215 protein-coding genes, 2 tRNA genes and 1 other RNA gene (1 of these 218 cut by a window edge) are annotated in these 222,848 nt (G+C 35.9%); 115 read left to right on the top strand and 103 right to left on the bottom strand.

What is annotated here, in order from left to right; all coding sequences use genetic code 11:
• Positions 1-367: serine hydrolase domain-containing protein (locus tag LUD75_RS13775; RefSeq protein ID WP_232706324.1), on the bottom strand; the 367-nt coding region annotated here is incomplete at its 3' end.
• A 341-nt stretch (positions 368-708) separates the two neighbouring features.
• On the opposite strand from LUD75_RS13775, the gene LUD75_RS13770 reads away from it, so the two are divergent.
• The 4 genes from LUD75_RS13770 (at position 709) to LUD75_RS13755 (ending at position 4,984) form a co-directional block, all read left to right on the top strand.
• Entirely contained in the window at positions 709-990 is a 282-nt protein-coding gene (locus LUD75_RS13770; protein WP_232706323.1) for a helix-turn-helix domain-containing protein, read from the top strand.
• A 99-nt stretch (positions 991-1,089) separates the two neighbouring features.
• Positions 1,090-2,538 carry a DUF3945 domain-containing protein gene (locus LUD75_RS13765; RefSeq protein WP_232706322.1) on the top strand — a complete coding sequence of 483 codons (1,449 nt, stop codon included), beginning with the start codon at positions 1,090-1,092 and terminating at the stop codon, positions 2,536-2,538.
• 69 nt (positions 2,539-2,607) lie between these two features.
• On the top strand, positions 2,608-4,728 hold the full coding sequence (locus tag LUD75_RS13760; RefSeq protein ID WP_232706321.1) for a type IA DNA topoisomerase: 2,121 nt from the start codon (positions 2,608-2,610) through the stop codon (positions 4,726-4,728).
• 70 nt (positions 4,729-4,798) lie between these two features.
• Positions 4,799-4,984 (top strand): hypothetical protein, encoded by a 186-nt coding sequence (locus tag LUD75_RS13755; protein ID WP_232706320.1) that lies wholly within the window; start codon positions 4,799-4,801, stop codon positions 4,982-4,984.
• 278 nt (positions 4,985-5,262) lie between these two features.
• Here the strand turns inward: LUD75_RS13755 and LUD75_RS13750 are convergent, their stop codons facing one another.
• Positions 5,263-5,874, bottom strand: a complete 612-nt coding sequence (locus LUD75_RS13750; RefSeq protein ID WP_232706319.1) for a hypothetical protein — start codon at positions 5,872-5,874, stop codon at positions 5,263-5,265.
• Positions 5,875-6,039: 165 nt separating this feature from the next.
• Here LUD75_RS13750 and LUD75_RS13745 point away from each other — a divergent pair, with 165 nt between their 5' ends.
• Both LUD75_RS13745 and LUD75_RS13740 read left to right on the top strand, forming a co-directional pair.
• Positions 6,040-6,177, top strand: coding sequence for a hypothetical protein (locus LUD75_RS13745; RefSeq protein WP_232706317.1), 138 nt, complete (start codon positions 6,040-6,042; stop codon positions 6,175-6,177).
• The gene (locus LUD75_RS13740; protein WP_232706315.1) at positions 6,131-7,060 is read left to right on the top strand and encodes a hypothetical protein; all 930 of its coding nucleotides are present in this window, start codon (positions 6,131-6,133) and stop codon (positions 7,058-7,060) included. Before LUD75_RS13745 ends, LUD75_RS13740 begins: the two co-directional genes overlap by 47 nt.
• 242 nt (positions 7,061-7,302) lie before the next feature.
• Here LUD75_RS13740 and LUD75_RS13735 read toward each other — a convergent pair whose 3' ends face one another.
• A complete protein-coding gene (locus LUD75_RS13735) occupies positions 7,303-7,734 on the bottom strand; it encodes a RidA family protein (RefSeq protein ID WP_232706314.1) in 432 nt (143 codons plus the stop codon).
• A 1,146-nt stretch (positions 7,735-8,880) separates the two neighbouring features.
• Here LUD75_RS13735 and yhhA point away from each other — a divergent pair.
• The 4 genes from yhhA to LUD75_RS13715 are packed head-to-tail and all read left to right on the top strand — an operon-like array spanning position 8,881 to position 11,637.
• Positions 8,881-9,078, top strand: coding sequence for a YhhA family cyclophane-containing RiPP (gene yhhA, locus LUD75_RS13730; RefSeq protein WP_232706313.1), 198 nt, complete (start codon positions 8,881-8,883; stop codon positions 9,076-9,078).
• Positions 9,029-10,216: a cyclophane-forming radical SAM/SPASM peptide maturase YhhB gene (gene yhhB / locus LUD75_RS13725; RefSeq protein WP_262908209.1), complete on the top strand. Its 1,188-nt coding sequence runs from the start codon at positions 9,029-9,031 to the stop codon at positions 10,214-10,216. Before yhhA ends, yhhB begins: the two co-directional genes overlap by 50 nt.
• Positions 10,209-10,784 carry a cyclophane-containing peptide 2OG-Fe(II) oxygenase YhhC gene (gene yhhC, locus LUD75_RS13720; RefSeq protein ID WP_232706311.1) on the top strand — a complete coding sequence of 192 codons (576 nt, stop codon included), beginning with the start codon at positions 10,209-10,211 and terminating at the stop codon, positions 10,782-10,784. Before yhhB ends, yhhC begins: the two co-directional genes overlap by 8 nt.
• Positions 10,785-10,788: 4 nt before the next feature.
• Positions 10,789-11,637 (top strand): HEXXH motif-containing putative peptide modification protein, encoded by an 849-nt coding sequence (locus tag LUD75_RS13715; RefSeq protein ID WP_232706310.1) that lies wholly within the window; start codon positions 10,789-10,791, stop codon positions 11,635-11,637.
• Here LUD75_RS13715 and LUD75_RS13710 read toward each other — a convergent pair.
• From LUD75_RS13710 to LUD75_RS13700, 3 genes are all read right to left on the bottom strand, one after another.
• A complete protein-coding gene (locus LUD75_RS13710) occupies positions 11,618-12,388 on the bottom strand; it encodes a hypothetical protein (RefSeq protein WP_232706309.1) in 771 nt (256 codons plus the stop codon). The genes LUD75_RS13715 and LUD75_RS13710 overlap by 20 nt on opposite strands.
• Positions 12,385-13,782: an AAA family ATPase gene (locus tag LUD75_RS13705; protein ID WP_232706308.1), complete on the bottom strand. Its 1,398-nt coding sequence runs from the start codon at positions 13,780-13,782 to the stop codon at positions 12,385-12,387. The genes LUD75_RS13710 and LUD75_RS13705 overlap by 4 nt, the downstream gene beginning before the upstream one ends.
• 254 nt (positions 13,783-14,036) lie before the next feature.
• Positions 14,037-14,333 (bottom strand): helix-turn-helix domain-containing protein, encoded by a 297-nt coding sequence (locus LUD75_RS13700; RefSeq protein WP_232706307.1) that lies wholly within the window; start codon positions 14,331-14,333, stop codon positions 14,037-14,039.
• Positions 14,334-14,980: 647 nt separating this feature from the next.
• On the opposite strand from LUD75_RS13700, the gene LUD75_RS13695 reads away from it, so the two are divergent.
• From LUD75_RS13695 to LUD75_RS13685, 3 genes are read left to right on the top strand one after another with little or no spacing between them, the layout of a single operon-like run.
• On the top strand, positions 14,981-17,986 hold the full coding sequence (locus tag LUD75_RS13695) for a SusC/RagA family TonB-linked outer membrane protein (protein ID WP_232706306.1): 3,006 nt from the start codon (positions 14,981-14,983) through the stop codon (positions 17,984-17,986).
• Between the two features lie 11 nt (positions 17,987-17,997).
• On the top strand, positions 17,998-19,395 hold the full coding sequence (locus LUD75_RS13690; RefSeq protein ID WP_232706305.1) for a RagB/SusD family nutrient uptake outer membrane protein: 1,398 nt from the start codon (positions 17,998-18,000) through the stop codon (positions 19,393-19,395).
• On the top strand, positions 19,382-21,886 hold the full coding sequence (locus tag LUD75_RS13685) for a prolyl oligopeptidase family serine peptidase (protein WP_232706303.1): 2,505 nt from the start codon (positions 19,382-19,384) through the stop codon (positions 21,884-21,886). The genes LUD75_RS13690 and LUD75_RS13685 overlap by 14 nt, the downstream gene beginning before the upstream one ends.
• Positions 21,887-22,053: 167 nt before the next feature.
• Here LUD75_RS13685 and LUD75_RS13680 read toward each other — a convergent pair whose 3' ends face one another.
• From LUD75_RS13680 to LUD75_RS13665, 4 genes are all read right to left on the bottom strand, one after another.
• The gene (locus LUD75_RS13680; protein ID WP_232706301.1) at positions 22,054-22,335 is read right to left on the bottom strand and encodes a DUF6520 family protein; all 282 of its coding nucleotides are present in this window, start codon (positions 22,333-22,335) and stop codon (positions 22,054-22,056) included.
• 75 nt (positions 22,336-22,410) lie between these two features.
• Positions 22,411-23,853 carry a MauE/DoxX family redox-associated membrane protein gene (locus LUD75_RS13675; RefSeq protein ID WP_347343912.1) on the bottom strand — a complete coding sequence of 481 codons (1,443 nt, stop codon included), beginning with the start codon at positions 23,851-23,853 and terminating at the stop codon, positions 22,411-22,413.
• 19 nt (positions 23,854-23,872) lie between these two features.
• Entirely contained in the window at positions 23,873-24,040 is a 168-nt protein-coding gene (locus tag LUD75_RS13670; RefSeq protein WP_232706299.1) for a hypothetical protein, read from the bottom strand.
• Positions 24,041-24,056: 16 nt separating this feature from the next.
• Positions 24,057-24,275: a hypothetical protein gene (locus tag LUD75_RS13665; RefSeq protein WP_232706298.1), complete on the bottom strand. Its 219-nt coding sequence runs from the start codon at positions 24,273-24,275 to the stop codon at positions 24,057-24,059.
• A gap of 277 nt (positions 24,276-24,552) precedes the next feature.
• Here LUD75_RS13665 and LUD75_RS13660 point away from each other — a divergent pair, with 277 nt between their 5' ends.
• Together LUD75_RS13660 and LUD75_RS13655 are read left to right on the top strand one after the other, a co-directional pair.
• Positions 24,553-26,256 carry a tetratricopeptide repeat protein gene (locus LUD75_RS13660; RefSeq protein ID WP_232706297.1) on the top strand — a complete coding sequence of 568 codons (1,704 nt, stop codon included), beginning with the start codon at positions 24,553-24,555 and terminating at the stop codon, positions 26,254-26,256.
• 45 nt (positions 26,257-26,301) lie between these two features.
• Entirely contained in the window at positions 26,302-27,147 is an 846-nt protein-coding gene (locus LUD75_RS13655; RefSeq protein WP_232706296.1) for an RteC domain-containing protein, read from the top strand.
• Positions 27,148-27,193: 46 nt separating this feature from the next.
• On the opposite strand, the gene mobC (LUD75_RS13650) is transcribed toward LUD75_RS13655, so the two are convergent.
• From mobC (LUD75_RS13650) to mobA (LUD75_RS13640), 3 genes are all read right to left on the bottom strand, one after another.
• On the bottom strand, positions 27,194-29,194 hold the full coding sequence (gene mobC / locus LUD75_RS13650) for a conjugal transfer protein MobC (RefSeq protein WP_232706295.1): 2,001 nt from the start codon (positions 29,192-29,194) through the stop codon (positions 27,194-27,196).
• Between the two features lie 103 nt (positions 29,195-29,297).
• The gene (gene mobB, locus LUD75_RS13645) at positions 29,298-30,572 is read right to left on the bottom strand and encodes a conjugal transfer protein MobB (RefSeq protein WP_232706294.1); all 1,275 of its coding nucleotides are present in this window, start codon (positions 30,570-30,572) and stop codon (positions 29,298-29,300) included.
• A gap of 1 nt (position 30,573) precedes the next feature.
• Positions 30,574-31,011 carry a conjugal transfer protein MobA gene (gene mobA, locus LUD75_RS13640; RefSeq protein ID WP_232706330.1) on the bottom strand — a complete coding sequence of 146 codons (438 nt, stop codon included), beginning with the start codon at positions 31,009-31,011 and terminating at the stop codon, positions 30,574-30,576.
• Positions 31,012-31,669: 658 nt separating this feature from the next.
• Between mobA (LUD75_RS13640) and LUD75_RS13635 the strand changes: the two genes are divergently transcribed.
• The 3 genes from LUD75_RS13635 to LUD75_RS13625 are packed head-to-tail and all read left to right on the top strand — an operon-like array spanning position 31,670 to position 33,472.
• Entirely contained in the window at positions 31,670-32,452 is a 783-nt protein-coding gene (locus tag LUD75_RS13635; protein WP_232706329.1) for a ParA family protein, read from the top strand.
• On the top strand, positions 32,442-32,837 hold the full coding sequence (locus tag LUD75_RS13630; protein ID WP_232706293.1) for a DUF3408 domain-containing protein: 396 nt from the start codon (positions 32,442-32,444) through the stop codon (positions 32,835-32,837). Before LUD75_RS13635 ends, LUD75_RS13630 begins: the two co-directional genes overlap by 11 nt.
• 11 nt (positions 32,838-32,848) lie before the next feature.
• Positions 32,849-33,472, top strand: coding sequence for a hypothetical protein (locus tag LUD75_RS13625; protein ID WP_232706292.1), 624 nt, complete (start codon positions 32,849-32,851; stop codon positions 33,470-33,472).
• Between the two features lie 25 nt (positions 33,473-33,497).
• On the opposite strand, the gene LUD75_RS13620 is transcribed toward LUD75_RS13625, so the two are convergent.
• Complete coding sequence (locus tag LUD75_RS13620; protein WP_232706291.1) at positions 33,498-34,943, bottom strand: DUF4932 domain-containing protein; 1,446 nt, start codon at positions 34,941-34,943, stop codon at positions 33,498-33,500.
• A 450-nt stretch (positions 34,944-35,393) separates the two neighbouring features.
• Here LUD75_RS13620 and LUD75_RS13615 point away from each other — a divergent pair, with 450 nt between their 5' ends.
• From LUD75_RS13615 to LUD75_RS13565, 11 genes are read left to right on the top strand one after another with little or no spacing between them, the layout of a single operon-like run.
• Complete coding sequence (locus tag LUD75_RS13615) at positions 35,394-35,699, top strand: DUF4134 domain-containing protein (RefSeq protein ID WP_232706290.1); 306 nt, start codon at positions 35,394-35,396, stop codon at positions 35,697-35,699.
• A gap of 11 nt (positions 35,700-35,710) precedes the next feature.
• Complete coding sequence (locus tag LUD75_RS13610; RefSeq protein WP_232706289.1) at positions 35,711-36,043, top strand: DUF4133 domain-containing protein; 333 nt, start codon at positions 35,711-35,713, stop codon at positions 36,041-36,043.
• Positions 36,040-38,547 carry a TraG family conjugative transposon ATPase gene (locus tag LUD75_RS13605; RefSeq protein ID WP_232706288.1) on the top strand — a complete coding sequence of 836 codons (2,508 nt, stop codon included), beginning with the start codon at positions 36,040-36,042 and terminating at the stop codon, positions 38,545-38,547. Before LUD75_RS13610 ends, LUD75_RS13605 begins: the two co-directional genes overlap by 4 nt.
• A 24-nt stretch (positions 38,548-38,571) precedes the next feature.
• The gene (locus tag LUD75_RS13600; protein WP_232706287.1) at positions 38,572-39,204 is read left to right on the top strand and encodes a DUF4141 domain-containing protein; all 633 of its coding nucleotides are present in this window, start codon (positions 38,572-38,574) and stop codon (positions 39,202-39,204) included.
• Between the two features lies 1 nt (position 39,205).
• Positions 39,206-40,198: a conjugative transposon protein TraJ gene (gene traJ / locus LUD75_RS13595; RefSeq protein ID WP_232706286.1), complete on the top strand. Its 993-nt coding sequence runs from the start codon at positions 39,206-39,208 to the stop codon at positions 40,196-40,198.
• Between the two features lie 11 nt (positions 40,199-40,209).
• Positions 40,210-40,833, top strand: coding sequence for a conjugative transposon protein TraK (gene traK / locus LUD75_RS13590; RefSeq protein ID WP_232706285.1), 624 nt, complete (start codon positions 40,210-40,212; stop codon positions 40,831-40,833).
• Between the two features lie 11 nt (positions 40,834-40,844).
• Complete coding sequence (locus LUD75_RS13585; RefSeq protein WP_232706283.1) at positions 40,845-41,084, top strand: hypothetical protein; 240 nt, start codon at positions 40,845-40,847, stop codon at positions 41,082-41,084.
• 34 nt (positions 41,085-41,118) lie between these two features.
• Positions 41,119-42,417: a conjugative transposon protein TraM gene (gene traM / locus LUD75_RS13580; RefSeq protein ID WP_232706282.1), complete on the top strand. Its 1,299-nt coding sequence runs from the start codon at positions 41,119-41,121 to the stop codon at positions 42,415-42,417.
• A 17-nt stretch (positions 42,418-42,434) separates the two neighbouring features.
• Entirely contained in the window at positions 42,435-43,337 is a 903-nt protein-coding gene (gene traN, locus LUD75_RS13575; RefSeq protein ID WP_232706281.1) for a conjugative transposon protein TraN, read from the top strand.
• A 1-nt stretch (position 43,338) separates the two neighbouring features.
• Positions 43,339-43,899 carry a conjugal transfer protein TraO gene (locus LUD75_RS13570; RefSeq protein WP_232706279.1) on the top strand — a complete coding sequence of 187 codons (561 nt, stop codon included), beginning with the start codon at positions 43,339-43,341 and terminating at the stop codon, positions 43,897-43,899.
• A gap of 11 nt (positions 43,900-43,910) precedes the next feature.
• Complete coding sequence (locus tag LUD75_RS13565) at positions 43,911-44,351, top strand: TraQ conjugal transfer family protein (protein ID WP_232706278.1); 441 nt, start codon at positions 43,911-43,913, stop codon at positions 44,349-44,351.
• Between the two features lie 303 nt (positions 44,352-44,654).
• Here LUD75_RS13565 and LUD75_RS13560 read toward each other — a convergent pair whose 3' ends face one another.
• From LUD75_RS13560 to LUD75_RS13550, 3 genes are all read right to left on the bottom strand, one after another.
• Positions 44,655-45,035: a JAB domain-containing protein gene (locus tag LUD75_RS13560; protein ID WP_232706277.1), complete on the bottom strand. Its 381-nt coding sequence runs from the start codon at positions 45,033-45,035 to the stop codon at positions 44,655-44,657.
• Positions 45,036-45,157: 122 nt separating this feature from the next.
• Positions 45,158-46,231 (bottom strand): DUF932 domain-containing protein, encoded by a 1,074-nt coding sequence (locus LUD75_RS13555; protein ID WP_232706275.1) that lies wholly within the window; start codon positions 46,229-46,231, stop codon positions 45,158-45,160.
• Between the two features lie 42 nt (positions 46,232-46,273).
• Positions 46,274-46,684 (bottom strand): single-stranded DNA-binding protein, encoded by a 411-nt coding sequence (locus tag LUD75_RS13550; RefSeq protein WP_232706274.1) that lies wholly within the window; start codon positions 46,682-46,684, stop codon positions 46,274-46,276.
• Positions 46,685-47,120: 436 nt separating this feature from the next.
• On the opposite strand from LUD75_RS13550, the gene LUD75_RS13545 reads away from it, so the two are divergent.
• The 3 genes from LUD75_RS13545 to LUD75_RS13535 all read left to right on the top strand — a co-directional run bounded on the left by LUD75_RS13545 (position 47,121) and on the right by LUD75_RS13535 (position 51,717).
• A complete protein-coding gene (locus tag LUD75_RS13545) occupies positions 47,121-47,759 on the top strand; it encodes a DNA-protecting protein DprA (RefSeq protein WP_262908213.1) in 639 nt (212 codons plus the stop codon).
• A 305-nt stretch (positions 47,760-48,064) separates the two neighbouring features.
• Entirely contained in the window at positions 48,065-49,018 is a 954-nt protein-coding gene (locus LUD75_RS13540) for an ATP-binding protein (RefSeq protein WP_232706271.1), read from the top strand.
• 8 nt (positions 49,019-49,026) lie between these two features.
• Positions 49,027-51,717 carry a S8 family peptidase gene (locus LUD75_RS13535; RefSeq protein WP_232706268.1) on the top strand — a complete coding sequence of 897 codons (2,691 nt, stop codon included), beginning with the start codon at positions 49,027-49,029 and terminating at the stop codon, positions 51,715-51,717.
• Between the two features lie 103 nt (positions 51,718-51,820).
• Here LUD75_RS13535 and LUD75_RS13530 read toward each other — a convergent pair whose 3' ends face one another.
• From LUD75_RS13530 to LUD75_RS13510, 5 genes are all read right to left on the bottom strand, one after another.
• Positions 51,821-54,499: a hypothetical protein gene (locus LUD75_RS13530; protein ID WP_232706267.1), complete on the bottom strand. Its 2,679-nt coding sequence runs from the start codon at positions 54,497-54,499 to the stop codon at positions 51,821-51,823.
• A gap of 355 nt (positions 54,500-54,854) precedes the next feature.
• On the bottom strand, positions 54,855-55,136 hold the full coding sequence (locus LUD75_RS13525; protein ID WP_232706266.1) for a helix-turn-helix domain-containing protein: 282 nt from the start codon (positions 55,134-55,136) through the stop codon (positions 54,855-54,857).
• A gap of 173 nt (positions 55,137-55,309) precedes the next feature.
• A complete protein-coding gene (locus LUD75_RS13520; protein ID WP_232706265.1) occupies positions 55,310-56,551 on the bottom strand; it encodes a phage integrase SAM-like domain-containing protein in 1,242 nt (413 codons plus the stop codon).
• Positions 56,552-57,001: 450 nt separating this feature from the next.
• Positions 57,002-58,132, bottom strand: a complete 1,131-nt coding sequence (locus LUD75_RS13515; protein ID WP_232706263.1) for a DUF6575 domain-containing protein — start codon at positions 58,130-58,132, stop codon at positions 57,002-57,004.
• Positions 58,125-58,481, bottom strand: a complete 357-nt coding sequence (locus LUD75_RS13510; protein ID WP_232706262.1) for a hypothetical protein — start codon at positions 58,479-58,481, stop codon at positions 58,125-58,127. Before LUD75_RS13510 ends, LUD75_RS13515 begins: the two co-directional genes overlap by 8 nt.
• A gap of 292 nt (positions 58,482-58,773) precedes the next feature.
• Between LUD75_RS13510 and LUD75_RS13505 the strand changes: the two genes are divergently transcribed.
• From LUD75_RS13505 to LUD75_RS13445, 13 genes are all read left to right on the top strand, one after another.
• Positions 58,774-59,931, top strand: coding sequence for a site-specific integrase (locus LUD75_RS13505; RefSeq protein ID WP_232706261.1), 1,158 nt, complete (start codon positions 58,774-58,776; stop codon positions 59,929-59,931).
• A gap of 311 nt (positions 59,932-60,242) precedes the next feature.
• On the top strand, positions 60,243-61,160 hold the full coding sequence (locus LUD75_RS13500) for a hypothetical protein (protein ID WP_232706260.1): 918 nt from the start codon (positions 60,243-60,245) through the stop codon (positions 61,158-61,160).
• 2 nt (positions 61,161-61,162) lie between these two features.
• Complete coding sequence (locus LUD75_RS13495) at positions 61,163-61,795, top strand: hypothetical protein (protein ID WP_232706259.1); 633 nt, start codon at positions 61,163-61,165, stop codon at positions 61,793-61,795.
• A gap of 206 nt (positions 61,796-62,001) precedes the next feature.
• Positions 62,002-62,280: a helix-turn-helix domain-containing protein gene (locus LUD75_RS13490; protein ID WP_232706258.1), complete on the top strand. Its 279-nt coding sequence runs from the start codon at positions 62,002-62,004 to the stop codon at positions 62,278-62,280.
• On the top strand, positions 62,273-63,373 hold the full coding sequence (locus tag LUD75_RS13485; protein ID WP_232706257.1) for a hypothetical protein: 1,101 nt from the start codon (positions 62,273-62,275) through the stop codon (positions 63,371-63,373). Before LUD75_RS13490 ends, LUD75_RS13485 begins: the two co-directional genes overlap by 8 nt.
• A gap of 365 nt (positions 63,374-63,738) precedes the next feature.
• Entirely contained in the window at positions 63,739-64,767 is a 1,029-nt protein-coding gene (locus LUD75_RS13480; protein WP_232706256.1) for a hypothetical protein, read from the top strand.
• A 25-nt stretch (positions 64,768-64,792) separates the two neighbouring features.
• On the top strand, positions 64,793-65,455 hold the full coding sequence (locus LUD75_RS13475) for a hypothetical protein (protein WP_232706255.1): 663 nt from the start codon (positions 64,793-64,795) through the stop codon (positions 65,453-65,455).
• Between the two features lie 130 nt (positions 65,456-65,585).
• On the top strand, positions 65,586-67,454 hold the full coding sequence (locus LUD75_RS13470) for an AAA family ATPase (protein WP_232706253.1): 1,869 nt from the start codon (positions 65,586-65,588) through the stop codon (positions 67,452-67,454).
• Between the two features lie 40 nt (positions 67,455-67,494).
• Positions 67,495-67,848 (top strand): hypothetical protein, encoded by a 354-nt coding sequence (locus LUD75_RS13465; RefSeq protein WP_232706252.1) that lies wholly within the window; start codon positions 67,495-67,497, stop codon positions 67,846-67,848.
• Positions 67,849-67,856: 8 nt separating this feature from the next.
• Entirely contained in the window at positions 67,857-69,164 is a 1,308-nt protein-coding gene (locus tag LUD75_RS13460) for a DUF4062 domain-containing protein (RefSeq protein ID WP_232706251.1), read from the top strand.
• Positions 69,165-69,488: 324 nt separating this feature from the next.
• Entirely contained in the window at positions 69,489-72,476 is a 2,988-nt protein-coding gene (locus tag LUD75_RS13455) for a TrlF family AAA-like ATPase (RefSeq protein ID WP_232706250.1), read from the top strand.
• Positions 72,477-72,539: 63 nt separating this feature from the next.
• Positions 72,540-72,857, top strand: coding sequence for a hypothetical protein (locus tag LUD75_RS13450; protein WP_232706249.1), 318 nt, complete (start codon positions 72,540-72,542; stop codon positions 72,855-72,857).
• Positions 72,847-73,551 (top strand): hypothetical protein, encoded by a 705-nt coding sequence (locus LUD75_RS13445; protein ID WP_232706248.1) that lies wholly within the window; start codon positions 72,847-72,849, stop codon positions 73,549-73,551. Before LUD75_RS13450 ends, LUD75_RS13445 begins: the two co-directional genes overlap by 11 nt.
• Before the next feature lie 225 nt (positions 73,552-73,776).
• Here the strand turns inward: LUD75_RS13445 and LUD75_RS13440 are convergent, their stop codons facing one another.
• Both LUD75_RS13440 and LUD75_RS13435 read right to left on the bottom strand, forming a co-directional pair.
• Positions 73,777-75,327: a helix-turn-helix transcriptional regulator gene (locus LUD75_RS13440; protein ID WP_232706247.1), complete on the bottom strand. Its 1,551-nt coding sequence runs from the start codon at positions 75,325-75,327 to the stop codon at positions 73,777-73,779.
• The gene (locus LUD75_RS13435; protein WP_232706246.1) at positions 75,327-76,976 is read right to left on the bottom strand and encodes a helix-turn-helix domain-containing protein; all 1,650 of its coding nucleotides are present in this window, start codon (positions 76,974-76,976) and stop codon (positions 75,327-75,329) included. The genes LUD75_RS13440 and LUD75_RS13435 overlap by 1 nt, the downstream gene beginning before the upstream one ends.
• Positions 76,977-77,461: 485 nt before the next feature.
• On the opposite strand from LUD75_RS13435, the gene LUD75_RS13430 reads away from it, so the two are divergent.
• The 4 genes from LUD75_RS13430 (at position 77,462) to LUD75_RS13415 (ending at position 84,257) form a co-directional block, all read left to right on the top strand.
• A complete protein-coding gene (locus tag LUD75_RS13430) occupies positions 77,462-77,893 on the top strand; it encodes a transposase (RefSeq protein WP_232706245.1) in 432 nt (143 codons plus the stop codon).
• A 10-nt stretch (positions 77,894-77,903) separates the two neighbouring features.
• A complete protein-coding gene (locus tag LUD75_RS13425) occupies positions 77,904-78,221 on the top strand; it encodes a hypothetical protein (RefSeq protein ID WP_232706243.1) in 318 nt (105 codons plus the stop codon).
• Positions 78,222-78,254: 33 nt separating this feature from the next.
• Positions 78,255-78,890, top strand: coding sequence for a hypothetical protein (locus LUD75_RS13420; protein WP_232706242.1), 636 nt, complete (start codon positions 78,255-78,257; stop codon positions 78,888-78,890).
• A 135-nt stretch (positions 78,891-79,025) separates the two neighbouring features.
• The gene (locus tag LUD75_RS13415; RefSeq protein WP_232706241.1) at positions 79,026-84,257 is read left to right on the top strand and encodes a hypothetical protein; all 5,232 of its coding nucleotides are present in this window, start codon (positions 79,026-79,028) and stop codon (positions 84,255-84,257) included.
• A gap of 204 nt (positions 84,258-84,461) precedes the next feature.
• Here LUD75_RS13415 and LUD75_RS13410 read toward each other — a convergent pair whose 3' ends face one another.
• Genes LUD75_RS13410 through LUD75_RS13385 form a run of 6 tightly spaced genes read right to left on the bottom strand, consistent with a single transcriptional unit; the run spans position 84,462 to position 89,130 of the window.
• Positions 84,462-85,166 (bottom strand): lycopene cyclase domain-containing protein, encoded by a 705-nt coding sequence (locus tag LUD75_RS13410; protein WP_232706240.1) that lies wholly within the window; start codon positions 85,164-85,166, stop codon positions 84,462-84,464.
• Positions 85,166-85,624 (bottom strand): sterol desaturase family protein, encoded by a 459-nt coding sequence (locus tag LUD75_RS13405; RefSeq protein WP_232706239.1) that lies wholly within the window; start codon positions 85,622-85,624, stop codon positions 85,166-85,168. Before LUD75_RS13405 ends, LUD75_RS13410 begins: the two co-directional genes overlap by 1 nt.
• Entirely contained in the window at positions 85,621-86,094 is a 474-nt protein-coding gene (locus LUD75_RS13400) for an SRPBCC family protein (protein ID WP_232706238.1), read from the bottom strand. The genes LUD75_RS13405 and LUD75_RS13400 overlap by 4 nt, the downstream gene beginning before the upstream one ends.
• A 56-nt stretch (positions 86,095-86,150) precedes the next feature.
• Positions 86,151-86,987, bottom strand: a complete 837-nt coding sequence (locus LUD75_RS13395) for a phytoene/squalene synthase family protein (RefSeq protein ID WP_232706237.1) — start codon at positions 86,985-86,987, stop codon at positions 86,151-86,153.
• Between the two features lie 7 nt (positions 86,988-86,994).
• Entirely contained in the window at positions 86,995-88,464 is a 1,470-nt protein-coding gene (gene crtI, locus LUD75_RS13390) for a phytoene desaturase family protein (protein WP_232706236.1), read from the bottom strand.
• A gap of 3 nt (positions 88,465-88,467) precedes the next feature.
• Complete coding sequence (locus tag LUD75_RS13385; protein ID WP_232706234.1) at positions 88,468-89,130, bottom strand: MarR family winged helix-turn-helix transcriptional regulator; 663 nt, start codon at positions 89,128-89,130, stop codon at positions 88,468-88,470.
• 212 nt (positions 89,131-89,342) lie between these two features.
• Between LUD75_RS13385 and LUD75_RS13380 the strand changes: the two genes are divergently transcribed.
• A complete protein-coding gene (locus LUD75_RS13380) occupies positions 89,343-89,885 on the top strand; it encodes a tetratricopeptide repeat protein (RefSeq protein WP_232706233.1) in 543 nt (180 codons plus the stop codon).
• Between the two features lie 56 nt (positions 89,886-89,941).
• Here the strand turns inward: LUD75_RS13380 and LUD75_RS13375 are convergent, their stop codons facing one another.
• Positions 89,942-90,880 carry a DUF4349 domain-containing protein gene (locus LUD75_RS13375; RefSeq protein ID WP_232706232.1) on the bottom strand — a complete coding sequence of 313 codons (939 nt, stop codon included), beginning with the start codon at positions 90,878-90,880 and terminating at the stop codon, positions 89,942-89,944.
• Between the two features lie 213 nt (positions 90,881-91,093).
• Between LUD75_RS13375 and LUD75_RS13370 the strand changes: the two genes are divergently transcribed.
• Complete coding sequence (locus LUD75_RS13370) at positions 91,094-92,980, top strand: PEP/pyruvate-binding domain-containing protein (protein WP_232706231.1); 1,887 nt, start codon at positions 91,094-91,096, stop codon at positions 92,978-92,980.
• On the opposite strand, the gene LUD75_RS13365 is transcribed toward LUD75_RS13370, so the two are convergent.
• Complete coding sequence (locus LUD75_RS13365; RefSeq protein WP_232706230.1) at positions 92,977-93,570, bottom strand: DUF4956 domain-containing protein; 594 nt, start codon at positions 93,568-93,570, stop codon at positions 92,977-92,979. The genes LUD75_RS13370 and LUD75_RS13365 overlap by 4 nt on opposite strands.
• A 24-nt stretch (positions 93,571-93,594) precedes the next feature.
• Here LUD75_RS13365 and LUD75_RS13360 point away from each other — a divergent pair, with 24 nt between their 5' ends.
• Positions 93,595-94,587 (top strand): hypothetical protein, encoded by a 993-nt coding sequence (locus LUD75_RS13360; protein WP_232706229.1) that lies wholly within the window; start codon positions 93,595-93,597, stop codon positions 94,585-94,587.
• A 9-nt stretch (positions 94,588-94,596) separates the two neighbouring features.
• The gene (locus LUD75_RS13355; protein ID WP_232706228.1) at positions 94,597-95,400 is read left to right on the top strand and encodes a hypothetical protein; all 804 of its coding nucleotides are present in this window, start codon (positions 94,597-94,599) and stop codon (positions 95,398-95,400) included.
• A gap of 67 nt (positions 95,401-95,467) precedes the next feature.
• On the opposite strand, the gene LUD75_RS13350 is transcribed toward LUD75_RS13355, so the two are convergent.
• Both LUD75_RS13350 and LUD75_RS13345 read right to left on the bottom strand, forming a co-directional pair.
• Positions 95,468-97,066, bottom strand: coding sequence for a peptide chain release factor 3 (locus LUD75_RS13350; protein ID WP_232706227.1), 1,599 nt, complete (start codon positions 97,064-97,066; stop codon positions 95,468-95,470).
• Between the two features lie 541 nt (positions 97,067-97,607).
• Positions 97,608-98,873: an MFS transporter gene (locus LUD75_RS13345; protein ID WP_232706226.1), complete on the bottom strand. Its 1,266-nt coding sequence runs from the start codon at positions 98,871-98,873 to the stop codon at positions 97,608-97,610.
• A gap of 99 nt (positions 98,874-98,972) precedes the next feature.
• Between LUD75_RS13345 and LUD75_RS13340 the strand changes: the two genes are divergently transcribed.
• The 5 genes from LUD75_RS13340 (at position 98,973) to LUD75_RS13320 (ending at position 102,351) form a co-directional block, all read left to right on the top strand.
• Positions 98,973-99,773 carry a class I SAM-dependent methyltransferase gene (locus tag LUD75_RS13340; RefSeq protein WP_232706225.1) on the top strand — a complete coding sequence of 267 codons (801 nt, stop codon included), beginning with the start codon at positions 98,973-98,975 and terminating at the stop codon, positions 99,771-99,773.
• A 74-nt stretch (positions 99,774-99,847) separates the two neighbouring features.
• On the top strand, positions 99,848-100,759 hold the full coding sequence (locus LUD75_RS13335; RefSeq protein WP_232706224.1) for a glycosyltransferase family 2 protein: 912 nt from the start codon (positions 99,848-99,850) through the stop codon (positions 100,757-100,759).
• Entirely contained in the window at positions 100,756-101,799 is a 1,044-nt protein-coding gene (locus LUD75_RS13330; RefSeq protein ID WP_232706223.1) for a hypothetical protein, read from the top strand. Before LUD75_RS13335 ends, LUD75_RS13330 begins: the two co-directional genes overlap by 4 nt.
• Positions 101,800-101,813: 14 nt before the next feature.
• Positions 101,814-101,996, top strand: a complete 183-nt coding sequence (locus LUD75_RS13325) for a hypothetical protein (protein WP_034968228.1) — start codon at positions 101,814-101,816, stop codon at positions 101,994-101,996.
• Position 101,997: 1 nt separating this feature from the next.
• Positions 101,998-102,351, top strand: a complete 354-nt coding sequence (locus LUD75_RS13320) for a hypothetical protein (RefSeq protein ID WP_232706221.1) — start codon at positions 101,998-102,000, stop codon at positions 102,349-102,351.
• 3 nt (positions 102,352-102,354) lie between these two features.
• On the opposite strand, the gene LUD75_RS13315 is transcribed toward LUD75_RS13320, so the two are convergent.
• Positions 102,355-103,440: an FUSC family protein gene (locus LUD75_RS13315; RefSeq protein ID WP_232706220.1), complete on the bottom strand. Its 1,086-nt coding sequence runs from the start codon at positions 103,438-103,440 to the stop codon at positions 102,355-102,357.
• A gap of 148 nt (positions 103,441-103,588) precedes the next feature.
• Here LUD75_RS13315 and LUD75_RS13310 point away from each other — a divergent pair, with 148 nt between their 5' ends.
• The 8 genes from LUD75_RS13310 (at position 103,589) to LUD75_RS13275 (ending at position 110,801) form a co-directional block, all read left to right on the top strand.
• Positions 103,589-105,916 carry a UvrD-helicase domain-containing protein gene (locus LUD75_RS13310; protein WP_232706219.1) on the top strand — a complete coding sequence of 776 codons (2,328 nt, stop codon included), beginning with the start codon at positions 103,589-103,591 and terminating at the stop codon, positions 105,914-105,916.
• Between the two features lie 236 nt (positions 105,917-106,152).
• Positions 106,153-106,821, top strand: a complete 669-nt coding sequence (locus LUD75_RS13305; RefSeq protein WP_034979113.1) for an ABC transporter ATP-binding protein — start codon at positions 106,153-106,155, stop codon at positions 106,819-106,821.
• 18 nt (positions 106,822-106,839) lie between these two features.
• Positions 106,840-107,400, top strand: a complete 561-nt coding sequence (locus LUD75_RS13300) for a hypothetical protein (protein WP_232706217.1) — start codon at positions 106,840-106,842, stop codon at positions 107,398-107,400.
• Positions 107,401-107,451: 51 nt separating this feature from the next.
• Complete coding sequence (locus LUD75_RS13295) at positions 107,452-108,051, top strand: murein L,D-transpeptidase catalytic domain-containing protein (protein WP_232706216.1); 600 nt, start codon at positions 107,452-107,454, stop codon at positions 108,049-108,051.
• Between the two features lie 24 nt (positions 108,052-108,075).
• A complete protein-coding gene (gene radC / locus LUD75_RS13290) occupies positions 108,076-108,753 on the top strand; it encodes a DNA repair protein RadC (protein WP_232706214.1) in 678 nt (225 codons plus the stop codon).
• Positions 108,753-109,634 (top strand): hypothetical protein, encoded by an 882-nt coding sequence (locus LUD75_RS13285; RefSeq protein ID WP_232706213.1) that lies wholly within the window; start codon positions 108,753-108,755, stop codon positions 109,632-109,634. The genes radC and LUD75_RS13285 overlap by 1 nt, the downstream gene beginning before the upstream one ends.
• Before the next feature lie 21 nt (positions 109,635-109,655).
• Complete coding sequence (locus tag LUD75_RS13280) at positions 109,656-110,165, top strand: hypothetical protein (protein WP_232706212.1); 510 nt, start codon at positions 109,656-109,658, stop codon at positions 110,163-110,165.
• A 15-nt stretch (positions 110,166-110,180) separates the two neighbouring features.
• A complete protein-coding gene (locus tag LUD75_RS13275) occupies positions 110,181-110,801 on the top strand; it encodes an inorganic pyrophosphatase (RefSeq protein WP_232706211.1) in 621 nt (206 codons plus the stop codon).
• A 225-nt stretch (positions 110,802-111,026) separates the two neighbouring features.
• Here the strand turns inward: LUD75_RS13275 and mgtE are convergent, their stop codons facing one another.
• Positions 111,027-112,346 carry a magnesium transporter gene (mgtE, locus tag LUD75_RS13270; protein ID WP_232706328.1) on the bottom strand — a complete coding sequence of 440 codons (1,320 nt, stop codon included), beginning with the start codon at positions 112,344-112,346 and terminating at the stop codon, positions 111,027-111,029.
• Positions 112,347-112,447: 101 nt separating this feature from the next.
• Positions 112,448-113,002 carry a pyruvate decarboxylase gene (locus tag LUD75_RS13265; RefSeq protein WP_232706209.1) on the bottom strand — a complete coding sequence of 185 codons (555 nt, stop codon included), beginning with the start codon at positions 113,000-113,002 and terminating at the stop codon, positions 112,448-112,450.
• A gap of 132 nt (positions 113,003-113,134) precedes the next feature.
• Here LUD75_RS13265 and polA point away from each other — a divergent pair, with 132 nt between their 5' ends.
• From polA to LUD75_RS13235, 6 genes are all read left to right on the top strand, one after another.
• On the top strand, positions 113,135-115,969 hold the full coding sequence (gene polA / locus LUD75_RS13260; protein ID WP_232706207.1) for a DNA polymerase I: 2,835 nt from the start codon (positions 113,135-113,137) through the stop codon (positions 115,967-115,969).
• A gap of 71 nt (positions 115,970-116,040) precedes the next feature.
• Complete coding sequence (locus LUD75_RS13255) at positions 116,041-117,336, top strand: T9SS type B sorting domain-containing protein (RefSeq protein WP_232706206.1); 1,296 nt, start codon at positions 116,041-116,043, stop codon at positions 117,334-117,336.
• A gap of 107 nt (positions 117,337-117,443) precedes the next feature.
• Positions 117,444-117,713 (top strand): YciI family protein, encoded by a 270-nt coding sequence (locus LUD75_RS13250; RefSeq protein ID WP_232706204.1) that lies wholly within the window; start codon positions 117,444-117,446, stop codon positions 117,711-117,713.
• 13 nt (positions 117,714-117,726) lie between these two features.
• Positions 117,727-118,077, top strand: coding sequence for a VOC family protein (locus LUD75_RS13245; RefSeq protein ID WP_232706201.1), 351 nt, complete (start codon positions 117,727-117,729; stop codon positions 118,075-118,077).
• A 16-nt stretch (positions 118,078-118,093) separates the two neighbouring features.
• The gene (locus tag LUD75_RS13240; RefSeq protein ID WP_317207322.1) at positions 118,094-118,441 is read left to right on the top strand and encodes an SdpI family protein; all 348 of its coding nucleotides are present in this window, start codon (positions 118,094-118,096) and stop codon (positions 118,439-118,441) included.
• Positions 118,442-118,481: 40 nt separating this feature from the next.
• Positions 118,482-119,507 (top strand): M28 family metallopeptidase, encoded by a 1,026-nt coding sequence (locus LUD75_RS13235; RefSeq protein WP_232706199.1) that lies wholly within the window; start codon positions 118,482-118,484, stop codon positions 119,505-119,507.
• A 110-nt stretch (positions 119,508-119,617) separates the two neighbouring features.
• Here LUD75_RS13235 and LUD75_RS13230 read toward each other — a convergent pair whose 3' ends face one another.
• Positions 119,618-120,385 carry an NUDIX domain-containing protein gene (locus tag LUD75_RS13230; protein WP_232706198.1) on the bottom strand — a complete coding sequence of 256 codons (768 nt, stop codon included), beginning with the start codon at positions 120,383-120,385 and terminating at the stop codon, positions 119,618-119,620.
• Positions 120,363-121,562: an MFS transporter gene (locus LUD75_RS13225; RefSeq protein WP_232706196.1), complete on the bottom strand. Its 1,200-nt coding sequence runs from the start codon at positions 121,560-121,562 to the stop codon at positions 120,363-120,365. The genes LUD75_RS13230 and LUD75_RS13225 overlap by 23 nt, the downstream gene beginning before the upstream one ends.
• Before the next feature lie 205 nt (positions 121,563-121,767).
• Here LUD75_RS13225 and LUD75_RS13220 point away from each other — a divergent pair, with 205 nt between their 5' ends.
• The 6 genes from LUD75_RS13220 to LUD75_RS13195 all read left to right on the top strand — a co-directional run bounded on the left by LUD75_RS13220 (position 121,768) and on the right by LUD75_RS13195 (position 131,093).
• Positions 121,768-124,668, top strand: coding sequence for a TonB-dependent receptor (locus tag LUD75_RS13220; RefSeq protein WP_232706194.1), 2,901 nt, complete (start codon positions 121,768-121,770; stop codon positions 124,666-124,668).
• An 11-nt stretch (positions 124,669-124,679) separates the two neighbouring features.
• A complete protein-coding gene (locus tag LUD75_RS13215; protein WP_232706192.1) occupies positions 124,680-126,233 on the top strand; it encodes a RagB/SusD family nutrient uptake outer membrane protein in 1,554 nt (517 codons plus the stop codon).
• A gap of 19 nt (positions 126,234-126,252) precedes the next feature.
• Complete coding sequence (locus LUD75_RS13210) at positions 126,253-127,134, top strand: hypothetical protein (RefSeq protein ID WP_232706191.1); 882 nt, start codon at positions 126,253-126,255, stop codon at positions 127,132-127,134.
• 173 nt (positions 127,135-127,307) lie between these two features.
• The gene (locus tag LUD75_RS13205; protein ID WP_232706189.1) at positions 127,308-128,774 is read left to right on the top strand and encodes a glycoside hydrolase family 30 beta sandwich domain-containing protein; all 1,467 of its coding nucleotides are present in this window, start codon (positions 127,308-127,310) and stop codon (positions 128,772-128,774) included.
• A 32-nt stretch (positions 128,775-128,806) separates the two neighbouring features.
• On the top strand, positions 128,807-129,619 hold the full coding sequence (locus LUD75_RS13200) for a glycoside hydrolase family 16 protein (RefSeq protein ID WP_232706187.1): 813 nt from the start codon (positions 128,807-128,809) through the stop codon (positions 129,617-129,619).
• Between the two features lie 34 nt (positions 129,620-129,653).
• A complete protein-coding gene (locus LUD75_RS13195; protein WP_232706185.1) occupies positions 129,654-131,093 on the top strand; it encodes a glycoside hydrolase family 30 protein in 1,440 nt (479 codons plus the stop codon).
• Positions 131,094-131,171: 78 nt separating this feature from the next.
• Here the strand turns inward: LUD75_RS13195 and LUD75_RS13190 are convergent, their stop codons facing one another.
• Together LUD75_RS13190 and LUD75_RS13185 are read right to left on the bottom strand one after the other, a co-directional pair.
• Positions 131,172-131,690, bottom strand: coding sequence for a hypothetical protein (locus tag LUD75_RS13190; protein ID WP_232706183.1), 519 nt, complete (start codon positions 131,688-131,690; stop codon positions 131,172-131,174).
• A gap of 202 nt (positions 131,691-131,892) precedes the next feature.
• Positions 131,893-132,996, bottom strand: coding sequence for a M14 family zinc carboxypeptidase (locus LUD75_RS13185; protein WP_232706182.1), 1,104 nt, complete (start codon positions 132,994-132,996; stop codon positions 131,893-131,895).
• Between the two features lie 338 nt (positions 132,997-133,334).
• Here LUD75_RS13185 and LUD75_RS13180 point away from each other — a divergent pair, with 338 nt between their 5' ends.
• The 5 genes from LUD75_RS13180 (at position 133,335) to LUD75_RS13160 (ending at position 138,086) form a co-directional block, all read left to right on the top strand.
• Positions 133,335-134,393, top strand: coding sequence for a TerC/Alx family metal homeostasis membrane protein (locus LUD75_RS13180; protein ID WP_232706181.1), 1,059 nt, complete (start codon positions 133,335-133,337; stop codon positions 134,391-134,393).
• Positions 134,394-134,410: 17 nt separating this feature from the next.
• A complete protein-coding gene (locus tag LUD75_RS13175) occupies positions 134,411-135,070 on the top strand; it encodes a hypothetical protein (protein WP_232706180.1) in 660 nt (219 codons plus the stop codon).
• 170 nt (positions 135,071-135,240) lie between these two features.
• The gene (locus LUD75_RS13170; RefSeq protein WP_232706179.1) at positions 135,241-135,759 is read left to right on the top strand and encodes a helix-turn-helix domain-containing protein; all 519 of its coding nucleotides are present in this window, start codon (positions 135,241-135,243) and stop codon (positions 135,757-135,759) included.
• A 21-nt stretch (positions 135,760-135,780) separates the two neighbouring features.
• Positions 135,781-135,852: transfer RNA gene (locus LUD75_RS13165), tRNA-Arg, on the top strand.
• Positions 135,853-135,896: 44 nt separating this feature from the next.
• Positions 135,897-138,086, top strand: coding sequence for a radical SAM protein (locus tag LUD75_RS13160; RefSeq protein WP_232706178.1), 2,190 nt, complete (start codon positions 135,897-135,899; stop codon positions 138,084-138,086).
• A 420-nt stretch (positions 138,087-138,506) separates the two neighbouring features.
• Here the strand turns inward: LUD75_RS13160 and LUD75_RS13155 are convergent, their stop codons facing one another.
• Both LUD75_RS13155 and atpD read right to left on the bottom strand, forming a co-directional pair.
• Complete coding sequence (locus LUD75_RS13155; RefSeq protein ID WP_034968462.1) at positions 138,507-138,788, bottom strand: F0F1 ATP synthase subunit epsilon; 282 nt, start codon at positions 138,786-138,788, stop codon at positions 138,507-138,509.
• Between the two features lie 89 nt (positions 138,789-138,877).
• Complete coding sequence (gene atpD, locus LUD75_RS13150) at positions 138,878-140,386, bottom strand: F0F1 ATP synthase subunit beta (RefSeq protein ID WP_034979200.1); 1,509 nt, start codon at positions 140,384-140,386, stop codon at positions 138,878-138,880.
• 161 nt (positions 140,387-140,547) lie between these two features.
• Between atpD and LUD75_RS13145 the strand changes: the two genes are divergently transcribed.
• On the top strand, positions 140,548-141,474 hold the full coding sequence (locus LUD75_RS13145; RefSeq protein ID WP_232706177.1) for a bifunctional riboflavin kinase/FAD synthetase: 927 nt from the start codon (positions 140,548-140,550) through the stop codon (positions 141,472-141,474).
• On the opposite strand, the gene LUD75_RS13140 is transcribed toward LUD75_RS13145, so the two are convergent.
• The 12 genes from LUD75_RS13140 to LUD75_RS13085 form a co-directional block, all read right to left on the bottom strand.
• A complete protein-coding gene (locus LUD75_RS13140; protein ID WP_232706176.1) occupies positions 141,471-141,824 on the bottom strand; it encodes an MmcQ/YjbR family DNA-binding protein in 354 nt (117 codons plus the stop codon). The two genes, LUD75_RS13145 and LUD75_RS13140, sit on opposite strands and share 4 nt — an antisense overlap.
• Before the next feature lie 6 nt (positions 141,825-141,830).
• Positions 141,831-142,493 carry a histidine kinase gene (locus tag LUD75_RS13135; RefSeq protein ID WP_232706175.1) on the bottom strand — a complete coding sequence of 221 codons (663 nt, stop codon included), beginning with the start codon at positions 142,491-142,493 and terminating at the stop codon, positions 141,831-141,833.
• A gap of 90 nt (positions 142,494-142,583) precedes the next feature.
• A complete protein-coding gene (gene kdsB / locus LUD75_RS13130; RefSeq protein WP_232706174.1) occupies positions 142,584-143,306 on the bottom strand; it encodes a 3-deoxy-manno-octulosonate cytidylyltransferase in 723 nt (240 codons plus the stop codon).
• On the bottom strand, positions 143,306-143,773 hold the full coding sequence (locus tag LUD75_RS13125) for an RES family NAD+ phosphorylase (protein ID WP_232706173.1): 468 nt from the start codon (positions 143,771-143,773) through the stop codon (positions 143,306-143,308). The genes kdsB and LUD75_RS13125 overlap by 1 nt, the downstream gene beginning before the upstream one ends.
• Positions 143,773-144,246: an antitoxin Xre-like helix-turn-helix domain-containing protein gene (locus LUD75_RS13120; RefSeq protein ID WP_232706172.1), complete on the bottom strand. Its 474-nt coding sequence runs from the start codon at positions 144,244-144,246 to the stop codon at positions 143,773-143,775. Before LUD75_RS13120 ends, LUD75_RS13125 begins: the two co-directional genes overlap by 1 nt.
• A 59-nt stretch (positions 144,247-144,305) precedes the next feature.
• Positions 144,306-145,559 (bottom strand): aminotransferase class I/II-fold pyridoxal phosphate-dependent enzyme, encoded by a 1,254-nt coding sequence (locus LUD75_RS13115; protein WP_232706171.1) that lies wholly within the window; start codon positions 145,557-145,559, stop codon positions 144,306-144,308.
• A gap of 196 nt (positions 145,560-145,755) precedes the next feature.
• Positions 145,756-147,480 (bottom strand): phospho-sugar mutase, encoded by a 1,725-nt coding sequence (locus LUD75_RS13110; RefSeq protein WP_232706169.1) that lies wholly within the window; start codon positions 147,478-147,480, stop codon positions 145,756-145,758.
• Between the two features lie 20 nt (positions 147,481-147,500).
• Positions 147,501-148,202: a DUF2807 domain-containing protein gene (locus tag LUD75_RS13105; protein ID WP_232706168.1), complete on the bottom strand. Its 702-nt coding sequence runs from the start codon at positions 148,200-148,202 to the stop codon at positions 147,501-147,503.
• Between the two features lie 38 nt (positions 148,203-148,240).
• A complete protein-coding gene (locus LUD75_RS13100) occupies positions 148,241-149,194 on the bottom strand; it encodes a glycosyltransferase family 2 protein (RefSeq protein ID WP_232706167.1) in 954 nt (317 codons plus the stop codon).
• 26 nt (positions 149,195-149,220) lie between these two features.
• The gene (locus tag LUD75_RS13095; RefSeq protein ID WP_232706166.1) at positions 149,221-149,646 is read right to left on the bottom strand and encodes a PIN domain-containing protein; all 426 of its coding nucleotides are present in this window, start codon (positions 149,644-149,646) and stop codon (positions 149,221-149,223) included.
• Positions 149,647-149,648: 2 nt separating this feature from the next.
• Positions 149,649-149,903, bottom strand: coding sequence for a DUF6364 family protein (locus tag LUD75_RS13090; protein ID WP_232706165.1), 255 nt, complete (start codon positions 149,901-149,903; stop codon positions 149,649-149,651).
• A gap of 85 nt (positions 149,904-149,988) precedes the next feature.
• Positions 149,989-150,576, bottom strand: a complete 588-nt coding sequence (locus LUD75_RS13085) for a DUF4199 domain-containing protein (RefSeq protein WP_232706164.1) — start codon at positions 150,574-150,576, stop codon at positions 149,989-149,991.
• Positions 150,577-150,698: 122 nt separating this feature from the next.
• Between LUD75_RS13085 and ffs the strand changes: the two genes are divergently transcribed.
• An RNA gene (ffs, locus tag LUD75_RS13080) (signal recognition particle sRNA small type) lies at positions 150,699-150,796 on the top strand.
• A gap of 68 nt (positions 150,797-150,864) precedes the next feature.
• Here ffs and LUD75_RS13075 read toward each other — a convergent pair.
• The 4 genes from LUD75_RS13075 to LUD75_RS13060 form a co-directional block, all read right to left on the bottom strand.
• A complete protein-coding gene (locus LUD75_RS13075) occupies positions 150,865-151,548 on the bottom strand; it encodes a metal-dependent hydrolase (RefSeq protein WP_232706163.1) in 684 nt (227 codons plus the stop codon).
• Between the two features lie 14 nt (positions 151,549-151,562).
• Positions 151,563-152,492: a 1,4-dihydroxy-2-naphthoate octaprenyltransferase gene (gene menA, locus LUD75_RS13070; RefSeq protein WP_232706162.1), complete on the bottom strand. Its 930-nt coding sequence runs from the start codon at positions 152,490-152,492 to the stop codon at positions 151,563-151,565.
• 72 nt (positions 152,493-152,564) lie between these two features.
• Positions 152,565-153,401 (bottom strand): 1,4-dihydroxy-2-naphthoyl-CoA synthase, encoded by an 837-nt coding sequence (locus tag LUD75_RS13065; RefSeq protein ID WP_232706161.1) that lies wholly within the window; start codon positions 153,399-153,401, stop codon positions 152,565-152,567.
• A gap of 362 nt (positions 153,402-153,763) precedes the next feature.
• Complete coding sequence (locus tag LUD75_RS13060; protein ID WP_034979242.1) at positions 153,764-154,255, bottom strand: DUF4920 domain-containing protein; 492 nt, start codon at positions 154,253-154,255, stop codon at positions 153,764-153,766.
• A 137-nt stretch (positions 154,256-154,392) separates the two neighbouring features.
• Between LUD75_RS13060 and LUD75_RS13055 the strand changes: the two genes are divergently transcribed.
• Positions 154,393-155,217, top strand: a complete 825-nt coding sequence (locus LUD75_RS13055; RefSeq protein ID WP_232706159.1) for a DUF2807 domain-containing protein — start codon at positions 154,393-154,395, stop codon at positions 155,215-155,217.
• Between the two features lie 73 nt (positions 155,218-155,290).
• Here LUD75_RS13055 and LUD75_RS13050 read toward each other — a convergent pair whose 3' ends face one another.
• The 4 genes from LUD75_RS13050 to LUD75_RS13035 are packed head-to-tail and all read right to left on the bottom strand — an operon-like array spanning position 155,291 to position 158,105.
• Complete coding sequence (locus LUD75_RS13050; RefSeq protein WP_034979245.1) at positions 155,291-156,076, bottom strand: zinc ribbon domain protein; 786 nt, start codon at positions 156,074-156,076, stop codon at positions 155,291-155,293.
• Between the two features lie 2 nt (positions 156,077-156,078).
• Positions 156,079-157,176 (bottom strand): Nif3-like dinuclear metal center hexameric protein, encoded by a 1,098-nt coding sequence (locus tag LUD75_RS13045; protein WP_232706157.1) that lies wholly within the window; start codon positions 157,174-157,176, stop codon positions 156,079-156,081.
• A gap of 11 nt (positions 157,177-157,187) precedes the next feature.
• Positions 157,188-157,640, bottom strand: a complete 453-nt coding sequence (locus LUD75_RS13040; RefSeq protein WP_232706155.1) for an RES family NAD+ phosphorylase — start codon at positions 157,638-157,640, stop codon at positions 157,188-157,190.
• A gap of 6 nt (positions 157,641-157,646) precedes the next feature.
• Entirely contained in the window at positions 157,647-158,105 is a 459-nt protein-coding gene (locus LUD75_RS13035) for an antitoxin Xre-like helix-turn-helix domain-containing protein (protein ID WP_232706153.1), read from the bottom strand.
• 118 nt (positions 158,106-158,223) lie between these two features.
• Here LUD75_RS13035 and LUD75_RS13030 point away from each other — a divergent pair, with 118 nt between their 5' ends.
• Positions 158,224-159,051, top strand: a complete 828-nt coding sequence (locus LUD75_RS13030; protein ID WP_232706152.1) for an ion transporter — start codon at positions 158,224-158,226, stop codon at positions 159,049-159,051.
• Between the two features lie 137 nt (positions 159,052-159,188).
• A complete protein-coding gene (locus LUD75_RS13025) occupies positions 159,189-159,986 on the top strand; it encodes an alpha/beta fold hydrolase (protein WP_232706151.1) in 798 nt (265 codons plus the stop codon).
• Here LUD75_RS13025 and LUD75_RS13020 read toward each other — a convergent pair.
• The 10 genes from LUD75_RS13020 to LUD75_RS12975 all read right to left on the bottom strand — a co-directional run bounded on the left by LUD75_RS13020 (position 159,958) and on the right by LUD75_RS12975 (position 169,086).
• Entirely contained in the window at positions 159,958-160,761 is an 804-nt protein-coding gene (locus tag LUD75_RS13020; protein WP_232706150.1) for a patatin-like phospholipase family protein, read from the bottom strand. The two genes, LUD75_RS13025 and LUD75_RS13020, sit on opposite strands and share 29 nt — an antisense overlap.
• A gap of 66 nt (positions 160,762-160,827) precedes the next feature.
• A complete protein-coding gene (gene lpdA, locus LUD75_RS13015; RefSeq protein WP_232706149.1) occupies positions 160,828-162,219 on the bottom strand; it encodes a dihydrolipoyl dehydrogenase in 1,392 nt (463 codons plus the stop codon).
• Between the two features lie 103 nt (positions 162,220-162,322).
• Positions 162,323-164,764 carry a VWA domain-containing protein gene (locus LUD75_RS13010; RefSeq protein WP_232706148.1) on the bottom strand — a complete coding sequence of 814 codons (2,442 nt, stop codon included), beginning with the start codon at positions 164,762-164,764 and terminating at the stop codon, positions 162,323-162,325.
• Positions 164,765-164,775: 11 nt separating this feature from the next.
• The gene (locus LUD75_RS13005; RefSeq protein ID WP_232706147.1) at positions 164,776-165,300 is read right to left on the bottom strand and encodes a sigma-70 family RNA polymerase sigma factor; all 525 of its coding nucleotides are present in this window, start codon (positions 165,298-165,300) and stop codon (positions 164,776-164,778) included.
• Between the two features lie 192 nt (positions 165,301-165,492).
• Positions 165,493-166,383 (bottom strand): TIGR01777 family oxidoreductase, encoded by an 891-nt coding sequence (locus LUD75_RS13000; RefSeq protein WP_232706146.1) that lies wholly within the window; start codon positions 166,381-166,383, stop codon positions 165,493-165,495.
• Positions 166,384-166,398: 15 nt separating this feature from the next.
• Positions 166,399-167,112 carry a DUF2071 domain-containing protein gene (locus LUD75_RS12995; RefSeq protein WP_232706145.1) on the bottom strand — a complete coding sequence of 238 codons (714 nt, stop codon included), beginning with the start codon at positions 167,110-167,112 and terminating at the stop codon, positions 166,399-166,401.
• A 72-nt stretch (positions 167,113-167,184) separates the two neighbouring features.
• Positions 167,185-167,646 (bottom strand): hypothetical protein, encoded by a 462-nt coding sequence (locus LUD75_RS12990; protein WP_232706144.1) that lies wholly within the window; start codon positions 167,644-167,646, stop codon positions 167,185-167,187.
• Positions 167,643-168,005 carry a DCC1-like thiol-disulfide oxidoreductase family protein gene (locus LUD75_RS12985; RefSeq protein ID WP_232706143.1) on the bottom strand — a complete coding sequence of 121 codons (363 nt, stop codon included), beginning with the start codon at positions 168,003-168,005 and terminating at the stop codon, positions 167,643-167,645. Before LUD75_RS12985 ends, LUD75_RS12990 begins: the two co-directional genes overlap by 4 nt.
• 101 nt (positions 168,006-168,106) lie before the next feature.
• The gene (locus LUD75_RS12980; RefSeq protein WP_232706142.1) at positions 168,107-168,511 is read right to left on the bottom strand and encodes a hypothetical protein; all 405 of its coding nucleotides are present in this window, start codon (positions 168,509-168,511) and stop codon (positions 168,107-168,109) included.
• Positions 168,512-168,585: 74 nt separating this feature from the next.
• Positions 168,586-169,086 carry a transcriptional regulator gene (locus tag LUD75_RS12975; RefSeq protein WP_232706141.1) on the bottom strand — a complete coding sequence of 167 codons (501 nt, stop codon included), beginning with the start codon at positions 169,084-169,086 and terminating at the stop codon, positions 168,586-168,588.
• A gap of 350 nt (positions 169,087-169,436) precedes the next feature.
• On the opposite strand from LUD75_RS12975, the gene LUD75_RS12970 reads away from it, so the two are divergent.
• The gene (locus tag LUD75_RS12970) at positions 169,437-169,691 is read left to right on the top strand and encodes a hypothetical protein (protein WP_232706140.1); all 255 of its coding nucleotides are present in this window, start codon (positions 169,437-169,439) and stop codon (positions 169,689-169,691) included.
• Between the two features lie 10 nt (positions 169,692-169,701).
• On the opposite strand, the gene LUD75_RS12965 is transcribed toward LUD75_RS12970, so the two are convergent.
• Positions 169,702-172,134, bottom strand: coding sequence for an alpha-ketoacid dehydrogenase subunit alpha/beta (locus tag LUD75_RS12965; RefSeq protein ID WP_232706139.1), 2,433 nt, complete (start codon positions 172,132-172,134; stop codon positions 169,702-169,704).
• A gap of 154 nt (positions 172,135-172,288) precedes the next feature.
• Between LUD75_RS12965 and LUD75_RS12960 the strand changes: the two genes are divergently transcribed.
• Positions 172,289-172,582 carry a hypothetical protein gene (locus tag LUD75_RS12960; protein ID WP_232706138.1) on the top strand — a complete coding sequence of 98 codons (294 nt, stop codon included), beginning with the start codon at positions 172,289-172,291 and terminating at the stop codon, positions 172,580-172,582.
• Positions 172,583-172,996: 414 nt separating this feature from the next.
• On the opposite strand, the gene LUD75_RS12955 is transcribed toward LUD75_RS12960, so the two are convergent.
• Positions 172,997-173,914 carry a ribonuclease Z gene (locus LUD75_RS12955; RefSeq protein WP_232706137.1) on the bottom strand — a complete coding sequence of 306 codons (918 nt, stop codon included), beginning with the start codon at positions 173,912-173,914 and terminating at the stop codon, positions 172,997-172,999.
• A 55-nt stretch (positions 173,915-173,969) separates the two neighbouring features.
• The gene (rdgB, locus tag LUD75_RS12950; protein ID WP_034968579.1) at positions 173,970-174,554 is read right to left on the bottom strand and encodes an RdgB/HAM1 family non-canonical purine NTP pyrophosphatase; all 585 of its coding nucleotides are present in this window, start codon (positions 174,552-174,554) and stop codon (positions 173,970-173,972) included.
• A gap of 60 nt (positions 174,555-174,614) precedes the next feature.
• On the opposite strand from rdgB, the gene LUD75_RS19135 reads away from it, so the two are divergent.
• Positions 174,615-174,746 (top strand): hypothetical protein, encoded by a 132-nt coding sequence (locus LUD75_RS19135; RefSeq protein WP_262908208.1) that lies wholly within the window; start codon positions 174,615-174,617, stop codon positions 174,744-174,746.
• 2 nt (positions 174,747-174,748) lie between these two features.
• Here the strand turns inward: LUD75_RS19135 and LUD75_RS12945 are convergent, their stop codons facing one another.
• The gene (locus LUD75_RS12945) at positions 174,749-175,564 is read right to left on the bottom strand and encodes a type II CAAX endopeptidase family protein (protein WP_232706136.1); all 816 of its coding nucleotides are present in this window, start codon (positions 175,562-175,564) and stop codon (positions 174,749-174,751) included.
• Positions 175,565-176,515, bottom strand: a complete 951-nt coding sequence (locus tag LUD75_RS12940; RefSeq protein WP_232706134.1) for an ABC transporter substrate-binding protein — start codon at positions 176,513-176,515, stop codon at positions 175,565-175,567.
• A gap of 149 nt (positions 176,516-176,664) precedes the next feature.
• Here LUD75_RS12940 and LUD75_RS12935 point away from each other — a divergent pair.
• Positions 176,665-176,738, top strand: a tRNA-Arg gene (locus LUD75_RS12935).
• Here LUD75_RS12935 and LUD75_RS12930 read toward each other — a convergent pair.
• The 4 genes from LUD75_RS12930 to LUD75_RS12915 all read right to left on the bottom strand — a co-directional run bounded on the left by LUD75_RS12930 (position 176,704) and on the right by LUD75_RS12915 (position 180,126).
• A complete protein-coding gene (locus tag LUD75_RS12930) occupies positions 176,704-178,266 on the bottom strand; it encodes a recombinase family protein (RefSeq protein ID WP_232706133.1) in 1,563 nt (520 codons plus the stop codon). The two genes, LUD75_RS12935 and LUD75_RS12930, sit on opposite strands and share 35 nt — an antisense overlap.
• Positions 178,267-178,364: 98 nt before the next feature.
• On the bottom strand, positions 178,365-178,577 hold the full coding sequence (locus tag LUD75_RS12925) for a hypothetical protein (RefSeq protein ID WP_232706132.1): 213 nt from the start codon (positions 178,575-178,577) through the stop codon (positions 178,365-178,367).
• 276 nt (positions 178,578-178,853) lie between these two features.
• Entirely contained in the window at positions 178,854-179,462 is a 609-nt protein-coding gene (locus LUD75_RS12920; RefSeq protein ID WP_232706131.1) for a phosphoribosyltransferase, read from the bottom strand.
• Positions 179,452-180,126 carry a DNA-processing protein DprA gene (locus LUD75_RS12915; protein WP_232706129.1) on the bottom strand — a complete coding sequence of 225 codons (675 nt, stop codon included), beginning with the start codon at positions 180,124-180,126 and terminating at the stop codon, positions 179,452-179,454. Before LUD75_RS12915 ends, LUD75_RS12920 begins: the two co-directional genes overlap by 11 nt.
• A 385-nt stretch (positions 180,127-180,511) precedes the next feature.
• On the opposite strand from LUD75_RS12915, the gene LUD75_RS12910 reads away from it, so the two are divergent.
• From LUD75_RS12910 to LUD75_RS12870, 9 genes are read left to right on the top strand one after another with little or no spacing between them, the layout of a single operon-like run.
• Entirely contained in the window at positions 180,512-180,913 is a 402-nt protein-coding gene (locus tag LUD75_RS12910) for a single-stranded DNA-binding protein (protein WP_232706128.1), read from the top strand.
• 36 nt (positions 180,914-180,949) lie between these two features.
• Positions 180,950-182,023, top strand: a complete 1,074-nt coding sequence (locus tag LUD75_RS12905; RefSeq protein ID WP_232706127.1) for a DUF932 domain-containing protein — start codon at positions 180,950-180,952, stop codon at positions 182,021-182,023.
• 49 nt (positions 182,024-182,072) lie between these two features.
• Positions 182,073-182,282: a hypothetical protein gene (locus LUD75_RS12900; protein ID WP_232706126.1), complete on the top strand. Its 210-nt coding sequence runs from the start codon at positions 182,073-182,075 to the stop codon at positions 182,280-182,282.
• Positions 182,257-182,484 carry a hypothetical protein gene (locus LUD75_RS12895; RefSeq protein WP_232706125.1) on the top strand — a complete coding sequence of 76 codons (228 nt, stop codon included), beginning with the start codon at positions 182,257-182,259 and terminating at the stop codon, positions 182,482-182,484. Before LUD75_RS12900 ends, LUD75_RS12895 begins: the two co-directional genes overlap by 26 nt.
• Positions 182,474-182,992 carry a prtrc system protein e gene (locus LUD75_RS12890; RefSeq protein WP_232706124.1) on the top strand — a complete coding sequence of 173 codons (519 nt, stop codon included), beginning with the start codon at positions 182,474-182,476 and terminating at the stop codon, positions 182,990-182,992. The genes LUD75_RS12895 and LUD75_RS12890 overlap by 11 nt, the downstream gene beginning before the upstream one ends.
• 17 nt (positions 182,993-183,009) lie before the next feature.
• Positions 183,010-183,228, top strand: coding sequence for a PRTRC system protein C (locus LUD75_RS12885; RefSeq protein ID WP_232706123.1), 219 nt, complete (start codon positions 183,010-183,012; stop codon positions 183,226-183,228).
• Between the two features lie 16 nt (positions 183,229-183,244).
• Complete coding sequence (locus LUD75_RS12880) at positions 183,245-184,411, top strand: hypothetical protein (protein ID WP_232706122.1); 1,167 nt, start codon at positions 183,245-183,247, stop codon at positions 184,409-184,411.
• 10 nt (positions 184,412-184,421) lie between these two features.
• Positions 184,422-185,138: a PRTRC system protein B gene (locus tag LUD75_RS12875; protein WP_232706121.1), complete on the top strand. Its 717-nt coding sequence runs from the start codon at positions 184,422-184,424 to the stop codon at positions 185,136-185,138.
• Complete coding sequence (locus tag LUD75_RS12870; RefSeq protein WP_232706120.1) at positions 185,135-185,932, top strand: PRTRC system ThiF family protein; 798 nt, start codon at positions 185,135-185,137, stop codon at positions 185,930-185,932. The genes LUD75_RS12875 and LUD75_RS12870 overlap by 4 nt, the downstream gene beginning before the upstream one ends.
• Before the next feature lie 264 nt (positions 185,933-186,196).
• Here the strand turns inward: LUD75_RS12870 and LUD75_RS12865 are convergent, their stop codons facing one another.
• The 12 genes from LUD75_RS12865 to LUD75_RS12810 all read right to left on the bottom strand — a co-directional run bounded on the left by LUD75_RS12865 (position 186,197) and on the right by LUD75_RS12810 (position 196,282).
• Positions 186,197-187,186 (bottom strand): DNA adenine methylase, encoded by a 990-nt coding sequence (locus tag LUD75_RS12865; protein WP_232706119.1) that lies wholly within the window; start codon positions 187,184-187,186, stop codon positions 186,197-186,199.
• Positions 187,187-187,322: 136 nt separating this feature from the next.
• Positions 187,323-187,763, bottom strand: coding sequence for a DUF3872 domain-containing protein (locus tag LUD75_RS12860; RefSeq protein ID WP_232706118.1), 441 nt, complete (start codon positions 187,761-187,763; stop codon positions 187,323-187,325).
• Positions 187,764-187,773: 10 nt separating this feature from the next.
• Positions 187,774-188,334, bottom strand: coding sequence for a conjugal transfer protein TraO (locus LUD75_RS12855; protein ID WP_232706117.1), 561 nt, complete (start codon positions 188,332-188,334; stop codon positions 187,774-187,776).
• 1 nt (position 188,335) lies between these two features.
• Complete coding sequence (gene traN / locus LUD75_RS12850; RefSeq protein ID WP_232706116.1) at positions 188,336-189,244, bottom strand: conjugative transposon protein TraN; 909 nt, start codon at positions 189,242-189,244, stop codon at positions 188,336-188,338.
• Between the two features lie 15 nt (positions 189,245-189,259).
• A complete protein-coding gene (gene traM, locus LUD75_RS12845; RefSeq protein WP_232706115.1) occupies positions 189,260-190,558 on the bottom strand; it encodes a conjugative transposon protein TraM in 1,299 nt (432 codons plus the stop codon).
• A gap of 3 nt (positions 190,559-190,561) precedes the next feature.
• Positions 190,562-190,831 (bottom strand): hypothetical protein, encoded by a 270-nt coding sequence (locus tag LUD75_RS12840; RefSeq protein WP_232706114.1) that lies wholly within the window; start codon positions 190,829-190,831, stop codon positions 190,562-190,564.
• Between the two features lie 10 nt (positions 190,832-190,841).
• Positions 190,842-191,465, bottom strand: a complete 624-nt coding sequence (traK, locus tag LUD75_RS12835) for a conjugative transposon protein TraK (RefSeq protein ID WP_232706113.1) — start codon at positions 191,463-191,465, stop codon at positions 190,842-190,844.
• A 13-nt stretch (positions 191,466-191,478) separates the two neighbouring features.
• Positions 191,479-192,471, bottom strand: a complete 993-nt coding sequence (gene traJ / locus LUD75_RS12830) for a conjugative transposon protein TraJ (protein ID WP_232706112.1) — start codon at positions 192,469-192,471, stop codon at positions 191,479-191,481.
• Position 192,472: 1 nt separating this feature from the next.
• Positions 192,473-193,081, bottom strand: a complete 609-nt coding sequence (locus LUD75_RS12825) for a DUF4141 domain-containing protein (protein WP_232706327.1) — start codon at positions 193,079-193,081, stop codon at positions 192,473-192,475.
• A gap of 45 nt (positions 193,082-193,126) precedes the next feature.
• Positions 193,127-195,637: a TraG family conjugative transposon ATPase gene (locus tag LUD75_RS12820; protein WP_232706111.1), complete on the bottom strand. Its 2,511-nt coding sequence runs from the start codon at positions 195,635-195,637 to the stop codon at positions 193,127-193,129.
• Positions 195,634-195,966, bottom strand: a complete 333-nt coding sequence (locus LUD75_RS12815) for a DUF4133 domain-containing protein (protein ID WP_232706109.1) — start codon at positions 195,964-195,966, stop codon at positions 195,634-195,636. Before LUD75_RS12815 ends, LUD75_RS12820 begins: the two co-directional genes overlap by 4 nt.
• Before the next feature lie 10 nt (positions 195,967-195,976).
• Positions 195,977-196,282: a DUF4134 domain-containing protein gene (locus tag LUD75_RS12810; protein WP_232706107.1), complete on the bottom strand. Its 306-nt coding sequence runs from the start codon at positions 196,280-196,282 to the stop codon at positions 195,977-195,979.
• A 255-nt stretch (positions 196,283-196,537) separates the two neighbouring features.
• On the opposite strand from LUD75_RS12810, the gene LUD75_RS12805 reads away from it, so the two are divergent.
• Positions 196,538-197,383 (top strand): helix-turn-helix transcriptional regulator, encoded by an 846-nt coding sequence (locus LUD75_RS12805; protein WP_232706106.1) that lies wholly within the window; start codon positions 196,538-196,540, stop codon positions 197,381-197,383.
• Positions 197,384-197,461: 78 nt separating this feature from the next.
• Positions 197,462-198,565, top strand: coding sequence for an FAD-dependent monooxygenase (locus tag LUD75_RS12800; RefSeq protein WP_232706103.1), 1,104 nt, complete (start codon positions 197,462-197,464; stop codon positions 198,563-198,565).
• Positions 198,566-198,647: 82 nt separating this feature from the next.
• On the opposite strand, the gene LUD75_RS12795 is transcribed toward LUD75_RS12800, so the two are convergent.
• The 3 genes from LUD75_RS12795 to LUD75_RS12785 are packed head-to-tail and all read right to left on the bottom strand — an operon-like array spanning position 198,648 to position 200,450.
• Entirely contained in the window at positions 198,648-199,271 is a 624-nt protein-coding gene (locus LUD75_RS12795) for a hypothetical protein (RefSeq protein ID WP_232706102.1), read from the bottom strand.
• 11 nt (positions 199,272-199,282) lie between these two features.
• Positions 199,283-199,678 carry a DUF3408 domain-containing protein gene (locus LUD75_RS12790; protein ID WP_232706101.1) on the bottom strand — a complete coding sequence of 132 codons (396 nt, stop codon included), beginning with the start codon at positions 199,676-199,678 and terminating at the stop codon, positions 199,283-199,285.
• A gap of 4 nt (positions 199,679-199,682) precedes the next feature.
• Complete coding sequence (locus LUD75_RS12785; RefSeq protein WP_232706100.1) at positions 199,683-200,450, bottom strand: ParA family protein; 768 nt, start codon at positions 200,448-200,450, stop codon at positions 199,683-199,685.
• Positions 200,451-201,107: 657 nt separating this feature from the next.
• Here LUD75_RS12785 and mobA (LUD75_RS12780) point away from each other — a divergent pair.
• From mobA (LUD75_RS12780) to LUD75_RS12760, 5 genes are all read left to right on the top strand, one after another.
• Positions 201,108-201,542 carry a conjugal transfer protein MobA gene (gene mobA, locus LUD75_RS12780; protein ID WP_232706098.1) on the top strand — a complete coding sequence of 145 codons (435 nt, stop codon included), beginning with the start codon at positions 201,108-201,110 and terminating at the stop codon, positions 201,540-201,542.
• A gap of 1 nt (position 201,543) precedes the next feature.
• Positions 201,544-202,803, top strand: a complete 1,260-nt coding sequence (gene mobB, locus LUD75_RS12775) for a conjugal transfer protein MobB (protein WP_232706096.1) — start codon at positions 201,544-201,546, stop codon at positions 202,801-202,803.
• A 237-nt stretch (positions 202,804-203,040) separates the two neighbouring features.
• Positions 203,041-205,035, top strand: a complete 1,995-nt coding sequence (gene mobC, locus LUD75_RS12770; protein ID WP_232706094.1) for a conjugal transfer protein MobC — start codon at positions 203,041-203,043, stop codon at positions 205,033-205,035.
• A gap of 843 nt (positions 205,036-205,878) precedes the next feature.
• Positions 205,879-206,643, top strand: a complete 765-nt coding sequence (locus tag LUD75_RS12765; RefSeq protein WP_232706093.1) for an AraC family transcriptional regulator — start codon at positions 205,879-205,881, stop codon at positions 206,641-206,643.
• Between the two features lie 29 nt (positions 206,644-206,672).
• Complete coding sequence (locus LUD75_RS12760) at positions 206,673-207,059, top strand: VOC family protein (RefSeq protein WP_232706092.1); 387 nt, start codon at positions 206,673-206,675, stop codon at positions 207,057-207,059.
• 89 nt (positions 207,060-207,148) lie between these two features.
• Here the strand turns inward: LUD75_RS12760 and LUD75_RS12755 are convergent, their stop codons facing one another.
• Positions 207,149-207,928, bottom strand: a complete 780-nt coding sequence (locus LUD75_RS12755; protein ID WP_232706090.1) for an AraC family transcriptional regulator — start codon at positions 207,926-207,928, stop codon at positions 207,149-207,151.
• A gap of 92 nt (positions 207,929-208,020) precedes the next feature.
• Between LUD75_RS12755 and LUD75_RS12750 the strand changes: the two genes are divergently transcribed.
• The 4 genes from LUD75_RS12750 to LUD75_RS12735 are packed head-to-tail and all read left to right on the top strand — an operon-like array spanning position 208,021 to position 212,251.
• The gene (locus LUD75_RS12750; protein WP_232706089.1) at positions 208,021-208,281 is read left to right on the top strand and encodes a hypothetical protein; all 261 of its coding nucleotides are present in this window, start codon (positions 208,021-208,023) and stop codon (positions 208,279-208,281) included.
• A complete protein-coding gene (locus LUD75_RS12745) occupies positions 208,268-209,602 on the top strand; it encodes a TolC family protein (protein WP_232706087.1) in 1,335 nt (444 codons plus the stop codon). The genes LUD75_RS12750 and LUD75_RS12745 overlap by 14 nt, the downstream gene beginning before the upstream one ends.
• Positions 209,603-209,612: 10 nt before the next feature.
• Positions 209,613-210,659 carry an HlyD family secretion protein gene (locus tag LUD75_RS12740; RefSeq protein ID WP_232706086.1) on the top strand — a complete coding sequence of 349 codons (1,047 nt, stop codon included), beginning with the start codon at positions 209,613-209,615 and terminating at the stop codon, positions 210,657-210,659.
• Positions 210,660-210,661: 2 nt separating this feature from the next.
• On the top strand, positions 210,662-212,251 hold the full coding sequence (locus LUD75_RS12735; RefSeq protein ID WP_232706085.1) for an MFS transporter: 1,590 nt from the start codon (positions 210,662-210,664) through the stop codon (positions 212,249-212,251).
• A gap of 153 nt (positions 212,252-212,404) precedes the next feature.
• On the opposite strand, the gene LUD75_RS12730 is transcribed toward LUD75_RS12735, so the two are convergent.
• Together LUD75_RS12730 and LUD75_RS12725 are read right to left on the bottom strand one after the other, a co-directional pair.
• The gene (locus LUD75_RS12730) at positions 212,405-213,247 is read right to left on the bottom strand and encodes an RteC domain-containing protein (RefSeq protein ID WP_232706084.1); all 843 of its coding nucleotides are present in this window, start codon (positions 213,245-213,247) and stop codon (positions 212,405-212,407) included.
• Between the two features lie 46 nt (positions 213,248-213,293).
• The gene (locus LUD75_RS12725; RefSeq protein ID WP_232706082.1) at positions 213,294-215,000 is read right to left on the bottom strand and encodes a helix-turn-helix domain-containing protein; all 1,707 of its coding nucleotides are present in this window, start codon (positions 214,998-215,000) and stop codon (positions 213,294-213,296) included.
• Between the two features lie 279 nt (positions 215,001-215,279).
• Between LUD75_RS12725 and LUD75_RS12720 the strand changes: the two genes are divergently transcribed.
• The 3 genes from LUD75_RS12720 (at position 215,280) to LUD75_RS12710 (ending at position 217,501) form a co-directional block, all read left to right on the top strand.
• A complete protein-coding gene (locus LUD75_RS12720) occupies positions 215,280-215,498 on the top strand; it encodes a hypothetical protein (protein WP_232706081.1) in 219 nt (72 codons plus the stop codon).
• A gap of 202 nt (positions 215,499-215,700) precedes the next feature.
• A complete protein-coding gene (locus LUD75_RS12715; protein ID WP_232706079.1) occupies positions 215,701-217,143 on the top strand; it encodes a MauE/DoxX family redox-associated membrane protein in 1,443 nt (480 codons plus the stop codon).
• 76 nt (positions 217,144-217,219) lie between these two features.
• Positions 217,220-217,501: a DUF6520 family protein gene (locus LUD75_RS12710; RefSeq protein WP_232706077.1), complete on the top strand. Its 282-nt coding sequence runs from the start codon at positions 217,220-217,222 to the stop codon at positions 217,499-217,501.
• Positions 217,502-217,527: 26 nt separating this feature from the next.
• Here the strand turns inward: LUD75_RS12710 and LUD75_RS12705 are convergent, their stop codons facing one another.
• The 3 genes in view from LUD75_RS12705 to LUD75_RS12695 are tightly spaced (at most 11 nt apart) and all read right to left on the bottom strand, a layout consistent with a single transcriptional unit that may run on beyond the window.
• Positions 217,528-220,035: a prolyl oligopeptidase family serine peptidase gene (locus tag LUD75_RS12705; RefSeq protein ID WP_232706075.1), complete on the bottom strand. Its 2,508-nt coding sequence runs from the start codon at positions 220,033-220,035 to the stop codon at positions 217,528-217,530.
• A complete protein-coding gene (locus LUD75_RS12700) occupies positions 220,022-221,416 on the bottom strand; it encodes a RagB/SusD family nutrient uptake outer membrane protein (protein WP_232706074.1) in 1,395 nt (464 codons plus the stop codon). Before LUD75_RS12700 ends, LUD75_RS12705 begins: the two co-directional genes overlap by 14 nt.
• Before the next feature lie 11 nt (positions 221,417-221,427).
• Positions 221,428-222,848, bottom strand: the end of a protein-coding gene (locus LUD75_RS12695) for a SusC/RagA family TonB-linked outer membrane protein (protein WP_232706073.1). It continues 1,540 nt past the right edge of the window; only the last 1,421 of its 2,961 coding nucleotides appear in the window; the start codon falls outside the window, past its right edge; the stop codon is at positions 221,428-221,430.

Here is a 222,848-nt window from a genome sequence, read left to right as displayed (position 1 = left end):
CTTTCCATTCGTTTGGGATATGAGAGATATATAAAGAAATTGGATTATCGATTTTTAATTTTCCTTGCTCCTGTAACTGCATGATTGCTACTCCAACAAAAGCTTTTGTCATAGAGTTAATCGAGAACGTTGTTTTTGAATTGGTAGCAACCCGATGTTCAAGATTCGCAAAACCATAACTATGTAGTTTTTCTAATTTTCCATCTTTAATTATTGCCAACTGGAGTCCGGGGATCTTCATTTGGCTCATTTTCTCTTTGATAAAAACATCGATGCTGTCAGAAGTGCCTTGAGCAAACAGCAGTTGTGAAAATGTTGAAATGATTAATAACACAAAGGTCTTATTGGTTGCAAATAATTTTTTCATAATATCTATAAATGTAAATTATAATAAAGACAATTATAGCGACCAACTTATTACATTGGGATTTGTTATTGATTATGTCAAATCTTGCCTAGTACTAACTAAAGTTAATTGAGTATGCCATTCTGCTTCGCTGAAGGTGATAATTGTATTTAAATTTGATCTCCTTAAATTTTAAAAAGCTTCTAAATTCCAGACTTTCTCCAACAATAAAAAAAAATCCCTTATAAATCTTTTCGGTACTACGAAAAGGTAGTGATTTTTTGTGATGTTCATTCTTCAACTTTACCATATTAAAAGTTGATCAACTGTTCAAATCATTATTAACATCAAAAATCACCGTTATGAATACCGAAAGAACAGAATTTATAGCATGGATGGAAAGAATCATGGACCGATTTGACATCCTTAAAGAACAAGTATCATCCAGCCAATCCAAATACATTGAGATCGACGGCGAAGTATTGCTTGACAATCAGGACGTATTGCAACTGCTAAAGATCAGTTCAAGATCATTGCAGCGCTACCGCACCGACAAAAAACTGCCGTACTATACCATCAGTGGCAAGCTTTACTACAAGCTGTCCGATGTCCATCAGCTTATCAGAGAATGTTTAAGCTCTTAACAGGCCAGAGACATTCAAAGCCAAGGCAGCCTATCCAAAACCACATTACAAAGATCGACAATATCTGCTTTTATTTTCGCTTCATCAAAATTAGTTGTGATGGAAGAAAAAGCACAAAATGAAAACAGTGAGGTCAAGCCGGTATCGGACACACTCTTGGTTCTTAACAAAGACACCAACAAGATTGAAATGGTCAAAGGCTTGGACAAAGATGGAAATCTGCAAAAGCTCCCACCGGAAAAAATAAAGGATAACGAACAATGGATCCGGGTTGACAAGCACGGTGACTTGTTCTCCAACTTCTTCTCCAATTTCTACCGGCAGCTAAAGAACCCATCTCAATTCAATTTCTTCAAGGTCTCGGAATACGATGCGGTCAGCACTGCAAAAGAACTTCAGCAATATGTTGATAACGCATCTCCCGAAGATAAGGAGGTACTGAAAGCATACGAGATGCTGCCAAAAAATACAAACCAATTAAAAGATCATAATACAATGGAAAACAACACAGACACTCAGGAGTACCGCTTTCAGCCAGAACAGATCGACTGGAAGACAATGGAAAAATTCGGGCTGAATCAGGAAAAGCTTGAAAAGATGAATGCTATGGATCCTCTACTCAGAGGATTCAAGACTAATAATTTGATTCCTATCACTATCGATCTGGGAACAGCGGTCAGTAAAATGGATGTGAGGTTATCACTACAGACAGCAGACAATGGCGAGATCGCCGTTAACCTGCACGGCATCCGGAAGGAACCTAACTACAACCTTAAGTTCCTCGGTCACGAGTTTACCGAGGAAGACAAAAAGAACCTTAAGGAAAGCGGAAATATGGGAAGGGTCGTCGACCTTGTCAATCCCAAGACCGACGAGATCATCCCATCCGTGATCAGCCGTGACCGCCTCACCAATGAACTTGTGGCCTACAGGGCAGAATACATCAAGGTTCCCGATGAAATCAAAGGCATCAAGCTGGATGACCACCAAAAACAAACCTTGTTCGAAGGCAAACCGCTTTATCTTGAAGGAATGACCTCCAAAAAAGGCGAACCTTTCGATGCCACGGTACAGTTCAATGCCGACAAGCGTTATGTCGAATTCATCTTCAACAACAACCAGAACCAGCAACAATCCCAACAACAGGATCAATCCAATCAGCCAGCTCAAAAGAACGATGGGGAAGCCCCGAAAGTATTCCGAGGAAAAGAGCTGGATGAAGTTCAGTATGACAAGTTCAAAGCAGGGCAGACGGTTTATGTGGATGGTCTTGTAGATGGCAAAGGAAAAGTCTATCAAGGTTACATTACCTTCAATAAGGAAACCGCAAAGACAGAATTCTCCTTTACCAACCCCAACAAATTAAAGGAAAAGGCCCAACCATCCGAAGACCATAAGACCCAAAAAGCGGTCAATTCCGATGGCAAGACCAATGAAGCCACTAAGAACATCAAAGAACCATTGGAGCCTAAACAACAGCAGCCTGCAAATAAGCAACAGGAGGCCCAGCAGAAGAAACTGGTCAGATCGAAAGGGCGTAAGATGTAATTACTTAATTACAATTAAACAACTATCCTAATCAACAAATACAGTTACTACCACAATAAATCCAATCCTATGAAAGCCATTATCGCAGAAAAGCCCAGTGTTGCAAGAGAAATTGCACAATTGTTAAATGCCAACGAAAGAAAAGACGGTTACCTCGAAGGCAATGGTTACTGCGTAACCTGGGCATTAGGTCATTTGGCGTCTCTGGGAATGCCGGAAGATTATGGTATAAGAGGCTTTGACAAAGCCTCTTTGCCTATCTTTCCAGATCCATTCCTATTGATTCCCAGAACCATCAAAAAGCAAAACAACAAAGGTTACCAGCCTGATCCTTCCGCAGTCAAACAACTAAGGATCATTAAAAATGTGATCGATCAATGCGACAGCATTATTGTAGCTACCGATGCCGGAAGGGAAGGAGAGCTCATCTTCCGCTACATCTACCACTATCTCCAATGTAAAAAACCTTTCGAAAGACTCTGGATCAGTTCCCTTACTGAAAAAGCCATACAGGAAGGCTTCAAAAAACTTCAACCAGGCTCAGCATTCGACGGTTTGTACGAGGCAGCAAAAACCAGGAGCGAAGCCGACTGGCTGGTCGGAATCAATGCTACCCAGGCATTGAGCATTGCCGCCAATGAAGATGTCTATTCTTTAGGCAGGGTACAGACCCCGACACTCGCTTTGATCTGCAAAAGATTCGAAGACCATCAAAATTTCACAAAGAAGAAATACTTCAAGATCCAATTAAAGCACCGAAAAGAATATCTGGATTTCACCAGTCAATCCAATGAACAATGGGATGACAAAAAGCAAACGGAACAGATTCTTAAATCCATAGAGCGGGAGGGCAAAGCCACGGTGGAAGATGTATCCGTTAAAACAATTCAGGAGCAGTCACCCTTACTATTTGATCTGACAGAACTTCAAAAGGAGGCAAACAGAAAGTTAGGTCTGTCGGCTGATGAGGTTTTGCAGACCGCACAGTCACTTTACGAAAAGAGATTCATTACCTATCCCAGAACCGGCAGTAAATATATTCCCGCAGACCTTTGGGCAGAAATCCCGGAACTGGTCAGAATTCTCAATACCGTCGATCAGTTCAAACCTGCCATTTCAACAATCAAATTCGGGAACTTTAACAAAAAGATGGTCAATGACCTCAAGGTGACCGATCACCACGGATTACTGGTCACCACAAAAATACCATCAGCACTCACCGCAAAAGAAAAAGCCATTTACGATATGATCGCCTACCGTTTATTGGAATCGCTTTCAGAAAATTGCTCCAAACAGGTCAGCCATATTACGTTCAAAGTATACCACTATGAATTCAGCATCAAAGGATCAAAAATACTCCACAAAGGCTGGCGGGCCATCAAGGGAATTCTGTCAGAACATAACGCTAATAACAAAAATAACGACAGCACTTATAATAACCATAATGTCGAAGAAACACTGATTGAACTTCCTGAAATCAAGATCGGGGATGAACTGAAGATCTCCCGAGCAGATCTACAGGAAAAGACCACCCAACCGCCCAAACTGTACAGTGAGGCAGATCTGTTATCAGCCATGGAAAATGCAGGAAGATCGATCGAAGATAAAGAAGCGCAGAAAGCCATTTTAAATATAGGTATTGGCACCCCAGCTACCAGAGCCTCCATCATTGAAACCCTGCTCAGCAGAAATTACATCATCCGAAAAAGCAAAGCCCTGGTACCAACAGAAAAAGGTTTAAAAGTTTTCGACCTTGTCAAAGACCAAAAGATCGCCAATATACAAATGACCGCAGAGTGGGAGATGGCATTGGATAAGATCGAAAAAGGCGAACTGAATTCAAAACAATTCATCACCCACATCAAAGATTATACAAAAGAGATCACCAAAGAACTATTATCACTCTCAATTCATAAAGAAAACATTCCCGAACTCAAATGCCCAAAATGCCAACAGCAACACCTCATCATCAAAGACAAGATCATCAAATGTCCTGATGAACAATGCAACTGGATGCAGTTCAGAAATGTCTGCGGTGTACAGCTAAGCACACAAGAAATAACTTCACTCATCAACAACAGAAAAACAACGCTCATCAAAAATATGAAAGCCAAAAACGGCAAAAAGTTCAGTGCCTATATTGTTTTGAAAGAGGACCACCAAGCCATATTTGAATTCCCGGATCACTGAATTTATCTTTAAAATAAGTATCTTAGAAATAAAAAATATGAAAGTGTTTTTATGTTATAAACATTCATCAGTGGAAATCAAATGGAACCTGCCATTCTTTCCCCGTACCGGAGAATATATTTCAACCACCGAACTTTTATCCGAAAAACAAAATAGACAGCTTGGAGCCAAAAATGATTATCTCAAAATCATCAACATCTCATGGTTTCTGTATAGAGATGGTAGACAGTCTGCTGTGGAAATTCTATTAGAGTAACAAGCTACCGAATACTTTAATTTTGGTTGTAGAAATATATTTATCCGGATATTGTAAAATTATTACATCATATGATTTGCAATATTATCATTAAAGATACTTCCTTAGAATATTAAATCGCTTAGCAACTTTAAATAATGATCTTGATTGGGCTCAGCAACAAAGAATACAATAAATTCATGGAGAGCCATTTGAAAATTTTCTTTATTGGCATCGAATAAATCCTTTACGGCGGTATCTGAATCAGTGATATACATGATCCCGTCAAAATCAGCAATTTAATAGTCCATCATATTGGTAACAGGATTAACTTTAAAGAAAAATGCATCAACAAAGAGCGCTAAGTTAGCCTTAGCCGCACTCATTAGATTATTCAGCATTTCTTTGACGAAATCTTCAAAATTCTCTATTTTCTCAATCTCATGATCATAGACAAATTGTTCCGCTATGCTGTCGATCAATTTAATTTTGTACATTTTCTCTCGGTCAATCTTTGACGGATCCTCAATGAGGCTAGCCAAATCAAAATCCTTGCATAATTCCAACACCCTATAAGTGACATTTTCTTTATTGATCATCCTCATCGATATAGAACCGCAATGCGGAGCCGAGCGCACTGTATTCGGACTAACAAAATAGCCTTCATCAGGATTGGCATTTAAATCCTCAGTTTCAAGGGTACTTTTATCATATAAATCAAGGAACGCTAAAGTCTCCATTGCTGACTGAGACAATGATTTATAAATTTCAATAATCTTTGGGGCTGCGGAAGGATCTGCCGATCTTTTATGTATCACTTCTCGGACTTCCTCATTTTCGGAGACGAGGACTTTGAACACATGCCAATGGTTACCGTTACCAATCCTTTCTTCTTTAATTATCTTTCTCATTTATTTTGATCTTATTGTTTTTCTTATTTCAATAGAGACAAAAGTACAGAAGTTCGGAATACCGATACTCAGTATTCTCACTATACTTAGCTATCGGGGAAAATTTTCCTGAATTTTTTATTAGGTGTATATCTTTGTCCTATTAACAATTAAAAATTAAGTTTTATGTCAAAGAAACCAATGACCAAAGAGGATGCTGCTAGAATTCAGTCAGCAGAAGCCAGGAAATCCGGAGGCGCAGTCAAAAAGGATAGTTTTGCAGCAAGAGCGACCAAGTCGGCAAGTAAAAATTCTAAAAAATAATTGGAAAAAGGGTTTATCTTTAGGTAAACCTTTTTTTATGTATCAGCTACTTCTGGAAAAATTGGATGCCAAAAGTTGTTCAATGGATGATCCGAAATTTAACCATTACAGCTCGGAGCTGTACAATATATTTTTAGAAGGGGAATGGAAGACCTTCCGCCCCATTTTTCCTGAAAGTTTCAGGCAACTGCAACACGATCTGAATGCTGCCTTTAATCAAATGGAAAATTCCTTACCTGATAACTCGATTGATATCAACTTAGAAATGAAACATCTTTCTGCAATCATAGAGCAGTATGATACTTTAAAAACAATTCTATCAAACTATCATCAATATGCCAGTCTTTTTATACAGATGATCCTCTTTCAGAAAATATGCCTATTAAGCATCATATCCATACAGAATAAAAAATTGTCGTATCAATCACAAGATGTTCTCAATTTCCTGGATAAGAAGATCCGATTCAGTCAGAGCTTTATTGCGAAAGAGTGGGAGGTTGACAATGATACGCTGTCCAAATGGTTTGAAATTCAGTACGGCACCAATATTTTTGCCAGCAGAAAAAAAATTAAACTTTCCGAATATATTGCGATCTTTAAAGATCTTTTTATCCTTGAAGAGCATAGGAATGATAAGGCATTAGGCCATGCGATCGAAGCTGATCTTATGGATTTTTACAATTCACTGGCATTAAAAGGCAAGACTTATAGTAAGAAAGATATTATCGAAGAATGCTTTAATCCTGACGAAAAACTATCGACACATCAGTATGAGCAGGCCAGAATTGCGCTTGAAAAGAGATTCTCCTTTTATTCGCACGTTAACAAATATCCTGTATCTATAGCTTTTCAAATGATATCAGAACTAAAAAAGATTTGCTAATTATCATTTTCTACTTGCAGAATTAAGGTTTTCCGGATCTTTTTTTGATTTCCAACATATGAGTTCCCCAGTCCGTATATTTCAGTTCTGGTCTCAATCTCTCAATATAATCAACTCCGTCCTGCGTCAATCTTCCTACAAAATCCAGCTGTAAATTTCACCTCTTTTCATATGCATTAGTTTTAGTGTCCTTGTGAGTTTATTTTAGCTTTTGCATAAAATGATTTAACTGCCTAAGTAAACTACTTTGGTAAGTGTGCAACCAATTCCACTTCTAATTTAGAATCCGGCATATATAATCTTTGCACCTGTACCCAAGTTGCCGCTGGAAAATCATTATTGTAGAATTTCTTGCGAACATTATTGTATTTTTTCATTGCCTCGATGTCTGTAGTGTATAAGTTTTCTTTTACAACGTTGTCAAATGTAGCTCCATAATTTGCCAGAACCGCTTTTAAATTATTGTAAACGGAAGTGATTCCTTCAGGTGTAATATTATTCGTCACTACTCCCGATATATAAACTACATTGTCAAACTTCACAGCCTGAGCATAGCCAGTTGTACTATCCTGTGATTTGTTATTCCAATGCCATTTCTCTTTGTGGATTTTGCTCTCTTGTGAAAACACGTTGCAGAAAGCCAAAAAAAAGCTGATCATTAAGATATTTCGCATAATTTATATTTCCGTTGAAGTTAAGTATATATATTTGGAATGTTACAAAAAAGCAGCCCTAAAGCTGCTAATTCCATTCATCCTTTGTTAATCTCCCTTCTCATGTTCATGAGGTTTTAGTTTTGGATGTTTAGGTTGATTTGGAGGTGTGACTCTCCTTCTTTTGTCGGGCTCGCCATCTGGTTTTTTCGGTTTATGTCCCGGCTTGATTGCTTCGATCGTGCTCATAGCAAAAAGAATTGGTTAATACTTATTGATGATATCAAAACAGATTAATATCAGCCTCAAAAGTAAGCCTCCATTTTATAAATTCTTTACGGAAAACCGTATTGAAATTTCTTATACGTAAAATAAGAAATGTTCTACAATCAACAACTGTTGGAGAAGTATACGATGATGTCTTGGTAGAGTTGCTGTATGTTGAATGCTGAGGATTTTTAGCCCATCCACATTAATTTTCCCATTTGATCTTTCTATAATTTTTCCTTTTGGGTCTTGATGATAAATAAACTTCTATGCCTTTAGGAATAAATGTGGTAGAAGTTTCGCTGTTAATGCTGGGATAGAGTGGTGTATCTTCCTCTAGTAGGACAGTATAATAATTAGTACATGAAATTACTGAGAGGAGTAATACGAGATAAAGTAATGTTTTTTCATTGTTGTTAATTTTATTTATTTACAAATCCAAATATGCTTTAGCACTTTTTGTTATTTACTACTACATACTTATTGCCTTCAAAAGAATAAGATTCTATCTCATCAGTTCTATCTATATAATCGATGAGGATCGCTTCTTTTCTCATAATATTTTGATTAAAAATTTTGCATCAGTTAACTATCTGCAAATATACTGATGTACTTCTTCTATTAATAAGAACCATTTTTAGATATGTTTAAAATGAAGGGGATCAACAATGTTTTAAACAAAATTTTTTCTTTTTAAAACATTTCTAATTTTCATAATAAAACTTTTGAGGTTTTATAGTAAAAAACTTATTTACAGTAACTTATGTATGCATTTAAACTATTCTATTTGTTTGAAATTTTTATTAGATTTTATTTTATATATCTGAATATAAGGTTGTTATGATATTGGCTAAAAAAAATCTATTTTTTTTTATACCTTTACGGAAAATAAATCTATCTATGAAACTAAATAATTCTTCCACAGGAACAATTTCGTCAAATGTAATTGCACAAAAAACTGACAAACAAATTTCCCCTGTGGAAACAAAAGTGTCCAGTTCTGTTTTGCAAAGATTGATGCAGGAGGTAAAGAATGATGCCGTGAATAATGTTTCTGCTTATAACCGAACACACAACCGTCATAACCGTGGCAGATAAAATATTTCATAATCCTCAACTTGATACCATATTAATAAAACTAGCGAGCAGGTGTAATATCAATTGTTCCTATTGCTACGTATATAACATGGGGGATTCTAATTGGTCATCTATGGAAAAGCAGATGACTGAATCCACAATGGTAGCGATTGCAAAATCGTTAGCAGAATTGGCTGATTTCCAGAATCAGAAATTTAGTATTGTTTTACACGGGGGAGAGCCTTTATTGATCGGCGCAAAGAAGTTGGATTTTTTGCTTTCACTTCTAAGAGATTCTCTTAATGAAGAATATCCAATTAGCATACAGACAAATGGAATTTTGATTACTTCTGAAATTCTGGATATTTGTTCAAAAAATAGAACAAGTGTCGCGGTAAGTATCGATGGATATAAGGAAATCAATGATAGATTTAGAATTGGTCACAATAATAAGGGCACATTTGATCAAGTAGTTAAGGGAATCGATATTCTCAAATCTCATTCTGACCATGAATTTCTAAATGCTGGTCTTTTAGCTGTCATAGATCCATCTTCTGACGCTGAAAAAATATATTCATTTTTTAAAGAATTGGAGGCTCCAAGCGTTGATTTTTTGTACAAGGATGGAAACCATACCATTCTTCCATTAGGGAAAGCTACTGTTAATTCTACTGAATATGGGGAGTGGATGACTAAACTTCTGAATGTATATCTTAACGATAAGAATCCACTTCCCATAAGAATCCTCGACGATATGCTAAAGGTTTTATTAGGTGGAACTGTTTCTAAAGAAGGAATGGGAATCACCGATTACGGAATAGCAATTATTGATACTAACGGCGTTATAATGAAGAATGATACTTTGAAGAGTTCTTTTGATGGAGCAGATAAATTTAAAAAGCCAATAAATATTAAAGACGGAAAATTATTAGATTTTATTGCCAGCAAAGAGTTTAATGAGTATCGTCAAATGCAGAGGCCCAGTAGTGAGAAATGTCTCGATTGTCCAATACTCGATATTTGCGGAGGCGGCATGATTTTACATCGGTGGAAAGATGGAGCTCAGTTTAATAATCCTTCTGTATATTGCTCTGATCAACAACTTTTAGTAGAAAATATGAGTCAATTAATTTCAAAATTTTATCAAGTCAATGCATAATCATGATATATTAGATTTCGATGATGTAATTATTGAAAATGAGCCATTTAACCACTTTTTTGTAAACTTGGTACTAAAAGACGGATTAGAAATAAAATTACTTGAGTGGTTAGAATCTACGGATAATTGGGATTTCACTGAAACAGATTTTTATACTCAATATGAGTTTAGCTTGCTAAATGTTGATATTCCGGAAGAGCTCTTTTCTTTGTTAGACCCTCAAACAATTAATTGTATTAAAAAACAATTTAATACAAATTCTTTAGAGCTAGTTGGTCTTACTGTACATAAATTGATTGACGGATACAAGATGGGCGTTCATAACGATTTTATTGGAAAGGATGAATCACATCGTTTTCTTATTCAGATTAATTCGGGTTGGACGGAAGATAATGGAGGATACCTAATGCTTTTTAATTCGATGAATTCAGAAGATGTTTCAAAAATTATAATGCCGTTAAACAATACTGGATTTGGATTCGAGATTTCTCCAAAATCTTATCATGCAGTTTCTACCGTTTATAATTTTTCCAGATACACGTTAGTTTATACTTTTAAAGATATCTAATGAGATGATGGAAGATAAAATAATACAATTTCTTAATAATCCTTTTCCTATTTGGGAAACTGATTTAACAACAGATTTGGTAAACGAAGAATTATTGCAGTTGGCAAAGTCAGGATTGAATTCTGATAATTATAGTACTTCGGGTGGATATTTTAAGAATGTTTTCGAATTAAAGAAAATCCCAATTATAGTATCTAGACAATCTGCAACAGAATCAACATATTTAGAGTATCCTGATTTTTCAGCATTTAATTTTTTCTATGAAGAACATGGATTGGAGCCTGAGGAATACACCGTAATTACTAGTGATCCCATAGATAGATTAAAAACAGCTTTAGATATTTTCAATTTGATACCTGATGTAAGCCGTTGTATTTCTTTATTGGTAAGAAGAATACAGGTTTTAAAATCAGTTGATGAAGAAATAGATATTAGTTATAGCCACCCTGAAATACCGTTTTCAATTTTTGTTTCCTTATGTTCTTGCTCATCAATAATTTCTAATTTACGCGTAGCAGAATCGATATTACATGAAGCAATGCATCTTAAGCTTACGTTAATTGAAAAACATATCAATCTTATAAAGCCAGAAACAACGGAAACATTCTATTCACCTTGGCGAGATGAACAAAGACCAGTAAGAGGGGTATTGCATGGGCTTTTTGTTTTTAGCGCAATAAAACTTTTCTATGAAAACCTATTACAAATGCCCTTTGATCCAAAAACTATTAATTTTCTAAAATATAAAATTGAAGATATTAATACTGAATTCGAGACCATTGTTCAATTTACAAAAAATAAAGGACTTACAGAAGCTGGTAAAATATTTTCAACTAATTTGTTACAAAATTAAAAGTCTTTAGATAAGCTCTTGCGGCAGAAGAAAACTCTGCTTCATCATTCTGGCAATCTCGTATATATTTTTTGGCTTTAGATATCTCCTTTGCGCTATGTACAGAGTGAAAACCAATTATGGCTATTCTCGCATCTATATCTTCTAATAATTTTTTTCGTTTATTATTCAATGCATCTCTGTCCAAACCACAAATTTCAATAGTTGCTTTTCCAAATTTAGTTAATTCTTTTGGCAAAGGACCCTCGAACGTAATATGTCTTTCCGGATTTTTATCATGATCTCCTGATGGATGTAAAAGTAAAGATTCTTCAGATTTATAATCAGCATGATGATTTTTTGCTCGCAATTTCTCATCTACTATCGGGAATCTGTTGCCCTTGTATTTTGTAGAATTGCAGCCGGAGCAGACAAAAAATAGATTGTCCCAATCAAATGCAAGCCAATAATATCCGGGACGAATTAATTTATCTTTTTTGTTTATTTTATAACCCTTTTTTGGACGAAAATGCTCTACAGCGCCAAATTCGTCAACTTGATCTTTTTCACAAAAACAACATTTATTGTGTTGAGAGTTTTTTAAAATTTTTTTTACTGAACTATGACCATATATTTTGTTGCCGATATCAAATCCCGTGGAATCTAAAGTAGAGCCAGGTTTATCATAATCAACACAATTTTTATTATTTTCAGCCACTCCCTCATTTAGTAATTTTGCAGGTATGTCACTTGGTTTTTTAATTCTGATCATAAACTGATAGGAATTTTGTTATCGCGAATTTTTTTTGCTAAAGCTGAAATAATTTCTCTGTTTTCTAATTCTTCCGGATTATCACCAGTAGGATATTGCGCAAGTTTTTCTGTCAAATCTTTTAATTTTTCTTTTTCACTTTTGGACAATTTATTTTTATTTTTCAACTTTTCACGTTCTTTGAAGATTTGATCATATTGAGGTCCTCTAGAACTTTTTAAATTAAAAAACTCACTCGTTAAGATCTGATCTACACGCCAGCCATCTATTCCTTTTGGTTCATTTATTATTTTTACACCTTCATTTGAATCAAATTGTAGTACGGCATAGTTCCCATTAATTGCAGCTTGAACCATAAGTGGACTATGGGCAGTTGCTATAAATTGAATATTAGGAAAAGCATTTGTTAAATTAGAAATAATTTCGTTTTGCCACAGAGGATGTAAATGCTGATCAATTTCATCTATTAAGACAATTGCAGGCTCGGAGAGTGGAGCATCACTTTCTGGATACTGATTAAATAACCGCCAAGCTAAATCTACAGTCCAAGAAATGACATTTTTATATCCTAAGCTAAAACTTGAAAATGGTATACTTTCACCATACTTAGTAGAAATCACCACCTGACCCTGTCGTAAAATGCCATTTACCAATTTTGGGGTTGAAATATTGATACTTTCAACATTTTCAAAATCAGGTAAAATTGATACTAACATATCTATTACATTGCTTTTGAAACGTTCGTATTTAATTTTATCTTTTTTATCTGCTCCCAAAGATGCATAATTAATTGTGTGCAAAATTTCTTCAGCGTCGTATAGCTCGGTTTGTTCTTTTAGAAAATTAGGAATAGAATCCTCAAGATCAACAGAGGTAATATTTTGATTTCCCAATTTTCTTGATGCACTATATGCAAAAATTATTATATTATTGTTTAAAAAAAATTTTTCTGAATTGGTAGTCACAGGGGTGTCAAATTCTTCCAAATTTCGATCAGCCGTAAGACCAATTTTAATTTTTGTTTCACAAGATTTAATTTTTTTCTTGCCTGCCAAACTATTAATAGCACGATCTGCTAAGAAAACTGCGTTAATTTTAGCAGTATTCATATTGTTTCGGACAATTTTTACTAAAGTTGAATTTTCTTCATCGCTAATAATTGGCTCAATCCTCTCTATATTTAATATCTCACCAACGTCTGAATTGTTAGGTAATTGAGGTTTAGCCCACGCGATTGATTGTAAAATTGTAGATTTTCCTATCCCATTATCGCCTAATATAAGAGTCCACTGAGATAACTCTCCATTTTCATTTTCTAACTTTAGTTCTACATCTCCAAAAGTTCTGATATTGGATAGATTTAATTCTTTTATGTAAATCGGAATATTATTCATTGACTATTATTTTTGATGAAACAATCATTTCTTTCATTTCTTATAAAATTAAGTAAAATTTTGTATTTACTTTATATTGGAAATTTTAAAAATTGGTGTATTGTAGGATTAGACTCAAATGTTAAATACTATTTTTGATAAACAAGATGATAAATCGCCATTGCGACTTAGGCTTGGATTATTTTCTTGAAAATTGATTGACATTCTTTATTTAATTTAAATTATATTGAAATAAATCAGGTCTTACTAAAGTTTTAATCTGGAATATTGATGCCTTTTTCATTTTCGAATTCTGTAAAGAATTTCTCCAAGGAATATTGTTCATGTCTTAGTATGTTATAAATAGTCGACATGGGAATATTATAACCTTCGGGTAATTTCAATTTTGAAATAGTTGAAGAGGTTATTCCACATAGTTTAGCATATTCATTTTGCGAAATTATTTCCCCTTTCTGGTTGCGATAGTCACGTAAGAATTTACCTTCAATAAAATTGCATAAATGCTTATTTACGAGTGTGTTTTTCTTATTAAGAATATCTTTATCTGGCATTTTATAAAATCTTTATCAAAAGAAGAGATTAAAATGAAAAATACTGTTCGCTTTAGCGAACGATTTGAGATTTTTTTATTATATTTGTAGAATAAGTTATAGAAATGTAACTTTGCGATACTTCAAAGAATAATAGAAGCTATTGCTTAGAATCTCGACTTGAAAACTGGTACTTTAAAAGCAGCGAGAGGATAAGTAAGCGGCTCACGACCTAGGCGTGGGTCTCTTCCTCTTATCTGTTGCACGGTATACCAGTACCCCAAGTCGGATAATGTAGAGTTCCATGCCGTCTTTTTCCAATGCAGTTCGCTATATTTTTACATAACAATCTAAGCCCGCTTCCTAAAAATAGTATCAGACACGATACAATAGGAGGGTACAACCTATTGCGGCTTTAAATAGCTTACACGGGACACAGATTTCATTCATATCAAATTCTTTCCGGTGCCTTGCGGTCACTGCTTTAGATCCTCACCAGTCCTTTTTCATACCTAAAGGCATCAGGAAAGTTTTTATCCATCAATGAATTCACTACTATAATTACAAAAACTAAAAACAAAAAAGCCCTTTCCAATCAGTTCGCACACCTATAGGGAAAGAGCAAAGCTTAGTAATTACTGAACAATTAAAAAACCTTTTACAAATCTATGAAAAATTCCTATTACAAGATAGGAGGTATTTTCTTTGGCCTTATGTTGACCGCTGTCAGCAGTAACACAAAAGCCCAAACACGCACCATTTCCGGTACCGTAACCTCATCCAATAAACCTCTTGTAGGAGTAACCATCTCCCAACAGGGCAGTGATCAGGTAACCACTACCAGCGAAAACGGAACCTATACATTAAAGGTTTCAGCAGAAAATCCCATCCTAGTATTCAGACACGCTGATTATTCAGAAGAGCGAATCAGAGCCAACAATCAGAAAGTCATCAATATCAGTTTAAAGGAAAATGTAAAGGGAATAGAAGAAGTTATTCTCAATGCAGGCTACTACAAGGTCAAAGACAAAGAAAGCACCGGTAGTATCGCCAGAGTTTCAGCAAAAGACATAGAAAACCAGCCCGTCAACAATGTGCTCTCTGCCATACAGGGCAGAATGCCGGGTGTCAGCATCACTCAGAATTCCGGCACTGCCGGAAGTGGTTTCGACGTCAAGATCAGAGGTAGAAACAGCTTAAGGAGCTATGCCACGACAGGCTATGACGGCAACAAACCGTTATATATTGTTGATGGGGTACCCTTACCCCAGGTTAATGATTTTAACAGCGGTATGAGTGCCAGTGTCCTTCCTTACAATGACACAAATCCTTTAAATGCCATCAACCCCGATGACATCGAGTCGCTTGAAGTTCTGAAAGATGCCGATGCCACGGCCATTTATGGAAGCAAAGGCGCCAATGGTGTTATTTTAATTACCACAAAAAAAGGAAAAAAGGAAAAACCAGAGGTCAATCTTAGAACCAGCTATGGTCTGGGAGATATGACGAATCAGCCAAAAATGATGAGTCTGGAGGAATATACAAATATGCGGAAGCTGGCCTTTGCGAATGACAGGGTAGCAGTTCCTTCCAATGCCTACGACATCAATGGCGTATGGAATCCGACGAAAACGACGGACTGGCAGAAGTACTTTGTGGGAAACCATTCCGAGATATCGGATGTCCAACTCGGCGTATCGGGTGGCAGTGGCAATACACAATTCTCAATCTCGGGTGGCCACAATGAAGAGACCACTGTTTTTCCCGGCAGCTACCGCTACAAACGAAATAACCTTGGGGTCAATATCAGCCATACCAGTGCTGACAAAAGATTTCAGATCGGTTTCAACGGTACAGCGTCTTTACAGGATAATGTTCTTCCACCTACAGACTTCAATCTGATCTATACGGTTCTTGCGCCTAATGCCCCTGATCTGTATATGCCTAACGGTATGATCAACTGGGAGAACAGCACGTTTACCAATCCCATGGGCCCGGCCACGCAAACCTATTCCATCAAAACAAAGAGCATCAATGCGAACCTAAATTCAAGTTATAAACTCGGGAGTGGGCTGAGCATCAATGTGAACAGTGGTTACAGTGCCTATAACAGCTTCGAGCAGAAGATCTTTCCTAAGACGACGTACAATCCGTCCAGCAATATCGGAAGCAGCAGCTCATCTTTAAGAAAAGCTCAGAAATTAAACGAGAGCTGGATTCTCGAACCGCAACTGAACTACGAAAAAAGATCAGACAAACATCAGTTTGCAGCATTATTAGGGGCATCGCTGCAGGAGCAAAAATCGGATAATATTGTTATTTTGGGAAGGAATTTCCCTTCGGACGATCTTCTGACCAATATGGCTGCGGCAGCGACCATTACAATTCCAAGCGCCTATGAATCTTTATACCGCTATCAGGCAGTATATGCAAGATTCAACTATGGTTATAATAAAAGATACTTTATAAATCTAACAGGCAGAAGGGACGGGTCCAGCAGATTCGGTTCGGAAAGGAGATATGCGAATTTTGGGGCTGTTGGTGCCGCTTGGTTATTTTCGGAGGAAAATCTCTTCGAGGGCCAGTCCTGGTTAAGCTTTGGAAAGCTGAGAACCAGCTATGGCGTTGCAGGCAATGATCAGATCGGCGACTATCAGTATTTTGACACCTATCAATCCACAGGCGGATCGTATGGCGGAAATTCCGGCCTTGTTCCGCAGCGGCTTTATAACAAAAATTTCGGATGGGAACTGACCCGGAAGTTTGAGGCGGCTTTAGAATTAGGGATGTTCAGTCAAAGGCTGAACCTGAACATAGGCTACTATCAAAATACCAGTTCCAATCAGCTGGTCGGAATTCCGATGCCTGCCACTGTAGGATTCAGCAGTATTCAGGCGAATCTGGATGCTACGGTAAGAAACAGGGGACTGGAAGTTTCTCTGGAGTCTGTCCAGATCAAGACAGACCACTGGAGATGGACAACAAGCCTCAATTTTACCTTGCCGGAGAATAAACTGATATCGTTTCCGGATCTTGAAAAATCGACCTATGCCAACAAATTCGAGATAGGCAAATCCATTTCTCTTGTCAAGCTTTACCAGTACAAAGGTATCGACCCGTCCACTGGTCTGTATACTTTCTTCGACACGAATCAGGACGGGATCATCAATGCAGCAGACCGTACAGTCAGCAAAGAAATCAAGGAGTACTGGTACGGGGGATTGCAGAACAGTATTCAATACAAGAACTGGAATTTCGACCTGCTGTTGCAATTCGTCAGCCAGAGCCAGTACAATCTCAAATCCATGTACGGCAATATAGGCTATATGTCGAATATGCCGGCTGTATTCAACGATTACTGGACACCTGATAATCCCAATGCTGAATTCCAAAGACCAAGTGCGGGTTACAGCGCACCGGCGGCTACAGCAAGTTCACTTTTTATGCTTAGTGATGCAACAGTTTCAGATTCATTCACTGTAAGGGTCAAAAACGCGACGTTAACCTACAACATTCCATCTGCTGACAAAGGCAAGCTGAAAGCCAGGGTATTTATGAGTGGTCAGAATCTTTTTGTTTTTACCAACTACAAAGGAGGAAACCCTGAATTTATGCTGGCAGGATACAGCAGTCCGCTGCGAGTGGTCAGCTTTGGAGTATCATTAACCTATTAAACCGCACCATTATGAAAAATACATTAATAAAACATATCATTCTCTTATGCCTTTTGATCGTTTCGCTTCTGCTATGCAAAAGCTGTGACAGCTTTACTGACGTAGGACTGCCCAAAAATCAGATCACCAGAGAAGTCGTCTTCAAAGATGACCAGTTGGCGAAATCAGCAATGGCAGGCATTTACCGTTCATTGGAAGATCAGGGTTTCCTATCAGGCTCTTCATCTGGTGCGCAGCCTATTCTGGGAGCTTACGTTGATGAACTTCAATCTTACGGCGCTGCAACAAGCGATGCCGCCATTTTTTATCAGCTTGCCCAAATGGCCAATACTGCGAAAATTAAAAATCTTTGGGCCATCACTTATACTCAAATTTACAATATCAATGCGGTCATTGAAGGTGTTGAAAGTTCTGATGGTCTTAGTTCAGAAATTAAGAACCGTCTCAAGGGAGAAGGACTTTTTCTCAGAGCAATCCTGCATCTATACCTGGCTCAGACATTCGGATCTGTACCATATGTTAACTCTACAGATTACCACGTGAATCAAAGCATCGGTAAGATCAGTGCCGGGCAAGTTTTCGAACGCTGTCGAGCGGACCTTGATGCAGCAAAATCCCTGTTGCCGGCAACCTTACCGGTCGGTAACAGGGTCTATCCGACAAAAATGGCTGCATACGCTGTTCTGGCAAGGATCGCCTACTACGAAAAGAACTGGGACTCAGCGCTCCAATATTCCAGCCAGGTAATTGCAGATGTCCAATATAAGATGGAATCTGATCTAAATAAGGTATTTCTGAAAGACAGCTCCGGCAGTATATGGCATTTATTACCTTTCGCCGCAACATATAATGCCATGCAGGGGAATGTATTTATCCTGAATAGTGCACCGCCGACAAATGTTGCGCTACGTCAGGATTTCATTGATGGATTTGAAAGTGGCGATGGAAGGAAGTCGGCCTGGATCGGACAAAAGACCGACGCTCAAAATAAAACCTATTATTATCCATTTAAATACAAACAGTATTACACCAGTCCAACTTCATTGGAATATTCGGTTGTCCTCAGGGTTGAGGAACTCTATTTGATCAGAGCCGAAGCCTATCTTAACAAAGGACAGTATGACTTGGCTGTTGCAGATCTCAACAAAATAAGAAACCGTGCAGGATTGACATCCTTAGCAAATGTCAGCGATCAGAATACTTTGATGAATGCCCTGATTAAAGAAAGAAGATCGGAGCTATTTACAGAGTTTGGGCACCGCTTCTATGATCTGAAGCACTACAACATTGCAGATGTTACGATGCTTTCCAAGAAAGCAGGCTGGAAACCGCATTTTAAGCTTCTGCCTTTGCCCGAAAGCGAGCTGTTGTTAAATCCTAATCTCAATCCGCAGAATGATGGCTACTAGACTATTTTTTCTGTTATTTTTTCTCATTCAGGGAATTTGCCATTCTCAGAATCTGGACAGCCTAAATTCTGTTTACCGTCGGTATTATGAAACGGCAATGCTGGCCGGCAGTCCGGGAGGGGAATATGTGGTGTTGAATCACACCAATACCTATGGCAGGAATGACTACGAGTTGTTTGATGTGAAAAACAACATAACTACAATGCTGGGAAATTATGACAGATTTCAATTTTTAAGTAATGATCTGTTGCTGATGAGAAACAATGAAAACTGCCGGTTTTTAAATTTAAAAACCGGTCAATATCAGGAAGTTTCGGGTAACTATGTAGTTGAAACCACAAAGCAATCAGATCAAGTAGTCCTTTACAATACAAGTTTAAAGGAGCTGCTATCTGTTTCCGTAAATGGAAAAATATTATGGAGACAGCAGGATGTTGGACTCTATCAATTGGATGATAATAATAATCAACTTTTCTATTCTACAGGAAACAACTTATGTGTAAGGAATCTGAAAAGCCATGTATCTAAGACCTTTAAACTCAATGATAATATCCAATGGCTGTCCTCCAAAAAAGGCATCATTTATGGCGCAACTATCGAACCCCTAAAAATCGAGCTGTACACTATTGATATGCGATCAGAGCAAATTACGAAACAGCTGATAGCGATGCCCGAAAGTTTTGAGTCTGCGGTTAGGCTGACTACTTTGCTGGAAGTACGGGAAGGCGACCATTTCATATTTCCGATGCATTTGAAAAGCAAAGTAAGAAACAAAGAAAATCCTGATTTGAGGATTACTTATTCCAACAAGAACAGCAATAACAAAGTTCTTTATCATCATCTAGGAATTTACAATATTAAAGATGAGAAATGGGACTATCTGCCTGATATGCAGGATGAACTTCCTGTTTATAAATTTCTAAATGACAAAGGTGACTTTGCAGTCTATGATCAAGGCGATGACACTGTGGAAGAACAGCAAAATTCTATATATGATATAAACCTGATCTTAGACTATGGTAAATATTCCTATACACTGCCTAACAAAAGGATTGAGGATGGCAACTATTTATGGGATCGAGAAACAGAACAGTTTATTTACTTCGATGATAAGACGTGGATGGCTCATAATATTAAAACAGGAAAAAATATTGAACTGTTGCCTTCTCATGTGAAAGGCTTGGAAAGCTTGCATAACAGTGGTCTCGTAAAATCCCCAGTGAGCAATCCTATTAAAATTAAAGGGAGATCAGCCATTATGATTTCAAACCAGTATGATTATTTTTTGCTCGACCTAAAAACCCTCCAATTTATGAGAGTCACCAACGGCGAGGAGGAAAAGATTAAATACCAACTCCAATTGTCAAAGGACAAATATCCAAAATCATCTTTGAACATCAGATTGGCTGAGATCAATCTGGAAAACGATTTGCTGTTCAAGATGTTCAATAAGGTCTCCTATGATTCCGGTTTTGCCAGCTATTCACACAAGAACAATAAGATCACTTTCTATCGAAAGGGTCATTATAGGGAATTGCTAACTTATAAGAACGGAATCTACCTGATCTCCAATTTTGCTTTGGAACCTTTCAGACTCACAAAATTTGAGAAAGGAAAATACAGTATAGTCTATGAATCTCTCAAGAATGAAAAGAAAGATTTTGAGGGTAGTAAATATCAGATTTTTCAATACAGTACTGACTTAGGGATTTCCAATGCGGCGCTTTTATTTCCGGTCAATTACAATCCAAAGAAGAAATATCCTTTGATTGTCAATATTTATGAAGAGATATCCCACGACATACTGTATTTTTTACAGCCCTATTTGACGATAATGGTTGGATTTAACTATATGCATTACCTGATGAATGGTTATATGATTTTACTGCCAGATCTGCAGTATAACATTGGCAATGTAAAAAACAGTGTTGTGACTTCTTTGGTGAAAAGTATTGATACAGCGAAGTTATTTGCCTCTATAGATGAAAAAAATATTGGAATCATAGGATTATCATATGGCGGCTATGAGACTGGTCTTGCATTGACCAATTCTAACTATTTCAAGACAGGTGTGGCGGGCGTTATGATTTCGGATCTTGTTTCCCACGCACTCAGCCAATCTGAAAATATGGCAAAGCCAAATTATATGCGAACTGAAAACCAACAGATGAGGATGAAAAGCAATGTTTTAGACGACTGGAAATTATATTTGGAAAACTCTCCGCTTTATCATCTTAAAAATATTGAAGTGCCAATATTGCTTTGGAGTGGATTAAAAGATAAGAATGTCTCGCCTGCACAGACCAAGGCATTTTTTCTTGGAATGAAGAGACAGGGTAAAAAAGCTGTTCTACTCGAATATAACAATGAGGGTCACAACGTCATTCTTCCATTTGGCAGATTGGATCTCAATGTCAAAATCTGGCAATGGTTTGACTACTATCTGAAAAACAGGACGCCAGCAGATTGGATTGTTCCTGCAATACCATAAAAAACTTCCGAAAGAAAGTTTTTACTCTAGCTTGTCCAATTCGACATACGGAGAACAATTTAAATTAAAGGAGTAGGGCATATCAGCAATGTCCGATTAAAGATGAGTAGTCATTCACTTCGTTAGATTTATCAGCTAAAAAATAAGCTCCCTTTCGGGAGCTGTTTTTAATTAATTTTGTATAATTCGACATTGGCAGTTTCCGGATGGTCGGGATTAGGCTCTATCGTTCCAAACACCTGCTGTCCTGATGGCAGTCCGTTGACTGTACAAATAGCGTCAACCTCTTCCTGGCACATAATACTTTTGTCCCACTGATTGGTTGAGCTATTAAAGATATAGCCTTGTCTAACGGCTAGACTCTCATTGCTGTTTTTTGCTTTTTGAGTCGCAAAAGCAGTTCCTGTTCCTATCAGAACTAAAACTGCGGGTACTAAGAAATTTTTCATTTTATTAAAATTTGATGTTATGCCTACTCTAATTGACAGGTTTTCGGCGTTCCCTGCTCTGTTGGCCAACAGATCCTATTTATATGCATATCTGATAATTTTGTTACCTGACAATACATACAAATAATGTTTTGTAGATAAGATGTTCTTAATCTTAGTTCTATTATTGTTTATAATGTAAAAGCTATGAAGATATTTTTTTGAATCTGTGTCGTATACATCAATAGTGATTTTGTTTCTGAAATCTAGAAATGATTCATTTCTACCTCTCCTTCTTGATACATTATAAAATCTGTTACCTGATACAGTTTGGACTCTGTTAATAACACTTGGAGATTTGACCAATTTAGTCTGACCATTACTGAGTGTCTTTGTTTCGATTGACGAATTGGAAAGGGAGTCTACCGTTTGATGTCTCTGGATATCCTTAAGTTCAAAATCAGTCGTAATGATCTCATTGCGATAAAAATGAGTGTATATGATCTTTTTGTTTTTACGGTCGATGACCATATCTCCATCCGTATCAAAAATACCGTCGACCTTTGATTGCAAAACATCAGGAAAAATTGAATATTTCTTGGTGGCCGTATTCAAAATGCCCAACTCATTCTCTTTGGTTTTTATCAGCATTGTCTTAAATACATAACGATTAGGTTCCAACATGTAAAATCTCGAAAAATACAGACGATTGATTCCACAGTCATAAGCTTTCAGAGATGGTAGCCTACCTTCGAACACTGCCGGGACTTTCCCATCTGAAATGCTGAAGTGGGGATATTTAATATTGATGGTGACGCTTACAAATTTATGTTTGTAATTGTCCAGTTTGATCTTATCAATCTTAACCATCTGAAAATGGGGTGTTATAGTTGAAAGAAGTAAGGGCGTTTTTCGATTCGCCAGGAATAATGTATCACCATGATTACCAGCAAAATAATAACTTTCATTAGTCAGACTAATTGTTTTATACTCTGTTTGAAGTGGTGACATTATCTTTCTGGTGAAATTTCCTTGTTTATCTATTGTTTGTAGGAAAAAAAATAAGGTCAGAAGTAACCCTGGTGTCAAAATAATCATTGCTGACAGTCCCAGTATTTTTTGTTTATTTCCTTTTGGTTTAGTTGCAATTGCAGCAGTCGCCATTATGACACAAAATAAATTAAATAAAAGATGTGTATTCCAATCCATTCTTTCCAAAATACCGCCGCAGGAACACGGTATGGACTCGCTGTAATTTACTATTAAGTAGATGTATACCGAAAAAACAGACATTATCCCGAGAGCTCCGTACAGTCCTAACAATCGAGAACCACGAAATATCAGCAAAATAGCAGTAACAAGTTCAACAAAAATTACGAGAAATCCGATTATTGCAGGATACCCTCCCAATATTGGCGATTGTGCCAACTGCATAAGAAACATTTCATAGTCGGTCAACTTGCTTACGCTTGCATACACAAACAGGAAAATGAAAAAATATGAAACAGCGTTTATAAATATATTTTGCAAATTCTTCATTGCTGTAATAATATGTAGTTTAACAGATTTGAATCAATCTCCATTTGATTTTCCCGCCACAATATAGGGGCATTATCTCACCTTTATATAAAATAACAGTCGTTCTGAAATTCCCCATACTTTCCCAAATGCCGCTTTCCGGACATGGTAAGCCTGTGACAACTGATATGGATGTATGGGGAATCATAAGAAATACAATTTGATTATTGATTTGGAACAATCCGCCAGTTGTCACCATCTCGTACAGGCGGGTCAGGATCTACAATTTCCTCTGATGTTTTTACAGAATCTCCTTTCATGATCGTTTTTTCTATATGGTCTGATTGATGAGCACGTCCTTGTGACTCGTCTTCTCGGTGGGTACAGCTTTGGATAAAAACTGAAGCTACCGTTATACTAAAAATTGGGATAAACTTTTTCATTTTAATTTATTTAAGTTGGTTATCCCGGCCGGATTAAATTAGAATTCTGAAGTCAAAGTTATAGGGCATAACAGCCAAAAAAAATTGTTCTATGATGCTATTTTAAAATAAACACGTTACAATTTTAAAATTGACACATGAATAAATGGCCCATTATGATGCTACAGATCAGTATTACGGAATGTATTTGCTATAATACTGTCATCACAATGAAAACTGCAATATTTTAGGCGTAAAATGTTTAATTTTGATATGGTGAGGTTCTAATAATCAGTATATGAAAAAGTTAAATTACTTTCTCGTCCTATTTTCTGTATTTTCACACCTGCTCTTTTCTCAGCAAAAAAAAGAAAACACTTTCAATAAGATCAGAAAACACTACGAAAACATGACGATCGATGATGAGGATGCGATGCCCTATGTCAAATTGTACATCAAGGAAGCAAAAAGTGCAAGTAATCATCAGAAATTAATCCAGGGATATAGGGACGGACGGCAGTTTGACTATCATCATAAAATAATGTATGCTGACAGTGCAATAGCGGTCAGCAAAAAGTACGGAACAATGGATGACGTCAGCAAAGATTACTTAAGCAAAGGAATTATCTATTATTTCTATAACAAAAAATATAAGCTCGCTTTGGATCAGTACCTGAAAGCTTATCAATATTCAAAAGCATCAGAGGATAAGTATCACCATCATAAAGTGATCTATCACTTGGGGATGGTCAAACAACATTTGGGATATTATGATGAAGCATTAGAACATTTTCAGGATTGTCTCGCATTTTATTCCTTGAAAACTAATCACAACGTCCACGTTAATGAGCAGTTCAACTATAAAAAAGCTTATCTGAACAGTCTTCATCAAATCATCGTCATCAACAGATATCTTAAAAACTTCAAAAAGAGCGACAGTTTAAGTCTGTTGGGATATCAATTGACTTTAAATGATAAAGAGTTTGCACTTGAAAACAGCTACTTTCTTAAATGCATCGGCATTTCAAAATATCATCAAAAAAAGTATGCTGAGGCAGAGAAGGACCTGAAAAGGGCACTGCCTGTAATTTTGAAACGAAATGACTTCGCATGGGCTTCAGTAATACATTACTATTTGGGCAAGATTGCCGAAGCTCAGAATGATTCAAGTGAGGCTATCCGCTACTATTGTGAAATAGATACAATCTTTGAAAAGCAACAATTCATATTGTCGGAGGTCTATCGAAGTTATAACTTTCTGATCGAATATTATAAAAATAGAGATGTGCACAAGCAGCTTTATTACACCAATCAACTTCTTAAAGCAGAAAGTATGATCTCTAAAGACTATTCATATCTGTCTTCAAAACTTCATAAAGATTACGACCGCAAGGCATTAATAGAACAAAAAGATGATTTGGAAAAAGCAGGTAAAAGAGAGATACTTGTAGCCAAGATCCTTATATTCTCAGGAACTATTGTCCTAAGTTTTTTTGTTTTACGCTTTATCAAAGACCGGAAAATAAAAAAACAGTATGACCTGCTGCAGAAGAGAATATCTGATGGTAATTACATTATTAAAGATATTGAGGAAGATATGATTACTGAAGATATACAAAGAAAAACTTTTTTAACACAGGAAATGAATCTTGAAATCAAGAAGAAGCTTAAAAAATTTGAATTGGATAAGCAGTTTCTGAAGAAGGGGCTGACCGAAAAGGAAGTTGCGGTAAAACTTTCGACCAATTCACATTATCTTTCGGTCTATATTAATGAACATAAGGGTATGAACTTCAATAAGTATATAGCGGAGTTGAGGATCAATTATATTACCAATGTTCTAAATACCAATAATATGTATTTACACTATACTATTGAAGCACTAGCGAAAGAGTGCGGTATTGCATCCCGCCAGAATTTCTCTAATCTGTTCTATGAGATCAATGGGATTCGGCCAACCGATTATATCAGGAACAGAAAAAAGGAATTGGGACTGAGCTGACCAGGCTTCAATAAAGGATTTTTTGTAAATTCCTAAAAAAAGGACATGGTAACAAAAGCTATTTTTAGAAAAATCAAAAAATTAAATGAGGAACTGGATTTGATGATCAACGAAGTATACGATGATGATGACAATATGGTAAAGATCGCAGAGAAATCTCTTGTAATCATCGATGAATCCATTAGAAAGTTAAAAGAAATGATTTCGCCGCTAAATTTTGAGACTATCGCTGAAGAAGTTTATTTCTTTAAAACATTGAAGCCGCAGTTTATTTCAAAATTTATCTATTATTCAACAATTCTGGACATTGAATCCCATAGACCTAATGCAGGAAACAAGGCTCTTAAAAAGTACTTTGAGTCGGAGCAGGAGAAGCTGAGAACCTTTTATGAGGAGCAGGCGGAGTTTTACAGTTATTACAGAAGGGAAGCTACCTATCTGGACCATAAGATATTTGTCAGAAACTCTTACGATCTGAAAATGAAATTATCCTTTGGCTTCTATAATTTCGATACGAGTTTTACCACCTCTCACGATCATATGATCGCGAGATTCCTAGCCAGCCAGAAATTGGATCAGTATTTAAAAAAACAGCTCGAAACTATTGGTAACAATCCAACGGTCAAGACCTTGTCACCATTGGTGTGGTCTGCATCAAAGGTTGGTCTGATAGAACTTGTATACGCGCTTTATCAGATGCGGTGTTTCAATGGTGGGAATATAGAGCTCAGTGAGGTCATCAAGTTTGTTGAAAGATCTTTGGATACAGACCTGGGCAATTTCCACAAGACCATCTTTGAGATCCGGACAAGGAAGCAGGGACCAACGAAGTTTCTACATTTGGTAAGTGACCATCTCAATCAGCATTTTATGAATACCGAAGGCGAGTGATCTTATTTTGAAAGCCTCAAATACAACTGAGCATTTGAGGCTTTTTTTAATTTTTATTGACCAGATACTGCAAGTCCGGATCATTGGAGATCCTGTCCATTTCTTCTTCTATGATCCTGCGAACGTCTCCTTTGACCGCTGTGTAATTCTCATCGATCTCTTCTTTCATGCGGTCGGTTTGCTGATCATCAGTAAAGGATCGGATTTGTGGAATTTTTTGATAATTCTTTTCTTCCGCAGAAAGTTTATCGGTATCGACGACAATCTCTGAATGGAATATTTTCTGCTCGATCCTCTCATCAAAATTGTCGGACACGGCACCGACAAAAAATCCCTGTGTCAATGTTGATATCTTGGAAGCAGGTATCAGGCTATCCAATTGGGTGGAAATGGAAGTGGAGGTGTCATTTCTGTTGATGGATATGCTTTGTCTTTTCTGCAAAACTTTACCGAACCTTTCGGACAGCGTCTTTGCGGTCTCGCCAACCACCTGTCCACTGAAAATATTTCCGACAGTATTCTGTATCACTTTGCTTTCCTTATCACCGTAATCCCTTGTCAACTGTGAAAAATCCTGAAACCCTAGACATACGGAGACCTTGTTGCTTCTTGCCGTCGCGATCAGATTGTCCAGTCCCCTGAAATAAATGGTAGGAAGCTCATCGATGATGACCGAACTTTTCAACTGTCCTTTTTTGTTGATCAGTTTGACTATGCGCGAATTGTAAAGTCCCAACGCTGCAGAATAGATGTTCTGACGGTCGGGATTATTTCCTACACATAAGATCTTCGGTTCCCCCGGATTATTAATGTCCAGAGAAAAATCATCCCCGGTCATAACCCAGTATAATTGTGGAGAGATCATCCGCGACAATGGGATCTTTGCAGAAGCGATCTGACCCTGCAGCTGATCCTGTGCGCCTCCCTGCCAGGCATCCATAAAGGGGGAGAGGTAGTTCTCCAGTTCGGAATAGGAGGTCAGGATGGTAAATACATCCTCATATTTCTTATTCAGCAACTCAATCGCGTGTGGAAAAGTACAGTAGGTGCCTCCCTTATATATCTTCAAAAACCAGATGATCGCTGCCAACAGAATGATGGGACTTTCTACAAAAAAGTCTCCCTGCTTTTGGATCCAGCTCCGGTTCAGATTTAGCATAATGGTGTACGCTGCTTCATAGGCATCGGAGATATCCGTCATAAAGTTTGGATTTAATGGATTGCACCGGTGACTTTTTCTGGGATCATCAAAGTTGATGATGTAAAATTTAGGTTTTATTTGATAGCCTTCACAGTGATTTAACAGATGGTTATAAGCAATGGTAGAAAGATCGTCAAATTTAAAATCGTAGATGTACATCGAGAATCCCTTTTCAATATGCTGTCGGATATAATTATTGACTACAGCATAGGATTTTCCTGAGCCGGGCGTACCCAGCACAATGGTAGCTCTGAACGGATTTACAACGTTGATCCAACCTTGTTTCCATTGACCGCGGTAATAGAACTTTGTCGGCAGATTGACGGAATACTCATTGTGTAGAAGCTTTGTCTCTTGCATAAAACTTTCATTTTCATTGTTGAATACATCATCCATTAAATGATTTTTCAGAAGACGGCTCATCCATACACCTGCAACCATCAAGAAAATATAACCTACACCAGTTGAAAAAATATATAGAGCAGTTGCAGAATACCATGGTACCTCTAATAATATGATGCTAAAAAAGAATAAGGAGGCGCCTAAACCTAGAGCAACATATATCTTGTTCCACGTGATCTTTTCATTCTTTACCCCTTTGTTTCCAAGGCAACTCAGGCTCAACAATACAACTGTGAAAAGTTTTGAATACAATGGTTTGCTAAATAATCCTGTTGCCCGATCAAAGTTTTGAAGGATCTTATTGACCAGCTCTAAAGTCCATCCACGATCATCAAAAAAGCTGTAGCAATACCAATAGAAATGCATCAAAACCAAAATAATACTGACCGCTCTCATAAATGCCATTATTTTGGCAAGTCCTCTTAAATCATCTTCTCCTTGCATTTTTAATTTATTTAAAAATGCAATCTATTGAGCTACTAATTTTAAAACGGTTTAATGATCAGATAGGTAGTTGTTGGCTGTAGCTGACTTTCTATTTATATCCTTATTTTTTTCTCCGTCTTTTCTTTCTTTTTCTGATTTGATCGGCAAATTCAGATTCTTCATAGTCCTCGTTTTGCGTAGAAGGAAGAATACCAGCCAAGAAATCCAGTGAATTGCCTTCTTCAAATCTTTTAAATTCAAATAGGGGATATGTCGATTGGTAAATACTATTGTCAGTTGATACGTTAGTATCAGACTTTGTTGGATGATCGTCATTTATTTTTTGTCCATTCTTACTGATCCATTTTTCGTGAAACATATTTGCGGAAAATTCTTTCCCTAATCTTGACCCATTCCATACTGTTCGGGACCGGTGATCAATAAAAGTTATCCCATAGATTCTGTCATTATCATTTTTACGAACAACGGTATCGATTCCTTTTTTGGTCAATTTCTTTTTAAATTCCTCCTCATCTTTTGAAGAATGATGAGCTTCAGTAATCGACCTTTTCAAATTTTGTTTGACAGATTGATTGTTACTTTTGTTTTTACAAGCAGTGAAGTGCTTTTGGAGAGCGTCAATCCCTGCTTTTTTCCCGAACAAAGATGCCTTGAAGGGATTTCCTGCTTTTTTTCCTTGATTATCTAAAGGAAAGTAAAGCAATCCTCTTTTTATTTGATCTTGTAATTCGCCCTCAACTTTCTCTACAGTAATATTAAATGCCGAAAGCAAAGCATTATATTCACCCAAGGATTGAAATTGATATTGAGAACTGATATTTCCTACTACTGAGGCGATCTGAATTTTAATATCGTTTCTTTTATGATCGACCGGTTTGAAACTGTGATGTTTCGACTTAATCTCTTTCTCTACTGCCGAAATCAGATTGAATTTCTTCTCCAGTTCCCGGCAGACTCTCATCGAGCGAATCTTCTCAAACCTATCAGAAATCTTCCTTCCATCTTCATCTACACAGACGGAAACAATATGGATATGACTCCGGTCGATATCAGTATGTTTAAATACTACAAATGGCTGATCACCGTAACCCATCTGACCCATATAAAGCTGCGCCATTTCTTGATACTGCTCATCAGAAACCTTGTCTTTAGGATCAGGATTCAGAGAAATATGCAGTGTATGCTTTTCTGTATTTCGGTTCGCCAAAAGGTAGGGCTCAAATGATTTCGCCAATTGAGCAACCGAATATTTCCCGTCAACTGTCTCAATCATTTTGTTAGTCATCAGTATCTCTCCCTTTGCTTTTTCAATTTTTGAATTATTATAAGATAGTGTACCAAATAAGTTACTGCTTCTTCCAATTTTTGCGATCATTTCATTCTGAATCTTTCAAATGTTTCTGATTAAATTCTTCCGTAAGCTGCATCACCTTTTTAAAGATCGCTGCCATTTCTATGGTCTGTTTCTCCAATTTATAAAGGATAGCCGCAGCTTTTTTCTCTGAAAAATTAGTATATAATAGTTTGACCATCTGATTATAATTGACCCCTACCGCGCGAAACTGGCTGTGAAATGAAGTCAATCGCATATAAAAATCCATCGTCCCCTTATCCACTTTAATGGTCTTAATCGTCCTTTCAAAAATGCATGAGGTTATAAAATGAGCCTTTACGTTCATTCCCGACTGGTCAAAAAGATCCAGAAATCGGGAATGTTCCACCTCATTAAATGAGATCGTGTAACGGATCTTGGCAGGATCTGCCTTTGGACGGCGTCCTGTCTTTTTTTGTGCTTTACCATTATGTTCACTCATCATTTATTCAATTAATTAACAAAACATCGACTTCGGAGATCGCTTCTGCCCCCTGCAAGGGCAAGTTGTTTTGAGCATCCGAAAACGTTTCGAGATGCTCAAAACACAACTTGCCCCTTTCGGGTGAAAGGATAATCCCACAATACAATAGATTCAATTCAGTATTGCAGGTTCTTGCTCAGTTTAAAGATCGAAAGCTTTAAAGCAGTCAACTAAGCTTTGACAAAGTAAACTACAATGCTTCACAGACTCTCTAAAGCTTATAAGGCCAAACAAATCCATTGCAAGTCAAAGACAACCACTTATAAGCTGAGTGCAGCCGGATGCCATTTATTTGTACCAGAATGTCGGCAGGACTGGTGGATGGCAAAATTGTTTGAGACCTTGAAGGCAGGCAATCCAGTATTCAGGAATTCAAGCTTTCCGGACGTCCAGAATTTCTACCGGATAAAGGTCAATCAGGAATGGCAAGCGGATGCAAGTATAGGATGCCATCAAGAAAGACAAATTGACTGCTTGAATGATTCTCCTCATTCCTGAAGTCAGATCTGCTTTCAGTGGTTCAAGATTTCAAGAACGCAGGAAGTAGCGCAATCATTCTCAACATCAGCCATTCTACAAGTACCATTAACTAATGTTCAACTATAAAATAAAAAAAATGGAAACAAAAAAACAACCAGTAATCATTGCCTTTTCAACTCAAAAAGGTGGAGTAGGCAAAAGCACATTCACAACATTAATCGCCAGTATCCTGCATTATCGGATGAGTTACAATGTCGCAGTATTTGATTGTGATTTTCCACAGTACAGTTTGATACAGATGAGAGAACGGGATCTTAAAACAGTGATGCAAAATGAGGTGTTAAAAAAAATGGCCCATAAGCAGTTCACCAGCATCAATAAAAAAGCTTATCCCGTTTTCCAGAGCAAGACCGATACGGTTTTAGATGAACTTGAAACTTATGTAGCTAATTCCGAAGTTGTTCCCGATGTCGTTTTTCTCGATCTCCCTGGCACGGTTAATACTGCGGGTATCTTGAGCACACTGGCCAATGTTCACTATATCTTTTCACCCATAACTGCGGATAGGGTTGTTCTTGAAAGCACCTTGAGTTTTACGGATGTCCTTACCAACATCTTGATGAAGAAAAAGCACACCGAAATCAAAAGCATCCATCTTTTCTGGAATCAGGTCGATGGCAGGGAGAGAACACTTTTGTATGAAAACTATGAGAAGGTCATCAAAAATCTCGGACTTCAATTGATGAAAACATCCATCACAGACAGCAAGAGATTTCGCAAAGAAGGGGAGACGGTTGCCAAAACCGTTTTCCGTTCGACACTATTACCGGCAGATCCTAAGTTGATGACATTATGCCGACTAGACCAGTTTATGGAAGAATTTTTAAGAATTGTAAAATTGGAAAGAGATGGACAATGATAAAATAAACAGCGAAGACAAAAATATCGATGAACAATATCTGATGTCTATCATGGCTGGCACCCCAAAGAAGGAACCGCACAGCCAAGAACTGGATTCCTCAAAGGAAAAGCCGGCGACGAAGCAAAAAATAAAAAGCAAAAAAAGCGTTGAAATTACCTACGCTGAGCAGTTTCTTACGCATCATACAATGACCAAACGTGGTGATAAAAGTATCTATATTCGACCTGAATATCATGAAAGACTTTCACGGATCATCCAGATCATTGCCGAAGATCAGATCCCTTTATATGCTTATCTCGATAATATTTTGGCGTACCATTTTGAAACGTTTGAAAAAGAGATCACCGACGATTTCAACAGCAAATACCGTCCAATCTTTTAATATATCATCTTATGGAACAATTAATCATTTTAGGACTACTACTCATTATCATCCTGCTGCTTTGGGATAAGAAGTATATCAATCAGCATCAGCAGGAAAAAAATGCCGAATCTCACCCAATTGTGCCCTCTATAATGGGTCAAACAAATAAAGAAGAAAGAAAGTTAAAGCAACCCGATGCTGATCATAGCCAGAACAAATCTATCATACTAAAAGCGAATAATTTTGATTCAGAAACCAAGGAGGAGGCATTTGAAAATACGGCTTCAAAAAAAGAACTTGACGAAATACTGGTCAAAAATAATGATTGGGAAGACGAGGAAGAAGACTGGCAGTACCAGGATGATTCTAAAATAGAAAGTGGGTTTGCAACAGGGGTTACATTTCAGGAATTGAGTACTGCGGGACAGCTGCTTCAGCAGAATGTGCTGGAGCCAGACTTAGAACGGCAAGCGGTCAACATCCTTCAAAAAATTCAGGGAACCGAGCTTTTTGATCTTTTAGAAATTTCATTAGGTGATGCATCAAATCGAATTGCCGCTTTGTTGATCCAAAGTATTTCGAATGAAAAAGGGGAAATTTCTTTTAAGCGTAAAGATAATGCTGAGGGTTTCGACATTGGGGAGTTTGTTTAGGCAAACTCCCTTTTGTAGTTTTAATTCATTGCTTCCATTTTGTAATGGTATAATTAATCGTTGTATTTTTGTCCAAGGATAAATGAACATCTTTGCCTTCTTCGATTCCATCAATCGTTCCTTCCGTCTGCCAACTTCCCCTGGTAAATTTGAATCTTAGATCAGGATAGGTTTTAAACGTAATTTTTCTTGTTGTTTCATTGGTTTTATCGAGTTTTATTTTCTGCGGATTCCAACTGCCAATTGACGTTTGATTGCCTGTGATATAAACGTCACCGCTGTTTTTAGGCACAGTAATCATTAAAGTCATTTCGTATTTTTCATTAGGTAAATTCAGTTTTTCTCTTACTTTTTCGACACTAGTTTCGTCTAAAACAGTAAGTAATTCAGGAACGAAATCCTTAAATGATTTATATTTTACTCGATCGTTTTCATATTCTTCCATTTTCTTTTCAAAGTCTGGAATGAGTACAAAAGAATTTTCTATGACATGCTGACTTCTTAATTTTTCTGCCAATTGAGAATTTCCATTGGCCAAAGCAATCCGGATTTCCCCTGTTCTTACAATATGCTCGCCCACACAAGATGGCCAGTAAGAATAACCTTGTCCGTCCATTTTATTAATAAAAGCCTCAGACATCAGATTATCGCTCTGATTGATTCTGGCTTCGTATTGACCCAAATGCTGATTGACAAATGAATGTCCGAACTCGTGCGTGATTAAAAAGTTGGTCGTTTCCGGATGATTGAATCCAAATTCCTTATAATCTTTGATATTATTTTTCTTTTTCAGCGGAACGTAAGCGCTGCTAATCATATTCGCCACCTGTCCTTTTCCAGACCTGAACAAAGGTCCGTTGCCGTGCCAGAAAACATCGCTGTAAGGCAACACATCAAAGGGATTAATGTAAAATTTGTACGCAAGAAACTTTTGCCCATAATATTTTTCCATTTTTGACATATAGGAAGGCGGAATATTTTTTCTGACCTCGTTCTTTGCACCTTCGAGAAATTTGTTTTGGTCTTTGAAGAATTGCCCAAGGTTTCTTTCGATATAAAACGCTCTCAATTGTTCTACAAATTTTTCTACAGCTTCTTTTTTCTCATTATCATTTTCTTCAATTGGATAATCATATCCTTTTGCCGGAAAAATATGATGCTTTAATAAAACCTGATAAGACAAATCCTGTTGTTGGCCAGCAATTTTAAGATAATCCTGCATAGCTTTTATGATTTTGGTATTATCATATTTGTTTATTTCCTTGTTCGCCAAATCTGCTAGCGGAAGATAGCTGATGTCCGTTCTTCCATCGATGTAGAAAAGCCGTCCCTGCTCTTTTGCCACCAGATATTCGACAATGGAGTAAGTTGCAATATTAGGATTGAACTCCACATCTACTTTTGATTGCGATTTCAGATTCATCGTCAATAAAAGCATCATCATAGAAAGTATATATTTATAAGTCTTCATTCTGCTTATCATTTTTAAATTGATTGTAATAATCTTTAATTTATGTGTTAATTTCCTTTTGCACCATAAAGGTTTTCAGTGTAGATTACAAGAGGAATACCATAGATTTATTGCATACTATCCCTTTGAAAATGTGCTTCATGGATTGAAAAATTGTTTTAGAAGTGTTCATTAATGGACAATATCTGTACGAAAATGAACATTCGTTTTATTACAGTGAAATAAAATTTCACTTTTATGTTGTACGGAGATTAAAAAATCTTTGAAAAATTTTCGAAGAGAGGGTCGCAGAATTTTATAATTAATTAGTAACACACTACCCAAATGTAATATTACAGCCAAATTATTCCCGATACGGCCATTCTCCTGAAATAAATCCAAGACCCTGACATCTTTGTCCCATAGTTCCGCAAAGTGCGGCACACCATAACAAATTGATGTGTTTCAATTATGAAAAAACAAAGAAAAAAACTACTGCTATCAGGTCTGACCATTTTAGCAGTAACGGGTGTCTTTGCCCAAGGCAACGGAACCGCAGGGATCAACGAGGCAACACAAATGGTGACCTCTTATTTTGAACCGGCTACCCAATTAATCTACGCAATCGGGGCTGTCGTGGGACTCATCGGAGGCGTCAAGGTTTACAACAAGTTCAGCAGTGGTGACCCTGATACCAGTAAGACCGCTGCCAGCTGGTTCGGTGCGTGTATCTTTCTGATCGTGGCTGCTACGATCCTCCGTTCATTCTTCCTTTAAATTTTGTTACTATGAGTACTTATCATATCAACAAAGGCATCGGAAGAACGGTAGAGTTCAAAGGATTAAAAGCACAATACCTGTTCATTTTTGCAGGGGGATTATTGGGAATACTCGTACTTGTGATGGTCATGTACATGGCTGGTGTCAACACCTATCTCTGCCTTATGATCGGCGGAGCAAGTAGTGCCATACTGATCTGGCAGACATTCTCACTGAATGGAAGATATGGCGAACACGGACTGATGAAATTAGGCGCTCAAAAAAAGCATCCAAAATATATCATCAGCCGAAAGTGCATCTATCGCTACCTGAAAAGCAACCGTCAAAAAGCATCAGTATGAGAAATACCTCCAAAGCCGCAACCCTGGAGAGTAAATTTCCGCTGCTTGCGATTGAAAACAATTGTATTATTTCAAAAGATGCGGACGTCACGGTTTGCTTTAAGGTCAGACTTCCTGAACTGTTTACAGTGGCCTCGGCTGAATATGAAGCGATGCATTCGGCATGGTTTAAGGCCATCAAGACTCTGCCAGATTTTACTATTGTGCATAAGCAAGATTGGTTTATCAAGGAAAACTACAACCCTGACCTTTTCAGAGAAGACCAAAGTTTTCTGTCAAAATCTTTTGAAAGACATTTCAATGAGAGACCATTTTTAAACCACTATTGCTATCTGTTCATTACGAAAACCAGTAAGGAGAGGATGCGTATGCAGAGCAACTTTTCATCCCTCTGCAAGGGTAAGCTGATCCCAAAGGAGATCAAAGACAAAGAGGTGATCAGCCGTTTTTTGGAAGCCATCGATCAGTTTGAAAGAATTATGAATGACAGCGGCTACATCAAACTAGAAAGAATGACTGAAGATGAAATTTCAGGAACTGCCGAACAATCCGGAATACTAGAACAGTACCTGACCTTATCAAGAGAACCTAATCCCTCTTTGCAGGATATCAAGCTAGGATCGGAAGAAATGCGTATTGGAAACAACCGAATCAGTATGCACACCTTATCCGATACAGATGATCTGCCGGGTTCTGTTTCATCACACAGCCGCTATGAAAAGCTGAGTACTGACCGCAGTGATTGCTTGCTTTCTTTCGCATCTCCGGTTGGTCTTCTTTTAAGTTGCAATCACATTTACAATCAGTATCTGTTCATTGATAACAGCGATGAGAATCTATCCAAATTTGAGAAGTCAGCAAGGAATATGCATTCGTTGGCGAGATACAGCAGAGCGAACCAGATCAACAAGGAATGGATCGAGAAATACCTCAATGAAGCACACTCTTATGGTCTTCAATCCATCCGGGCGCATTTCAATGTGATGTCGTGGTCGGATAATCCTTCAGAACTGAAACAGCTGAAAAATGATACCGGCAGTGCCTTGGCGTTGATGGAATGCAAGCCACGCCATAATACAACGGATACAGCAACGCTTTACTGGGCGGGTATCCCAGGCAACGCCGGTGATTTCCCAAGTGAAGAAAGCTTTTACACGTTCATTGAGCCGGCTTTGTGTTTTTTTACAGAGGAAACCAATTATCAGGATTCACCCTCAACGTTCGGGATCAAGATGGCCGACCGCCTGACCGGAAAACCGATTCATCTGGATATCTCCGATCTTCCGATGAAACAGGGGATCATCACGAATCGGAACAAGTTTATTTTGGGGTCTTCAGGAAGCGGAAAATCTTTCTTTACCAACCATATGGTGAGGCAGTATTATGAACAGGGTGCTCACGTACTGTTGGTCGATACCGGAAATTCTTACCAGGGCTTGTGCGAACTCATCAAGGGAAAGACAAAAGGGGAGGACGGTGTGTATTTTACCTATACCGAGGACAATCCCATTGCCTTCAATCCATTTTACACCGATGACGGTGTCTTCGATATCGAAAAAAGAGAAAGCATCAAGACCCTGATCCTCACTTTATGGAAGAGGGATGATGAACCGCCGACCCGTTCAGAAGAGGTAGCACTTTCCAATGCGGTGAGCGGATACATTGAGCAGATCAAAAAAAATAATGACCATCCGTCATTCAACGGATTTTACGACTATGTCAAGGATGATTATCAGAAAGTTCTGGAACAAAAGAAAGTCCGGGAAAAGGACTTTGACATTGCCAACTTTCTTAATGTATTGGAGCCATATTACAAAGGCGGAGAATACGATTACCTGCTGAATTCAGAAAAGCAATTAGACCTCTTGTCGAAACGTTTCATCGTGTTTGAGATCGATGCGATCAAAGACCACAAGATCCTGTTCCCGATCGTGACCATCATCATTATGGAGGTTTTCATCAATAAGATGCGGAGGCTCAAGGGCATCAGAAAACTCATTCTCATTGAAGAAGCCTGGAAAGCGATCGCCAAAGAAGGAATGGCAGAGTATATCAAATACCTGTTCAAAACGGTCAGAAAGTTCTTCGGGGAAGCCATCGTGGTAACCCAGGAAGTGGATGACATCATCCAGTCACCGATCGTCAAGGAAAGCATTATTAACAATTCAGATTGTAAGATCCTTTTGGACCAGAGAAAGTATATGAACAAATTCGATGACATCCAGGCGATGCTTGGCTTAACTGATAAGGAAAAAGCTCAGGTACTTTCGATCAATATGAACAACGATCCGAGAAGACTCTACAAAGAAGTCTGGATCGGACTGGGCGGAACACACTCCGCGGTCTATGCGACGGAAGTTTCCACCGAAGAATATCTTGCTTATACCACCGAAGAAACTGAAAAAATGGAGGTGATGAATCTGGCCTCTGAACTTGACGGCAATGTGGAACATGCTATCAAAAGGATCTCTCTCAAGAGAATCAAACCGACCAAAGACAAATAATTCAATCATTTAAAATTTACGACAATGAAAAATTTAATCATTAAAACAGCAATGGTAGCCATTTTCGCTACCGCCAACTATGCAAAGGCACAATTTGTAGTGACCGATCCGGCCAACCTGGCATCCGGAATCCTCAATTCTGCCAATGAGATCGTGCAGACCTCATCAACGGTTTCCAATGTTGTCAAGAACTTCAACGAAGTGAAGAAAGTATATGAACAGGGCAAGGAATATTATGACAAGCTGAAGTCTATCAACAATCTGGTCAAAGATGCCAGGAAGGTGCAGCAGACCGTCTTGATGGTCGGCGATGTCTCAGAGATCTACGTTACCAATTTCAGTAAGATGCTTAACGATCCCAACTTCAATGCTCAGGAGCTTACGGCTATTGCAAACGGCTATTCCGCGCTTCTAACAGAAAGCACCGAACTTCTTAAAGAATTACAGCAGATCATTACAGCCAATGGACTTTCGCTCAATGATAAAGAAAGAATGGACGTGGTCGACCGGGTTTACAAAGAAGTGAAGGAATATCATAATCTGGTGCGCTACTACACGAACAAGAATATCTCTGTAAGCTACTTGAGAGCAAAAAAACAGAACAATACCCAAAGGGTCTTGGATCTTTACGGAACTTCAAATCAAAAATACTGGTAAGATGGAACCTACCAATCTACACGAAGTCCTTCGTTCAGTTTATGATGAGATGATGCCATTGTGTGCCGACATGGCTGCCGTGGCAAAGGGTGTCGCAGGGCTGGGAGCACTGTTCTATGTGGCCATCAAGGTATGGCAGTCGCTCAGTCGTGCGGAACCGATCGATCTGTTTCCAATGCTCAGACCTTTTGCCGTCGGTATCTGCATTATGTTCTTCTCAACTTTGGTATTGGGTAGTATCAATGGGGTTTTGAGCCCAATCGTTCAGGGAAGTCATTCGATGCTGGAAGATCAGGTTTTAGATCTCAACGATTTGCAACAGAAGAAAGATCTTTTGGAGCGGGAGGCTATGCTGAGGAATCCCGAAATGGCCTATCTGATATCAGATGAGGAATTTGATAAAAAACTTGATGAACTGGGATGGTCGCCGTCAGACCTGGTGACGATGTCCGGAATGTACATCGAAAGAGAAATTTTTGACATCAAGAAAGATATTAGGGATGGTTTTCGTGAGTTTCTGGAGATCCTGTTCCAGTCCGCAGCTCTGGTCATTGATACGATCCGAACCTTCTTTCTCATTGTTCTTTCCATTTTGGGACCGATTGCCTTTGCCATTTCAGTATGGGATGGATTTCAGACCACGTTGACCCAATGGCTTACCAGGTACATCAGTGTATATCTGTGGTTACCGGTGGCTGATATTTTCAGTTCAATTCTGGCCAAAATTCAATCGCTCATTTTGGAGCGGGATATTGAGATGCTGGCAGACCCGAATTTCATTCCTGATACCTCCAATACGGTTTACATCATCTATATGATCATCGGAGTCATAGGATACTTTACGGTTCCAACGGTTACGGGATGGGTCATTCAGGCAGGAGGTGCCGGTAATTTTATGAGGAACGTCAACCAGACCGCTACAAAATCAGGCAATATTGCAGGGGCAGCAGCAGGTAGTGCCACAGGTAATATCTCAGGAAGATTATTAAAATAAATACTTAAGCAATGGAATTCAAAACTTTAAGAAATATAGAAAGCAGCTTCAAACAGATCCGCTTATTTACGTTTGTTTTTGCAGTGTTATGCTTTGCTGTGGTTGGTGTGGTCGTTTTCAAGTCCTATCAGTTTGCAGAAGATCAGCGACAGAAGATATACGTCTTGGATAACGGCAAATCACTGATGGTAGCGCTGTCTCAGGATATGTCGATCAACAGGCCTGTAGAAGCGAGGGAGCATGTAAGGCGTTTTCACGAGCTGTTCTTTACCGTGGCACCCGATAAAAATGCTATTGAAAGCAATGTCAAAAGAGCCTTTAATCTGGCAGACCAGTCAGCATTCGATTACTACAAGGACCTGCAGGAGAAAGGCTATTACAACCGGATCATCTCAGGGAATATTCAGCAGAGGATAGAGGTTGACAGTGTTGTGGCTGATTTTAACAATTACCCATATTCAGTCAAGACCTTTGCAAGACAGTTCATTATCCGATCCAGCAATCTGACGATACGAAGTCTGATCACCAACTGTTCCTTAGTAAATTCAGTGAGATCAGACAGCAATCCACAAGGATTTACGATCGAGAAGTTTAATGTCATTGAAAACAAAGATGTTGAAACCGTTGAACGTTAAAATCCAGAGCAATGAAAAAATTAAGGGATAAAATAGAGCACTTTACTTTGAGTGCAGACAAAAAATGGAAGTCGATCCCGGCGGAACGACAGAGGTTTTTGACCAAGCTGTTTTTTGCAGGCTATGCTGTTATCACGCTGCTAATGCTTATCAGCATTTTTCACACAACCGGAAATAATTCCAATACCATTTCGATCAGTCATATTATGACCATTTCAGATCATATAACTGTGAAAAAACCAGCACAATAAAACAAAGAACGTTCAACCATTAAAAAGCCGACCGATGAGAGATTCAAATAAAATCAAGATCACTGAAGGTGATTCACCACAATTAGAACAGGGATTACAAGGCCTCCAAAATGTAAAGTGGGAGCATATTAAGAAACCCCTGATCTATTTACTGATGGCCGCAATTTGTGCCGGTTGCTTTTACCTCATTTTCAGACCAAAGGACAATAAAATTACAGATAATCCAGGCTTTAATGCAGGGATACCACAGGCAAAGGACGATCAACTGCAATCTGACAAACAAAAGGCTTACGAACAGCAGTTGTTGGAACAGAAAAATGAAGAAAAGAGAAATGCGATGACGACATTATCAGATTATTGGAGTGACACCAACAATATAGGTCGGAATTCTGATCAGACGCCATTGCCAGGTCATCCAAACGGTTTACCCCAAGCGGATCAGAATGCAGTCAACAGCTATCACAATGCGCAACAGACCTTAAGTTCCTTCTACAATAGAGATGATCAGGAAGTGAATAATCTTAGAAAAGAAATTTCCAGGTTGAAGAATGAAGCTTTGCAGAACAATACTTCGCCTTCAAGTCTTGGTGTCAGTGATCAATTAGAGCTGATGGAAAAATCCTATCAAATGGCTGCGAAATACCTACCTCAAAGTAATAAACAGGAAGATCCTGTACCAGAGGAAGACGACGTGAAGCAGCCTTCCGGAAATAAAGTACAGCTCACAGCAGTAAAATCAGCTCACATAAATATTGTCTCTTCTTTATACAGGGAGCCATCGGACAGCGCGTTGCTTGCTGGACTTGATGATCGTAGAATAATGTTCGGAATTCAAGATGACACCGATGCTACAGGACAAGCAAAGAATGCTATTCGAGGGATGGTTCAGCAATCAATGACAATAACCAATGAAAGTCTATTACCCATCAGGCTTTCTGAAAATATGATTGTAGGTCGTACAGAAATTCCCAGTGGAACATTGCTGAAAGCTAGTGGCAAATTCCAGGGAGGGAGACTGCAGTTGAAAATTTCATCAATCGAGTATCACGGGAGCATTTATCCTGTAGAGATTAATGTTTATGATAATGATGGTCAGATCGGCCTGTATGTTCCGTACTCACCGGAACAAAATGCTGTGACTGATATAGTGGGTAGCATGGGACAAACTTCAGGTACCAATATTATGATGACGCAGTCGGCAGGTCAGCAGATCGCAGCGGATTTGAGCAGGGGTGTGCTGCAGGGGTTGTCAGGCTATTTCCAGAAACAGGTCAGACAACAAAAAATAAAGGTTAAAGCGGGACATCAGGTTTTTCTTGTACCAAAATTATAATCAATTAAAACAATAAAATGAATAAAATAAAAAGCAATTATCTATTGATAATCGTATTTCTGCTCTTTTCAGGCAGATCGCAGGCTCAGGATCCAACTGCTTCCTATCTGCCACTGGATGAGGCCAAAATAGAACCTTACAAAATACAGGTCACCTATGATAAGACCTCACATCTGTTATTTCCATCCCGTATTCGATATGTTGACTTAGGGAGTAATCTGCTGATCGCCAACAAGGCAGAACCTGTCGGAAATGTTCTTAGGATCAAGTCGGCAGTCAGGGATTTCGAAGAAGAGACCAATTTTTCGGTCATTACTGAAGACGGAAAGTTTTACAATTTTGATGTGTATTACAGTTCTTATCCGGATGCACTCAGTTATGATCTGTTAAAGCAGGAACGGAGCATTGAAAAGCAATATGCTGCGGATGTCTTGTTTGAAGATCTTAATGGAAGTTCATCTTCTTTGTCGGAGCTAATAATGCAAACTCTGTATAAGAAAACCAACAGAACCATAAAGCATATCGCTTCTAAAAGCTATGGAATCCAGTTTTCAGTTCGGGCATTACACGTGAATGACAGCAAATTCTATTTCACCTTGGAGCTTAAAAACAGAAGTAACGTGTCTTACGATATTGACCTGATTAATTTCAAAATTGTCGATAAGAAGAATTTAAAAAGAACGGTGCTTCAGGACAAACTGTTAGAGCCTGTCAGAGTATATTTTCCAACAATGACAGTTTCTCATCATTCTGACCTAGCAGCAGTTTATTTATTAGATCAGTTTACCCTGCTGAAGGATCAGGTTTTGGAGATCGAGATCCTAGAAAAAAATGGCGGAAGGCATCAGAAGATCCAGCTTGAAAATAAAGAGCTTGTCAATGCGAGACTGATCAGTGGACTGAATATAAAAACGAATTGATATGAAGCATTTAATTTTAGCGACAGCAATGCTGGTCCTCATTAGTATTGATTCTTTTGCACAGCAAATGATCCCCAAGCAAAAAGGATTCGAAATTTCATATTCGGTATTTCCGAAGTCTCCTGAAAAGCGAAATTACGGTTTAGGTGCAGGTCTTATTTCTTACACTAAAAATGGAAATTATCTTTTCGGACTGGCCGAATACAGCAGAAAGTATTACGAGTATGCCCGTTACGATATCCCGATCGATACTTTCTCTTTCAACGGAGGCTACAGCTTCTATATGTGGGGAGATCTGATGCGAAATCTCAATGTCAATCTTGGCATTGGTGGGCTAGTAGGATATGAGCAGATTAATAGAGGGACTGAAATTCTATACGACGGCTCAATGCTTAATTCCACCAGTAATTTCATTTACGGTGTAAGTGGAAAACTATCCTTGGAAAGTTATCTTACACATCATTTGGTCTTTCTGGTCAATGGGCAGCTGCGTTATTTGCAGAAAAGTCAGCTTGGTCAGTTTCAAGCTCTATTTGGATTTGGATTGCGATTTAACTTTTAAAAAACTTATAAATGAAAAATGTCATAAACAATAATGTCTTGAAATTATTCAAGTTTCCGATGGTGGTTTTACTGATCGGTCTGGTATTCACTTCTTGTGAGGACAAGGGTCTGGAGATTCAGCAGGACTTTCCCTTTGAGGTTCAAGTAATGCCTGTTCCTGGGAAAATAGCCGAAAATGAAACGGTGGAGATCCGGATCTCACTCTTGACTTCTTCCGATTTCAGTGGGACAACTTACAGCCTCCGTTATTTTCAATACGAAGGATCTGGTCAACTCCAACATTACAATGACCCACCATATCTCCAGAATGATGAGTATCCATTGAAGCAAAAGGAATTCAGGCTTTACTATACATCTAAAGCTCAAGAATCCCATCAGGTCAGTATTTGGATCAAGGATAGTTTTGGAAATGAAAGAAGAGTAGATTTTGAATTTGACAATGCATCTTAAAATTTTTAATTGACTTCTAGCGGCTTGGTTTTAAACCAAGCCGCTTTTTACATTTACAATAAAAACAAGGAAAATAATTAGGAAATATTTTAGCAACTCCGATCTATCGATAGGACATCGATTTTTAGGATCCACAACTTTTATGAAGCGTTGGGTCTTTAGCGAGGTGATCATAGGAGTTGTATCTATTCAAACTGCGAAAAGACGTTTCCGACCACCGGAAGGAATTGTCTTTTCGCCCGATCTTAAAATACACGACAATAAAAATTATTGCCGTGTATTTTGCAATTAATATAAATTCATTTATAGATGACCTTCGTCGGCAAATGATAAATGACCGGTTGACGTCAGAATGCAATGATCCAGTAATTTAATGTTTAGGAATTCGGATGCACTTTTAATGCTCTGCGTGATTTTAAGATCCTCAGCGGAAGGTTTCAAATTCCCTGAAGGATGATTGTGTGCCAAAATAACAGCCGAAGCATTACAAAGGAGTGCCGCCTGCATGATGATTCGAACATCGACAACCGTCGAAGAAATTCCCGATTCGGAAATTTTCCTTATCCCTAAAACTTTATGAGCCTGATTTAAGTATAGGGCAAAAAATGATTCTCGGTAATCCATTTCATCAGGATCGAAATGCTGACGGAAGACCTCAACGGCATCTCGCGAACTACCGACCATTTTTTCAGAATTACCTTTTCTTGAATAACTTAATTTTATCTCGTTGACAATATTGAATTTCATAGGTGTTGCTCCTGTACGGCAGAGACTTAAATTTCCCGTACTTAATTTTTAAAACATTGTTAATTCATGATTATAGTTTCTGCGCCAAATCGGGCGAAATTTTGACATAGGTCAAAAGCCTTTTTAGACTTTAATTGTGCCGTCCCTCCTAAGACAATGGATTGAAGTTTGGCTTCGTTGTCCTTGTAATTTCTGACATTCTGAAAATATCCTGTAACAGCATTGTAAGCGCCAAACAAAGTACCTTTGGTTGTATCCATTTGCTGGCTTTCGCTGATCATGGCGTAGGCAAATGCATCATCAACGGTATTTTTAAAAACAGTTGACAATTCCTCAGAATTTCCTTTCTGCAAATGTTGCAAGGTTTCCTTGTTGGGGCAGAGTGCCAATTGGATCAGCTTCTTCATTTCATCATCACCAACCGTTATTTTTGCCCAATGATTAAAAGTGTTTTCCAATTCATTACTTAATTTATTGGCTAGTCCCATCAATTTGTGGGCATCTTCCAAGCGTTGTTTTGCTCCTGCGGTATGTCTGATCCGCACCACATTGCTCATATTTTTTAGCGAAGCGTTTAAGGTATTTTGACAGACAATGCGAACAGGGGTAAAGGCGGCGGTAATGCTTCCGCTTCCATCGTGGGAGGTGGTAAGGAAAATGTATTTTTCTGTAATATCGTCACCGTTGCCAACACGAATATAATCGGGTAGTTTGGCGGTAATAAAAATTCTTTCGCCATTTCCCAAAGCTCCTGCGGTCTCGTATAAAATTCCTTTTCCACTGCCTACTATAGCATCAAAAAATGAAAAGGCTTCACGGTTTTGTACGATATGGTAATCTTTTCCAACGACACCTAAAACGGTGTTGTTATCAGTTCGTATATTGGCAAAGTAGTTGGGAACTTCCAATTGTGAATCGATCATTTCTATGCCGTTGTCATTTTCTATGATGCCTGCACCTTTTGTAAATAGAGGAGACTTTTCGACCTCGTAGTCAAGTCCTGCAAATTTTATAGCCTCTTCACTTGTGGGGTACTCCTGTACGATCTGCCCCAGGTTGTGCCATGCTTTTTCCTTTACGCTGATAAATGAATATTTTCCTGTTCTGTTATTGAAATTTAAATTGTGTGCCATGATATTGATATTTTGAATTTTATAAAATTGTATTTGATAGTTTTAAAATGGTAGGTCGTCATCCTTGTCGGTATCTATAGATTTTGATTTAGAAGTTTCTTTCTTATCTGTTTTGTTGGACTCAATAGATTTACTTTCAGTTCTTTTACTACTGCTGTGAACTTTAATCTGTGAGGTGTGGAAATTTAAACCTGCATGAGGTTCTCCGTCTTTTCCTAACCATGCGGACGTGTAAGCTCTACCGCTTAATTCTACCAAAGTACCCTTTGTTAAAAAGTCCGCCACTTTTGAAGATATCCAGTAGGCGCATTCGAAATACGTGGTCTGTTCAATTCGTTCGCCTTGCTTGTTGCGATAGTTGTCATTCGTAGCAATTGAGAAATTGACTACCTGTTTTTCATTTGACAGGTTGCGCACTTCCGCATCCCTTGTCAGTCTTCCGATAATGTTCATAATCGTAGGGTTTTAAGATTTTAAATTTTGATCTGTTCTCAATCTTTTCTCCGTCCTTTCTCTGAAAGGCCCTTGGGCTTCGCTGAATATTTTTCAAAAGAAAAACCGGAAAAAAGAAAGCAGATAATTTTAGCGGGCAAAGGGGAAAGCCAAAAGGAAACGGAATAATTGGAGGGTACCTTCAGGGAGGAAACCGTTTATGCCGTAGTCTTTTGGCTGGGAGAAGAAATAAATGGATGACCGATATACCTTAGCTGCCTTTTTACCGGTTTATTATGAGAAATATGACTTCTCTTTAAATTATTGTAGTACTACTGTACATGATTAATAATATTTTTCAATTTGTATTTATAGGGTAAAAAAACTATATTTACATTATTCATTTTAATCTTGAACACCTATGCAGATCAATGCTTTTAACGAATATTAAGACAAACTGACCACTGTTGAGAAGAAAAATAGTCCCAAAGAGTTATTTTACAAAGGGGACTTTTCGTTATTGGAAAATGGAAGAAGGGTAGCGGTTGTTGGTTCAAGGAAGGTGTCTGAACTTGGTGTACGAAGAGCAAGGAAGATCGCAAAGCTATTGGTTCAAAATGATATCACTGTCGTTAGCGGTTTAGCGGAAGGAGTTGACTCGATCGCCCATAATACAGCCATTGAATTTGATGGTCATACCATCGGAGTTATCGGAACACCTCTGGATAAATATTTCCCTGCTGAAAATAAAGACCTTCAGGATTTTATTGCTGAAAATCATTTGCTGATTTCGCAGTTCCCTGAAAACTATCCCGTAATACCAAAAAGTTTCCCTATTAGAAACCGAACAATGGCATTGATAAGTGATGCTACGATTATTATTGAGGCCAGTGAGAAAAGCGGCACAAAACATCAAGGTTGGGAAGCGCTTCGTCTAGGCAGACAATTGCTGATCATGGAAAATGTCCTCAACGATAAGATCTCATGGGCAGAAGAAATGCTCAGCTATGGTGCACAGGTACTGACCAATGATAACTTTGAATTTTTAATTGAAAGTATTCCCTATTTAACAACAAAGAAAGAGTATGTCTTTTGAGTTTCCTAATGACTGATTTTTAATTTAGGAGAATATTTCCTTCCACTTAGGTCGATTGAAGTTTAGCAGAGTAGTCTTCACGATAAATTCATTGACTTCGATACTGTCACATTTACAATATTTCAATATATGTCCTTCTTCTGAGGCAAGGAATATCCGTTTCCTTTTCGTTCGTCTGTAATTACTCGGACAAGTTTAATGCTGTTTTCATAGATATGATGTTGAAAATTACATTTTAAATAGTATTGATTTGATTTTTGAAATGCAAATGGAATTCTATCGGAAAAATGTGTAATTTTGCTATAATGGCAAAAGCTGAATACATAATATCTCTAATTAAGTCACATTATAATAATGAGCCCGAAAGGTTTACAACTATTGCTTTGCAGGTTGCAGCTCACGAAGCTAAGTTGGGACACACTATTGTTGCTGATGAAATAAAAACTATTATAGATAAGGCAAAAGAAGTAAAACATAAAACTAAAGTATTTTCATCTGATTTACAGGGTTTAATTCATGAAAATGTACCTGCTGTCAATCTTTCTGATATAATTTCTTCTGAAGATATTAAGTCGAAAATAAATCGTATAATTTCTGAATTTATACAAAGAGACAAACTTCGTAAACACGATTTAGAGAATCGTAGAAAAATTTTGCTTTCTGGTCCTCCAGGTACAGGTAAAACCTTAACAGCATCTATTCTTGCTAATGAATTAAATCTACCGCTTTACACTATTTTAATGGATAAAATGGTGACAAAATTTATGGGAGAGACTAGTGCTAAGCTGCGCCAAGTATTTGATTTAATTGAACAACGTCAAGGTGTATATTTGTTTGATGAATTCGATGCGATTGGAGGTGAACGAAGCAGGGATAATGATGTAGGAGAGATGAGAAGAGTTTTAAACTCATTCCTTCAATTTATTGAAAGAGATAATTCTGAAAGTCTTATCATTGCAATCACCAATAACAAACAACTTTTAGACCAAGCACTTTTCCGTAGATTTGACGATGTGATTTTATACAATCTTCCCAGCTTAGAAGAAAAAGAAGAGTTGTTAAAAAATAGACTTTCTCAATTTGGAAGGAAAATAAAATTTAAAGATTTATTACCAGATATCAATGGTTTAAGCCACGCAGAAATATCACTTGCCTGTATCGATGCTATTAAAGAGACGATTTTAAATGAAGGACAACCGATGAATAATCAGTTAATTTTAAAAGCAATTAAAGACCGTAATGCAGCCTATTATAAATAATTTTTTGAATGGCATACAAGCACATCTTCATATCGGGAAATGTAACTAGTGAAAAATATAGAGCTCAATCTAAAATTGGTTCAGGTCCACGCATTCCTATACGTGATAGAGCATCTCAAAGTCAAAAATTACTTCAAGAATTTGATTTGATTTGGCAACAAAAAGACCAAATAAAGGCTACAAGGACAGCTAATCAAATTTCCACGAAAGAAGGAACATATATTCAGTTTACAAGTGCAGCTAACCATGATTTAATTACTAAAAGTTTAGAAGATTTCAGGAATAATATTCGACTACTAAATGTTAAAGAAATTACGGTTGGAGAAAGTCAAGTCCAGATAAGGGCAACTGTTTATGTTCCTAATGGAAAAGAGGGATTATTTATAAGTAAAATTAATTCCTACAGCTCAAAAAATAATACAACTATAATATTTCCAAGCCAAGTGAATCATGATAATGTGATTAATAGTGTGAATAATCTTGGAAATAGTATTCAGTTAAAAACAATAAAAGATGTTGTTATTGCTGGTACACAAAGAACTAAAGCATCAATTGATTTACCAGTTGGACAAGAGGAAAATTTTGCAACTGATATTTTGAGACATTTTCCAAATATAGAAATCAAAATAACTCCTTCTAATTCTGATTTAGTTAATAGTATTGAAGATGTAAGCATTGCATTATTGGAGGGATTATGGACAGATAATCCACAGCTAATTCCAAACGAAAATCCTAGATGGTGCGAAGCTTGGCTTAATATTAATACAAAAGAAAGTAAGGAACAGGAACAAATTTTAAAGTTTCTTACTACTGCTCAAAATATTGGTATTGAAGTAAAAAATAATAGCATTATCTTTCCTGAACGAGCTGTTCTATTAATAAATGCAAGTCGTGATCAGTTGATAGAGCTGATGCAACAAAGTGACTTGTTAGCTGAGTTCCGTATTGGACAGGAACCAGCTGGCTTTTGGGTTAACGAAAGTCGTATTGAACAACAGGTATGGGTTGATGATTTGGTTCAGAGAACAGAGGTTGTAGATACAAATGTAAAAATCTGTATTTTGGATACAGGGGTTAATAATGGACATCAGTTACTGCAGCCGCTTATAGATGATGCAAATACTTTAAGTGTTGATATCGCGTGGGGAACAAGCGACCACGCAGATGGTGCAGGACATGGAACACTGATGGCAGGACTAGCTGGTTATGGGCAGATGGAAAAAGTGCTTATTTCTCAAAATCAAGTCTCATTAACACATAAGTTATGCTCAGTAAAAATTCTGCCTAGTCATGGCGAAAATCCGAGAGAATTATGGGGTGATATAACTGCGCAAGCCATTGCAAGAGCTGAAATTCAAAATCCAAATATGATTTTGATATATTGTATGGCGGTCACTTCAAGTCAAGACACCAACAGAGGAAGGCCATCCTCATGGTCAGGAGCAATTGATAATTTAGCTTATGGCGAAGGACAAAATCAAAGGCTGATAATAATTTCTGCTGGTAATGTCAGTGACGAAGAATCTTGGCAAAACTATCCAGATGCAAACTATACATCATCTGTACAAAATCCAGCCCAAGCGTGGAACGCTCTGGTAGTAGGGGCATATACTGAGAAAATTCAATTAAACGATCCTATCTTTCAGAATTACATTCTTATTGCTGATGAAGGGCAGCTTTCACCATATAGTTCTACTTCAATAATTTGGGAAAGAAAATGGGCGTCTAGGCCAGATGTGGTTTTTGAAGGAGGAAACCTTTTAAGAGCACCAGATAATAGTATTACAGGACATGAAAATTTGGAGTTGTTATCTACTTCAAAACAGTTCAATACAAGGAAATATTTTGATACAATATGGGCAACGAGTGCAGCAACAGCACAGGCCTCGTGGTTTGCTGCAAAGATAGCTTATGAATATCCTGAAGCTTGGGCTGAAACAATCAGAGGTTTAATGATTCATTCTGCAGACTGGAATACTGCGATGATTGCTCAGTTAAATGTTGTGGAAGGGAATAGAACAAGTTTTAGAAATTTATTAAGAACTTTTGGTTTTGGTATCCCAAATTTAGATCGGGCTCTCTACAGTCAGGAAAGTGCTTTGACATACATTGCACAAGAAACTATTCAGCCTTTCAGTTATAAAGAAAGAACTACTGTTCCTGAGACTAATGAAATTCATTTCTTTAATTTGCCTTGGGCAAAAGATTTGTTATTAGATCTTGGTGAAACACCTGTAAAACTGATAATTACATTGTCTTATTTTATTGAACCAGGGGCTGGTGAAATTGGATGGAAAGATAAATATCGTTATCAATCGCATGGATTACGTTTTGATGTTAATAATGTAGGTGAAACAGAAAATGAATTTAGAAGACGGATCAATATTGCTGCAAGGGAAGAAAATGAAGAAGTAAATGGAAATACTGGTAGTCAACGTTGGGCTATAGGAGTAAATAACCGTAGTACTGGTTCATTGCATTCTGACTTTTGGGAAGGAACTGCTGCTGATTTGGCAACTTGCAATCATATAGCTGTATACCCTATTATTGGATGGTGGCGTGAAAGGAAAAATCTGGAAAAAGTTGAAAATGAAACCCGGTATTCTTTAATTATATCACTTGACACACCTGCACAAGATATTGAACTTTACACAACAGTAAAAAATATTATTGAAGTTCCTATCGAAATTGAAATTTAGAATTATTATTACAAAACTATTTATTATTCTTCAATAGGGACTATATCAATTAATAATTAAATTTAAATGTAATTGTACTTGGGTTAATCTCAAAGATATTTCATTAAGTCAAATTCTCAAAGTAAAATTTAGCAATTTCACTGTCATAATTTTTTCTTAGATATTTTTTTAGATGGCTAAGCAGTGGTTTGGACTTTTTAAATGCTTTAACATAATATTTGAGATTGTTTCCTATTAACCAATAAGGATTAAATTTTGAGTAATCAAATGTATCTAAGTGCATGAGCCAATTGTAATATTCCTGTTTGGAAGAAATATTATAATCAATATATTTTTCCAATTTTTCAAATGGTAACTCTAATTTATAAAAAATATTAATCACTTGGTCAAGTAAAAAATTATCTGGTGAACCAAATGGATCTCTATCTTTGTTTCGAGAAATATTAGGAATTCCCTCAATGAATTTCTCCAATAAATTGTCATTTAATTGAGGCTTAATAGTGTCAAGAATAACAGCTGTATTAAACAATTCAGGATTAAAATTTTCTTCTAATTCTCTAATAACTTTTTGTTTAATCATAGATTGTAACTCATCATCTAAGAAGCTTAGTCCATACCAATATTTAAAATAATTATCCTTTTTAGAAAGATCAATATTCGTAATGTTTGAAATACCATTCATTTGCTTTATTACATCAATTATTTCTTCTTGGGTTGCCTTTTCAAAGTAATATTTTGCAACAAGTGAAGAATTAGGTATTCTCAAATCATTATTGATGCCGAATTTAATAACTGCTAACAAGTTGTCTTTTGAAATTGAATGCGTTTTTCCAGATACAATTCTGGTCAAATCAGCAATAGGAGAGAGTCTTTCAATTTTATTAATTTTTACAAATCGTAATATTTTTGAGAATAGGATATTTAAATTAATTTCATCAATTTCAATAAGAGAAATAGCTAGGCAGTAATTTTGAAAAGTATTACTGATACGTTGCACCATTCTATAATTACTTTTATTTCTTTCTATACTCGCATTGGATTTTATTAAATTGTCAATATAAATATTGAATTGTTTTAAAATCAAGCTTGGATGCTCTAAAGTAATATTTTTTATACCGTACTTGTTTAACAAAAAAATAGCATCTTTATTCTTAACATAGAAAAGCCACATTTTAATAATTTGAAAATTAAACTTGTACTTTTCATAATCAGGATTTTTCAAAGTATAAATAATCAAAAAACCTTCTAATATTTTTCGACATAATTGTTCATATTCTTGATATTGATTTAAAATAATGAAATTGAATTCAAAGAAATTATGTATCCTTGTAAAATTGCTTTGCAATTCAAAGAGTTGATTGTCAGAAGTCCAACCACCTTGTTTGTCATTAAGTCTTGTTTTCTGTAATTCAAAAAGTAAATTGTCTATATAAATAATATTTCTATAAACGAATCGAAAATCCCTTAATGTTTTATAAATATCTAAGAAATGTTGTGCTTTATCAAGAATGAATTTCTCTTCGGACTTATCTTCGATATCAAAAAGCTTCTTTTTGATATCATCATCAAAATGAAAACTATTTTCAGGTAGCTGTTTCAGCTCCAACAGATTTAATTTTGCAGTAAGGTATGTTACAGGTTTTTCATTTTTGTCCTCATTCTTATAGATATCCAAAAGTACATCTATTGAATTTTTCACGTCTCCAAACAAGAAGGATGCATAGGCTTTTCTTAGTTTCTCATATCCGGAATAATTAGATTTATCCTGTTTTAAGAGATCCTCCGTTTTCTTAATATCCAGTCTTTCAAAAGTACACCTTTCACAATTGCAAGTACCGGAAATGAAGAGGTTATGGATGCAAAACCTATTTCCTTCTTCTAGCCGTCTACCTCGAAAAAATATATGTTTAATTGCATTAGCAGTAAAGAAACTTATAATTAATTTTAATTTATCCTTTTGATTTTCAACAAGTTTAAGATTACTTGAAACTCCATAAGATTTTTTTCTCCGATTTGCCTGAATACTTTTAATAAAGTTATAAAAATCCTCATTGTCAGTAGATATACTCATATCTCCAACATAAGTGCCTTCCCCAAAAGTATAATACATTATCTCACTCAATATATTTTTCGGAATTACTTTTATACACTCAAATTTTTCAATTATGTACGATAGCTTATCTATAATGAGCAATCCCTCAGTTTCCTTTCTAAAAACAGAATAGTCTGATTTATGAGATTCAAATAAATTTCCGTGTAATTTTTCTACTTGTTTAACTCTAGCTATCCTTATTTCTTCAAGAAAGTTGTCAAAATTTTCTTCGTTAAGAACATTATCTTTCGGAATATATACTTGAAAATTTTTTACATTTTTATTTTTCTGTTCATTTATTCTGTTAGGAATAGTATCATCATTTTGAATAAAATAGTAATAAATTTTATTTGATATGATATCACAAAGGGTAAATACAAATGGTTCCGATACTTTGTGATACCATGAAAAAGGATGTCTCAAACTTTTTAAAGGATAGGAAATAAAATTGGTGTCTTTATTTGGCTTTACTATAGAATTTTTTCCTTTGTTTTGATTAACAAAAGATATTTCATCAATTAATGTTTCTCTATCAACTACTTGATAGTAAAAATCTGTCCCGATTTCCCTTCTACCAGATTCATTATCTATTAATTTGTAGTTCTTATTTCTGAACAGCTCAGATAAAGTGTCATTCAATAAATTATTAGCTTGACGTTCTATTTCATCATTGTGTAGTTTTGGCGACATTCGACTAGTTTTAATAATTGATAAATTTAAAGATAATTTAATTTCTTTAATTAATTATTACAATTTGCTTTATGCCATATCAACTCGCTATTAACAAATATATATAGACATCGATAATATGTCTACGACTAAAAATTTGTTAACTCGAGTTTTAAAATATTATTTTAATAATTGAGCGATGAAAGACTGGCAATTTTATCCAAATCCTCTACAAAATTGTTCGAAAACTGCACCTGGGGTCAATCACAGGTGCATATTCTAATCAAGGTTTTAAGTAATTTATACAAATATGATTTGTTGATAAAATGCTTTCAAAAATTTTCAGAATTTGGAATGTCAGTCAGCAACTAATATTTTATGATTTTAAAAGATTTCTATTATTTCTAGCAATGTAGATTAAAAGTTTACGCGAGTAGATAGGAACTTTACCTACTCTGAATGTAGGAATCTTTCCAGCCGTAGACCAATTTATAATTGTTTGAACTGTTGTACTAAACATTTCAGCAACTTCTTTTTGACGCATTTGATCTTCTGGCGGTGGGAAATACAAAGGAGACAGAATATCTTCTATATTAACTTCAACCTGCACTTTTTCTTCAGGTACTTTTTTTGAGATGTCTTTAGTAAATTTAGCCATTTTTTTTAATTTTATTACATTCAAAATTCACTAAAACGATAGGGATGATTGTACATTGGCTGTTATTTACTTCATTGTACCGTAAATGGCCATACTACAAGTATTAATATACTTGGCTGAATAGTATATTGTTATTTTACTAATATTGTAAGTTTACGCTATTTATCTTTAACTCAACTATTTTCTTTTGCTAGCACATTCCATTTATCTAATTCTCGCTTATGATGTTGTTCTGAAATTTTAACATATCGTCTAAAACTTTTTTCATCCTTAGAATTGGTCTGTGCCTTAACAATCCTCTCTGGAATATCTAAAAATAAACTATTGGTTATGAAAGTTTTTCTTCCAGTGTGACTTGTAATTATATCACATTTTCTAAATGTTTCGTCAAATCTTTTTGAGCCGCAATAACGTGTTAATTGAACTTCCTCGGTAAGACCAATTTCTTCACAGCATTTTTGAATTGCTTCATTTAATTTCTGTGAGGATATTCTGGGGATGGGGTAATAAATTGTATCCTCATATTTCGCAATTAGTCTCTTTGCTAGTTCTGTTAAAAATACCTGATGCTGTACTGTCTTAGTTTTCTTAACTGCAAAAGTTAGATAGTCGCCAGATACAGAAACATCATTTAGATCATAAATGTCAGAATGTCTCTGTCCGGTTAAAGCAAGAAGGCAATACATATCCTTTGCTCTTTCCATGGAAGCATTTTGAAACTTATGGTTATAAAGTAGCATTAGCTCTTCTGCAGTGAGATACACAACTTCAATTTCATCTTCTTTAGCCGCTAATTTCTTAAACTTTAACGAACTGTGATATCCTCTTTCGAACGCCCAATTTAAAAATGCCTTTAATGTTTTGACAATTTTAGCATAGTAGTTATTCAATGTTTGTCTCTTATTATAGCAGTAGTCCATAAAAACCTCCTCAAATTGATAATCAATATTGTCCAGTCTCAACTCGAATTTTGTGCTCTTTTCAAATGCGATCAGGAAATTTTTCACAGAACCATATTTTGTGATTGTTCCTTTTGTTTTTGTGAGCTTGGAAACTCTGATATATTCATCAAAAGCTTCAAAAAAACCTATTGCAACTTTGATCTCACTGTCATCATATTTTTCGTTGAATAAAGCTTCAGTAAATGATATTTCATTATACTTGAAAAAAGAAAATATTTTTTCAACCTTTTTCTTTTCGGTAGCTATAATTTCGTTGAACATTTCATAATCTTCATAAAACGGATTTCCCTTATGATTGATAATTATCTGTAGCTCATTATTCCAATCATCAAGTAACGTTTTAGTCGTTAAGTTTTTTCTGATTCTATTATTGCAATTTTTAACTATTAACCGCATTGGAATCAATCCGTTCAGATTAACTTTATCTTTTCTCAATTCAAAATAATATCTCATTTTAACTATTTTTTAATAGGGGGCTGAAAGGGGGGCTAAGCTTAAACAGAATTCAATTAATGCATATTAAAACCTATTAAAGCTTATTGTAACTATCTGATAATCAGTAGTAAAAATAAATAAAAAATAGTTAAAAACCAAATTTACTCCAGGTGGGACCACTTCAAAGAAAATCGAACTTTTCTTGAAATTTTAAGAAACCCTCTGTATAAGAGGGTTTTTCTTTTTTTATAATGTAATTTTATCAGATTTAATTCGTCATTTTTATTCATCTTTCGTTATAAAAAAATTCCCTATTTTTCTCCCCTAATTTTTTCTGTGTGATATTAGCTACTAAAACTAAGTTATTCAATAAATATAATTTTACAAAAGCATACATATTTAGAAAACCTACTAAAAAAAGGACTAAAATTTAATTTAGTCCTTTCTTATTATTTTTATTTAAAATTATTACAATATTGATTTTATGACGTATCTTATTTTTTCTTTTTCAGAAACTTTAAGTTCTTCAATAATCTCCTGACATACTATCTGGTACTGAACAGTTTCAATGGTTAAGCCTCTTAGTTGTTCTTCTGTGGTTGCCTCTCCGAAAATATCTTTATTTTCATCAGTAGTCCTTAGCTTCCAAGTTCTTTTTAAGATATCTACTTGAACAAAATAGCCTGTAAATTCTCTTATCTCTTCTGTCAGTTCTTCAGTTTTGTAAAGAACTTCCAGAATATTATCTGCAATTTTTTTGTCAATTATTTGAAATTTGATTGATTCTCTATTAGGCGCATACCATTTATGTTTTAACGTTAAATTATCTGAGCTGATTTTTTTAAGAATTTTTGTAAAACTACTAACAGCATGACCTTTTATACTTCTTAAAGATTTAACCAATTCATCCTCATTTTCATATTTAGAAAATATTTCATCAATTTTCTCTAATCCATATTCAATTAGACAAGTGCCAAATAAATCCTTTTGCGAATCTGAATACAAATGTAGATTGAACGATGCAGCTGAGGATGCAAAAGCCCTCACTTTATAATTTTCAGCGACTATAAATTGTTTTTTATGTGGAACATTATGTTCTGTAAGAGCTTTCTTATAACTATTCTCAAGCAGAATAGAATATAACTTAATGACATCTCCTAGGTCATCACTATCAACCCCAAAATCATTTATTTCATCTGATAAAGCTAAATGAATTACAGCATTATCTTTTTTTATGACTTCTTCAACAATAACCGAATCATCTTGAAAAGCAGTAGTAAGAAAAAAATCTTTCTCAGGTAGCCATTCATCTTTAATTTCTCCGATTACATATGAGTCAACATACAATTTGTCATCTTCATTAATGTTTAAAAAAAAGTAACTGTCGAGTTCAGGTTTATTATAAATCTCTAGTAAGTCGACTTGCCCGCTGACAAATTGTGCAATCCTTTTCTCAGAAATAGGAATTGTTAAATACTTTAATGAATCTTCAACTATCAACATAGACAGGAAATGAGAACCCACATTATCTATGGAAAGAAATAATTCAGGTATATCATAATACACCAAAATTTTTGCTATGTTAAAAACTCTATTCATTAGCTAATGTAAAACTATGACTTCTCCACCAAGAATGATGACTACCTTTAAAAGTCTTTTTTATTAAACCATCGTCTTTATCTACTTTGAATGAGTAAATGGATTTATTTTTATGCCTTGGAAATTTAATAATATCCTCACAGTCTTTTTTATCTAAGTACAATGATACCGCTCGACAAATACATTCGTCAATCTTGAATACAGCTGTGGGAAATTCAGTTCTCTGTGAAACTAATTCGGCGATTGGATTATCTAAATCAGAAACCAATCTATAATATGTTTCTCCTGCAGGCTCTTTTACATCTTTTGGCGGGCAGAGTTCCGGGAGTTCTTCAAACCAATCGGGCATAACTAATTAATTGAGCATCAAATATAAAAAACAATTTGACTTATTGTTTACAATAGAGCATAATTTAATTAACTAATCAAAGTTAACATTCGTTTTAATTGGCAAGAATTTCTAAAAGATTATACCTTATCTGTAATGATGTTCTATAAATATTATTTCCAAATAGTAAAAATTTGTTTATTTTACTGATTTTCAATGCTTTAAATTTGTTAATTGTAATATTTTTCCTATTTTAGCTCATTATTTAAATATTGCGATATGTAAATTGTAATAATTAAAAAATACTGATACTATGTTAAATAATTTTTCTGTTAAACCGATTTTGAGAACTGATAAGATTTTGAAGAATGGAAACTCTCCAATCTATCTTCAACTTATTATTAATTCTGTCAAGAAGACAATTACGTTAAATGAGAATATCAACCCTAAAGACTGGGACAAAAAAAATGGGGTAGCTATAGGAAAAGGTTACAGTTCGCTGAATGCGAAAATAAGTAAGGAAAAATATGATTTGGAAAGATTTTGTAATAAAGCTGATTTATCAGGTGTTCCGCTCTCGTTTACTTTAATTGATAATTTTCTTAAAGGAATTGATAATAACGATTTCTATGCTGTTTTTGATGAGGTCTTGACAATGAAAAAGACAGACTTGTCCGAAGATACTATCTATAAGTATGAAACTTTAAGAAAACGCTTGAAAGGTTTTAAACCTAAATTGTTTGCTTCGGATATAGATTTGAACTTCATAAAAAAGTTTGATAATTATTTGAAGAAATTAAATATAGGAAAAGGCGGAGAATATAATCACCATAAATGTCTGAAATGTATTATTAACGAAGCGGTTGAATATAAATTATTCAATGGTGATAATCCGTATAAAAGCAAAAAATCTGTTAAAGTAAAATCGCCGGATCATAGAGAGGTATTTTTGGATGAAAAAGAGGTTTTAGAAATATTAGAATTTAGAGCTACTAGCTCTACAATGAAAGCAACTAAGTATATGTTTTTGCTATCATGTTGTACTGGATTACGGTATGGAGATTTATTCTCTTTGAAGATTTCTGATATAGATTGGGAAAATAAAATTATTTCTAAAACTATGTTGAAAACGAAACATGTTGTTGATATACCTATCAATAAGCAAATAAGAGCATTGCTTGCAAGGTATATTATTAATAAAAAATCTAACGATAAAATATTTCCAGAAATTTCTAATCAAGTTGGAAATAGAAATCTAAAAAAAATTGCTGAGGGCTGTAAAATTAATAAAGACCTTAACTTTCACGTAGGCAGGCATACGTTTGCATCGCACTTGGTAAATAATAAAAATATATCGCTTCCGTTGATAAGTAAGCTTTTGGGGCATAGGAGAATAGCAAACACTATGATATATACGAACTCGAATGTTAAAAATTTAAGAAGTGTAATGGATGTGAGCCGTTACGGATAATTTTATATTTTTGTAGTATATAAATAAAACTAGAAACAATACGAATAAAACAAGACTAGAATAAAATAAAAATATTGCATTTAGCAAACTGATTTCTGTAATCGAAAAGTCGAAATTTCAAGTACAACAGGAAGGAGTTTAGCAAAATGCTCAAGTTTAGGCTTGGGCGCTGCTTTACTTTGTTGTACAGGGCTTCGACTCCCTCGATTACGAGTAAAGACCAACGTTTCAAGCCTTTTTGTGTTTACGAATTCCGTGAGAGTTATCAAAAATTGGTTTGTAATATTGAATTAAAAATAAAAACAATAATTATGAATGATTTTTCCCTACTCGTCCGGAAGAAATATGATTCTCTGGATTCTGAGCAAAAGCAAATGTTTAATGAAGAATATAACAGAAGAAAAAAACCTTTTGCAGATGATAATAACAGTGAGTTAGCCCTAAGTATTCTACGCGATATTGCGATGATGTTTGGAAATACCATCACAGTTCCAAGTCAAAAAAACTTAAGTACAGTCGAAGTAAAAAATGGAAATATTCCAAAAAACTCTGTAAACAGCACTTATCTGCCCTCAAAAATAAAATCTAACGGAGATTATAATTACATCTGGAAATTGCTTCTAGTTGTTGTTTTCGTAGGTGTATCGGCATATATGAAGCCTACTAAGGGTAAAATGGAAAACGATATTATAAATAAGTTTTTGGAAACTCAACCTCAGTTTGTTAAATTATTTAAAGACTTTTTTATCGGAGAGGAAGTAGGTGAAGAAAAAGCTGAAAATTTTCTCTTCAATGCATTGAAAAGAAGAGGTTACGATATTTCTATTAAAGATTCAGATTTTTTAATTCTAAAAAGAATAGAAATTATTAATACAGAATCTCAGCAAAGTCTTCTTGTTGCCTACGGATTTTTTGGAAAAACTTTTCTTTCGTACAAAGCTGGCGATTTGGAAGTTATTCCGAATAACAATAAAACCAACTTAAATAAAGGCAATGATTTAGGAGCATTACGAAATGACAATAGTTATAAGGAATCCGAAAAAATAAATTCTAATCAAAACTATGAAGATTCTGATATGTATGGGGCATCCCAAAATAAATTTGATGAAAATAATTCAGCACAATTTCAAGAAAAATTGGACAATGAAAATAATCTAATAAGAAAGAGGGGAGAAATCTACCATAGCAAGAAAAAAAATAAACTTACAGAAGATTCCATAAAAATATAACCATGAAAAAAATATTATTAATTATTTTACTGTCAAATTTTTCTATTGCATGCTCACAGACAAAACACTCAGATTACAGTAACGAAGTAAATGACTTAAAAGCTTTTGTTGAGGATACTTATAAAAGTGATTCTACTAAGGTTAAGGCATATGCTAAAAATGAAAATAACGGGAAGATATTCGCTATAAAAACCGACGATTTATATTCAGAATTCGATTTTGAGATTTTTCATGTGTATGAATTTTTAGCAAAAAATGATAAAGTAGTTTTTGCGAGGAAAACGCCTATCAGCGAAAGTGGAGATTGGGCAATGTCTTTTTCTTATTATTTTAATAATGATGGAAGATTAATTGGGGCAGAAAAATCAGTTAGTTCTTTTTATGGTGAACAAAATATGTTGGTCACTTACACAGCAAGGTATGAATTAAGTAATAAAACTGACAAATTGGAAAGAGTAGATGTGTATTACACTGACCATAAGGACAATAAAATTAAAAAAAAATCGAAATTATATAAAGAAGCTGTAGAGGGAAGTATGATAAATGAATTCGTTGATAATATGGATCAGATTACTTTCCGAGATTTGGAAAGCTTTATGAAAACTGAAAAAATTAAATATTATAAAACTGATTGATTTTAAAATTAATATTTCGTTATCATTGGTTTTAAATATTTTTAGTATTTTTTATTAATAAGGCACGAAGGTGTCTTTTTTTGATTTTAATGTGTATTTAAATTTTAAAATTAATATTAAATTAATGTTTCTTTTGTCGGATTTCGCCAGGAACTTTCTTATTGTGTAAAAATGCTTAGTTTTATTAGAAATTAATAATACGATTAATGAGAATTGAGAAGGCAAAAATAAGTAATGACTACTTTGTCAAAAAAATTAGGGCTCTGGAGAAAAGGGTCAAAAAACTGGAAAACATTCTCGAGGAAAAAGTCTTACAAGAAACTTTTACAGTCGATGAAATTTGTGATTCTTATAACATCAGCCGTTCTACATTTGATAGATATCGCAAAGCAGGATTGAAGGTATCTCAGTCCGGAAGGAATGGGAAAATTATGGTCAAAAAATCTGAAGTGGAAAAATATCTAAAAAATACTAAGAATGGTTGATGTAATCAAATTTTATATTCCAGACGTTAAGCTTTCAGATAATGTTTTAAAAAAGTTTGGTAAGTTCTACAAGAGAGGTGAAGACAAAGAACATTGCTTTTACCAAAAAATCACTAAAAATAAAATAGAAGATGATGATTTTGAAGAGCCTAAAGAACAAATCGATTACGATAAACATTTTTCAATAGTATTCAGAAGAGATATCAATGCAGAAATTGGAAAACTTTGGTTTGAACAGAATATTAGGAGGAATTATTTTAGTAGAACTAGAACTAGTGAAAATGATTTTGATATAGCAGTTAGTGATTTAACTTATTATGATTTTGTTGAAGAAATCGAATATTGGGCTAATGAACTTGAGCTTGATAAAAGAATATTTTGGAATGCAAATGTCACAAAGGTTGAACTTGGTGTAACACTTCATTTTAAAAGTCCTATGGTAGGGATTTTCTCCTGTTTTGGAAGTTTAAAACATATAACAAGAAAACATATCTACGATTTTGGGGTTAAATTTATTGGAGACAATTATCAAGTTTCTATCTATGATAAACTGGAGAGAGCTTTTTATACCAAAGAGGTATTCGATAATTTAAATAAACCGAGAAAAGAAAATCTTAAAAGTGCAATAAAAAAAATAAAAGCTTTTATTCGTTACGAAATTAAGATAACTACAACCAGTGGCATTTTACCAGCTGGATTTAAAAAAGTTAGAACATTAAAAGATATTAAGGATAATTGGAATAATTTAGGAGACTCGTTATTAAATAAATTCAATCATTTTACATTTGTTGATGTGATTTCTCCTGCAATTGAAAAAGAAATTATTTATCAACAATTCAAAAAACCAATTGCAATTAACGGGAGAAGACCAGATAAAGTTGCAATTAATGAATACTTAATATTTTTAGGCTTAGAAAAAATTAAATTGGATGGTTTTCGTAGACATTTATTTCCATATTTAAAACAGAAAAATAAAGAAGTCGAAAAATGGTATAACGATTTATATGAAAAATTCATAGTTAAAAAAGCACCTACATATTCAGATGAATTTAAAAAGGTTCTGAAAAAACGATTGAATAGTATCAAAAAATAAAATGACTTTCAAGCCTTAGCTATATAAGGTATATATAATAGTATAAATTATTTAACAATATTTAATAATACATATAAATTGTAATAGCTTTCAACAAGTAAAAAGAAGAATCATTAGAAGAGTAATGCAAAGAAGTAAGACAAGGAGAAACAAGAAGATTGCCGAAACACTTTTCTATTGATAAAATGTGATATTGACTAGTTAGTTTGAATATGAAGCTTCTCTATAACAAGTAGGATTACGCAATAGGATTGGAAATGATTCGAAAATCTCGTTTCAGATAATTAAAGACTATAACTGAAGTGACTTGCATTTGAGTTGATTTTCTCCTTGTCAGAATTCGTTGAAGCAAAAGCTGAAAAAGTATGAAGTGTTTATTGTGTAAAGAAAATGAAGCGGATGAGACAGGTTCTCATATTCTTACCCATTCTTTAATTAGTAATTGTATTAATGAACAAGGAAAAAAGGGTAGAAATAAAGAGATGATGTTTGGTATTTCTCAATCTGGTGAAAGAAAACTATTTGTAGGAAATCAAGTGCTTCCTGATAAAATAGTAGAGATAAAAGGAAGAGAATTATCTGATCAAGAAGTTGAAAATAATGATAACGATTTAGTCGTCGATAATATTTATTGTAAAGATTGCGAGAGATTATTTGGACGAATAGAAAGCGAATTTTCACGTAAAATTCTTGGAAAAATTAGGCGAGATAAAATTTATGATTTCACTAATCCTGATAACATATTGATTCGGCTCTATTTTTATATTCAGGTCTGGAGGGCATCATCTTTTAAATATACAGAATGGAGTTTGCCAAATTGTATAGAGGAGCCTTTAAGAGAAATTATACTTGAAGGTTGTACAAACTATGATATTGGTATAAGTGCAGAGCTTGAAGATAAAATCATTAAAATACCTATAATAATAAATTATTTAGATACTCCAGATGAAAAGAGCAGTTCAAATTTAATTTTTATTCCTAATGAAACCTTGCCATATCTATTATTTTTGTGTGATTTTGTTGTAGAGTTTTTTACTGTACAAGGAGTAATGCCCTCTCTACATTCAATTTCTAACTATAATGGGTTAAATGATAATTTGTCGGAACAATTTATTAATTTGAATGAGAATAGATTCAAGCTTCGATGTATTTCTGATTCTAATCGAGAAAAAATAATTAATTCGTTCTCATTAAATGAAATTGGTTTAATAGATTTAGATCGAATAAAGAAAAGTTTTGTTTTTGAATATTTAAAATCAAAAAAGACATTCCCGACATTGAATCAATTTCTTAGGTTTATGTTTGAATTCAGTAAATGGGATAAGCTTCCTTTGTTAGAACAAATGTCCGAACAGAGAATTTCAAATCTGATAAAAAAAATAATTAAAGAGTAATCTTAAGATAAACCAGTGATAAAAAATGAAATTACATGAAAGCCTTGTAGAATCAATAAAATCTAATGGAATTGTAAAAATCACATTGGATTTTGGGGAAGCTATTATTGATTCAAATTTAGAAGATGGAATACTAAAGGATATTCCGTTTATTGGTAGCATAATAAACTTGAATAAAGGCTTCATGAGTATTCAAGATAGGATTTTTTCAAAAAAAATACTTAGCTTTTTATTTCAGCTAAAAAATATTCCCGAAGATAAAAGGATAAAAGCAATTCAAAGAATTGATGATTCAAAAGATGAAAGAATTAAGGCTGGAGAAAAAATTATCTATCTAATAGACAAGGCTGATGACCATATTAAAGCGGAATTTATTGGGCTTTTATTTTCAGAGTATGTAAGAGAAAATCTAACCTATGAAGAATTTAAAAAATGTAGCGAAATGATTAACAAAACTTTTCTAGACGATTTAATTTGGTTTTTAAAAAGTGATGATACCAGACTTGCTATGGAGGAAGCCTCCAATTTAATTCCATCGGGATTATTTGATATGCCCTTAGCATTAACTATTGAAAATAAAGAAAGTAGATTTGATAATGGAAGTAAATATGAAATCAAGGGATATGATCATGTCGAGATAAATCAATATGCTGAAAAAATGAGATTATTTTTAAAAAATAAATTATAATTTACAACAAGTCAAATATCTCTTTTGTAGACAAGTGGAAATTTGACTTTAAATAGGTTGATTAATATTCTTCAGGAGAGAGAATTTTAATTGATTTTTGACTTATTAATAAACTAATACCAAAATAAAAATGAAGAGTTCCAAGACACTACTATTACAAAATATCGATGATTACTGGCTTGATGAAGATGATAAAATACAACCATTGAAATACCTTCCCTCTATTAATAAAATAAATATCTTAATCGGTACTAATAATAGTGGAAAAAGTAAATTTATGAGGAAATTGATGTCCTTTGATAAATTCTTTTTTTTAAACGATATGCTTTTCAATATTTACAACGAACAAATTAAGAATAGTAATAGATATGCTCAAGTTTCGCAGAGAGGTAAAATGCTAATAAAAAATTTAGATTTAGACACTCAAATCAATCATTTATATGGAAAAAATGGAGACTTTCATAATTTTGATGTAAATAAATTAATAACTGAAAAATCTACACTATTTTATTATATTCCTACGCTTAGAACAGCCCATTCATTATATCAACAAACAAAGGAAATAAAAAATACGTTAGGAGATATTATTGATTATGAATACAATAAAATTGAGGATGACATTCTTGCACATACTTTAATAAAAAATTATCGTTTTGATGAAAAAATAAATGTTTTTACTGGAATTCATTTGTATAAAGACATACTTAATACCCGCAACTCTAAAAGAGAAACGAGAAAACGATTTGAGAGTTTTGAAAAATTTATAAGTAGTAATTTTTTTGATGGAAAAGCAATAGATATTATTGCTGAGTTTGATAAAGATGCTAGTAGAAAGGGAGATAATACAAAAGAAATTATTAGCATTCATATTGAGGGAGAAAATCATTCCCGGGATTTATTTGACTTGGGTGATGGAATTCAAGCTTTGATAATATTGATGTATAAGATATTTATGGCTGAAAATAATTCTTATGTTTTTATTGATGAACCTGAAATTAATCTTCATCCAGGAATGCAACGTCTATTTTTAGAGCAAATAATATCTAATACGGACTTAGCTGAAAAGAATCTGACATATTTTATCTCTACTCATTCTAATCATTTCCTTGATTTAAGTCTTGAGAAAAATGACATCTCTATTTATTCATTTTCTTCTAACTTAGAATCTGACGGAAATAAGAAATTGATTATTAAGAATGTAAACGATGGTGATAATGATGTCCTAAGAAATATAGGTGTCAATAATTCATCTGTATTTATGGCAAATTGTAGTATTTGGGTAGAAGGTATTTCTGATAGAATTTATATTAAAGCTTTCCTTAAATCTTATTGTGACTATTTTCAAAAAAAATTTCCGAGGGAAGACATTGATTTTGCTTTCTTTGAATATGCGGGTACTAATTTAGACCACTATTTGTTTGATGATGTAGAAGAAGAAGAACAAGATGAAATAATAAACAATATAAAGGCTTTAGCTTTGTCTAATAAGATTTTTTTGGTTGCTGATAGTGATAACGCCACGGTAATATCAAAAAAGGGTAGGAGATTCGAAAAAATTGAAAAGATTGAATCTAATAATTTTGTTTCGAAAATAATTAGAACTCATCGAGAAATTGAGAATTTTTTACCAAATAGTGTTTGGGAAGAATTATTAATTGAATTATGTAATAAAAAAATTATTTCTAAAAATAGAAAGGGGGTTGAAGATAAAATTAAACAAGCTTTAGGAAATATAAAAAGTAGTAACTACCATAAAAAGTATATCGGCGAATTTCTAAATGATATTAGAAATAAAATGGGGAAAAGTAGTAACAGTTTTATTTTAAATCAATCGGAATATGAGGTTAAAAAAAATAATAAATATGGATCTTTAAAAAATAAAAGATCCCTAAGCGAAATATTTGCAAGCAAGGAATTTTCTTGGGAAAAATTAAGAGAAAGCAAAGCGATAGAAAAATTAACAATTGATATGTGTGATTTTATTACTAATAAAAAGTAATGTTTTTTTTCCTTCTTTATACATTTGAAAAAAATATAATATGAATGTCGATAATTATAAAAAAGCCTCTGAATATGAGAATTTAATTAAAATTGCCTTCAATTGTTCTAGGGGATCAAGGAATGGAGCTGATCTTTGTTTTATGCAAAACGCTATGACAATGGAGGAAGGAAAAACATACGCAAAGCATTTAGGGAGTTTTGAAAAGCAACTTCAAAAAGTGAAAACTTATAGTTCTAAAGCTTTAATTAAATTATCCAAAACTAAACCTTATTCTAGTCAGAAAGATTTTTTTATGGATTTGGAAAATAAGATAAACGAGGTAGATTCTACTTCTCAATTAATGAATATTGTAACTGAGGCATTGAGAAAAGTAATTGAATTAAGAAAGTAATTTTTATTATGTACCAAAAAAAATATCAAGTCTTTATAAGTTCTACTTACAAAGATTTAGTAAGTGCTCGAGATGAGGCGATAAAAGTTATACTAAATTTATATCAAATTCCAATAGGAATGGAAATGTTCAGCGCAGATAATGATGAGCAATGGAACACTATACAATCAACAATTGAAAATAGTGATTATTACTTGTTAATTTTAGGACATAGATATGGATCTATAACAAATGAAGGGGTGAGCTATACAGAGAAAGAATTTGATTACGCCAAATCACTAGGAGTTCCAATTATCTCTTTTGTGAAAAGCAGAAATGTAGCGACGACTCCAAATCAAAGAGATGCTGATATTACACTACAAAAATCATTAGATAAATTTTTAACAAAGGTTACTAATAATTCTATGTGCGATTTTTGGGATAATGATGCCGAATTAGGACAAAAAATAGCTATTGCTTTAACAAAAATATTCTTTAAAACTCCTCGTATTGGATGGGTCAAATCCAACTTAGCCACATCGCTTGAAGCTACAGAAGAAATAACAAAATTAGTTAAGGAAAATAGAGAATTAAGAGAGTCATTAGAAAGATACAAAGCTATAAGCCATAATGATATACCTGCTTTTGAAGTAAAAATAAATAATAATAATCCAATTACATTAAAACATGATGAGATAAGACATCGCAAATATGAGAGTATTAGATTCGACGATGTTCCAACTCATTTATTAAAATATATTACAAAAGATGATATTGATAATTTTAATAATGATTTAATAACAAACAAAAAGGTAATTAATGAATTTATTGAAAAGGATAATTTTTTCCAGAACTTTAAGAATAATGCGCTTCTGCTAAATATTGAGATTTGTAACATAGGAAATGCCAAAGCTAACGATGTTTATATTGACTTTAAATTTTCTGAAGATATAGCTTTGATAGAAAAAGAAAAGTTAGATAATCTTGATGAACCTGATTTACCAAATGTTGGTATTAATCCAATAGAAAAAGCTTTAAAGGAATATAATTCCACAAAGCTTCATTCTCAAAAATTTTATGGTGGAGTGTCTATTAATTCATTTGTTAAGTCAAAGATATTCCACATTCCTACATTAAATAAATCATATCATATTAACGAAGAAAAAAATATATTAACAATTAAAACGTCAAAAATCACACATACTAGAATTTTCAACCTGTCCGACACAATTTCAATTGCTGCTTTGAAAAAAGGTAAGTATGAAATTGAAATAAATATAATTTGCGATGAAATTACTTCGCCCGTAATCTTTACAAAAGAGATTTTTGTAGAGTAATTGTGTAATCTCACCCATCCTAACCAAACTTACAAGTAGAGTTTTTTTAATAATTTTTTTTGTTTCTTATTGTTAATTTTTTGTTGAAGTGTGAAACTTATTAGTCTCAGGTTGGCAAATTTTCCATTTTTCAATAAAAGAAAGCACTGCGTGAGGTACTTTGATGATTAATGAGTTATATAAGTGGGATAATAAGAAATGGGGGGAGATTTTAGCACTTTTTGAATAGATAATATTTTATTGAAAAGATATTACGGAAATCCGTATTGATGTCTCAGTAATTATTTTTACTTTAACAAAACTAAAACTAAAAAACTTTTAACTATGATAACTACGAGAGGTTCGGAATGGCGAAAATGGGATTTACATGTCCATACTCCTAAAACTTTATGTTCTGACTATGGCGGAGATACTGATGAAATCTGGGAACGATATTTTAATGATTTAGAAAGATTAGCTAGAGACAAAAACATAAAAGTTTTTGGAATCAATGATTATTTATTTATCGATGGATATAAAAAAGTTCTTGAATATAAAAATAACGGTGGTCTTCAAAGCGTTGACTTGATTTTACCTGTTATAGAATTTAGACTAAAAGAATTTGTTGGAAATGCTGAATTAGGAAGACTAAATTATCATATCCTTTTTGCTGATGAAAGTGTTCTGAAAGTTGATTTAATTGAATCACAATTTCTTAGCGGATTAAGAGCGAAAGCTAATCTTGATGCTACAGCTTCTGATTATCAAAGTTGGGGCGGAGTTATAACTAGAGAAAGTTTAATTGATTTAGGCAATCATATAATTGATAATACTCCTGAAGAAAAAAGAGCGTCTATGAGTAGTCCCTTAGACGTAGGTTTTAACAATCTAAATTTTGAATTAGGAAAGATTGAGGACTTGCTAGGAGAAGGAGCTGAGCCAAATACTTTCTTAAAAGGGAAGTATTTTAAGGCAATAGGTAAAGCCGAATGGGAAGCATTTAGATGGGATAGTTCTCCTTTAGAGAAAAAAACTGTTGTTAATAGAGCTCATTTTATTTTTTCTGCTTCTCCGTCGGTTGAACAAGCGAATAAAGGTAAAGAATCTCTTAAAGCACAAGGGGTAAATGATAGATTACTCCATTGTAGTGATTCTCATGGTTTTGCTGTTGATGATAATGCTACGAAGCCGAAGGAATTAGGTCATTGTTTTACTTGGATAAAAGCTGAATCTACATTTGAAGGTTTAAAACAAATAATATATGAACCTATTGAAAGGATAAAAATTCAGATAGATGAACCTGAATCTGAAAAATTAGATAATTTAATGATCGATGAGGTATGCTTTAAATCTTCCGATAATAAATTTACCCGAGAAGTTATTAAATTTAATAAAAACCTAAATGTTATAATTGGTGGGAAATCATCTGGAAAATCTATTTTACTATATAAAATTGCTCGAACTTTAAATGCAGAAGTTCTACCGAATAATGCTAGTGAGGATCTATTGAAAAATAATATCCTAAAATATAAAGATTCTGATGATAATAAATTTAAAGATTTGTATGATCTATCTGAAGGCGATACCAGCTTTAATTTTAAAGTTAAATTATTTTCTGGAAGTGAACAACTTATTATAGATAGACCTAGTCAATCCAGTATATTGCCTAGTGTAAAATATATCCCTCAAAATCACCTGTCCAATTTAGTTGATAAAAGCCGAAAGAATGGAAACACTTTGAAAAAATTGATTAGAGACTTAATATTAGAGGCTCCAGAATATAAAAAAAAGTATAATGATTTTGTTGATAATGCGATTAGTAATGACCAACAAAGAGAACAGGACGTTGATTATTATTTTTCATTGAAAGATAACATTAAGAAAAAAGAGGAGGAACTTTTATCAAGAGGAGATACTAAGGCTTTGGAAGAAGGTATAGCTTCTAATAAACGTAAGCTCGAGCAGCTAAGTGTTGCTTTTACGGAGGACGAATTATTAGAATATAATGGTTTAAATGAAAAGATGAATCAATTGAAGATTGAAAATGGTAAGGTAAATTCTGATTTTGAAAAAATTAAAAAATTTAATGACGATTCCAAAAGATTTTTCACTGAACTTATTAATCGTAAACGCATTCTATTTGATTCACTCGAAATTGAAAGTATTAAAAGTGATTTGTTAGTTAAATATAACTTTATAGATGATGCTTTAGATGCTGTAAATAGCTTGGAAAGAGAAATTAGTAAAGACGAAAATGAAAAATTTATTCAGGAAAATATATTTAAGACTCATTTAGTTAGAATTGAAGAAGAACAGAGCAGTACTGCTGATAAATTAACACCTCTTAATGAAAAACTTGCGAATCAAAAGCAGGTAGAATCTATTCAGAATAGTATTGCAGAAGATCAAAAAAAACTAAGTGAAATTCTACAATTTAAAAAGGAAATTGAAGATAGTAAAACTGCTCTTAATCAGCAAAAAAATAAAATTTTTTTGGAATTTGAAGAAAACTTTAAACTTTATTCACAAATTTTAGAAGAATTACAGCCTAGAATATCTTTATTGGAAGATCAAGACGATAAAGTCGATATTATTGGTTCTGTTAAATATAATTATCCTGAATTTAGAAAATTGGTTGAATCTCTTATTGATAAAAGGGGTTTTAATAATGAAGGTTTTGAGTATTTATACCAATATGAAAGAGCTAATGTTGTTGTAAAAACGGCTCTCTCAGAGGTTGATTTTAATTCCGTAAGAGACGACTTAAAAAGACTTTTTGAAAGAATTGAGAATAATCCTGGAATATTAAAAGGTAATAATTCAGAAAGAGATGCATGTAAAAAAATTTTAACGGATTTATTTTTTGACCATTGGGATGTAAAATCTGATAATGATGATATTCATAAAATGTCGACTGGTAAAGCGAGTTTTGTATTACTAAAGTTAATTATTAAACTTAGTAAGGATAATGGTCCGATATTAATTGACCAACCAGAAGATAATCTTGATAATCGTTCAGTCTCAAGAGAACTAGTTGAATATTTAAAATTAAGAAAGAAAGAGAGACAAATCATCTTGGTAACACATAATCCGAATATTGTAGTAAACGCAGATGCTGAAAATGTTATTGTTGCTAATCAAAATGGTCAAAATGATACTGATAGTGAAAGTCCTTATAAATTTGATTATATAAACGGTGCTTTAGAAGATTCATTCATTATTACGGATTGTAAAGATTTATTGAAGAGTATGGGAATCAGAGAGCACATTACTGAAATAGTAGAAGGAGGCATGGAAGCTTTTAAAATGCGAGAAAAAAAATATGGATTTTAAATTTTCTGTGTTGTCTGATAGTCCGTAATTATTCTCCCAATTGAACATTAAATTAAACTTGTAATGAAATATCCTGTTAAATATTCCTATCTCGGTTTCTACCTAAATTCTATTGTAGATAATGGAGGCTTCGTAGAATTAGAAATAATGAAGTCTAAAATTGATAATAAAATTGTTTTCCAATATTTAAAAGAAAATTTTGGAGATAAGTTAGATATTAGCCTTTACACAAAGGAAGAAATTGAAGAAATTGAATATTATTTTTATAATTTGTATTCTGTTTCTGATGAAAGAAGGAAATTTGGAATTGAAAAAAATGGAATTTGTCTTTTGATAGCGTATTGTTTTAATGCTTTACAGAATAATCCTGATGATAAATAGAAACGATTTTCTTAAAGAGTGGTATTACAAAGAAGAAGAGAGAAGAAATAATATAGATAATTCTTTAAACATTCCGATTGGAATACTTACAGCATTGGTTGCTGGAATTTATTATCTTCTCAGTAAGTATAATTATTTAGAAGGTAATTTAGTACTAAAATGTATTTTTATAATATTTATTTTACTAACAATATCTTTCTGGATAGTAAGTATATATTATGTACTTTTATCGTATAATAAGATGTATAGTGGATTTGATTTTAAGGCTTTTCCTTGCGCCAACTTTATTAAAAACGAATATGACAAATTAAAAATATATTATGATGAAAATAAGGACGACTTTAGTCCTGAAATAACATTGGAAATATTAGTTGAGAATAATGTTGAAGAAATTTTATCGGAGTGTGTAGAAAATAATGTAAATAATAATGATGCAAAGGCTTATTTCTTATACAAATCCAAAATTCATTTGATAAATTGTATTATATCTATTTTTGCAACGATCATTTTTTTTAGTATTAATTATATTCAGCACGAAAAAGAAGATATTTATAAAATTGAAATTATGAGTAGAAATGTACCACCACCTCCACGACCACAACCACCAAAAGTAGTTAAACAAAGCGAACCTCCTAGAGCAAACCCTCCTGCTCCTAGACAGCCTTCTACACCGCCTTCTCCTCCTAGAAGATAAAATAGTTAGTAATAACAATTAATCTATGGCTGAATGGTACTAAAATTCCCTATTTTTCTCCTCGAAGTTTTACTACACTTCTAAAACCCTTTAAATAAAGTAAAATCAGACTAAAAATTCGAGCCCAGGTGGGACCACAATAAAACCCTTGAATACGCTGATATTCAAGGGTTTGTTTTTGTGAAGAAGGACCTTTTTTTGAACTCTGAATGTATTTCCAATCAATCAATCCTCTTTATTCAGATATTCTATAAATTTTGAAGGCGTAATCCCGGTCTGCTGCTTGAAAATACTCACGAATGAGCTATATGAGGTGAAGCCGCACTCTTCCGCAAGATACGCAATTTTGTAATTTAGATATTCAGGATTTGATCTCAGTTTGTTTGTAATATAATTGATCCTCAATTCATTAATATAACTGCTGAAATTATGATCCCTGTGTTTTTTGATGATTTTAGAAAGATAATTGACATTGGTATTGAAGGTGGAAGCCATAGAACTCAAACTGATTTCCGGCGATAGGAATTGTTCTTTCTTTTCAAAACTGCTTAGTTTTTTCATCAGCTCACGCTCTTTGTCGTCGGAGATATGCAACGAGCTAATCTGTTCTTTTTCAATCTTTCTTATTTCCTGTTTTTCCAATAGTTTCGCTTCGTATTCTTCAATCAGATTGAGTTCTGTAGTGCGTTTAAGTTCTTTTACTTTTTTGTAACGGAAGAATAGTTTTACGGTAAAAAATATGATAATTAAAATTACCACTGCAAATCCTGCGATAATCAAAAATAATTGCCCTTTCTGTTCTTCTTTCTCATTTGCTAAAATGTCATTAGAAACCTGATTGACTGTAAGATCTTTTGACGCCCGATTGTTTTTTGTGATTTCAGATGCCAGTTTACTGTAATAAACATAGTTTTTGGTATCATTCAGTTGGTAGTACATCGTCGCCATATTGTTGTAGATGATCTCCAATTTACTGGGACTGTTGGTTTTGACCAAAAGCGGCAATACCTTTTTATAGTAATGGATTGCACTGTCTTTTTTTCCAATTGTAAAATAGATATCGGCCATTCCAAATGTAGCATTGATCGTCCTTATCGGGTCATCTGCAGTTTTGGAGTAAGTCAATGCTTCTCTGGCGTAGTACACCGCAGAATCATTTTTCTTGACATCGACATAGGAAATGGAAATATTAAGATATTGTGCGAATAGAAAATAATCTCTTAATTTAGGTTTCTCAATTTTTGAAAATGTATTAAGCGCAATTCTGTCATAGTGCAGCTGCTGATCCAGATTTTTTTTCAGGCGTTCGAGATCAGATTTACATTGATAAATTTCCCCCATTATTTCGTAATACTGATCACCTTTGATATTGGCGGCCACAACTTTTGCTTCTTCCAAAGTTTCATCGCATCTTTTGTAAAAACTGGAATAGGCATACACGTACGATAAACTGATCAATGCTTCTGACTCGTGGTAATAATCCTTTTCCTGCTTTGCTTCTTTTCTTAATCTATTTGCATACTCAATGGTTTTTTTATCATTTCCGAGATATTGGTAGTCATAGAGAATGCTATTCAAAGCTCTCAATTTGCCCAAGCTGTAATTAATTTTTTCGGATTGTCTGTAGGCTTCAAATCCGATCTCAAGAGATTTTTTCTTGTCAGACAGAGCTGTTGTCGACCTTATTAGACTGTCAATTTGTTTTGGAGAATATTTTTGTGCTTTTGTTTGAATCATAAATGAGAAAAGGAAAAACACGATGTAGTATTTAATCATCAGTGGTCATTTTGATTTGTTTTTATCAATTCTTCCCTTAAATAGTCTATAAATTTTGAAGGCGTAATCCCGGTCTGCTGCTTGAAAATACTCACGAATGAGCTATATGAGGTAAAGCCGCACTCTTCTGCGAGATAGGAAATTTTATAATTGAGATATTCCGGATTTGATTTTAGTTTCCTGGTGATATAATTGATTCTAAGCTCATTAATGTAACTGCTGAAATTGTTGTCTCTGTATTTTTTGATAATTTTGGAGAGATAATTTACATTGGTATTAAAGCTTGAAGCCATCGAACTTAAGCTGATTTCAGGAGAAAGGAACTGTTCTTTTTTCTCAAAATTATTAAGTTTTTTCATCAGCTCATGTTCTTTGACATCTGATATGTTGGATGAGGTCTGCTTTTCGATTTCTGTTTGTTGTGCCTCATGCTGATCTTCAGAAGATGCTTTGTTTTCTATTCCTTCAATGAGTTTTGTAAATTTTATATAGTCTTTTTTATTCTTGCGATACTGATAGACAGCATACAAAGAGATAAGTAAGGCTAGTAATAGTAAAAAGCCGATAATCCAATATTTCTGCGTATCAGATTTTTTCTTTTCTAACTCTTTTTCCTTTTCGATAATGGCCAATACATCATTTAGTTCTCTTGTTCTTATCACATCAATGCTGTCGCTCAAGCTGGAATATAGCTTGTCATATTTTAAACTATTTTCACCGTCTCCTTTTTTGATATAAAGTTCCCGAATGGAAAAAGTCGCTACCTTTGCTAATCTATATTCTTTAAATTTATTTGCAATTTCCAAGCTTTTCTTACGATAGGCAATAGCACTGTCCAGTGTGCCCAGCTCATCATAATATTCTGCGTAGCTTTGAAAGACAAACGCCAAATTAAACTCATCTTTAGATTTCCTCGCAAAAAATTCTGCTTTTCTGTAATTCACTAAGGCAGAATCCAATTTTCCCATCATCAAATAATCATATCCTACATTGTTGTAGGGCATTGAGAGGTTGGCAGATCCTTTATAATATTTTTTTAATTTTAAAAATGCATCTACATTTTTTTGATCGTATTTCAGAATAGAATCATTATCTGTATAGTAAACACCTTTGTCACGCCAGAGTAATCCGATCAATTTATAGTAATCGTCTGTATTTTTATTCCTGATTTTGGACGCCATTACAAATGCTCTTTTATTCTCAAAAAGAGATTTGTCGGTCATATTCAGATCCAGAAGCACAAAACTTTTAACCCGAGTCGAATATATTTTTGAAAAATAATCATCACTACCATCTTCTGCTATAGCCATATTACAATACTCCAACGCTTTGGAATGCTCTCCCAATCTGTAATATGAATTTCCAATCGTGAAAAGCGCAAATTTTATTTTATCAGGATCATTTTCTTTTCTGGCCATTCTCAATAGCTCGTAAGCCATTTTTATGGATTTTGATGGATGCTGGAATTCCTGGGTTTTTTTGAAGATTACATCAATCTCTTTCCCTATCTGGGCAGAGAAATCGGAAAAAATAATCAACGTGAAAATCGTGATTATATATTTTATTTTAAACTGAAAATTAATATTTTCAAGAGATAATTCAATTTTTGTTAAATGTATGTTGCTTATCCTCAAGATATTCTTCATCATTTTCAAGAGTTTTTACAAAGGTAAATAAAGTTTTACGGAAATTAGATATATCCTAAGACTTATGTTGATCTGATCTTGAAAGTCATCATTTATACTATAGACTTTGAGGAAATCGCAATTTTCGCATGTACAATTTATGTATAAAGGATGTATAAGTAGTGTAATGCTGTGGCCAAAAGTGTCAAAACCCATCTGTGCGATCTCAATATCATAAATATTTATAATTAATTGAAATTCAGTTGTTTGTGAAGGTTTTACGATGCGTTAAATTCGTAATTTTAGAGGTGCTTTGCTATGTTGATATGTTATTATAGCTCTTTATTTGCAAAATATTAAACGAAGTGAAAAATGAAATGCGATTTTATATCGGTCATTCTTCAAAAGTTGTATATGATCAAAAACACAAATGATTTTTAAATTTTGACAGTCAATTTTATTAAAGCAATTAAAAAGTTTTGGTAAAAAAGCTGCAAGTTCTAACAGCTATGAAAATAAATGTTAAAAACATCCACATCGGAAATATTATTAAAAAAGTTATAGAAGATAGAGAGATAGACCTGGACAGAATCTGTAATTTTTTTAAAATGAATGAAAGTGACATTTTAAAAATGTATGAGCAAAAAAGTCTGGATTCGGAAATCCTTCTTAAATGGAGCAAATTGGCTGAGTACGATTTTTTTCGGCCTTATGTGAGTCATCTGATGCTTTTTGCAAGTATCAGCCAGACAAAAAATAATAAGCAGATCAAAAAGAACGACGATATTCAGTTCAGGAAAAATATCTATACCAAAGAGATCAAAGAATATATTATAGAACTTGTAAATACGAAAACAAAAACTTTAGCGGAAATCATCACAGAGTATAATATTCCGAAGACCACAATTTACAAGTGGATGAAAAAACAAAACACAGATTAAAAACACACAAATGAGAATGAAACCAAACTATACCAAAATATATCTGGATCTCATCAAGTTCAGGAAAAAAGATGATGTGATCTCTGATTCGCTGTTAGAAAAAATTAACAATATCAAGATTGTAAAGGATGTCCTGGAAATAGAAAGAGAACTTTTCAAGAATGACAATTCAGCATATAACCAGAAACTTAGATGCTATGATGAAAAAACAGTCAAGTCTATTTTGGAACATCAGAGATTAAATAAAATAACGAATACAGAACTAGGTCAAAAATATAAAGTCAGCAGAAATACTATTGCAAAATGGAGAAAAATATATAGCATTTAATAAAAGCAATTACAAAAATTAAAAATACAAATGATGAAAAAAATACTTTTTAAAATAATCAGAAACACAAGTGATTATAACTCAAAAACACAAATGATGAAAAATATCTTTACCGCAGCAATTATTTTGCTTACTACCGCCTCAATTAGCGCTCAAGTAGGAATAGGAACGGCAAATCCTACCAATACTTTCCATGTTGTCAGCACTGCGAACCCTGTCCGATTCGAAGGGATGCAGACCGGAGCAGCGGCAGACAGAGTGGTGGTTTCTGATACCAATGGTGTCTTTAAATTAGCGCCAGTTGCAAGTCTCAATTATTTCTATGCACCGTCAATGGTGTTACCCACTGTGAATGCAAATCTACCTGCTTACACAACTTACAATGCCGGTACTTTCACGGTAGATCTTTATGCCGTTTACAGCAATGAGTATGGTCTTACAGCCAGTACGCCTACAGCAACAAGATCTTCTTTGAAAAATCCTACAGGAACGACGCTTCCGGTTCTTGGAGCATCTGCACTGGAATATTTCGTGATCTATTTTGATAACACAGTTTTTGACCCGAATACCATTGCAGTAAGCGATACAGGCATTCTTACTTACCAGGTTTTACCATCTGCTGTCGTTACAGAAAAAACGTTTATGAATATTGTATTTAAGATAAAGTAATTAAAAAAATGTTTTTAAAAGTGGTTGTTTTCGATGATGAGAAAACAGCCACTTGAGAAGACAAATTAGCAGTTTTGATTAACTGCAAAATTCTTATTTAAAGCTTGAAAAAAGCACAACTTAAATACAAACATTATGAAATTAAATATATTTTTGAAAACCAAATTGCTGTCGCTGTTTTTAGTGACGGTAATGCTTGGAATTTTCACAAGTCACATTGGTGCACAAACACTGAAATATCAGCAAAATATTCGTGGTGGAAGCACACTGATTGGTACATCTTGGTATTATTCAGATGTTGTTCCTGCTTTCAACGATCCGGGTCCTATGAAGATTCCACGTGCGGATCCCAGCGTTACACCATCTACTGCGATCTCAACATCTGCAGACCTTATTTTACCGGTTGGATCTACAATTGTTAAAGCATTCTTAAGTGTTGAACGTACAGCATCTGCAGTATTGACTTCTGTTGATTTAAAAGCTCCCGGAGCAAGTTCTTATACGACCATTAACAGTACCAATTGGGGCTCACTAAGTCACACTGCTAAATCGATAACTAGTTCGGGATACACCTATTATCAAGATGTATTTGATATCACATCATTGATTCCAACAGGAAGTACAGGTTACGCGACAAGTGTTTCGGGGAGTAGCGCAGGTCGTTACTATGTTGCTAAACCAACACCTGCTCCTAACGTAATGGGAGGTTGGTCTATTATTATAGTTTATACCAATCCAAACTCAAAATATAGAAGCGTAACTGTTACAGACAACTGGCAAGTTTTCGGTATTGCAGGTGCAACTTCTGTCAACACTGATATAAGCGGTGTGAGAGTACCATCTTCTGGTATTGTGAAAGCTGTTGCTGGTGTTACCGGAACTTATGGAGATAGAGGAGCAAATTATAAAGATTACTTAAATTTTGGTTTAACAACAGGAGCGCTTACTGCCTTATTGGATCCTTCTCCTGCTGGAACTACTGACAATGCTTTGAACAGTTCAGTAGCAATGACTGCCAATAATAATGTTTCAGCAGATATTCAGGCTGCCGGAGGTACTGATTATTTTACCGGCGGTAATGTAACCACAAGAAATCCGATCAGTAAAGGACACTTTTTATCGAATTCAGATAACTCTTCAGAATCTTGGGAATATGATGCCGATATTTTTGATGCATCGGGTATCTTATCACCTTCTTCAACACCTGTGAATGTTAGGTTTCAGCAGTCTAGTACAGGCTCTGATGTTCTCGTGAGCGGATCTTACTTCGTTTCTGTAGACTTAGCAACAGAAGCTACTTTAACCAAATCCATATTTCCTACAACGATTAGTGATGGTGGAACAGCAACTTACACCTGGACCATTACCAACACCAGTGCAGATGTCGTTACTCTAAATAATTTAGGTTTTACAGATAATCTTCCAAGTGCCATTAAAGTAGCTGCAATACCAAATATTGTAACTACAGGAATGGGAAGTGCCACCGTAACTGCGGCGACAGGAAGTCAAACCGTAACATTAAGCGGATTAACTTTAGCTTCAGGCGCAGTAGCAACCATTAAAGTAGATGTTACCAATATTCCGGGACAGTTGAATGCATCTTGCGCTACTAATCCATCTGGTTTTACCAATAGTGCAACAAACATTACCGGTACAACTGGAGGTATTATTACCAGTACAATGACGCCTGCGTGTCTTGTTGTTACTCCTGTTTGTACAGCAGGAACCTCACAAGTTCCGGTTACTTCAGCTGTTTCAATTCCTTGTGGATCATCAGCTTTTAACTTAGCATCGGCTCATACCGGTACAGCGCCAGGAGTATCAAGTCTTGTCTGGTTTACAACTGCAGACCGCTCTACGGCAGCACTTACAGCGTCGCAGGCGGCTAATGCGACTGTAGGCACTTACTATGCATTCTATTTTGATGCAACTGCAAACTGTTACAATACTGCACTTTCTACAGCATCGGTTGTAGTTTCCGGTGCTAACTGTGGATATGTCTATGTACACCATCAGGCAACCAATGAAGAAGGTAGTCCAGATTTTAATTTTAATGTAACTGGTGGTTCTGTCAATCAAAATTTTACATTGAATGATCAGACAGATTTCTTAAGCAGTGAAGATCTGGGTGCTTCTCAAAGTGGTCGTCTTTGGGCTTTGGCTCGTCCGGTAACAGATCTGACTTTTAATAATTTTAAAATTTATTACAGAGATACAAACAGTGCAACTTGGGTTGCAATCGCAACACCGGCTGGTTCGCCTAGAGCTATTGATGGAGGAAACGGCAGTTCAGCAATTTACTCTACCAATGCAGCAAGCGGGACAACGGGTAGAGTGTATTCAATATCTGCAAATGGAACAACTACTGATATTACAGGAAATTTACCTGCGGGCATCGTGTATGATGTTTCGGATAACTGGCTGCCATTTGGCTCTGGTGGAAGACAGTATGCCTCGGTTCAAAACGGAAATATTTACCAGCGTACTACATCAGCTTTACCTGCGGTTTGGACTGTGATTGCAAATACACCTTCACATCGTGTAGATGCTGTTCCGAAAACAAACAATGTATATTACGTCGTAGGAAATACTACAACTGCAGGATCTACAATATTTTATCGTGATGTTACAGCTGCATCTTCAATCAATTTGGGAACGGCATCCAACTCAGATGATATGGCTATCACAGAAGATGGAACTGTAATAGCAGGATATAAAAAAATGAGCGGTACCCCTGGAGGAACTGTTACCTGGACTGATGAAATTCAGGGAATGTATGGTTTCAATGTGACTGGTGGACCAAATAATCAGTTCTGGAGCAGTGTGGGTATTACCAATGTTAATAATGGCAATACTTCTGTAAGACCAAACAGAATTATGACTAGAACGGCAACGGGATCTTGGATAGATGATGAGCGAATCAGAGCTACAGGAACGCACAATGACAATTCAGTTTTATTGGCTTTAGCACCAGGAACCTATACCATTACAGAAGCTGCTGAACCATCAGGATGGAGATTGCAAAGCATTACAACCGATCCTGTTGCAGCAAGTGATGTTGCAGCAAAGACAGCAACTGTTACCGTAACTGCAAACGCTACTACCAATGTTGTGTTCAGTAATGTGAACGACGTAGCATTTGCATTACCTGCAGATTGTACTACAGGCTTTACAGAAAACTTTGGAACAACGGAGGCAAACTACGCTTCACCAACAATTTCAAGTGGATATCACAATGGTGCTCCTACTTTGAATGGAACACCCAATTCCGCAATGGGCTATGGATACTATGGCTTGATCAAAAATTCAAACCTGATCACCGGAGATTTAGCATCAAATCAATCCACTCCGGTAGAATATACAACAGGATTCACGGATCGTAGTGGAACAGGCAGAATGCTGGGAGTGAACGCGACTGGGCAGCCCAGATTGGTTTATCAAAAAAGATTAACGGGCCTAACGGTTGGTACTGCTTATAACTATTCTGCTTGGGTTAGAAGTGCGGATATTAGTGCCGGTAGTTTACCAAATGTTGGATTACAGGTTTTGCACCCGACAACTGGTGCGGTTTTATTTTCTGCCCAGTCAGGAGCTATTGCCAATGCAAATCCGCCAGCTACATGGAGACAAGTTATCTTAAATTTTACAGCAACTACAACAATTGTTGATATTGCGGTAGCCAGTTTAACGGCTGGTGCCTGGGGTAATGACTTTGCAGTAGATGATATCAGTGTTGTTCCAGTGAAACCAACTGCTCCGGTTGTTGGTGCAGTAACCCAGCCAACTTGTCCTGTACCTACTGGAAGTGTAGCACTGAGTGGCCTTCCTGCTACAGGTACTTGGACAATCACTGATACGATAGGAGGAGGCACAATCACCGGAACCGGAACAACAGCTACCTTTACCAATCTGGCTCCTGGTACACATGCATTCACAGTTCAACTTTCATCAACTTGCGTATCTCCTGCAACAAGCTTTGTAATGTTGAATAATGCGGTTGCACCAACAGCAGTTATTCTGGCAGCTGGCCCAACAACTGTTTGTCCAAGCGGAAGCGTCGTGCTGACGGCATCACCAGCAACAACATACCAATGGTATAATGCGTCCGGAGCAATTTCTGGTGCAACAAATCAGGAATACACAGCAACTGCAACGGGAACCTATTATGTAGTTGAAACAGAAAATGGCTGTACTTCTGCCAATTCAAACTCAATTGCTGTGACTGTTGAGGATACAGTAGCACCGGTTTTTGTGGCATCTACAGGTACACAAGTAGTGAGTGATGTGATCGATTTCGATACAGCACCTTCAACAGCTCCAGCTTCGGCTAGTACCACTTTTCCACAGTCTTACGGTTCAGGCGCTGCAATGGTGACAATCAATCAGTCTGTTCCCGGGACAATTAGTTATGTCCCAATTGTTGCTCCTACTGGCACTCCAGTACCTTATAATAGTACCGGAAAAGCTTTGAGTCTGGGCACTAATAGTTGGGTCAGCAGAACCAGTACGCTAACTTTCCCACAAAAGATTCAAAACTTGAAATTCTCAATGTATGATTTGGATGGAGGTATACAGATTGCTTTCTTGGCTTATAACAATGGCGTTTTGCAAAACGTAACAATAACACCTTTGTCCACAACAGCACAACGCGTCAGTGTTTCAAATAACGGTACAACCAATGCCTCACTTACTGGCCTCGGAGGAGCTTTTAATGATAGCGCAAGACAAGGGGCTGTCAATATTGATATTTCGGGACCAATAGATTCAGTAGTCCTTGTTTATACGCTGCCTGCTGTTACGAATTTAAACACGGACACCAATATTATTGCGGATATGAGTTTTGAGCATATTGCAAATACGCAGGTTGCTGCCACTTTACCGGCAAATACAACAGTGAATTGCAACGCAATCCCGGTTGTACCTACGCTTTTGGCTGCAGACAATTGTGGAACGGCAACAGTAGTACCAACGGAAACTACTGCGGCCAATACACCGGCAGCAGGACAGTCTACCATCACCAGAACCTGGACGGCAACAGACGGATCCGGAAACACAACGGTACATACCCAAGAGATTGTGGTCAATGGTTACAGTGGACAGCCAACAGCTGCTGCAACCCAAAATATTTGTGCTACCAACTTTACCACTTTAGCAAGTGTTGTAATCACAGGAACAGACATCAAATGGTATGCAGATGCAACTACTACCACAGTACTTCCTGCAACTACAGTACTTACAAATGGTGCAACGTATTATGCTACGCAAACGCAAGCGGGAGGCTGCGAAAGTTCACGTCTCGCAGTGACGGTTAATTTAAGAAATTGCTCTTGGATAAATCCTTCATTGAGATCCAAAGCGAGTAGATAATTGATTTCATACTTTAATTTTTAAATGTAAGGAGGCTCACCATTTTGGTTAGCCTCCTTTTTTTATCTTTAATGACTATCGATCAATAAAATAAAATCCACAATCATTATTTCACAGTTAAAAAAAAGTAGTTCGTACTAATGTGTCGTTGTGAAATGTAATCGCAATAAAGAATCCAATCTCGATCTCTTTTAATTCCATATCTTAAATAGGCTCATTTTCAACATCTTCTTTTTTAAACTTATAAAAGAAAAACAGATTCCAAAGGATCATTTCATAGCCATAAAATACATCCTCAATCGGAATTGTAAGAATCCTGAAACCGATAAAATTTTCAGGATTATAATTCACGATAGGCGAGTCGAGGCCGGTTCCTGTGAGGATTCCGTTGACTGCCAGAAATCCGGGCATTAAGATTAAATAGATAAAAGAAGCTTTCCCAATCCAATTGACTTTCAAAATAAATTTTATAGTCAATAAACTGATTGAAGCTGATAAAAAGGTTACGAAGGTGTAAATTCTATCCTGATAATATAGTGCAATTGCCAGAAAAAGAACTGAAGCAATCACAACGAATATTTTTTCAGAGGTAGGTTTCCAGTCGAGTTTGAAAAATTTATCTAAACAGAAATAGGTGAAAACGCAGGAAAAAGGAATGCAAATGAAAAACAGAATTTCCTCGATTGGTAATTCCGAAATTTTTAAGCCAATTAGATATTTATAATTAAACCACCAAACACCATTTTTTGTAAACCAAATATCCCAAAGTATAAATACAAAACCAACCAATACCGAAGTTTTAAAGAAAGCGCCAAAATGCCTGTTAAACTTTATCTTGGGATGAAAAGAGAAAATAAAACAGATGATAACTGTGAAAAAGTTGATCAGCAAATAAGTGTATTGGATCATCAGGCTTTGTCTTTATTAAAGTACATTTTGAAATATTTTACAGGAACCCAAAGGAATCCAAAGCATTCACCATCCTCTTTGTTTATATGCTTATGGTGTTGTTTGTGAGCACGTCTGATTGCCAGTAAATAAGGATTTTTTGTGTCTTTTAAAAACTTGACTCGTTGATGAATGAAAATGTCATGAACAAAAAAATAAGACATTCCGTAGAGCGTAATTCCAATTCCGATATAAAACCAAATATCAAAATTATTCATTGTTCCGATGTACATCAGCGCAATTGCAGGAATGGCAAAAATAACAAAGAAGTAATCATTTTTTTCTAAAGGAGGATCGCTGCTGTGATCGTGGTGATCTCTGTGGAGTGACCATAGAAAACCGTGCATCACATATTTGTGAACTACCCAGGTAAAGCCTTCCATCAGGAAAAATGTGATCAGAATGATTAAGAAATTCATGAGACTTTTCTCTTATTATTAAACATCACTTCCAAAACCTCGTGGCGGAAATTGAAAATATCTTCCAACTTTTTCTTCACCAAAATGCTGTGTGCAATTTCGCCAAGAAATCCCATTGGAAGCTCATAATCTACTGTGTCTTTTATCAAAACGCCATTTTCATTTTCGATAAATTCGTGGAAATGATTCCAAAGTTTGTAAGGTCCTTTTTGCTGGAAATCGGTAAAACTTTTTTCGGAATCTACCTGTGTGATCTCGGTCTGCCATTTCATCGGAATATCCAGAAGCGGAGAAACCGTGTAATCTATGATCATTCCTTCGTATATCTCATCATCTTGAAGTTTGGTAAGAACTGTGAAATTCATATCTGGAGGTGTGATTATAGAAAGATTGTTGGCAGCAGAAAAAAATTTCCACGCGGTTTCTATATCACAATTCAGTTGCTGTTCTCTATAAAGTCTGTGTTTCATTTTCAATTTTTTAAGATTAATTTTTCATTTTCATTAGACAGATTGTAGAAAGAATTCTATATCGACATCATTTTATATTCTACGTAACTTCCCATCATCAGGGATATTTTTTTGCTATTTGATATCCGGATTCTCTGATTGATCATTTTGCTGGCAGATGTTTTCTTAATTTTTTTGAATAATGAAAGATAATATCTGTAAGCCAGGTAAACTCCAAATCTGGATGAAGCCGGCAATTTTTTAATGCCTTCCAAAGCTTCACGGAATTCAAAAGTAATTTCCTTTTCGATTTCTGCTTTTACTTGATTATCAAACGCAGCGATATCAACATTGGGGAAATAGGTTCTGCCCAAAACATCATAATCGTCTTTCATATCACGCAAAAAATTCACTTTTTGAAAAGCCGATCCTAAAATCATAGCGGAAGGTTTTAGTCTTTCGAATTCTTCCTTATCGCCGTCAACAAAAATATGAAGGCACATCAAACCGACTACTTCTGCCGAGCCCAAAATATATTCTTTATAAAGTTCCGAATTATAATCGATTTTATGAAGATCCATCTCCATACTTCTGAGAAATTGTTTAATCAGCTCGTGATCAATCTGATATTTTTCCACCGTTTCCTGAAATGACTGCATGATTGGATTGAGAGAAATCTTCTCGTCTAACGCCAAAAAAGTATCATCGCGAAATCTTGATAATAATTTCTGCTTATCGAAGCCATCGAAACTGTCAACGATTTCGTCCGCCAGTCTTACGTAACCATAAATGGCATAAATTGGATTTCGGATCTTGGAAGACAAGGCCATAATCCCCAGCGAAAAACTTGTGCTGTATTGCTTTGTCGTCTGTTTACTTATCTTGTATGAAAGTTCGTCAAATAATGTTTTCATAATGAACTTAGTGTTTATTGGCTTCTAATGCGGCGATTTTCCCAGAAATAATACTTGGTGGAACACCTGGCCCGGGAACGGTCAATTGTCCTGTATAGAAAAGATTTTTCACTTTTTTGTTTCTTAATGATGGTTTCAAAACGGCAGTCTGAGTAAGCGTGTTTGCCAATCCGTAAGCGTTTCCGGCGTAGGCATTGTAATCCTGTTTGAAATCATCGATGCAGTAACTTCTCTTATATTCGATTTTTGAGATGAGGTTGGATGTTTTGGTGTGTTTTTCCAATCTCGCCATCATTTCCAGAAAATATTTTTCTCTTTCTGTTTCCGAATCTGAAATTCCTGTTGCAATCGGCATTAGTAAAAACACATTTTCACAATTTTCCGGTGCTACATTTTTATCGGTTTTGGATGGACAACAAACGTAGAATAAGGGTTTTGAAGGCCATTTTTTATCTTCATAAATTTCACTGGTATGAAGATCCAAATCATTTTCAAAGAACAAAGTATGATGTTTCAGGTTTGGAATTTTTTCTCTGATTCCAAGATAAAATATCAGACAAGACGGCGCAAATGTTTTCTTTTCCCAATAATTTTCATCGTAATTTCTAAATTCTTTAGGCAGCAATTTGCTTTCTGTATGTTCGTAATCCGACGAAGCAATAATGGAATCAAATTCAATTTTTTTGCCATTTACGACAAGTGATTTAGCTTTTTTATCATTAATGATAATCTGCTCAACGTTTGCGTCTAAACTAAATGTAACGCCCTGTTCAACAGCAATTTGCTGCATCGATTCTATAATCTTAATGAAGCCTCCTATTGGGTACCAAGTTCCTAATTTGTATCCACCGTAATTCATTAAACTATAAAGAGCCGGAATATCTTTCGGTGCTGCACCAAGAAAAATCACCGGAAATTCCATCAAAGTTATCAGCTTTGGATGAGAAAAATATTTGCGGACAAACTTGCTAAAATCTGTTAGCAAATCCAGGCTGAAAGCGCTTTTCATTATTTTAAGAGAAACAAACTCAAACCAGGAATTGCAGGGTTTTGTGACATAATCCTTCATTCCAACTTCGTACTTGAATTGCGCATCTTTCATAAAATCATCCAAGCGTTTTCCTGCGCCTTTCTCAGTTTTCTCAAAGAGCATTTTCATCGCTTCAAAATCTTGTGGAATTGCCATCAAACCGTCTGAAAATACCATTTCAAATTGCGGATCGAGTGGAACCAGTTGGTAGTAATCCGAAGCTTTTTTATTAAAATCCTGAAAGAAATTTTCGATGATATCCGGCATCCAATACCAGCTTGGACCCATATCGAAAGTGTAGCCATTTTCCGTATTGAAACTTCTGGCACGTCCGCCTACGCTGGAATTTTTTTCGAAAACATGAACTTCGTGTCCAAGCTTTGCGGAATAAGCTGCGGCAGACAATCCTGAAAATCCGGAACCGATGATGGCAATTTTTTTCTTCATAATCTAATTTTTCCCGAAAGCAAATTCTTGATAAACAGTTTCTATCAATTTTGGACTTTCGATGTTTTTGGCAAAAATGGGTTGGTGGAATTTGTCCAGTTTATCAAGGATTCTGATTAGCTCCATTTTTTCGGAATGAGTCAGATTTCCTGTGACGATATTAGAAGCATTTCTGATTTTTTCCATTTGATTTTCCAAGGCTAATTTTCCGGATTCTGTGATTTTTAGAACTTTAGATCTCTTATCTATTTCAGAATTGCTTTGTTCTATCCAGCCTTGTTTTATCAATCTATTGATGATGAGAATGCCAGACGATTTATCCTGAATATTTTTTTTAATCAGTTCCATTTTGGTCATAGAATCGAATGCTTTCAGATTAATCAGATAACTGAACTCGTCCTGCGTATGGAAATCAGAATCCGCAATTGCAGATTTAGAATAAGTCTTTGCATAACGGTTGAGGTGAACAAGTAGCGTACTGATCACACCTTCCGGAGATCTTCCGTTTTCTTTTCCTTCCCAGATTGGTTCTTCGCTCGTTATATTGTTTTGGTCAGAAATCCAATTTTTAAAGCCTTCAATATTAGAAGTGTAAGTTTGATTCTTATTTTGAAGATCAAAATCTTCAAGCAATTGAATCACATTTTTTACAAGATTAATATTCATTTTGTGTTTATTTTAGTGTGTAAATGTACTAATTATTGTGCCAATAGTGTATTAGTAATCTAAATTAAATGAAAATTAAACAATTGTTTTAAACTTTCTTAATTGTGCTTTAGATTCTGTTAATGAACTCTTAAAAAGTTTAAAGTTTAAAAATTTTTCGATTTTATGGAATCGTTGTTGTCGTTATCATTACAACATTAAAACAAAAAGTTATGAGAACGGAAATGAAAATTAAAAGCTTGTTTTTTGGATTAACATTAATGACAACAGGTTTCATAAGCGCACAAACTACCAATACCACACAAGCAGCAACAGTACAAAGTACAGCTGCAACCAACCCGGCGATTGATGCATTGCTGAAACAAGTGGCTGCAAAACCTGATGATACGCAGGCGTTGGTGACATTGGCAACGGCTTATCAGGATGCAGGTGACTGGAACTCAGCGATCTCTATCTGGAATAAAATTACAACAATAATTCCGGATTGGGCACCAGCTTACTACAGCATTGGATATGCCAATCAGTCAGCGAAAAACAATGCAGGTGCGAAAGCTGCCTATGAGCAGTATATTTCAAAAGTTAAACCGGAAGAAGTGGATGCTTCCAAACAGAATTTAGCTTACGCTTATTTCTTTATCGCCTTCCAGGATAAGGATACAGATAAGGAAAAAGCAAAACAATACATCGCAAAATCTTTGCAATATGACGGTTCAAACCAAGATGCGCTCAATCTGAGCAAAAGCTTGATGAACTAATTTTATTACACTATTTATTATAGAAAAAGACGCTTAAATTAAGCGTCTTTTTCGTTTTAAGAATTTTCGTTAGTATCTTTATTTTCTGGTGGATTTTGAGTTTTTGAATTTTTCTTTTTATAGAAATAATAGCCAATTCCCGCAAGCAGAAACAGCGGCCAGAAGGGTAGTAGGAAGAGCAAAATGCTTCCAATCACTTTCCATCCGGAAGAAACGGCATCAATGGATTTGTCTCCGAAACTTTTGTTTTCATCATCATCAGCTGGCTGAAGTTTGTTGCCATACATTGTGATTTCTATGTCGCACATTTTGTTTTGGTTGTAATCACTTCCGACAATTTCAACATTTTTATTTTTAATTGTCCCAAGATCTGCCAATTCTTCCACCAAATAATCGAATTTCTGAAGTGGCACTTTCGCCGTGATGTAATAAGTTTGGAATTCGTCATTGCTGATCAGATTTTCAGTTTTGATGGTTCCGTCATATTTTCTGATTTGCTCCTGAACCAAATATTTTCCCGACGCAATATCATCCACATTGATTTCAATATAACCTTTTTTCATCATTGATGCAACTTTCGGCTGATCGTTTTGTTTTGGTTTTTCTTTGTAAATGATTTTGGTTACCGTTTCTTTTTTAGGTTTTGGAATCTCTTTTTTAATCGAATTTTTAATCGAATCCATATTTGAACTGATTTTTTTATCTTCAATCTCTTTTTTGAATTTCTCAACATTCTCACCAATCGAATCTATTTTATTCTTGTTGTTTTCAAAAGCTTTTTCGATTTCTTCCTTATTTTTGATAAGATCTTTAGCTTTCAGATTGACTGAATCAACAATTGTGTTGGCAGTAGAATCAAATTTTGCTACGCTTTCGGAAATGTTATCAACTAATGAATCTGCACTTGCGATGGTGTTGTTGGCTTGTTCTAATTCTGATTTCTTACACATTGTTAACGTGCTCAAAATAACTGCGGTCAATATTAATTTTTTCATTTTGAATAATTTTATGATGTAAAACTACCAAGGCTGTCGGCGATTGATTTGTAAATGAAATGAATTGTTCTTGTATTATTTTAACAGATTGATAATCATTTGTTTAAAATTATTTTACAAAGATTTTACAAGAAAATTATCGAATATGATAATAGGAAAAATTGAGATATTCAGGAATTAAATTCTAAATTGCATTTCACAAAAACTAATCTGATGAAAAAATTAATCATTCTGTTTTATTTTCTGGCTTCTGCATTCTTCTTCGCTCAGAAGGATTTTGTTAATTCAATCACGCAGAAACAGCAATTCATCAATCTGGCCGGAAAACCGCTGACGGATAAATTCACCAATATCAAATCCGTAAAAGTGGTTTATGATTATTCTGACAAGAAAATCTATTTTTTCAACAGTATTAAATACAAATACCATCACGATTTTTGTGAGGAAGTTTTAGGATTTTCAAAAGATTTGGGAAGCTTCAATGATGCAAGTTACAATGCGACCAATGACAGAGCGTTTCTTTTAGGGAATTTGAATTACATAGAAAAATCCGATGATTGGGTTTTGGAATTGGCAGCGTCTGACCAAATGAATGCAAAATTGATTGAGTTTTTCTTCAGTCAGGTCAAGAAAAATGTGTTTTTTGGTTCTAAGGTCAAATTTTATCTGAGCACACCAAGGCTAATTGCATTGAATCAAAAGCAACCGCTGAAAATCCCAATTGTTTATTCAGATTTTATTTTCCAAAATCTTACCGAACAATCCGTGGAAAAAGGTAGTGCGATTGGGATTTTGAAGAAATACGATTTAAAGTCAAATCCAAAATTCTATCCGAAAGAAAACGAAATCATCATCATCAATTCTACGCCGGAAATCATCCCGAATGTAAAAGCCATCATTGTAACCGAATTTCAAACGCCGTTGAGTCATCTGGTTTTACTCGCAAAAAATAGAAATATTCCCTTATACGTTGATACAGAAGTTTTTGGGAAAACTAAAATCAATAATTTGATTGACAAAAAGGTGGAACTGATTGTGACCGATGACAATTATAAAATTGCATTGACATCAAAACCAATAAAACTCACAAAAGCAAAGCCCAGAATTACCTTGGTTAAGAATCTTGAAGTTAAAGATTTAATCGATCTTAATAAAACTTTACCTGCAAATCCCCAAAATATCATCGGTTCAAAAGCGACAAATCTTGGACTTCTTAAAATCGTGGAGAAGGAAGTAAAAGCCTTCAAAACACCCGAGTTTGCTTATGGAATTCCGTTCTATTATTATGATGAACATATCAAAAATAACCATTTTGATAAAGAAATTAGTGAAGTTCTTGCACTTCCGAAAGATTCCATTAGATTGATTGACGAAAAACTGAAAGCAATCAGAAAAACTATCAAAAAATCAAAAGTTGATCCTGAACTTATAGCTTTGATTACAAATACTTTGAGCCAACAAAATCAATTTAAAAATTTCAAATTCCGGTCTTCTACCAATGCGGAAGATCTTGCAGGTTTCAATGGTGCCGGTTTGTATGATTCGAAATCGGCGATTCTTGGCGATTCAGTAAAAACTGTCGAGAAAGCAATCTTAGACGTCTGGGCAAGTTTTTGGAACGAAAGAGCTTTCCACGAGCGTGACATTTTCAATATCGATCATCTTTCCTGCGCAATGGGAATTCTCGTCCATCGTTCGTTTCCCGACGAATTGGCGAATGGCGTTTTGATTACGAAAAATATTTATCGTAAAGAATATCAGGGAATTACGGTTAATGTTCAGAAAGGCGAAGAATCGGTAGTAAAACCCGAAATTGGCGTGACTTGTGACGAATTTTATGTCCACAATTTCAATTTTCTGGATAATAAACTAAGCGTAGATTACCGCTCAACATCTAGCCTTAATGATAAAAAACCGATTCTTAAAACTTCCGAAATTGAAACCTTATTCAAAATTTCGCCAAAGATCGAAGGCAAAATGTACACGCTGTGGAAGAAATATAAAATCGCCAACAAACCAATGCCTTTGGACATCGAATTCAAAATCGTTGGGGAAAACAGAACACTTTACATCAAACAGGCGAGAGCTTATATGGATTAGTAAGAAACTTTGATGATGACGATATTTTCGATCAAATTAATCGTTTTGATCTGATAACTGAAGGTTTTGAACTGGATTCTTTCGGACAGAAATAATTTCTTTTCAGTTTCATCTAAGTTCATAAAATCTGTTGATGCGATGATTTCGATGACATTTTTTTCTGAAGAAGACGGTGTTTTTTTCTCCAAAAAATTAAGATAAACATAACAGAGTACAATGACGAGATTGATTCCCAGCAAAAATTCCAGATGGTCGATTGGCAAAAGAATATCCAACATTGAAAGCGTGATGGAAACGAATAAAAAGATGACGGTCTGAATCGAAAAACTTTCAGTTCGGAAACGCAAAATTGAAAAAACAGCAAACAGCCCAAATCCAATGCCGACGCTCATCTCAACCTGTTTGAAAATCAAACACATAAAAAATGTGCAGATGCTGACCAAACTGAAAAGCGGATGTAATCTTATCCTTCTGTTTCTGTTGGTAAAATAATAAATGGCGCAAATAGAAATGCAAAGGATTGCAAAACGCTGAATGATCTCTTGTGTTTCCAAGTTAAAAATTTCCTTAAAGATAAAATTTTTCTTCATAATTTTGAGTAAATAGAATCAGAGATGGCAAAAGCAATTCTTTATTTATCAGTTTTAATGTTTATTTTCTCCTGCGAAAAAGTAGAAAAAAAAGTCGTCCAGACTGCAACTCCTCAAAAGAATGAGTCGAGAACAGATACCGTTTCTAAAAAGAAAATCAATTTTGATGACTTTCATATTTTCGATCTGTATTCGATTGAGAATGGTGATCGTGATGATATATTCATCTCGTTGTCTGATATTTACCACGATTCTATAACTGTTCCGCCGGAAATCATTAAGAATCAAAAAAATATTCCTTTCTCAAAAAGGAAGCATTTTGAACTGCCAACATTTTACAGACAAAAACTGTTGAAAGGAACCAAACTTTCGGAAAATGATACGCTTTATCTTTTTAATTATAAGGATAATCTTCTGGAGAAATTTCCCATTAAAAATCTGAAAGCTGTGGCCAATTTGAATCTGTACTCAGGCGAAGATGATGAGATTTCGGACTATTATTATATGATTGGTTTTGAGTTGAACGAAAAAGTCAGCCGTGAAGAATCTATGAAGAAAACGAATTATTCTCTGGCTTACTTTGGAAAAGAAAATCCTTTCGCCAATCAAAAATTAAATCCGGTAAAATGGGAAAAATCATCAGCAAAAGAATTTCCGGTAAAGATCAACTCAAAACTGAAATTGGGGAAATCCTACAAATATAAAGTTGGACAAACCGAATGTTACCTTCAGGATTTGATGCTGGAAAACGAAATCAATGAGCGAAAACTTGTGGCTGTAAAAAATGGAAAAATAGTTCTAGAAAAAACTTACACCAAAGGCGAAGGCGCAGAATTTACACCGCTCAATTTTGTAGAAAGCACAGAATATACAGATTATCAATGGTCCGGAAATCTCTTCAAAGGGAAACCGCCTGTTGTTTTTGGCTTTGTTTCGGAGTCGTTTGGGTGTTCTGCCATTACGTTTCTGGATAATTCTTATCCTGATTTATATACAGATTGCGATAACAGACATTAGATTTTTAAAATGAAATTTCGAGAGATCACTTTAGCAGCTATTATCAGTTTGAACTTTTTTTCCTGCAAAAAGGAAATAGTTAAGACTTCGGAAGATATTAAGACGACAAAAGATACGGTTACGCAAATTTCAAATATCAGCACTGAAAATCCACGAAATAATGTTCAGCATCTTTTCACAGCGAATGGCGGTTCTATTTTATATCTCAAAAATGGAGAGATTAAAGGTCAGGCGAGATTTGATACAGATGGTGATTTCGTTACAGAATTAATGAAAACCAAAACCTACGCACATTACGATGAATACGACGATTATCTAATTGGAAAAGAACGCGGCGACACCACATTTTTCCTTAATGAGTTTGGAAGAATCGATGAAGGCTGGAATATTTTGAAAGGAATTGATATTGAAAATCCAATGCAAATTGTATCTTATAAATCTCCAAAAAATCCTAATCCCAAAGAAATAGAAACGATCTCAGAAACCCGACTCATCATTTTTGATCCAGAAACCAAAACCTTCAAAGACGAAAATTCTCCGGAAGCTGAAAATTACTTCACAGCGATGGATGACTGGAATTTCTATTCCCACGAGTTGAGCGAAAGTCTTGGAAAATTAGGTGTTCAGACAAAATATTTGAACAAACGATTTCTAAATTTCAATTTGCTAAATAAAAATGTGATTGATACAAAATCGAGGATCAATGGCGCAAATGTTCAGGCTTTGCTTTATAAGAAAGGTAAAATGCCGATTGTAGTTCCGCTAATTCTTTTGGAAGAGGATTTGGAATTGGTAAAGGATTATTTAAGATAGTTTTATTCTGAATTGTTGTTAAAATTTTCCACAAAAAAGCCTCAATCAATTGAGGCTTAAATTTTTATTAATCAACAGCTGTCGCAAACTCACTGATAAAATGCAACTTCACATTCGGAAACTTCTCCTGCGTCATCACGATCGTGAAAGATGAATCTGCCAGGAAAACCAATTGGTCATATTTATCTCTCGCCAGGAATCTCTGCTTCAATCTCGCAAATTCTTGGAATTCCTCAGATCTTTCATCCGCTTCCACCCAACAAGCTTTGTGGATTCCGATGGGCTCATAGGTACATTTGGCGCCATATTCGTGCTCCAAACGATATTGAATCACTTCGTATTGCAGCGCTCCAACCGTTCCGATGATTTTTCTGTTGTTCATTGTCAACGTGAAAAGCTGGGCAACACCTTCGTCCATCAATTGGTCGATTCCTTTGGCCAACTGTTTTGCTTTCAATGGATCATCGTTATTAATGTAACGGAAATGTTCCGGAGAGAAATTCGGAATTCCTTTGAAACTGATCTTTTCACCAGCCGTCAAAGTATCACCAATTCTGAAATTTCCTGTATCGTGAAGTCCAACGATATCGCCTGGGAAACTCTCATCCACAACTTCTTTTTTGTCCGCAAAGAAAGCGTTGGGAGATGAGAACTTCATCTTTTTGCCTTCTCTTACGAGTAAATAATTTTCATTTCTCTTGAAAGTTCCGGAAACAATCTTCACAAACGCCAAACGGTCTCTGTGCTTCGGATCCATATTCGCGTGGATCTTGAATACAAATCCAGTGAAATTTTTCTCTTCAGGTTTCACCACTCGCGTCGAACTTTCTTTTGGCTGAGGCTTCGGCGCAATCTCGATGAAAGCATCCAGCAACTCACGAACCCCAAAATTATTCAAAGCAGAGCCGAAGAAAACCGGTTGCAGATCGCCTTTCATATAGTCATCTCGGTCAAATTCCGGATACACGGATTCCACCAATTCCAATTCCTCACGAAGCGTCGCAGCTGCTTTTACCCCAACCAAGTCATCGATTTGAGCATCATTGATATCATCAAATTTGATTGCCTCACCAACTTTCTGTTTTTTCTCTTCCAAAAACAATTGGATATTCTTTTCCCAAATATTATAAATCCCTTGGAAATCCGCTCCCATACCAATTGGCAGCGAAAGTGGCGTCACACGAAGTCCCAATTTCTGTTCAACTTCATCCAGCAGATCGAAGGCATCTTTCCCTTCACGGTCCAATTTGTTTATGAAAACCAACATCGGAATATTTCGCATTCTACAAACCTGAACCAGCTTTTCTGTCTGTTCCTCAACCCCTTTTGCAACGTCGATCACAACGATTACGGAGTCAACGGCCGTCAAAGTTCTGTAAGTATCTTCAGCAAAATCCTTGTGACCTGGCGTATCCAAAATATTGATCTTATGACCTTTATACTCAAAAGCCAAAACCGAGGTCGCTACGGAAATCCCTCTCTGGCGCTCGATTTCCATAAAATCGGAGGTTGCACCTTTTTTGATCTTGTTGGATTTTACCGCGCCCGCTTCCTGGATAGCTCCTCCAAAAAGAAGAAGTTTCTCTGTAAGCGTCGTTTTTCCCGCATCGGGGTGAGAGATGATCCCGAAAGTTTTTCTCCTGCTGATTTCTTGTTCTAAAGACATAATAAAATTTGAGACTGCAAAAATCGTGTTTTTTATCGAATTCTGAAAATCGAGTTTTCGAGAGATTAATTAGGAGCTTTTTCCCGCTTTCCGTTGCAATCTTTTTTGCCCGACGATTTCCCTATAAATAGATCTTTCAGTAAACGCAAAAAAGGATTTTCACTGCAATCGGGGCTATGGGTTTTGTTTGTAAAAGTAGTCTTCCAATAGAAAAGAAGATTGTCAATCCTAACCTGAAACACTTCGACTCCGCTCAGTGTGACAAACCTAACTCAGATTTCCAACATCAATCCATTGTCAGTCTGAGCGGAGTCGAAGACCTAAAAAGGTTATTCAAAGATTAGCATTTTCAGTCTGAGGCTCTCGAAGACAAATAAAAACTAAAATTCCGTATCAAATATAAAGTTCTGAAAATGTAATAATTTGGAACTCAAACATTGTCAGTCTGAGGCTCTCGAAGACATATAAAAACTAAAAATTCCTTATAAATAGAACTTAATAATTCTGATAATCAATCTTAAATAATAGCAGAATCAAATGATTATTCAGCCAATTTCATTTTCATATAATAAGCCAATCCCAATCCAATCAAAACAATCGCAATACTGAAAGGAAAGATATAAGCCAAACCAAAATAATCAGCAACGCCGCCAATCAACGGACCGGTGATTCCCAAAGAAATATCAATGAATAAACCGTAACCAGCCAACGCTGAGCCTTTATTGGAAGATGAAACAGTCTTCATCGCCATCACGCCCAAAGCTGGGAATATCAATGAAAATCCTAATCCGGTAATTCCAGCTCCAATCAAAGCAAAATAAGGATGTGTGGCTAAACAAATGATAGTCAAACCCAATGTTTCAACCGCCAAACTAGCAATCGCAACATTGATTCCGCCAAATCGGTTGATGGCATTACTGAAAATCAACCTGGAAACGACGAACAAAATCCCGAAAACAGACAGGCAAAGCGCGCCATTTTCCCAATGGTGAAAGTCGTAGTAAAGTGTGATGAATGTTGATATCGTGGCAAATCCCAATCCGCCCAAAGCAAGACAGGCTCCAAAAGGTGCAACTTTTCCCAAAACATTCCAAAATGATTTTTGTTCTTCATCCGATTTTTTTCCGGTTTTGTTTTCTTTAGTTCTTGCAATGAAATATCCGACTAATCCTAAAATAACAATCAGCAATCCCAGACCGTAAAAACTAAAATGTTTGATGATGACAACGCCCAAAGATGCACCTAACGCCAATGCGCCATAACAAGCAACGCCGTTATAAGAGATGATTTTCGCCGTATGTTTTTCTCCAAAAGTCATAATCGCCCAATTGATGGGACTTGCGCCAATCATTCCTTCTGCACAACCTGTTAATAATCTTGTGAAAATTAAAAATATCAAACTTGTGATAGGAGAGAACTTAAAATAAAACGCGGCAATCAATATAAAACCAGTTGCAGAAAAACTCAGCATACTTGCCAACACTGCTGGTTTCGGACCCTTGTTATCCACGATTTTTCCGGAATAAGCGCGCATCACAAACGTCATCACATACTGCAAACTAATCACAATTCCCGCCACCAACATACTGAATCCCAAACCTTGATGAATGAAAATCGGTAAGACGGAAAGCGACAACCCGATGATAAAGTAACCGATAAAAGTGAAAAATATATAAGAAATCAGGGAAGTTGCGGTGTTCTCTGAGTGGTCAATCGTTGCATCCATATCATTAAAATAATTTGCAAAGATACCTCGGAAATTGATTTTTAAGAATTTTCTGATATTAAGAAATGTATAATTTTTCACTGAATCATAAAGGGATTTTTCCTAATAATTTGCCAAAAATCAGTAACTTTCGGCTTCTAACTCAAATTAGACCATTTTAAAAATTAATTTCCACCATCAATGACCAAGCTTCAGAAGTTAAAGAACGCCATTCAATACATCATCAAAGAACCAAGTTTGCTCAATATTATTCTCGATTTGAATGATATTAGAAAACAGGAATTTCAAAAAGATTATCCTCAATTTTTAAGTCTTCCGGAAGTTTCTTTGGACGAGATTTCGGGTGGAAATTTTGAAGCGGATGTTGATTTGTGCATTTTGGACGGTGGTTCACTTTCTACGGATTTGGCTTTGTTAAAGACCTTAGCAAAAGAAAAAAACTCGTATTTCGAGATTGGAACCTGGCGAGGCGAAAGTGTTTGGAATGTTGCGAAAGAAATTGATGATTGTACAACGCTCAACCTTTCCAAAGAAGAAATGGAAGCGATGGGCTGGAACAAAAGATACGCGGAACTGCACGGCATTTTGTCTAAGAAAAATCCAAAAATCCTGCATCTGGAAGGAAATACGAAAACATACGATTTTGCTGGATTGAATAAAAAATATGATTTGATTTTCATCGATGGCGACCATTCTTATGATATGGTAAAACACGATACAGAAAAGGTTTTTCAGCATTTGGTCCACGATGAAACAGTTGTAGTTTGGCACGACTACGCTTATAATCCGGAGAAAATCCGATATGAAGTTTTCAAAGCGATTTTGGATGCGTTGCCGAAAGAATTGCATCAAAATCTTTATCATCCGCAAAATACGATGTGCGCGATTTTTACCAAGAAAAAATATAAAACTTCAACATTTGAAAGTCCAAAGACGCCGGAAGTTTTATTTGAAGTGAAATTAAAGTCAAATCAATTTTAAAAAGCTTCCCCTCGACAAGCTCAGGATAACTTCGCCTCACCCTGACAACCATCAACTAACAACTATCAACCAATTTGAAATTTCTCATTATCATTCCTGCGCACAACGAAGAACAGAGCATTGCTTCGTGTTTGGAATCTTTGCAAAAGCAGAGTTTTCAGGACTTTACCTGTGTGGTTGTGAATGATGGTTCTACCGACAAAACCAAAGAAATCGTAGAAAACTTCCAATTTCAAACCTCAAACTTCCAACTTTTAAATCTCCAAACTTCTGAACATCAGCCTGGTGCAAAAGTGGTGCAGACTTTTAACAAGGGTTTGGAATCTGTGGATTGGAAAGGTTTCGATGTGATTTGCAAGTACGATGCAGACATTGTTTTTCCAAGAAATTATCTTGAAAAGGTCAATCAAGTTTTTGAGGAAAATCCTAAAGCTGGATTGGTTTCCGGCTTGGTTTACATCAGAAATTACAAGCAAAATCCACAAATTAAAAATCTGAAATTGCCCAGTGAGAATCTCTTTGATTTCAGTAATAAAAATCACGATTGGGTTTTCGAAAATCTGTCTTCCAAAAATCACGTTCGTGGTCCGATAAAGGCCTACAGGAGAGAATGTTTTGAAGCGATGAATGGACTTCGGCCCGTTTTGGGCTGGGACAATCTGGATGTTTTGCTGGCGAAAAAACACGGTTGGGAAGTGGTGACTATCAAAGATATTTGGGTCAAACATTTGCGCCCGACAGCTTATAAATACAAAGACCAGAAAGCGGAAAAACTTGGACAGTATTTTTACAATATCGGTTTGAGCTTGCCTTTGGCGATGATTTCTTCAGCTAAGTCTTCTTTTAAAAATCGTTCTGCGAAAGAGTTTTTCACAACGATTAATTCTTTTTTGAAACAAAATGAAAAGCGGGAATTGAACAAAGAGGAAATTAATTTTATCCGAAATCTACGTTGGAAAGAGTTCTTCAAAAACTTCGGATTATGAAGAAAATCGCTTACATAGAACTCGATACGCACGCTGAACTGGCCAATAATTTCTTTGAATTGACAAAGAATTCAAGTGAGTTTTTTGTGGATTTTTATTTTTCGGAGAAGATTTACAAATTGTTGAAATTGGAAGGTGATAACGTGTTTTTGACAGATTATTCCGAGCTTTTGGAAGTTTTGAAAAAGAAAAACTATGATTTTATTATCATTGGAACGGTTCATCGGCATTTCAATTTTTATAAAGCGCTTGTTAAGAATTGTAAAACCGCGATTGTAGTTCATAATCTGAACTTTACAAAAGCTTCGAGATGGGAATTGTTCAAAAGTATTTTCAAAAAAGACCAACGATATAGACTCAAATTATTCCTCAAAGAGGGACTTTTGGAATCATCCAAAGTTTATCAAAGAGCGAAATATCTTTTAGGTATTGACGAAACCATCTCGAAGAAAAATAATCTAGAATATTTTCCGATTTATTATAATCAATTTGATTCCGAAAATTTAGAAAATGACGTCATTAGAATTGTCATTCCAGGCGCAGTTTCTCAAAGTAGAAGAGACTATTTTTCTTTTTTTAAGAAGTTGAAAAGCTTTAGAGATATTAATCAAAATTATGAAATCATATTCCTTGGAAAAGCAGCAGGTCAAGAATTAGAAACCTTAAATAAACTTGTAGATAAACTTCCTCAATTTATTAAAATTCAATATTTTAAAGAAAAATTAAATCAAGAAATATTTGACCAATGGATGATGAAAGCGAATATTCTATATTGCCCAATTCAAACCGAAACCAAATTTTTTTCAATCAAGGAAACTTATGGAAAAACTAAAATCAGCGGAAATATCGGCGATGCCGTCAAATATGGAAAACCGGCAATTTTTCCCACAACTTATCCTTCAGATTTAGAATTTATTATCGAAAAGAAAAAAGATTTGCAATCGCAGTTCTCTGAAGTAAAAAACCTTAAATTTGATTTCAGCGATTATTCGAAAGAAACAATTTCTAAAAAACTTAACTTACTCATTGATAATCTTTAATTAAAATAACATTGATGAAAAATTACACTTTAATAGCAGTTGTTTCCCTTATCACCTTGACTTTAATTCAATTGGCGTATATGTTCCAGCGCTATGGCTTTTCGGAAAATGTCTATCTGGTAACCAATATTTTACAGATCTTGGCCTACGCAGGACTTACTTCTTTTTTCATCAAATTGTATCAAAAACAGAAGTGATATGAACGAAGAATTTAATGAATTGTTCGATATCAAGGAAGATAAAAGGGAGATTTCAAATCTTCCCGTTCCAAAGCAAAATGTGTTGATTCACAGTATTGTAAGAGTCGTGATTCTAATCATTGCGTCGGTTTTGACGCTTGGAATTTTGTTTGTCGCCGCAATCAATGGCGAAATGGACGTTGCTATTTTAGCGCTTGCAATTGTAATTGCGTGGTTTGGAATTATGATTGCGGAGGCAAAAAACTTAAGAAAGCAAAACAAAAACGACTTGGCCGATGCTAATAATACGATAATAGTTCTTGCGGTTGTAACGGTTTTGTGTCTTTTCGCCTACATTGCCACGATGCATTAAAGCTTATTTCGTTCTCTGGAAACTCTTTCTTAAAACCACTTTTGACCTTCTCAAATGTTTGATGGAATTGAATCTGATTCTCTCATTGTACAAAAACCAACCGCCAATGCAACCAATTGCGCTTCCAATTAAAATTTCTAAAAACCTCATTTGCAATAAGTAATCGGGTTCAAGTGAAGTAGAGCTTCCGGTTTCGGCGAGTAAGATTCCCATTGGTGTGAGAAACATCACTGCCAAAGCGTAATGTCTTGTGATTAAGATTTCGACGATGATTTGAAGCGTGATGATGCAAATGCAAATCCATAAAGAAGATGTGACGTACGAGAAAATCAACCACGCAATTCCAAGTCCGATGGTTGTCCCGATAATTCTGTGCAGACCGCGTTTCCAGATGTGATAGCTATTTACGCCTTGCAAAACTGCCAAACTGGAAATCGGAATCCAATACGGATAGTCAAGATTGAAAAACTTACCCACAAACACCGAAACCAGCATACAAATCCCGATGATAAAGGATTCTACGAGATTGACATAAGGATTGATGTTAAAAGTTGTAACGCTTTTATTTAATTCCTTTTTTGAAATCAACAAACTGTAAATCAAACAGATAAGACAAGCGCTCAATGTTCCAATCGTGAAAATCCCAACACGTTTTGGAATCAATTCCGGCGCGTGTGGAAGTCCGATTGCCATTGAGGCCATCATTATAAAGAAAAAACTTCCAGGTGGTTTTAGATTAAAATATCTCGCAACAAAGTAAGCAACCGTCGATAAAATCCCGAAAACCAAAGACGCAATCCAAAGATTAAAACTAAACGCCAAGCCCAAACTGTACGAAATAATCATCCCAAACGAGCAGACAAACATCTTCATCATCGTCTCGACAAATCCACTGTTGCTGGGAATATAAATGATGACCAATCCTGCAAGACTCGCTGTGAGCGCAGACCTGATGTCGCCCAAAAAGTAGCCAAACATCAACGGAATACCGACCGCAAGTCCCGCCAGAAAAGGAATGTGCCAGCTTCTTGGCGAAGGTTTTAATTTGAAAAAGGAGAGGAGTTCGTTTTTAAGATAGTCTGATTTCAAGTTTTGGTTTTATTAGATTTGATGGTGGTTTGGGAATTCATTTTTTACAAGTGCAAAATTACCCATAATCGACCAAAATCAAATGATAATGGACTGGAAAATTGCATAAAAAACGCTATTTTTGTTATCTTAAAATTTCGAGAATAGAATGGATTATCTGAAAGGATTGAATGAGCCTCAGCTAGAGGCAGTTACCACATTACAAGGACCGTTGATGGTTTTGGCAGGCGCAGGTTCTGGCAAGACCCGAGTTCTCACGATGCGGATTGCCCATCTGATAAAAAATGGAGTAGACCCTTTCAATATTTTGTCGCTGACGTTTACCAACAAAGCGGCGAAGGAAATGAAGGAGCGTATCGCAAAAGTCGTAGGTCCAAGTGATGCAAAGTCGCTTTGGATGGGAACTTTTCACTCGGTTTTTGCAAGAATTTTGAGAAGCGAGGGTCACCATCTCGGTTATCCGTCCAACTTCACGATTTACGATATGCAGGACGCGCTGAATGTGATGAAGAAGGTCATCAAAGATTTGAACATCGATTCTGATATTTATAAAGCGAAGAAAGTACTTTCGAGAATTTCTCAGTATAAAAATAATCTCATCACAGTTAACGCTTATTTCAACAATCCGGAATTGATGGAAGCCGATGAAAAGGCGAATATGAAATTAATTGGCGAGATTTATAAAAAATATGTCGAAGCCTGTTTCCGAAACGGTGCGATGGATTTTGATGATTTATTATTGAAAACCAATGAATTATTGACGAGATTTCCAGAAGTTCTAGCAAAATATCAAGACCGATTCCGATATATTTTGGTGGATGAGTACCAAGATACGAATCACTCTCAATATTTGATTGTCAAAGCTTTGGCTTCCAAATTCGAAAATATTTGCGTGGTTGGAGACGATGCACAATCCATTTACTCTTTCCGTGGCGCGAATATTTACAACATCTTGAATTTCAAAAAAGATTATCCCGATGCAGTCACGGTTTCATTGGAACAAAATTACCGTTCAACGCAAAATATCGTGGACGCGGCGAATGTCGTGATTTCTAAAAATTTACAGCAATTCAAGAAAAATGTTTTCAGTGAAAATGAAGTCGGGGAAAAGATAAAAGTTTACCGAAGCCTTTCTGATGCTGACGAAGCTAACTTTGTCTCCGCCAATATTTTCGAAAAACACAATACACAACAGCGCCATTTCTCCGATTTTGCAATTCTTTACAGAACCAATTCTCAAACCAGAGCATTTGAAGATGCGTTGAGAAAAAAGAATATTCCGTATCGAGTTTACGGCGGTCTGTCGTTCTACCAAAGGAAAGAAGTGAAAGATTTGTTGGCTTACTTAAGACTTTTGGTTAATGAAAATGACTCTGAAGCTTTGGCGAGAATTATCAATTTTCCGGCAAGAGGAATCGGTGAAACGACTCAAAACAAACTGATTGTTTTTGCAGATTCTCAGAATGTTCCGACAACGCAGGTTTTGGATAATCTCGGATTCTATGCGCCACAATTAGGCTTAAATAATGGAATTTTAACAAAACTTGGCGATTTCTGGGCGATGATAAAAGCTTTCCAAGTGATGTTGAAAACTGATAACGTTTACGATGTCGCAATGGAAGTCGCGAAACGAAGCGGACTCATCAAATTACTGAAAGAAGACCAAACGCCTGAAGGCATTTCGAGAGTCGAGAATATTCAGGAATTGCTGAACTCGATGCAAGGTTTTATCGAGGAACAAATTCAGATTGAAGATGGCGACCCAAGTTTGTCCAATTTTATGGAAAATATTGCGTTGTCTTCTGATACTCAAAATGATAAGGACGACGACACGAACAAAGTTTCGTTGATGACGATTCACTTGTCCAAAGGTCTGGAATTCCCTGTTGTTCACTTGGTTGGATTGGAAGAAAATCTTTTTCCGAGTTTTATGAGTTCGTCCACAAGGGAAGAATTGGAAGAAGAAAGACGTCTGTTCTACGTTGCTTTGACAAGAGCTGAGAAGGAAGTTTTCTTCACATACGCCGTTTCCAGATTCCAATGGGGAAAAATTACCGACGCGGAACCATCAAGATTTTTGAGCGAAATCGATTCAAAATATATTGAATTAATCAATCCTTTGAATGAGTTGAAATTCATCAACCGTTCCGGAATCGATTCCAATATCTTCGATGACACGCCTTCCGAACCTCGATTTTTCAAAAAGAAAGAGGAGAAGAAAACGCTGGAACGCAATATCAATGCGCCAGTTCCAAAACAATTGAAACCGGTTGCGACAGCAAAAATCATCAATCCTGCAGGGCAATCTTCACAAGATATTGAAGTTGGCGATTTGGTAAGACACGACCGTTTCGGTGTAGGAGAAGTGAAATTTCTGGACGGAACCGACCCTCAAAACATCAAAGCAAAAGTAATTTTCAAAAATGAAGGCGAGAAAAATCTTATCCTGAAATTTGCGAAATTGACGAAGATTTAAGACAAAAAAAGGCAAACATTCAAAAGGAGTTTGATTTGTAACCACAAAAGTCACAAAGGATTTAGGGGAATTAATTTCTATAAAAGAACAAAAAAGAATTAGATTGTTATTAGGCTTTTTTAAACTTTTGAAATCTTAGAAAACAAAAAAAAACTTTTGTGACTTTTGTGGTTGATATTTTTTAATTAATATTATAAAAAGCCAAAAGCAATTCGCTACAAGCCAAAAGCAATACTATGATTCGAGCAAAAAACATACATAAATTCTACGGAACTCTGGAAGTTCTGAAAGGCGTTGACATCACGATAAAAGCAGGAGAAGTCGTTTCAATTGTTGGAGAATCCGGCGCGGGAAAATCTACGCTTCTTCAGATTTTGGGAACCTTGGACAATCCTTCCGATCCAGATAAATACGGAACCGATATCGCTTTGGACGGCAATAGTTTTCTGAAGATGAAAGACCGTGAATTGTCTAAATTCAGGAACAAGAATATTGGTTTTGTGTTTCAAAATCACCAGTTGTTGCCGGAGTTTACAGCTTTGGAAAATGTTCTTTTGCCATCCAGAATTGGTGGAATTTCTGAAAAAGAAGTTTTGGAAAAAGCACATTCATTGTTCGAAGATTTGAATATTGCCAGCCGATTGCACCACAAACCATCTCAACTTTCGGGTGGTGAATCTCAGCGAGTTGCAGTTGCGAGAGCTTTGATTAATTCTCCAAAAATCATCTACGCAGACGAGCCAACTGGAAACTTGGATTCCAAAAATGCTGATGCGCTTCATCAATTATTTTTTGATTTGAGGGACAAATATCATCAGACTTTTGTGATTGTGACGCACAACTCCGTTTTGGCAGAAAGTACGGATAGAAAGCTGGTAATGAAGGATGGGCAGATTGTTTTATAGATATTCAATTGATAGTTTGTGAAAAGAATTCTTAAACTTATACTGTTATTTATTCTTATTATTTCTGTTTTAGGAGTACTTTACTTTGTTTCAAAATGGAACAAAATAAGTTATGATGAGAATATAAATAAATCAAAAGGTATTAAAATTCTTGACAAAAAAATATTTCAGAATTTTTTTATAAATTCTGATTCAGCAAAAGTAAAAACTGATTTTGCGCTCTTTGAAAATAAAAGTGATACTGTAAGTTCTAATTTTAATTCTACCTTAAACCCCAAATATCCAAATCTTCTAATTTTAAGATTCAACAGTGGAGACGGTTTTTCGGGCATAAACATTAATGTTTTGAAGTATAAAAACTATTTTTACACAACAGCAGAATCATATACAGATGTTGTATCTACTTTTGATTTTTTACGATCCGAACCATATATCATAAAACAACAGAAATTGATTTTAAACAAATCAAATTATAAAAAAGGAGATAGTATTTATGGCAAAATTGAATTAGAAATCAAATTTACACCTAATGATTCTATTTATAATGCGAAAGGATATTTTAAAAGTCTAATAGAATAACATCAATATTATTTTTTAAAAATTCCCGTTTAGTTTGGTAAACACATCCTTTTGAAACCATTTTTACTTTTAATTTTCTCACTTCTCCTTATTTCCTGCGAAGTCAAATCTCAGGAAAATCAATCCATTCAATTTGCAAGTCCGGAAGCAAAAATTTCTCAGAAAATAACCGATTTAAAAGCCTTTATCAAAGAATTAAATTACAATTCGGATAAAGCTTTTCTTATTGATTTCTCAATCTCGTCTTCCAAATTCAGATTTTATGTGGTGGATTTGAAAGCGGGGAAAATCATTCAAAAAGCATTGGTGGCGCACGGCGACGGTTCGGAAGACGGAAAAGCGAATGGAATTTTAAAGTTCAGTAATAGTGATGGTTCGCACTGTTCATCTTTGGGAAAGTATGTTATTTCTGAAAAGTATAAAGGTCAATTTGGATTATCCTATCGATTAGATGGATTGGACAAAACCAATAGCAATGCAAGAAGCAGAGCCATTGTTTTGCACAGATTGAGTTGCGTTCCGGATGTGGAGCAGAAAGACGAGATTTGTTTAAGTTTCGGTTGCCCGATGGTTTCTGATAATTTCTTTAAAATTTTGGAGCAACATATTGACAAATCTGATAAAAAATTGATAATTTACGCCTACAATTAATTCTCAAACTCAGAACCAAAAACCTTGAACCTAAAATCCCTTGCGGAAGACGACCGCCCTAGAGAAAAATTCCTATTGAAAGGGAAATCGGCAGTTTCAGATTCGGAACTGTTGGCCATCATTATGGGAAGCGGAAATCGGGATGAATCAGCAGTGGAATTGGCAAGAAGAATATTGAATTCTGTCGAAAACAACTGGCACAGACTAAGTCAGCTCTCATTACAGGATTTGCTGAAATTCAAAGGTGTAGGTGAGGCAAAAGCGATTTCTATTGCAACAGCTTTGGAAATAGGAAACAGAAGATCGCAGCAAGAAGTTATTGAAAGACAGCAGATAAGTAGCAGCAGAGACGCATTCGATATTTTGCAACCGCATTTGTCAGATTTGCAGACGGAAGAATTTTGGGCGATTTTCCTCAATCATCAAAACAAAATCTTGTACAAAACCTGCCTTTTCCGAGGTGGAATCGCGAGTTCTGTCGCCGATGTTCGTGTAGTTTTCAAAACGGCTTTGGAACATTTTTCCACTCAAATCATCGTAGCTCACAACCATCCGGCTGGCAGTTTGAAACCAAGTAAAGAAGATATCAACATTACTCAAAAAATAAAAGACGCAGGAAAATTATTGGACATCGATTTGCTCGACCACTTGATTCTGACGCAGAATAATTATTATAGTTTTAAAGACGAAGGGATTTTATAATGATAGAAAGAATTAAGTATCAAGATATTGATTTTCAGAAATATAACAATTGCATAGAAAATTCTGCTCAGAAAAATTTCTATTGTGAAAAAGAAACACTCGATTTCTTAAGTAAAAACTGGGAACTTTTGGTTTTTGGTGATTACGAAGCTGTGATGCCGATTCCGTTTGTGAAAAAGACTTTTTTCAAAGTGGTTTTGATGCCTTTATTCTGTCAGCAATTGGGGATTTTTGGGAAGTCTGATAAAATCATCGATGAAAAATTCCTTAAGTTTTTAAAGACCAATTACAACGTCATCAATTATAGTTTCAATTTCCACAATGACTTTGAAACCGAACTCGTTACAAAGAAAAATTTCTATCTTCCAGTCCAGGAATACGCTTTTCTCAGACGCAAAAAATATTTCAAAGGGAGAAAATCAACTGTGAAGACCGCGCAATATCTTGAGTTCAGAGAAGTATTCGCGCAGAAAGATATTTTGGAATTCATCAGAAATAATTTCAAAGGTTTGGAAAAGGAGAGTGATATGGATTTTTTCATTCAATATCTTCTGTTTCTAGATAAGAAAAAGCAACTTAAAATGTTCGGAAGTTATTATGAGGAAAATTTAACAAACGTCGCAGTTTTGATTAATAATGAGAACTGTTTCTCGCTTCTAGGTCTTCTGAATAATGAAGAACTGAAAAACCATAACGGCGCATCTTTCCTGATAGACAGGATTTTAGATTTGAATATCGAAACCAAAGCCTTCAACTTTATGGGCGGAAGCATCCGTGGCATCGAGGTTTTCTTCAAAAGTTTTGGCTCCGATTTGCAGGAATATCACGTGATTCAGAATTCTAAAAAAGATTTGATCAAAAATTGGCTAAAAATTTCTTAATTTTGCAGTCCGATTTCAGATATGTTTGACTCAGAATATTTTCCTTACGCTGCGGCGATGATCATTGCTTTGCCATTTTTGGTTTTTGCACGGCAGTTTGTTCACGGTTTTATGAAACTCAAAAAGCAGGAAATCAATTTCCTGGCAACCAAAACCAACAGCGAAATCAAGCTACAGGCTTTGGAAAGAATGACTTTGTTTTTAGAGCGTTTGAAACCATCAAATCTCGTCATGAAATTTGATAAAAACCTCCAGCCACACGAGTTTGTGTTCCTGACTGAAAAAAACATTACAGAGGAATTCGAGTACAACGCTTCACAGCAGTTATATATTTCAAAATCGTCCTGGCAGGACATTATCACAAGCAAGAACAACATTCTTCAAAGCCTTCGCAAAACATACGAAGACCTGAATGAAAACTCAAAACTGGAAGATTTCAAAACTGTTTTCCTGATGAGTTACCTCGATTCCGAAGACTATATTGCTGATACGATCGAGAATCTTAGAAAAGAACTTAACAAAATAATATAAACACTAATATAATAAATGATTCCAAATTTTAAAGCCCATCCATGGCACGGGATTTCAGCTGGAGACAACGCTCCGGAAGTTGTAAACGTTTTCGTAGAGATTGTTCCTACAGACACGATTAAGTACGAAGTTGACAAAGAAAGCGGCTATTTGAAAGTAGATCGCCCGCAGAAATTCTCCAACATCATCCCGGCAATGTACGGTTTTGTGCCAAGAACATATTGCGAAGAAGAAGTGAAAAATCTAGCCGTTGCAACTGGCGCAACCGACGTTACAGAAGGCGATCACGATCCTTTGGACATCTGCGTATTGAGTTCTCATAACTTCACTTCAGGTAACATTCTTTTGCAAGCTATTCCAATTGGAGGTTTCCAGATGATTGACAAAGGTGAGGCAGACGACAAGATCATCGCAGTTTTGGTAGAAGATCAGGTTTACGGCCACATCAGAGACATCTCTGAGTTGCCATCTGCAGAAGTTAACCGTCTTTTGCATTACTTCCTTAGCTACAAAAACTTACCAACTGAGCCTGCAAAAGTGAAAATCGATTTGATTTACGGTGCAGATCAGGCAAAAAAAGTTGTTGTTGCCTCTCAAAAGGATTACACAGACAATTTCGTTGACAAATTGAAATAAGAATTAGATTCAAAAATATCAAATGCCATCTTTTTATAAGGTGGCTTTTTTATTTTTAGTAATATTTGGGCGCCTTTATCCGTCTTCCGTTCCCTCCCGATTTAACATCGGGATCCACTCAAGCCGGGGCGCGCTTCGCCAGGATTGAAGATTGGTCGATAGTTTCGATTTAGTATAATATTAGAATGTCACACTGAGCGGAGTCGAAGTGTTTTTACGAAAAGGTTAAAGAAGTTTCCCTGTAAGAAATAATCCGGCAACCGAGAAATAGATAATCAATCCCGTCACATCCACAAGTGTTGCCACAAAAGGCGCGGAAGAAGTCGCAGGATCCAGTTTTAATTTTTTAAGGACAAACGGAACCATAGATCCCGAAATCGTTCCCCAAAGTACGATCAGCATTAAAGAAATTCCGATACTCAATCCTACAAAAGCCCAATGTTCTCCATAATCGAAGAGTCCGACTTTCTGCCAGAATGCAATCCGCATAAATCCAATAATTCCCAAAATGCTCCCCAAAAAAATTCCGGTGAAGATTTCCTTTTTCATGACGTACCACCAATCTTTCAAACCGATTTCCTGAAGCGCCATCGCACGTATAATCAATGTTGCAGCCTGCGAACCTGTGTTTCCGCCACTCGAAATAATTAATGGAACAAACAAAGCCAAAACAACCGCTTTCTGAATTTCATCTTCGAAATAGCCCATTGCAGAAGCGGTCAGCATTTCGGAAAAGAAAAGTACAATCAGCCAAAAACCACGTTTTTTAACCATTTCAAAAATAGAAGTCTGCGTGTAAGGCATATCCAAGGCATCCAAACCTCCAAACTTTTGGATATCTTCCGTATTTTGAGATTCAATTTGATCTAAGATGTCATCAATTGTTACAATTCCAACTAAAACACCATTTTCTGTAATAATTGGAAGTGCACTTCGGTCATATTTCTCAAAATAAGGAACTGCATCTTCCTTGGAAGTCGTCGTTGTGATTGCGACAAAATGATCATCAGTAAGTTCAGAAATTAATTGATCTTCATCAGCCAACAGGAGAGAACCGATCGTGATATCATCAATTAAAATATTCTTTTCATCCACAACATAAAGAAAGTTAAGCGTTTCCACTTTTTTTCCAACTTTTTTAATCTGCTGCAGACAGCGTTTCACCGTCCATTCTTTACGGATCTGAACGTAATATGGCGTCATCAAACGCGCGATAGAATCTGCTTCGTAGCCTAAAAGTTTCAAAGCAACACGTCTTTCCTGCGGATTGAGAAGGTTGATAGATGATTTAATTAATTCATCAGGAAAGTCCTCGAAAAGTTGAGTTCTGTCATCGGGTGACATTTCATTCAGGATGTCAGAAACCTCGTGGCTTGCAATACTTCTGATTGTTTCTTCCTGGAAATCAGGATCTAAGTGAGAAAAAACATCTGCTTTTTCGGATTTCGGTAATTTCAGAAATTGCAACAGACGTTCCTTCACTGGCAATTTGCTCAGTGATTCTGCGACGTCAGCTGGATTTAGTATGATTTCCGGATTCTCGATTGTTTAGAATTTTGCATTGCAAAAGTATTAAAATCTGATAGAATTCCTTTAGAAATACATTAATATAATGTGAATAAAAAGTAGTTTAGAACAGAATAAAATTAGTTGATCAGCTCTTTGTGAATTTTTCTGATTGCGCCTTTTGTCCCGATGATCACAGAATTGGAAGCCGAGCCAAGCAATCTGCCATTTCCTTTGTACGTGTCGTAAGAAGTTTCCATTATGAAATGTCCTTTGGAATCGTATAATTTCATACTCACAATCACTTGATTTGAAAATACATAACGCCCAAATCCAACTTTGAAATATTTCACTTTAGGAATGATAGCAGCATCAGCATTATTGTTCAGACAAATCTCCTTTACCATTTTTGTATCGACTTCATCAAAAGAAACTGGCGTATCCACCTGCAGATATTTGATATTCCCGAGGGATTTCATTTTGTCAGAAGTTGCGGTGTAGAACGCAGAGTAGGTTGGCTCTTTAATTTCGGTAATGTCCGGGAAGATCTCAGGATTGAAATATAAAACGGTTTTTACTTTAGAAATTTTAAAATCTTTGTTCTTATAAACCAAAGTGTCTCCATAATTTGCACACGAAATCAGGAGAGTTGATACATAGAAAGTTAGAAAAAAAGAAGATAGATGTGTTTTCATTTGCTTAGTGCAAAATTACAATGAATTTTCAACAATTCAATGAAAATTTTAAGATTTTTTTAACAGATTAAAATTGGCCTATTTTTAGACCTTTCATCACATAATCATCACATTTTTATTACTTTTGTTTCTATGACTTCAACAGACAAAAGATTATTTCTGATAGATGCCTACGCGATGATTTTCCGTGGCTATTTTGCATTCATCAAAAATCCCAGGATTACGACAAAAGGTATCAATACTTCTGCCATTTTTGGTTTTACCAATTCTTTGATCGAATTAATAAAGCGAGATCGCCCAACACATTTGGCTGTGGTCTTCGATGTTGGGAGAACAAACGTCCGCCACGACGATTATGCAGAGTACAAAGCAAACCGTCTGGAAACTCCGGAACCCATTCTTTTGGCCAAGCCTTTCATCAACGATATTTTGACAGCAATGCACATTCCGATCTTGGGCGTGGAAGGTTATGAAGCGGATGATGTCATTGGAACGATTGCCTGCAAAGCTGAGAAACAGGGCTACAATGTCTTTATGGTAACGCCGGATAAGGATTTTGCGCAGTTGGTTACAGATAAAATTAAAATCTACAAACCTAGTATGAAAGGCAGCGAGATCGAGATTCTTGGTGTTGAAGAGATCAAAGCCAAATACGAGATCAACGACCCGAAACAGATCATCGATTATCTTGGAATGATGGGTGATGCGGTGGATAATATTCCAGGTTTGGATGGTGTTGGTGATAAGACGGCGAGAAAATTCATCCAGGAATTTGGGTCAATGGAAAATCTTTTGGCAAATACGCACGCGCTGAAAGGAAAAATGAAAGAGAAGGTGGAAGCCAGCGCAGAACGTGGACTTCTCTCCAAGAAATTAGCAACCATTATTTGTGACGCGCCAATCGAATTTATCGAAGAACAATACGATCTCGATATGCCGGATTTCGATAAGGTCAAAGAGATTTTTGACGAATTGGAATTCCGAAGATTGTACGAAAATCTTTACCGCGCATTCTCAAACAAAGAATATGTGGAGGAATTGATGGAAGTTGAAAATCCTAATGACGGAAAAGTTGAAACTTCCAATGCACCGAATAAAAACGGAATGATGGATATGTTTGCCACTTTCGAACAGCTAGATCAGGCAACTACTACAAAATCAAACATCGAAGGCAACGACCATCTTTATCAATACATCAATGATCCGAAAGCGCAGAGAATTCTTCTAAGCAATCTGCTTAAGCAAAAAGCGGTTTGTTTTGATACGGAAACCACTTCGCTCAACGAGTTGGAAGCGGAACTCATCGGGATGAGTTTCTCTTATAAAAAAGGTTTAGCTTATTATATTCCAATCTCCGAAAATAGGGAAGAAGCACAAGAAACGATTGAACTTTTCCGACCATTTTTCGAAGCTGAAGACGTTTTGAAAATTGCCCATAATCTGAAGTACGATGCAAAAGTTCTTCAGAATTACAATATAGATATCAAAGGCAAAATCTTTGACACAATGATCGCGCATTACCTTCTGAATCCCGACGGTCGTCACGGAATGGATTATCTCTCAGAAATGTACCTCGATTACAAACCGGTTTCCATCGAATCGCTCATCGGTAAAAAAGGGAAAAACCAATTGACGTTGCGTGAAGTTGATATAGAAACACAAACAGCTTATGCTGCAGAAGATGCGGACGTGACGTTTCAATTATATGAATTGTTTGCCCCACAATTGGCCAAAGAAAATCTGGAAGAATTGTTCTACAATGTAGAAATGCCGTTGATGCGCGTTCTTGCGAAAATCGAATTGACAGGTGTAAAACTAGATAATAATTGGTTAGCGCAAGAAAGTATTGATTTGGAAAATGATTTGAGAGTTTTAGAATCCAAGATCTTCGAATTGTCCGGAGAAAACTTCAATATGAACTCTCCGAAACAGCTGGGCGAAATCCTTTTTGATAAGATGCAATTAGATCCGAAAGCGAAAAAAACCAAAACCGGACAATACGCAACTTCGGAAGATGTCCTTCAAAAACTATCTTCGAAGCACGAGATCATTGCTTCGATTTTGGAATACAGAACGTTGCAAAAATTGAAATCAACTTATGTTGATGCGTTGCCAAGTCAAATCGATAAGAATGATGAACGTGTTCATACGACGTTTGCGCAAACAGTCGCTGCTACAGGACGTTTGGCAAGTGTGAATCCGAATCTTCAAAATATCCCGATCAGAACTTTAAGAGGACAACAAATCCGTGGCGCTTTTGTAGCTGACGAAGGAAAAAAGATCATCTCTGCCGATTATTCTCAAATTGAATTACGATTGATCGCTGAAATTTCCGGCGAACAAAATATGATTGCTGCTTTCCAAAACAACGAGGATATTCACGTGTCCACAGCAGCGAAGTTATTTGATATTCCTTTGGAAGAAGTGACCAAAACCCAAAGAGGTCAGGCGAAAACAGTGAATTTCGGGATCATTTATGGTCAAGGTGCTTTTGCCTTAGCCGAACAGACCGGACTTTCCAGAACCGAAGCGAAGAAGATGATCGATTCTTATTATGAATCGTATCCGCGTTTGAAAGAATATATGGCAGAGCAGGTCAAGAAAGCACAGGATCAAGGTTACGTCCAAACGATTCTTGGTAGAAAACGCCATTTGAAAGATATCAATTCCAGCAATTTTGTAGTGAAAGCGCACGCCGAAAGAAACGCTGTGAATGCACCGATCCAAGGAAGTGCAGCCGATATTATTAAGTTGGCAATGATAAAAATTGATGAAGAATTGGAAGCTCAAAACCTTCAGACCAAAATGCTTTTGCAGGTTCACGATGAATTGCTCTTCGAAGCGCCGATTGATGAAGTAGATGTTGCGATGTCATTAATTAAAAAAGAAATGGAATCTGCGTTTGAGACGACAGTTCCGCTTTTGGTGGAAGTTGGTGTCGGGAACAATTGGTTGGAAGCGCATTAAAAAAACAGAATTTGAACAATACATCTAGAAAAAGTATGAAGTCTTTTTCACTGAAAATTAGCATAATAATATTGTTCATATTTTCAGGGAATTTATTTTGTCAGTCTTTCGGCAATCTCGCTTCCGCTGTCAGTATTAATATTTGTACTACAACCAGTACAAAGTATTTTAATATTACTAATAATGGCAATTCAGCTGATGCAATAAGTCCTAATGGAAGTTTTTTTAACGGCATTTTTCTTGGAGAATTTTATGAAAATTCCAAAACCCTAAATTTAAGTGGCGGCGAAGTCAAAAGTATTTTATATGATAATTCGAAAATCTGCGAAATCAATTTGTTTTATACAATCTACGAAGTCAATAGCAGACCTGCATCGCCCATCTTTACACCTTTGAAACTCACTGACTTTTTTACTTGCTCAAGCGGAATGTTCTCTGATAATTTTGGTTCTTGTTATGATACAACCAATAAAAAATATATTAAATATAAAAACTTTGAGTATCAAATAGATCTGACAAGCAGAACACCTGCAAGATATGTTTTGGAAACTTATTTTCAATATTCTGGCGAGCTGGGAAGCAGCTCTACTTGTGCTGATAAATATTTTATAAATAATAATACTCAAAACTATCGCGCCGAGTTTACCATTCTTCCGATACCTGGCAAAGATTCAGAAATTGAATTTTGCAAAGATGATGCAGAGGTATCTTTGTTTTCCCTCATCCAGTCATCCAATAATTCTGGAAGTTGGATCGGTCCCAGTGAATTAAATGGCGGTTATTTAGGTGTTTTCAATCCTAAAAACAATGCTTTTGGAAAATATGTCTATCAAATTGATAACCCTGCAGGCTGTAGTTATTCAATTGAGGTAGATACAAAAAATATCACACCTGTTGTAAAAGATGTACTTATTTGGGATGATTACATTGAGATCCTACCATTGCTAGGAGCTGTTTCAGAATACGAGTATTCTTTGGATTCGGTTATCTGGCAGAGATCAAATCGTTTTAATAATCTGGTTAAAGGAACTGTTTATAATGCTTTTATCCGCCGTATAAATGAAACCTGTACTTCAGTTCCTAAGTTATTTTCATTACTTTCAATCTCAAATTTTATTTCACCGAATGGAGATGGAAAAAATGATGAGATTAGTTTTTACGGAACTGAATTTTTAAACAATTCTGAACTTGAAATTTATGATGTCAATGGTAAAAAGGTCTATAAAGAAATTTCCAAACCTAATTCAGTGATGAAATGGAATGGTAAGGAAGCAGGTCGAGATTTGCCAACCAGTACGTACTGGTATTTACTTCGTTTATTAAATGGAAAAAATTTTACAGGATGGATTTTTCTCAAAAATAATTAGAAAATTTATTTAACATCAAATGATTATTTTAAATTTTGTTACTTTATTAAAATTATCGTTGATCAAAAATGATTTTATTAAATAAATATTAAAAAAACCAAACAAATATGAAAGCAGTAGTATTTTACGAACACAACACCGAGAAAACGATGGATGAATTTATGGCCGTTTTTCCACGTCACGAAGTGTTGGAAGAAGAGTTTATTAAGTCTGGAAAAGTTTTGGGAACTGGCGCTTTTGCAAATCCGGGAGAAGGCGCGATGGCTATTTTTATCAACAAAGAAGCTGCGGAGGAATTCGTGAATGGCGATCCTTTTGTGCAGGAAGGTTTGATTGCAAAAGTGACCATCAGAGAATGGAATGACGAATTAGCTTAAAAATTTATAGATTATGATTTCACTTGTAATACCCAAACTTCCCTTTATAGAAAAAGAGAAGACGTTAGATTATTATCAGAAATTAGGTTTTAAACTTGTTGCTGATCACGGCGATTATTTGATAACGAAATATCAGGATTTGGAAATTCATTTTTTCAGATTTGAAACTTTGCAGACAGAAAAGTCGGATTTTATGATTTATCTGAGAATCGATAATGATATTGAAAAATTTTATCAGGATATTCAAAATCAAGGTGTTGAAATTCATCCAAACGGAAAATTGGAAACAAAGCCTTGGGGAATGATTGAGTTTGCTTTGATAGATCCAAATGGAACTCTGCTGAGTTTTGGACAGGAGAATTAATTTAAAATAATGAGTTATGTTAGAAGATTCCATATCTGTTCCGATTCTTGTCGGATCGGTTTTCTTGTTTGCAGGGCTTCTGATGTTTGTTTTTCCTCCAAAAAAGATCAATTATCTTTATGGATACAGAACATCAAGCTCAATGCAAAATATTGAAAGGTGGAATTTTGCCCAAAAATTGTCATCCAAATTAATGGTGATTTGTGGGATTTTGCTTTTAGTTACTGGATTTATTGGACTCATTCTATTTCCTGATCAAACTGCCATTAATATTGTTGGAATTATTGAATCCATACTATTAACCTTATTTTTATTCATTAAAACAGAAATTGATTTAAAGAAGAAATTCGGAAAAACTTTGTAACAAACTTTTTATAACGCCGACTTAATATTAAATTTACTTTATGAAAAATATAAAACTATACGGATTCTTTGTTGGTTTTGCACTTTTGCAAAGTTGCTCGACAGTCAAGAATTTCACTTACGAAGGCAAAGGTTTCAAAGATGCTTACAACAGCATCAGCCTGGAAGAATTGAAAACAAATCTATACGTAATCGCCGACGATAAAATGGAAGGTAGAGATACCGGAAGTGCCGGGCAGAAAAAAGCAGGCGTTTACATGATCGAACAATACAAGAAAAACGGAATTGGATTTCCTGCAGCTTTAGGATCATATTATCAAAAAGTACCTGCGGAAGCAATGAAAAAATATGGCGAAACTTTGCCTGATTCCGAAAACATAATGGCTTACATCGAAGGAAGTGAGAAGCCAAACGAAGTGATTGTTGTTTCTGCGCATTATGACCACGTTGGAACTAAAAACGGCGTTGTTTTCAATGGTGCGGATGATGACGGAAGTGGAACTGTGGCGGTAATGGAGATTGCTCAGGCGTTTCAGGAAGCTAAGAAAAAAGGTTACGGACCAAAACGTTCCATTCTTTTTCTTCATGTCACTGGGGAGGAGCACGGACTTTTCGGGTCAGAATATTACTCTGATCACCCGGTTTTTCCTTTAGCAAATACCGTTGCAGATCTTAATATCGATATGATCGGGCGTGATGATCCGGAAAACAGAGGAAAGCAATACGTTTATGTCATCGGTTCTGAAATGTTGAGTTCTGAATTGAAAAAAATCAATGTGGCTGCGAACGATAAAACGGTGAAGCTGGAACTTAATTACAAATATGACGATCCGAAAGATACTGAAAGATTGTACTACAGATCCGACCATTACAACTTCGCAAAGCATAATATTCCGGTAGCGTTTTTCTTTGACGGTATCCACGAAGATTATCACAAATCGACGGATGATCCTGATAAAATAGATTATCCATTGTTACAGAAAAGAACGCAGTTGGTTTTTGCAACCGCTTGGGAATTGGCAAACAGAGCTGAAAGAATCAAGGTTGATGGGAAAAATACGAGGTAGATTTAAGGTAGAAGATTTTAGGTTTTAGCTTAAAATTGGTTCTAAGAATATCATCCAAATAGAAAAGACGACAGAATTTGTCGTCTTTTTTTTATGCTGAATTAGGAAATTTATTTGTCAAAATCTGATTGTTTGATTTCTGATCCTTCCAAAAATCGGTAAAGGTAAGGCGCTTTGTTGGCAGATCCGCTGTAATGTTTTTCGAGACGTTCCAAAATATTCATTCCCAGGATTTTTCTTTGGAAATTGTTGCGTCTGAGCGGTTCGCCTAGAATTGATTCGTAAAGATGCTGAAGTTCTTTCATCGTGAATTTGTCCGGCAGAAGATTGCTTCCCATCACTTGATAATCGATATTTTTTCTGAGGTAAAGCAAGCCTTTTTCAATCATTTCCTGATGGTCAAACGCCATATTTGGCAGTTCGTTTACGTTGAACCACTGGCAAACTTCATTGAAGGAGTCCGGGAAAGTGTACGTCAACGTGTAATCAATCAAAGCACAGTAGCCCACAGAAATAAAACGCTGATAGATCCAGTGATTTTTGTCGACTTCAATATTTTTGTTTTCAAGAAGTTTCTGGTGTGTGTTATTTTCGGTTCTTTTGATGTCACCGAAAGTGTAAAATTGCTCCAGAAAAACGTCGGAGAGGTGTGTACGCTCGTGTAAAGTCCTTGCCGCAGCGTCATTCAGATTTTCATCATTGAAGATAAATCCGCCCGGAACAGACCAAAGATCAAGATCGTGGTATTTCAGTAGCAAAACCTTAAGCGTATCTTTGTGAAAGCCGAATATCACGCAGTCTACAGAGACGTGTTCTACGAAATCATTGGTGTCTATTAATTCCTTTAAGTTTTGTTTATTCTTGTGGTTTTCGGTCATTGGTTATCGGTGTTTTATTTAGAATAAATGTGAGACCAAATATAATTAATAATGGTAATAAAATAAATAAAGGATAAAAATTACTTAAATTTTTGTGAAATATGACAGCCATATACAGCGATCCTACCGAACTTCCTAATGAAGAACAGATGACCACTATGGATACCAAAAAGTGTGTTTTTTCTTTCGGAACTTTGTTAAGAATTTCAGAATTGTAAAGAGGAAACAGCGGTGCCAAAAAAAATCCAACAAGCGGAATGATGAATATTAATAAAAATTTGAAATCATTATAAAAATTTGAAATCAGGATCTGGCAAACTCCTAAAATCAAAAAGACAACGCAGAGACATACTAAAACAAATTTGAACCAATGAAATCTCAATATTAATCGGCTGGTAATCAATCTTCCGAAAAATGAAAATAAAGCTAAAAATGCGGATGATTGCAAAGCAAAATATGAATTGATCTTCAGATTGTTCCTAAAGAAACTAGGTAACCAGGAATTAAAACTCTGCTCTACTGATACCATAAAGAACACGATGATAAAGAAATACACAATTTTTGGCTTCAAATAATACTTCCACTCGCCGGATTTTTTTTCTGTTTTTAAAGTTCTTTCTTCATCAATTCTCGCTGATCTCAACATTAGTAAAGTGATAATACTAAACAAAGCGATCACCCAAAATCCGAACTTCCAATATTCGGCGTACGAACTGGTTAGCAAAGTTCCAAAACCAATATTAACAAAGAAGATTCCGAACATAAAAGAAGCATCTACACTGCTGATGGCGCTGGATAACTGTTCATCCTGAAAATTATTTTTGATAATACTGAAAACAGAAATCTTTGCCAACGCGAAACTTACACCAACAATACTCAGCCAGATTTTAAAAAACCAAAAAGTATCTACCAATGGCAGTGCAATGCAGCTCAAAAGTATGAAAAGCAGGGAAAATACGAGTGCGTTTTTGTTGCCGGTTTTTGCAATCAGATTGACACAAAATATAGACATAATCGCCATTGGAATATCTTTAAAAGATTCCAAAACGCCTAATCCCTTATAGGAAATCTTCTCGGACAATTGAAGGATAATCACGCCCATACTGTTGAGCAGCATCGAGAAGATGAGAAAGCTGAACATCAAGGGCAGCTTAATCCTGTTTTTATTAACATTCATTTAATGATGCCTTAACTTTTTTTAACATTGACTACTATTTTCAGTGATGTCAAAAGTACAAAAATAACCGAAAATTATGATAAGGTGTAGTGTTAAAATACCATTAATAAAGGGAAAATAAAAAAAATAAAAAATTATTTTGTGGTGTAGAAAAAAAAATTACTTTTATTGTCTCAGTTTGAGATTAACAAAAATTAATTAAAATATGAACTTAAAGTATTCAAAATGTCTCGGATTAGCAGCTGTTCTTTATTTTACAGCAAACTACTCGGCACAGCAGGTAAGTGACACCACTTCCAAAGAGAAAACAATTGAAGAGGTTGTTGTCATCGGTTACGGTACTCAGAAGAAGAGTAACGTGACGGGAGCGATTGCAAGTATTAAAGCTTCTGACATCGAGGACATACCACAAGGTAGACCTGAACAAGTTCTCCAAGGTAGAGCTGCAGGTGTCTCTGTTGTTACAAATTCGGGACAGCCCGGATCTCCTGCAACCGTCAGAATTAGAGGACTTACTAGTTTTGGAGCAGGTGGTAATGATCCAATGTATGTTGTTGATGGAATTATTGTTGATGGAATTGCCTGGCTTAATCAGTCTGATATAGAAAGTATAGAAGTTTTGAAAGATGGAGCTTCATCAGCAATTTATGGTGTGTCTGCTGCCAGAGGGGTTGTATTAGTTACCACTAAAAAAGGAAAAAAAGGTGCACTTAATTTAGCCTACAACGGAAGTTTTGGAGTTTCTCAAGTTGCTAGGAAGCTTGATCTTCTGAATGCTACTCAATACGCAACTATAATTAATGAGGGATTTGTAAATGACGGGCAAGCGCCTAGATTCGCAAATCCATCAATTTTCGGACAGGGTACAGATTGGCAGGATACAATTTTCAATACGGGAGACAGACAGTCTCATGAGATCAGCATCAATGGTGGAAATGAAAAATCTACCTACTATGCGTCGTTCGGATATTTTGATCAAACTGGAACAGTAATGGGAGATATTTCGAAGTATAAAAGGCTAAATGCACGTTTGAACTCCACACACAAAGTCCTTGATTTCCTAACTATTGGACAAACATTCTTATACACGCACCAGGCAAGCCAAGGAATTGGAACTAATGAATTATTTGGAGGGCCATTAAGCTCTGCTATAAATCTAGATCCGACAACACCGGCAGTAGTTACAGACTGGTCTTTGGTAAATCCGGCCACTTATCCAACTAACCAACCTTTGATACGTGATGAAAATGGTAATCCTTATGGTATTTCGCCTTGGGTTAATCAGGAAATGTCTAATCCTTTAGCATATAGATATACCCAACAAGGTAGAAATGGTTGGTCTGATGATTTTGTAGGTAACGTTTTCGCAGATTTAAGATTAGCACCTGGCTTAAATTTTAAAACAACTCTTAATGGAAAAAAATCATATTGGGGAAGTGAAGGTTTCAATCCTAAATTTTATTTAAGTTCAACATTAAGTAATCTTGCATTTAACAGTTTAAACAGAACGACTCAAACTAAATTTGAATGGAGTTTTGAAAATACATTGACATATCAGAAAAAGCTAGGTGATCATAACTTTAACATTATGATAGGGCAAGGTGTTTATCGAAACAATGTCGGTTCCGGACAAAGTGTAACATATACAAATTTACCTATTGATAGTTGGCAGGATGCAGCATTTTATGCCGTTGATGCAAAAAATATTACGGCATCTGCTTGGGATACTACACAAACAAGAAGAGCGTCATATTTTGGACGTTTCATCTATGATTATCAGGACAGGTATTTATTGACAGGAACTTTTCGAAGAGACGGATCATCCAAGTTTTTGAAATATTGGGGTAATTTCCCTTCGTTCTCTTTAGGATGGAATGTTCATAAAGAAGGTTTTTGGAAGGATAACGAAATTATCAACACTTTCAAGATTAGAGGTGGATATGGTGTGCTAGGAAATGATGCTATAGATGATTTTATGTACAGAAGTTCTTTAGTATCGGGAAGCAATTATCCAAATGGAGAAATTAATCCTAGTATAATAATTGGTTATAGTCCCAATACACTAGGAAATCCAAATCTTAAGTGGGAAGAAACCGCACAGACAGATATAGGAGCAGACATCCGTTTTCTGAGAAATTTCACACTAGGCTTCGATTATTACTACAAAAAAACTACAGACATCTTGCGTAGAGTAGCGATTCCAGGGTATGTGGGAGTACCTATCGATCCTTTTTCTAATGTTGGTGATATGGAAAACAAAGGAATGGAGTTCGAACTTGGCTACAAAAAGAGCTGGCAAGATTTTGATCTTTCATTAACTGGTAACTTTTCTACAAACAAAAACGAAGTTCTTAGATTGGAAGATGATGTAGAATGGAGAGAATTTTCTTCACTGCATTCTATGGGAACAGTATCCAGACTTCAGGTTGGAAAATCTGTAGGAACATTTTACGGATATACTTATAACGGCGTCTTTCAAAATCAGCAACAGATTAATTCTTATGTAAATGCCAATGGAGATATGATTCTTCCAAATGCAAAACCAGGAGATTTTATGTGGAATGATAACAATGGAGACGGAAAAATAACTGAAGATGATAGAGTAGATATCGGAAGTTCTCTTCCTAAATTTACTTATGGATTTACAATAAACATGAGTTACAAAGATTTTGATTTTATGGTATTTGCTCAAGGACAAGGAGGCAACAAGATTCTTCAAGGTCTGAGAAGACTAGATATGTTGGATGCCAACTATCAGACCTCAATCTTAAACCGCTGGACTGGGGAAGGTTCGACAAATGAAAATCCGAGGTTGACAAGAGCAGATTCTAATGGAAACTATACAAAAATGTCCAGCTACTATCTTCAAAAAGGAGATTATATGAGAATTAAACTTGTTCAATTAGGATATACTCTTCCAAGAGATACAACAATGAAATTTGGAGCTAACAAAGTGAGATTGTATGTGACAGGAGAAAATTTATTCACATTTACTAAATATACTGGTTACGATCCAGAAATTGCGGGAGGTAATGAATATGGTATTGATAGAGCTTACTATCCGCAAGCAAGAACGTTTTTATTTGGAGCAAACATTCAATTTTAATAATTAAAAAAATGAAAAATTTAAATTTTATAAATAAAAGTATAGCAGTTGTTATGTTAGCCGGATTTAGTCTTGGTAATGTAAGTTGTACTGGAGATTACATTGGGGATGTAGAAAATATTGGAACTTTTGATGATGCTAATTATTTCAAAAGCGAAGAACAATGTCTTAGTGCTACTGCCTCCGTTTATGATATTATGAAGAAGTATGCTGGTGGATTTGAGAATATGGTTACATTTCTAAACGCTGGATCGGATGATTTCTATTCTGGAGGTGGGAGTTCTACTGATGGTGCTGGAATTCAAGGGTTTAGTAATTATAATATAAATCCAAACACAATGCCAGCAAGTTATTGGAAAGATTATTACCAAGGAATTGCTAGAGCAAATTGGGTAATAGAGAGAATTCCTAGTGCACCTGTTAGTGAGGCTTTCAAAAAAAGAATTTTGGCAGAAGTAACTGTTCTTAGGTCATTATACTATTTTGAACTTTTAAGAATGTTTGGGAATATCCCGTTAATTTTAAAACAGATCACATCTCAAGATGATTATTGGAATATTCCACAGACACCTAAGCAAGAAATATACAATCAAATAGAAGGAGATATTGCAAATGTTTTATCAGACTTACCGATGACAGTTTCAGGCACAGAAAACGGGAGAATTACGCAAGGAGCTGCTAGAGCAATCCTGGGAAAAATTTATCTTTTTGATAATAAAAAAACTGAAGCGGCAACACAATTCGCAGAAGTGAATGGAACTCCTGGACAAACAAGCCAATATGGCTACAAACTTGTTGCTGATTACAATACTTTGTGGGGACTTCATCCAAATGGTGATGGTAAATTAGAATATAATAAATTTACTTCGGAATCAATTCTCGAAGCTGTTTATTCGAACGCAGGAATGTCGAGTTGGGATTTTTGGGGTCAAGGAAGAGACGAAGGTAATTCTATCTGTATAATGACAGGGCCAAGATCTTACACTCTTTCCGCTGGAAGCAATGCTCCAGATATCGTTTCCGGCTGGGCTTTCAATACAGCAACCGATGATCTTTTTAATTTCATGCAGAATGATCCTCGTGCAGATGCCACAATACTTAATGTGAAAAAACTTCAGGCAGAAGGCAAAGTCTCTTATTCTCCAGCGTATGCAGATACTGGTTACTTTCTGAAAAAATTTGCACCTTACAGATCGGGAATTTCTCCATTGCCAGGTGCGATGGAACTTAATTTCCGTCAAAACTATATGGTCATTCGGCTAGCTGACAGTTATCTAATGGAAGCTGAAGCTTTGGGAGGAACAGGAAGTAGAGCACAGGCTTTACTAGATGCTGTACGTTCACGAGTAGGATTGGCCTCAGTTCCGGTAACGTTGCAGGCAGTAAAAGATGAGAGAAGAAGAGAATTAGCAGGGGAAGGACATCGTTGGTTTGACTTGATCAGATGGGGTGAGGCGCCTTCAAAATTAGCTTCGAAAGGATTTGTAGCAGGTAAGAATGAAGTTTTACCAATTCCTTATGCAGAACTATTGAATACGGCGTTGAAACAAAATCCTCAATATTAATAATTCTAACAGCAATCTTATGAAAACGAACATATCTAAAATAAGAGTTTTAACTTTAATATCTGCAGCATTATTCATTTCCTCATGTATGCCTGAGACAGTTGACGGCGACGGAAACGGGCTTACGCCAACCAATACAGATGCATCATTCACAGTTACAAAAACTTCGGAAAATCACTACAAATTAACTTCATCAAACCAAAATTACCTCTATTCCAACTGGGATCTGGGAGATGGCGGCGGTTTTGGGAGAGGTGCAAATATCAATGACGTATTTATTCCTGATGAGGGGACATATGTGATTCAGCATCAGATTATCGGACAAGGAGGCGTTGTTGCTGGAACATCAAGTCAGACAGTAAAAGTTGATAAGTCGGATCCGCTTTCCGGAAATCTGATCCAGGGAGGGAAGTTTTTGGATGCTACAGATGTTGCAAAATGGACAATGACATTTCCAAATCCTTCAAATACAGCCTTGTGGTCATTTGCCAACGGATGGGCAACTTTCACTGCTAAAGGTTGGGACAGAAACGTGATGTATCAGGCTATCCAAGTTGTGAAGGGACGAAAATATATGGCAGATGCAGTAGTAACCTCAAAAGGAGTTTCAGATTCGTGGTTTGAAATCTACGTAGGTTACACAAAACCAACTGCTAACAATGATTACACAGGAGATGGCAATGATTCTACTTGGTTGAGAGGTATCAATACTTGGGCAGGTAGCGGAACTACAGCTTTTGAAGGTAAGATTTCAAGTAAGGGTTCTGTGAATGTAAATAATCCAACCGGTACTTTTACAGCGACTCAGGATGGTACAGTTTATTTTGCCATAAGATCAGGCGGGAATGACATGAAAGAAGGGATTTCTATCAAAAATGTAGAATTCCGAGGCGTTAACTAATTTTTTCTTATCATATTTCTTAGGTGAAAGAGGTCCTCAAAAACCTCTTTCATTTTTTCTAACAAGCTGTCAGTCGAGAATTCACAACAAAAAGAAAGCTGTATTGGAACTGAAATTCCGTGACAATTTTCTTAATTGAAATCAAAATTGATAAGCATTAAAATCTAATTAAAATGTACAATCACTCAAAACGCATTTTTCCAAACCGAGCATTTTTCTTTGGCTTAACCATCTTTTCGCTGTTGTTTTGCCAGAGCAGTACCGTTGATGAAACTTCAACAAATCCGCCTGCGACTAGTGGTGATAATGGTAATTATGCTTCCGCAAGTTTCTGGCTCACAAAAGCAGATGAATCCATCAAACTTCAGAAACAAAGCGATATTTTCTTCAACAATGCTTCCAATAATTATCAGACTTTAGATGTAGATGCTTCGCAGAAATATCAGACCATCGACGGTTTTGGTTACACCTTGACTGGCGGAAGTGTGCAGGTAATCAATCAATTATCGGCAACTAAAAAGGAAGAATTACTTCAGGACCTTTTTTCTAATAAGGACAATTCTATTGGAGTCAATTATATCAGATTAAGTATCGGCGCTTCAGATCTTAACAGTACGGTTTTTTCGTATGACGATATGCCTGCCGGACAAACTGATTTGTCTCTGGCCAATTTCTCATTATCAAAAGATCAAGCTCTGATTGATATGCTGAAGAAAATCCTGACCATCAATCCGAATATCAAAATTATGGCAACACCTTGGTCGCCTCCGGTTTGGATGAAGGACAACGGAAGTTCAATCGGCGGCAGTCTTCAGCCTCAATATTACAATGTTTATGCGCAATATTTTGTGAAATACATTCAGGGAATGAAAGCGCAGGGAATCACAATTGATGCCATCACACCGCAAAACGAACCTTTGCATCCCGGTAATAATCCAAGTTTATTAATGACAGCGCCTCAGCAGGCAACATTCATCAAAAACAGTCTTGGGCCGGCTTTTCAGGCAGCTAATATCACAACAAAAATCGTTCTTTACGATCACAATTGTGACAAACCGGAATATCCAATGTCAATCCTGGCAGATCCCGAAGCTTCAAAGTATGTTGATGGTTCAGCTTTCCATCTTTATGCCGGTAATATTGCTGTTTTAAGTAATGTTCATTTGGCTTATCCTGCTAAGAATCTTTATTTTACAGAGCAATGGACTGGCTCAACTTCTTCTTTTTCTGATGATTTGATGTGGCATTCCAAAAACGTGATCATTGGTTCAATGAGAAACTGGAGCAAAATTGCTTTGGAGTGGAATCTTGCGAATGATCCTGGTTTCAATCCGCACACAGATGGTGGCTGCACGCAGTGTAAAGGCGCAGTTACGGTAAGTACAAGCGAATCTTTAACCAAAAATGTGGCTTACTACATCATTGCTCACGCATCTAAATTTGTTCCTCAGAATTCTCAAAGAATTGCATCTACACAACCAGGAAATTTAAGTTCAGTAGCCTTCACAACACCAAATGGCAAAACAACTCTAATCGTTCTGAATGAAGGAAATGCAACAGAAAATTTCAATATCAAAATGAATGGTAAATCCGCTGCAACAGCTTTACCAGCAAGATCTGTAGCAACTTTTGTTTTTTAATTTTTGATTAAATTAATTCTGAAATTTAATTTATGAAGTTCAAACAAATCATAGCATTATCAGCTTTTTCATCAGTTCTAATAATGAGTATTGCTTGCTCGAGTCAAAAAAACTCTGAGAAAGGTAAACTCGTTTTCCAGGATGAATTTAATAACAATGGTTTGCCAGATTCTTCCAAATGGGAATTTGAAGTCGGCGGTGATGGTTTCGGAAATAATGAACTTCAGTTCTATACCAAAGACAGAACGGAAAATGCCAGAGTAGAAAAAGGAATTTTGATCATCGAAGCCAAAAAAGAAAAATGGGAAAAGAATGATTACACTTCAGCTAAATTAATTACAAAAAATACGTTTCCATTTCAATATGGAACTGTTGAGGTGAGGGCAAAATTACCCAAAGGAAAAGGAACCTGGCCAGCCATCTGGATGCTGAGCAAAAATCTGAAGGAATGGCCGGACGATGGTGAAATCGACATTATGGAACATGTTGGCTACAATGAAGGTTTTGTTCACGGATCAGTTCATACGAAAAAGTATAATCACATCATTAATACTCAAAAAACCGATACAATCATCGTCAAAGATGCAACCGAAAATTTTCATGTTTACAGAGCCGACTGGACGCCGGATAAAATCGAAATGTTTGTAGATGATAAAAAATATTTTACATACATAAAAACTGAAAATGATTATGAAGCCTGGCCATTTGATCAGCCTTTCTATTTGATTCTGAATCAGGCAGTAGGAGGGAACTGGGGCGGAAAAGAGGGTGTAGATGAGAAAATATATCCACAAAAATTTCTGATAGATTATGTCAGAATTTATAAAAAAATAACTAAAAAATGATGTTAAAAAAATACATCTAATATTCTTAATAAAAATGAAAAAGTCAATTATTTTGTTTGCTGCTTTGTCACTTTCAGCAAATATAAATGCCCAGAATTACTGGAAAAAAGGAATGAAGCAAGGAAAAGTGATCATTACTTCACAAAAAAACAACGAAAAATTTGCCAAGAAAGCCAATGCTGTTTTTACAGATTTTCCTCAGCCAAAAGAAACAGATGTTTGCGTTTTTGTAGATCCAGATTTCAAATATCAAAAACTGATTGGAATTGGTGGTGCGATTACAGATGCTTCTGCTGAGGTTTTTGCCAAGATTCCGAAAGAAAAACAGAAGGAATTTATCGAAGCTTACTACGGAAAATCGGGGATAGGCTACAATATTGTCCGAACCAATATGAACTCGTGCGATTTCTCCAGTGATTCTTATACTTACGTCAAAGACAACGATGAATCTCTGAATTCATTTGATGTAAAACACGATGAACAGTACAAAATTCCATTAATTAAATTAGCTCAGAAAGCGATTGATCCGAATGATTTTAGATTTTATTTCAGTCCATGGAGTCCGCCAGCCTGGATGAAAACCAATAATGATATGCTGAAAGGCGGAAAATTATTGGACAAGTATTATCAGGTCTGGGCCAATTATTATGTTAAATTTATTCAGGAATATGAGAAAAGAAATATTCCGGTTTGGGGATTGACGATTCAGAATGAGCCAATGGCTGTTCAGACTTGGGAATCTTGCCTGTATACAGCGGATGAAGAGGCGAAATTCCTTAAAGAAAATCTAGGTCCGACGCTTTGGAAAAATAATTACAAGGATAAAAAAGTTATCATTTGGGATCATAATAGAGATTTGATGTACCAAAGAGCAACCACAACTTTACAAGATCCTGAAACTTCAAAATATGCTTCCGGAATTGGCTACCATTGGTACGAAACCTGGAATAATAAATCGCAACTGTTTGATAATCTTGCAGAAACACACAGAGCTTTTCCTGAAAAATTCCTGATTTTCACAGAAGGTTGCAAAGAACAATTTGATTTCACAAAGATTTACGATGTAAGTTTAGGCGAATTGTACGGTCGAAATATGATCAATGATTTCAACAAAGGAACTTCTGCTTGGACAGATTGGAATATTCTTTTAGATGAAAAAGGAGGACCAAATCACGTTGGGAATTTCTGTTTCGCACCAATTATTTATGATACAAAAACGAAAGAACTTCATTACACTTACGAATATTATTACATCGGGCACATTTCCAAATATGTAAAACCTAATGCACAGCGCGTCGGAACATCGACTAACAAAGATTTTCTGTTATCCACAAGTTTCCTGAACGAGAGTGGGGAACTGGTAGTGGTTGTGATGAATGAAGGTGATGCGGATACAGATTTCAATCTCTGGATCGAAGGAAAATCTTCAAAACTCTCTGCGCCGGCACATTCTATCCAGACTATAATTTTATAGTTATATATTATTTTCAAAGGAACAGCAGCTAATTTTTTAGCTGCTGTTTTATTTTGTAAAGTAAAGATTTTAGGAATTTCATTTTAATTTTCCTGAAATCATTTTACAATCTGCCGGTGTCAATCTCTGACCTTTGGAATAATTGATGGCTTTCGGAGAAGAATAAACCAACTTCGAAGCGCTTGGATCTGCATAATCACCAATACCTTCCAACAAAACGCCGCTGTCTTGCAGAAAATAAATTTCCCGTTCGCTTACAGAGCCTTCAGAAGTAAATTTATAATTGACTCTCAAAGTGTCGCCGGCAACTTTTCCTATAATATCGCCGAAATTGGAATCTTTTTCAAAGTTTTTATATTTCAGTTTACCGGAAACATTTCCGTTCATAATTTTGTAGGACAAAAACATAGAATCTTTTCCAACCACATTCATATAACAATAATCTACATTTTCTTTTTCTGAAATCTGATTTGGATCCTCTGAAACGGCCAATGTATCAGGTTTTCTGTTTTCAACATTAATTTGTTTTTCAATATTTTTCTCGCACGAGCAAAGCATCATTAAGGCAGCTGAGAGAATTAAAAAAGTGTTTTTCATAATTATTAAGATTGATCTGAAATAAGCGTAGAAAATATTGTACCACATTGATTTATAAGAGAATGTGACAGCTGTAAAAGACTATCAAACGATAATTGCAAAAAGTCCTATAATTTATATTATGTTAAATAGAGTGTGTAAAGTGTTTATTTTCAGTTGATTAAAAATAGTCAAAAAAGTCAGTTTTTATTATTTGCTAAGATTATTCGATTTTGAAATCTACCAAAGAATCGAGTTTGGGAAACTTTTTTAAAGAAATGAATTTTTTATCTGTACAGTCAATTTCTTTCCAGCCTTTTTTATGGTTCAGATCACCAACTTCAACAACATACGGCTGATACGTCAGATTTTTATCATCGTCAAGAATTTCTCTGTACTGCACAGCAATGTCCATAATGCATTCGAATTCCGTATTTAGTTTTACATTTCTGTAAATCAAATCAAAATGAGTTTCTCTGTTTTGAGGGATGTCAAAATATGTTTCATAGCTCAGCGTATCGCCCTTTAGAACCGAAATTGCTTTCAGTGCAAAATACAACGCGTGCGTGTAATATTCTCTGGTTTTTTTTCTGTCCAGATCATTCTCATAAAATCCACCTTCAAATAGTATGGACGGAATTCCGGATTTCATAAAATTATCACCGCTGGATGTCGGGTAAAATTCGTCGGTATATTTCGCAATTCGGTTTGGAAGAATTTGCTTCAGTTGCATATAGATCGCTGCAATCACCGCCATACTTTTTTTCCTGTTTTCAGTCAGATCTCGTTCAAGATTTTCTGATGGTGATAAAAACGATAAAGTCGCAGGATGAATTCCGTCTGTCGTAAAAATCGTCCGTTGATCATGAAGATTTAGTAAGTAGCTGTAATTTCCATTCAGCACAATAGATTTCAAAACTCTTATTTCAATGCTCGAATCTCTGATAAAATCTCTGTTGATATCAATGTCGTAAGCATTTCTCCTGGTCCAGGCTTCAGAACCATCCGGATTCAACATAAAGATAAAATCCAACTGAATCAGGGAAAATAATTTGTCTTGCAACTCAGGATTCTTTTCAAAGATTGTAAGAAGATCCAACATTGCTAAAGTTGCAGTCGACTCGTTTCCGTGCATCTGAGACCAGGCGGCAACTTTGATATTGCCATTTCCTAAGGTCAACATATAAATAGGTTTCCCCAAACTCGATTTTCCGACCTCTTTTATATAATCGCTGTAATTGTCCTGTAGGTAAGAAAATAATTTTTCAGGGGAAATATAGCGTTCTGGGAAATTTGGATTTTGCGAATAAGGAAAACTGTTTGTCATTAGTACTAATTTAGATGTCACAAAAGTAAGATTTAATCCCAAATAACACGATTTACATTTGTAATATTATTAAACAAATCGAAATGTCACTTTGTCTGTTAATATTTTTGTGGATTGATATATTAATATTTTTATTTTATAATTTAAATAATATCAGTCATTTATATAATTCAACTAAAGTTTATTTTTATATTTACTTTAATAGCAATTTTAGACAGTTTTAACCATTTGTTCGTCAAATTATTAAACATTATTTTAATGAAAAATTGCTATATTTTACAAATGTAAAAGTGACTAAATCGTAATAAATTCCCTATTTTTGCTACAATTACTAATAAATGAGCAACGAGATTTTATTCCTGTCAGGATTTTTGATATTCATCGTCACCCTACTCCTACTCGACCTGGGAATTTTCAATAAAAAAGATGCAGCAGTTTCTCTGAAGCAAGCTGGATTGATGAGTGTCTTCATTATTCTGCTTTCTTTAGGATTCTATATATTATTGACTTATTATGGTCATCATATTCACGGCATCGACAGTATGGAACGGCTTCAGGAAATTGTTGCCAAGCATAAGCATCCGGTAAAAATTATTCCCGGTAATTTGGAGCACAGCATTATGCTGTACGATAAAAATTTGGGTCTGGAATTTCTGACTGGCTATCTGGTGGAATATGCACTTTCAATAGATAACATCTTTGTGATTCTTTTGGTCTTTAGCGGATTTGGTGTTGCCCCACGAAATTATCACCGCGTTCTTTTCTGGGGAATCTTTGGCGCAATTGTGATGAGATTTCTGTTCATATTTATAGGTGCAGCTTTGATCCAGAAATTTGAATGGATTATGTACGTCTTCGGCGCATTCCTTATCTATACGGGAATCAAAATGTACATCGAACGGAATAAAGATGATGAAGTCGATCCGCAGCATCATCCTGTCGTAAAGTTTGCCCAGAAACATTTCAAAGTTCATAACCAATTTGTCGGTAATAAATTCTTTGTTGTAATCGATGGAATCAAAAAAATGACACCATTATTTCTGGTGTTGATTATTGTAGAATTTACAGACTTAATCTTTGCGGTAGACAGTATTCCGGCAATATTCTCGATTACTAAAGATCCTTATATCGTATTTTTCTCCAATATCTTTGCTATTATAGGACTTAGATCAATGTTCTTCGTATTGGCTGGGATCGTGAGTAAGTTCAGATTCCTGAAGGTCGGTTTGGCAGCATTACTTACTTTTATCGGTCTCAAAATGATCTTCCACCATTATCTGGATGATATCGGATTTACAACGTCACATTCATTAATTGTGATTGTCTCCATCTTGTTTTTGAGTATTATTATTTCACTAATGTTTCCGGAAAAGAAAACCCGTCATATCGAGTCTTAATATTATAAACGAGCTCAATGAAAACGCTGTTTGCACTTTTGTTTTCATTACATATTTACAGCCAGAATTGTAATTGTGAAAGCAAACCTGAGCTGAAGGAAATCATCTCTTGCAAGAAAGAAAAGTTTTCAAATGGCACTACATTATCCTGGCAATTTGATTGCAATTCTTACAGGTTAATATTTCAAAATGGGAAAAGTAAGAAGACAATTTTTGAATTGGAAAGTGATCTTATGGATTTCACAGGAAGGCTTGGTTACTCAAATTGGAAAGAATATGACTCAACTTTTCTGATAGAAAATAGACCCGTTTCGGGATGTTGTGATCCTTCTGAATATATTTTGTTTGATAAAAATTCCGGAAGTATTATAAAGAAATTAGGTACATCGTTGTATCAAACAAGCGAAAAAGACAAAAGCCAATTCATCGTTACTCTCAAGGATCTTAATACAATTCTCATTACCAATTTAGTTACCAACAAAATTTCTACTATCAAATTACCGCCCGGAAGATTGGAAAGTAGTCTAGAGAAAAGTCAATCTTTGTTTGCTGAAAATCTTTTTGACCAACCAATAATTACGGACAATCTTATAGAGATTCGTTATAAATACACAAATCCAGGAACTAAAAATTGGAAGATATCCACAGTTACAATTGATTTGAGTAAAGATTTGTAGTTTTCCACAGATGTTATTGTTAGTATCAAAGTTTTCCACAATTGATTATTAAATATACTATAAAACGCTGATTTACATAGTTTTATAATTAAACATAGTAGTTTACAAAAGTAAATTGCACTAATTACAAATGTAATTGAATTTAATTTTAGTTTTATTACATTTGTAAAATGGAATTTACAGAAAGATTTACAAAAGTAATTGAATACTCAGAATTGACACCTGCAGAATTCGCTGAAGAAATCGGCGTACAACGTTCGAGCATCTCTCATATTATTTCCGGACGTAACAAACCTTCTCTCGATTTTATTACCAAAATAAAAACCGCGTTTCCAGACTTCGAATGGGATTGGCTTATAACAGGTGAAGGCGAGATGTTGATCTCAGCAAAAGAACAGGAACCTGTTGTTGAAGAAAAGCCAGAAATTGTAGAAAAGAAAAAACCGTCATTACCCGATTTGTTTTCTTTGATCAATGACGAGAATTTTGGCATTACCGAAAGTGAGGATAAATTAGAAAAACAAAAACTGCGAGAATCAAATATTTCCGAACCAATCCCAGAAAAAACTATTTTATCCGATTCTCAGCCATTAGAAAAATCAGCCCAAAAACAAGATTCAAAAAACAAAACTGTCAAAAGAATTGTGTTTTTCTATGAGGATGGAACTTTTGAAACTTATGAGAATTAGTTATTTTTATACTATCTATTTGGCCTTATAGTTCAACGGATAGAATAGAAGTTTCCTAAACTTTAGATCCAAGTTCGATTCTTGGTGAGGCCACAACATTCAAAACTTATAAATCTTATCTTTGCAAAAAATTTCTTTTGAAAGATATTCTCCTCATCACGCCTCCTTTCACGCAACTCAACACGCCTTATCCGGCGACAGCTTATATCAAAGGTTTCTTGAATACCAAAAATATATCAAGCTATCAAATCGATTTGGGGATTGAAGTGATCTTGCAGTTGTTTTCAAAAGACGGCATTCAGAAAGTTTTTTCCGAGGAAATTGATATTAAAAATATCTCAGAAAATTCTCAGCGTATTTTTGCTTTACGAGATGAATACATCAAAACTATCGATCAGGTCATCCTTTTTCTACAAAATAAAAATCCAACTTTAGCGCGACAAATTTGTTCAATGAATTTTCTGCCCGAAGCTTCCCGTTTCAATCAGTTGGATGATATGGAATTTGCTTTCGGAAATATGGGTTTGCAAGACAAAGCGAAACATTTGGCAACGTTGTATTTGGAAGATCTTTCAGATTATATTGTCGAAAATGTGGATTCGGATTTTGGTTTCAGCAGATATGCAGAGCGATTAGGAAAAAGTGCGAATTCTTTTGATGAATTATATTCAAAATTAAATGATCATCAGACTTTTATAGATGATTTTACTTTGAACATTCTTCAAGAAAAGTTGGAATTGGTTCAGCCGAAATTAGTTTGTTTTTCAGTCCCTTTTCCAGGAAATTTGTATTCAGCTTTTCGATGTGCCAAATTTGTCAAAGAACATTATCCACATATCAAAACAGCTATGGGCGGTGGTTTTCCGAATACTGAACTTCGTGAAGTCAAAGACAAAAGGGTTTTTGAATTTGTGGATTTCATTACTTTGGATGACGGCGAATTACCTTTGGAGTTGGTTTACAAAAGTGTAAATAATAAAACTGAAAATTCAGAACTGAAAAGAACTTTTTTAGTTGAAAATGAAGAAGTTACTTATAAAAATAATTCTACAAAACACGATTACAAACAAGCGCAAGTCGGGACACCAGATTATTCTGATCTGCAATTAGACAAATATATTTCCGTCATCGAGATTGCCAATCCAATGCATAGTTTGTGGAGCGATGGCCGATGGAACAAGCTCACAATGGCACACGGTTGCTATTGGGGAAAATGTACTTTCTGCGATATTTCACTTGATTACATCAGACTTTACGAGCCAGTTTCAGCCAAAATTTTGGTTGATAGAATGGAAGAACTGATTGCAACAACTGGCGAAACAGGATTTCACTTTGTGGATGAAGCTGCGCCTCCAGCTTTAATGCGTGAAGTGGCATTGGAAATTCTGCGAAGAAATCTTGTTGTGACCTGGTGGACGAATATTCGTTTTGAAAAAAGTTTCACACAAGATCTTTGTTTTCTTCTGAAGATTTCAGGTTGTGTAGCGGTTTCTGGTGGATTGGAAGTCGCAAGTGACCGATTATTAAAACTAATAGACAAAGGCGTTTCCGTCGATCAAGTCGCGAGAGTGACTAGAAATTTCACAGAGTCTGGAATAATGGTTCACGCGTATTTGATGTATGGCTACCCAACTCAGACGATTCAGGAAACGGTGGATTCTTTGGAAATGGTGCGCCAGTTATTCGAAATGGGAATTTTGCAGAGTGGATTTTGGCATCAGTTTGCGATGACAGCGCACTCACCTGTCGGAATCAATCCTGAGGAATATGGTGTGATCCCAGTGAAGCAGGAGATTTTTTTCGCTAATAATGACATTGATTTTACCGATAAAACGGGAATTGACCATAGTAAATTCAGTTTTGGATTGAAGAAATCCTTGTTCAATTATATGCACGGAATCAATTTTGAAATGCCGTTGCAGAGTTGGTTTGATTTTAAAATTCCGAAGACGACGATTCATCCGGATTATATTCACGACTCGCTTTTGGAGGAAGATAATTTTAGTTTTAAGCCGAATTCCAAAATTGTTTTCCTTGAGAAAAATGTGATTGCCGAAGATTTCGTTAAAACTAAAAAAGGAAATTCGTGGGAATTGAGCCAACTGACGTTTCATTTGAAAACCAATATTTTAAAGATTGAATTGGACAAAGAAAAAGCACATTGGTTAATTAGAATTCTAAATGAAAATTCCATCGAAAATGGAAAGAAATTGAGTTTGTTGCAACTGAAAACTGATTTTGAAAATAGCTTTGAAGATTTTGAATTATTCTGGTTTTCAAAACCAATGCAACAATTGAAGGAAAATGGGGTGATTCTTTCGCTTTAGAAATTTAATTAAAATTCAATGTTTATAATTCATAGGAATAAATTCCTATGCTGGGGAATCGGTCGTCCCTTTGGGACTTTTTAAATGATATGAAATTGTTTTTTTTGGAACTTCAATTTTATGGAAATGTGAACCGAAAGACAAATGTTCGATTTTGCGAAGCTGCAGCCCGACTTGAACGGATCCCGATGTAAAATCGGGAGGGAGTGGAAGGCGGAAATAGCTGCCCAAACCTAATGAAGTCTAAGTCAAATAATTATCAATATTCCGGAACTTCGTCCCGCTTGAATTTTTACATAATTTTTTTTCTACCAATGTATCGAGACTTCGTCTCTTGATCAATTAAATTTTCCCTGAAACTTAAAACAAAAAAATCCCGAAAATTGCTTTCCGGGATTTTGATCTATGTGAATTGGATGATTACTCGCAAAGAATAATTCCTTTATCATTGTTGAATTCTAAAACACCACTTTTGATCTCGTAAGAGTAAGCGCTTTTTGCTTCTGTTTCTTTGGTCAAATATTTTTCGAAAGAACCATTGACTTTGTCAGTATAGATCTTCACTTTTCCACCAACCAAAGCAGAAACGATTGCCGCGTGATTTTTAAAGATTTGGAATTGCCCGCTTTTTCCAGGAAGAAGAACTGATTCTACTTCGCCTTCAAAGATCACAAATTCCGGAGTTAAAATTTTTATATTCATTTTAAATTAGATTAAAAGATTGAGAGATATGAGATATGAGACCAAATAAAAAGTCTATCATCTCTCATCTAAAAGTCTCTAGTCCTTTGTTAAGCGTTCTCTGCTAACAATTTTTGTCCTGCTGCGATAGCTTCTTCAATAGTTCCTTTCAAGTTGAAAGCAGACTCTGGATACTGATCTAATTCTCCATCGATGATCATATTGAAACCTTTGATGGTGTCTTTGATGTCTACCAAGGATCCTTTAAGACCTGTAAACTGCTCAGCAACGTGGAAAGGCTGAGACAAGAATCTCTGAACTTTTCTAGCTCTGTAAACTACCAATTTGTCTTCCTCAGAAAGCTCTTCCATACCAAGGATCGCGATGATATCTTGCAATGCTTTGTATCTCTGAAGAATTTCTTTCACTCTCTGAGCACAGTTATAATGTTCTTCACCAATGATCTCAGGCGCCAAGATTCTTGACGTAGAAGCCAAAGGATCTACCGCCGGGTAAATACCTAATGAAGCAATTTTTCTATCCAATACAGTCGTTGCATCCAAGTGAGCAAATGTTGTAGCTGGAGCTGGATCCGTTAAATCATCCGCAGGTACGTAAACTGCTTGTACTGAAGTAATGGAACCATTTTTAGTAGAAGTAATTCTCTCCTGCATCGCACCCATCTCAGATGCCAATGTCGGCTGATATCCTACCGCTGAAGGCATACGTCCAAGAAGTGCAGACACCTCAGAACCAGCCTGTGTAAAACGGAAGATGTTATCTACGAAGAACAATACATCTCTACCTTGTCCAGTTTCTCCACCATCTCTGTAATACTCTGCCAATGTCAAACCAGAAAGTGCTACTCTAGCTCTTGCTCCTGGTGGTTCGTTCATCTGTCCGAAAACGAAAGCTGCTTTTGAATCTTTCATTTCTTCTAGATCAACTTTGGAAAGATCCCAACCTCCATTTTCCATAGAGTGCATAAACTCGTCTCCGTATTTGATAATGCCAGACTCTAGCATCTCTCTCAAAAGGTCATTTCCTTCTCTTGTTCTTTCTCCTACTCCTGCGAATACAGAAAGACCACCGTGACCTTTTGCGATATTATTAATTAATTCCTGGATCAATACTGTTTTTCCAACACCTGCTCCTCCAAACAATCCAATTTTACCTCCTTTTGCATAAGGCTCGATAAGATCGATTACTTTGATACCTGTGAAAAGAACTTCTGCTGAAGTTGTCAACTGGTCAAATTTTGGTGCTGGTCTGTGGATTGGCAAACCTCCTTCTTTGGACAAGTTTTGAAGTCCGTCGATCGCGTCACCTACCACATTGAAAAGACGTCCATTTACGCCGTCTCCTACTGGCATTGTGATCTGCTGACCTGTTCCAAGAACTTCCTGTCCTCTTTGAAGACCGTCTGTAGCATCCATTGCGATACATCTTACAACGTCCTCGCCAATGTGCTGTTCAACCTCCAAAACAACTTTTTCTCCGTTGCTTTTGATGATTTCCAGAGCGTCATATATGTTTGGTAATTGTTCAACTTCATTAAAGACCACATCGATAACTGGTCCAATAATTTGTGAAATTTTTCCTTTAATTTGGTTTGCCATTACTAAATTTTTACTTGTGCGCAAAGATAATAAAACTTTGTATATCTGCATTGTCAGAAAAAAAGATTTTTATCATATTTGCATAACAATTGACAACACCATTTTTAGGTGTATTTTTACCCGGACAAAACGCATCACTTTTTGTCAAAAAATTTCAGCATTTGAAAATCATTACAGATTTCAACGATTATCACTCCAAAACCCCACTGGCATTATCATTAGGAATGTTTGACGGCGTTCATCTTGGTCATTTATCTATTATTAATACGTTGAATGAGATTGCCAAAAATGAAGATTTGGAATCAGCTATTCTAAGTTTCTGGCCACATCCAAGAAAATTCCTTAATCCGGATGATGATGTAAAAATGCTCAATACACTGGAAGAAAAGCTGGAATTGCTTGAAAGAAGTGGAATCCAGAATATTTTCCTTAAAACTTTTGATGAAGAGTTCAGAAATCTGACGGGAATCGAATTCTGTGAACAGGTTTTGGTTGACAAACTGAATGTAAAGCACATCATCATCGGTCATGACCATACTTTTGGAAAAAATAAAAGCGGGAATTTTGAATTATTGAAATCTTTATCCAGCGAACTCGACTTTAAAGTCAATCAACTGGAAGCAGTTCAACAGAATGATTTGAACATTAGTTCTACAAAAATCAGAATTGCTTTGGCAGAAGGCAGAATCAAAGATGCTAACGAAATGTTGGGTTACAATTATCCTTTGACCGGAAAAGTGATCCACGGAAAAAAATTGGGCAGAACGATTGGTTATCCAACGGCAAATATCGATGTGCCCGTAAACAAACTACTACCAAAAAGTGGCGCTTACATCGTAGAAGTTTGGATTGATAAGACTTTCTACAAAGGAATGTTGAGCATCGGAACGAATCCTACAGTCGATAATGAAAATCAAACTTTACATACGGAAGTTTACATTCTGGATTTTGACCAAGATATTTATGATAAAGAAATCACTGTAAAATTCAGGGATTATCTTCACGACGAGATTGAATTTGAAGGTTTGGAAAAGTTGATTGAAAAGTTGGATCTTGATAAAAGATTGACCGAGGAATTTCAGTTTTAAGAATTGTTGATTTCTTCTCTGATTTTCTTTATCAAAGATTTGAAGACCAAATCGTAAGAATGATCAATTAGTTTAAAAATCAAATCCTGTTTCAATCCTTCACAAACTACCGAATTCCAATGCGTTTTGTTCATATGATATGCACCGTTGATCTGAGAAAATTCTTCACGTAATTCCTCGCTCCATTCAGGATCAGCTTTGGCAGAGAATGTTGCCGGATGTTGTTCCAAGGAAATCAAAAGAAACATCTTCCCACCAACTTTGAAGACCAAGGTTTCCAGGTCAAAGGGAAAACTTTCCGTCACTGTCTTTTTACTTAAGCAATACTCGCGGATTTCCTCAGCTTCCATACAATTTTAAAACTTAAAAGTATTTTTCGGTAATTCTTTGTTGACCTCTATCTTATTGATTGTCATCACGTAATCGCTGTCTTTCTTAGGTGAAGACGATTCAATTCTGTAGGGCATTAATAATTGTCCTACTTTTTTATAATCAGAATAGGTCAGGATCTCATCTTTCTTGATCTCGCGAAACAACATATAAGTTCTCACATCAAAGTAATAAATTGTTTTGTTGACATTCTTAGTCAATTCGACCTTAAAATAAAGTTGGTCGTTAATTTTTTCTTTCCCTAGAAATTTAGCTTCAAAACCTTTGTTTTCCCAGTCGATAAAATCGTTGTCGAAGTTTTCAGGAATGTAATCATTGTACTGCTGAAGCTTGTTTTGCGCATAATTCATCGCATATCCATTCTTACCATCATAACCTTCAACGGGCGTTTCTTTTCCGCCAACAACCATTGCTGTTTTGCTGAGATTGGGACGTTGCTGATAGATTTTAATGGGATATTCGTCATTCACGCCAAGTGTAACTCTTCCTTGGATTTGAACCGTGTTCAGAAGTTTCCAATTGGTAAGGCCACCAGAATTCTCGATGTTTTTGTCGATAATTTCTGTAGCCGTTTGGGCAGAAATAAAAATGGAAAATATAATGGAGAATATGAGAATTATTTTTTTCATTCAGAATTTTTAAGAATCCAAAGATAGGATTTTTATTAAGTTATCGATTCTGTGGAAATATTAAAAAGTGCTAAAAAAGATATTAATCAGTTAGAGTAGCATTTTTGCTTTTTCCAGATCTTCCGGCGTATCGATTCCAATTCCTACAAAATCCGTTTCTATCAGCCTAATTTTCATCCCATTTTCCAAATAACGCAATTGCTCTAATTTTTCTGAAATTTCCATAGGTGTCATTTCCAGAGACGAAAACTTAAGCAAAGCCTTCTTCCTAAAAGCATAGACACCAATGTGTTTGTAATACTTCACATTGTACGATAATTCCCTATGAAAAGGAATCACAGAACGGCTAAAGTACAAGGCAAAACCATTATTATCAGTAATCACTTTCACATTATTAGGATTCTGAATTTCCTCAGATTCTTTCAATTGAATTTTCAATGAAGCCAAAGAAATCTCTTTCTTTTCGTCCTTGGCAAAAACGTCAATCAATTGCTTCAAAGGTTCTTTCTTGAGAAAAGGTTCATCACCCTGAACATTGATGACAATATCACAATCGATGTTTCGAACAGCTTCGGCAATTCTATCACTTCCTGTTTCGTGTTCGCCTGTCATTACGGCTTTTCCACCGTTTTTGGAAATTTCGTCAAAGATAATTTCGGAATCTGTAGCCACGAAGACTTCATCAAACAAACCAGTCTCTACAACATTTTTATACGTTGTTGTAATAATAGTTCTATTACCCAAAATTTCCATCATTTTGCCAGGAAATCTTGTTGAATTATATCGGGCAGGAATGACTGCGATAACTTTCATTATTTGTATTGTTTTATAATTTGTTCCAATCTATCATCAGGCTCAAAATCGAGAACGTCAATTAGTTTTACTTTTTTGAAATCTTTATGAAAGGTATTGATGACAACATTCCAATTTTCAGGAACGACCGCGGAAGGTACTTTTAAACAAAGCTTTTCATCAGCATCAAACCAAGCATTCCCAATCTTTTGACAATCCGAATAATTCCTAAAATCCCGCCAACTTTTTGATAATTCAGAAGATTCAACTTTGTGGATTTCTGCATTGCTAGGAATCTTAATTACCATAATTTTAAAGTCCTTATTGAATCCCAATCCTTTCCGATGCGCCAATGTTTCCAGATAGGCAAGAGAAATACTCTCGGCTGTGTAAAGTACTTTTTTACCTTCGGAGTTCCATCTTCCTTCCAAGCCACTCGCAAAGAGAGAGTCCGCATATCTTTTGTGGACAATTCTGTAAACGAGCATTATACAGGATAACCTTGGGCTAGTTTCTCTATCTCTTCGTAGATCAAATCTACACCTCCAGAAGTGGAAATAAAATCTATCGGCTTATCATTGGAATTCCAAAAAGGACGATTCATCCACAATGTAAACTCATCCAAATTTCCAAAGATCTCCTTTCCAAAACTATAAAGATTGATCAATTTTAATAGATGCTCGCTGTAGATCGGGTCTAAGCCTTTTTCCTGATCTCTGTAATTGCTGATGGTCCTTGGAGAAAGATTGATGACAGATGCCAAAGCTTTCTCTGGCATCTTGATGGCATCAGCAAGTGAATAGAATACATCTGTTTTCAAGCCTTCTCTTGCTTTTTTCAACAGTTTGTAGTCATCTTTTATTGCAAATCTATTGAACACAGAACTGACTGCTCCGTAAGCGGCTACTGGCTCTTCTACTCTATTTTTGTTGGAATCGCGATGTTCTTTATTTGTTGCCATTTCTTTTTCCTTTCTACAAAGATAGAAATTTTTCCAAATCAAAAACGAATTTTTTCCAATTATTTCAAATTTTCAAGCGCTTTTTTCAATTTAGGAAGGCAATCTTTGATATCATCTAGCGAACAACCGCCTATTGATGCTCTAAACCAAGGCACAGATTTGTCATTTCCAAATGCGGAGAACGGAACCAAAGCCATTCCTGCATTATTGATCAAATAGAAAACAAGGTCTGTAGAATTTTCGATTAATTTACCGTCTGGCGCAATTTTTCCGAGGTAATCCAATTTGATGGTCAAATAAAGTGCACCCATTGGTGAAATGCTTTCAACTGCAAAACCATTATTTTTCAAATCTTGGATTCCAGCGTGAAGTTCTTTCAAACTGTTATTAAGCTTTCCTTTGTAATCTTCTAAGAAAGTATCTACTGCAGAATCGTCAGCCAAGAACTCAGCAACAGCTTCCTGCTCTGGCTTTGGAGCCCAAGCGCCAACGTGAGTTAGCAAAGCTTTCATTTTATCAATCACCAAACTTGGCCCGAATCCCCAACCAACTCTAACACCAGTCGCTGCAAAACATTTGGACGTTCCATCAACGTAGATCGTGTAATCTTTCATTTCTGGAAAAAGACTTACTGGATCGTGATGATCTGAACCAAAAGTTAGCATCGCATAGATTTGATCATACATCAAATAAAGCGGTTTCTCATCATCACCTCTTCTTTTATTTTCTTCTAAAACCAACTCGCAGATGTCAGACAATTGCTCTTTTGTGAACATTGTTCCAGTCGGATTCAGTGGTGAACATAGACAAAGCAAAACAGCGCCTTCCAAATGTGGTCTCAAATCATCGGCTGTTGGCAAAAAATTATTGGATTCCTGAGTTTGGACTTCCACTGCATTGGCACTCGTCAGATAAGCATAATGGTTATTGTTCCAAGAAGGTATTGGGTAGATCACTTTGTCACCTTCGTCCACAATTGTTTTGAAAACGGCGTAGATCAAAGGTCTTGAACCAGCTGTAATCAAAATATCATTGGCTGAATAATCCAGATTCCAACGTTTTTTAAGATCATTGCTCACGGAAGCTCTCAGAGATTGCAAACCGTTTGCTGGTGGGTAATTGGTAAGATTATTCTTGTATGCTTTCTGGATTCCGTCTTTCAACTCCTGAGGAATTGGATAGATGTTGGAATTAAGATCGCCGATGGTAAGGTTTGAGATTTGTGCACCTTTCGCTTTCAGGTCATTCACTTCATTTCCGATTTTGATGATCTCTGAACCAATGAGGTTAGATGCGAGTTTTGATACTTTCACTTTATTGATTTTAGATGTTATTATTCAGACTTAGAATCTGATTTTATTCTTTTTATAGTTTTACAAAGGTCTTAAATGTAGCTGAGTAATTCAACTTACATCAAAAAAAAGTTCCCAAAAATTAAATGACTTTAACAATTGAGAACTTTTCTATTAAAATATTTTAGATAATATTTAATTCAAATAAAATTTTCAATTACAGGTTGAGATCCTGTTTTACTTTATTGATCTTCTCTTCCAACTTAGGAAGCTTTTCTACGAAATCTTGCTCAGAAGTGATAGAATCTTTCACAGAAACATAGAATTTAATCTTAGGCTCCGTTCCGGAAGGACGCACGCAAACCTTTGTTCCATCTTGGGTATAGTAAATCAAAACGTTAGATTTTGGAATATCGTCCATTACTTTTTTCTCATTCTTAGAAACTACGAAACAAGTTTGTTCTTTGAAATCTTTTACTTCTTCAACTAATGATCCTGCAATTTCTTTTGGAGGATTTTCACGGAAATTCTTCATCATTTCCTGAATCTCTTCTGCACCACTTCTTCCCTTTCTCACTACGTTGATCAAACCTTCATAATACAATCCAACTTCCTTGTAGATATCGATCATATATTGATAAACGGTTGTTCCGTTGGCTTTACACCAGGCCGCGATCTCACAAGCCGTCAAGATAGAACCGCAAGAATCCTTGTCTCTCACGAAATCTCCTGTCATAAATCCGAAACTCTCTTCGCCACCGCAAATGAACTTTTCCTGACCTTCAAAATCACGGATCATTTTCCCGATCCATTTGAAACCGGTCAATCCAACTTTGCAGTCAACACCGAATTTCTCAGCAACATCAAAGAAAATATCAGACGTCACAATCGTAGAACCAATGAATTCTTTTCCGGTAATTTTTCCCGCTTTTTTCCATTGATCTAATATATAATAAGTAAGAATTGTATTACATTGATTTCCATTCAACAATTGAATTTCGCCATCAAGATTCCTCACTGCAATTCCCAATCTGTCGCCGTCTGGATCTGTCCCGATCACGATATCAGCATTGGTAATTTCCGCAAGGTCCATCGCCATAGAAAGTGCTGCTGGCTCTTCTGGATTTGGGGAAGCAACGGTTGGAAAGTTTCCGCTTGGAATCATTTGTTCCTGCACGAGATCCACTTTTGTGAATCCAGCTTTTTTAAGTGCTTTTGGAACAGTTGTGTAGGTCGTTCCGTGGATGGATGTGAAAACGATATTAAGATTATCTCTACCAACATTCTGATACAGAGAATTTTCCATACAAGCATCAACGTAAACATCGTCTTGCTCTTCACCGATCCACTCGATCAAATCATCGTTTCCATCAAATTTGATATTTTCGAATTTGGTTGCATAAACTTCTCTGATGATATTTTCGTCATCTGGCGGAACGATTTGCGCACCGTCATTCCAGTAAACCTTATAACCATTATATTCTGGTGGATTATGAGAAGCCGTCAAAACAATCCCAGCGTTACATTTTTTATCACGAACGGTGAAAGACAATTCTGGTGTTGGACGATGATCTTTGAACAACAAAACCTTGATTCCGTTAGCCGTCAAAACATCAGCCACCACTTTACCGAATTCCTTAGAATTATGTCTCACATCATAAGCAATCGCCACTTTGATTTCCTCGCCAGAAAATTGCTGATGAAGATAATTGGCTAGACCTTGAGTCGCTTGTCCTAATGTATATTTATTCAAACGATTGGTCCCAACGCCCATTATGCCGCGCATTCCGCCAGTTCCGAATTCTAATTCTCTGTAAAAAGAATCTTCCAGATCTGGAGATTCGGAATCAATCAAAGTTTGAACTTTTTTTCTGGTTTCTTCGTCAAATGTTTCGGAAAGCCAAAGTTTTGCTTTATCTAAAGTTGGTGTTGTATCTGACATTTATTTTTTAGTTTAATTAATTAATTAATTTTCTTGTTTTCGATAGTCGCTTTCTCAGTGACTTTTAATTTTTTCGAAGGATTTCCGTAATAAATCAATTTTGAAGTATTTCCGATTTTACCTTTGATTTCCTCATCCACATTCAGTTCTGCATAATTTCCATTTTGGGACTCGATTTCCAAATCTTTTATATACCAATACGGCGAAATAATGCTCGCTGTATCTCTGATGTTAAGTTTTGCTAAAGTTGTTTTTCCCAACAAGTTAGCTCTACCTTTATTCAGCATTTCGATGGTCGACTTTTCTGAAATCACTGAACCGATAAATTTAGCATTATCTTTCAAATGAAGGGAAAAATTTTCAACTTTCATCTGGCTGGAGATATTAAGTTCCACTGAATCAGCTATTTTAATATCATCAAATGGATTTTTTCCGTAGATGGTAATATTATAAAAGTCAACTTTATCCGTTGCACTTTTCTCCGTAATCGATAAGTTTTTGTCTTTAACTTCGATTTTCAGATTTTCGAAAACGTTTGGATAAGTTTCCACATTTACAAAATTGTGTGGACTTTGCACATAAAAAACTCTGAACTTCCCTTTCAGATTAAGTTTTGAAAACTCAGCCAATTCCACATCCTTGGATTGGATTTCGCCTTTTGGTTTTACTTTTCCGCAGGAAACCGCTGTGAAAATTAGAATTAAATAAAATAGATTTTTCATAAGTTTATTGATTTACCAAATTAGAAAAATTATCTCGTTTAAATTAATTCCTCAATATGATAATTCTTATGTTCCCGATTCGTTCTGATAATCAATTCTCCTAAGAATCCAGCTACGAAAAGCAAACTTCCCATAATCATCATCGTCAAAGCGATGAAAAACCAAGGATTATTCGCAATCAGATTTCCGTAAACTTTGAAAATATAGACATCAATCAGTTTTGAAATTCCCAACCAAATGGCTGACAAAAATCCAATAATAAACATCAAAGTTCCTGCTGCACCAAAGAAATGCATCGGTCTTCCGCCAAATCTGCTGACAAACCAAAGCGTCACCAAATCCAAAAATCCGCGAACAAATCTTTCCGTCCCAAACTTCGAAGTTCCATAAGGTCTTGCCTGGTGCTGAACCGGTTTTTCCGTAATATTTCTGAAACCTGCGTTAGCTGCCAAAACCGGAATATAACGGTGCATATCGCCGTAAACATCGATAGATTTTACGACTTGTTTTTTATAAGCTTTCAGTCCGCAGTTGAAATCGTGAAGCGAAACGCCGGACACTTTTCTAGCCGCCGAATTGAATAATTTTGATGGAATATTTTTGGTCATCACATTATCAAAACGCTTCTTCTTCCAACCGGAAACGATGTCGTAATTTCCTACTTTCACCATCTCGTGAAGTTCTGGAATCTCCTCTGGAAAGTCTTGTAAATCAGCATCCATTGTAATAATGACATCGCCATTTACCTTTTCGAAAGCAGCGTGAAGTGCCTGTGATTTTCCGTAGTTTTTGGAGAATTTAATCCCGTGGATTTGAGGATGTTGGATTTTCAGATTTTCGATGATGGACCAGGAAAGGTCGGTGCTTCCGTCATCTATGAACCAAACTTCGTAAGACAGTTTGTTGGCCTGACAAACGTTGTCAATCCTTGTGAACAGCTCTTCTAGAGAGTCTTGCTCGTTGAGTAATGGGATGATTATGGAGAGATTCATTGATATAAAGGATAGATTTTAAAAGGTCAAAGATATTTCTTTTGGATGAGATTTAAAGCTTCGTCTGGTGCAAAAACAGGAATTTCGGATGTGGAAAAATCTTTTATATTTCGTGTAATTATTCCTGTTAAATTTTTAATTTGATGAGCACAAAAAATTTGAATCGCATCTTCAAAATCTTTATGATTCGATTTAATTGATTTTCTCAGAATTTCCTCGTCAACGGGGATAATCTTTAGGAAGTTCAAAACTTCATTTATCAGCTCTCTTAATTCTGCCTCTTTAATATTCTTTTTACAAATATAATGCACGGTCGCGATACTGTGCGAGGAAGCAAAAAGTACGATATTTTCTTTTGTGGAAAAATTAAAAATTTCTGAAGCTAAATCAAAATGTGGAACTCTTTTTTGAAGCAAATCCACAATGATGTTGGTATCTAAAAAGAAGAACATTTTTATAAATATTTTTTTTCTAAATACTCTCTCCTGATATTATCCAATTCTTCGTCAGTGTACTGAGGCGTATTATTTGGGATTTTTTCAAGAAGTTTTTTCATTTTTGGAGTTGGCTCATTGATTATTTCTGGTTCACCTAATGATTCCAAATATTTTTGCACCATTTCGGAAAGACTTCTCTGAGTACCTTTGGCGTATTTTTTAGCTTTTTCAATAACTGACTTTTCTACAGTCAAGGTAAGTTTGGTTGTCATTACGTATTGTTTTAGTAAAGATACGTATTAATTATAAATGATGAATTAGAATTTAATAAATGATTTTTTCGAAAATCAGACATCTCTACTCGTAACGTTTTTTGTTCTTCAAAAACCCTGCGATGATAATAGACAAAAGTAGATAAAATAGTAAAAAGCCACCAAAAACTGCGGACATAAATTTGAAAGAAAAATAATTCCTGTTTTCCTTCAACGCTGCTTCCCTAGCCAGTTTTGCGCCGGTGTAATTTTCTTCCAGGTCTTTTACTTTGGTGCGGTCTTTTTGATTGGCCGCTTCCACTTTCAATTTAGCGTAAGATTCGTCCAGATTGTCAAGTTCTGTCTGAATATACTGGTGATTGAGCAAATCCCGTGCGTCTGTATCTACATAATTCAGGAATGCAAAAATAGAAAATACTGATATAATTCCGCCTGTAAAAAGCGTTAAAAATGTTTGTTTAAAAGCTTGAGGATAAGTAATTAACGTGCCACCTCTTAACCAATAGGTTGAAGCAAAGCCAGCCAAGACATACAAGAACGTCATCCCAAAGGCATTGACTTGCATTGTGGTCTCAAAGTAGTTGGCGTTTGCGAAGAAATAGTACACAATGAAGAATGCCAACATTGTGAGAGCGTATAAAATAAAACCTATTGTTACAGGGTTTTTTGTCATAATTTTTTAATTTTTGATAAAAGAGATAAATATTTCAAACTGACTATCAACAATCTAGAGTCCACTTGATTTCTTTTCTCTGTTTTCCTTTTTCTTTTTTCTTAATTTTTCTATCTTTGCACCGGCAAGTCCTAAACAACCAGCTCCTGAGAATCCTCCAGGGTGGGAACGCAGCAAAGGTAATTGGTCGTAGCGGTGTGATTTAGGTAGCTTGCCATTTTTTATTTTTTAAAGTTAAGAGATTAAGACAGTTTCAATTTGAACTACTTAATCTCTTAATTTTTTTGTTTAGAACTCAAATTCCTGTCCTAATTCTGGTAATGTAAATTCGATATTCTTGTCAGAGAAATGCTTTTTTGCTTCTTCGTGATTGATTTCAATTGGTGGGAAAGTATCGAAATGACAACCAATCACTTGTGGCGTTTTCAATAATTCTGATGCTGCGAAAGCCGCTTTTCTAGGACACATCGTGTAATGTTTTCCAACTGGTAGAATCGACAAATCCAATTTCCCAAAAACCTGTGGAAACAAGCTCATCTCAGCCGTCACACCAGTATCTCCAGCCAAATAAAGGTTTCTCCCGTCAGCAAATCTAAAAATATAACCAGAAGCCAGTCCACCGTAAGTACCGTCCGGAAAAGAGCTCGTGTGTAAGGCAGGAACCATAGAAATTTTCAAATCTTCAATCTTGGCAGAACCACCGAAATTGATATCAATATTATTGGTGTGTTTGAAATAACCGCAAATCTCAGGCTGTCCGATTACCGTTGCATCAGGATGATTTTCAAGCACTTCTTTTACGTCCGCAATATGGTCGCCGTGTGCGTGCGTAATCAACACATAATCGATTTTCTGAGCGGTGATGTCAAATCCTGATTTTTCTTTCTGATAGTTGTAGAAAGGGTCTGCAAGAATTGTTTTTCCGTTGTATGTGAACAAAAAACAGTTTTGTCCGAGGAATTTTATTTTCATTTTTTTTAGATTTATTAATTAAAATAATTAAGGCCAAAAGCCGTCAAAACTGCCATCAGGAAAGTTAAGATTCCGACTTGTTTCAGGAATGGGTCCAATAGTTTTGGTTCGTTGACAGCCATTATGCTTCTCCTTAATTTGATGAATGGGAAAATCAGAATCATCACGATGAAAGGATAATATTTCCCTTGAGCCTGAAAGCCGTTGTACATCAAAAAGGCCAACATCAAAAGAATCGGTAATTGCAATAAGATGATTTCGTAAATCATTGCATTTTTGTAACCAAGCTTCAATGCAAACGTTTTTTTACCTGATAATTCGTCGTTGACGATGTCTCTCATATTGTTCAGGTTAAGAACGGCCATACTCAACATTCCGACTGCAATTGCAGGGAACAGGACGTCCCAACTGAAAGATTTCGTAAACAGAAAATAACTCCCGCAAACAGAAACCAATCCGAAAAAGATGAACACGAAAATATCGCCTAAACCTAAATATCCATAAGGTTTTTTTCCAACCGTATATCCAATCGCTGCCAAAATCGAGGCAATTCCCAATCCGATAAATATCCAAAATTCTCTGGTGTAAGCCGGATAGAAAGCGACATACAATAATGCAACCGTTGCTATAAATGATAAAATCGAAAGTAGAATCACCGCATTTCTCATTTGATTTGCTGTGATTTTTCCTGATGCCACTGCTCTTTGTTCCGCTTCTCCTATCCTATTTTTGTCTGTTCCTTTCACCCCGTCGCCATAATCGTTGGCGAAGTTGGAAAGTACCTGATATAGTAAAGTGACCAGAAGTGCCAAAGCAAAAATCCGCCAATCCCAAAATCCGCCTTCGTGAGAAATCCTCCATTTTGCAATGAAAGCGCCCATAATAATTCCACTCATAGAAAGTGGTAAAGTTCTAAGCCTCGCAGCTTGTATCCAATGTTTCATAATTGATAAATGATAATTGATAGATGATAAATGAAGATAAAATCAATTATCATTTATCAGCTATCGTTGATGCTACGATATCCATTGGTCGTCACCAAAGTCTGGTTTGCGTTTTTCCAGGAAGGCATTTCTACCCTCTTTTGCTTCCTCTGTCATATAGGCTAAACGCGTTGCTTCTCCTGCGAAAATCTGTTGTCCAACCATTCCGTCGTCTGTCAGATTCATTGCGAATTTCAGCATTCTAATGGAAGTCGGCGATTTTGCAAGGATTTCCTGCGCCCATTCATAAGCGGTGTCTTCCAATTCTGCGTGAGGAATTACGGCGTTTACCATTCCCATTTCTTCTGCTTCTTTTGCTGAATAATTTCTTCCTAAGAAAAATATTTCTCTGGCTTTTTTCTGACCAACCATTTTTGCCAAATAAGCAGAACCATAACCACCGTCGAAGCTTGTAACGTCAGCATCGGTCTGTTTGAAAATCGCGTGCTCCTCACTTGCCAAAGTCAAATCGCAAACCACATGAAGCGAGTGTCCACCGCCTACTGCCCAACCGTTTACCACAGCGATCACCGCTTTTGGCATAAAACGAATCAAACGCTGAACTTCCAGAATGTTTAGGCGATGTCTTCCATCTTCTCCCACATAACCTTGATGGCCACGTGCTTTCTGGTCGCCACCGCTGCAGAATGCGTGTCCGCCGTCTTTTGGACTTGGGCCTTCGCCTGTCAACAGCACAACGCCGATGGACGAATCCTCGTAAGCGTCGTAGAATGCGTCATAAAGTTCTGAGGTTGTTTTTGGTCGGAAAGCGTTTCTGACTTCTGGTCTGTTGATAGCGATTCTTGCAACGCCATTTGATTTTTTATAGGTAATATCTTCGTATTCTTTGACGATTTTCCAGTCTGCCATTTTTTGAAAATTTAGAGTGTAAATATAAGCAGAATTGATGGTGTTTCAAAGGAATTATCTCGCAGTTTGACAATTGCCAAAGCTTCCTCTTTGGGAACATTTTCTAACTGTGACAAATCGTGAATCTTGCGCCAGCGCGTAAGGGATAGAAGCGGATATCCTTTTTTCGGTGAGGGAAAAACGTTGGCGAAAAAAGATAGTAGCGGATAGCCCGGTCTCTTTGTATTGCTTTGCTGAAAATGTCTTTCGGTAAACTAAACGTGAAAGCAAAACAAAGAGATACGCCCAAATAGAAAAGCCTCAGAAAAATCTGAAGCTTGTGTTAAAATTGTTGCCACAACCCTAAAGGGAGCAATTTTATATTACTCTACAACCTTGATTGCGCTTGCCAAAAATCTGGTTTCGGTTTTTGGTTCTGTGATCGCATCTATCTCGGCCTGAGATTTTTTAGCGTCCTCGGCATAATGTTGCAATTCTTTTACTGAAGTGGTTTTGCTCTCTGCGCTGCCTTCCAAAATCACGGTTTTACCCTCCAAAGCGGTCGGAACGAAGAAGGCATAATCTTTCATCTTCACGAAGAATGTTTCGCCGGAATCTGTTGCCAAGCTTACCCAACAGCCTTTCTTAGGGCAAACGCCGGTCACTTTTCCTTTGACAGAAGTTTTGGCGATTTTGGGTGTTGCTTTCAATTCTTTATTGAGTTCGTCTGGAGAAATGGCTTTCTTAACAGCTTTTGCGGAGACATCCTGGCCGTAGTATTCACCAACTTTCGCTTCGCCTGCTGGCGGACCGGATTGTGCGAATGCTGAAACGGATAATCCTATCAATACAAATGCAAACAATATATTTTTCATACTTTAATATTTATTTTTTTAATGTTGTAAATTTAGAAAATTATTTAGAATGAGAAAAAATAATTTTTTGATGTAATGAAATCGAGTTTTCAAGTGTCTTAGTTATATAAAATCAAAAACTATAAAAAATTATACTTATGAAAATACAACTTTTAACTCTGGTCCTTTTGGCTTCTGCGGCAAATTTTTCTTGTGTACAATCCAAAGGTGACAATTCCAACGGAAACGATGCGATGTTTTCTAACTTGATCTCTGACTCCGGAAAAGGTGAAGTGGTTGAGAAAACTTACGACATCAATTTTGACGAATTGGAAATTTCGACTTCTCTGAATGCGGAAGTCTTCAAATCTAACAATGAGAAAATCGTTGTTTATGCACCTTCTGACCTGATGAAATATGTGGTCGTGAAACAAAACGGTGGAAAAGTACAGGTGAAAATACAATCTGAGTCTATGAAAAGTATTTCTACAGATCGAATCAAAATTAAAGTTTATGCTAAGGATTTTGACCATTTGGCAGCCAATTCCAGCGGCAGCATCTCTTTGAAAGACAACTTCAGTTTCTCTGATCTGGATGTGAAAGTTTCCAGCTCTGGAACGATAAAAGGTAACATCAATGGCGGAAATATCAATATCCAAGCCTCAAGCAGCGGAAATTACGAAGGCGAGGTCAATGCGAAAAGTTTGAATATGCAAAGCTCATCTTCCGGCGGAATCGACATCAAAGGAAAATCTGAAAGTGTGAACATCCAAGCGTCATCTTCTGGTGATGTGGACGCGGAAAACTTCACGACAGAAAGTGCTGTTTTAGCAACGTCATCATCTGCCGACATCACCATTGGCGTGAGTAAAAGTGTGACCGCAAGCGCATCTTCCAGCGGAGATATCCGTGTGATCAAAAGAGGAAGCTTGAATGAGATCACTAAAAACGAAAGTAGTTCTGGATCTATTTCTATCCAGTAATTTTATATCATTTTCTCAAAAAAAAAGAGACCCGAAAATTTGGGTCTCTTTTTATATTTAAATCAAATTTCGATTAGTTGAATTTGATAATGCTTTCCATCTTTGCAGTTTCCTCGTTCACCAACTCATCATCTACCAAGATCTTTCCAGAATGCTCATCGATGATGATCTTCTTTCTCTGAGCGATTTCCATTTGCTTCTGTGGTGGAATCGTGAAGAAAGAACCTTTTGGCGCTCCTCTTTCCAATCCTACAACCGCAAGACCAGTTGAAGATCCAGTACGGATCCTTTGGTAAGAAACCAATAATCTTTGGTCGATCTTCTCAGCAAATTCTTTAGATTTTTCCAATAGATAATCTTCTTCTTTTTGAGTTTCAGAAACCAAGTTTTCCAACTCGTTTTTCTTGTGAACCAAGTGGTTGTTTAGCTCATCGATCTTAGCAGTCAAATCAGCCAAAGTTTCCTTTTTGTGATCGATCTTCCCTCCAAATTCTTTGATTCTTTTTTCAGCCAATTGAATTTCCAATTCCTGGTACTCTACTTCTTTTGCTAAAGTTTCGAATTCTTTGTTATTTCTAACGTTATCTTGCTGCGTTTTATATTTGTCAATCAATACTTGAGCGCTTTTCATAAGATCTTTTTTCTCATTGATCTCTGCATTTTGCTCAGCAATTTCAGATTCGAATTTTTGGGCTCTTTTGTTAAGACCTTCAATTTCTATCTCAAGATCTTCTACTTCAATTGGCAATTCGCCTCTTGTATTGCGGATCTCATCCAAACGGGAATCAATGATCTGCAAATCGTAAAGTGCTCTTAGTTTTTCTTCAACAGAAATTTCGTTTACTTTTTTATCAGCCATATCTATATAAAATAATTAACAGGATTTGTTTTCTTAGTCGTTTTTGCGATGGCAAATATAGTGAATTTTTCGGACAATATTTCAAATAATTGTTGAGTTACAAATTGTTCCGATTCAAAATGTCCGATATCGCAGATCAGCATTTTGTCTTCTGCCGAGAAAAAGTCGTGGTATTTCACATCGCCCGTGAGGTAAGCATCACATTTTGAAGACAATGCAGACTTTATTCCGCTTGCTCCACTTCCGCCCAAAACGCCAACTTTTTTGATTTTTTTATTAATTAAAGAACTGTGTCTTATGACATTAAGGTCAAATTTTTCCTTTACAAATTGTAAGAAATCCTCCTCATCCATTTCACTTTCCAAATCTCCGAATCGTCCCAATCCAGTATAATGATTTTCGTTGTCGAGGGATATTAATTGGTAAGCCACTTCTTCGTAAGGATGATTTTGTTTCATCGCAGAAAGAATTTGGTTTTTCTTAAAATCTTCAAAAATCACCGAAACCAAAACTTCGTCCGCATTTTCTCGTTCGTTAAGATTTCCAGTCACTGGATTCGAACCATCCAACGGACGAAAAGTGCCGTTTCCATTAATAGAAAAACTGCATTCATCGTAGAAACCGATATTTCCCGCTCCAGCCTGGAACAAAGCATTTTTCAAATTCTCAGCCGAATCAACCGGAACATAAACTTGCAATTTCTTGAGTTGATTTTGTTTCGGCATCAATATTTTTTGATTTTTCAAACCCAAAATTTCGCAGATTTTATAATTGACACCGAAATAATCATTGTCAAAAGCCGTGTGAATCGCGTAGATTGCAATTTTGTTTTCCAAAGCTTTCAGAACTGCTTTTTCAACATAATTCTTTCCAGTGATTGACTTCAAACCAGAAAATATAATCGGATGAAAACAAACCACGAGATTGAAATTCTTTTCAATAGCTTCATCAATCACTGATTCCAAAGCGTCGTGAGCAACCAGGATTCCTGAGATTTCCCTATCTTGATTTCCGCAAAGCAAACCGACGTTATCAAAATCCTCAGCTTGTTTTATAGGAATTAATTTTTCAAACTCCTTTATAAATTCATTGATTTTCATTAATTTAATTTTTATCTGATAAACAATCGGTCATCAAAAGTGAATTTCTCCACTTTTATGATTTTAACATCTTTAAAATTGACATTTCTAGGATTGATAATATAATTGAATTCCCCTTGAACCGCCGCGGATGGAACTTTCATCGCCAAGAATTTATTTTCCTTTAGAAATTTATCACCCATTTTTTGTGTAGAGTCCAGATGTGGAAAAGTGTTCCAGTCCTTAGGGAATCTCTTCGGCTCAAAAACCTCGATATCGGGAATCTCAATATGGACCAATCGATAATCTTTTGGAATAATGCCAAGCGGAATGTGAACTGCGATTTCGGTAACACACAGTGCTATAGATTGCCCTGTATACAACGTCGCGTTGCCTTTGCTATTCCATCGTCCACCAGCTATTTCAGCACCTTTTCCAGAAAGGTCATTGGCATAGATTTCTTTTGAAAGCCTGTAAACTATCATCAAGAATTACGCTAAAATGCCGTGCTCCAATCTCGTAAGCTCATCCATTAGAAGAGAGATTCCAAAGTTGCTGCCAATCAGGTCTTGTGGTTTTGTTTTGCCTAAAGCCAGATTTTCTGCTTGCAACCAAATCAAAAAATATTCTGATGAACCAAAAACCTCTTCGCCTCTTTTGTAGAGCATTTCTATTTGCAATATCTTCTCGGATTGCAGTGTGTCAAAGGTTTTCTCTTCTTTTTGGTAACGGGACAATGTTTTTCCAGAAATATGAAGAAAACCAGCCCACTCTTGAAAACTGAAAGGGAACTTTTTCACAAGATTATCAAAAAGCTTGAAAGAAATACCGCGTTCTGCAATTTCTATCATTCTGAAGATGCCGCCATCGTCAAAATTCTGATATCCGTAGACTGCAGCTGGCTCTGCTACGGAATGTGTGGTGTCTGTTGTTTTATATTTTTTCATCATTTTTATTTTTCTACTCCACAAAGATAAGACTTTTGTCTTGATAAAAAAGACTTTTGTCTATTTTTTTATTCATCGTGAATTGATTTATTTTATTACCTTCAATTTTTAATTTACTAAAATGAAAATCAAACCAGAGTTTGACCTCATTCCAGAGGATGGATGGCGAAAGAAGATATACGAAACGGTTTACCTGTCCCACACAAAAGCCGGGAAAATATTCGATATCTGTTTACTTGCATTAATTCTCATAAGTACGGCTCTGCTGATGGTGGAGACGATTCCTATTTTCAGATTGGAATATTACAAAGAGTTTTATTATGCGGAATTTTTTATCACTTTAATATTCACGATAGAATATATTTTGAGAATTATCTGTGTGAAGGACCGGGAAGAATATATCTTTAGTCCTCTAGGAATCATTGATTTCCTTTCAATAATTCCATTTTACATCAGTTTATTATTTCCGGTATGGCATTTTGTTGCAATTATCAGAATGTTAAGGTTATTGAGAATTTTCAGGATTTTTAATCTTGCTGACTATATGCACGATGGACGATTCATCGTTTCTGCGCTTAAACACAGTTCAAGGAAGATTTATATTTTTCTTTTATTCATGGCAATCTTCATTGTTATAATTGGCTCGTTGATGTACATAATCGAAGGTGGGAATAATGGATTTAGCAGCATTCCACAAAGTGTTTATTGGGCAGTTGTGACTATAACCACGGTTGGTTACGGTGATATTTCTCCCGGAACTCCTATTGGTAAAATATTATCCATAGTTGTCATGCTTTGCGGATACAGTATCATCGCGGTTCCAACCGGAATTGTAACATCGGAATTTCGGAAGCAAAAGAAAAACAATTTTCAGTGTAACAGATGTGGTAACGAAGATAATGACGAGAATGCACGTTTCTGTAAAATCTGCGGAGAAAGGATCGTCTAATCTGAGCGAAAAATTAATTTCATCATAGTTTAAGTTAAATTAATATTATAATATAAATATTTAAAAATAATCGGTTATATTTGATGAATCGAAAATAATATTTAATTATAATCAGAAAATAGTTTAAATAGGTGGTTATGAAAAATTTCAATTTCATATTTGGGATCATCCTTCTTAATTTTTTGTGCAATTGTTCCGCTTCTGCATCCATTTCGGATAATACTTCTTCCGAAATTCTAAATGTCAAACATCACACTTATAAAACTGTAAAGTTTCCAACCTCGGATGGATTGAATGTTTATGCTGACCTCTATTCAAGCAGCAGTAAACGAGGTCCGCTTATTATTCTTTACCATCAGGCAGGCTTCAGCAAAGGAGAATTCAGAAGTATTGCGCCGAGATTGGTTGATCTTGGTTTCAATGTTCTGGCGGTTGATCTTCGTTCCGGCGATATTGTGAATCAGGTTACAAATCTGACTCAGAAAGAAGCTTTAAAACAAGGAAAATCTACCGCTTTTCAGGATGTAATTCCAGATTTGGAAGCTTCTTTTGATTATGCAAAAAATAAAATAAAATCCAGAAAAATAATCTATTGGGGAAGCTCATACTCTGCTTCATTAGGATTTTATATGGCTGCAAAGTATCCGAAAGATTACAAAGCGCTGATTGCTTATTCTCCCGGAGAATACTTTAAAATTGAAAATAAGAATATTTCGGAATTCGCAAAAGATGTGAAGATTCCAGTTTATACTTCTTCTGCGCGAAATGAAGAATCCACATGGAAACCTATTTATAATTCAATTAAATCCAAAAAGCAATTTTATCTCCCCGCAAAAACCAAAGGTCATCACGGGACTATGGCACTTTCGTCTTTCTACGATGACAGCGAGGAAAACTGGCAGGCCATTATTCCTTTTTTGAAAACATTGAGGTAAACTCTTCTTCATTTTCCAGAAAAGTTCGTTTGGCTTCTTCATAACCTATTTTGAAAATCTCCTCCATATTCTGAGGTTTTCTTTCGAAAATTCCATATTTCGATAACTTTTTGGAAGTAATGAACCAATCGCAATAGGCAAATTTGAAAATCTCTGTCCGATGTGAAGCCAATTCGTAAGCTCTTGTAGTTACAGCTTTAATGGTTCGAAGATCTTTAACCTCGACATCCTGAGGCGGCGTGACGTAGACTCCAATCATTCTATCGCATTCGTTATTAATAATATCTGCAGGAAAATTATTGAGAACTCCACCGTCGCTGTACATTTCTTCTCCAATAAAATAAGGCGTAGAAATCCCGGGAATACAAGAGGAAGCGATAATTGCATCCACAACTTTGTAATGTTTTTCGAAAACTTTTTGTTGTCCTGTTATTAATTCTGTAGCGACAATTCTCACATCTTTTTGCAAATCCCCAATTGTCATATCCTGGAAAATAGGTGTCAAATACATTGTGAAAATGGCTGAGGAAACAAATCCCGGCTGATTGAACGTAAAATGTTTCCAATTGAAAAAATAAATCGACTGGAAAAAATCCAAAATTTCCTCCGGTGATTTCCCAACGGCATACAGAGAGCCAACGATGGAACCTGCGCTACAGCAAGAGAGAATGTCTGGTTTAATGTTTTTCTCATTTAGAAATTTCAAAACACCCGCGTGAGCCAATCCACGTGTTCCACCTCCGGACAAAACCAATCCTATTTTCGAATTTTCCATTACGTAAAATTAAAAAAACCGCAGAAAAATCTGCGGTTTTTATATATGAATATTATGTTATTCTTATTAAATATGAATCACCTCGCCGTAAGCAGCAGCTACAGCTTCCATCACAGCTTCAGAGATTGTTGGGTGCGGGTGGATAGATTTAAGAACTTCGTGTCCTGTCGTTTCTAGTTTTCTCGCAACCACAGCTTCAGCAATCATATCAGTAACACCGTCACCAACCATATGACAACCAAGCCACTCGCCATATTTAGCATCAAAAATCACTTTGATAAATCCATCAACATCACCATTAGCCGTAGCTTTTCCAGATGCTGAGAATGGGAATTTACCAACTTTGATTTCGTAACCTTTTTCTTTCGCTTGCTTTTCAGTCAAACCAACAGAAGCAATTTCCGGATGACAATAGGTACAACCTGGAATATTTCCGTAATCGATAGCTTCTACGTGAAGACCTTTGATTTTCTCAACGCAAGTGATTCCCTCTGCAGAAGCCACGTGAGCCAAAGCCTGAGTTGGGATGATGTCACCAATGGCATAATATCCTGGAACAGAAGTTTCGTACCATTCGTTAACCAAAACTTTTCCTTTTTCAGTTTTGATTCCAACTGCTTCAAGTCCGATTCCTTCTACGTTTGAAGCAATTCCAACTGCAGAAAGCAAGATGTCGGCCTCCAAAGTAATATTTCCAGTAGCTGTTTTCACGCTAGCTTTCACGCCGTTTCCTGAAGTATCCACAGATTCTACAGAAGCGTTGGTCATAATTTCAATCCCTGATTTTTTAAGAGATTTCTCCACGTGTTTTGAAACTTCTTCATCCTCCAAAGGAACGATGTTTGGCAAGAATTCTACAACAGTCACTTTGGTTCCCATTGCGTTATAAAAATCAGCAAACTCAATTCCGATAGCGCCAGAACCTACAACAATCATAGATTTTGGTTGCTCAGGAAGAGACAATGCCTGTCTGTATCCGATTACTTTTTTACCATCTTGAGGAAGGTTTGGCAATTCTCTGGAACGCGCTCCAGTTGCGATAATGATGTTGGTTCCGGAATATTCAGTTGATTTTCCTTCAGCATCTACAACGTTCACTTTTTTACCCGCTTTTACAGTGGCAGTTCCCATAATGACATCGATTTTGTTTTTCTTCATCAAGAAAGAAATTCCACCGCTCATTTTCGAAGCCACACCTCTACTTCTTTGGATAACTTTTGAAAAATCGAAGCCTGGATTTTCCACTTTGTTAAGACCATAGTCTTCGGCGTGCTTCAGATAATTGAAAACGTGAGCAGATTTCAACAACGCTTTAGTTGGGATACAACCCCAGTTGAGGCAGATTCCGCCAAGATTTTCTTTTTCGATGATGGCTGTTTTGAAACCCAATTGAGCAGCTCTGATTGCAGTCACATAACCGCCAGGTCCACTTCCAATAACAATAATATCGTAATTCATTGTGATTAAAAAATTTTAGCGAATTTACGGAAAATTATTGAAAGCATCGTATGACAAAAAGCAACTCTTGGAGTTGCTTTTCAAAAATTTAATATTGCGAAGTTTACTTTATCTGCTTGTAGCTTTCAATCAGTCGGATGAATTCTGAGCGGTAACCATTCTCATCATTCGATTTTCCTTGTCTTGAAAGATTGATGATTTTATCGAGGTCTTTATCTTTGATGAATTCGGATTGTCTTAAAACCAAACCAAACCAAGCCACAGACGATGCAAATTTGAAATCTGGAGAAGCGTTATTTAATTGATTTTTAGAATCTTTGATAGTCTGAATTAATTCTTTACTTACATCTTCATCCGGATTTTTGTACCGGAATTTCACCGTTGCCAATTCGTCTCCAAATTCATTTTTAGAATCGGTCTTAGAATATTTTAAATCAACATCTTGCGGACTGAATTCGGAATCTGAACCAACCGGAATAACTTCATAAATCGCTGTCACCGTATGACCAATTCCCAATTCTCCCGCATCGATTTTATCATTTTTAAAATCTTCATTTTTTAATTTTCGATTTTCATAACCAATTAATCGATAAGATTTTACAAACTTTGGATTAAACTCAATTTGAATCTTCACATCTTTCGCGATCGCATACATACTTCCGGCAAATTCTTTCCCAAGAAATTTATTAGATTCCTGCATATTATCGATGTAAGCGTAATTTCCGTTGCCTTTGTCAGCCAGCATTTCCAGACGATTGTCCTTGTAATTTCCCATTCCGAAACCAAGACAAGTGAGGTAAATTCCAGATTTTCTCTTCTCCTCAATCAACTTTTGAAGTTCAGAATTATCAGAAACACCAACATTGAAATCACCATCTGTTGCGAGAATCACACGGTTATTTCCTTTTTTAACTAAATTTTCCTGCGCTAATTTGTAAGCCAATTCAATTCCTTGACCGCCAGCAGTACTTCCGCCAGCGCTCAGATTTTCCAAAGCTGTCAGGATTTCCTCCTTATTTTTAGCAGACGTCGGTTCCAAAACTACGCCTGCGCTTCCCGCATAAGTGACGATTGCCACTTTATCTTGTGGACGAAGTTTATCCAGCAAGATTTTGAACGAGGTTTTCAGCAACGGCAATTTATTCTGCTCATTCATCGAACCGGAAACATCGATTAGGAAAACCAAATTTGAAGCTGGTAATTCTTTATCGTTCACAGTTTTACCTTGCAAACCGATTTTCAAAAGTTTATGTTTTGGATTCCAAGGCGAATCATTGTATTCTGTATTGATGGAAAATGGCTGATTGCTTTGTGGCTGAGGATAATCGTACTTGAAATAATTAATCATTTCCTCGATTCTCACAGCATTTTTGTCCACTTTTTGTCCGTTATTTATCATTCTTCGAACATTGGAATATGACGCATTATCTATATCAATTGAAAATGTCGAAAGTGGATTGGCTTTTGCGGATTCGAATTGATTTTCCTTCCACTCGTCGTAAGATTCCTGATTTTGAACAGGTTGTGAATTATTCAAATATTTGATTTCATCTTTGGATAAACCTTTAGTTTTAATGATAATTACACCATTACTTCCACGTGTTCCATAGAGTGAAATTGCAGCAGCATCTTTCAAAATTTGAACATCCTTTATTTTTTTAGGATTAATATTCTCAAGATTTGCAGTTTGATATGGAATCCCATCAATCACATACAAAGGTTGATTGTTCGAAGTCAATGAAGCAATACCTCGAATCATCAATTGTGGCGAATTTCCAGGATTTGCAGGAGCGATCTGAAGTCCAGCAACGCGTCCGTTCAAAACTTGGTCAACATACGCTTGAGTCATCACTTTTCCCGTTGCTGGTGGCGGAGCTGGCGGTGAATAAGATTTCTCTTTTTTATTCATCGAATTTTTATTCACAACTGTTGATGAGTAACCCAGACTTTTCTGCTCTCTTTTGATTCCCATTGCAGTCACAACAACACCTTCGATATCTTGTGATTTTTCAGAATATATATAATTTGATTCAGCTGGAGGACCGCTAATCTCTTCTCTCACTTCATTCACGACTATTTGAGGAGGTGAAATAGAAGCTATTCCTTCTGACCTGGGAATTGGAGGCAAAGAAATTTCCTTTTGACCTTCTGCATCGTGATGAGCAAAAATCTCCTTTCCATTTTCGGAAGTATTCACGGGATTACTTTTCAAATTCTCTTTGAAAGTTCTGTTGATGTTCTCAACGTTTTCCGGCGTTTCCAATATCTTGTTTTGATTGACAGGTTTTCCGTAATCGTTTGATGCGATTTGAGGTTCTATTTTCGTGTCTTTATCATTCACAAAATATAATACGCCAAAGGTCAAAGCCAAACCAGCAACCATTCCGTAAGGCAACCAAAGTGGAATTATTCTTTTCTTCTGTTCTTTTTTATCTAATTTATTTTCAACATTTTGCCACACTTTTTCGAAATTTGGGAAAGTCGGTGTTTCTTCCGCAGATTTTCCGGCTTCGCTGAACATTTTATCGATATCTTGATTTTCCATTTTTTTAAACTTTAAGAATTAATTGTTTGAAGTTTCACCAGTTCCTGCAATTTTTTGCGAGCGAAATTCACCTGAGATTTGGACGTGCCTTCCGATATAGAAAGCATTTGCGCAATCTCTTTGTGCGGATAACCTTCCATCGCAAACAGATTGAAAATCGTACGGCAACCTTCGGGTAGAAAATTGAGAAGTGATAAAATTCCTCTTTCCTCCGAAATATTTTCTGGTTCAGCTTCTGCCAAATCCACAAAATTCTCTTCAATTGAAATCGAAAACGGTTGTTTCTTGCGAAGTTTCTGAAGACATTGATTCACAACGATTTTCTTTGCCCAAGCATCAAAAACCTGCAATTCCTTCAATTGGTCAAGTTTTGTGAAAATCAGAAAGAAAGAATCCGCTAAAACTTCTTCCGCGTCTTCGTCGTTTTTCAGGTAACGTTTGCAGGTTGAGAAGAATCGACCTGCATATTCTTCATAAAGTTTCCGCTGTGCATTGCGGTCTTTATTTTTGCATCTTATGTATAATTCGTGTTCCATATTCTGGCGTTTATAAGGAAAGATGCAAGAGTTTAAAAAAGGTTGGAAATATTTTTGAAAATTTAAGAAAAAACTTTGAAAGTCAGCTTCCAAAGTTTTGAAATTAGTTATTGAATTGAAAGTCTTCGACTCCGCTCAGACTGACATCGGTAAATAAAAATATTAGATTTGTCACACTGAGCGGAGTCGAAGTTATAGCTTGTCTAATGCTTTTTCAAAGTTATTATATTGAAACTGAAATCCATTTTCCAATAAAATTTCTGGATAAACATTTCGGCTTTTCAGCATCAATTCAGTTTCTGTTTTGATGAAGATTGCTGCAATTTCCAATAACCAAACCGGACTTGGAATCCCGAATGGAATTTTGATTTTCTTACGAAGTTGCTTCATCATTTCTATATTTGATAAAGGTTTTGGTGCTGTGATATTAATTGAACCTTTTAAGTATTCATTTTCAATAATGAAGTTAACGGCTTCGCAGAAATCATCAATATGAATCCAGCTCATCATTTGATTTCCTCTACCTTGTTTTCCGCCTAAACCGAGTTTTGAGATTTGTTTAAATTTTGGAAAAGCGCCGCCATTTTTTCCTAAAACAATGGAAGTTCTGAGCGCCACTTTTCTGATATTTTGATTTTCAACTTTGAAGAATTCTTTTTCCCAGGATTTACAAATATTCATTGAGAAATCATCGCCGATGATTCCATTTTTCTCCGTATTGAGATGGATTTCTGAATGGGTGTAAATTGTTGCAGAACTTGCATTCAGCCAAATTTTTGGTAGATTTTGACATTCGTCAATGGCTTGCTGAAGTACTTTTGTGGAATAGATCCTGGAATCATAGATTTCTTTCTTGTTCTTCTCGTTGTATCTGCAATCCACAGATTTTCCTGCAAGATTGATAAGCACGTCTGCGTTTTCTAATTCGGTTTTCCAATTTCCTAAAGTTTTTGCGTCCCAGAAGATTTCGTTTTCACGTTTTGGATTTCGGGTCAGGATTTTGACTTTGTGATTTTTGTTGATGAAATAATGTTCTAAGTTTTTGCCCAGAAAACCAGTTCCGGCTGTGATGATTATTTTCATTTGTTTAATTTTAAATTAAATAGCAAATTCTAAACTCTTCTTTGTATGAACTTCAATCTCAGAACCTTCTGCAAGCATTATTGATATTGGTTTTGCATTATTCAAAACAATAAAATCAATTCCATAATTTTCTTTGAAATCTACTTTTATTTCATAATTTTTGACATCATAGAAATTCCATTTTGGATGCTTAACTTCGTACTCAGAAGTTTGAATTTCGTTTTTGGTAAACCCAAAATAATGTTCGGTAATGAATTCGAAATCAGAACCGTCAATCATTTCTCCCTGAATATTGTCAGCTTTTAAAGTCATTTTATTCAGTCTTGAAGTTTGCCAGCTGTAAGAAACTGAAATTTCATTATCGGATTCAATAATTGAGTGTGACATTGGCAAAGTCCAATAATTCTCATTATAAAATGTGTTGGCAACCAAACTCAAAACATTTTTAGGAACAATTTCCTTGATAAAGACAACGCCTCTTTTCCAAATTCCTTTTTCCAATTTTTTTACATAAAATCTCAAATTAACTTCTTCAAAATTTTTATGAAATGGAACGGAAATTCCAAGAAGTTTTGTATTCAAAAACATAAATCCAACGAGACTTACCAGGCATTTTCCTTTGTGAAAATCAAGTTGAGTTCCTTTCGGTAAATACGGTTTTAGAACTTCTGGATCTATTTCGTAATTGATGATGGCCAGTTTTCGCCATTCTGCTGTTAGGAATTTCATTTCGTTTAATTTTTAATTCTTGTAGATTAAGCTGATTGAACAGATTTACAACTTAAAATCAAATTAATTTGCTTAATCTGCGAGATGTATTTTTAATAAAAGAACTGCTCCGAAAGTGAGTCGGAAAATCATCCAGGAAATCGTCGGGACAATCCCGAATCTCAACATTCTGCATCGTCTCAAATGTTCCAAAAACATAATGAAAACTACAATTCCGAAGTAAATGAAATAGAAAATCTGATTAAAATGAAAGAATAAAGTTGGAATTAAAAGTAGTGTTCCAATCAAAGAGATCGTCATCATATTCCCGAGATAATCCCAAATTCTGTCTTTGAGATAAATTCCCATAAACAAGCTCTGCCAAACGATTTGCATACAACAAATGAAAAACTCCAATCCAAAATTATTTTTGAAATCCGGAAACAAACGTTGATTGTAAAATCCCAAAACATAAGCGGAAAAAATTAAAACAAATGAAATATAAAAAAGTCTGTATTTGAGATTGAAATCCGGAACGCAATTGTCCTTTGTCAAATCTTTTGCGGAAGAATGATTTGTTTTCTGTTGTAAGAAACGAACTTATAAAGTCTTTGAAAAAACCAATACAAAGGTTTTGTTATGGCAATTTTTTCTAACGTCGGGAAAGAATTTCCTATAATAGTTAAAAGACTTTCTAATCCATAAATAACTTTATTTTCTTTAGTATTGATCAATGCTATTTCGTTTTTTGAACGGTGAAAATCAATCTTATTTTTGATCTCTGGAGAGATTTCTGAGAAGGCTTCCCTTCCATTCTCATCAAGCATTCCGCTTTTTATAAATCCTTTGGAATAAACATTACACATTGGACAATCGTTGTCGTATATGAGGATGTGGTTTTGTAGAGTTTTCATTGTGTTGGGTTTTAGAATTAATTACAAATTCAGAAAATCGGCTTTTGTTCTTTTATTGTTTCTGAAAAGAAAGAACATTATGATTTTAAATATTAGATTCTTCATAATTTGTTTTCTGTATCAAAATGACTGATAAATAGAGATTGAATAATAAGTATCGGAGAAATCACTACCCAAGACATTACGATCAATTCAAATAAGTTTTTAAGTGAAAGACTACCTTTATTAATATTAAAGATTGAAAAAATAATTAATAATAAAAACCCAATCACTACATAGCTGGCAAGGAAAATATACACACGTCTTGAGTCAGTTTTAACATATTCTTTCGAAATGAATTTTATAATATTAAAACTGTATTGTACAACAGCAATGAGAAAGAATTCAGAAATAATTATTTTAGCAATTACATCGTCATCAATAAACTTAATAAGTAGAAAACTGAATAGAAATAATCCGACAGTAATACATTGAATTTTAAATTCTTGTCTTAAAAGTGTTTTCATAATTATTAATATTTTTATATTTTCAGTAATTTTTGAAACTTAATTTGAAATAAAAAAGGAAAATGATGTCCCTTCTATTTTAACAAGTTGGTAATCTTTCCTACCAGCCAATGGTCATCGCTTTTTATAGCCAGGTCCATAATATTGTTGATCTTGTTGGTCACGTTTCCGAAATCGTCCATCAGTTTGATAAATTCTTTGGCTTCATCGGAATCATCTTCTACATTTTTCAGTTCTTCCAAAAAAGCTACAACTGGTTCTATTTCTCGTTTTCTGCGTTCTTTCGTGATTTGTTTAAAAAGAAACCAGACATCTTTTTCAGCGATGAAATATTCCTTCCTATCCCCTTTCACAAACTCTTTTTTTACAATTCCCCAATCCATCAAAGCCCGGAGATTCATATTCGCATTGCCTCGTGAGATTTGGAGCATTTCCATCACTTCATCCGTTGATAAAGGTTTTCCTTCTGCCAGAAGCAAAGCGTGAACCTGCGCCATTGTTCGGTTGATTCCCCAACTGGTGGCAAATGTTCCCCAAGTTTGGATGTATTTTTCTTTGGCTTCGTCGAGTTTCATTTTTTTAAAGATTGATTTCTTGTACAAATATAATTAATATTTTTGAATTTTCAATAATTATTGAAAATAAAATAATTTAATTTGTTTTTTTTATATTGATTCTTATCGATGTCTTGTTCAAAAATGATAAGAATCAACTGATCTCTAATTTTTATCATTACACGAAAAAATTAAACTGTTGTTTTAATTTTTATTTAAAAAAATACAAAAGGAAAAATGCCGGCATTTTAATCAAGTCATTTAATCTCTTATTTATAAATGTATAATTTTCAAAAGGTTAAATCAAAAATTTAATTTTAAATTAATAAAAATAATCGATTATTATGATTAGATTTGTATAAAATTAATTCATGAAATATACTTTAATCAAGCGAAACAAGAGTTTTCGTGCGGATTCCCATGTTCATTTTATCAGCTGGATGAGGAAAATGGATCTTCAGTATTGGAGCGATAACAAAGAATTTATGGAAGGTTATGCGTACCGAAAAATGACTTTTGAAAAAATTGAAATCCGTCACGGAAATGAGGAACATTTTGTAGAAGATCTTAAAAAAAATAACCTTTTGAAAATTGAATCTTCAAAAGGTTTTTTAGGTTTATTTTGATTTTGATAAATTAATAAATCGGTGGATATTTTTGAGGATTGTTCTCATTAAACATCGCATAGATTTTCTCAACCATATCATCAGAAGATGGCTTGCTGAAGTAATCGCCGTCACTTGCAAAAGCTGGTCTGTGATTCTCTGCAGAAATCGTCAACGGCTCAGAATCCAAATATTTGAAAGCTTTTTGTTTTTCCAAAATCTGCTGAAGAATAAATGCTGAAGTTCCTCCTTCCACATCTTCATCGATTACGACCAAGCGGTTTGTTTTCTTCACACTTTCCGCAATTTCATTAGTCAAATCAAATGGAATCAACGACTGAACATCAATCACTTCCGCAGAAATTCCTAATTTTTCTAATTCATTCGCTGCTTCCGTAACAATTCTCCAAGTGGAACCATAAGTTACCAAAGTCACATCTTTACCTTCTTTGGTCACTTCGATTTTTCCGACAGGAATCGTGAATTCTCCTAAGTTATCCGGTTGTTTTTCTTTCAATCTGTAACCATTCAAGCATTCTACAATCACGGCTGGTTCATCACTTTGAAGCATTGTATTGTAAAAACCTGCAGCTTTCGTTAGACTTCTTGGAACCAGAATATTAATTCCTTTTGATAGGTTAAGGATTCCAGCCATTGGCGAACCGGAATGCCAAACGCCTTCCAATCTGTGTCCACGAGTTCTAATGATAACAGGTGCTTTTTGACCACCTTTCGTTCTGTATTGAACGGTTGCCAAATCATCGCTCATCCCTTGCAAACAGTACAAAATATAGTCTAAATATTGAATCTCAGCAATCGGTTTCAAACCGCGCATAGCCATTCCAATGCCTTGTCCAAGAATTGTTGCTTCACGAATTCCTGTGTCAGCGATTCTAACTTCACCATATTTCTCCTGAAGTCCTTCCAAACCTTGATTTACATCGCCGATATTTCCTGCATCTTCACCGAAAACCAAAGCTTGCGGATATTTTGCAAAGATTTTATCGAAGTTATTTCGTACCACAACTCTACCATCCACTTCTTCGGAAGCATCAGAATAGATTGGTTTGATTTCTTTTACATTCGTTGCTTTCCACTCAGATTGAGAATACAAATGCGACGAATAATTATCTTTCTCAACTTTGAAGATTTCTTCGTATTTCGATTTCAAAGCAGTTCTTTCAGCGGAGTTTTGAGCTCTTGTCACTAATAAAGACTGTCTTACCAAATGGAAAACATCTCTTTTGCTTTTAGATATGATTTTATTAAAGTTTTCAATTAATTGAGCAACTTCAATATTTTGATTTTTAATGGATTCTACAAATGGTAAAACTTGATTTTTTAAATCTGAGATTGTCTTTTGGTAAGATTCCCAAGCTTTTTTCTGACCGTCTTTTACCAATTTTTTAGATTCAGAATCGATTGCATCCAACTCTTCTACCGAAGCCAAATATTCTTCATTTCCTTCAATCTCGATGCTGTAATCCAAAATCCATTCACGGAATTTCAACATTCCGTCGAACTCAGATTCCCATTTCAGACGTTCTTCGTTTTTGTAACGCTCGTGCGAGCCAGAAGTTGAATGTCCTTGTGGTTGTGTCACTTCCGTCACGTGAATCACCACTGGAACACTTTCGTATCTCGCGTAATGCTCAGCTTTCGCATAAGCTTCCATCAACGCCGGATAATCCCAAGCTTTCACCTGAATGATTTCGCAACCTTGCTTTTCGTCCGCTTTTCTTTGGAAACCAGAAAGCATTTCGGAAATATCCGCTTTCGCTCTTTGGTTTTGAGTCGGAACCGAAATCCCGTAGCCATCATCCCAAATCGAAACAATCATCGGAACTTGCAAAGCACAAGCGGCGTTCAAAGTTTCCCAAAAATGACCTTCAGCTGTTGAAGCGTCGCCAATCGTTCCAAAGGCAACTTCGTTTCCGTCTTTTGAAAACTTCTCAGAACCATCGAATTTTACTGATTTATAAACTTTGGAAGCCTGAGCCAATCCTAATAATCTCGGCATTTGTCCAGCGGTTGGCGAAATGTCTGATGAAATATTTTTCTGTTCAGTTAAGTTTTTCCAACTTCCGTCTGCGTTCAAACTTCTTGTGGCGTAATGGCCGTTCATTTGTCTTCCGGCAGATGCTGGTTCTCTTTCCACGCTTGTGTCAGCGTATAATTGTGCAAAGAAACTTTCCACAGAAACCGCATCGATGGCCAATGCAAAAGTCTGGTCGCGATAATAACCTGAACGGAAATCACCATTCCTGAAAACCTTCGCCATTGCCAACTGTGGCAACTCTTTTCCGTCTCCGAAAATCCCGAATTTTGCTTTACCGGTCAAAACTTCGCGCCTTCCCAAGTAGGACATTTCGCGGGAAATCCTACCTAAACGATAGTCTTCCAAAATGCTGTTTTTAAAATCCTGAAATGAGATTTGCTGAGTTTCTATGTAGGTTGTTTGCATAACTTTGAATTTTGACAAATATAAAATTTTTTACTGAAATTTTTATTGATTTGATATTTCGTAAAAATAAGATAATTTTATAAAGTATAAAAATTCATCAATTATATTTTTTCCAGAGAATTAATGAATATTTTTGAATCATCAATTTGAACCAATGAAAAAAACCGCACCACACATTCTGAATGCTTCCACCAATCTTCTGGGATTTTGTTTAGTCATCATCACTTCTCTGAAGATTACGAAGTTCAGCCATCATTCTTATTTGGATGAATTTACCGTTGGCGCGATTTTCTGTTTGATGGTGAGTTGCACTTTATCTTTCCTTGCCATCAGAACAGACAAGGAAAAGCTGTCGGACAAATTAGAAAATATTGCTGATATTCTTTTCTTTGTAGCTTTGATTTGTATATCGTTGGCGGTTTGTATTGTGAGTATTGATGTGGTTTAATGAATAAAGATTAAAATGTACAGTGATAAAGTAACAAGAGAATTAGGAGATTTATTTGTTTATAACTTAAATGTAGATTTTCAAGAAAGGAAAACTACTTTAGAATTTGGATAATATATAAAAACACATTCAAAGCCTACAAAAAAAATGATATTTGCCAATGTAATTTGGCAAGAGTTTTCACAATTTGATTTCGTGAACATCTTTAACACAGTCGAAATTGATGATAATTTTGCAACATTTTCTAAAAAACACAATTTGTATTTTCAAAAAATGAAAAATTACATTTCATCAGATTCATTAGATGAATTAAAATCTGCGAAAAATAAATTCTACACTTTTAAACAAACAGCCGGATTTGATTGTTTTATTGTAACTAAAGATGAAATTATAATTGAAGATATAATTTAGCAATTACCCAACCTTCACCGTCTCCAAAGCCTTTGGTAGAAAACTATTCGGGAAAATCTGTCTCGCTTCGTCTGTCATTACACTGAGGTCGCTGTAGCGGTTGGAAAAATGTCCTAAAATCAGTTTTCCAACTTGTGCTTTTTTGGCAATCGTCGCAGCTTCCAAAGCTGTAGAATGCCCGGTGTAATCTGCCATTTCTTTCAGGTTATTCAGGAAAGTGGATTCGTGGTAGAGGACGTCGACGTTTTCGATGATTGGGATGATGTCTTCTTTGTATTTTGTGTCACTGCAAAATGCGTAGGAAACGGAAGGTTGCGGGTCAGTCGTCAGTGATGCATTATCTATGATATTTCCATCTTCTAAAACGAAATCTTTTCCTAAACGCAGATTCTGGAAATCGCAAATCTCAATTTCTTTGTGTTTTGAGATTTCCTTCATATTCAGGTGGCGCTCTTTTGGTTTTTCTTTGAAGAGATAACCGTTGCAATAAATCCTGTGATTGAGCGGAATGGTGAAGACCTCTACCCTTTTGTCTTCGTAGATTTTTACCGATTCTTTACCTTCCAATTCGTGATAGATGACCTCAAAACCTTTGTACGTTTCCGTAATTTCGAAAATCGTATCCATCATTTTTTTGATGCCTTTTGGGCCGTAGATATTCAGTGGGGTTTTTCTTCCCAGAAGTCGGAAAGAGGCAACCAATCCCGGCAAACCGAAACAATGGTCGCCGTGAAGATGGGAAATGAAAATATGATTGATTTTGGAAAACCGCACTTTTGCTTTTCGCATTTGAACCTGAGTTCCTTCGCCACAATCGATGAGGAAATGACGTTCTTCCATTTCCAAAAACTGAGAAGTTGGAGAGGAATTGATGGTTGGAATTGCGGAGTTGAATCCCAAAATGGTAAGATATGTACTCAATTTTCTTGCTTGTATTGAAAATTAAAAGGGTAAATATACGAAAACATCGTAAAAATCACAAAAGACCCCCTTTGGAATTGAGGAATTCTAAGAATTTTTTCAAAGCTTCACTTCTATGGCTGATTTTATTTTTTTCTTCCGGTAACATCTGTGCGAAAGTCATATTGTGGTCGTCTGGAATGAAAATCGGGTCGTAACCGAATCCATCTTCGCCAAAAACTTCTGTCGTGATGTTTCCGTAAACCCGGCCTTCGAAGTAATGTTCGCCGTCGTTGTCTTTGAAACATAGAACGGTGATGAAGTAAGCGCGACGGTTTGGTTCATCCTTCAGTTCTTCCAAAACTTTCTCGATGTTCTTTTTGAAGTTGTGATTTCCGGCGTAACGTGCGGAATAAATCCCAGGTCGTCCGTCCAAGGCTTCCACAACCAATCCGCTGTCGTCGCCAACACTTCCCTTTCCGGTTTTCTCGAAGCAGTATTTTGCTTTGATGAGGGCGTTTTCCTGAAAGGTGTTTCCGTCCTCGATGATTTCGTCGTTCAGGTTGTAATCCGTGAGTGAGGTCACGATGAATTCTGGTCCGAGGATTTGTTGGATTTCTTCTTTTTTATGTAAATTATGTGTGGCGATTAGGATTTCCATATGTTGTTATAAATGATAGTTGATAAATGATTATGATTTAATTTGTGAAAGTTCGAAACTTTGAAAAAGTTTGAATGGATGACAAATGTTGGACTTTGCGAAGCGCAACCCGGCTTGAGCGGAAATCCTTTTTTGTGGCTGGAAAAGCGAGGGCAAAAAGATTGGGAGCGGAAGACGGATAAGTTGCCATAATTTTAATCTTTATAAATAATATTCTTGTGGATGGCGAAAAAATAAAATGGAATTGCGAAAATTACCACGCCGGCGACAAGAAGAAGTTCTTTGTTTACGTTGAATAATCCGGAAAAAGTTTCTGAATCCGAGTACATCATCATCAATGCGGACAGTAAGTTATTGAAGGCGTGCAACAATATCGGCATCAGCAGAGATTTCGTTTTGTAGTACACCAAACCTAATACCAAACCGAGCAAAAATGCGCCCGCAAATTGCCACGGATTGAAATGGACAGCGCCAAAAATCAAGGCGGAGACGATAATTGCGGTGACTGGAGCGACTTTGTTGTTTATCATCCCTTTCATTATGATGCCTCGGAAAAGGATTTCTTCCAGGATTGGTGCGAGTATGACGGTCATAATCACCAGTGCGACAGGGTCTTTGAGGAGTTTTGCGAATTCTTTGGTGTAGAGTTCGTAAATCGGACCGAGGATTCCGCCTTCTGTTGGGATAAGTTGCGTGGTGTAATCTGCGACGAGCATCATCCCGAACATCATTGGGAAGATGAGTAAATAAACGCGAAATGGCTTGGTGGAAAAGTCGAAATTGAGTTTCTTTTTCTCTTTTCTAACGACTAGAAGGTCGAAGAATAAAACGGGTGTGAGCATTGTCGCGCAGTACATAAAGATATTGAATCCGCCAGATTCGCTGATGTCTTGATTGAATAACGCCGATAATCCCAAACCTATGGCGTACGCGAATGATTGCCCGATGAAAAGTCCGACCACGAGGATGATTCCGATGAAAAAATCGACTTTGTAATTTTGTTCCTGCATTTATTTAAGTTCTTTGAGATAGACCAACGGTTCTGACTGGAAAGTTACGTCTTCTGGATGAAAAATCTTGAAATAATCTCTCAAAACCACGTCGCAACGGACAACACCACTTTCGAAATAGTCGTTGGCCTGATCTTTTTCGCGGTTGTTTATCATATATAATTTGCCGGAATTGAAAACGTCCATTTTTGAATAATTCGGATTGAGCGTTAGAAGTTCTTTTCTGTTTTTGTGGGGACTGATGTTAATCCAAAAATTGGCCTGTTTTGATTTGATGAAAACTTCCTCGAAACTTAGTGGAACCGAGGTGGATTCTTTGTTGTCTTTCAGGATGTAATTTCCATCGGCATCATTAATGAGTTTGGCTACGAAAGAGTTTCCGCCTGGGAGAAACCATTGGCTTCCGTACATCTCGTTGCAGAGAACCAAGGAATTTGATTTTGAATTTTTGCTTAAGGCTTGGATTTTCTTGTAATTGTCTTCGATGTTTTGATAGGCTTTTTCCGCTTCTTTTTCTTTTCCGAATAATTTTCCGAAGAGCAAAAGGTATTTTGATTTTTCTAATGGATTTTGTTCCATAAAATCGTCGAGGAAAATAAGTTCGATTCCGTTGTTTTTCAAGACTTCGTAAGTGTTTGCGAAGTTGGGAACATAATTGGTGAAAATGACATCCGGTTTGTTGGAAAGGATTTTTTCGATGTCGTATTTTTGTTCGTTTCCGATGTTGAGGATTTTGTTTTCGTTGATTAGCTGGTGGATTTTTTCTGAGAAAATATATTCCGGACTTGAGACGCCGGTGATTTTATTTTCTAAATCAAGTTCAGAAAAGAAGCCAATCAAGCTAGAATTTAGCAGCATTGCTTTTTTGAAAGGCAGATTTTTGCTCGGAATAACATTTTTGAATTTTCCTGAGGTCAAAGTCAGGTTGTCGGAATTTTCAATATAATTCACTCGTGATGAGATGGTTATATTTTCATTTGATTTTTGAACAATTTCTTTTTTGCAGGAATTTGAAAGAAGAAATAAAATTAGTAGTAAAAAAATGCGTTTCATCTTCCAAAGAAAGCAAAAAAGTACTATATTTGCAAACCTTTAAACAAGGCCTCGTGGCGCAACTGAATAGCGCATCTGATTACGGCTCAGAAGGTTACAGGTTTGAATCCTGTCGAGGTCACAAGACCGACATTTGTAGATTTTTTTCTCTTATGTCGGTTTTTTTTATTTCCTAATCCGTTGTTATACTGATAGATACATTGAGCGACAATATTCATTTTAGGTGTTTGAAAACTTTTTCCGTCAAATTCGACTTTTTGAGGAAATATCAAACACCCTATAGTTCTTTTTGTCTGTAAATCGCCCTGCTGATAAAGGTTTGCCAGGTTTTCCATTGAGTCGAGAGCATTTTCTATTTTTGTTTTTATATCAAGTTCTTTACTCTCTGAAACAATATGTTGGATCTCTTGTTCCAACTGTTCAATTTGTTCTTTTGTTATTTTCTTCACCTCTTTGTAATCTTCTTCATCTAACTTATCAGCAAGATATTTATCTCTTGCATTCGCTACTTTTTCATTAAGCTCATTAATCTCTTTTAATATGGACTTTCTCTTTGCATCTATATCAAAGGTGAATTGTTTGTAGTTATCTAAAAGTATATCTTTCATCAAATCTTTTATGATAGGATTGTATTCAAATTTGGAAATTTCCAATTCAAAGAGTTGGTTCAATCTGTCTGAATCAAAACGAAATCCGCATTTATAATGGCAATGATAATAGTAATAGGTTTTAGACTTTCCTTTAGCCCCGCTTGCCGTAAGATTTTTGCCACACCTTGGACAACGTAAAAGTCCACGTAATGGAAAACGTTCATTACCTAATACTCTTCCGCCTGGCCCTTCTACCTTCCTTTTTTTGTCCATAATCTGCTGCACCTGACTAAACAGTCGTTCGCTAATCAGTGGCTCATGTTTTCCATCACTGTAATATGCTTCTTCCTGTTTATAATCCTCAATATATATTTTACCACAGTAAACCGGGTTTCTCATAGCTTTTGCAAACGCACTTCTTGACATTGAAGCACCCTCCCTTTTATTCATCTGCAATCTTACATGATCTGCCGGAATATGCCCTTTTGCAACCTCTTTAAATGCCCAAGCTATATTAGATCCTTCCGGCTCTTTGATGGCAATATACTTTTTACCGTCTTCATGGCTTCTGTTGATATATCCATAGGGAGCAATTCCCATCAGCCTGCCTTCTTTTTTTGCTCTCCGCATACCGTGAAACGTGTTGAGTGCCCTTCTGTCATTTTCTACCTCCGGAGTGGAGAGATAAATCGCAAGCATAAGCTTGTTTTCAGGAACAGACATATCCAATGGCTGCTCGATAGACTGAGGGATGATGTGATTTTTATGCAGCAAACTTATCATTTGATAAGCATCTGCAGTATTACGACTGAATCTGTCCCACTTGGTAAATAGAACTAAGTTGCTTTTGTGACTTTTCTTTCTTATTTCAAGAAGATATTTTTTCCACTCAGGGCGATTAAAGCTTTTTGCTGAATGATCTTCAAAAATCACTCTATTGATAGCTATATTGTTATTAGCACAATATTTTCTTAACCTTTCATCCTGATCTCTTTGTGAATAACCTTTTTCGGCCTGTTCATCGGTAGATACTCTTATATAAAGATCTGCAATAACCATAGTTGTAGTATTTCGTTAAAATTGAGTTTTAGATTCGCATCATAGAAACTGATGCAGTAGAAATTCATCTTTCCGATATACTGCTAAGGTACAAATTATCAATCAGATGTAAAAAATTCTTTTAAAGTAAGTTTTACTATAGTGTATAGAAATTCCATAATCTCTTCTGACTGTTCTTCATTTACATCATGACCTGCTTTCCTTAATATCTGTAGCGCCTTTTCAGAAGGAATTTTTTTTAAAGGTATTGAAGGAATATATTTATTAATTTCAGGTTGCTGGGATTCATTTTTTGATTTAGCTTTCTTCATAACAATGTGATTGAAGATTGTTCTCAAACATTGTAATTTAAATGGGTAGCATATTATCGATCAAGCTATTGTCGTAAAAGTCCTTTTTTGGCTGTTGATTACAACTCTATTTTAAATTAAAAAATTTCTTACCTTTTCGTTATAAACATAACTAATAACCAAAGCGGTGGATGTCCGGATAATACCTATGATTATACACCTGCACAAATCAATTGCGGGTTTATCAGTATTCGAGGTAATAATTTCCTGCAAATTAAAATAATATGTACTATGAGCCTAGTCCGGTAACTGAACGCCGCCATTGGCTGTAAGGCTCATATGGCCTCTACTGACATCTATAATATTTTCTAAATTCTTCCAGCCTCTTGTTCTTATCGCACAGAAAATTTTGATCTCTTTTTCCGGATAAATCTTTTGAAGTTCAAGAGCAACAGCCATAGATGTGCGACCTAATGTCAGAATATCATCAACCAAGATAATCGTTGGTTCGGTGATAATAACAGGTCTTATGATTAAGCTATCTTGATGAGTTTGAACTGTATTTCTTGTGTCGGCATGAAACTGCCCGCTTGATTTAGGAATAGCATATGCACGATCAACACAAACAGTAACACTTTCACCTAATCCATTTTTGACCAGTGTTTCACAAATTACTTTTGCTGGAAAAACAGCTCCGTCTACAAGAGGAGTACTTCTTGGAACAGGAACTAAGGATGAGTTTGCAAAATATTCTGATAAATCTGATTCTTCTATTCTTTGGCTTAATCTTGTACTGAAGCTGACATCTCCATTTTTACAAGAACCGGCAACTGTGCGTGAATTAATTTCAATCTCAGACTTACCTCTTGGAGAATAGGCCAGAAAGGTAAGAAACTCAAAAGACATACTCTTTTTTTGTGGTTAAAAAAGGAATGCTTTCAATTAGAAATTCAAAGTTGTCGTTGGTCAAAACCTGTGCACCATAACTTAGCATTTCTTCTGCCCATGAAACTTTTTGATTGAGAACATTTTCCATAATAAGAAGCTGCCTTCCCAATCTTAGCGCTTCCCATCCCTGATGTTTTGTACCGCTTTTTTCACTGGCCTCAACAATGATCGTTGCATCACTTATCAATGCCATGGTTCTATTTCTGATCGGGAAACTTTTTGGAGTTACTGGATAATTTTCAGAAAACTGAGAAATCAGCAAATGATTTTCAGCAATAAAATCCTGTAACTGCTTGTTCTCAGCCGGAAAATATTTATCAATAGGAGTTCCTATAACACCAATGGTATGTCCTTGGGATTCAATTGCCGTTTTATGCGCTATAGTATCAATACCTTCAGCTAAACCGCTTACTACAGTTATATCATTTTGCACTAATAATTTAGCAATCTTTCTAGCTCTTCTTACGCCAAGATCTGAAACCTTACGAGAACCAACAACTGCTACTCTCCTACCATTTTCCAACAAAGAAAAGTCCCCCTTATAAAATATTTCTTTGGGACTGTTTTTTTTCTCAATAGTGGTCAGCTTATCATAGTAATCGTTAAAAGAACCAATCTGCATAAGTGTTAAGGTTTAAATGAACATTGTAAATATAGTGCATTTACAGTGTATTTTCAAAGTAATAGTAGTAAATAATATAGATTAATTAACGGTTGTTTTATTAACATTTTCCATAATAAACCGGTAAAAAGGCAGCTAAGGTATTGTTGCCATCCTTCAGCTCATCCCAGCAAAAGACTACGGCATAAACGGTTTCCTCCCTAAAGGTACCCTCCAATTATTCCGTTTCCTTTTGGTTTTTTCTCTTTGTCAACACTTCATATCTGCTTTCTTTTTTCCGGTTTTTCTTTTGAAAAATATTCAGCGAAGCCGACAAGGCTTTGTAAGAAAGGACGGAGAAGAGATTGAAAACAAATCAAAATGTACAATCTTAAAACAAACAGTTATGAACATCATCGGAAGACTGACAAGAGATGCGGTAGTACGCACCCTGTCAAATGAAAAACAAGTAGTCAATTTCTCAATTGCTACCAATGACAATTATCGTAATAAACAAGGCGAAAGAATTGAACAAACTACCTATTTCGACTGTTCTTATTGGATTTCTCCGAAAGTGGCTGAAATACTTACCAAAGGAGCTTTAGTAGAATTAAACGGTAGAGCCTACACTTCTGCATGGATAGGCAAAGACGGAGAAGCACACGCAGGATTGAATTTCCTTACATCACAGATTAAACTCCACAGCAGTAGTAAAAAGGATAGTAATAGTACAACACCTAAAAACAAAGAAGAAAATGCAAAATCAAAATCAGCAGAAAACGAGGGCGACGATGATTTACCATTCTAAAATCAATCACAATTATTAACATTTAAAATCATTATCATGGCACATCAATTAAATTTCAACAACAGAACAGGGAAATACTCATTTTTTACTGTTAAAGAAAAAGCATGGCACAACTTAGGACAGCTTGTGCAGGAACACCCGACAAGTGAGGAAGCAATTAAGTTTGCAGGACTTGACTATGATGTGGAGAAATCGCCCCTATTTACCAAAGGTTCAGGAATTTTAGAAAATGACAACGGAATTGAAATAATTGATTCTGAATTGGAAGTTCCAAATTACTTCGCCAATATCCGTAGTGATAACAATACCGTGTTAGGTGTAGTGGGAAAAGATTATCATATTGTACAAAACCGTGAAGCCTTTTCTTTTTTTGATTCGATTGTAGGCGGTGGAAACGGTATTTTATACGAGACTGCAGGAGCTTTAGGAAATGGCGAAAGAATTTTTATTACGGCTAAACTTCCCGATTATATCCGTGTTGGAAACGGTGATGATATTACAGAAAAATATATTTTCTTAACAACCTCACATGATGGAAGCGGAAGCATTACCGCCGCATTTACTCCAATCCGTATCGTTTGCCAAAACACTTTAAATGCATCCCTAAAAAACATGAGTAATGTGGTACGAATCAGACATACCGCAGGAGCAAAACAACGTTTAGATGATGCTCACAAAGTCATGGGATTAGCAAACAAATTAAGTAATGAATTGGAAAACACGTTTAATCATTGGTCAAAAATAACTGTTGGAGACGCTGAAATGAAAAAGCTCATTCGATTGGCACTCTGCCCAAACAAAGAAACTTTAAATCATCTGCAAAAGGGGAATTTTGACGAACTGTCAACTGTCTTTAAAAATACTGTTGATGATGCTTTTGCTTACGCTATGATGAGCGATACCCAGCAGATGGAAACTACCAAAGGGACATTATTTGGAGCTTACAATGCCGTTACTGGTTTTTACCAAAATGTAAAGACCTACAAAGATGATGAAGCCAAACTACAATCTATTGTTATGGGCGGAACTGCGCAAATCAAATCGCAAAAAGCATTTGAATTATGTACGGGATTCGCAAAAGAGGGCAAAGATATTTTTGATCTTAATTAATCTCAGAGGTAACTGCCTTGCATGGCAGTTACCTTTAAAAAACATTATTATGAAAATTAAGGATTTACACGGAAAAGGTCTTGAAATAACCGATTTGGAAAAAGCGATTAAACAAGCGGAAACTTTCAAAGGCTACTCTCATCAAGATAAAAGCTTTGCAGAATTTGATAAAAGACAGAAAGCTTATTGGACTGACATCTATGAAAAATTACTCATCTTAAAAAAGAAACAAAATGAGCATTCTATCTCAAAAGACTGAATACAAAGCACTAGCTATCATCGGTCGTGTTATCAAAGAATTCGAAAATCTTCATCTTTTAAGTATGACAAAAATAGATGATGAAGATTTTACCAAAGCAAGAAATTTACTTGAAACCATTATTCAATCCAATGGCTACAAGGTTAATTATAATGGTAATTCTAAAAAATCAATCTTAAAAAACAATTGTAATGAAGACTAATTTTTTCAGCCTGATCAACCAAATAGAGTTTACAGGCAATTTAAATATATCGATTCAGAAAGCAACAGACAATAATTGGATTGTTTCTGTATTACTGCTCAACAGCCAATGCGGAGACGAAGCTAAAAACAGAATCCCGCCTTTAAATCTGCGTGGCACTTCTGAAGATTTGGACAATGGTTTTTTTGAAAATATTACCCAACCCATTCAGTCCGCTTCTTACTTAATGGTTAACATGGATTCTTTTATGGTGCAATTGGAAGAAGCCAAAAAACATTCTGCAATGGAAAAGCAAAATGCTGACAAAGAAAAGAAAGCCAAAGACGAAAGGGATAAAAAATATAGAGATGCGATGAAAAAAGCGGAGGAACTTGAAAATGATTCAAAATTTAAGGATGCATGGTCGGCATTGCCTAAAGCCTCTGACTATCCCGAATATTCTAAAGAGATTTTGGAAAAACAGGAGATTTACGAAAAAGAATTTGCCCCTAATTTATTTACCTCATAACCTCAAAAATTAAATCTATGTTACTCGCAACAGAATTAGAAAGAGTCTTTGTTATTATTGACAAAGGACAGGAGATAAAACTCAGCGACCCCGAACCTAAATGGAGTGTAGAAACAGTAATGAATTTTTACGCCAATACCTACCCCATTCTAACTACTGCAAAAGTATCTGTGCCTGTAATTCGTGATGATACTTTACAATACACCTTTGAAAGTGTTATGGGTACAAAAGGATAACCTTTAAGACAAGATTATGACCTATGCAACGCAATATCATTTCGGGAACTATCAAAGTCCCACAGCAGACCAAACAGAAACAACTGCACAGGCAGTTAGCCGAGTTCGCACAATGGATGAACCGCCCAAAAGATGCCAACGAAATCAGAAAAGACCAACGGAAATCTGTACCGATAGCAATGGTTCCAATGCTTTATTAAAGTGTTCATTTCTTCCCAAATTACAGGAAACTGAAAATAGACAGGCTTGTAGAAAGTCTAAAAGATTCGAAAGGGATTTTTATCAGTCCCTTTCCTATCTCAAAGAACATTATCAGCTTAATTCAGAACAGTTTGAAAATTTTGAATTTCCCTATAATATTGCTTTAGAAATTCAAAATGTACAGAATCAGCTCAAGACCAAAGTAAGAGATTGGGAAGAAATTCAGCTGATACAGGACAAAGGAAAGGTTTATTTCACAAGTGAAGAACGGTACAATACAGGTGCAACGCTTTACTACATTCCCGTAATTCCGCTTTACAGGTTATCCAAAATCAAAAAGTACAATAAAGCTTTTCGTCTTCTGCTGTCTGTTTACAGCTACTTGTATCATATTGTTGATATCCCATATTACAGACAGGAAGTTAGTTATCTCTATTGGATGTATGAAATGTTTGAACAATGGGCAAATGAAGATGATGAAGATGAAGAAAATATCAATCTTTTATTAGAACTAAAACATGCAGAATGGATAGGCGACATCATTGAAAAGAAAATATTCAGTGTTCAGAACTTGGAACATTTTAAATTAAGATTAAAGCAGTTTACAGCCCAAGATGAATTAGATGAAAACTGTTTGATGTTGGCGCAGAACGCTTACAATTTATTTATACAGTTTCCCAACTCAAACATCATGAAAAATGCTCAATCAAAAATCATCTTCAATGAATATGATGAAGAGGAGCAAGAAGAAAACACCGTTACAATGGACAAGTACATTTCATTCTGTGCCGAAGCAAAAGGTGCTTTATTTAATATGCTTTTTCAAAGTGTCAATAATGAACTGCAGGAATACGGGCAGATTGAAGAACCTGCCGTCATTAAATATTTTACTGATTCAAACATAAGTGAAAGTAATCTGGACTTTGAACATCAGATATTTAATCTGATTGAAGAATTGATTGACCTAATGAATGACCTTTAAACCTAAACCAATGGAAAATATTACAAAAGATTTTGGAGTGCTTTATAACCCCGTATCAGCCTTAGTTTTTTATCAATCTTCTGAAAGAGACAGAGAAACTTATGTAGAACATTTTGATATGGATAGCAGTGGAAATCCAATCAATGCTCACCCTTTGACTCTGAATGAAGCAAAATACTTATCAAAAGCTCTTTCTGTTGAAACGATAAAAAGCAAAGAGTTTTTAAAACCTCAAACCGTTATTACAGAAAATATACTGCATATTAACCCAAGTGCGAACGGTTCTGTTATTTGGTACAGCAAAAGCCATAAACAAAGCCTGTTCTTCTCTGAAAATTTAGAAATTGCTAATGGTCAAGCGGAAATTCCTGCCTTACTATGGTTTGCCAACAAGCAGGGCTTAATCTTGTTTGCTTTAACTTCTGACAGAAGACCGACGGAAAAGACCAAGTTGTATCACGCACCATTTTTTAATGTGTATGACAACGGAAATGTTTGCATGGGAACTGTAGATGTCAACATTAAAAGTTCCATCTCTGTAGAAGAATTTACAAAAGCTTGGGAGGACTATTTTTTTAACAGTTATTTCAGCCATTTGATGAATGGGCACAATCCCATCAAAGGAAATTGTGTCACTTTATGGAAAGAACTGATTAACACAGAAAATTCATTTCCAAAAAATGTCTTGAAAAAATCAAACAAAACCCTTAAAGACTTACTGACATGACAACTGAAAAAACAAAAGTTCATTTTACTGATAATCATTTGATAAACCCCACAAACCCAGTAACTGTGAATGTTATCGGAGCAGGCGGTACAGGTTCAAAAGTATTGACTGCACTCATGGAAATGAATCACAGCTTAAACGAAATGGAACATCCTGGTCTGCAGGTTCGCCTTTGGGATGATGATATTATTACATCAGCCAACTTAGGAAGACAGAGATTTGCAGAATCTGAGAAAGGACTGTATAAATCCGTTGCATTGATAAACCGTTGTAATCGTTGGATGGGGACTAATTGGAAAGCAGAAACCAAAAAATTTGATTGGGAAAGAGAAAATCACTATCCCGAAAATGTGGAAGCGAATATCTATATCTCCTGTGTTGATAGCGTATCGGCACGTTTTGAAATTGCCGATATTCTCAAACACAAAAGACATCATAATTCAAATCTTAAATATTGGCTGGACTTCGGCAATACCAAAGACAGAGGACAAGCTATACTTTCTACGATAGGCATAGTCAGACAGCCGAATTCGGAAAAATATATAACTGTTGAAAATCTTCCTTTTATTACAGATGAGTTCGGAGATTTACTGAAACAATCAGAACAGAATGATGATACACCAAGCTGTTCTGTGGCTGAAGCACTTGAAAAACAGGATTTATTTATTAACTCCTCATTGGCACAGATGGGTTGCAGTCTGCTATGGAATCTATTTAGATATGGTTTGACACCCTACCGAGGATTCTTTCATAATCTTAAAGACTTTAATACTCATCCGCTGAAAATTGACTAAAAAAAAATTCGGCAAAAAGACAATTCCGACTTAGGTCGGAACAGTCTTTTTGCGTAGTAATATGTCACAACCTATTTGAACTGCCAGCCCCACAGCAAAGATTTCAAAAAAGTTGTGGAGAAGTTAATATGTCATTTTAAAAATGACAAAAAAGATAATTTCGCTCTATAGTTGAAAATATCTTTTTTTATTTTTTTTGGAGCAACACTTTCGAGTTCCATCGCTCGATCTTTTCATTTCGAAAAAGTTGCGAGTTAATAAGTTTTAATCTTTAATTAAACAATGTAAATACTCTTCTGTGTATTGCTTTGAATTCGTTTTACAACTCTTAAACTTAGGATATTTTACATAAGAACAAGCATATTCCCCTAAACTTGACATCATCTCTGTAATCCTTGAAGGCTTAACAAAGCCTTCATTATTATAGCTTAGAAAAATATATTTAAAATTTGAATCTGTAAGTATTTGAAGTAAGCTATTCTCTGCCTCTTTCTTTAAACAGAAATTTGATGTTTCGTAGAATCTTAATCCTGCCTTACCTCTTGGGATAAAATTTGTATCATATAAAGCAATTGTATTTAATAAGTGATAGTAGGAACTGTATTCTCTACCATTATAAGGAGGATCTAAGTATAGTATATCTCCTTTTATTTTCTTGATCAAAACACTGCTATCCTCATTGAATATTGTATTTTCAACAGGCTTCAAAGCTCTTTGAATGGGAATCATTTTAACTTTATATGTTGCTGTTTTCTTGAGCTTTTTCAAATAAGCGCAATATACTGATGCAGTATTGGCAACCTTATCAACGGCTAAAAGTAAAGTAGCTAATAACAGATAATAGAAATCCTTATCAATTTGAGAACTTGAATATAAATATTCGATCCGAGTTCTTATTGCATCAATTTTCTTTCCGTTGCTCTCATTAAAATACAACCTTCCTGCTGAACCATACTCGGAATATTCTTCAAAAATAAACCCCTCTATACCTTTCAATTGATTGAGTTCTTCCAACATTGACAGATATCTGTGTCCATTTACTTTACTGTAAAATGCTTTGTTGACTATGTAACTATAATATTCTCTGTCATTGAACAAAACACTTTTTACTTTTGTATGGAAAAAATTTCCAACAACGCCTGTTCCTGCAAATAAATCGCAGAAGCTTAGATCACCAAGCCTTTCATTTACCGAATTCTTTATTTGCTCAAAGATAAAACCTGATAATCTAACTTTCGATCCCAAATAATTCATTTTTTATTTGCAATCTCTTTTAAATAAAAGCTGAAAACTTTGAGATGGTATTAACTGTCGGTTTTTTGTTCTTATTGGCTTCAAAATCAAAACGGCTTGGTTTAAAACCAAGCCGTCAACATCACATCAAATAGTATTATAAAACATTATCAAACTCAAAATCTATTTTCTGTTCATTATCAAAATTATCCGTAATCCAAATACTGAATTGGTGAGATTCTGCGGATTCAGATGTATAATACAGCCTGAACTGTTTTTGCGGTAATACATATTCATCATTAGGAAGATATGGTACATCATTATAATGTTGAAGTTTGCCGCTTCCTTCGTATTGAAAATATCGGATACTATATTTAGTTTCAATAAAGTTAGCAGCGGTTTCTAAAGACATTCTTATTTCTACTGTTTCACCTTCTTTAATTTTACTTGGAACGGGCATCACCTTGACTTCGAACGGAAAGTTCTGACTTATTTCCAAATCATTATCCTGACATGAATGAAAAACTATACCCATTAAAAACAGAATAAATGAATACTTTAAAAGATTGAGTATTTTATAATTAATTGCATTTTTCATATTAGAAATTTTAAAAATTATACCTTAGTCCTAATCCAAACAACGAATGTAAAGTTCCAAGCGGGCTATTTTGTAAAAACCGTAATTGACCATCTACGATAAAAACCAAGTGTTCAGTCAGATAACTTTCTAAAGATAGCCTACCAGAAAATCCGTATACAAAACTTTCTGTAGTGTTTAGTAAGGAACCGTCGTGAAGTATTAGTTTATTCCTGTTAACCTGTTCATAACCACCAAGAGCACCGATTCCCAAATTCAAATTTACATTTCGCATTGATTCACCTACCGAATAGAAACTGTAACCGGCATTCAATAGATAGGTATCAATCGGTATATCGTAGTCTCTATACTCAAAATATTTCCTGCTGTATTCAGCCCTTCCAAAAACATATCTACCGTTCTTACCATAAGAAATAAGACCAGCCGCAAATACATAATTCTGCTTTTCTGGAGATTTAGGAAATACTGAATAGGATATTTCAAATCCTTTTTGCTTTGGAATCATCTGCTGTGCAAATGATTGTACATTCATTGTTAAAATGAAAAGCATTGTTATCAATAATTTTTTCATCTCAATTGGTTTTGAAATTTAAACTATTGATCAGTTTCGCATTGATTAACTCGTTATTCTCAAGCTGAACTTTTTGATGGCGTCCGCCATTTCTTTCCAAAATCTCAATTTCTAAGACCTGATCTTTTAACAAAGTAAATTGCTCCAATAGGTAAACACCCTTTATGTTAGAATGGTGCATTGCGGTCATCATCGGAAAATAAACTCTAATCTGCTCTAGCAGCTTATCCTGAACAACTGTTCTTTTTAAGTTCTTCTTATCTACAATTTTGAAGTTGATCAGTTCAATATCATACGCTACATTGCTGCTGTTATCAACTTCGATGGTAAAATAGAATTTACTGTCATTGACGTGCAATGCTCTGACTGAAAACTGAATCCCAAAACTTTGCGAGGCGATATGCTTTACGGTTTTGTGGCTTTTTCTGTACAGATTTTCCATAATCAAGTCTGTCAGAGATGAAGAACTTCCTCTGAGATCTTCAAAAAGTACATCGGTTGAGTATTGCCGTTCATTGCTTCTCTGCATCTTTAAAAGATCATAGCTGAGAACATCAGGATAAACACTGTAAAAGACATCAAAACTGTAAAACTTACCATCTTCCGTAATCACAGAAAAATTGGTTTCTTCCTCGAAATCTCTGACTGCAGATTTAACTCTTAAAACATTTCCTACAGGCTCTGCTATGTTAGCAACCAACAATTCACTTCCCAGATCTACATAACGTATTGGTGAAGGAAATATCAAATGACTGGTTTTGTTGTAAGTGACTTGCATCCTGAAAGGATTCAGCTTCGCTTCTTCCAAGGAAACATAGGTTTTATTGGAATCATAATCCTGAGCAAAAGCCCTTCCTGCAAAGAGCAGGAGTAGAATTATTATATTGCTGTAAATCTTATGTACATTCATTTTTTAAAATTTTAATTAATTATTTTTAGGTACCAGTAAGACCTGTTGCCCTGCCTTCACTGTGACTTTCAATTGTCTTACCCTCTTTTGAAAATAGCCTGATAATCCCTGTACTACCCCACGGCTTAAATCTGCTGCGACCTGCTGTCCTGCAGACTGGGTCATCATAATATTGGTTCCCGAAGTCTGACTCATATTGGCCACAATATCGCTTACGGCAGTTTGTTCTGGTGAGTAAGGAACATATAAACCGGATTGACCGTCATTGTCGTGAACATTAATTTCTACAGGATAGACATTTCCTCTGTATTGAATGGAAGAAATCTTTAACTGAAGCCTCCCTCCCTGAAATTTACATATAGCAGTCAGTAAGCTTCCCGAAGGAATTTCTATGTGCCCCAGCTTCATTCCTTCTGAAAGTCTGATGGATAATGTACTTTCATTAATTACGGTTTTGGTCTCATAAACCACACCCATTATTGCATTTTTAGATTGAACTGAATGATTTGAATCATTTTGTGTCTCATAAAATCTGTTCTGATTCAAACCTGCACTAAAAGCACTGTCAGAAGGCTCTCTGTATAATGTCGAAACAATTCTGTTAAATGCTGGTTTTGCGGGTGTCAACTTCACTTTCTTTTCGGCAGGTTTTTCTTGCTCTTCTTTTCCTGCTGGTCCTTCCTGTTTTGTATTCGTTGGAAGGTATTTAGCTGCCATCTGATAGGACTTTTCCATTAGCTCCAACTGATCGTTCATTCCAAGACCTGCGGGAGCAGCATTATTCTGCATGGCTTCATTCTTTAATCTTGAAATTTCTTTCCTAAGATTATTGACTTCCTGATCATCACGGCCATAAAATGAACTCAAGGTTTGCTGTGCATTACGATAGCTGTTTACAGCATTCTGATCGGACTGTTGAAGCCCACCAATACCAACAGTTGGACTTGATGGATTAGTTTTTGAATTTAAACCGTTTTGGTCATTCCAATAGTCGGACAAAGTGGTCATTGCACTTCTTTTCTCCTCATTCTTTTGCTCCAACAGCTGCTGCTCATAAGCTTTTTGCTTATCAGACTGTAACTGACCATCCTTTGCCTGTGGAATAGCAGCATTAAAACCAGCTTCTTCAACAATTTTATTATCTGATTTTGGTCTAAAGATCAGATAAAAGCAACCTAAACAAACTGCTGTCATCAAAAAGTATATAATGGGTTTTTTCAGTTTCTCCCATTTAACCTGGGAATTATCACTCATGTCATTTGAATTATGAGAGAGATCATTCTCTGTCAATTTAATTTTCTCTAAATCTTTCATATGCTATTTTTTAATGGGTGATTCTATAAGATTGTTCTGTTCTGAAGCTTTTTCTACCAACTTCGTAGAAATGCCGTCAATGTGATCGATAGATATGGTGTTACTCTTTTGACCCGTTGAAACAATAACATGGATTATGACGATAACAGTCAGCAAACAATATCCACCAAAGAAAACCTTGGTCAGCAATCTTTGTTTTTCCACAGAAAGAGCTTTCCAATGAATCTCTGTCGTCAAAACAAAATGTTCAATTTTATCTCTTAACTTTTTCATTCCATTCGATTTAGCGTTCAACGGTTTCAACATCTCTATTTTCAATCACATTGAATTTTTCAATCGTAAATCCCTGAGGATTACTGTCAGACCGTACTGAATTAACCAGGAAACAGTCTGTCACTAAATTCCTGATGGTCAAATTACTGGATCGGATAATAAATTGTCTGGCATAAGTCTTCACGCCATACGGATAACTGTTAAAGTTCGCCACGACACTATCTACCTCAATCCTCTGTTGAATATTACCGGAAATGATTCTATTATAATAACCTTTCTCCTGAAGGTCTTTGTAGTAATTGAATGCTGATTGATCTGCCAGATTAAAGGCTCTCTTTACATTGCTTTCAATGGCATTCTTATCGGGTGCTATCGTGAAAAATAATTCGTGAAATCGTCTCACATGTTCTCTTGCTTCAACGGGTCTGTTGATTGACATATCCTGTGATAGGGCAACCATTAAAGATTTACCATTGTCCAGCACATAGATTTTCTGGCGCTGTTCTTCAGCAAACTGATAGGATTTGAATACCACAACCCCTACGACTCCAAAACACAACACCGCAAAAACAAACGTAAACAGTCGGATCTGCTTGAAGCTGCTCTCAATATTTCTTAAAGTTTTAAATTCCATAGAACTGTATTTTTTATTTTAGTAATCTTCCCGAAATATTTCCTGATGCTGAACCAACCGCTGCTCCAGCAACATTGCCCGATTTCGTAGCTGTCTGGTTTACATTGCGCATGAAATTACCTGCGCCTCCTGCCTGAATGACCCAGCCCGTTACCGTTGGTACAGTAAAATAACCTATGATGCCAATTACCATGTAGATGATATAAACCGTATTAGAAGTATCAGGAATAAAGGTGGGATCGGCGAGCATCTCGATATCCCGTTCTAAGATTAAGGTTTGTATCTTGGCAAGAATAGCACTGAATATATCTGCAACCGGAAGCCATAGATAAACACTGATGTATCTTGTTAACCATTGGCTCAATGTACTCTGAAATCCATCCCAAACTGAAATAGCAAAGGCAATCGGTCCTAAAATGGAAAGTACAATCAGAAAGAAAGTTCTGATGGTATCGATAACCAATGCAGCCGATTGAAAGAGGATTTCAAGAAATTCACGGAAACCATCTCTGATATCTTTCTTAATCGCAAACATTTCTCTCTCAATATACATTCCTGACATTGTCACCAGATCAGATGGTGACCAACCTAACTCTTCCAGCTTTTTGTCAAATTCTTCGTTTGAAATCAAATACGCCATCTCAGGATTTCTAAGCATGGCTTCTCGTTCCAAAAGATCCTTTTTCTGCTGCAAATCATTCATATCAAGAACTTGGTTTTCGAGCATGGAATGACTGCCCTGAACAATAGGACTCATCACTCCATTCAGACTTCCTAAGACCAATGTGGTAAAGAACATAATACAAATCCCTATGGCAAAGGGTCTGAGCATCGGGAACAAATCTATCGGTTCCGCGCGGCTCAGCGATTGCCAGACTTTTAAAGCCACATAGAACAGGGCTCCCAGACCGGCAACGCCTTTGGCTACAGCCGCCATATCTGCACACATCGGCATCATTTCTTCGTAGACGGAACGCAGGACTTCGTGTAAGTTGTTCGGTTCCATCTTACCAGTATTTTTGATTAGAAGTTCCGTAAAGATTCAGCACTCTTTGGGTGTTGTTCTGCTTTTTAGCTCTTAGATAGCTTACCGAAATATTTTTATTGGTATAGTATCTTACCAGATTATGATAAGCTTTAACCTCCTTATACACTCGGTCAACAACATCCATTCTTTCTTTATCATTCAGAGAAAGACCATTCGAGGTGATGATTTCTTTCAGTTCTTTCAAGAGTTCTGTACTCTCGGTAAGAAGTGCAGAATAACCATTGGCAATAGAAGCTAATTCCTGAGCATTGAAGTTGGGATCATTCAGCATCTTTCCGAAATTGTTCACATACATTTCAGAAACATCGCCTACCAAAAGAACAGTCTGTTGAACCTTTCTGGCATCTTTCACCAAATTATTAATAGCTTTCAGCTGATCATAATATTCCTTTCCCTGTTCATAAACTTTCTTAACTTCATTGAAGTTCTTTATCACATTAGATACCGTCGATGAGGTCTGCACAATTTCATTGGCTGAGTTCAGTATTCCGGAGGCGAGGTTCGCAGGATCAGTCACTACAAATTGCGCTTTAGTAAATGTTACGGTAGCAAAGAATGCTACCATCATTGTTTTGATGATTAATTGTTTCATTGTTATAAAATTTTAAATGATTTAATGGTCTTTTGTATTCGATTTAATTCTCTTGAGAGAAATCCGCTTGATGGCATGTTCTACATTTCCATCAAGTTCTGATGCAAGATTCATCACTTCCATCTTTTCTGTTTCTTCAGTGGTATAAGCCAGATATTCTTCGGTAGAAACTTCGGTGGCATAGACCGCAGAGTGTGTTCCCCCCAGTCCAATCCATACTTCTTTGTACAGTCTTCGTGGATTGTTGTTCATATTAATCGACAGTACCTGAGATTTTTCCTTGTCAGTCAATCCCAGCATTGCCTGGATGTCATCGAACTTGTTCATATACTTTCGCTGATCCAAAAGAATCTTACAGTCTGAATTGTTGATAATACTTTCCTTCACAATGGGTGACTGGATGATGTCATCGACTTCTTGGGTCACCACAATGGCTTCCCCAAAGAATTTTCTTACCGTCTTAAAAAGATATTTAATGTACTCTGCCATACCCTCCTTGGCGATTGCTTTCCAAGCTTCTTCGATGAGGATCAGCTTTCTGATTCCTTTAAGTCTTCGCATTTTATTGATAAAGACTTCCATAATGATAATGGTCACAATAGGGAACAGAATCTTATGATCTTTAATGGCATCGATTTCAAAAACGATGAAGCGTTTGGATAACAAGTCCAGCTGCTTTTCTGAATTGAGCAGATAGTCATACTCCCCGCCTCTGTAGTAAGGTTCCAGCACATTAAGGAAATTGGCAATATCAAAGTCCTTTTCTCTGACTTTCTTCTGCTCCAATACTTTTTGATAATCCTCTTTGACATAATCATAGAAGCCATTAAAAGAAGGATGCTCTTCATTGGACTTAATCTTTTCAATATATCCGCTGACGGCATTGGACAATGCTACTTCCTCGGAACGGGTTGGTGGTTCGTCGTCTCTTTTCCAAAGCGTCAGAATCAGGGTTTTGATACTCTCCCTTTTTTCAATGTCAAAGACTCCGTCATCAGTATAGAATGGATTGAAAGCAATGGGATTATCTTCGGTATAGGTAAAATACACCCCATCCTCACCTTTCGTCTTTCCTTTAATCAGTTCACACAATCCCTGATAGGAATTTCCTGTATCGACTAAGAGTGCATGAGCGCCCTGCTCATAATACTGTCGTACCATATGGTTGGTGAAGAAAGATTTACCGCTTCCAGAAGGTCCGAGGATAAACTTGTTTCTGTTCGTGATAATCCCCTGTTTCATCGGCAGATCTGAAATATCCAGATGAATGGGTTTTCCGGTAAGACGGTCAGCCATCTTAATCCCAAATGGTGACGGTGAATCCTGGTAATTGGTTTCTTCGGTGAAAAAACACAATGCCGGTTCGATGAATGTGTAAAAACTTTCTTCACTTGGAAAATCTCCTGCATTGCCCGGGATTCCTGCCCAATATAGAGTGGCTGTATCCGTGGTATTATGGCGGGGTTTACATTCCATTAAGGCTAAAGCACTCCCTGTATCATTTTTCAGCTGCTTGAGCTCAGCAGGATTATCAGACCAGGACATCACATTGAAATGCGCACGGATGGATTGCAGACCATAAGAATGAGCTTCATTCAGATATTTCTCAATCCATTCTTTATTGATCTGATTCGCCCTGCTGTATCTCGCCAATGAATGCATATTCCTTGCAGATTTTTCAAACTGACGAAGGTTTTCATCACTGTTGTCTACGAACAGGTATTGATTGTAAATGTGATTACAACTTAACAAAAGTCCCACAGGAGAAGCAAATGACAAGAGACAGTCACTGCGGTCTGTACTTAGCTTTTCATAACGGCTATGCGATGAAACAGTACCCGGCAAATCCTCCGTATCTGACAAGGTGTGCATGCTGATACGGTTGTTGCCAATCCGCATTTCTTCTGACCCTAACTTGATATCCTGTAATGGAGGATTGATTTCTCGGGATAAAGTCAGATACTGTTCCAGTAATCCTGACCTTTCGGAAGTTCCTGATATTTCGTCTTCAGTCATCCTTTCCAGATGGATGTATCCACTGTCGTTCATAATCCTTTCGAATTGATCGACAGCTTCCAGAAAACGGCTCACAACCTCTTTATCCTTGATCTCCTTCGGAATCAATTTGCCTTTGCAGAGAGATGAAAAATTGCTTTGCATCCGCATTCTCTCCTTACTGGTTTTTGTAATAAACAGATAACAGTAATGATTTAGAAATGGCCGCTCATTGAAATGTCTTTCAAATGATTTTGAAAGAAAACTTTGGTCTTCTCTTGACAAATCTGGATTGTAGTTCTCTTTGATAAACCAGTCCTGCTTATGGACAACGGTAAAATCTGGAAGCGTTTTGATTGCTTTAAACCAAGCGGAATGCATAGCTTCATACTCTGCGGAAGCAACGGTAAACAGTTCAGGAAGCCTAACTTTAAAACAAACTGTAACATCGGCATCTTTTGAAATGATACAGTCATTTTCAATAGCCAGCAAGGGAAATTTACTTTCCAACGTGGCTGCTTTGGAAGAATTTCTCATATGAAAGCTTTTTTACTGTTAGTTTTCAGATAGCGGTAAATACTTTTGCGGCTGATGATGTACTTAGGATGCTTCTTTCGAGCGCCCATTTTCATCAAACCGTGCTCGCCATATTTTCCGTTCAGTGCGAAAGTCTGCCAGATAAGCAAACCACTGCTGGCTCCTCCGAGAATCAGACACAGATAGGTATTGACCCCAGCCATATACATAATCATCACACAAATGAGTAATCCTAATAAACCTCCTGCAAAAACGAACAGGTATTGTGCTTTTAGTCCCTTGAACTCTACCGTTCTTCCAATTCCTTTATTGATATGATAGGTATTCATAATCATCATTTTAAAGAAAGAATGACCGAAGGATTGTCGCTGCAACAATCAGGAAGATACACGCGCCAAACCAGCTGGCAGCAGTCTTACTCGTATCAGGATCACCACTGCTGAACTTGTTGTAAACTTTTACCCCACCGATCAATCCCACGACTGCACCGATGGCGTAAATAAGTTGGGTGGCTGGTTCGAAATAAGAGGTAACCATCTGCGTGGCCTCATTGATTCCAGCGGTACCATTGCCTTGGGCAAAAGCACCCGTTACTGCTAAAATGGTCAGAGCTGACAGCAGTATTTTCTTTCTTTGTTTTTCCATAACTGAAACAGATTATTTGTTACTTTGGCCCACACTCTGTGGGTTGATGAGACAAAAGTGTTATAGAAAAAGCTGGATAGTAATAACTTGGTGTTTGACGGTACTGTTTGGCAAAAACTGGCTTTGGACGAGAAAAAGAAAATATCATAAACATCAATGTGAGTAATGCTATATTTTAAGTACTTGTATTATTTTGTAGCTTTGAATCGTTACACAACATATAAAATTATATTGTAGCAATACGAACCAAGATCAATGCGTAAAAACACTCATAACATTCCTGTCAATTCAATGGATAGCGATTCCCATCAAGGTATTTCTATTGACAAAATCAATCTGGAGAAATCAGATTTCACGCATTCCCACCGGGATGAAGGACATACTTTTCACATTCTTGAAAAAGGGACTGTACATTTAGAAATCGATTTTAATCAATATGAGATCTCTGCGCCTTGTGTGGTTTATATGCATCCAAATCAAGTACACCGCATTTTATCTTTTGATCATATTACAATCTGCTCCTTGTCTGTAAATGATGAACACCTTAATCCAGATTACCTCAAATTATTAGAAGAGATTACACCTACTACACCTTTGGAACTTAGTGATAAAAATTATTTGGTTTTTTATGACCTATTTAAACTTTGCCACAAGTTCTCCATTGAAAAAAACAGTAAGCTTCATTATTCTTTATTTAAAGACAGCTGCAATATGGTGGTTGCATTTCTGATCTCTCAATTTTTGGATCATAAAAAGGAGGAGACCCATCATTCAAGATTTGAAATTATCACTCAACATTTCAAAAAATTATTAGAAAAAAATTACAGGACATATAAAAGACCGGCTGCATACGCTGATCAGCTAAATATTTCGACATCTTATCTGAATGAGTGTGTAAAGAATACAACAGGTTCTTCAGTTTCGCAGCATATCCAGAACAGAGTTGTTTTAGAAGCCAAAAGGATGCTTTATTACAGCGATAAGTCCATTAAAGAAATTTCATTTGAATTGGGCTACGATGACTATACCTATTTTTCAAGACTCTTTACCAAAGCAACAGGAATGTCTGCACTTTCCTTTCGTAACAAATACCACGATTAGTCCAATTCTTACCACGTCTTCTTATTTTACCAATCTGCTTTATTTAAGAATTTTGCATTAGAATTTAAATGCTTAGAAATGGAACAGAATAACAAAGTGCTGGTATCGGGTGCTAGCTTCGCAGGACTTACCACTGCATATTGGATGAATAAAATGGGCTACGAAGTGACAGTAGTGGAGATTGGTAATGATCTTAAAATGGGTGGAACTCCTGTAGATATTAAAGATGAAACCGTTGAAATAGTAAAACGGATGGGTCTTTTTGAACAAATAAAAGCGCAAAGAATAGGACCTGAAAAATGGGAGTTTAAAAACGCTGATGACGTGAGTGAAAAAATTGTTTTATTGGATAAACCGTTAGATAATGAGTTTGAGATTGAAAGGGATAATTTGCTTAATATGCTTTTTGATCTTATCAAAGACGACGTTAATTTTATCTTTAATAATAGCATTGCGTCTTTAGATGAAAAAGAATATGGCATTCAAGTCGGTTTTAAAGATGGTACTCAAAATCTATTTGAATTGGTATTTGGTTGTGACGGAATTCATTCTGCGGTGCGGAGAATATGGTTTGGAGAAGAAGCAGAGTATGCTCATTTTCTAGGACAGTATTTTTGTATTGCAATTGCCAACAGATTATTGGTGGAAGAAGGCACTTATCAAATGTACGCAGAACCAAATAAAGGTCTCGCTCTGTATGCTTATAACCATAAAACCGACATCATTTTCACCTTCCGTCCTGAAAAGGAAATAATTTATGATTACCGAAATCAAGAGCAAATGAAACAGATTGTTCTTGACCATATACAAGGAATGAATTGGAGAGCTTCAGAAATGAGAGACGAATTATTAAACTCAAAATCCTTTTACTTTGATAAATTCTGTCAAATAAAAATGCCATCCTGGACGAAAGGCCGTGTAGCATTGGTAGGTGATGCGGGTTATTGCGCTTCGCCGGCAGCCGGAATGGGCGGTTCTCTTGCTATCATAGGGGCTACTGCTTTGGCAGATGCCTTTAAAAAATGCAATGGAGATACTAAGCTGGCATTTGAAGATTATAACAAAGATCTCCGCCCTTTCATAGAGGACATACATGCAGGCGCAGTGCAAATGCTAGATAAGCTCCTTCCATCAACACAGGATGAAATAGACAGGAGAAATAAGACTGGTTTTGAGTTTTGAAGGGGTAATGACTCTAATCTCATCTCGACAAATTTCTTTTATCATTCTCTCGGATTCGATAAATTAAAAAAGGGGAATTTGTTTAAACAAACTCCCCGATGTCGAAACCTTCTGCATCATTTTTATGGTTGGAAGTTATTACAGCATCGGCATTCGGCATACTTTTATTCAGGAGATCAGCAATCTTTTTTGAAGCATCACCCAATGAATTTTCCAAAAGGCTGAAAAGCTCGGTTCCGTGAATTTTCTGAATGATATTGACCGCTTGTTGTTCTAAGACAGGCTCCAAAACATCCTGTTGAAGAATGTGCCCCGCAGTGCTCAATTCATCGAAGGTAACCCCTGTGGCAAACCCGCTTTCAGTTTCAGATAATTCCTGATATTGCCAGTCTTCTTCCTCTTCCTCCCAGGCGTTGTTTTTGTCCAGTATGTCCTCTATATTTTTCTTCTGATCATACCTGTCAAAAATTTCCTCAGTGGTTTCTGGATCAAACTTATCACGACTTACAATTTCAGAAGCTTCCTGTCGCTGATGGGAAGCATATGGCATTAATGGTCTGTCAGGTTTCTTTGTTTCTCCCATGACAGACGGCGCGTCCAACCACTTATCGGTGCGTTTTTTTCGAGGATTAGGAATAGAAAGCTTCTTGTCTAACAATAGCAGAACTATAATGATCACTAGACCTATTATGATTATTTTTTCCATATAAGTAAGTATTAAAAGATGGGACGGTATTTATTGTTGAAATCATCGGTGATCTCTTTTTCAAACATTTCAAAGTGATGAGCTAGGATATTGTCGAGATATGCGTACAATGGAATCTGATCATCTGCAATGATCTGGATGATTCTTGAGAGCCGCTCGTGATATTCTGCACGGATGTAAATGCTTTTATCACCACGTTTTGTCATAGAATGCTTGCTCAGAAACTGTTCGACATAGGTTACGTCAATGTTTTTTTTATGTTTCATTTTTTGCTTCGTCACGGGCTTTTCATTTGGGGCTTCCAACTCCTGCTTTTGCGATTCTTTCTTCGCACTACCAGCCATAATGGACATCAGGTAATGTTCATCTATACCATGGTCTTCGCTGTTTTTCTTATCATTTTCCATACTTCTACAAATTGACAATTTTTAAAAACTCTTCCATAAAACTGTCAAGCCTGCATAAGGTCATCAATCTAGGATCTGCAGGTAACAAAGTTGAACGGAAGACCGTCTTTGCAACCGTCTCCCCTTCCTTACGGAATCTTTTGCTGTCGCTTATGGAAGTTTCCATAAGCTGAAGTCCGAGATCTTTGATTACCTTGCTGAAATTTTCATACAGTAGCGTCTTTTCTCTTCCGTCCACCTGATTCCAGAAGAGCTGTATGCTTTTAATTGCAGTCTGTTTTTCTTTCATCAGGACGTTCGTAAGTACATCCGTAAAACTTAATGTGCTTTCAAGAACAACCCTATCCGCAGTTACAGGTGAAAAAATATAATGTACGCTGGCGAGCGTTCGCAAAATACCCGCTGTATTGACCGTTCCGGGAAGATCCAGAAAAATAACATCGGATGCCGTCTCTGAATTACTTATATACTCCTGCATTTCTTCCAGGACCGTGTCGGCCTTACTTTGAAAAATGGGATATGCTTTTTTATTTAGGCTTGTAAACTGCCTGTGAGCCATTTTTTTCAGTGCCTCATTTTGCATCACGGTCTTCAAATCCCGTTCCCGCATTTGCATTAAACTGTATTGTGGAAAATCACAGTCGAATACCGCAACATTGTATCCCATTCGATAATGCAGTATGCTGGCGACCAATGTTGTGAAAGTACTTTTTCCTACCCCTCCTTTCTGAGTCGAAAAGGCAATGATGAGTGGTTGTTTTTTTGTTTTCATTTTTTTTGATTTTATTGTTAAACTTTGGTTTTAATCAATATGAGGATGCTTACGCTCCGGCTAGAATGAAATCTGCTCGTACGAAGATCTTCCAAGCCTGAAAGCGTTCCTGATGTACAGCCTTATAATCAGCTTTCAGGCAGTCAGGCGGTCAAGCGTATTGCCGTGAACAGATTCTGTACTTCAGGCAAGATGGAATTCCTTACTTATTGTGGTCAGTACTGCTGGCTTTCTGGCAATCCGAAAAGCCTGCCTTCAGGGGCTCAAACAATTTTGTCGTACAGCACGCGTGCTGAGATTCCTGTACAAATAACCGACATCAAACAATGTCGGGTTTCATAGTGGTTGTCTTTGGCCGGCAATGGTGGTTTTTGGCATTTTCTAATGCATATACACATTTACGCATTGTCAATTACTTTGTCAGTGGAGAATGGAATGGTCTTGAGAAATTTTTAATATTCTATTTTTCTAATCTCAAGGCATACATCAGGAGCATCTGATCTATTGCATTTGATAGGACTATCCTTTCACCCGAAAGGGGCAAGTTGTGTTTTCAGCATCTCGAAACCTTTTCGGCTGCTGAAAACAACTTGCCCTTGCAGGGAGCCTAGAAACAATCTCCGAAGTCGTTGTTTTATAAAATTAAATTAGATCATTATGAATGAAAATGGAAAAGCCCCAAAAAAGACAGGTCGTCGCCCAAAAGCTGATCCTGCTAAAATTAGATATACGATCTCTTTTAATGAGGTCGAACACTCCCGGTTTCTTGAACTTTTTGACCGATCAGGAATGACCGTCAAAGCTCATTTTATAACATCCTGCATCTTTGAAAAGACGATAAAAACTGTGAAATTGGATAAAGGAACGATTGATTTTTATATGAGGCTTACCTCATTTCACAGCCAGTTCCGTGCGGTCGGTATTAATTACAATCAGATTGTTAAACTGCTATACACTCATTTTTCTGAGAAAAAAGCGGCGGCTTTACTTTTTAAATTGGAAAAGCAGACTATAGAAATGGTGCAAATATTCAAAAAAGTAGTTCAACTGACTGAAGAATTTAATCAAAAACATCTTAAGAAAGACGAATAATATGATTGCGAAAATTGGTAGAAGCAGCAATTTGTTCGGTACATTGTCCTACAATAATTTGAAAATAGAGAAGGAGAAAGGAAAAATTCTGCTGACTAACAAAATTATTGAAACGGCAGATGGAAAGTACACGGTAAGTCAGCTCGCAAAATCTTTTGAGCCTTATTTATTAGCCAATCGAAATACAGAAAAACATACGCTGCATATTTCTTTAAATCCTGATCCTAAAGATCACGTATCTGATCAGCAGTATACGGAAATCGCCCAGAAATATATGCAGGAAATGGGCTATGGCGAACAGCCTTTCGTAGTATTTAAACATACGGATATAGACAGAAGTCATATCCACATCGTTTCTGTTTGCGTCGATGAGGATGGTAAAAAAATCTCTGATAAATTCGAAAAGGTTCGGTCAATGAAAGTATGCCGTGAACTGGAAGAGAAATTCGGATTAATATCTGCCCTGGAAAAAGAAAATAAGTTGAACAGCCCGATTTTTAAGGCGGTCGATTATAACAGAGGCGATATTAAAAGTCAGATTGCCTCAGTGGTAAGACATATTAGTTCTCAATATCAATTTCAGTCGTTGGGGGAATACAATGCCCTGCTCACTCTTTTCAATATTACTGCGGAAAAAGTGGAAGGAGAACTGCACGGTCATTTGCAAAAAGGTTTACTGTACTTTCCAACAGACCGGAATGGCAAAAAGACAGGCCATCCTTTTAAAGCATCGCTGTTTGGAAAAAAGGCTGGTCTTGATTCTTTGGAAAGGCACTTTGAGTCTTCCATAAAAAGAATGAAAAGTCTTCCTGTGAGGGAAAAGCTAAAAGAAAAAATCGTATTGACAGTACAATCTTCAAACGATGAAAAATCATTCACAAAAAAATTACAGAAAGAAGGAGTTGATACAGTGATCCGTAAAAATAATGAAGGAAGAATTTATGGAATGACATTTATTGACCATCCATCTAAAACAGTTTGGAATGGATCACGTTTGGGAAAGGAATGTTCAGCGAATGTTTTTAATGATCAATGGAATAAGCCAAGTGAGACGGGAGATAAGGAAATGAATGATCAACATATTTTTCATCTAAAACCTACTCAAGACAGTCATCATCTTTTCAATGCAGTTGAAAGTAGCGGAGATTCTTTTTTCGAATCCTTTGGTGGAATTCTTCCGCCTGTAAGTAATGAAAATGATTATGAAGAAATTGAATTTGCCAGCAGAATGAAGAAAAGAAAAATGAGAAAAAAGAAATAACTAGATAAGGTCTAATATAAACTGACAACGTTTTTCAATAGTATTTTTGGAACGATACAAGTCTCATAGCCAAGTTCAATATAGATCAGTTTCATCTTTATAAATTTCTACCGCTTCCTACCAACTTTGTTTGAGTTTGGACTGCCAAATAGCGCCATTTATTTACAAATATTCCCAGATATACCATAGTATCTACTTAGTAAATAATTTCCAGTCCTAACATTTAATGTAAAGAAAATGCAAGGAGAAGATGACGTAAGGGGATTAGCTAAAATTATGGGATTCATGAGAGCGGTAAGCATTATCGTTGTGATGATGCATCTTTACTGGTTTTGCTATGGATTTTTTGATAAGCATCAGTGGACAATCGGCATCATTGCAAAGATGCTGCATAATTTTAACCGGACTTCAGGTCTATTCTCACATCCCTTATATACCAAATTATTTGCAGTCATACTTTTAGGTCTGAGCTGCCTTGGAACAAAGGGCGTAAAAAGTGAGCAGATAACCTGGAACAAAATCATACGAACTCTCATAATTGGGTTTCTATTATTTTTCTTGAACGGCTGGTTGCTAAAATTTCACGACGACATTATTGTATATCTCTATTTGCTTTCTACCGGACTAGGATATATTTTGTTAATGCAGGCTGGTATATGGATGAGCCGTATATTGAAAAACAATTTGATGGATGATGTCTTCAACAGTGAAAATGAAAGTTTTCAGCAGGAGACTAGATTGCTTTACAATGACTACTCAGTCAATCTACCTACTAAATTCTACTATCGAGGACACTGGCATCAAGGATGGATCAATGTCGTCAATCCATTTCGTGCAACCATTGTTTTAGGGACACCCGGTTCAGGAAAATCTTATGCTGTAGTCAACAATTACATTAGGCAACATATCGAAAAGGGCTTTTCAATGTATATCTATGATTTTAAATTTGATGACCTTTCAACAATCGCTTATAATCATCTTCTACATCATTCCGATTCTTATACCATAAAGCCAAAATTTTATATCATCAACTTTGATAATCCTCGAAAAAGCCACCGCTGTAATCCATTAAATCCTGATTTTATGACGGATATTTCGGATGCCTATGAAGCAGCATACACGATAATGTTAAATCTTAACAGAAGCTGGATACAGAAGCAGGGTGACTTTTTTGTGGAATCCCCAATTATTCTTCTGGCCGCTATTATCTGGTTTTTGAAAATCTATGATGATGGTAAGTACTGTACTTTTCCACACGCTATTGAGCTGCTGAACAAAAAATATGAAGATGTATTTACCATTCTGACATCCTATTCTGAATTGGAAAACTACCTCTCCCCTTTTATGGATGCCTGGCAGGGAGGTGCACAGGATCAATTGCAGGGACAGATCGCCTCAGCAAAGATTCCCTTATCAAGGATGATATCGCCGCAACTGTATTGGGTAATGACGGGAGACGATTTTTCTTTGGATATTAATAATCCGAAAGAACCAAAAATATTGTGTGTCGGTAATAACCCTGACCGTCAGAATATCTATTCTGCGGCACTGGGGCTTTACAACTCAAGAATTGTAAAACTGATCAATAAAAAAGGGCAACTGAAAAGCTCAGTCATTATTGATGAGTTACCTACCATTTATTTTAGAGGTCTTGATAACCTTATTGCAACAGCACGAAGCAATAAGGTTTCTGTTTGCTTGGGATTTCAGGATTTTTCCCAGCTTACCCGGGACTATGGTGATAAAGAAAGTAAGGTCATTCAGAACACAGTCGGAAACATTTTCAGCGGACAGGTGGTTGGTGAAACAGCAAAGGCTTTATCCGAAAGATTTGGTAAGGTTCTACAGAAGAGACAAAGTATATCCATTAACAGGAATGATACCTCGACATCTATCTCCACGCAACTAGACAGTCTGATTCCTGCATCTAAGATTTCAACCTTGACTCAGGGATTTTTTGTAGGTGCTGTTTCGGATAATTTTGATGAAAGAATAGAACAAAAGATTTTTCATTCGGAAATTGTCGTTGATACTGCAAAACTTTCAGCGGAGGAAAAGCATTATCAAAAGATACCGGAAATTCGTTCTTTTGCAGACGAGGACGGCAATGACGGTATGAGACATGAAATTGAAAAAAATTACAGAAGTATTAAAACTGATATTCTTCAGATCATAAAAAGTGAAATAGAAAGAATTTCTAATGACTCCGATTTGCAGCATTTGGTGCAGTAATTTGTAAATTAACTCAATAGCGAAGCCCTGACATTTATCTAAATTAAGTTGGTCTCACATCATGAAAGATAGATTCATCGTTTCTGTGTCATAATGATAATTATTGTTTACAGTCCAATTGTCAAAACTATAGCTTTAATCATAATTTTTACTTTTGTTAGGACTTTTACAAGCATATCTATTCTTGATGCTAAAGAGAATATTTGCAAATTCAAAAAAGAAAAATGAAAACCCTGTTTTAAACGTGAAAAACAAGCCGAAAGTTATATCTAGATTTTTTTTACAAATATTCATTATACCAACTCAATAGGATTCCAGTCAGTTTTAACAACAACATTATTTGGAACATCGGACACATCATTGTAACACAACAAAAACTTATTTACATAGGTTCTCCCCTACAAGGATATATTTCAGATGAGTTGTTTAAAAAATACCAATCGAGAACAAAACCAACAGAATCAGTTTCTCGACAAGAAGCAGATGAACTTAAATCATTTTTGACTTCAAAAATTGAGCGCACAATTAATGATTTCGAAAACGGCATCTTTATCCGCTACAACAAAAGCATCACTGGTATTGGCTTTCATCAAATTTCTATACAAGATGCTTTTGCGTACAAAAATTATCACTAGGATCTGCATTTGGGATACATAATGAGTATTAAGAAATTTGTTTAAAAAAGGTTCTCTTAAAAAATAATATTGATAACATTTAGATACTACGTAATAAATATCAGGTTATAATGATAGTTTTTTGATATTCTTCGCCTTATTGGCATTTCATCTTAACTGATATAAGGTAGGTCTATAAATTCATAGTTTTGTACTCAAACAATTATAGATGAATTTGCGAAGAAATAAATTAGAATATATCTGTCTCAAACCCGATGAACCACTAATAGATATAGTGGAAAGCATTTGGATGGTAAAAAACAACTCTGATGAAGAAAAAGAAGGCATTATAGTTCCGGATGGAAAAATAGATTTATTTCTGCTAGCTGATGAAAATGGAAATTTTGAAATTTTCATTTCCGGAATATGTTCTGCTCCAATCACCAAACCTCCATTTCCCAAATCTACAATGTTTGCAATCAGCTTTTATCCCATTGCTGCCGAATATATTTTCAACCAATCTTTTGCAGATTTAAATAACATCAAGAAAACACTTCAGACAGGGTACTGGGGATTTTCAAGAGATGATCTGAATGATTTTAATCAATTTTACCATAAAACTACAAAGGTTATTTCTTCGTTATTATCCAAAGAAATAGACGACCGAAAAAAGAAGTTATTTAAACGCATTCATGCTTCTAAAGGAGAAATTACGGTAAAAGAACTCGAAGAAAATATTTTTTGGAGTAGCAGACAAATGAATCGTTATTTCCACAAATGGTTGGGCGTAACGCTTAAATCCTATCTAAATATAATCCGTTTCTCCAACTCATTAAAACAACTAAAAAATGGAGATTTCTACCCCCAACTCGATTATGCAGACCAATCACATTTTATAAGGGAAGTGAAAAAATTTGCAGGAGTAAAACCAATTATTTTAAATAAAAATGAAAACGACCGATTTATCCAATTTAGCCTGATGCCGGAAAAGTAATTTTGTTCTGTAATCAAAATAAGAATAAAATGAATTTAAATCACATTAACATCGTTGTGCAAGACGTAGATAAAGCTGTAAATTTATTTACAAAACACCTGGGTTTTAGTTTAATTGTGAATAGAAACAGCAAAATGGCAGTTCTGGAAAACGGCAATAATTTCGCCTTAGTTATTTGGGGACAGGAACTGAACCACAAAGAAAATACGCCTGAATATCCAGAGAATTTCCACATCGGATTTTATCAGAAGGATGAGCAAACAGTTTGGGATATTTATGAAAAGTTAAAACCAGAAACTTACTTACAATTTGAAAGTGAACCTAAGAAAATCAGGAATACATTTGGCTTCTATTTCTTTTTTGAAAAACTGATGATAGAAATAAGTGTTAGTCCATTTAAGGATAATATTGCATAGCTTGCCAACCACCAATAGATCATTTAAATTAAGTGATCTATTAACTTTTTAGGGGAAAATTATAGCTAATAAATCTATAGCCGTACTTCTTATTTGGTCTTAAATTCAGTAGGTCTCATGTTGGTCAGTTGCTGAAAATTATTGCTAAATGCTGCTATATTCGAATATCCTATTTCATAGGCTATCTCGGTCATGTTCAGATCTGTATCTTTTATCAATTCCATCGCCCGGATTATCCGGAGCATTTTTAAGTATTGAACAAAAGTAATATGCAATTTCGTTTGAAATAATCTGGTCAGACTACGCACACTCATTCCCGATTGCTGAGCAATAGTATCTAAACTTAGATCTTCACTTAATCGATTTCTAAAACTGTCGATTATCGCATTGAGCCGTTGATCGTCCGTTGTAGGAAGTTGGATGGAGAATTTTTTGAGATTTTCCTTTGATAATACATTCTTAAGCATGGTCAAAAATTCAAATTCCCATGAACCTTTAAAATAATTACCCTGCCATTTCTCGCTAAATGAGAGCATCTCTGCAAGCAACTTACTCACGGGATAGATACCCAATTCATCATAAAAACCTCTCACTTTTTTTTCTGGAAAATAAATATTAATAATATATAAATCCTGTGTATTAAACATCAAATTGTGAGGATAATTTTTCGGTATCCAGATATAATGATTAGACGGAATATAGAAATCTTTTGCCTCTGTTTGTAAATAAGCAATTCCTCCATAAACCAATAATAACTGAGCCTTATTGTGTTGATGAGAGGGCAAACGCTGCTCCGTCTGTTGTCGCATCACGAGGATTGAATCAGGATGTTGATCAACACTATTTATTAATTGGTTAAGAATTTCCACTTTGCCAAATATAACAAATATTAGGCTAATTATATAAAAAAACAGATTGATGTGTTGAATAATTTTGCTTTGTTAATAATAGCAGAATCATTATGAAACATAAAATCATAAAAACTGACAAGTATTTTGAACTTGAAATACAAGCTAAAAAATTTGAACACAAACCACTTCATCCGGATGAAGAAGTTGATAAAGCTAACAGCTACTGGTTAGCTTGTGCCTATTCCAGTCCCTTTATGCCAATAGTCGATTTAAGCTTTGCTTTTGATGAATTGAAAAAGATGCTAAAACAATGGTTAGAAAGTAGAAAAAAACCAATCATTTATAAAAACAAAACTAATGAAACAATATAAAACAGTTCCGATTTTGGGCATACTGTTGCTGCTATTTGCATCTTCTATTTACGCTCAGCAGACAGAAAATAAACAATTACTAAGTTTAGAAGAAATATGGAAAGTGGCTGAAACGAATAATCGACAACTAAAACTATCCGACCTAAATCTTCAGCAGAGTAAAATAGAAATATTGGAAGCCAAAGATCGGTTGTTGCCCGAGCTTTCAGTAGGTGGAGACGTAAAACTCAACTCCAAATTTCTGATCTATGAAAATGGATTATTCTCTTCTCCACAGGATGTGCCTGTAAAAGGTTACGGGTACGGAGTAGGCTACAACTTGAACTTTAATCTTTATAATGGTGGTAAAGACAAAAGAAACATTGCCATGAAAAAGGAAGAAGAGACACGAAAACAATATGAAGTTGAGCTGCAAAAGCATAGTGTAAAATATAATGTCTCAGTTGCTTATTTTGATTTGTATAAGTTTTTGCATTTCTATGATTTTCTTCATGCAGAGATTGAAGCAGAAAAAAAACAATTGAGATTGATAGAAAGTTTGCATAAAAACGGTACCGTATTAAAGAGTGATGTACTGAGAACCTCCGTGAAATTGTCTCAACTGGAACTTAATCTTTCTGATGTTACAAAAAAGATTGAAATCACCAAACAACGGCTCAATATTCTGATGGGACGTGAAAATGATATGGGGCTAGCAATCAAATACGAAGATACAATTGAATTAAACGCTATCACAGACGGTGATTACAATGACTATGTAGACATTGCTTTCAACAAATCTCCAGAATACAAAATAGTCAATAGCGACATCAAATGGAGCGAACTGAATATAAAGCAGATCAAGGCGACACGATTACCAAAAGTTTCCTTGTACGCTAACTATAATTACAACTATCCACAGATTTCCTTTTATCCATACTCAAATGACCTGTGGGGATTTGGTCAGGCAGGAATTAAAGTACAGTATTCTATTGATAATCTGTACAAAAGTAAACACACCATTGCTCGTGCCCAAGTTGTTAACAATCAAGCTATAGAAAAAGCAGAGATGAAGAAGGACGAAATCTCTCTTCAAGTAAAAGAAGCTTATTTACAGCAGCAACAGGCTTTGGAGAGCGTGGAAACGGCTGAACAAAATATCATCAAAAGCACCGAGACCGTTCGTGTCATCAGAAGTAGCTACTTAAACCAGGAATCGCTACTGACCGATCTTTTGGAGGCAGAAAATGCTTTACTGGAAGCAAAATTCAATCTGATAACAGCACAGACAAACGTAAAAGTAAGCCATATCAGACTATTGACAATTGTAGGAATTCTTTAATACAACTATTATGAACAAAAATAAAACAGATAAAATTGTTGTAGGCCTGACCAAATGGTTTGGTATTGCATTATTCATAGGGATCATTATTTGGGGAGCTATCTATTTCTTTAAAGGATATCGCTATGAACAGACCAACGACGCTCAGGTAGATGCTTACTTGTCGCCCATAAACGCAAAAGTGGGTGGCTATATCAGTAAAATATATTACAAGGACAATCAGCTTGTTAAAAAAGGTGATACACTTGTTGTCATTGAGTTGGACGAGTATGGACTGAAAAAAGATGCTGCATCAGCAGAACTCATGAGTTCACACGCTAAATTACCGATTTTGACGGCGAGCGAAGAAACGCAACTTAAAAGTATTGAGGTTATAAAAGCACAATTAGCAGGAGCAAAAGCGAGATTGAACCAACAGCAAAAAGAATTTGACCGTTATAAAAATCTACTGGCGGATGAATCTACCACACAACAAAAATTCGACAACATCAGTGCTTCTTTATCCATTGCACAGTCAGATTATGATCAGGCTAAAGCTTCTTTAGAAGTAGCAGAATCTAAACTTAATGATTTCAGAGCTCAACATAATGCTATACAGGCAGAGATAAAAATTAAAGAAACACTTGTTCAAAGACAGGAATTGGACATTCGATATACGGTTATCACTGCACCTTTTGATGGGCAAATTGGTAAAAAGACCATTCAGGAAGGTCAATTGATACAAGCTGGGCAAACTTTGGCTTTTTTGTTGAACAAAGCCGAGGAAAAATGGGTGATTGCAAATTTTAAAGAAACACAGATTGGCAACTTTAAGATTGGACAAGCAGTGTTTATAGAAGTTGATGCTTTCCCGAATGAAAAATTCAAAGGTACTATCGAATCACTTTCGCCCACCACAGGTTCACGTTATTCGCTACTTCCACCGGATAATGCAACAGGTAATTTTGTCAAAATCATCCAACGGATTCCTGTAAGAATTAAACTGACCGATACGCCTGAAAAATTAGGGAAACTCTCTGCCGGGATGAATGCTAACGTTTATGTTTTAAAAGATTAATGATGCAAGCACATAAAATTCCTATTTTCAAATCCTGGGTATCTGAATGGGTGGCGAGATCCGTCATATTTGCTATCCTGATGACCTGTCTGTTTAGTTTCGCTTTTTATGGTAGTCCGGTTGCAGCAATGGGTTTCTATGGGATAAAGCCTACAGATGTACAATATGGTATGGTCGTTATCTATGGCTCTACCGTAGCTTTCCTGGCACTTGATTTTCGGATCGTAAAATATTTTGCACCAAGGAAATATTTACTGATTGCTATTGCTGTAAATGCAATATGTTCTGTGATCTGTTTTCATTTCAAAGATTGGACATTATTTGTTATTTGCCAGTTTTTTCAAGGAATTACCTGTGCATTGATGTCAAGCATCGTCTTACAACTTATTTTCCCAAGATTACAGTCCGTACGTGCACGTGTGATTGCTTTTAGCATACTATATGGCAGCATACAGATTGCCGTTCCTTTTTATTCTATTTTTACCAGCGTGGTTATTCATTTCTTTGATTTTAACTGGCTATTCTACGGATTTATTGTCATACTCATCATTTTGACAATTATTTTATTGCTAACAATGAACAGTAAAGCTCGATTTACCAAAAAGATTCCACTTTATCAGGTGGATTGGATAGGTTATCTGTTTTACGTGTCTTTTATATTAATCTTAGGATATATTCTAGTTTACGGACGACAATTGGGATGGTTCGGTAGTCCATTAATAACTTCGCTTAGTGTCGTTAATCTAATGATTCTTTCACTTTTCATCAGTAGAGAATTGAAACTTAAAAGACCATTAATCAACTTGCAGATTTTCAAGACAAAGAATTTTGTCATTGGGCTATTATTACTTTTTGCATTTTATATTTTTAAGGGAAGTACAGGACTTGCTTACGGCTATCTTGAGGTAATTTTAGGAAATGACCCACTGAGCACCATTCCGATATGGACGTCTGTAATTTTTGGAACTACAGTGAGTATGTTCATTACCTCCAGATTTGTCTTGATGGGCTACAATCTGATAAGAATGATTATTGCTGGCTTTGGACTCATGGCGATTTATTACGCTTATATGATACTATTTGTTTCTGTACAAGGCGAAACAATTGATTTCATTTTACCGATGTTTATTTATGGTGTGGCAACAGGAGTCTTATTTGTTCCTATTGTTTCGTTTACCGCTTCATCAGCACCGCCAGCAATTGCTATCAATGCATCGCTTGTTGGTATATTGGCTAGGTTTACAGGGTTTACAGCTAGTCTGGCACTGAATAACGAGCTTCAATTATTTGCAAAATCAGGAGTTCGTGAAAAGATTCGGGAAGCAGTTACGGAAACCAACCCTGAATTACCAGCTACCTTACTGGATATTCAAAATCAATATATGAACGCAGGCAGCGATATTTATACTTCAAAAACATTATCCTCAGCCTATATTAATCAAATGATAGGTCATCAGATATTGGCTCGTGCTACAAGAGATTATTATGATTGGATGCTGACAGGTGTGATTTTCGTAATTGTTATTTTGTTCTTTTTACCACAGATTCGACAAGTTGTTTTACGATTAGGGAAAGGTAATATTCCTTATTAAAACTTTTTTATGATTAGATTTTTAAAATGAGACTAATTAAAGTAGATGCCATAGATAAAAAATAATGAGTGGTAACCTGATTTGCAATCACCTAATTTAATAATGCTTGATAAACCAGAAACTTAAAAGCAATTCTGGTTTATCAAGCATAGGTCACTCCCCCTCAATATTTTGAAAATGCTGAGAAAGATTATCGCTGACGATATTTAAAAACTTAGTCGGTCCCTGCTTCCTGTTTCGGATCTCAAAGATGGTCTTATGGAAGTTTCCAAGGTCTGTATCCAATGATTTTTCAACAGACTTGATCACTTCGCTAAGTTCAACATTTCCGCCGTTAAAGCACCGCATATGGTATAAGGCATAGACCAGCTCAATAAGTCCAACCTTGGATGCTGACCAGACTAATGGCGATGTAGATTTGCTGCTATCTCTATCTGATAAACCGTCAATCTGCTTTTTTAAATACTGGTCAAATTTTTCGTTCGCCATAAATTTGGCAATAAGCTGATCATGAGAGGTCGTGAAGCTGGTATCGAAATTGTAGAACCCCAATGAGAGTTTCATTTTAAGATCATAGGAATCCCTGACAAATACTTTATGATCCAGATAAGTCGCTTCCCTCCTATAATAACTGTAAAAATCAGATTGTTCTGCATAAAATTTTTCGAGCTTTCTCTGCTCTGCCTCATAGTATTTCTTCAAGGCTTTATTTCCGACATTGGGCTTATGAGATTCTACATCTAAAACCGTTGAATAATAAATGAACTTGGAAATGAATTTTGGTTTCAGCTTTTTGAAGAAATGAATTTCTTCGCCCAAATTCTCAAAATGATGAGCAGACACTAAAGACTTTAATTGTCTGATAGAATTATCGATTAAGATTAAAGATTTTTCTGCAACTTTCAACATATCATTTTCATCATACATTTCATTGATCTTAAGCTCTAAATCTTCATGCAGTTTTGCAATTTTTCTAAAAATAGTTTTTGTTACCATGTCCTTTTTTTAGAAATTTACAAAAAAACGTTTAGCGACGGCTCATTCAGCTGATTCTCAATTCTTTTTTCCGCTTTTTGATGTAATCTGTTGGTCGGATGCCATTGATATCGTAGAAAAGATTTGAAAAATTCTGACGGGCTGCAATCCCACACTCTTCTGCCAAGGCTTCTATGGTGTAGTTGAGGTATTTAGTATTGGTGTTTAAGAGGTTTGTTATATAATTGATCCTGAGTTCTGCAATATACCTTGTGAAATTCATCCCTTTATTCTCATTGATATAGATGGATAGATAATTTGCGTTGGTATTAAGTTTGGCAGCAATACTATTTTGAGTAATGCCTTTCTTTGTAAATTGCAGTTCTCTCTCGAATTTTTCCAGCCTTTCACCAATGTCAGATGTTACTTCAGGCGTCAGGAAAGTTTTTCTTAAGGAGTATTCCTGAGATTGCTCTTCAACAGTATTGGCAATGCCATAAGAGCCTTCTTCAATTCTCTTTTGCAGTAGGTCATATTGTTTTTTTATTCTGCGGTCCTTCCGGTATCGGATGACAAAAAATATAATAGTAATCGTACTCGACAAGATCAGGAATTGGGCGATCCGCATTTTTTTCCTGCCTGCCTTCTCAATGTCTTCTCTTTGCTCAATGAGTGACCTGCGGTCGTACTCCTTATGAAGTTTTCCTGATAAGTATGGATAATCCTTGCTGATCATACTGTCCGCCTTCAGAAGCTGATCAGTATAATACAATTGTTTGTCGAGGTCTTTGTTTTTATAATAGCTGATGAGATAATTGTAACTTTTATAAACCTCCGGTAGGATAAATCCTTCTTTGACAAAGATGGAATCGATTTTACTGTAATAGCCGATCACAAAATCATCCAAATTCTTAGCCTCTGAGATCTTTCCAAGGTAATAGTAAATGACGGATACCCATGCAAAGTCATTTCTTTTCAAGATCGCAGGTAATGCCCTGTTTAGATCCGACGCCGCACCATCATAATCTTTCTTCAAAAATTTGGAGATCCCTATACATTTTAGAAAATAGCTGTTCTCCAATAGAAAGTCACGGTCACCCTCAGTCAGTTTATATCCCAATTTGCTCAGACTGTCACTTGTGGAGACATTTTTTAAGTACCGATTGACAACGGTCATTTGATGAAGTGAATTGAGATAGGCTTTCTTGTTGTTGAATTGTAGGTTTTCATGCAGACCTTTTTGATTCATGGCCCTTTCATAAAATTGAGAACATTCCTGAAAATGCTCAAGGGCTTCATCATAATATCCCAGATGTTCCTTGACGATACCTAAATGGTAAATTACTTTGTAATGCTGGTACCTGTCATCCGAGCCTTTTGAGAATTCATAGGCTCTCATATACTGGTTTAAAGCCAGCTTATATTTTTTCTGGTAAAAGTAGTAGATGATCCCTTTGCTTAAATAATCTTTACTGATATCATCTTTGGTGCCGTACTTGATACTAGCTGCCAAAGCACTGTCAGCATATTTCATCTTGTTGTTATAATCAAATTGCCTTCCGTCCCTGAAGCCCTGGATTAATTGAGAATTCTTGCTTTCAGATTTTGCTTTTTGAATGTAGGCCTTCACAAAAGGTATTGCCTGCTCATCATCAATGGTCATTTTTTCGTAATTGCTTCTGATCTCTCTGAAAGTCCGTACTTCTTTTTGCTGGGAAAATAATAATTGTGAATAGGCAGAAAGCAGGACGAGAAAGTAATTTAACTTTTTCATATACTGATTATTAGAACCTCACCATCTCAAAAATACGCATTTTGATTTTAAAAAATGCCTTTAGCAGCCAGCGAAGACCATTCGATACATAATATGATGTGACCATTGATAAATACGCCTTTAGGAGCATTTTTATGATGGTACAATTTTAAAATTGAGACGTATCTATTTAAAAATTGCCCCACAGGACAGTTTTTTTCCGGCCTCAGCGCTAATAACTTTGGCTTCAGAATTCTAATTCAATCCGACGTCGGGATAACCAAATCAAAAGAAATTACAATGAAAAAGTTAATCCCAATTTTTAGTATAGCAATCGCTGCAATGAGTTTACAAAACTGTTCGAACCGAGATGAAGATCTCATACGAGATGACAACTCGTATGAGGATCTGAACATATCGATCATGAAAAAAGACTCTGCAAGATCATCAGAAGAAATAGTTGATCCCGATCCGCCGGTAAGAGATGGAGACAATTGGAGGATCTCGAATAAAAATTAATCAATTCTATGACCTATGATTCCTCATACCTCCATATCAGCAGCCACAGGCTTACCATGTCCGGAAAGCGGCATCTGGGAGAGTATGGGGAATTTCAGAACAACGGTGACCCTATTTAAAGGTGAGCCCATGCCCGAGTACTGCGGAATGAAGATCAAATGGAGACTTATACAGTTATGTTAAATTAAATAAAAACAAAGCAATGAAATCTTTTAAGCCAATTTTTGTCAAAGCTGTTTCGTATTTTTTTATCCTGCTTTTTATTTACGCAAGTGTCAGTAAGCTTTTGGACTTTGAGAATTTTCAGGTACAGTTAGCGCAGTCACCTATGCTTGGAGCGTATGCAGCCGTCGTTTCATTGCTCGTTATTATTGTTGAACTGATAATTGTGTATCTTTTAGTTATCCAAAAATTTCGTCTAACAGGGCTTTATGCATCTCTGGGTATCATGTCAGCGTTTACGATGTACATCTATCTTATATTAAATTACAGCGATTCTATTCCCTGCTCTTGTGGAGGTATACTTGAGAAAATGGATTGGAATCAACACCTCATTTTTAATCTATGCTGTGTGCTCTTATTGATCGTGGCAATAATTATTAGTAATGTTACAAAGACAATAAAGTTAATGAGCCGGCTTGCATTGTTTACAATCCTGCCAGTATTGGCTGTGGTATTGGTATACGATATCAATGTTGATGATCATCAAGGTTCCTTCAAAAGGAAAGTGATCGAACCATTAGCAGTGGAATATCAGACCTTGAAGTTTCCTATGAATAACTATTATTTAGCAGGAAGTTATGGTGATTCCCTATTTTTAGCAAACCACAAAACACCACTCCTTCTTTCAACCATAACACCTGAATTTAATTCCATTAAACTGGACACGATCAGATTGAATAATTATAAGTATAATTTTGTCAGTGTTACGATTAATGTCTTATATCCATATTTGAGCGTCTCTGATGGAAAGGTGCCGGTAATTTTTGAAGGGAAACTCCCATCTTTAATGGCGTATGAGACAGGTATTAATCGACTTTATTTTTCGAGATTCTATATGCTTGAACCACAAAAATATGTATTTAAAACAATGCTTGTTAAAACAAAAGAAAGTGAACTGGGTATTTTAAATACGGCAACGAAAGAGTATCAAATTTTCCCGGATGCATTACAGAAAAACACAGATGGTGTTTTTGACACCGATGGGGACTTGACTCTGGATCATCAAAACAGAGAAATTGTTTATACCCATTACTACCGTAGCGAGCTGATGACAGCGGATTTTAATTTCCAAAATATTCAAAGGAAAAGAATGATTGATTCGCTTTCTCATATGGTAATTGAAACCCAAAATCTTAAGAACGGACAACAAAAATTAGTCAGATCTCCAAGCGTCATCAATAAGGTCCAGACTGTGTATGACAATAAGTTTTACAATGTGTCTATTATGAGGGGCAGAAATGAATCAAGGGATGTGTCCAGAAACAATTATATCATCGACGTCTATAAAAATCCAACGAAACAATATTTCTACAGTTTTTATATCAGGAATACTGAGCATGATAAGATCAGAGGAATATTATCTACAAAACATTATTTCTATGTACTGTCTGATAACAAAATTACAAGGTATACATTTAAATAATATCTGTTGGCCGACAGAACAGGGAATGCCGAAAACCTGTTGATTTAGAGTAGGCATAACATCAAATTTTATTACAATGAAAAATTTCATTTTACCCGCAGTTCTGATTCTGATAGGAACAGGGACTGCATTCGCTACCCAGGAAGCGAAAAGCAGCAGCAACAAATTAGCTGCGAGACAAGGCTATATTTTTAATAGCGCAACCAACCAATGGGACAGAAGTGTCATGTGTGAAACAATCTTAAACCCGATTTGTACGGTAGACGGATTGCCAACAGGACAGCAAGTTTTCGGAACAAGCGGTCCGGAAGTTGACCATCCCGAAACGGCCAATGTCGAATTATACAAGATTGATTAAAAACAGCTCCCGGAAGGGAGCTATTTTTAATTTGCCATCGGACAGATCCAACTTGACGGTGATTTATTCTTTAAATAGTAATCAAACCACTGCCAAATCTTAAGATTAAGGTCCAACTGGTTAGATGGCAGAAGTACATTATGTGTCTCGTTAGAATATTCCAAAAACACCGCTTTTTTCTGTAATCTTTTTATTCCAAGAAAAAACATCTGTGACTGAAGGTGGGAAATATTTTTATCTTCTACCCCAGTCCAAATCAATACAGGTGCATCAATATTTTTCAGATGATAAATGGGAGAATTATCTCTGTATTTGTCATCATCTTCAAACAAATTCCGGTTCATTCTTAGCTGTTGATTTTCACTCCGTCGATAATTAGGCATCAGGTCAAATTCTGAATTTGTTAATGAAAAAGAAACGAGATCCGATACCATAACACCAGCAACACCCGTTTTGAAATAGCTGGAATTGGTCAGCGCCAAACCCGTTTCATAACCTCCGAATGATAAGCCTACAACCCCTATATTTTTATCATCTAACGGGGCTATTGTTTTCGCAATATCAATGCTTTTTTCCAAAGAAGTTATCACACTGTTTTTAACATTACTGATTTCATACTGTAAATCCGGCAAGAGAACCATATAACCATTCATTAGGTAATGCATATAGTGAAAGCCAAAAGTGGTTCTTAGGTAAGGTGGCCAAAAATACAGAAGATCATCCTGTGATTTTTTTTCATAAATATTGACAATCAGCGGATACTTCTTTCGCGGGTCATAATTGACAGGAAACAAAAGCGCTGCATTAGAAATGCCATATTGCGTTTTATATTCATAGATTTGATATTTTGATTTTTCAAAATGGTTTTTCTCATCTTTCATAGACTCATAAACTACGCTGTATATTCCTCTTTCAAATTTTGTCAATTTAAAAGGTTCAAGTGCAAAATGGGAGGTTAAAAAAAATCCGTTGCTGTAAGGTATCATTTCCTTATAGTGACCTTGCCTATATGAAGTCATCTTATTCTTTGAATATTTATACGTCGCAAATCCGGAGTCATAAGTCAACTCATTAAAAAGCTTGAATGTCAATTCTTTTTCCAAGTCCAGCATGGCAAACTTGAGATTCCACGGCGATACAGGATATTGATCTTTAGAAATCTGTATATTGTATTTAATATTTTTATCTTCTCCTGCTGTGATTTTTTGTATTTGATGCGTATTGAGATTGACCATATAGTAATCAAACTGATTGTGAAGCATTAGAGAAGATGTTCCTTTAATTTTGATGGGATGATCCGATGGAGAATACTGCAAGCCACTATACTTAGGGTTTTCCCATCTATGACTTTCCAAAGGGAAAAGCTCGTGATCCTTTCCTCCCCTGATATGAAGATACCTCCACCTTTTAAAATCAAAATAAATAAACTGCTCTGTAGCACGATCCCATAGATAATTGCCGTCATTTATTCTCTTTTTAGGCAGTAGGTAAGAACTTTTCCCATAATCCAGCATCAGGTTTAAATCAAGAACCGGATTTTGCTGCTCCTCTACAATATTTTCACTCTCATCATAAACCATAAAATCACCTTCCTCATTTAAAAATTTGTAAACAGGAAGTTTCAGCCTTTCGTCAGGCTGATAATCCCAAGTTTTATTGCTCAGGTTATAAATACCCATATGATGTTTGAGTATATTTTCATTGTTATTTCTATTTGAATAACTGATTTGCAGCTCAGGATTGGTCTTTGAATATAATTTACTTTTTAAATAGATCGGTACGATAAAGTGCGTTTCTTCTCTAACTTCCAAGTAACCTTTCAGATTCGCTGTAAATTCAAATGCTGAAGGGCTATCTATAATCTGCCTCGATAACTGATTCGACAGCACATCCACTTTGTAAAATTCTATTTTTGATCTCGTAATGTTCGCACAAAAGATACTATTCCCTGAATAAGTCAGCCACTGACAATCATTTTGCAACGTAAATATTTTGGTCTTTTGATTTTTAAGATTTCTTATGGCTAAAGACGTTCCTGAAGTATACATAAGCCGGATATTCTTATGATCAAAATGATATGCATTAATATTGTCCTCTCTCCATAATTCAGTGCCATCATAGGATACTGAAACCAATTCCTTGGCAGCAGCACTATGAAGTAACAGCTGTTCCGATGCAGTAGAAATATCAAACGTAAAGTTACCTGTAATATCTTTACTTTGACCGGTATTTATATTTAATATCCTAATATGCTTATCATTCCGCATCAGAAGAAGATGAGCGTTTAAAAAGTGATACTGATTATGCTTTTCAAGTACAGCCTTACTGCCGGTATTTACAGTAATCAGTTCGTCATCATTCTTACCGTAGGCATTACTATGATTCAGTACAACGTGCTGCCCTGTGGGGCTGGTCGCCGACAGTGAAGTGGTGTAATATTGTTTGTACACAGAATCCAAGCTGTCAATATTCTGAGAAAAGTAAAGCCCACTAATTAAAAACAACCCAATTAAATACAGTTTAATAGCCTTCATTTTGCGGATTTAAATTAGGATTTAAAAGAAGTTCGCTTTCCGGTAGTGGCAACAGCTTAAAATGCGTTTTCCATCCTGTTTTCTTAACAGCCATCACCGGGTCCAGTAGATTATGTTGCCTAAGATCATAGAAGCGATGTACGAATTCTGTAAACAATTCAGATCTCCTCTCTTTAATAACAGCATTCATCAAGGTATTTTGATCAGAATTTACTAATGATGCAAGCCCCGCCCTATTTCTTATTTTATTAATATCTGAAGCAGCCAGATCGTACTGCCCTTTTTGAAGATAAGCCTCTGCTCTGATCAGATAAAGCTCTTCTACCCTGAGAATTACCGAATATTCCAGGGAATTCGTGCTTGTAGAATATTGTTTGTACTTGAATGGATAGTAGTAAGTCTTGTTTTGAGAATCCGTTTTTTGCCCGATCCAGGTTGTTTTTCGTAAATCACCCGTCTCAAATTCATCAATAAAATCCTGACGGAGTGCAACATTGGTTGGCGGTGCCGTATTCAGTATAAATACGTTGCCCTGATAGGTATTGTAAATTGAACTGAAGGGCAGTAACTGCCATATACTGCCTGAGCTGTCTTTTAAAAACACTTTGCCCAGATCAGATTCCATTTTGTATTGCGTATTATTGATAACGGTACCGGCATATTGTATAGCGTCATCCCAATTCTTTTCGTAATAGGCTATCCGTGCTAAAACGGCATTAGCAGCCATCTTTGTAGGATATACTCTACTTCCGATAGCTAAAGTTTCGGGCAGCAGTGCATTTGCCGTTTGTAAATCAATTTTACATTGGGCATACACTTGGATGATACTGCTTTTACCTATCACCTGATTGGTTTCATAGTTTGTTGTGGCTACATAAGGTACAGGGCCGTATGTTTGGACCAGGTAAAGATGCAGCAGTGCTCTGAGAAAAAGACCTTCTCCCTTCAATCGGTTTCTAACTTCCGGACTGAGATTTTCAGAGTTTTCAACCCCTTCAATCACGGCATTGATGTTATAAATCTGTGTGTAAGTGGTTGCCCACAGGCTGCTGATTTTCGTGGAACTCGGGAGATGACTGAGTTGATAAAATATCGTGGCATCACTTGCAGCAGGGGCATAAGATTGTAGTTCATCGACATAGGCACTGAGCACAACCTGTGCACCTGAAGACGAGCCTGATAAAAACCCCTGTTCTTCTAGAGAACGGTAAATTCCTGCCATGGCAGATTTAGCTAACTGATCATCTTTAAAGACAACTTCTCTTGTGATCTGGCTTTTAGGCAAACCGACATCTGTAAATCGGTCGCAGCTGTGGCAGATCAGAAATGATATAATCAAAAGATGTACTACTATGATATTTTTAATAGGTATATTTTTCATAATGATGCAGTTTAATAGGTTAGAGAAAGGCCGAAGCTGATCACACGAAGTGGACTGCTGAATCCGGCCAGCATAAACTCGGGATTGACATCCTTGTTATTGGAAAACACGAAGAGGTTCTGTCCGCTCATAAATACTTTAGTCCTTAGTTTTGACTGGTCTGGTGATGGAATGCTGTAGCTTAATGTTGCGTTCTTCACTCTCAATGTGAATATATCTGAAACGGTGGCATCACTTAGCGTGTAGAGTGAACTCGCCGTAACTGCTGCTGTATTGTAACCGGCAGTTGGCTTTTGAAATTGAGCGTCAGGATTATCAGGCGTCCAATAATCATTGAAAACAGCCGGTTTATTTGCCATGTAGCCTATGTTTCCATACATAGACCTGATGTTGTGTTGGCTTTGGCTAATAAACTGCAAAAGGATATCTAAACTCCAGTTTTTATACTGAACACTGTTCTGTAATCCGCCATACCAGTACTCCTTGATTTCTTTGCTGACAACACGATCTGCGGTATTGATGATTCCATCAGAATTGGCATCGTAAAATGTATACAGGCCGGTCGTAGGATTAATACCCGTATATTGGTACAGCTTGACAAGATTTGTGGATTTCCCGATCTCAAATCGATTGGCATACGTCGATTTATCGAGGTTGGGAAAACTCATCAGCTTGTTTTCAGGGAGCGTAAAATTGAGGTTGGTTGTCCACCTCCAATGGTCCGTTTTAATATTGACTGACTCTAAGGATACTTCCAATCCCCTGTTTCTTACGGTAGCATTCAAGTTAGCCTGTATGCTGGTAAATCCTGTAGTGGCAGGCATTGGAACCCCGACCAGCTGATTGGAGCTGATGTTGTGATAATACCCCGCATTGAAATTCAGCCTCTGTTTAAAAAAACCAAGTTCAATCGCGGCCTCAAATTTACGGGTAAGCTCCCAACCGAAATTTTTATTATAAAGACGTTGCGGAACGATTCCTGAAAAACCTCCGTATGAGCCTCCGGTAGACTGATAGGTATCATAGTATTGATAATCTCCGATCTGGTCATTCCCTGCAACGCCGTAGCTGGTTCTCAGCTTTCCAAAACTTAGCAATGAGCTTTTCTTAAAGAAACTTTCTTCAGAGAATAACCATGCGGCTCCCACTGCTCCAAAATTGGCATATCTCCTCTCAGAACCAAACCGGCTGGAGCCATCCCGTCTGCCTGTTAAGTTGATAAAGTAGCGTTTATTATAGCCGTAGTTAAATCTTGCATACACTGCCTGATAGCGGTATAAGGTTTCACTGGCACTGGGAATCGTTATACTTGCTGCCGCTGAAATATTGTTAAGCATATCATCAGACGGAAAGTTCCTTCCTAATAGCACAAAATTATCTGATTTCTGTTCCTGAAATGATCCGCCTAATAAAGCTGAAAACTGGTGTTTTT

The organism is Epilithonimonas sp. JDS (genome assembly GCF_021261315.1).
Taxonomy (GTDB): Bacteria; Bacteroidota; Bacteroidia; order Flavobacteriales; family Weeksellaceae; genus Epilithonimonas.
This window is presented reverse-complemented; position numbering and strand designations above follow the sequence as displayed.

What these genes read in the sequence shown, in the direction of transcription:
- LUD75_RS13770 (WP_232706323.1), top strand. Translation starts at nt 709, where the DNA reads ATGAATACCGAAAGAACAGAATTTATAGCATGGATGGAAAGAATCATG.
- LUD75_RS13765 (WP_232706322.1), top strand. Translation starts at nt 1,090, where the DNA reads ATGGAAGAAAAAGCACAAAATGAAAACAGTGAGGTCAAGCCGGTATCG.
- LUD75_RS13760 (WP_232706321.1), top strand. Translation starts at nt 2,608, where the DNA reads ATGAAAGCCATTATCGCAGAAAAGCCCAGTGTTGCAAGAGAAATTGCA.
- LUD75_RS13750 (WP_232706319.1), bottom strand. Translation starts at nt 5,874, where the DNA reads ATGAGAAAGATAATTAAAGAAGAAAGGATTGGTAACGGTAACCATTGG.
- LUD75_RS13745 (WP_232706317.1), top strand. Translation starts at nt 6,040, where the DNA reads ATGTCAAAGAAACCAATGACCAAAGAGGATGCTGCTAGAATTCAGTCA.
- LUD75_RS13735 (WP_232706314.1), bottom strand. Translation starts at nt 7,734, where the DNA reads ATGCGAAATATCTTAATGATCAGCTTTTTTTTGGCTTTCTGCAACGTG.
- yhhA (WP_232706313.1), top strand. Translation starts at nt 8,881, where the DNA reads ATGAAACTAAATAATTCTTCCACAGGAACAATTTCGTCAAATGTAATT.
- yhhB (WP_262908209.1), top strand. Translation starts at nt 9,029, where the DNA reads ATGTTTCTGCTTATAACCGAACACACAACCGTCATAACCGTGGCAGAT.
- yhhC (WP_232706311.1), top strand. Translation starts at nt 10,209, where the DNA reads ATGCATAATCATGATATATTAGATTTCGATGATGTAATTATTGAAAAT.
- LUD75_RS13715 (WP_232706310.1), top strand. Translation starts at nt 10,789, where the DNA reads ATGATGGAAGATAAAATAATACAATTTCTTAATAATCCTTTTCCTATT.
- LUD75_RS13710 (WP_232706309.1), bottom strand. Translation starts at nt 12,388, where the DNA reads ATGATCAGAATTAAAAAACCAAGTGACATACCTGCAAAATTACTAAAT.
- LUD75_RS13705 (WP_232706308.1), bottom strand. Translation starts at nt 13,782, where the DNA reads ATGAATAATATTCCGATTTACATAAAAGAATTAAATCTATCCAATATC.
- LUD75_RS13700 (WP_232706307.1), bottom strand. Translation starts at nt 14,333, where the DNA reads ATGCCAGATAAAGATATTCTTAATAAGAAAAACACACTCGTAAATAAG.
- LUD75_RS13695 (WP_232706306.1), top strand. Translation starts at nt 14,981, where the DNA reads ATGAAAAATTCCTATTACAAGATAGGAGGTATTTTCTTTGGCCTTATG.
- LUD75_RS13690 (WP_232706305.1), top strand. Translation starts at nt 17,998, where the DNA reads ATGAAAAATACATTAATAAAACATATCATTCTCTTATGCCTTTTGATC.
- LUD75_RS13685 (WP_232706303.1), top strand. Translation starts at nt 19,382, where the DNA reads ATGATGGCTACTAGACTATTTTTTCTGTTATTTTTTCTCATTCAGGGA.
- LUD75_RS13680 (WP_232706301.1), bottom strand. Translation starts at nt 22,335, where the DNA reads ATGAAAAATTTCTTAGTACCCGCAGTTTTAGTTCTGATAGGAACAGGA.
- LUD75_RS13675 (WP_347343912.1), bottom strand. Translation starts at nt 23,853, where the DNA reads ATGAAGAATTTGCAAAATATATTTATAAACGCTGTTTCATATTTTTTC.
- LUD75_RS13670 (WP_232706299.1), bottom strand. Translation starts at nt 24,040, where the DNA reads ATGATTCCCCATACATCCATATCAGTTGTCACAGGCTTACCATGTCCG.
- LUD75_RS13665 (WP_232706298.1), bottom strand. Translation starts at nt 24,275, where the DNA reads ATGAAAAAGTTTATCCCAATTTTTAGTATAACGGTAGCTTCAGTTTTT.
- LUD75_RS13660 (WP_232706297.1), top strand. Translation starts at nt 24,553, where the DNA reads ATGAAAAAGTTAAATTACTTTCTCGTCCTATTTTCTGTATTTTCACAC.
- LUD75_RS13655 (WP_232706296.1), top strand. Translation starts at nt 26,302, where the DNA reads ATGGTAACAAAAGCTATTTTTAGAAAAATCAAAAAATTAAATGAGGAA.
- mobC (WP_232706295.1), bottom strand. Translation starts at nt 29,194, where the DNA reads ATGCAAGGAGAAGATGATTTAAGAGGACTTGCCAAAATAATGGCATTT.
- mobB (WP_232706294.1), bottom strand. Translation starts at nt 30,572, where the DNA reads ATGATCGCAAAAATTGGAAGAAGCAGTAACTTATTTGGTACACTATCT.
- mobA (WP_232706330.1), bottom strand. Translation starts at nt 31,011, where the DNA reads ATGAGTGAACATAATGGTAAAGCACAAAAAAAGACAGGACGCCGTCCA.
- LUD75_RS13635 (WP_232706329.1), top strand. Translation starts at nt 31,670, where the DNA reads ATGGAAACAAAAAAACAACCAGTAATCATTGCCTTTTCAACTCAAAAA.
- LUD75_RS13630 (WP_232706293.1), top strand. Translation starts at nt 32,442, where the DNA reads ATGGACAATGATAAAATAAACAGCGAAGACAAAAATATCGATGAACAA.
- LUD75_RS13625 (WP_232706292.1), top strand. Translation starts at nt 32,849, where the DNA reads ATGGAACAATTAATCATTTTAGGACTACTACTCATTATCATCCTGCTG.
- LUD75_RS13620 (WP_232706291.1), bottom strand. Translation starts at nt 34,943, where the DNA reads ATGAAGACTTATAAATATATACTTTCTATGATGATGCTTTTATTGACG.
- LUD75_RS13615 (WP_232706290.1), top strand. Translation starts at nt 35,394, where the DNA reads ATGAAAAAACAAAGAAAAAAACTACTGCTATCAGGTCTGACCATTTTA.
- LUD75_RS13610 (WP_232706289.1), top strand. Translation starts at nt 35,711, where the DNA reads ATGAGTACTTATCATATCAACAAAGGCATCGGAAGAACGGTAGAGTTC.
- LUD75_RS13605 (WP_232706288.1), top strand. Translation starts at nt 36,040, where the DNA reads ATGAGAAATACCTCCAAAGCCGCAACCCTGGAGAGTAAATTTCCGCTG.
- LUD75_RS13600 (WP_232706287.1), top strand. Translation starts at nt 38,572, where the DNA reads ATGAAAAATTTAATCATTAAAACAGCAATGGTAGCCATTTTCGCTACC.
- traJ (WP_232706286.1), top strand. Translation starts at nt 39,206, where the DNA reads ATGGAACCTACCAATCTACACGAAGTCCTTCGTTCAGTTTATGATGAG.
- traK (WP_232706285.1), top strand. Translation starts at nt 40,210, where the DNA reads ATGGAATTCAAAACTTTAAGAAATATAGAAAGCAGCTTCAAACAGATC.
- LUD75_RS13585 (WP_232706283.1), top strand. Translation starts at nt 40,845, where the DNA reads ATGAAAAAATTAAGGGATAAAATAGAGCACTTTACTTTGAGTGCAGAC.
- traM (WP_232706282.1), top strand. Translation starts at nt 41,119, where the DNA reads ATGAGAGATTCAAATAAAATCAAGATCACTGAAGGTGATTCACCACAA.
- traN (WP_232706281.1), top strand. Translation starts at nt 42,435, where the DNA reads ATGAATAAAATAAAAAGCAATTATCTATTGATAATCGTATTTCTGCTC.
- LUD75_RS13570 (WP_232706279.1), top strand. Translation starts at nt 43,339, where the DNA reads ATGAAGCATTTAATTTTAGCGACAGCAATGCTGGTCCTCATTAGTATT.
- LUD75_RS13565 (WP_232706278.1), top strand. Translation starts at nt 43,911, where the DNA reads ATGAAAAATGTCATAAACAATAATGTCTTGAAATTATTCAAGTTTCCG.
- LUD75_RS13560 (WP_232706277.1), bottom strand. Translation starts at nt 45,035, where the DNA reads ATGGTCGGTAGTTCGCGAGATGCCGTTGAGGTCTTCCGTCAGCATTTC.
- LUD75_RS13555 (WP_232706275.1), bottom strand. Translation starts at nt 46,231, where the DNA reads ATGGCACACAATTTAAATTTCAATAACAGAACAGGAAAATATTCATTT.
- LUD75_RS13550 (WP_232706274.1), bottom strand. Translation starts at nt 46,684, where the DNA reads ATGAACATTATCGGAAGACTGACAAGGGATGCGGAAGTGCGCAACCTG.
- LUD75_RS13540 (WP_232706271.1), top strand. Translation starts at nt 48,065, where the DNA reads ATGGCAAAAGCTGAATACATAATATCTCTAATTAAGTCACATTATAAT.
- LUD75_RS13535 (WP_232706268.1), top strand. Translation starts at nt 49,027, where the DNA reads ATGGCATACAAGCACATCTTCATATCGGGAAATGTAACTAGTGAAAAA.
- LUD75_RS13530 (WP_232706267.1), bottom strand. Translation starts at nt 54,499, where the DNA reads ATGTCGCCAAAACTACACAATGATGAAATAGAACGTCAAGCTAATAAT.
- LUD75_RS13525 (WP_232706266.1), bottom strand. Translation starts at nt 55,136, where the DNA reads ATGGCTAAATTTACTAAAGACATCTCAAAAAAAGTACCTGAAGAAAAA.
- LUD75_RS13520 (WP_232706265.1), bottom strand. Translation starts at nt 56,551, where the DNA reads ATGAGATATTATTTTGAATTGAGAAAAGATAAAGTTAATCTGAACGGA.
- LUD75_RS13515 (WP_232706263.1), bottom strand. Translation starts at nt 58,132, where the DNA reads ATGAATAGAGTTTTTAACATAGCAAAAATTTTGGTGTATTATGATATA.
- LUD75_RS13510 (WP_232706262.1), bottom strand. Translation starts at nt 58,481, where the DNA reads ATGCCCGATTGGTTTGAAGAACTCCCGGAACTCTGCCCGCCAAAAGAT.
- LUD75_RS13505 (WP_232706261.1), top strand. Translation starts at nt 58,774, where the DNA reads ATGTTAAATAATTTTTCTGTTAAACCGATTTTGAGAACTGATAAGATT.
- LUD75_RS13500 (WP_232706260.1), top strand. Translation starts at nt 60,243, where the DNA reads ATGAATGATTTTTCCCTACTCGTCCGGAAGAAATATGATTCTCTGGAT.
- LUD75_RS13495 (WP_232706259.1), top strand. Translation starts at nt 61,163, where the DNA reads ATGAAAAAAATATTATTAATTATTTTACTGTCAAATTTTTCTATTGCA.
- LUD75_RS13490 (WP_232706258.1), top strand. Translation starts at nt 62,002, where the DNA reads ATGAGAATTGAGAAGGCAAAAATAAGTAATGACTACTTTGTCAAAAAA.
- LUD75_RS13485 (WP_232706257.1), top strand. Translation starts at nt 62,273, where the DNA reads ATGGTTGATGTAATCAAATTTTATATTCCAGACGTTAAGCTTTCAGAT.
- LUD75_RS13480 (WP_232706256.1), top strand. Translation starts at nt 63,739, where the DNA reads ATGAAGTGTTTATTGTGTAAAGAAAATGAAGCGGATGAGACAGGTTCT.
- LUD75_RS13475 (WP_232706255.1), top strand. Translation starts at nt 64,793, where the DNA reads ATGAAATTACATGAAAGCCTTGTAGAATCAATAAAATCTAATGGAATT.
- LUD75_RS13470 (WP_232706253.1), top strand. Translation starts at nt 65,586, where the DNA reads ATGAAGAGTTCCAAGACACTACTATTACAAAATATCGATGATTACTGG.
- LUD75_RS13465 (WP_232706252.1), top strand. Translation starts at nt 67,495, where the DNA reads ATGAATGTCGATAATTATAAAAAAGCCTCTGAATATGAGAATTTAATT.
- LUD75_RS13460 (WP_232706251.1), top strand. Translation starts at nt 67,857, where the DNA reads ATGTACCAAAAAAAATATCAAGTCTTTATAAGTTCTACTTACAAAGAT.
- LUD75_RS13455 (WP_232706250.1), top strand. Translation starts at nt 69,489, where the DNA reads ATGATAACTACGAGAGGTTCGGAATGGCGAAAATGGGATTTACATGTC.
- LUD75_RS13450 (WP_232706249.1), top strand. Translation starts at nt 72,540, where the DNA reads ATGAAATATCCTGTTAAATATTCCTATCTCGGTTTCTACCTAAATTCT.
- LUD75_RS13445 (WP_232706248.1), top strand. Translation starts at nt 72,847, where the DNA reads ATGATAAATAGAAACGATTTTCTTAAAGAGTGGTATTACAAAGAAGAA.
- LUD75_RS13440 (WP_232706247.1), bottom strand. Translation starts at nt 75,327, where the DNA reads ATGATTAAATACTACATCGTGTTTTTCCTTTTCTCATTTATGATTCAA.
- LUD75_RS13435 (WP_232706246.1), bottom strand. Translation starts at nt 76,976, where the DNA reads ATGATGAAGAATATCTTGAGGATAAGCAACATACATTTAACAAAAATT.
- LUD75_RS13430 (WP_232706245.1), top strand. Translation starts at nt 77,462, where the DNA reads ATGAAAATAAATGTTAAAAACATCCACATCGGAAATATTATTAAAAAA.
- LUD75_RS13425 (WP_232706243.1), top strand. Translation starts at nt 77,904, where the DNA reads ATGAGAATGAAACCAAACTATACCAAAATATATCTGGATCTCATCAAG.
- LUD75_RS13420 (WP_232706242.1), top strand. Translation starts at nt 78,255, where the DNA reads ATGAAAAAAATACTTTTTAAAATAATCAGAAACACAAGTGATTATAAC.
- LUD75_RS13415 (WP_232706241.1), top strand. Translation starts at nt 79,026, where the DNA reads ATGAAATTAAATATATTTTTGAAAACCAAATTGCTGTCGCTGTTTTTA.
- LUD75_RS13410 (WP_232706240.1), bottom strand. Translation starts at nt 85,166, where the DNA reads ATGATCCAATACACTTATTTGCTGATCAACTTTTTCACAGTTATCATC.
- LUD75_RS13405 (WP_232706239.1), bottom strand. Translation starts at nt 85,624, where the DNA reads ATGAATTTCTTAATCATTCTGATCACATTTTTCCTGATGGAAGGCTTT.
- LUD75_RS13400 (WP_232706238.1), bottom strand. Translation starts at nt 86,094, where the DNA reads ATGAAACACAGACTTTATAGAGAACAGCAACTGAATTGTGATATAGAA.
- LUD75_RS13395 (WP_232706237.1), bottom strand. Translation starts at nt 86,987, where the DNA reads ATGAAAACATTATTTGACGAACTTTCATACAAGATAAGTAAACAGACG.
- crtI (WP_232706236.1), bottom strand. Translation starts at nt 88,464, where the DNA reads ATGAAGAAAAAAATTGCCATCATCGGTTCCGGATTTTCAGGATTGTCT.
- LUD75_RS13385 (WP_232706234.1), bottom strand. Translation starts at nt 89,130, where the DNA reads ATGAATATTAATCTTGTAAAAAATGTGATTCAATTGCTTGAAGATTTT.
- LUD75_RS13380 (WP_232706233.1), top strand. Translation starts at nt 89,343, where the DNA reads ATGAGAACGGAAATGAAAATTAAAAGCTTGTTTTTTGGATTAACATTA.
- LUD75_RS13375 (WP_232706232.1), bottom strand. Translation starts at nt 90,880, where the DNA reads ATGAAAAAATTAATATTGACCGCAGTTATTTTGAGCACGTTAACAATG.
- LUD75_RS13370 (WP_232706231.1), top strand. Translation starts at nt 91,094, where the DNA reads ATGAAAAAATTAATCATTCTGTTTTATTTTCTGGCTTCTGCATTCTTC.
- LUD75_RS13365 (WP_232706230.1), bottom strand. Translation starts at nt 93,570, where the DNA reads ATGAAGAAAAATTTTATCTTTAAGGAAATTTTTAACTTGGAAACACAA.
- LUD75_RS13360 (WP_232706229.1), top strand. Translation starts at nt 93,595, where the DNA reads ATGGCAAAAGCAATTCTTTATTTATCAGTTTTAATGTTTATTTTCTCC.
- LUD75_RS13355 (WP_232706228.1), top strand. Translation starts at nt 94,597, where the DNA reads ATGAAATTTCGAGAGATCACTTTAGCAGCTATTATCAGTTTGAACTTT.
- LUD75_RS13350 (WP_232706227.1), bottom strand. Translation starts at nt 97,066, where the DNA reads ATGTCTTTAGAACAAGAAATCAGCAGGAGAAAAACTTTCGGGATCATC.
- LUD75_RS13340 (WP_232706225.1), top strand. Translation starts at nt 98,973, where the DNA reads ATGACCAAGCTTCAGAAGTTAAAGAACGCCATTCAATACATCATCAAA.
- LUD75_RS13330 (WP_232706223.1), top strand. Translation starts at nt 100,756, where the DNA reads ATGAAGAAAATCGCTTACATAGAACTCGATACGCACGCTGAACTGGCC.
- LUD75_RS13325 (WP_034968228.1), top strand. Translation starts at nt 101,814, where the DNA reads ATGAAAAATTACACTTTAATAGCAGTTGTTTCCCTTATCACCTTGACT.
- LUD75_RS13320 (WP_232706221.1), top strand. Translation starts at nt 101,998, where the DNA reads ATGAACGAAGAATTTAATGAATTGTTCGATATCAAGGAAGATAAAAGG.
- LUD75_RS13310 (WP_232706219.1), top strand. Translation starts at nt 103,589, where the DNA reads ATGGATTATCTGAAAGGATTGAATGAGCCTCAGCTAGAGGCAGTTACC.
- LUD75_RS13305 (WP_034979113.1), top strand. Translation starts at nt 106,153, where the DNA reads ATGATTCGAGCAAAAAACATACATAAATTCTACGGAACTCTGGAAGTT.
- LUD75_RS13285 (WP_232706213.1), top strand. Translation starts at nt 108,753, where the DNA reads ATGATAGAAAGAATTAAGTATCAAGATATTGATTTTCAGAAATATAAC.
- LUD75_RS13280 (WP_232706212.1), top strand. Translation starts at nt 109,656, where the DNA reads ATGTTTGACTCAGAATATTTTCCTTACGCTGCGGCGATGATCATTGCT.
- LUD75_RS13275 (WP_232706211.1), top strand. Translation starts at nt 110,181, where the DNA reads ATGATTCCAAATTTTAAAGCCCATCCATGGCACGGGATTTCAGCTGGA.
- LUD75_RS13265 (WP_232706209.1), bottom strand. Translation starts at nt 113,002, where the DNA reads ATGAAAACACATCTATCTTCTTTTTTTCTAACTTTCTATGTATCAACT.
- polA (WP_232706207.1), top strand. Translation starts at nt 113,135, where the DNA reads ATGACTTCAACAGACAAAAGATTATTTCTGATAGATGCCTACGCGATG.
- LUD75_RS13250 (WP_232706204.1), top strand. Translation starts at nt 117,444, where the DNA reads ATGAAAGCAGTAGTATTTTACGAACACAACACCGAGAAAACGATGGAT.
- LUD75_RS13245 (WP_232706201.1), top strand. Translation starts at nt 117,727, where the DNA reads ATGATTTCACTTGTAATACCCAAACTTCCCTTTATAGAAAAAGAGAAG.
- LUD75_RS13240 (WP_317207322.1), top strand. Translation starts at nt 118,094, where the DNA reads ATGTTAGAAGATTCCATATCTGTTCCGATTCTTGTCGGATCGGTTTTC.
- LUD75_RS13235 (WP_232706199.1), top strand. Translation starts at nt 118,482, where the DNA reads ATGAAAAATATAAAACTATACGGATTCTTTGTTGGTTTTGCACTTTTG.
- LUD75_RS13230 (WP_232706198.1), bottom strand. Translation starts at nt 120,385, where the DNA reads ATGACCGAAAACCACAAGAATAAACAAAACTTAAAGGAATTAATAGAC.
- LUD75_RS13225 (WP_232706196.1), bottom strand. Translation starts at nt 121,562, where the DNA reads ATGAATGTTAATAAAAACAGGATTAAGCTGCCCTTGATGTTCAGCTTT.
- LUD75_RS13220 (WP_232706194.1), top strand. Translation starts at nt 121,768, where the DNA reads ATGAACTTAAAGTATTCAAAATGTCTCGGATTAGCAGCTGTTCTTTAT.
- LUD75_RS13215 (WP_232706192.1), top strand. Translation starts at nt 124,680, where the DNA reads ATGAAAAATTTAAATTTTATAAATAAAAGTATAGCAGTTGTTATGTTA.
- LUD75_RS13210 (WP_232706191.1), top strand. Translation starts at nt 126,253, where the DNA reads ATGAAAACGAACATATCTAAAATAAGAGTTTTAACTTTAATATCTGCA.
- LUD75_RS13205 (WP_232706189.1), top strand. Translation starts at nt 127,308, where the DNA reads ATGTACAATCACTCAAAACGCATTTTTCCAAACCGAGCATTTTTCTTT.
- LUD75_RS13200 (WP_232706187.1), top strand. Translation starts at nt 128,807, where the DNA reads ATGAAGTTCAAACAAATCATAGCATTATCAGCTTTTTCATCAGTTCTA.
- LUD75_RS13195 (WP_232706185.1), top strand. Translation starts at nt 129,654, where the DNA reads ATGAAAAAGTCAATTATTTTGTTTGCTGCTTTGTCACTTTCAGCAAAT.
- LUD75_RS13190 (WP_232706183.1), bottom strand. Translation starts at nt 131,690, where the DNA reads ATGAAAAACACTTTTTTAATTCTCTCAGCTGCCTTAATGATGCTTTGC.
- LUD75_RS13185 (WP_232706182.1), bottom strand. Translation starts at nt 132,996, where the DNA reads ATGACAAACAGTTTTCCTTATTCGCAAAATCCAAATTTCCCAGAACGC.
- LUD75_RS13180 (WP_232706181.1), top strand. Translation starts at nt 133,335, where the DNA reads ATGAGCAACGAGATTTTATTCCTGTCAGGATTTTTGATATTCATCGTC.
- LUD75_RS13175 (WP_232706180.1), top strand. Translation starts at nt 134,411, where the DNA reads ATGAAAACGCTGTTTGCACTTTTGTTTTCATTACATATTTACAGCCAG.
- LUD75_RS13170 (WP_232706179.1), top strand. Translation starts at nt 135,241, where the DNA reads ATGGAATTTACAGAAAGATTTACAAAAGTAATTGAATACTCAGAATTG.
- LUD75_RS13155 (WP_034968462.1), bottom strand. Translation starts at nt 138,788, where the DNA reads ATGAATATAAAAATTTTAACTCCGGAATTTGTGATCTTTGAAGGCGAA.
- atpD (WP_034979200.1), bottom strand. Translation starts at nt 140,386, where the DNA reads ATGGCAAACCAAATTAAAGGAAAAATTTCACAAATTATTGGACCAGTT.
- LUD75_RS13140 (WP_232706176.1), bottom strand. Translation starts at nt 141,824, where the DNA reads ATGGAAGCTGAGGAAATCCGCGAGTATTGCTTAAGTAAAAAGACAGTG.
- LUD75_RS13135 (WP_232706175.1), bottom strand. Translation starts at nt 142,493, where the DNA reads ATGAAAAAAATAATTCTCATATTCTCCATTATATTTTCCATTTTTATT.
- kdsB (WP_232706174.1), bottom strand. Translation starts at nt 143,306, where the DNA reads ATGAAAGTTATCGCAGTCATTCCTGCCCGATATAATTCAACAAGATTT.
- LUD75_RS13125 (WP_232706173.1), bottom strand. Translation starts at nt 143,773, where the DNA reads ATGCTCGTTTACAGAATTGTCCACAAAAGATATGCGGACTCTCTCTTT.
- LUD75_RS13120 (WP_232706172.1), bottom strand. Translation starts at nt 144,246, where the DNA reads ATGGCAACAAATAAAGAACATCGCGATTCCAACAAAAATAGAGTAGAA.
- LUD75_RS13110 (WP_232706169.1), bottom strand. Translation starts at nt 147,480, where the DNA reads ATGTCAGATACAACACCAACTTTAGATAAAGCAAAACTTTGGCTTTCC.
- LUD75_RS13105 (WP_232706168.1), bottom strand. Translation starts at nt 148,202, where the DNA reads ATGAAAAATCTATTTTATTTAATTCTAATTTTCACAGCGGTTTCCTGC.
- LUD75_RS13100 (WP_232706167.1), bottom strand. Translation starts at nt 149,194, where the DNA reads ATGAATCTCTCCATAATCATCCCATTACTCAACGAGCAAGACTCTCTA.
- LUD75_RS13095 (WP_232706166.1), bottom strand. Translation starts at nt 149,646, where the DNA reads ATGTTCTTCTTTTTAGATACCAACATCATTGTGGATTTGCTTCAAAAA.
- LUD75_RS13090 (WP_232706165.1), bottom strand. Translation starts at nt 149,903, where the DNA reads ATGACAACCAAACTTACCTTGACTGTAGAAAAGTCAGTTATTGAAAAA.
- LUD75_RS13085 (WP_232706164.1), bottom strand. Translation starts at nt 150,576, where the DNA reads ATGACAAAAAACCCTGTAACAATAGGTTTTATTTTATACGCTCTCACA.
- LUD75_RS13075 (WP_232706163.1), bottom strand. Translation starts at nt 151,548, where the DNA reads ATGAAAATAAAATTCCTCGGACAAAACTGTTTTTTGTTCACATACAAC.
- menA (WP_232706162.1), bottom strand. Translation starts at nt 152,492, where the DNA reads ATGAAACATTGGATACAAGCTGCGAGGCTTAGAACTTTACCACTTTCT.
- LUD75_RS13065 (WP_232706161.1), bottom strand. Translation starts at nt 153,401, where the DNA reads ATGGCAGACTGGAAAATCGTCAAAGAATACGAAGATATTACCTATAAA.
- LUD75_RS13060 (WP_034979242.1), bottom strand. Translation starts at nt 154,255, where the DNA reads ATGAAAAATATATTGTTTGCATTTGTATTGATAGGATTATCCGTTTCA.
- LUD75_RS13055 (WP_232706159.1), top strand. Translation starts at nt 154,393, where the DNA reads ATGAAAATACAACTTTTAACTCTGGTCCTTTTGGCTTCTGCGGCAAAT.
- LUD75_RS13050 (WP_034979245.1), bottom strand. Translation starts at nt 156,076, where the DNA reads ATGGCTGATAAAAAAGTAAACGAAATTTCTGTTGAAGAAAAACTAAGA.
- LUD75_RS13045 (WP_232706157.1), bottom strand. Translation starts at nt 157,176, where the DNA reads ATGAAAATCAATGAATTTATAAAGGAGTTTGAAAAATTAATTCCTATA.
- LUD75_RS13040 (WP_232706155.1), bottom strand. Translation starts at nt 157,640, where the DNA reads ATGATAGTTTACAGGCTTTCAAAAGAAATCTATGCCAATGACCTTTCT.
- LUD75_RS13035 (WP_232706153.1), bottom strand. Translation starts at nt 158,105, where the DNA reads ATGATGAAAAAATATAAAACAACAGACACCACACATTCCGTAGCAGAG.
- LUD75_RS13030 (WP_232706152.1), top strand. Translation starts at nt 158,224, where the DNA reads ATGAAAATCAAACCAGAGTTTGACCTCATTCCAGAGGATGGATGGCGA.
- LUD75_RS13025 (WP_232706151.1), top strand. Translation starts at nt 159,189, where the DNA reads ATGAAAAATTTCAATTTCATATTTGGGATCATCCTTCTTAATTTTTTG.
- LUD75_RS13020 (WP_232706150.1), bottom strand. Translation starts at nt 160,761, where the DNA reads ATGGAAAATTCGAAAATAGGATTGGTTTTGTCCGGAGGTGGAACACGT.
- lpdA (WP_232706149.1), bottom strand. Translation starts at nt 162,219, where the DNA reads ATGAATTACGATATTATTGTTATTGGAAGTGGACCTGGCGGTTATGTG.
- LUD75_RS13010 (WP_232706148.1), bottom strand. Translation starts at nt 164,764, where the DNA reads ATGGAAAATCAAGATATCGATAAAATGTTCAGCGAAGCCGGAAAATCT.
- LUD75_RS13005 (WP_232706147.1), bottom strand. Translation starts at nt 165,300, where the DNA reads ATGGAACACGAATTATACATAAGATGCAAAAATAAAGACCGCAATGCA.
- LUD75_RS13000 (WP_232706146.1), bottom strand. Translation starts at nt 166,383, where the DNA reads ATGAAAATAATCATCACAGCCGGAACTGGTTTTCTGGGCAAAAACTTA.
- LUD75_RS12995 (WP_232706145.1), bottom strand. Translation starts at nt 167,112, where the DNA reads ATGAAATTCCTAACAGCAGAATGGCGAAAACTGGCCATCATCAATTAC.
- LUD75_RS12985 (WP_232706143.1), bottom strand. Translation starts at nt 168,005, where the DNA reads ATGAAAACTCTACAAAACCACATCCTCATATACGACAACGATTGTCCA.
- LUD75_RS12980 (WP_232706142.1), bottom strand. Translation starts at nt 168,511, where the DNA reads ATGAAAACACTTTTAAGACAAGAATTTAAAATTCAATGTATTACTGTC.
- LUD75_RS12975 (WP_232706141.1), bottom strand. Translation starts at nt 169,086, where the DNA reads ATGAAACTCGACGAAGCCAAAGAAAAATACATCCAAACTTGGGGAACA.
- LUD75_RS12970 (WP_232706140.1), top strand. Translation starts at nt 169,437, where the DNA reads ATGAAATATACTTTAATCAAGCGAAACAAGAGTTTTCGTGCGGATTCC.
- LUD75_RS12965 (WP_232706139.1), bottom strand. Translation starts at nt 172,134, where the DNA reads ATGCAAACAACCTACATAGAAACTCAGCAAATCTCATTTCAGGATTTT.
- LUD75_RS12960 (WP_232706138.1), top strand. Translation starts at nt 172,289, where the DNA reads ATGAAAAAAACCGCACCACACATTCTGAATGCTTCCACCAATCTTCTG.
- rdgB (WP_034968579.1), bottom strand. Translation starts at nt 174,554, where the DNA reads ATGGAAATCCTAATCGCCACACATAATTTACATAAAAAAGAAGAAATC.
- LUD75_RS12945 (WP_232706136.1), bottom strand. Translation starts at nt 175,564, where the DNA reads ATGCAGGAACAAAATTACAAAGTCGATTTTTTCATCGGAATCATCCTC.
- LUD75_RS12930 (WP_232706133.1), bottom strand. Translation starts at nt 178,266, where the DNA reads ATGGTTATTGCAGATCTTTATATAAGAGTATCTACCGATGAACAGGCC.
- LUD75_RS12925 (WP_232706132.1), bottom strand. Translation starts at nt 178,577, where the DNA reads ATGAAGAAAGCTAAATCAAAAAATGAATCCCAGCAACCTGAAATTAAT.
- LUD75_RS12920 (WP_232706131.1), bottom strand. Translation starts at nt 179,462, where the DNA reads ATGTCTTTTGAGTTTCTTACCTTTCTGGCCTATTCTCCAAGAGGTAAG.
- LUD75_RS12915 (WP_232706129.1), bottom strand. Translation starts at nt 180,126, where the DNA reads ATGCAGATTGGTTCTTTTAACGATTACTATGATAAGCTGACCACTATT.
- LUD75_RS12910 (WP_232706128.1), top strand. Translation starts at nt 180,512, where the DNA reads ATGAACATCATCGGAAGACTGACAAGAGATGCGGTAGTACGCACCCTG.
- LUD75_RS12905 (WP_232706127.1), top strand. Translation starts at nt 180,950, where the DNA reads ATGGCACATCAATTAAATTTCAACAACAGAACAGGGAAATACTCATTT.
- LUD75_RS12900 (WP_232706126.1), top strand. Translation starts at nt 182,073, where the DNA reads ATGAAAATTAAGGATTTACACGGAAAAGGTCTTGAAATAACCGATTTG.
- LUD75_RS12895 (WP_232706125.1), top strand. Translation starts at nt 182,257, where the DNA reads ATGAGCATTCTATCTCAAAAGACTGAATACAAAGCACTAGCTATCATC.
- LUD75_RS12890 (WP_232706124.1), top strand. Translation starts at nt 182,474, where the DNA reads ATGAAGACTAATTTTTTCAGCCTGATCAACCAAATAGAGTTTACAGGC.
- LUD75_RS12885 (WP_232706123.1), top strand. Translation starts at nt 183,010, where the DNA reads ATGTTACTCGCAACAGAATTAGAAAGAGTCTTTGTTATTATTGACAAA.
- LUD75_RS12880 (WP_232706122.1), top strand. Translation starts at nt 183,245, where the DNA reads ATGACCTATGCAACGCAATATCATTTCGGGAACTATCAAAGTCCCACA.
- LUD75_RS12875 (WP_232706121.1), top strand. Translation starts at nt 184,422, where the DNA reads ATGGAAAATATTACAAAAGATTTTGGAGTGCTTTATAACCCCGTATCA.
- LUD75_RS12870 (WP_232706120.1), top strand. Translation starts at nt 185,135, where the DNA reads ATGACAACTGAAAAAACAAAAGTTCATTTTACTGATAATCATTTGATA.
- LUD75_RS12865 (WP_232706119.1), bottom strand. Translation starts at nt 187,186, where the DNA reads ATGAATTATTTGGGATCGAAAGTTAGATTATCAGGTTTTATCTTTGAG.
- LUD75_RS12860 (WP_232706118.1), bottom strand. Translation starts at nt 187,763, where the DNA reads ATGAAAAATGCAATTAATTATAAAATACTCAATCTTTTAAAGTATTCA.
- LUD75_RS12855 (WP_232706117.1), bottom strand. Translation starts at nt 188,334, where the DNA reads ATGAAAAAATTATTGATAACAATGCTTTTCATTTTAACAATGAATGTA.
- traN (WP_232706116.1), bottom strand. Translation starts at nt 189,244, where the DNA reads ATGAATGTACATAAGATTTACAGCAATATAATAATTCTACTCCTGCTC.
- traM (WP_232706115.1), bottom strand. Translation starts at nt 190,558, where the DNA reads ATGAAAGATTTAGAGAAAATTAAATTGACAGAGAATGATCTCTCTCAT.
- LUD75_RS12840 (WP_232706114.1), bottom strand. Translation starts at nt 190,831, where the DNA reads ATGAAAAAGTTAAGAGATAAAATTGAACATTTTGTTTTGACGACAGAG.
- traK (WP_232706113.1), bottom strand. Translation starts at nt 191,465, where the DNA reads ATGGAATTTAAAACTTTAAGAAATATTGAGAGCAGCTTCAAGCAGATC.
- traJ (WP_232706112.1), bottom strand. Translation starts at nt 192,471, where the DNA reads ATGGAACCGAACAACTTACACGAAGTCCTGCGTTCCGTCTACGAAGAA.
- LUD75_RS12825 (WP_232706327.1), bottom strand. Translation starts at nt 193,081, where the DNA reads ATGATGGTAGCATTCTTTGCTACCGTAACATTTACTAAAGCGCAATTT.
- LUD75_RS12820 (WP_232706111.1), bottom strand. Translation starts at nt 195,637, where the DNA reads ATGAGAAATTCTTCCAAAGCAGCCACGTTGGAAAGTAAATTTCCCTTG.
- LUD75_RS12815 (WP_232706109.1), bottom strand. Translation starts at nt 195,966, where the DNA reads ATGAATACCTATCATATCAATAAAGGAATTGGAAGAACGGTAGAGTTC.
- LUD75_RS12810 (WP_232706107.1), bottom strand. Translation starts at nt 196,282, where the DNA reads ATGGAAAAACAAAGAAAGAAAATACTGCTGTCAGCTCTGACCATTTTA.
- LUD75_RS12805 (WP_232706106.1), top strand. Translation starts at nt 196,538, where the DNA reads ATGCGTAAAAACACTCATAACATTCCTGTCAATTCAATGGATAGCGAT.
- LUD75_RS12800 (WP_232706103.1), top strand. Translation starts at nt 197,462, where the DNA reads ATGGAACAGAATAACAAAGTGCTGGTATCGGGTGCTAGCTTCGCAGGA.
- LUD75_RS12795 (WP_232706102.1), bottom strand. Translation starts at nt 199,271, where the DNA reads ATGGAAAAAATAATCATAATAGGTCTAGTGATCATTATAGTTCTGCTA.
- LUD75_RS12790 (WP_232706101.1), bottom strand. Translation starts at nt 199,678, where the DNA reads ATGGAAAATGATAAGAAAAACAGCGAAGACCATGGTATAGATGAACAT.
- LUD75_RS12785 (WP_232706100.1), bottom strand. Translation starts at nt 200,450, where the DNA reads ATGAAAACAAAAAAACAACCACTCATCATTGCCTTTTCGACTCAGAAA.
- mobA (WP_232706098.1), top strand. Translation starts at nt 201,108, where the DNA reads ATGAATGAAAATGGAAAAGCCCCAAAAAAGACAGGTCGTCGCCCAAAA.
- mobB (WP_232706096.1), top strand. Translation starts at nt 201,544, where the DNA reads ATGATTGCGAAAATTGGTAGAAGCAGCAATTTGTTCGGTACATTGTCC.
- mobC (WP_232706094.1), top strand. Translation starts at nt 203,041, where the DNA reads ATGCAAGGAGAAGATGACGTAAGGGGATTAGCTAAAATTATGGGATTC.
- LUD75_RS12765 (WP_232706093.1), top strand. Translation starts at nt 205,879, where the DNA reads ATGAATTTGCGAAGAAATAAATTAGAATATATCTGTCTCAAACCCGAT.
- LUD75_RS12760 (WP_232706092.1), top strand. Translation starts at nt 206,673, where the DNA reads ATGAATTTAAATCACATTAACATCGTTGTGCAAGACGTAGATAAAGCT.
- LUD75_RS12750 (WP_232706089.1), top strand. Translation starts at nt 208,021, where the DNA reads ATGAAACATAAAATCATAAAAACTGACAAGTATTTTGAACTTGAAATA.
- LUD75_RS12745 (WP_232706087.1), top strand. Translation starts at nt 208,268, where the DNA reads ATGAAACAATATAAAACAGTTCCGATTTTGGGCATACTGTTGCTGCTA.
- LUD75_RS12740 (WP_232706086.1), top strand. Translation starts at nt 209,613, where the DNA reads ATGAACAAAAATAAAACAGATAAAATTGTTGTAGGCCTGACCAAATGG.
- LUD75_RS12735 (WP_232706085.1), top strand. Translation starts at nt 210,662, where the DNA reads ATGCAAGCACATAAAATTCCTATTTTCAAATCCTGGGTATCTGAATGG.
- LUD75_RS12730 (WP_232706084.1), bottom strand. Translation starts at nt 213,247, where the DNA reads ATGGTAACAAAAACTATTTTTAGAAAAATTGCAAAACTGCATGAAGAT.
- LUD75_RS12725 (WP_232706082.1), bottom strand. Translation starts at nt 215,000, where the DNA reads ATGAAAAAGTTAAATTACTTTCTCGTCCTGCTTTCTGCCTATTCACAA.
- LUD75_RS12720 (WP_232706081.1), top strand. Translation starts at nt 215,280, where the DNA reads ATGAAAAAGTTAATCCCAATTTTTAGTATAGCAATCGCTGCAATGAGT.
- LUD75_RS12715 (WP_232706079.1), top strand. Translation starts at nt 215,701, where the DNA reads ATGAAATCTTTTAAGCCAATTTTTGTCAAAGCTGTTTCGTATTTTTTT.
- LUD75_RS12710 (WP_232706077.1), top strand. Translation starts at nt 217,220, where the DNA reads ATGAAAAATTTCATTTTACCCGCAGTTCTGATTCTGATAGGAACAGGG.
- LUD75_RS12705 (WP_232706075.1), bottom strand. Translation starts at nt 220,035, where the DNA reads ATGAAGGCTATTAAACTGTATTTAATTGGGTTGTTTTTAATTAGTGGG.
- LUD75_RS12700 (WP_232706074.1), bottom strand. Translation starts at nt 221,416, where the DNA reads ATGAAAAATATACCTATTAAAAATATCATAGTAGTACATCTTTTGATT.